The 230,686-nt window shown below is 42.2% G+C and carries 210 protein-coding genes and 1 tRNA gene (2 of these 211 only partly in view); 101 read left to right on the forward strand and 110 right to left on the reverse strand.

Annotated features, from left to right (window positions below):
- The 11 genes from nuoF to ACWPKD_RS08380 form a co-directional block, all read left to right on the forward strand.
- A protein-coding gene (gene nuoF / locus ACWPKD_RS08330; RefSeq protein WP_455412221.1) for an NADH-quinone oxidoreductase subunit NuoF crosses the window boundary here: on the forward strand, positions 1 to 161 show its 3' end. It extends 1,207 nt beyond the left edge of the window; 161 of the gene's 1,368 nt are visible here — the last part of the coding sequence; its start codon lies beyond the left edge, outside the window; its stop codon occupies positions 159 to 161.
- A 51-nt stretch (positions 162 to 212) separates the two neighbouring features.
- Positions 213 to 1,241 carry a 2Fe-2S iron-sulfur cluster-binding protein gene (locus ACWPKD_RS08335; protein WP_455412222.1) on the forward strand — a complete coding sequence of 343 codons (1,029 nt, stop codon included), beginning with the start codon at positions 213 to 215 and terminating at the stop codon, positions 1,239 to 1,241.
- 3 nt (positions 1,242 to 1,244) lie between these two features.
- Positions 1,245 to 2,294, forward strand: coding sequence for an NADH-quinone oxidoreductase subunit NuoH (nuoH, locus tag ACWPKD_RS08340; RefSeq protein ID WP_455412223.1), 1,050 nt, complete (start codon positions 1,245 to 1,247; stop codon positions 2,292 to 2,294).
- Positions 2,295 to 2,305: 11 nt separating this feature from the next.
- Positions 2,306 to 2,848: an NADH-quinone oxidoreductase subunit NuoI gene (gene nuoI, locus ACWPKD_RS08345; protein WP_455412224.1), complete on the forward strand. Its 543-nt coding sequence runs from the start codon at positions 2,306 to 2,308 to the stop codon at positions 2,846 to 2,848.
- A 7-nt stretch (positions 2,849 to 2,855) separates the two neighbouring features.
- Positions 2,856 to 3,368, forward strand: coding sequence for an NADH-quinone oxidoreductase subunit J family protein (locus ACWPKD_RS08350; protein ID WP_455412225.1), 513 nt, complete (start codon positions 2,856 to 2,858; stop codon positions 3,366 to 3,368).
- 1 nt (position 3,369) lies between these two features.
- Positions 3,370 to 3,690, forward strand: a complete 321-nt coding sequence (gene nuoK / locus ACWPKD_RS08355; RefSeq protein WP_455412226.1) for an NADH-quinone oxidoreductase subunit NuoK — start codon at positions 3,370 to 3,372, stop codon at positions 3,688 to 3,690.
- Positions 3,691 to 3,696: 6 nt separating this feature from the next.
- Positions 3,697 to 5,580: an NADH-quinone oxidoreductase subunit L gene (nuoL, locus tag ACWPKD_RS08360; protein ID WP_455412227.1), complete on the forward strand. Its 1,884-nt coding sequence runs from the start codon at positions 3,697 to 3,699 to the stop codon at positions 5,578 to 5,580.
- A gap of 10 nt (positions 5,581 to 5,590) precedes the next feature.
- A complete protein-coding gene (locus ACWPKD_RS08365) occupies positions 5,591 to 7,024 on the forward strand; it encodes a complex I subunit 4 family protein (RefSeq protein ID WP_455412228.1) in 1,434 nt (477 codons plus the stop codon).
- Between the two features lie 14 nt (positions 7,025 to 7,038).
- Complete coding sequence (locus ACWPKD_RS08370) at positions 7,039 to 8,406, forward strand: NADH-quinone oxidoreductase subunit N (protein WP_455412229.1); 1,368 nt, start codon at positions 7,039 to 7,041, stop codon at positions 8,404 to 8,406.
- Positions 8,407 to 8,483: 77 nt separating this feature from the next.
- On the forward strand, positions 8,484 to 9,746 hold the full coding sequence (locus ACWPKD_RS08375; protein WP_455412230.1) for a Y-family DNA polymerase: 1,263 nt from the start codon (positions 8,484 to 8,486) through the stop codon (positions 9,744 to 9,746).
- On the forward strand, positions 9,740 to 10,177 hold the full coding sequence (locus tag ACWPKD_RS08380) for a LexA family protein (RefSeq protein WP_455412231.1): 438 nt from the start codon (positions 9,740 to 9,742) through the stop codon (positions 10,175 to 10,177). The genes ACWPKD_RS08375 and ACWPKD_RS08380 overlap by 7 nt, the downstream gene beginning before the upstream one ends.
- On the opposite strand, the gene ACWPKD_RS08385 is transcribed toward ACWPKD_RS08380, so the two are convergent.
- Genes ACWPKD_RS08385 through ACWPKD_RS08415 form a run of 7 tightly spaced genes read right to left on the reverse strand, consistent with a single transcriptional unit; the run spans position 10,174 to position 15,989 of the window.
- Positions 10,174 to 10,527 carry a hypothetical protein gene (locus tag ACWPKD_RS08385; RefSeq protein ID WP_455412232.1) on the reverse strand — a complete coding sequence of 118 codons (354 nt, stop codon included), beginning with the start codon at positions 10,525 to 10,527 and terminating at the stop codon, positions 10,174 to 10,176. The two genes, ACWPKD_RS08380 and ACWPKD_RS08385, sit on opposite strands and share 4 nt — an antisense overlap.
- Before the next feature lie 53 nt (positions 10,528 to 10,580).
- Positions 10,581 to 11,837, reverse strand: a complete 1,257-nt coding sequence (locus ACWPKD_RS08390; protein ID WP_455412233.1) for an MFS transporter — start codon at positions 11,835 to 11,837, stop codon at positions 10,581 to 10,583.
- Positions 11,830 to 13,524 carry a single-stranded-DNA-specific exonuclease RecJ gene (gene recJ, locus ACWPKD_RS08395; protein ID WP_455412234.1) on the reverse strand — a complete coding sequence of 565 codons (1,695 nt, stop codon included), beginning with the start codon at positions 13,522 to 13,524 and terminating at the stop codon, positions 11,830 to 11,832. The genes ACWPKD_RS08390 and recJ overlap by 8 nt, the downstream gene beginning before the upstream one ends.
- A 48-nt stretch (positions 13,525 to 13,572) precedes the next feature.
- Positions 13,573 to 13,995: an OsmC family protein gene (locus ACWPKD_RS08400; RefSeq protein WP_455412235.1), complete on the reverse strand. Its 423-nt coding sequence runs from the start codon at positions 13,993 to 13,995 to the stop codon at positions 13,573 to 13,575.
- A gap of 36 nt (positions 13,996 to 14,031) precedes the next feature.
- Positions 14,032 to 14,331 (reverse strand): hypothetical protein, encoded by a 300-nt coding sequence (locus tag ACWPKD_RS08405; protein WP_455412236.1) that lies wholly within the window; start codon positions 14,329 to 14,331, stop codon positions 14,032 to 14,034.
- On the reverse strand, positions 14,331 to 15,008 hold the full coding sequence (gene rsmI / locus ACWPKD_RS08410; RefSeq protein ID WP_455412237.1) for a 16S rRNA (cytidine(1402)-2'-O)-methyltransferase: 678 nt from the start codon (positions 15,006 to 15,008) through the stop codon (positions 14,331 to 14,333). The genes ACWPKD_RS08405 and rsmI overlap by 1 nt, the downstream gene beginning before the upstream one ends.
- A complete protein-coding gene (locus ACWPKD_RS08415) occupies positions 15,009 to 15,989 on the reverse strand; it encodes a hypothetical protein (RefSeq protein ID WP_455412238.1) in 981 nt (326 codons plus the stop codon). It abuts the gene before it with no gap.
- A gap of 101 nt (positions 15,990 to 16,090) precedes the next feature.
- Here ACWPKD_RS08415 and ACWPKD_RS08420 point away from each other — a divergent pair, with 101 nt between their 5' ends.
- The 7 genes from ACWPKD_RS08420 to ACWPKD_RS08450 all read left to right on the forward strand — a co-directional run bounded on the left by ACWPKD_RS08420 (position 16,091) and on the right by ACWPKD_RS08450 (position 25,724).
- Positions 16,091 to 16,720 (forward strand): thymidine kinase, encoded by a 630-nt coding sequence (locus ACWPKD_RS08420; RefSeq protein ID WP_455412239.1) that lies wholly within the window; start codon positions 16,091 to 16,093, stop codon positions 16,718 to 16,720.
- Positions 16,721 to 16,723: 3 nt separating this feature from the next.
- Positions 16,724 to 19,159, forward strand: coding sequence for a bifunctional UDP-N-acetylmuramoyl-tripeptide:D-alanyl-D-alanine ligase/alanine racemase (locus ACWPKD_RS08425; protein ID WP_455412240.1), 2,436 nt, complete (start codon positions 16,724 to 16,726; stop codon positions 19,157 to 19,159).
- 85 nt (positions 19,160 to 19,244) lie between these two features.
- The gene (gene mscL / locus ACWPKD_RS08430; protein ID WP_455412241.1) at positions 19,245 to 19,670 is read left to right on the forward strand and encodes a large conductance mechanosensitive channel protein MscL; all 426 of its coding nucleotides are present in this window, start codon (positions 19,245 to 19,247) and stop codon (positions 19,668 to 19,670) included.
- Positions 19,671 to 19,825: 155 nt separating this feature from the next.
- Positions 19,826 to 20,815, forward strand: a complete 990-nt coding sequence (locus ACWPKD_RS08435) for an aspartate-semialdehyde dehydrogenase (RefSeq protein WP_455412242.1) — start codon at positions 19,826 to 19,828, stop codon at positions 20,813 to 20,815.
- Between the two features lie 79 nt (positions 20,816 to 20,894).
- Complete coding sequence (locus ACWPKD_RS08440) at positions 20,895 to 21,245, forward strand: hypothetical protein (RefSeq protein ID WP_455412243.1); 351 nt, start codon at positions 20,895 to 20,897, stop codon at positions 21,243 to 21,245.
- Positions 21,246 to 21,302: 57 nt separating this feature from the next.
- A complete protein-coding gene (locus ACWPKD_RS08445; RefSeq protein ID WP_455412244.1) occupies positions 21,303 to 23,510 on the forward strand; it encodes a TonB-dependent receptor in 2,208 nt (735 codons plus the stop codon).
- Positions 23,511 to 23,639: 129 nt separating this feature from the next.
- Positions 23,640 to 25,724 carry a prolyl oligopeptidase family serine peptidase gene (locus tag ACWPKD_RS08450; protein ID WP_455412518.1) on the forward strand — a complete coding sequence of 695 codons (2,085 nt, stop codon included), beginning with the start codon at positions 23,640 to 23,642 and terminating at the stop codon, positions 25,722 to 25,724.
- Between the two features lie 46 nt (positions 25,725 to 25,770).
- On the opposite strand, the gene ACWPKD_RS08455 is transcribed toward ACWPKD_RS08450, so the two are convergent.
- The 7 genes from ACWPKD_RS08455 to ACWPKD_RS08485 form a co-directional block, all read right to left on the reverse strand.
- Complete coding sequence (locus ACWPKD_RS08455; RefSeq protein WP_455412245.1) at positions 25,771 to 26,241, reverse strand: hypothetical protein; 471 nt, start codon at positions 26,239 to 26,241, stop codon at positions 25,771 to 25,773.
- On the reverse strand, positions 26,222 to 27,022 hold the full coding sequence (locus tag ACWPKD_RS08460; RefSeq protein WP_455412246.1) for a TIGR00266 family protein: 801 nt from the start codon (positions 27,020 to 27,022) through the stop codon (positions 26,222 to 26,224). Before ACWPKD_RS08460 ends, ACWPKD_RS08455 begins: the two co-directional genes overlap by 20 nt.
- Before the next feature lie 66 nt (positions 27,023 to 27,088).
- Positions 27,089 to 27,904 carry an SDR family NAD(P)-dependent oxidoreductase gene (locus ACWPKD_RS08465; RefSeq protein ID WP_455412247.1) on the reverse strand — a complete coding sequence of 272 codons (816 nt, stop codon included), beginning with the start codon at positions 27,902 to 27,904 and terminating at the stop codon, positions 27,089 to 27,091.
- Positions 27,904 to 28,665 carry a monofunctional biosynthetic peptidoglycan transglycosylase gene (gene mtgA / locus ACWPKD_RS08470; RefSeq protein WP_455412248.1) on the reverse strand — a complete coding sequence of 254 codons (762 nt, stop codon included), beginning with the start codon at positions 28,663 to 28,665 and terminating at the stop codon, positions 27,904 to 27,906. Before mtgA ends, ACWPKD_RS08465 begins: the two co-directional genes overlap by 1 nt.
- On the reverse strand, positions 28,665 to 29,777 hold the full coding sequence (locus tag ACWPKD_RS08475) for an NAD(P)/FAD-dependent oxidoreductase (RefSeq protein WP_455412249.1): 1,113 nt from the start codon (positions 29,775 to 29,777) through the stop codon (positions 28,665 to 28,667). Before ACWPKD_RS08475 ends, mtgA begins: the two co-directional genes overlap by 1 nt.
- A gap of 6 nt (positions 29,778 to 29,783) precedes the next feature.
- Positions 29,784 to 30,470 (reverse strand): DedA family protein, encoded by a 687-nt coding sequence (locus tag ACWPKD_RS08480; RefSeq protein WP_455412250.1) that lies wholly within the window; start codon positions 30,468 to 30,470, stop codon positions 29,784 to 29,786.
- A gap of 20 nt (positions 30,471 to 30,490) precedes the next feature.
- A complete protein-coding gene (locus tag ACWPKD_RS08485; RefSeq protein WP_455412251.1) occupies positions 30,491 to 31,729 on the reverse strand; it encodes a dicarboxylate/amino acid:cation symporter in 1,239 nt (412 codons plus the stop codon).
- Between the two features lie 336 nt (positions 31,730 to 32,065).
- On the opposite strand from ACWPKD_RS08485, the gene ACWPKD_RS08490 reads away from it, so the two are divergent.
- From ACWPKD_RS08490 to ACWPKD_RS08505, 4 genes are all read left to right on the forward strand, one after another.
- The gene (locus tag ACWPKD_RS08490; protein ID WP_455412252.1) at positions 32,066 to 35,998 is read left to right on the forward strand and encodes a reprolysin-like metallopeptidase; all 3,933 of its coding nucleotides are present in this window, start codon (positions 32,066 to 32,068) and stop codon (positions 35,996 to 35,998) included.
- A gap of 126 nt (positions 35,999 to 36,124) precedes the next feature.
- Positions 36,125 to 38,032: a S9 family peptidase gene (locus ACWPKD_RS08495; RefSeq protein WP_455412253.1), complete on the forward strand. Its 1,908-nt coding sequence runs from the start codon at positions 36,125 to 36,127 to the stop codon at positions 38,030 to 38,032.
- 268 nt (positions 38,033 to 38,300) lie between these two features.
- Positions 38,301 to 39,455 (forward strand): aminopeptidase C, encoded by a 1,155-nt coding sequence (locus ACWPKD_RS08500; RefSeq protein ID WP_455412519.1) that lies wholly within the window; start codon positions 38,301 to 38,303, stop codon positions 39,453 to 39,455.
- A gap of 108 nt (positions 39,456 to 39,563) precedes the next feature.
- A complete protein-coding gene (locus ACWPKD_RS08505; protein ID WP_455412254.1) occupies positions 39,564 to 40,745 on the forward strand; it encodes a hypothetical protein in 1,182 nt (393 codons plus the stop codon).
- Between the two features lie 45 nt (positions 40,746 to 40,790).
- Here ACWPKD_RS08505 and accC read toward each other — a convergent pair whose 3' ends face one another.
- From accC to pdxA, 6 genes are all read right to left on the reverse strand, one after another.
- Positions 40,791 to 42,131, reverse strand: a complete 1,341-nt coding sequence (gene accC, locus ACWPKD_RS08510) for an acetyl-CoA carboxylase biotin carboxylase subunit (protein WP_455412255.1) — start codon at positions 42,129 to 42,131, stop codon at positions 40,791 to 40,793.
- A 91-nt stretch (positions 42,132 to 42,222) separates the two neighbouring features.
- Positions 42,223 to 42,708 (reverse strand): acetyl-CoA carboxylase biotin carboxyl carrier protein, encoded by a 486-nt coding sequence (gene accB / locus ACWPKD_RS08515; protein ID WP_455412256.1) that lies wholly within the window; start codon positions 42,706 to 42,708, stop codon positions 42,223 to 42,225.
- A 26-nt stretch (positions 42,709 to 42,734) separates the two neighbouring features.
- Positions 42,735 to 43,733, reverse strand: a complete 999-nt coding sequence (locus tag ACWPKD_RS08520; RefSeq protein ID WP_455412257.1) for a beta-ketoacyl-ACP synthase III — start codon at positions 43,731 to 43,733, stop codon at positions 42,735 to 42,737.
- Positions 43,734 to 43,893: 160 nt separating this feature from the next.
- The gene (gene rpmF / locus ACWPKD_RS08525; RefSeq protein ID WP_081694205.1) at positions 43,894 to 44,088 is read right to left on the reverse strand and encodes a 50S ribosomal protein L32; all 195 of its coding nucleotides are present in this window, start codon (positions 44,086 to 44,088) and stop codon (positions 43,894 to 43,896) included.
- Positions 44,089 to 44,097: 9 nt separating this feature from the next.
- Complete coding sequence (locus ACWPKD_RS08530) at positions 44,098 to 44,640, reverse strand: YceD family protein (protein WP_455412258.1); 543 nt, start codon at positions 44,638 to 44,640, stop codon at positions 44,098 to 44,100.
- 70 nt (positions 44,641 to 44,710) lie between these two features.
- Positions 44,711 to 45,760, reverse strand: coding sequence for a 4-hydroxythreonine-4-phosphate dehydrogenase PdxA (gene pdxA, locus ACWPKD_RS08535; protein ID WP_455412259.1), 1,050 nt, complete (start codon positions 45,758 to 45,760; stop codon positions 44,711 to 44,713).
- Positions 45,761 to 45,818: 58 nt separating this feature from the next.
- Between pdxA and ACWPKD_RS08540 the strand changes: the two genes are divergently transcribed.
- A complete protein-coding gene (locus ACWPKD_RS08540; protein WP_455412260.1) occupies positions 45,819 to 46,409 on the forward strand; it encodes a riboflavin synthase in 591 nt (196 codons plus the stop codon).
- A 19-nt stretch (positions 46,410 to 46,428) separates the two neighbouring features.
- Here the strand turns inward: ACWPKD_RS08540 and ACWPKD_RS08545 are convergent, their stop codons facing one another.
- From ACWPKD_RS08545 to mce, 3 genes are all read right to left on the reverse strand, one after another.
- Entirely contained in the window at positions 46,429 to 46,638 is a 210-nt protein-coding gene (locus ACWPKD_RS08545; RefSeq protein ID WP_455412261.1) for a PID-CTERM protein-sorting domain-containing protein, read from the reverse strand.
- Positions 46,639 to 46,893: 255 nt separating this feature from the next.
- A tRNA-Ile gene (locus tag ACWPKD_RS08550) sits at positions 46,894 to 46,967 on the reverse strand.
- Positions 46,968 to 47,065: 98 nt separating this feature from the next.
- A complete protein-coding gene (mce, locus tag ACWPKD_RS08555) occupies positions 47,066 to 47,470 on the reverse strand; it encodes a methylmalonyl-CoA epimerase (protein ID WP_455412262.1) in 405 nt (134 codons plus the stop codon).
- A gap of 304 nt (positions 47,471 to 47,774) precedes the next feature.
- Between mce and rbfA the strand changes: the two genes are divergently transcribed.
- The 3 genes from rbfA to ACWPKD_RS08570 all read left to right on the forward strand — a co-directional run bounded on the left by rbfA (position 47,775) and on the right by ACWPKD_RS08570 (position 50,958).
- Positions 47,775 to 48,167, forward strand: coding sequence for a 30S ribosome-binding factor RbfA (rbfA, locus tag ACWPKD_RS08560; protein WP_455412263.1), 393 nt, complete (start codon positions 47,775 to 47,777; stop codon positions 48,165 to 48,167).
- 3 nt (positions 48,168 to 48,170) lie between these two features.
- Positions 48,171 to 49,370 (forward strand): ABC transporter permease, encoded by a 1,200-nt coding sequence (locus tag ACWPKD_RS08565; RefSeq protein WP_455412264.1) that lies wholly within the window; start codon positions 48,171 to 48,173, stop codon positions 49,368 to 49,370.
- A 160-nt stretch (positions 49,371 to 49,530) separates the two neighbouring features.
- Complete coding sequence (locus ACWPKD_RS08570; RefSeq protein WP_455412520.1) at positions 49,531 to 50,958, forward strand: MATE family efflux transporter; 1,428 nt, start codon at positions 49,531 to 49,533, stop codon at positions 50,956 to 50,958.
- Between the two features lie 205 nt (positions 50,959 to 51,163).
- Here the strand turns inward: ACWPKD_RS08570 and dusB are convergent, their stop codons facing one another.
- A complete protein-coding gene (gene dusB / locus ACWPKD_RS08575; RefSeq protein WP_455412265.1) occupies positions 51,164 to 52,156 on the reverse strand; it encodes a tRNA dihydrouridine synthase DusB in 993 nt (330 codons plus the stop codon).
- 301 nt (positions 52,157 to 52,457) lie between these two features.
- Here dusB and lepA point away from each other — a divergent pair, with 301 nt between their 5' ends.
- From lepA to thiL, 3 genes are all read left to right on the forward strand, one after another.
- Positions 52,458 to 54,254, forward strand: coding sequence for a translation elongation factor 4 (gene lepA / locus ACWPKD_RS08580; protein WP_455412266.1), 1,797 nt, complete (start codon positions 52,458 to 52,460; stop codon positions 54,252 to 54,254).
- Positions 54,255 to 54,385: 131 nt separating this feature from the next.
- Positions 54,386 to 58,609, forward strand: coding sequence for a choice-of-anchor L domain-containing protein (locus ACWPKD_RS08585; RefSeq protein WP_455412267.1), 4,224 nt, complete (start codon positions 54,386 to 54,388; stop codon positions 58,607 to 58,609).
- Positions 58,610 to 58,696: 87 nt separating this feature from the next.
- Entirely contained in the window at positions 58,697 to 59,743 is a 1,047-nt protein-coding gene (thiL, locus tag ACWPKD_RS08590; protein ID WP_455412268.1) for a thiamine-phosphate kinase, read from the forward strand.
- A 79-nt stretch (positions 59,744 to 59,822) separates the two neighbouring features.
- Here the strand turns inward: thiL and ACWPKD_RS08595 are convergent, their stop codons facing one another.
- Together ACWPKD_RS08595 and ACWPKD_RS08600 are read right to left on the reverse strand one after the other, a co-directional pair.
- Positions 59,823 to 61,364, reverse strand: a complete 1,542-nt coding sequence (locus ACWPKD_RS08595; protein ID WP_455412269.1) for a glycine--tRNA ligase — start codon at positions 61,362 to 61,364, stop codon at positions 59,823 to 59,825.
- Between the two features lie 67 nt (positions 61,365 to 61,431).
- Positions 61,432 to 62,088, reverse strand: coding sequence for a hypothetical protein (locus ACWPKD_RS08600; protein ID WP_455412270.1), 657 nt, complete (start codon positions 62,086 to 62,088; stop codon positions 61,432 to 61,434).
- 87 nt (positions 62,089 to 62,175) lie between these two features.
- Here ACWPKD_RS08600 and ACWPKD_RS08605 point away from each other — a divergent pair, with 87 nt between their 5' ends.
- Positions 62,176 to 62,865 (forward strand): ComF family protein, encoded by a 690-nt coding sequence (locus tag ACWPKD_RS08605; RefSeq protein ID WP_455412271.1) that lies wholly within the window; start codon positions 62,176 to 62,178, stop codon positions 62,863 to 62,865.
- 67 nt (positions 62,866 to 62,932) lie between these two features.
- Positions 62,933 to 64,534, forward strand: coding sequence for an Ig-like domain-containing protein (locus tag ACWPKD_RS08610; RefSeq protein ID WP_455412272.1), 1,602 nt, complete (start codon positions 62,933 to 62,935; stop codon positions 64,532 to 64,534).
- Here ACWPKD_RS08610 and ACWPKD_RS08615 read toward each other — a convergent pair.
- The 4 genes from ACWPKD_RS08615 to ACWPKD_RS08630 all read right to left on the reverse strand — a co-directional run bounded on the left by ACWPKD_RS08615 (position 64,518) and on the right by ACWPKD_RS08630 (position 69,100).
- Positions 64,518 to 65,285 (reverse strand): amidohydrolase, encoded by a 768-nt coding sequence (locus tag ACWPKD_RS08615; protein ID WP_455412273.1) that lies wholly within the window; start codon positions 65,283 to 65,285, stop codon positions 64,518 to 64,520. The genes ACWPKD_RS08610 and ACWPKD_RS08615 overlap by 17 nt on opposite strands.
- An 84-nt stretch (positions 65,286 to 65,369) precedes the next feature.
- A complete protein-coding gene (locus tag ACWPKD_RS08620; RefSeq protein ID WP_455412274.1) occupies positions 65,370 to 66,131 on the reverse strand; it encodes a succinate dehydrogenase/fumarate reductase iron-sulfur subunit in 762 nt (253 codons plus the stop codon).
- A 90-nt stretch (positions 66,132 to 66,221) separates the two neighbouring features.
- Positions 66,222 to 68,231, reverse strand: coding sequence for a fumarate reductase/succinate dehydrogenase flavoprotein subunit (locus ACWPKD_RS08625; protein ID WP_455412275.1), 2,010 nt, complete (start codon positions 68,229 to 68,231; stop codon positions 66,222 to 66,224).
- Between the two features lie 17 nt (positions 68,232 to 68,248).
- Positions 68,249 to 69,100, reverse strand: coding sequence for a succinate dehydrogenase cytochrome b subunit (locus tag ACWPKD_RS08630; protein ID WP_455412276.1), 852 nt, complete (start codon positions 69,098 to 69,100; stop codon positions 68,249 to 68,251).
- A 296-nt stretch (positions 69,101 to 69,396) separates the two neighbouring features.
- Between ACWPKD_RS08630 and ACWPKD_RS08635 the strand changes: the two genes are divergently transcribed.
- Together ACWPKD_RS08635 and ACWPKD_RS08640 are read left to right on the forward strand one after the other, a co-directional pair.
- A complete protein-coding gene (locus tag ACWPKD_RS08635) occupies positions 69,397 to 70,689 on the forward strand; it encodes an aminopeptidase P family protein (RefSeq protein ID WP_455412277.1) in 1,293 nt (430 codons plus the stop codon).
- Between the two features lie 131 nt (positions 70,690 to 70,820).
- Entirely contained in the window at positions 70,821 to 71,606 is a 786-nt protein-coding gene (locus ACWPKD_RS08640) for an alpha/beta fold hydrolase (RefSeq protein WP_455412278.1), read from the forward strand.
- On the opposite strand, the gene ACWPKD_RS08645 is transcribed toward ACWPKD_RS08640, so the two are convergent.
- From ACWPKD_RS08645 to ACWPKD_RS08670, 6 genes are all read right to left on the reverse strand, one after another.
- Positions 71,603 to 72,271: an ATP-binding cassette domain-containing protein gene (locus ACWPKD_RS08645; protein ID WP_455412279.1), complete on the reverse strand. Its 669-nt coding sequence runs from the start codon at positions 72,269 to 72,271 to the stop codon at positions 71,603 to 71,605. The genes ACWPKD_RS08640 and ACWPKD_RS08645 overlap by 4 nt on opposite strands.
- 350 nt (positions 72,272 to 72,621) lie before the next feature.
- Positions 72,622 to 75,384 carry a PD-(D/E)XK nuclease family protein gene (locus ACWPKD_RS08650; RefSeq protein ID WP_455412280.1) on the reverse strand — a complete coding sequence of 921 codons (2,763 nt, stop codon included), beginning with the start codon at positions 75,382 to 75,384 and terminating at the stop codon, positions 72,622 to 72,624.
- Positions 75,385 to 75,448: 64 nt separating this feature from the next.
- Entirely contained in the window at positions 75,449 to 76,855 is a 1,407-nt protein-coding gene (locus tag ACWPKD_RS08655; protein WP_455412281.1) for an OmpA family protein, read from the reverse strand.
- A 114-nt stretch (positions 76,856 to 76,969) separates the two neighbouring features.
- Positions 76,970 to 78,160 carry a glycine C-acetyltransferase gene (gene kbl, locus ACWPKD_RS08660; RefSeq protein WP_455412282.1) on the reverse strand — a complete coding sequence of 397 codons (1,191 nt, stop codon included), beginning with the start codon at positions 78,158 to 78,160 and terminating at the stop codon, positions 76,970 to 76,972.
- 99 nt (positions 78,161 to 78,259) lie between these two features.
- On the reverse strand, positions 78,260 to 81,412 hold the full coding sequence (locus ACWPKD_RS08665) for a UvrD-helicase domain-containing protein (protein ID WP_455412283.1): 3,153 nt from the start codon (positions 81,410 to 81,412) through the stop codon (positions 78,260 to 78,262).
- Complete coding sequence (locus ACWPKD_RS08670; RefSeq protein ID WP_455412284.1) at positions 81,413 to 82,354, reverse strand: tetratricopeptide repeat protein; 942 nt, start codon at positions 82,352 to 82,354, stop codon at positions 81,413 to 81,415.
- 124 nt (positions 82,355 to 82,478) lie between these two features.
- Here ACWPKD_RS08670 and ACWPKD_RS08675 point away from each other — a divergent pair, with 124 nt between their 5' ends.
- Positions 82,479 to 83,084 (forward strand): superoxide dismutase, encoded by a 606-nt coding sequence (locus ACWPKD_RS08675; protein ID WP_455412285.1) that lies wholly within the window; start codon positions 82,479 to 82,481, stop codon positions 83,082 to 83,084.
- A gap of 238 nt (positions 83,085 to 83,322) precedes the next feature.
- Here the strand turns inward: ACWPKD_RS08675 and ACWPKD_RS08680 are convergent, their stop codons facing one another.
- The 5 genes from ACWPKD_RS08680 to purN are packed head-to-tail and all read right to left on the reverse strand — an operon-like array spanning position 83,323 to position 87,965.
- A complete protein-coding gene (locus ACWPKD_RS08680) occupies positions 83,323 to 85,221 on the reverse strand; it encodes an amidophosphoribosyltransferase (RefSeq protein ID WP_455412286.1) in 1,899 nt (632 codons plus the stop codon).
- Positions 85,222 to 85,278: 57 nt separating this feature from the next.
- Complete coding sequence (locus ACWPKD_RS08685) at positions 85,279 to 86,208, reverse strand: PfkB family carbohydrate kinase (RefSeq protein ID WP_455412287.1); 930 nt, start codon at positions 86,206 to 86,208, stop codon at positions 85,279 to 85,281.
- A gap of 57 nt (positions 86,209 to 86,265) precedes the next feature.
- Positions 86,266 to 86,886 carry an START domain-containing protein gene (locus ACWPKD_RS08690; protein WP_455412288.1) on the reverse strand — a complete coding sequence of 207 codons (621 nt, stop codon included), beginning with the start codon at positions 86,884 to 86,886 and terminating at the stop codon, positions 86,266 to 86,268.
- An 18-nt stretch (positions 86,887 to 86,904) separates the two neighbouring features.
- Positions 86,905 to 87,384, reverse strand: coding sequence for a ribonuclease HI (gene rnhA / locus ACWPKD_RS08695; RefSeq protein ID WP_455412289.1), 480 nt, complete (start codon positions 87,382 to 87,384; stop codon positions 86,905 to 86,907).
- Positions 87,385 to 87,395: 11 nt separating this feature from the next.
- Positions 87,396 to 87,965, reverse strand: a complete 570-nt coding sequence (gene purN, locus ACWPKD_RS08700) for a phosphoribosylglycinamide formyltransferase (protein WP_455412290.1) — start codon at positions 87,963 to 87,965, stop codon at positions 87,396 to 87,398.
- 202 nt (positions 87,966 to 88,167) lie between these two features.
- Here purN and ACWPKD_RS08705 point away from each other — a divergent pair, with 202 nt between their 5' ends.
- From ACWPKD_RS08705 to ACWPKD_RS08730, 6 genes are all read left to right on the forward strand, one after another.
- Complete coding sequence (locus tag ACWPKD_RS08705; protein ID WP_026980165.1) at positions 88,168 to 88,404, forward strand: acyl carrier protein; 237 nt, start codon at positions 88,168 to 88,170, stop codon at positions 88,402 to 88,404.
- A gap of 192 nt (positions 88,405 to 88,596) precedes the next feature.
- Positions 88,597 to 89,850: a beta-ketoacyl-ACP synthase II gene (gene fabF, locus ACWPKD_RS08710; protein ID WP_455412291.1), complete on the forward strand. Its 1,254-nt coding sequence runs from the start codon at positions 88,597 to 88,599 to the stop codon at positions 89,848 to 89,850.
- 10 nt (positions 89,851 to 89,860) lie between these two features.
- Positions 89,861 to 90,610 (forward strand): ribonuclease III, encoded by a 750-nt coding sequence (gene rnc / locus ACWPKD_RS08715; RefSeq protein ID WP_455412292.1) that lies wholly within the window; start codon positions 89,861 to 89,863, stop codon positions 90,608 to 90,610.
- 96 nt (positions 90,611 to 90,706) lie between these two features.
- Entirely contained in the window at positions 90,707 to 91,192 is a 486-nt protein-coding gene (locus tag ACWPKD_RS08720) for an IPExxxVDY family protein (protein WP_455412293.1), read from the forward strand.
- A gap of 4 nt (positions 91,193 to 91,196) precedes the next feature.
- Entirely contained in the window at positions 91,197 to 92,627 is a 1,431-nt protein-coding gene (gene pyk / locus ACWPKD_RS08725) for a pyruvate kinase (protein WP_455412294.1), read from the forward strand.
- Between the two features lie 30 nt (positions 92,628 to 92,657).
- Positions 92,658 to 93,422, forward strand: a complete 765-nt coding sequence (locus tag ACWPKD_RS08730; protein WP_455412295.1) for a Bax inhibitor-1/YccA family protein — start codon at positions 92,658 to 92,660, stop codon at positions 93,420 to 93,422.
- 35 nt (positions 93,423 to 93,457) lie between these two features.
- Here ACWPKD_RS08730 and dinB read toward each other — a convergent pair whose 3' ends face one another.
- Positions 93,458 to 94,540, reverse strand: coding sequence for a DNA polymerase IV (dinB, locus tag ACWPKD_RS08735; protein ID WP_455412296.1), 1,083 nt, complete (start codon positions 94,538 to 94,540; stop codon positions 93,458 to 93,460).
- Between the two features lie 9 nt (positions 94,541 to 94,549).
- Entirely contained in the window at positions 94,550 to 96,568 is a 2,019-nt protein-coding gene (locus ACWPKD_RS08740) for a site-specific recombinase (RefSeq protein ID WP_455412297.1), read from the reverse strand.
- A gap of 95 nt (positions 96,569 to 96,663) precedes the next feature.
- Between ACWPKD_RS08740 and ACWPKD_RS08745 the strand changes: the two genes are divergently transcribed.
- On the forward strand, positions 96,664 to 97,131 hold the full coding sequence (locus tag ACWPKD_RS08745) for a CYTH domain-containing protein (protein WP_455412521.1): 468 nt from the start codon (positions 96,664 to 96,666) through the stop codon (positions 97,129 to 97,131).
- On the opposite strand, the gene ACWPKD_RS08750 is transcribed toward ACWPKD_RS08745, so the two are convergent.
- From ACWPKD_RS08750 to ACWPKD_RS08775, 6 genes are all read right to left on the reverse strand, one after another.
- Positions 97,132 to 97,587, reverse strand: a complete 456-nt coding sequence (locus ACWPKD_RS08750; RefSeq protein ID WP_455412298.1) for a septal ring lytic transglycosylase RlpA family protein — start codon at positions 97,585 to 97,587, stop codon at positions 97,132 to 97,134.
- A gap of 93 nt (positions 97,588 to 97,680) precedes the next feature.
- On the reverse strand, positions 97,681 to 98,103 hold the full coding sequence (locus tag ACWPKD_RS08755; protein WP_455412299.1) for a hypothetical protein: 423 nt from the start codon (positions 98,101 to 98,103) through the stop codon (positions 97,681 to 97,683).
- Positions 98,104 to 98,205: 102 nt separating this feature from the next.
- Complete coding sequence (locus tag ACWPKD_RS08760; protein ID WP_455412300.1) at positions 98,206 to 100,404, reverse strand: M12 family metallo-peptidase; 2,199 nt, start codon at positions 100,402 to 100,404, stop codon at positions 98,206 to 98,208.
- A gap of 87 nt (positions 100,405 to 100,491) precedes the next feature.
- Positions 100,492 to 101,151 carry an aspartate kinase gene (locus ACWPKD_RS08765; RefSeq protein ID WP_455412301.1) on the reverse strand — a complete coding sequence of 220 codons (660 nt, stop codon included), beginning with the start codon at positions 101,149 to 101,151 and terminating at the stop codon, positions 100,492 to 100,494.
- A gap of 87 nt (positions 101,152 to 101,238) precedes the next feature.
- Positions 101,239 to 101,598: a YraN family protein gene (locus ACWPKD_RS08770; RefSeq protein ID WP_455412302.1), complete on the reverse strand. Its 360-nt coding sequence runs from the start codon at positions 101,596 to 101,598 to the stop codon at positions 101,239 to 101,241.
- A complete protein-coding gene (locus tag ACWPKD_RS08775) occupies positions 101,599 to 102,495 on the reverse strand; it encodes a S66 peptidase family protein (protein WP_455412303.1) in 897 nt (298 codons plus the stop codon).
- 199 nt (positions 102,496 to 102,694) lie between these two features.
- Between ACWPKD_RS08775 and ACWPKD_RS08780 the strand changes: the two genes are divergently transcribed.
- The 5 genes from ACWPKD_RS08780 to ACWPKD_RS08800 all read left to right on the forward strand — a co-directional run bounded on the left by ACWPKD_RS08780 (position 102,695) and on the right by ACWPKD_RS08800 (position 107,729).
- Complete coding sequence (locus ACWPKD_RS08780; protein ID WP_455412304.1) at positions 102,695 to 103,276, forward strand: hypothetical protein; 582 nt, start codon at positions 102,695 to 102,697, stop codon at positions 103,274 to 103,276.
- Between the two features lie 121 nt (positions 103,277 to 103,397).
- Entirely contained in the window at positions 103,398 to 105,458 is a 2,061-nt protein-coding gene (gene metG / locus ACWPKD_RS08785) for a methionine--tRNA ligase (RefSeq protein ID WP_455412305.1), read from the forward strand.
- Positions 105,459 to 105,510: 52 nt separating this feature from the next.
- The gene (locus ACWPKD_RS08790; protein ID WP_455412306.1) at positions 105,511 to 106,200 is read left to right on the forward strand and encodes an HAD family hydrolase; all 690 of its coding nucleotides are present in this window, start codon (positions 105,511 to 105,513) and stop codon (positions 106,198 to 106,200) included.
- Entirely contained in the window at positions 106,197 to 106,826 is a 630-nt protein-coding gene (locus ACWPKD_RS08795) for a CatA-like O-acetyltransferase (RefSeq protein WP_455412307.1), read from the forward strand. Before ACWPKD_RS08790 ends, ACWPKD_RS08795 begins: the two co-directional genes overlap by 4 nt.
- On the forward strand, positions 106,827 to 107,729 hold the full coding sequence (locus ACWPKD_RS08800; protein WP_455412308.1) for a histone deacetylase family protein: 903 nt from the start codon (positions 106,827 to 106,829) through the stop codon (positions 107,727 to 107,729).
- A 37-nt stretch (positions 107,730 to 107,766) separates the two neighbouring features.
- Here the strand turns inward: ACWPKD_RS08800 and ACWPKD_RS08805 are convergent, their stop codons facing one another.
- Positions 107,767 to 108,219 carry an HRDC domain-containing protein gene (locus ACWPKD_RS08805; protein WP_455412309.1) on the reverse strand — a complete coding sequence of 151 codons (453 nt, stop codon included), beginning with the start codon at positions 108,217 to 108,219 and terminating at the stop codon, positions 107,767 to 107,769.
- A 4-nt stretch (positions 108,220 to 108,223) separates the two neighbouring features.
- Positions 108,224 to 108,547 (reverse strand): single-stranded DNA-binding protein, encoded by a 324-nt coding sequence (locus ACWPKD_RS08810; RefSeq protein WP_455412310.1) that lies wholly within the window; start codon positions 108,545 to 108,547, stop codon positions 108,224 to 108,226.
- A 278-nt stretch (positions 108,548 to 108,825) separates the two neighbouring features.
- Here ACWPKD_RS08810 and ACWPKD_RS08815 point away from each other — a divergent pair, with 278 nt between their 5' ends.
- The 7 genes from ACWPKD_RS08815 to ACWPKD_RS08845 all read left to right on the forward strand — a co-directional run bounded on the left by ACWPKD_RS08815 (position 108,826) and on the right by ACWPKD_RS08845 (position 114,399).
- Positions 108,826 to 109,374: a YfiT family bacillithiol transferase gene (locus ACWPKD_RS08815; protein ID WP_455412311.1), complete on the forward strand. Its 549-nt coding sequence runs from the start codon at positions 108,826 to 108,828 to the stop codon at positions 109,372 to 109,374.
- A gap of 9 nt (positions 109,375 to 109,383) precedes the next feature.
- Entirely contained in the window at positions 109,384 to 109,746 is a 363-nt protein-coding gene (locus ACWPKD_RS08820) for a DUF3703 domain-containing protein (protein ID WP_455412312.1), read from the forward strand.
- Complete coding sequence (locus ACWPKD_RS08825) at positions 109,743 to 110,090, forward strand: hypothetical protein (protein ID WP_455412313.1); 348 nt, start codon at positions 109,743 to 109,745, stop codon at positions 110,088 to 110,090. The genes ACWPKD_RS08820 and ACWPKD_RS08825 overlap by 4 nt, the downstream gene beginning before the upstream one ends.
- Positions 110,091 to 110,100: 10 nt before the next feature.
- The gene (locus ACWPKD_RS08830; RefSeq protein ID WP_455412314.1) at positions 110,101 to 110,706 is read left to right on the forward strand and encodes an NUMOD4 domain-containing protein; all 606 of its coding nucleotides are present in this window, start codon (positions 110,101 to 110,103) and stop codon (positions 110,704 to 110,706) included.
- The gene (locus ACWPKD_RS08835) at positions 110,696 to 111,520 is read left to right on the forward strand and encodes an SDR family oxidoreductase (RefSeq protein WP_455412315.1); all 825 of its coding nucleotides are present in this window, start codon (positions 110,696 to 110,698) and stop codon (positions 111,518 to 111,520) included. Before ACWPKD_RS08830 ends, ACWPKD_RS08835 begins: the two co-directional genes overlap by 11 nt.
- A 64-nt stretch (positions 111,521 to 111,584) precedes the next feature.
- A complete protein-coding gene (locus ACWPKD_RS08840) occupies positions 111,585 to 112,445 on the forward strand; it encodes a DMT family transporter (protein ID WP_455412522.1) in 861 nt (286 codons plus the stop codon).
- Between the two features lie 10 nt (positions 112,446 to 112,455).
- Positions 112,456 to 114,399, forward strand: coding sequence for an alpha/beta fold hydrolase (locus ACWPKD_RS08845; RefSeq protein WP_455412316.1), 1,944 nt, complete (start codon positions 112,456 to 112,458; stop codon positions 114,397 to 114,399).
- 59 nt (positions 114,400 to 114,458) lie between these two features.
- On the opposite strand, the gene ACWPKD_RS08850 is transcribed toward ACWPKD_RS08845, so the two are convergent.
- Together ACWPKD_RS08850 and ACWPKD_RS08855 are read right to left on the reverse strand one after the other, a co-directional pair.
- On the reverse strand, positions 114,459 to 116,516 hold the full coding sequence (locus tag ACWPKD_RS08850) for a M13 family metallopeptidase (protein ID WP_455412317.1): 2,058 nt from the start codon (positions 116,514 to 116,516) through the stop codon (positions 114,459 to 114,461).
- A gap of 6 nt (positions 116,517 to 116,522) precedes the next feature.
- The gene (locus ACWPKD_RS08855) at positions 116,523 to 119,909 is read right to left on the reverse strand and encodes a VPS10 domain-containing protein (RefSeq protein ID WP_455412318.1); all 3,387 of its coding nucleotides are present in this window, start codon (positions 119,907 to 119,909) and stop codon (positions 116,523 to 116,525) included.
- Positions 119,910 to 120,040: 131 nt separating this feature from the next.
- Here ACWPKD_RS08855 and ACWPKD_RS08860 point away from each other — a divergent pair, with 131 nt between their 5' ends.
- The 5 genes from ACWPKD_RS08860 to ACWPKD_RS08880 all read left to right on the forward strand — a co-directional run bounded on the left by ACWPKD_RS08860 (position 120,041) and on the right by ACWPKD_RS08880 (position 124,151).
- A complete protein-coding gene (locus tag ACWPKD_RS08860) occupies positions 120,041 to 120,718 on the forward strand; it encodes an SCO family protein (RefSeq protein ID WP_455412319.1) in 678 nt (225 codons plus the stop codon).
- Positions 120,719 to 120,839: 121 nt separating this feature from the next.
- On the forward strand, positions 120,840 to 121,082 hold the full coding sequence (locus ACWPKD_RS08865; protein WP_455412320.1) for a FeoA family protein: 243 nt from the start codon (positions 120,840 to 120,842) through the stop codon (positions 121,080 to 121,082).
- Positions 121,079 to 123,181, forward strand: coding sequence for a ferrous iron transport protein B (gene feoB / locus ACWPKD_RS08870; RefSeq protein WP_455412321.1), 2,103 nt, complete (start codon positions 121,079 to 121,081; stop codon positions 123,179 to 123,181). Before ACWPKD_RS08865 ends, feoB begins: the two co-directional genes overlap by 4 nt.
- A 42-nt stretch (positions 123,182 to 123,223) precedes the next feature.
- The gene (locus ACWPKD_RS08875; RefSeq protein ID WP_455412322.1) at positions 123,224 to 124,021 is read left to right on the forward strand and encodes a hypothetical protein; all 798 of its coding nucleotides are present in this window, start codon (positions 123,224 to 123,226) and stop codon (positions 124,019 to 124,021) included.
- A gap of 1 nt (position 124,022) precedes the next feature.
- Positions 124,023 to 124,151, forward strand: a complete 129-nt coding sequence (locus ACWPKD_RS08880; protein ID WP_455412323.1) for a FeoB-associated Cys-rich membrane protein — start codon at positions 124,023 to 124,025, stop codon at positions 124,149 to 124,151.
- Here ACWPKD_RS08880 and ACWPKD_RS08885 read toward each other — a convergent pair.
- From ACWPKD_RS08885 to ACWPKD_RS08895, 3 genes are read right to left on the reverse strand one after another with little or no spacing between them, the layout of a single operon-like run.
- Positions 124,148 to 124,537 (reverse strand): hypothetical protein, encoded by a 390-nt coding sequence (locus tag ACWPKD_RS08885; RefSeq protein ID WP_455412324.1) that lies wholly within the window; start codon positions 124,535 to 124,537, stop codon positions 124,148 to 124,150. The genes ACWPKD_RS08880 and ACWPKD_RS08885 overlap by 4 nt on opposite strands.
- A gap of 2 nt (positions 124,538 to 124,539) precedes the next feature.
- On the reverse strand, positions 124,540 to 126,423 hold the full coding sequence (locus tag ACWPKD_RS08890; RefSeq protein WP_455412325.1) for an Nramp family divalent metal transporter: 1,884 nt from the start codon (positions 126,421 to 126,423) through the stop codon (positions 124,540 to 124,542).
- Positions 126,424 to 126,425: 2 nt separating this feature from the next.
- Positions 126,426 to 127,082 carry a metal-dependent transcriptional regulator gene (locus tag ACWPKD_RS08895; protein ID WP_455412326.1) on the reverse strand — a complete coding sequence of 219 codons (657 nt, stop codon included), beginning with the start codon at positions 127,080 to 127,082 and terminating at the stop codon, positions 126,426 to 126,428.
- Positions 127,083 to 127,182: 100 nt separating this feature from the next.
- Between ACWPKD_RS08895 and ACWPKD_RS08900 the strand changes: the two genes are divergently transcribed.
- From ACWPKD_RS08900 to ACWPKD_RS08930, 7 genes are all read left to right on the forward strand, one after another.
- Entirely contained in the window at positions 127,183 to 129,453 is a 2,271-nt protein-coding gene (locus ACWPKD_RS08900; protein WP_455412327.1) for a TonB-dependent receptor, read from the forward strand.
- Positions 129,453 to 129,923, forward strand: a complete 471-nt coding sequence (locus tag ACWPKD_RS08905) for a thioredoxin family protein (protein ID WP_455412328.1) — start codon at positions 129,453 to 129,455, stop codon at positions 129,921 to 129,923. Before ACWPKD_RS08900 ends, ACWPKD_RS08905 begins: the two co-directional genes overlap by 1 nt.
- A 69-nt stretch (positions 129,924 to 129,992) precedes the next feature.
- Positions 129,993 to 130,403 carry a BrxA/BrxB family bacilliredoxin gene (locus ACWPKD_RS08910; RefSeq protein WP_455412329.1) on the forward strand — a complete coding sequence of 137 codons (411 nt, stop codon included), beginning with the start codon at positions 129,993 to 129,995 and terminating at the stop codon, positions 130,401 to 130,403.
- An 89-nt stretch (positions 130,404 to 130,492) separates the two neighbouring features.
- Positions 130,493 to 131,227 (forward strand): lysophospholipid acyltransferase family protein, encoded by a 735-nt coding sequence (locus ACWPKD_RS08915; RefSeq protein ID WP_455412330.1) that lies wholly within the window; start codon positions 130,493 to 130,495, stop codon positions 131,225 to 131,227.
- Between the two features lie 4 nt (positions 131,228 to 131,231).
- Positions 131,232 to 132,230: an acyl-ACP desaturase gene (locus ACWPKD_RS08920; protein ID WP_455412331.1), complete on the forward strand. Its 999-nt coding sequence runs from the start codon at positions 131,232 to 131,234 to the stop codon at positions 132,228 to 132,230.
- 127 nt (positions 132,231 to 132,357) lie between these two features.
- Positions 132,358 to 133,281, forward strand: a complete 924-nt coding sequence (locus tag ACWPKD_RS08925; RefSeq protein WP_455412332.1) for a polysaccharide deacetylase family protein — start codon at positions 132,358 to 132,360, stop codon at positions 133,279 to 133,281.
- 4 nt (positions 133,282 to 133,285) lie between these two features.
- Positions 133,286 to 133,930, forward strand: coding sequence for an HD domain-containing protein (locus ACWPKD_RS08930; protein WP_455412333.1), 645 nt, complete (start codon positions 133,286 to 133,288; stop codon positions 133,928 to 133,930).
- 8 nt (positions 133,931 to 133,938) lie between these two features.
- Here the strand turns inward: ACWPKD_RS08930 and ACWPKD_RS08935 are convergent, their stop codons facing one another.
- The 3 genes from ACWPKD_RS08935 to ACWPKD_RS08945 all read right to left on the reverse strand — a co-directional run bounded on the left by ACWPKD_RS08935 (position 133,939) and on the right by ACWPKD_RS08945 (position 137,221).
- On the reverse strand, positions 133,939 to 134,778 hold the full coding sequence (locus ACWPKD_RS08935) for a hypothetical protein (protein ID WP_455412334.1): 840 nt from the start codon (positions 134,776 to 134,778) through the stop codon (positions 133,939 to 133,941).
- A gap of 148 nt (positions 134,779 to 134,926) precedes the next feature.
- On the reverse strand, positions 134,927 to 135,547 hold the full coding sequence (locus ACWPKD_RS08940; protein WP_455412335.1) for a hypothetical protein: 621 nt from the start codon (positions 135,545 to 135,547) through the stop codon (positions 134,927 to 134,929).
- A gap of 183 nt (positions 135,548 to 135,730) precedes the next feature.
- Complete coding sequence (locus ACWPKD_RS08945; protein WP_455412336.1) at positions 135,731 to 137,221, reverse strand: hypothetical protein; 1,491 nt, start codon at positions 137,219 to 137,221, stop codon at positions 135,731 to 135,733.
- 122 nt (positions 137,222 to 137,343) lie between these two features.
- On the opposite strand from ACWPKD_RS08945, the gene yiaA reads away from it, so the two are divergent.
- The gene (yiaA, locus tag ACWPKD_RS08950) at positions 137,344 to 137,805 is read left to right on the forward strand and encodes an inner membrane protein YiaA (RefSeq protein WP_455412337.1); all 462 of its coding nucleotides are present in this window, start codon (positions 137,344 to 137,346) and stop codon (positions 137,803 to 137,805) included.
- Between the two features lie 56 nt (positions 137,806 to 137,861).
- On the opposite strand, the gene gdhA is transcribed toward yiaA, so the two are convergent.
- The 6 genes from gdhA to hemH all read right to left on the reverse strand — a co-directional run bounded on the left by gdhA (position 137,862) and on the right by hemH (position 144,749).
- Positions 137,862 to 139,208 (reverse strand): NADP-specific glutamate dehydrogenase, encoded by a 1,347-nt coding sequence (gene gdhA, locus ACWPKD_RS08955; RefSeq protein ID WP_455412338.1) that lies wholly within the window; start codon positions 139,206 to 139,208, stop codon positions 137,862 to 137,864.
- Positions 139,209 to 139,297: 89 nt separating this feature from the next.
- Positions 139,298 to 140,845, reverse strand: a complete 1,548-nt coding sequence (locus ACWPKD_RS08960) for a hypothetical protein (RefSeq protein WP_455412339.1) — start codon at positions 140,843 to 140,845, stop codon at positions 139,298 to 139,300.
- A 60-nt stretch (positions 140,846 to 140,905) separates the two neighbouring features.
- Entirely contained in the window at positions 140,906 to 141,688 is a 783-nt protein-coding gene (locus ACWPKD_RS08965; protein WP_455412340.1) for an enoyl-CoA hydratase/isomerase family protein, read from the reverse strand.
- 5 nt (positions 141,689 to 141,693) lie between these two features.
- Positions 141,694 to 143,109, reverse strand: a complete 1,416-nt coding sequence (locus tag ACWPKD_RS08970; RefSeq protein WP_455412341.1) for a sensor histidine kinase — start codon at positions 143,107 to 143,109, stop codon at positions 141,694 to 141,696.
- Between the two features lie 57 nt (positions 143,110 to 143,166).
- Positions 143,167 to 143,724, reverse strand: a complete 558-nt coding sequence (locus tag ACWPKD_RS08975) for a CopD family protein (protein ID WP_455412342.1) — start codon at positions 143,722 to 143,724, stop codon at positions 143,167 to 143,169.
- A complete protein-coding gene (gene hemH, locus ACWPKD_RS08980; RefSeq protein ID WP_455412343.1) occupies positions 143,700 to 144,749 on the reverse strand; it encodes a ferrochelatase in 1,050 nt (349 codons plus the stop codon). The genes ACWPKD_RS08975 and hemH overlap by 25 nt, the downstream gene beginning before the upstream one ends.
- A 322-nt stretch (positions 144,750 to 145,071) precedes the next feature.
- On the opposite strand from hemH, the gene ACWPKD_RS08985 reads away from it, so the two are divergent.
- The 6 genes from ACWPKD_RS08985 (at position 145,072) to ACWPKD_RS09010 (ending at position 150,194) form a co-directional block, all read left to right on the forward strand.
- Positions 145,072 to 145,818, forward strand: a complete 747-nt coding sequence (locus ACWPKD_RS08985) for a hypothetical protein (RefSeq protein ID WP_455412344.1) — start codon at positions 145,072 to 145,074, stop codon at positions 145,816 to 145,818.
- Between the two features lie 11 nt (positions 145,819 to 145,829).
- Positions 145,830 to 146,612, forward strand: coding sequence for a hypothetical protein (locus ACWPKD_RS08990; protein ID WP_455412345.1), 783 nt, complete (start codon positions 145,830 to 145,832; stop codon positions 146,610 to 146,612).
- A 3-nt stretch (positions 146,613 to 146,615) separates the two neighbouring features.
- On the forward strand, positions 146,616 to 147,410 hold the full coding sequence (locus ACWPKD_RS08995) for a hypothetical protein (RefSeq protein WP_455412346.1): 795 nt from the start codon (positions 146,616 to 146,618) through the stop codon (positions 147,408 to 147,410).
- 429 nt (positions 147,411 to 147,839) lie between these two features.
- Entirely contained in the window at positions 147,840 to 148,592 is a 753-nt protein-coding gene (locus ACWPKD_RS09000) for a hypothetical protein (protein ID WP_455412347.1), read from the forward strand.
- Positions 148,593 to 148,603: 11 nt separating this feature from the next.
- Positions 148,604 to 149,365 carry a hypothetical protein gene (locus tag ACWPKD_RS09005; RefSeq protein ID WP_455412348.1) on the forward strand — a complete coding sequence of 254 codons (762 nt, stop codon included), beginning with the start codon at positions 148,604 to 148,606 and terminating at the stop codon, positions 149,363 to 149,365.
- 10 nt (positions 149,366 to 149,375) lie between these two features.
- Positions 149,376 to 150,194, forward strand: a complete 819-nt coding sequence (locus ACWPKD_RS09010) for a hypothetical protein (protein ID WP_455412349.1) — start codon at positions 149,376 to 149,378, stop codon at positions 150,192 to 150,194.
- A gap of 38 nt (positions 150,195 to 150,232) precedes the next feature.
- Here the strand turns inward: ACWPKD_RS09010 and ACWPKD_RS09015 are convergent, their stop codons facing one another.
- A complete protein-coding gene (locus ACWPKD_RS09015) occupies positions 150,233 to 151,099 on the reverse strand; it encodes a helix-turn-helix transcriptional regulator (RefSeq protein WP_455412350.1) in 867 nt (288 codons plus the stop codon).
- A gap of 230 nt (positions 151,100 to 151,329) precedes the next feature.
- Between ACWPKD_RS09015 and hemA the strand changes: the two genes are divergently transcribed.
- From hemA to hemF, 6 genes are read left to right on the forward strand one after another with little or no spacing between them, the layout of a single operon-like run.
- On the forward strand, positions 151,330 to 152,589 hold the full coding sequence (hemA, locus tag ACWPKD_RS09020) for a glutamyl-tRNA reductase (protein WP_455412351.1): 1,260 nt from the start codon (positions 151,330 to 151,332) through the stop codon (positions 152,587 to 152,589).
- Entirely contained in the window at positions 152,582 to 153,505 is a 924-nt protein-coding gene (gene hemC, locus ACWPKD_RS09025; protein WP_455412352.1) for a hydroxymethylbilane synthase, read from the forward strand. The genes hemA and hemC overlap by 8 nt, the downstream gene beginning before the upstream one ends.
- Positions 153,505 to 154,173, forward strand: coding sequence for a uroporphyrinogen-III synthase (locus tag ACWPKD_RS09030; protein ID WP_455412353.1), 669 nt, complete (start codon positions 153,505 to 153,507; stop codon positions 154,171 to 154,173). Before hemC ends, ACWPKD_RS09030 begins: the two co-directional genes overlap by 1 nt.
- Positions 154,174 to 154,228: 55 nt before the next feature.
- Positions 154,229 to 155,254 carry a uroporphyrinogen decarboxylase gene (hemE, locus tag ACWPKD_RS09035; protein WP_455412354.1) on the forward strand — a complete coding sequence of 342 codons (1,026 nt, stop codon included), beginning with the start codon at positions 154,229 to 154,231 and terminating at the stop codon, positions 155,252 to 155,254.
- A gap of 29 nt (positions 155,255 to 155,283) precedes the next feature.
- Positions 155,284 to 157,107: a hypothetical protein gene (locus ACWPKD_RS09040; RefSeq protein ID WP_455412355.1), complete on the forward strand. Its 1,824-nt coding sequence runs from the start codon at positions 155,284 to 155,286 to the stop codon at positions 157,105 to 157,107.
- Positions 157,097 to 157,999 (forward strand): oxygen-dependent coproporphyrinogen oxidase, encoded by a 903-nt coding sequence (gene hemF, locus ACWPKD_RS09045; RefSeq protein WP_455412356.1) that lies wholly within the window; start codon positions 157,097 to 157,099, stop codon positions 157,997 to 157,999. The genes ACWPKD_RS09040 and hemF overlap by 11 nt, the downstream gene beginning before the upstream one ends.
- A gap of 42 nt (positions 158,000 to 158,041) precedes the next feature.
- Here hemF and ACWPKD_RS09050 read toward each other — a convergent pair whose 3' ends face one another.
- Together ACWPKD_RS09050 and ACWPKD_RS09055 are read right to left on the reverse strand one after the other, a co-directional pair.
- Complete coding sequence (locus ACWPKD_RS09050; RefSeq protein ID WP_455412357.1) at positions 158,042 to 159,907, reverse strand: hypothetical protein; 1,866 nt, start codon at positions 159,905 to 159,907, stop codon at positions 158,042 to 158,044.
- A gap of 3 nt (positions 159,908 to 159,910) precedes the next feature.
- On the reverse strand, positions 159,911 to 160,543 hold the full coding sequence (locus tag ACWPKD_RS09055; RefSeq protein ID WP_455412358.1) for a hypothetical protein: 633 nt from the start codon (positions 160,541 to 160,543) through the stop codon (positions 159,911 to 159,913).
- A 102-nt stretch (positions 160,544 to 160,645) separates the two neighbouring features.
- On the opposite strand from ACWPKD_RS09055, the gene hemB reads away from it, so the two are divergent.
- The 7 genes from hemB to ACWPKD_RS09090 all read left to right on the forward strand — a co-directional run bounded on the left by hemB (position 160,646) and on the right by ACWPKD_RS09090 (position 165,552).
- Entirely contained in the window at positions 160,646 to 161,644 is a 999-nt protein-coding gene (gene hemB, locus ACWPKD_RS09060; RefSeq protein ID WP_455412359.1) for a porphobilinogen synthase, read from the forward strand.
- Positions 161,644 to 162,030 (forward strand): c-type cytochrome, encoded by a 387-nt coding sequence (locus ACWPKD_RS09065; protein ID WP_455412360.1) that lies wholly within the window; start codon positions 161,644 to 161,646, stop codon positions 162,028 to 162,030. The genes hemB and ACWPKD_RS09065 overlap by 1 nt, the downstream gene beginning before the upstream one ends.
- Before the next feature lie 111 nt (positions 162,031 to 162,141).
- On the forward strand, positions 162,142 to 162,621 hold the full coding sequence (locus ACWPKD_RS09070) for a hypothetical protein (protein ID WP_455412361.1): 480 nt from the start codon (positions 162,142 to 162,144) through the stop codon (positions 162,619 to 162,621).
- Positions 162,611 to 162,811, forward strand: coding sequence for a helix-turn-helix transcriptional regulator (locus tag ACWPKD_RS09075; protein ID WP_455412362.1), 201 nt, complete (start codon positions 162,611 to 162,613; stop codon positions 162,809 to 162,811). Before ACWPKD_RS09070 ends, ACWPKD_RS09075 begins: the two co-directional genes overlap by 11 nt.
- 17 nt (positions 162,812 to 162,828) lie before the next feature.
- On the forward strand, positions 162,829 to 163,299 hold the full coding sequence (locus ACWPKD_RS09080; protein ID WP_455412363.1) for a methylated-DNA--[protein]-cysteine S-methyltransferase: 471 nt from the start codon (positions 162,829 to 162,831) through the stop codon (positions 163,297 to 163,299).
- Positions 163,300 to 163,619: 320 nt separating this feature from the next.
- The gene (locus tag ACWPKD_RS09085; RefSeq protein ID WP_455412364.1) at positions 163,620 to 164,780 is read left to right on the forward strand and encodes a serine hydrolase domain-containing protein; all 1,161 of its coding nucleotides are present in this window, start codon (positions 163,620 to 163,622) and stop codon (positions 164,778 to 164,780) included.
- 58 nt (positions 164,781 to 164,838) lie between these two features.
- Positions 164,839 to 165,552: a 3'-5' exonuclease gene (locus ACWPKD_RS09090; RefSeq protein WP_455412365.1), complete on the forward strand. Its 714-nt coding sequence runs from the start codon at positions 164,839 to 164,841 to the stop codon at positions 165,550 to 165,552.
- A gap of 52 nt (positions 165,553 to 165,604) precedes the next feature.
- On the opposite strand, the gene ACWPKD_RS09095 is transcribed toward ACWPKD_RS09090, so the two are convergent.
- Positions 165,605 to 168,550: a S8 family serine peptidase gene (locus ACWPKD_RS09095; protein WP_455412366.1), complete on the reverse strand. Its 2,946-nt coding sequence runs from the start codon at positions 168,548 to 168,550 to the stop codon at positions 165,605 to 165,607.
- Between the two features lie 308 nt (positions 168,551 to 168,858).
- Between ACWPKD_RS09095 and ACWPKD_RS09100 the strand changes: the two genes are divergently transcribed.
- From ACWPKD_RS09100 to ACWPKD_RS09110, 3 genes are all read left to right on the forward strand, one after another.
- Positions 168,859 to 170,298: a nucleoside recognition domain-containing protein gene (locus ACWPKD_RS09100; RefSeq protein ID WP_455412367.1), complete on the forward strand. Its 1,440-nt coding sequence runs from the start codon at positions 168,859 to 168,861 to the stop codon at positions 170,296 to 170,298.
- A 22-nt stretch (positions 170,299 to 170,320) separates the two neighbouring features.
- Complete coding sequence (locus ACWPKD_RS09105) at positions 170,321 to 171,025, forward strand: hypothetical protein (RefSeq protein ID WP_455412368.1); 705 nt, start codon at positions 170,321 to 170,323, stop codon at positions 171,023 to 171,025.
- Between the two features lie 75 nt (positions 171,026 to 171,100).
- Complete coding sequence (locus ACWPKD_RS09110) at positions 171,101 to 172,702, forward strand: fumarate hydratase (RefSeq protein WP_455412369.1); 1,602 nt, start codon at positions 171,101 to 171,103, stop codon at positions 172,700 to 172,702.
- A 104-nt stretch (positions 172,703 to 172,806) separates the two neighbouring features.
- On the opposite strand, the gene ACWPKD_RS09115 is transcribed toward ACWPKD_RS09110, so the two are convergent.
- From ACWPKD_RS09115 to trhO, 8 genes are all read right to left on the reverse strand, one after another.
- Complete coding sequence (locus ACWPKD_RS09115) at positions 172,807 to 173,973, reverse strand: class I SAM-dependent rRNA methyltransferase (RefSeq protein ID WP_455412370.1); 1,167 nt, start codon at positions 173,971 to 173,973, stop codon at positions 172,807 to 172,809.
- Between the two features lie 90 nt (positions 173,974 to 174,063).
- Positions 174,064 to 177,423, reverse strand: coding sequence for a GEVED domain-containing protein (locus ACWPKD_RS09120; RefSeq protein ID WP_455412371.1), 3,360 nt, complete (start codon positions 177,421 to 177,423; stop codon positions 174,064 to 174,066).
- Positions 177,424 to 177,676: 253 nt separating this feature from the next.
- Positions 177,677 to 178,336 carry a 3-oxoacid CoA-transferase subunit B gene (locus ACWPKD_RS09125; RefSeq protein ID WP_455412372.1) on the reverse strand — a complete coding sequence of 220 codons (660 nt, stop codon included), beginning with the start codon at positions 178,334 to 178,336 and terminating at the stop codon, positions 177,677 to 177,679.
- Between the two features lie 2 nt (positions 178,337 to 178,338).
- Positions 178,339 to 179,040 carry a CoA transferase subunit A gene (locus tag ACWPKD_RS09130; protein ID WP_455412373.1) on the reverse strand — a complete coding sequence of 234 codons (702 nt, stop codon included), beginning with the start codon at positions 179,038 to 179,040 and terminating at the stop codon, positions 178,339 to 178,341.
- 66 nt (positions 179,041 to 179,106) lie between these two features.
- On the reverse strand, positions 179,107 to 181,404 hold the full coding sequence (locus tag ACWPKD_RS09135) for a penicillin-binding protein 1A (RefSeq protein WP_455412374.1): 2,298 nt from the start codon (positions 181,402 to 181,404) through the stop codon (positions 179,107 to 179,109).
- A gap of 2 nt (positions 181,405 to 181,406) precedes the next feature.
- Positions 181,407 to 181,916 (reverse strand): gliding motility lipoprotein GldH, encoded by a 510-nt coding sequence (locus tag ACWPKD_RS09140; protein ID WP_455412375.1) that lies wholly within the window; start codon positions 181,914 to 181,916, stop codon positions 181,407 to 181,409.
- Entirely contained in the window at positions 181,891 to 183,216 is a 1,326-nt protein-coding gene (locus ACWPKD_RS09145; RefSeq protein ID WP_455412376.1) for a PSP1 domain-containing protein, read from the reverse strand. Before ACWPKD_RS09145 ends, ACWPKD_RS09140 begins: the two co-directional genes overlap by 26 nt.
- A 200-nt stretch (positions 183,217 to 183,416) precedes the next feature.
- A complete protein-coding gene (gene trhO / locus ACWPKD_RS09150; protein WP_455412377.1) occupies positions 183,417 to 184,784 on the reverse strand; it encodes an oxygen-dependent tRNA uridine(34) hydroxylase TrhO in 1,368 nt (455 codons plus the stop codon).
- 190 nt (positions 184,785 to 184,974) lie between these two features.
- Here trhO and recA point away from each other — a divergent pair, with 190 nt between their 5' ends.
- From recA to ACWPKD_RS09170, 4 genes are all read left to right on the forward strand, one after another.
- Positions 184,975 to 185,979, forward strand: a complete 1,005-nt coding sequence (gene recA, locus ACWPKD_RS09155; protein WP_455412378.1) for a recombinase RecA — start codon at positions 184,975 to 184,977, stop codon at positions 185,977 to 185,979.
- Positions 185,980 to 186,071: 92 nt separating this feature from the next.
- A complete protein-coding gene (locus ACWPKD_RS09160) occupies positions 186,072 to 186,485 on the forward strand; it encodes a hypothetical protein (protein WP_455412379.1) in 414 nt (137 codons plus the stop codon).
- 16 nt (positions 186,486 to 186,501) lie between these two features.
- On the forward strand, positions 186,502 to 187,047 hold the full coding sequence (locus ACWPKD_RS09165) for an RNA polymerase sigma factor (protein ID WP_455412380.1): 546 nt from the start codon (positions 186,502 to 186,504) through the stop codon (positions 187,045 to 187,047).
- Positions 187,044 to 188,801, forward strand: a complete 1,758-nt coding sequence (locus tag ACWPKD_RS09170; RefSeq protein ID WP_455412381.1) for an outer membrane beta-barrel protein — start codon at positions 187,044 to 187,046, stop codon at positions 188,799 to 188,801. Before ACWPKD_RS09165 ends, ACWPKD_RS09170 begins: the two co-directional genes overlap by 4 nt.
- Positions 188,802 to 188,900: 99 nt before the next feature.
- On the opposite strand, the gene ACWPKD_RS09175 is transcribed toward ACWPKD_RS09170, so the two are convergent.
- Entirely contained in the window at positions 188,901 to 189,647 is a 747-nt protein-coding gene (locus tag ACWPKD_RS09175) for a lysophospholipid acyltransferase family protein (protein ID WP_455412382.1), read from the reverse strand.
- Between the two features lie 69 nt (positions 189,648 to 189,716).
- On the opposite strand from ACWPKD_RS09175, the gene trpS reads away from it, so the two are divergent.
- Positions 189,717 to 190,685 carry a tryptophan--tRNA ligase gene (trpS, locus tag ACWPKD_RS09180; RefSeq protein WP_455412383.1) on the forward strand — a complete coding sequence of 323 codons (969 nt, stop codon included), beginning with the start codon at positions 189,717 to 189,719 and terminating at the stop codon, positions 190,683 to 190,685.
- A 94-nt stretch (positions 190,686 to 190,779) separates the two neighbouring features.
- On the opposite strand, the gene dprA is transcribed toward trpS, so the two are convergent.
- Entirely contained in the window at positions 190,780 to 191,886 is a 1,107-nt protein-coding gene (dprA, locus tag ACWPKD_RS09185; RefSeq protein ID WP_455412384.1) for a DNA-processing protein DprA, read from the reverse strand.
- A 255-nt stretch (positions 191,887 to 192,141) separates the two neighbouring features.
- Here dprA and ACWPKD_RS09190 point away from each other — a divergent pair, with 255 nt between their 5' ends.
- Positions 192,142 to 193,080, forward strand: a complete 939-nt coding sequence (locus ACWPKD_RS09190; protein WP_455412385.1) for an HU domain-containing protein — start codon at positions 192,142 to 192,144, stop codon at positions 193,078 to 193,080.
- 73 nt (positions 193,081 to 193,153) lie between these two features.
- Complete coding sequence (locus ACWPKD_RS09195; RefSeq protein ID WP_455412386.1) at positions 193,154 to 193,669, forward strand: acyl-CoA thioesterase; 516 nt, start codon at positions 193,154 to 193,156, stop codon at positions 193,667 to 193,669.
- Between the two features lie 55 nt (positions 193,670 to 193,724).
- Here ACWPKD_RS09195 and ACWPKD_RS09200 read toward each other — a convergent pair whose 3' ends face one another.
- From ACWPKD_RS09200 to porW, 22 genes are all read right to left on the reverse strand, one after another.
- Entirely contained in the window at positions 193,725 to 194,969 is a 1,245-nt protein-coding gene (locus ACWPKD_RS09200; RefSeq protein WP_455412387.1) for a murein hydrolase activator EnvC family protein, read from the reverse strand.
- Positions 194,970 to 194,989: 20 nt separating this feature from the next.
- Positions 194,990 to 195,757 carry a DUF4292 domain-containing protein gene (locus tag ACWPKD_RS09205; protein ID WP_455412388.1) on the reverse strand — a complete coding sequence of 256 codons (768 nt, stop codon included), beginning with the start codon at positions 195,755 to 195,757 and terminating at the stop codon, positions 194,990 to 194,992.
- A complete protein-coding gene (locus ACWPKD_RS09210; RefSeq protein ID WP_455412389.1) occupies positions 195,757 to 197,106 on the reverse strand; it encodes a tetratricopeptide repeat protein in 1,350 nt (449 codons plus the stop codon). Before ACWPKD_RS09210 ends, ACWPKD_RS09205 begins: the two co-directional genes overlap by 1 nt.
- On the reverse strand, positions 197,107 to 198,117 hold the full coding sequence (locus ACWPKD_RS09215) for a sugar phosphate nucleotidyltransferase (protein WP_455412390.1): 1,011 nt from the start codon (positions 198,115 to 198,117) through the stop codon (positions 197,107 to 197,109). It lies immediately after the preceding gene.
- An 83-nt stretch (positions 198,118 to 198,200) separates the two neighbouring features.
- Positions 198,201 to 198,635: a dUTP diphosphatase gene (dut, locus tag ACWPKD_RS09220; protein WP_455412391.1), complete on the reverse strand. Its 435-nt coding sequence runs from the start codon at positions 198,633 to 198,635 to the stop codon at positions 198,201 to 198,203.
- Between the two features lie 36 nt (positions 198,636 to 198,671).
- Complete coding sequence (locus tag ACWPKD_RS09225; protein ID WP_455412392.1) at positions 198,672 to 200,144, reverse strand: lipopolysaccharide biosynthesis protein; 1,473 nt, start codon at positions 200,142 to 200,144, stop codon at positions 198,672 to 198,674.
- A gap of 157 nt (positions 200,145 to 200,301) precedes the next feature.
- Positions 200,302 to 201,684, reverse strand: coding sequence for an AAA family ATPase (locus ACWPKD_RS09230; RefSeq protein ID WP_455412393.1), 1,383 nt, complete (start codon positions 201,682 to 201,684; stop codon positions 200,302 to 200,304).
- Positions 201,685 to 201,694: 10 nt separating this feature from the next.
- The gene (locus ACWPKD_RS09235; RefSeq protein WP_455412394.1) at positions 201,695 to 202,525 is read right to left on the reverse strand and encodes an ATP-binding cassette domain-containing protein; all 831 of its coding nucleotides are present in this window, start codon (positions 202,523 to 202,525) and stop codon (positions 201,695 to 201,697) included.
- 3 nt (positions 202,526 to 202,528) lie between these two features.
- Entirely contained in the window at positions 202,529 to 203,299 is a 771-nt protein-coding gene (locus ACWPKD_RS09240; RefSeq protein ID WP_455412395.1) for an ABC transporter permease, read from the reverse strand.
- A 42-nt stretch (positions 203,300 to 203,341) separates the two neighbouring features.
- Positions 203,342 to 205,156: an OmpA family protein gene (locus ACWPKD_RS09245; RefSeq protein WP_455412396.1), complete on the reverse strand. Its 1,815-nt coding sequence runs from the start codon at positions 205,154 to 205,156 to the stop codon at positions 203,342 to 203,344.
- Between the two features lie 24 nt (positions 205,157 to 205,180).
- Positions 205,181 to 206,302 carry a hypothetical protein gene (locus ACWPKD_RS09250; protein WP_455412397.1) on the reverse strand — a complete coding sequence of 374 codons (1,122 nt, stop codon included), beginning with the start codon at positions 206,300 to 206,302 and terminating at the stop codon, positions 205,181 to 205,183.
- A gap of 1 nt (position 206,303) precedes the next feature.
- Positions 206,304 to 206,969: a hypothetical protein gene (locus ACWPKD_RS09255; RefSeq protein ID WP_455412398.1), complete on the reverse strand. Its 666-nt coding sequence runs from the start codon at positions 206,967 to 206,969 to the stop codon at positions 206,304 to 206,306.
- Between the two features lie 211 nt (positions 206,970 to 207,180).
- Complete coding sequence (gene atpG / locus ACWPKD_RS09260) at positions 207,181 to 208,038, reverse strand: ATP synthase F1 subunit gamma (RefSeq protein ID WP_455412399.1); 858 nt, start codon at positions 208,036 to 208,038, stop codon at positions 207,181 to 207,183.
- A gap of 83 nt (positions 208,039 to 208,121) precedes the next feature.
- The gene (atpA, locus tag ACWPKD_RS09265) at positions 208,122 to 209,696 is read right to left on the reverse strand and encodes a F0F1 ATP synthase subunit alpha (RefSeq protein WP_455412400.1); all 1,575 of its coding nucleotides are present in this window, start codon (positions 209,694 to 209,696) and stop codon (positions 208,122 to 208,124) included.
- A 37-nt stretch (positions 209,697 to 209,733) separates the two neighbouring features.
- A complete protein-coding gene (gene atpH, locus ACWPKD_RS09270) occupies positions 209,734 to 210,261 on the reverse strand; it encodes an ATP synthase F1 subunit delta (protein ID WP_455412401.1) in 528 nt (175 codons plus the stop codon).
- 6 nt (positions 210,262 to 210,267) lie between these two features.
- Complete coding sequence (locus ACWPKD_RS09275) at positions 210,268 to 210,759, reverse strand: F0F1 ATP synthase subunit B (protein ID WP_455412402.1); 492 nt, start codon at positions 210,757 to 210,759, stop codon at positions 210,268 to 210,270.
- A 79-nt stretch (positions 210,760 to 210,838) separates the two neighbouring features.
- Positions 210,839 to 211,036, reverse strand: a complete 198-nt coding sequence (gene atpE / locus ACWPKD_RS09280) for an ATP synthase F0 subunit C (protein WP_300057376.1) — start codon at positions 211,034 to 211,036, stop codon at positions 210,839 to 210,841.
- Positions 211,037 to 211,076: 40 nt separating this feature from the next.
- Positions 211,077 to 212,234 carry a F0F1 ATP synthase subunit A gene (atpB, locus tag ACWPKD_RS09285; RefSeq protein ID WP_455412403.1) on the reverse strand — a complete coding sequence of 386 codons (1,158 nt, stop codon included), beginning with the start codon at positions 212,232 to 212,234 and terminating at the stop codon, positions 211,077 to 211,079.
- Positions 212,235 to 212,368: 134 nt separating this feature from the next.
- The gene (locus ACWPKD_RS09290) at positions 212,369 to 212,755 is read right to left on the reverse strand and encodes a hypothetical protein (protein ID WP_455412404.1); all 387 of its coding nucleotides are present in this window, start codon (positions 212,753 to 212,755) and stop codon (positions 212,369 to 212,371) included.
- A 10-nt stretch (positions 212,756 to 212,765) separates the two neighbouring features.
- A complete protein-coding gene (locus ACWPKD_RS09295; RefSeq protein ID WP_455412405.1) occupies positions 212,766 to 212,990 on the reverse strand; it encodes an AtpZ/AtpI family protein in 225 nt (74 codons plus the stop codon).
- Positions 212,962 to 213,360 carry a bactofilin family protein gene (locus ACWPKD_RS09300; RefSeq protein WP_455412406.1) on the reverse strand — a complete coding sequence of 133 codons (399 nt, stop codon included), beginning with the start codon at positions 213,358 to 213,360 and terminating at the stop codon, positions 212,962 to 212,964. Before ACWPKD_RS09300 ends, ACWPKD_RS09295 begins: the two co-directional genes overlap by 29 nt.
- Before the next feature lie 5 nt (positions 213,361 to 213,365).
- Complete coding sequence (gene porW, locus ACWPKD_RS09305; RefSeq protein ID WP_455412407.1) at positions 213,366 to 216,038, reverse strand: type IX secretion system periplasmic lipoprotein PorW/SprE; 2,673 nt, start codon at positions 216,036 to 216,038, stop codon at positions 213,366 to 213,368.
- Between the two features lie 201 nt (positions 216,039 to 216,239).
- Here porW and ACWPKD_RS09310 point away from each other — a divergent pair, with 201 nt between their 5' ends.
- Positions 216,240 to 217,292 carry a 2Fe-2S iron-sulfur cluster-binding protein gene (locus ACWPKD_RS09310; protein WP_455412408.1) on the forward strand — a complete coding sequence of 351 codons (1,053 nt, stop codon included), beginning with the start codon at positions 216,240 to 216,242 and terminating at the stop codon, positions 217,290 to 217,292.
- 172 nt (positions 217,293 to 217,464) lie between these two features.
- Positions 217,465 to 218,253, forward strand: a complete 789-nt coding sequence (locus ACWPKD_RS09315; protein ID WP_455412409.1) for a hypothetical protein — start codon at positions 217,465 to 217,467, stop codon at positions 218,251 to 218,253.
- 31 nt (positions 218,254 to 218,284) lie between these two features.
- Here ACWPKD_RS09315 and ACWPKD_RS09320 read toward each other — a convergent pair whose 3' ends face one another.
- Positions 218,285 to 219,322, reverse strand: coding sequence for a glycosyltransferase family 9 protein (locus ACWPKD_RS09320; protein WP_455412410.1), 1,038 nt, complete (start codon positions 219,320 to 219,322; stop codon positions 218,285 to 218,287).
- Between the two features lie 11 nt (positions 219,323 to 219,333).
- Positions 219,334 to 219,939, reverse strand: coding sequence for a DUF4254 domain-containing protein (locus tag ACWPKD_RS09325; protein WP_455412411.1), 606 nt, complete (start codon positions 219,937 to 219,939; stop codon positions 219,334 to 219,336).
- A gap of 168 nt (positions 219,940 to 220,107) precedes the next feature.
- Here ACWPKD_RS09325 and upp point away from each other — a divergent pair, with 168 nt between their 5' ends.
- Positions 220,108 to 220,761, forward strand: coding sequence for a uracil phosphoribosyltransferase (upp, locus tag ACWPKD_RS09330; protein WP_455412412.1), 654 nt, complete (start codon positions 220,108 to 220,110; stop codon positions 220,759 to 220,761).
- On the opposite strand, the gene ACWPKD_RS09335 is transcribed toward upp, so the two are convergent.
- Positions 220,756 to 221,685 carry a DUF6427 family protein gene (locus tag ACWPKD_RS09335; protein ID WP_455412413.1) on the reverse strand — a complete coding sequence of 310 codons (930 nt, stop codon included), beginning with the start codon at positions 221,683 to 221,685 and terminating at the stop codon, positions 220,756 to 220,758. The two genes, upp and ACWPKD_RS09335, sit on opposite strands and share 6 nt — an antisense overlap.
- Before the next feature lie 114 nt (positions 221,686 to 221,799).
- Between ACWPKD_RS09335 and ACWPKD_RS09340 the strand changes: the two genes are divergently transcribed.
- Positions 221,800 to 222,030: a DUF6341 family protein gene (locus ACWPKD_RS09340; RefSeq protein WP_455412414.1), complete on the forward strand. Its 231-nt coding sequence runs from the start codon at positions 221,800 to 221,802 to the stop codon at positions 222,028 to 222,030.
- Positions 222,031 to 222,100: 70 nt separating this feature from the next.
- Here ACWPKD_RS09340 and purD read toward each other — a convergent pair whose 3' ends face one another.
- A complete protein-coding gene (purD, locus tag ACWPKD_RS09345) occupies positions 222,101 to 223,372 on the reverse strand; it encodes a phosphoribosylamine--glycine ligase (RefSeq protein ID WP_455412415.1) in 1,272 nt (423 codons plus the stop codon).
- A 113-nt stretch (positions 223,373 to 223,485) separates the two neighbouring features.
- Between purD and ACWPKD_RS09350 the strand changes: the two genes are divergently transcribed.
- On the forward strand, positions 223,486 to 224,796 hold the full coding sequence (locus tag ACWPKD_RS09350; protein ID WP_455412416.1) for a phenylacetate--CoA ligase family protein: 1,311 nt from the start codon (positions 223,486 to 223,488) through the stop codon (positions 224,794 to 224,796).
- Here the strand turns inward: ACWPKD_RS09350 and ACWPKD_RS09355 are convergent.
- The 5 genes from ACWPKD_RS09355 to ACWPKD_RS09375 are packed head-to-tail and all read right to left on the reverse strand — an operon-like array spanning position 224,793 to position 230,260.
- On the reverse strand, positions 224,793 to 225,545 hold the full coding sequence (locus ACWPKD_RS09355; RefSeq protein WP_455412417.1) for a glycosyltransferase family 2 protein: 753 nt from the start codon (positions 225,543 to 225,545) through the stop codon (positions 224,793 to 224,795). The two genes, ACWPKD_RS09350 and ACWPKD_RS09355, sit on opposite strands and share 4 nt — an antisense overlap.
- Positions 225,545 to 226,897 (reverse strand): undecaprenyl-phosphate glucose phosphotransferase, encoded by a 1,353-nt coding sequence (locus tag ACWPKD_RS09360; protein ID WP_455412418.1) that lies wholly within the window; start codon positions 226,895 to 226,897, stop codon positions 225,545 to 225,547. Before ACWPKD_RS09360 ends, ACWPKD_RS09355 begins: the two co-directional genes overlap by 1 nt.
- Complete coding sequence (locus ACWPKD_RS09365; RefSeq protein WP_455412419.1) at positions 226,898 to 227,881, reverse strand: UDP-glucuronic acid decarboxylase family protein; 984 nt, start codon at positions 227,879 to 227,881, stop codon at positions 226,898 to 226,900.
- Complete coding sequence (locus ACWPKD_RS09370; protein ID WP_455412420.1) at positions 227,878 to 229,212, reverse strand: O-antigen ligase family protein; 1,335 nt, start codon at positions 229,210 to 229,212, stop codon at positions 227,878 to 227,880. The genes ACWPKD_RS09365 and ACWPKD_RS09370 overlap by 4 nt, the downstream gene beginning before the upstream one ends.
- Positions 229,172 to 230,260, reverse strand: a complete 1,089-nt coding sequence (locus tag ACWPKD_RS09375) for a DUF1972 domain-containing protein (RefSeq protein WP_455412421.1) — start codon at positions 230,258 to 230,260, stop codon at positions 229,172 to 229,174. Before ACWPKD_RS09375 ends, ACWPKD_RS09370 begins: the two co-directional genes overlap by 41 nt.
- A gap of 166 nt (positions 230,261 to 230,426) precedes the next feature.
- Here ACWPKD_RS09375 and ACWPKD_RS09380 point away from each other — a divergent pair, with 166 nt between their 5' ends.
- Positions 230,427 to 230,686 carry the beginning of a 2OG-Fe(II) oxygenase gene (locus ACWPKD_RS09380; RefSeq protein ID WP_455412422.1) on the forward strand. It continues 517 nt past the right edge of the window, so only the first 260 of its 777 coding nucleotides appear in the window; the start codon lies at positions 230,427 to 230,429; the stop codon falls past the right edge of the window.

Here is a 230,686-nt window from a genome sequence, read left to right on the forward strand (position 1 = left end):
TAGGGGATGCCGCTTCCTGGCCTGTTGCGGCGGCGATCCGCCACTTCAGAGAAGAGTTCGAATACCACGTTCGTTTCCCGGAAAAAGTAAAAAACAGAGATCACTTTGTGCACGAGCCTTTCGAAAAAGTGCGTCACTTAGTTGGAAAAACAATAGTATAACCCAAGTCGAAAGTTGAAAAAAGTAATTTTTTCGCTTTAAACAAAAGCAATATGAAAGTAACAATAGACGGTCAGGAAATACACGTAGAACCGGGGACCACCATCCTGCAGGCTGCGCGAATGATTGGAGGCGAGTCCGTACCGCCGGCGATGTGCTACTACTCCAAATTACAAGGAAGTGGCGGTAAATGTCGTTGTTGTCTGGTAGAAGTATCGAAAGGTAGTGATGCCAACCCTACTCCTATGCCTAAATTGGTTGCCTCTTGTGTAACCGGTGTGATGGATGGAATGGAAGTGAACAGTAAAAATTCTGCCCGTGTGGAAGAAGCAAGAAAATCGGTTACCGAATTTTTGCTGATCAACCACCCGTTGGATTGTCCTGTTTGTGACCAGGCCGGAGAGTGTGATTTACAGAATTTGAGTTTCCAGCATGGAAAATCAGAAACCCGCTTTGTCGAAGAAAAAAGAACCTTCGAACCGGAAGATATCGGCCCTAATATTCAGCTGCACATGAATCGTTGTATTTTGTGTCAACGTTGTGTATTGGCCGCAGACCAATTAACAGACGGCAGAGTTCATGGTGTAATCAGTCGTGGGGATCATGCGCAAATTTCAACTTGTCTATCCAAAGCCATAGACAATGAATTCTCCGGAAATGTAATCGACGTTTGTCCGGTTGGCGCTTTAACCGATAAAACCTTCCGTTTCAAATCGAGAGTTTGGTTCAACAAACCTTACAATGCGCATAGAAACTGCGACAAATGCTGCGGAAAAACCACCGTTTGGATGTTCGGTGACGAAATTCAGCGTGTAACAGCCCGTAAAGATGAGTTCCATGAAGTGGAAGAGTTCATCTGTAACACGTGTCGTTTCGACAAAAAAGACGTTAACGATTGGGTAATCGAAGGACCTCGTAAATTCGAGAAATTCTCGGTTATCAACAGAAATAATTATGCGTTGAATATACCAAAAGTAGAAATCCAGACGGAGAAACACATTTTGGAAGGACGCGATCAGGACCAGAAACGTATCAGTATGGTGGAGGTTCCGGAAAACGGTAATGGTAATTCAAACTCATAAGACATGGACAGTGCAATTATCATAGAAAAAGGGATTTTTATCCTGGCAATCTTCGCAATAACCATGTTTATGGCGATGTATTCCACTCTGGCAGAACGCAAAATCGCTGCCTGGTTACAAGACCGTGTAGGTCCTAACCGTGCTGGTAAAGGAGGTATCTTACAGCCTTTAGCCGACGGTTTAAAATTATTTGCCAAAGAAGAGTTCATGCCAACCACACAAAACACCTTCCTATTCACTTTAGGACCGGCGATTTCGATGTCGATGGCCTTAATGACCAGTGCCGTTATTCCTTGGGGTGACAAACTGGAAATCGCAGGCAGAACCGTAATCCTTCAGGCTACGGATATTGACGTGGCAATGTTGTACATTTTCGCGGTTTTATCTGTTGGCATATATGGTATCATGATTGGAGGTTGGGCTTCCGGCAATAAATTCTCGTTAATGAGTGCCATGCGTGCCTCTTCCCAGATGATTTCCTACGAAGTGGCCATGGGATTGGCCATTATCGCCTTAATTATGGCAACCGGTACGTTGAGTGTACGTGAAATCGCGGCACAGCAATCCGGTTTCTGGAACGACGGCTGGTTTACCTGGAACGTGTTCAAACACCCGGTAGGTTTCTTAATCTTCCTGGTTTGTTCCTTTGCGGAAACCAACAGAACGCCTTTCGACTTAGCAGAATGTGAGGCCGAGCTTATCGGTGGTCACCATACGGAATATTCTTCCATGAAAATGGGCTTCTATTTGTTTGGGGAATATGCGTCCATGTTTATCTCATCGGCTATCATCTCCATTTTATACTTCGGTGCTTACAACTACCCTGGATTCCAGTGGGCAGTGGAGAACTGGGGCGTAAATGCGGCGAACATCTTAGGCATCATGGCCTTATTTATTAAAATCTGTTTCTTCATCTTCTTTTACATGTGGATCCGTTGGACCGTTCCGCGTTTCCGTTATGACCAGTTGATGAACTTAGGATGGAAAATGTTGATTCCGTTAGCGATCGCAAACATTGTTATTACGGGCTTGGTAATTGTACTAACCCAATAAAACTTGAAAGCATGTCATTAGATACCATTTCATTATCAGGAAAGAAAAAAGAGGTTTCCAACAAGAAGATGACTTTTTGGGAAAGCCTTTATCTGGTTGCGATCTTTAAGGGATTGATGATTACCATCCGTCACCTGTTCAAAAGAAAAGTAACCATCAAATACCCGGAACAAAAACGTGAATTAAGCCCTGTTTACAGAGGTCAGCACATGCTGAAGCGCGACGAGTTAGGAAGAGAAAACTGTACAGCCTGTGGGATGTGTGCCGTTGCCTGTCCTGCCGAAGCCATCACCATGAAAGCAGCGGAAAGACAACCGGGAGAAGAATTGTTATACCGTGAGGAAAAATATGCCGAAATCTACGAAATCAACATGTTGCGTTGTATTTTCTGCGGATTATGTGAAGAAGCATGTCCGAAAGACGCCATTTATTTGACCGAAACCAAAGTTATGGTAGCTTCTGCAAGTAACCGTGAAGATTTCATCTACGGAAAAGATAAATTGGTTATGCCGCTTACTGAGGCTATGAAAAACCGTCAAAATCAGGTACGTTAATATGGGAATGGGAGAAATTATTTTTTACGCTTTAGCCACTATTACACTTGGAACTGCTTTATTGACCATTTTCAGCAGAAACCCAATTCACAGTGCACTGTCTCTGGTCGTTTGTTTCTTTTCAATCGCCGGACACTATTTATTACTGAACGCTCAGTTTTTAGCCATTGTACACATCATCGTGTATTCCGGCGCCATCATGATTTTGATGTTGTTCACCATCATGTTGATGAACCTGAACAAAGACGACGAATCACATAAACCGATAGCCGCCAAAATTGCCGCCACCATAGCGTTCTGCTTGGTTGGATTGGTATTATTGGCAGGTTTATTACGCACCAAACCGGTGGTGGAAAGCTACTACTATTCAGGAGAAGATTTCCAGTCCATCAAGGTATTGGGCCAAGTATTGTTAAACGAGTATATGGTACCGTTTGAATTTGCTTCCGTATTGTTATTGGTAGCGATGATCGGAGCGGTATTGATCTCCAAAAAAGATAAAGAAAAAAGCCTTAAATAATATGGAAACGATTTTAAAAGAAATTGGGGTAGAAACCTATTTATACCTGTCCGCCTTATTATTCAGCATAGGCGTTTTCGGGATTTTATTAAGAAGAAATGCCATCATCATGTTCATGTCCATCGAGATTATGCTGAATGCAGTCAACATGATGTTAGTAGCTTTTTCAACGTACCATCAGGATGCCTCCGGACAAGTGTTCGTATTCTTCTCGATGGCGGTGGCTGCAGCCGAAGTAGCCGTTGGACTGGCAATTCTGGTATCGATCTTCAGAAACCACGGATCGGTGGATATTGATAATTTAAAGAATTTAAAAGGATAAGCCCGAATGGAGACAAGTTTAGTTTTACTCTTATTGTTGGCCCCGTTTGTTGGGTTTTTATCTAATGTATTTTTAGGGAAGCACTTCGGCAGAACCGGTTCCGGCGTTTTGGGAACCTTGGCAGTTGTGGCTTCTTTTATTGCCACTGTAATTTTCTTTTTGCAGGTGAATGCCACCAAAGAGGCAATCCCTCCTATTCATTTATTTGACTGGATCGCGATGGGAAAATTCAGCATTGGTTTTGATATTTTATTAGATCAGTTGTCGTTGTTATGGTTGTTGTTCGTTACAGGAATCGGTTCGTTGATTCATATGTACTCGATCAGCTATATGCACGACGATGAGAATACACACAAATTCTTCTCCTACTTAAACCTGTTCATTTTCTTTATGATCATGTTGGTGGTGGGAAGCAATTTACTGATCATGTTCATCGGATGGGAAGGTGTTGGATTGTGTTCTTATTTGCTTATCGGCTTCTGGTACAAAAACCAGGAGTATAACGATGCGGCTAAGAAAGCGTTCATCATGAACCGTATCGGGGATTTAGGGTTCCTTATCGGAATCTTCATCCTTGGCTACTTGTTCAACACCTTGGATTTCATGACCATCAAGCAAGCTATTTTAGCAGGAAAAGGAACAACGGATATAGCATTGATTGCTACGGCGGCACTTTGTTTGTTCATCGGTGCTTCCGGTAAATCGGCTCAGATTCCTTTGTACACCTGGCTACCGGATGCGATGGCGGGACCTACACCGGTTTCAGCTTTGATCCACGCGGCCACGATGGTAACCGCTGGTATTTTCATGATCACCCGTTTAAACTTCCTTTTCGAATTAGCACCGGATGTGAAAATGGTGATTGCTGTGGTAGGGGTTTTTACCGCTTTAGTAGCAGCCGCCATTGGTTTGGTTCAAAACGATATCAAAAAAGTATTAGCATATTCAACGGTTTCCCAATTAGGGTTAATGTTCTTGGCCTTAGGTTTGGGTGCCTACGAAGTAGCGGTGTTCCACGTAATTACACATGCCTTCTTTAAAGCGTGTTTATTCTTGGGATCCGGTTCGGTTATCCACGCTTTACACGGTGAGCAGGACATGCGAAACATGGGTGGTTTACGCAAGGCGATGCCGATTACCTTCATCACCATGTTGGTATCAACGTTAGCCATTTCCGGAATCTTCCCTTTTGCAGGATTCTGGTCTAAAGATGAAATCTTATTAACGGCTTTCCATGGTAATACGGCTTTATGGGTTTTAGGCTCTATCGCTTCGATCATGACTGCTTTTTATATGTTCCGTTTGATGTTCTTGACTTTCTTCGGGGAGTTTAGAGGTACGGAAGAACAAAAACACCATTTACACGAAAGCCCGGCTTTAATTACGGTTCCCCTAATCATTTTAGGAACATTAGCAGTAGTGGGTGGTGCTATTAATTTACCGGGAAGCAACTGGTTGAACCACTATTTGGCTCCGTTGTTCAAAGGACACGAAGCACATCATTTGGATAACACCGCTTATATGCTGATGGGAATTGCCACGGTGGGTGCTTTGATCGGAATCGGCATTGCTTACAGCCTGTATATCAGCAAAAAACAAGTTCCGGAAGCAGACGACAAAGTTCAGGACTTACATAAAGTTTTGGCCAATAAATTCTATTTGGACGAAATCTATATGGCCGTAATTGTAAAACCGATTTACGCTTTGGCGAAATTCTCCCGTGACTATATCGAAAAAGGTCTTGCCAATGTGGTTTTCGGTTTCGGAACCGTGGCCGATGGTTTGGCCCTGCAAGGAAAAAAAGTACAGAACGGAAACATCGGTTTCTATCTGTTCGCCTTTGTATTCGGACTTTGCTCGGTAGTGTATTATTTATTCTTCGTACGATAATCTCATAAAAATGGACGTAACTATTTTACTCATACTTTTATTCATCGGAGCCGTAGCCACGTATTTTTCCGGAAATGCGATTGCTTCCAAAGTAGCCTTGTTTTTCAGTGTGGCCGCCTTGGGTGTTTCGCTGGCCCTTATCAATCAGTTTTCACAAGGGACCGACATCAGTTTTTCGGCACAATGGATTAAAAACCCGAACGTATTGTTCGCTTTAAAAGCAGACGGGCTTTCCTTAGCGATGGTGCTTTTAACCACGGCTTTAACCCCGTTGATCATCCTTTCCGGTTTCGGAAACAACTTCAACAATGCTAAAAACTTCTATGCTTTGGTGCTGTTCATGGCTTTTGCTATGGTTGGTACCTTCTTGGCATCGGACGGATTTGTATATTATATCTTCTGGGAACTTTCGTTGATCCCTATCTATTTCATCGCCTTGATTTGGGGGAATGACGATGCGGAAGAACGCAAAAAAGCCGTTATTAAATTTTTCATTTACACCTTCGCAGGATCGTTGTTCATGTTGGCGGCTTTCATCTATTTATACCAAAAAGCAGGTTGTTTCAAATGGGATGTTTTGGTTGGCTTGAATTTATCGTCTACGGAAGAATTCTGGATTTTCATGGCCTTCTTCTTGGCTTATGCGATCAAAATCCCATTGATTCCGTTCCACACCTGGCAGGCAAATGTATACCAGAAAGCACCGACTATCGGAACGATGTTGTTGTCCGGTATCATGCTTAAAATGGGATTATACTCCGTATTGCGTTGGCAGTTGCCGATTGCCCCTAATGCAGCTAAAGAATTGCAGTACATCATCATCGGTATGGCACTTGCAGGCGTAGTATACGGTTCCATCGTCGCCTTGAAACAAAAAGATTTAAAGAAATTATTGGCCTATTCCTCCTTAGCACACGTTGGTTTAATTGCTGCAGGATGTTACGCCTTGAATATGGACGGTTTACGCGGAGCGGTTTTACAGATGATCGCACACGGTTTTGTAATCGTTGGTTTGTTCTTCGCTGCCGAGGTAATTTACCGTCGTTATGAAACCAGAACCATCAGTGAAATGGGCGGTATCCGTCAACAGACGCCGAAATTCGCTTCGATGTTCATAATCTTGGTATTGGCTTCCGTGGCTTTACCGGGAACCTTCAACTTCGTGGGTGAGTTTACCGTTTTATACAGTTTGTTTACAGAAAACATGGTGTTCGCCATCATCGGTGGAACCACAATCATATTAGGGGCATTTTATATGTTAAGAATGTTCCAGCACGCGATGTTAGGAGAAACAAATGCAAAAACTTTTGCTGATGTATCAGTATCAGAAGGAATTGTATTTGTGGCCATTATCGGTTTTTTACTGTTCTTCGGATTGTACCCGAAACCGATTATCGAGTTCATCACACCAAGCATCCAGGAAATTTTAGTACACGTTAAATAATTTAGACCTACAGAATGAATACACTTATAGCAATTGCAGTTTTAGGCGTTATCGTCCTTTTAGCTGAAATTTTCAACTTAAGAAAAGCCATTATTCCTGTAACCATTGCAGGTTTAATTGCAACATTGGGTCTAACCGTAACCGATTTCGGGGTAAACGAAAGCCACTTCAACAACATGATTGTGGTGAACAATTTCACCGTAACCTTTTCCGGTTTGTTTATAGTGCTGACGATTTTCCTGATTTCACTAAGCGCTAACTTCTATCAGGACCGCGCTTCCAAGATTTCCGATTTCGTTTCCATCAAATTGTTCCTTTTGGCAGGAGCCGTTTCCATGGTCTCTTTCGGAAACTTAGCGATGTTCTTTTTAGGAATTGAAGTCTTGTCGATTTCTCTGTACATTTTAGCAGGAAGCGACCGTTTGAACATCAGAAGTAACGAAGCGGGTATGAAATATTTCCTGATGGGATCGTTTGCTTCAGGGATCATCCTTTTTGGAATCGCCTTGATTTACGGTGCCGTAGGATCTTTCGACATGAACATGATTTATGAGGCCTCCAATTCCGCTACTACTGTGGATTGGTTCTATATCGGAGTTTCCATGATTACCGTGGGAATGTTGTTCAAAATTGCGACCGTTCCGTTCCATTTCTGGGCGCCGGACGTGTACGAAGGGGCACCTGCCCTTACTACCGCAACCATGAGTACTTTAGCAAAAGTAACTGCTATGGCAACGTTCTTCAAACTGAATCAGGCTATGAACGGCAACATGAAATTTGAATACGAATTAGTAATCGTGATCGTTTCCATTGCTTCCATGACCGTGGGTAACCTTATGGCCTTACGCCAGAATAATATCAAGAGAATGTTAGCGTTTTCCGGTATTTCACACGCCGGTTTCATGATCATGGCCTTGTTGAACCTGGAAAGTGCTACCGGAAGTTTGTTCTACTATACTGCTGCTTATGGTTTGGCTGGTATCGCCGCATTCACCGTGATCTTGTACGTTTGTAAAGGAAAAAACAACGAAGACATCGAAAACTTCAACGGCTTAGGAAAAAGAAGCCCGTTAATGGCAGGCATCTTAACCGCTGCTTTATTATCGATGGCGGGTATTCCGATCTTCTCGGGATTCTTTGCAAAATTCTTCCTGTTGAATCAGGTGTTAAACGCCGGATGGTTGGTCTTGGTGATAGCCGGGGTAATCAATTCCATGTTGGCGGTTTACTATTATTTCAGAGTAATCAGTGCAATGTACACGAAAGAAGCTTCCGAGGAAGCCACAAAAGTTCCTTTCGAATTTTACATCGTTGCCGTTTTGGCGATGGGCTTGAACATTGCAATCGGGGTTTTCCCTTCCGCTTTGATGGATTTGTTCTAAAAAAATCATTATACAATAGAAAAAGGCTGTTCATAAGTTTGGGCAGCCTTTTTTCATTTTCTCCGTACCTTTACGGTATGTATGCCTTAGTTGATTGTAATAACTTTTACGCTTCGTGTGAACGTGTGTTCCAGCCGCAGTATGTGGGCAAGCCCGTGGTGGTTTTGTCCAACAATGACGGCTGCATTATTTCGCGTAGTGAAGAAGCCAAGGCACTCGGTATTCCGATGGGTGCTCCGGAATTTCAGGTACGGGAGCAATTGAAGCAAAATAACATCAGTGTGTTTTCCTCCAATTACACTTTGTACGGGGATTTGAGCGGACGTGTGATGAACATCCTGCGCCAGTACACCCCAAATGTTGAAGATTACAGCATCGACGAAGCCTTTCTGGATTTCAACGGGCTTGCTATAAACGATTATCATAATTATGGTTTACAAATCCGAAAGCAAATTTATAAATGGCTGGGTTTACCGGTTTGCGTAGGTATTGCCCCGAATAAAACGCTGTCCAAAATTGCCAATCGGATTGCTAAAAAATTTCCCGAAAAAACACTCGGGGTACATGTAATTGACACAGACGAAAAACGATTAAAGGCACTGAAATGGACTAAAATTGAGGATGTTTGGGGTATTGGGTATCGGTTGTCCAAAAAAATGAAAGCGAAAAAAATCTTAACCGCTTACGATTTCATTCAGCCTGAAAACGAAACCTGGATCAAAACTACCATGGGCGTATTGGGCAGGCGCATGCTGAGTGAGCTTAAAGGTAATGCGGTACTGGATTTGGATGCACCGCTGGAAACCAAAAAAAGCATTGCCATCACCCGAAGTTTCAAAACCAAACTGACCCAACTTCAGGATTTGAAAGAACGGGTTTCGACTTTCGGATCGGTTTGTGCCGAAAAACTCCGCAAACAAAATTCGTGTTGTTATTCGGTGAATGTGTTTTTAGCCAAGGATCCACATAAAACAACGGGAAGAACGTATTTCAGCAGAACGGAAACCCTCCCTTTTGCCACGAACTCCAATCTGACCATCAGTAATCTGGCAGTCCAAATGCTGGACAAAATTTACGAACCGAAACAGGTGTATATGAAAGCCGGCGTAATCGTAACGCAAATCATTTCGCAAAGTCAGAAACAATATCATTTGTTCGAAGAAGAAAATCCAAAGCATCAGAAACTCATGGAAGCCATCGACCGCTACCATACGAAAATCGGCGAGCGTAAAATCCGTTTAGGCAATCAGGATTTACAGCACACCTGGATTATGAACCAAAATTTTCTTTCCAAGAATTACACCACCAATATCAACGAGATCATCACCGTAAAATGTTAGCAGACGAAACCAAACTAAGCGTTTTTCAGCCGGAGGAAAACAATTCTTCGGAAGTACCTTTTGTGAGTAGTGGCATCAAAGCGGGCTTCCCTTCTCCCGCTGCCGATTTCGACGGAACAAAAATCAGTCTGGATGCTGTCGTGGTCAAACACAAAGAGGCAACTTTTTATGCGCGGGCCAGCGGTAATTCCATGATAGGTGCCGGTATCGACGATGGCGATATTTTGGTTATCGACCGAAGCCTGGAACCCACTGACAACAAAATAGCGGTCTGTTTTATCGACGGGGAATTTACCGTAAAACGCATCAAAATAAAAAAAGACTGTGTTTTTCTGGTGCCGGAAAATAATACTTATGAGCCTATTAAAGTCACCGAAGACAACGAACTGATTATTTGGGGCATCGTAACCTATGTTCTGAAAAGTCTTTAGTTTTTGCAGCTATCGTTAAGGTAAGTATTCAACTGCAATTGAAATAAAGTTCCTTCCACCAAATCTTTAATCAGCAAGGCTTCATCAGAAGAAACAGCCAATTCCAAACCATCAAAAGGGGTTCGCAGCAGGTAACGCTGACAATTATTTCGGAGTTCACAATCCGTGCAACAGATTTTGGAGCAAGTCATATCCAGCTCTTTGGCGAATTTCATCAAATCAGCAGTCGAAAGATAGAAACCGGTTTCCTTAAAAACCAATTGTATTTTTTCCTGTAGGATTTTATCTTTTGTACACCAGAAAAAAGCGATTCCCAAATCATTCTGATAAATTTCCTGTAACTGTTGCATCGTTTTCGAATTTCAACAAATATACAAATTATTTAAAATGATTCTAAATAAAATTATTCTTCGAGATCTTTCTCAATGTTAAGATTACGGAATTTAGGAGAAAAGATTGCGGTACTCCCCACCACCACGAGCGTCATGATTCCTCCGAATACCACGGCCGGCACTACACCCATCAGTCTGGAGGTCAAACCGCTTTCGAAAGCGCCTAATTCATTGGAAGAACCCACAAATATGGAATTCACGGAAGACACCCTCCCGCGCATGTGATCCGGCGTATACATCTGAAGAATGGTCTGACGGATGACCACGGAAATCCCATCGGTCACGCCACTCAAAAACAAGGCTGCAACCGAAATCCAGAAATTGGTCGACAAACCGAAAACAATAATACAAATCCCAAAGCCAAAAACCGCCACAAGCAATTTTTTTCCGGCGTTATGATTCAGCGGCATGGAAGTCGCCACCAACATGGTAATCAGTCCTCCGATAGCCGGTGCGGCCCGTAAAATACCAAAACCTTCCGAACCCACTTTTAAAATATCCTGGGCGAATACGGGCAACAAAGCAACAGCACCTCCAAAAAGCACGGCAAACATGTCCAAGGAAATCGCGTTCAATATCGTCTTATTCTGAAATACAAATGAAATACCTTCTTTTAAACTTTTGGTGATCGGTTCGCCAATTTTAGGGTTCAAAATCGGTTTGGATTCGATTTGGGTAAGAATCAGCAATCCGGTAAGAATAGAACAAACTACAAAAACCATCGACCAGAAAACACCGATCCAACCAATGGCAAAACCAGCAAGTGCCGGTCCAAAAACTGCTGAAATCTGCCAGGTCGAACTGCTCCAGGCCGCTGCATTAGTGTATTCTTTCTTCGGCACAATCAAGCCCAGTAAACTGAACACAGATGGAATGATAAAAGCCCGCACGATTCCGCCTAAAAAAACCAAGCCGTAAATCCCGTACAAAACAGCCTCTTCCGACAACGTGGCCGAAACCCCATCGCGTATTAAAAAACATAATGAAATACTGATTATTGCCAATGCCGAAAAACATTTCAAAAGTAAACCGCGCTTTTCACGCTGATCCACGATATGCCCGGCAAAAAGCGCCATAGAAATCGCCGGGATTACTTCCATCAGTCCGATCAATCCTAACGACCACGGGTCTTTGGTGATGCTGTAAACTTCCCATTCGATCAGCACAAACTGCATCGACCAGGCTAGTACAATAGCCAGTCGCATGGCCAGGAACCAACGGAATTCCTTAATGCGCAGCGATGAAAAAGGGTCTCTGGTTTTAGTCATTTTTGATATCTCTCACGCGAAGTTGCAGCGAAACCGTTCCGTTCCACTCGTTCTCTTCCACGGAGAAAACGGCTGTAAAACTTTTTTTATTATCGATCAGTTCTTTTTTAGGTCCTAATCCGAAACCAATGGCACCAAAACCTTCAGAATTGTTCTGTTTCACATACAGTTTCAGATGTTCTTCGTTACTGCCAATTTTTTTGGCATATCCCGTATCTTTAAGGGATCCGGTGATAAAGATTGGCGTCATGTTCTGTGGTCCGAACGGCTCAAATTGTTTCAGTATCCTGAAAAATCTCGAATTGATATCGGAAAGTCTTACCTCGGCGTCTATACTGATTTCAGGTGTTAACATCTCCGGATGGATCGTCTCGGAAACCACGCGTTCAAACGCATCCTTGAATTTTTCGTAATTTTCTTCTTTAAGGGTCATACCCGCCGCATACATATGCCCACCAAACTGTTCAAGGTGTTCCGAACAGGCTTCCAAAGCGTTGTACACATCGAAATTTTTGACCGATCGGGCCGAAGCCGCTAATTTGTCACCGCTTTTGGTAAATACCAACGTTGGCCTATAATAGGTTTCCGTTAAACGGGAGGCTACGATACCGATCACGCCTTTGTGCCAGTCTTCCTGATACACTACGGTGGTGAAACGGTCTTCTTCGTTATTGGTGAGAATCTGCTGTAACGCTTCTTCTGTTATTTGTTTGTCTAAATCGCGTCGGTCGGCATTGAAAATTTCAATCTGTGCCGCGAATTCCTCTGCCTGTTCCAAATCAAATTCCGTCAACAGTTCCACCGCATGGTTGCCGTGTTTGATACGTCCGGCGGCGTTGATTCTCGGTGCGATTACAAAAACCACATCGGTTATGGTCAGGGTTTGTCTTTTCAGATTTTGGATGAGCGCCTTAATTCCCGGACGCGGATTGCTATTGATGACTTCCAGACCGAATTTGGCCAGCACACGGTTTTCTCCGGTAATCGGAACGATATCTGCTGCTATGGCCGTCGCTACCAAATCCAAATACGGTACCAAATCCTCAATCGTTTGGTTTCGATTGGCCGCTAATGCCTGAATCAGTTTGAAACCGACACCGCAACCGCACAATTCATCATAAGGATAGGTACAATCTTCACGCTTGGGATCTAATACTGCAACCGCTTCAGGCAAAACGTCTCCCGGACGGTGGTGATCGCAAATGATAAAATCGATGTTTTTGGCTTTGGCATACGCAACATGATCGATGGATTTCACGCCACAATCAAGCGCTATGATCAAAGAGAATCCGTTGTCATCGGCAAAATCGATGCCCTGATACGAAACGCCGTAACCTTCATTATAGCGATCCGGAATGTAAGTCGCTACATTCGGGTAAAAACTTCGCAGATAGGATGACATCAGGGAAACCGCTGTGGTTCCGTCGACGTCATAATCCCCGAAAACTAAAATATTTTCTTCATTAGCAATAGCTTTTTCCACCCGTTCGACAGCCTTGTCCATGTCTTTCATCAGATACGGATCGTGCAAGTCGTTTAAACTCGGTCGGAAAAAATGACGGGCTTCGTCAAAAGTGGTAATGCCGCGTTGCACTAACAGTTTAGCCGTGAGTGCATCTACGTTTAATTCCGCAGCGAGTTGAGCTACGGTTTCGGGATTGGGGTCGGGTTTAAGAGTCCAGCGCATATTCAGGATTTTGGATTATAGAAAAGGATTTATTTTGGCTTATATATATTAATGATGGTAGTGTATTTTAATATCGATTTTGGCAAACTGACGGAACATTTCCATCACCCCGCAGTATTTTTCCACGGAAAGGTTTACCGCGCGTTCCAGTTTTTTCTCCTCCAGGTTACTTCCGTAAAAATGATAATCCAAACGAACGGCATGATACGTTTTCGGATGCTCTTCGGTTAAATAACCTTCGGTATCGATTCGGAATTCATCGACTTCCAGCTTCATTTTTTCCAACAAGGAAGCAACGTCCAAACCGGTGCAACCTGCTAAAGCCGAAAGCATTAACGCCTTCGGACGAAAACCTTTCCCTTCGCCTCCGTTTTCCGGGCCGGCATCAATCAGCATGGTGTCGCCACTCGGGTTGGTGGAATCAAATTGCATTTTTCCTTGCCAGGTTGTAGTTATTTTATGTGTGTCCATTTCTTTAAATTTAATGTCCGCTAAATGTGATTAAAGTTAACCACTCATTGCACATCCTTCACATTCAATGTTATATATTTTAGGAAGCCATAAAATCAGGTTTACGGCAAATAGTAACAAACTGTAAGTAAGGAGGTTTGATTTTCTCATTAGAAACCGAATAACTGCAACGACCAAACAAACAATGGCAACTAATGAAATCAAAATAGTAAAAAAATCTGCAGCACTCATATGACTGTTTGCTGATTTTTGAATAAATGGCAGTAACCCAAAGTAGAGAATACCATTTAAGAATACTAACAAAAAACCAACCCGAAAAATCTTCTTAGTCTTCATCAAGGTTTATTTTTTCCCGCTACAATCACCACAATTTCCCCTTTCGGCGGTTTGGCTTCGAAATGTTTCAACACCTCTTCCGCAGTACCGCGAACGGTCTCTTCGTGAAGTTTAGACAATTCCCTTGAAACGGAAACTTGTCTGTCGGCACCAAAATATTGGATAAATTCCGCTAAGGTTTTAACCAATTTGTGTGGGGAAACGTACAGAATCATGGTTCTTGTTTCTTCGGCCAATGCCAGATAACGGGTTTGACGTCCTTTTTTGTCTGGCAGAAAACCTTCAAACACGAATTTATCGTTGGGCAATCCGCTGTTGACCAAAGCGGGTACAAAAGCCGTGGCGCCCGGTAAGCATTCTACCTCAACATTATTTTCCACACAGGCTCTGGTCAGCAAAAACCCGGGATCGGAAATCGCAGGTGTTCCGGCATCTGAAATCAAGGCGATGTTTTCTCCGGCCTGCAAACGACGCACGATACCTTCAACGGTTTTGTGTTCGTTGTGCATGTGATGACTGTGCATTTGGGTAGCAATGTCAAAATGTTTGAGCAGTTTACCACTGTTACGCGTGTCTTCGGCTAAAATCAAATCGACTTCTTTCAGTACTTTAATCGCCCTGAAGGTCATGTCTTCGAGATTCCCAATTGGGGTGGGTACCAAATACAGCTTTCCCATTTAAGCAAATTTTTTCTCCACCAACTCCATGAAACGCTCTACGAACTCGTCTTTCCCTTTCCAGTTGTTGTAATCGGGTTTTACCAAATCCTCAATAAAATCTTTCGCCTCACCTAACGTGTTGAACGTATTCAATTGGGAAATTACGCGGTTCAGGTCTTCGCCGCTGCCATCGAACAGGTATTTTTCAAACGTGATACGGTCGTTCAGGCCAAGTGTGATACTTTTGCTGAATTTATCGTTCAGATTTAGCGCTGCGACTTTATAATCTTCTTTGCCTTTAGCGATTTCTTCTTTCGCAGCAGCAATTACTTCTTCTTTTTTAGTGGCTTCCGCAATGGGCTCTTCCTGTTTTGTTTCGGCAACCGGTTCTTCGGCTTTCTCAAAAACAACGTCGGCTACTTTTTCTACCTGGGCCGGCACATCATCTACCTTTACGAATTCTGGTTCTTTATAAGCGTCACCCAACAAATCTTCAAAAGAAATCTGTTGCGGTTGTTTTTCTTCTTCTTTTACTTCCTCTTTTTGCTCCTCAACAGCTTCTTCGGCTGTCGGTTCGAAAAGCGGTTCGATGATTTCTTCAGCTTCCTCCTCTTCTGCAACTACCACCGGTTCTTCTTCGATTTCGTTTTCGTCTATATCGACCTGGCCCACCAGAATTTTCTCTTCCTCTACCGGAATTTCTTCCGTAGTTGGAACTGCTGTTTTGGTTTCCTCAAGAGCAACTTCTTCAACTTTTGCCTGTACTTCCTCTTTAACCTCCGCTATGTCAGCATAACCCGATTCAATCTTTTCCTCCAGTTCCTCATGTGTCAGAGTTGGTTTCAGGGCTTCGAAATTTTCTTCGTAAAAACGCAAAATCGATAGTTTCTCAAACAATTTCTGGGCTTCCTGATGCAATAAAACGACGTCTTCCTTTCCTTTAAGCTTTAAAATTCGGTGCGCAATACTAATTAATTCGGCTTCTAATTTTTTCTTCATAACTTTTGGGTTTATATGGAGTAAAGCAATGTTTTTTTGATATTTTTGTTTCTGTACAAATCTAAACAGAAATAACTTCTGTTGCGTCTGAAAATTACAAAATGTTTCTCGAAAATACGGTAAATCATAAAGAACAATTTGGATGGATTGAAGTGATCTGCGGCTCGATGTTTTCCGGCAAGACCGAAGAGCTGATCCGAAGACTGAAACGCGCCCAGTTTGCCAAGCAGAAGGTAGAGATTTTCAAGCCTGCCATCGATACGCGTTACCACGACGAAATGGTGGTATCACACGATGCCAACGAAATCCGTTCCACCCCCGTTCCGGCCGCTGCCAATATCCGTATTTTGGCACAAGGCTGCGATGTGGTGGGAATTGACGAAGCTCAGTTTTTTGACGATGAGATTGTATCGATCTGCAACGATTTGGCCAACTCCGGGATCCGCGTGATCGTCGCCGGACTGGACATGGATTTTAAAGGCAATCCGTTTGGCCCGATGCCCGCTCTAATGGCAACAGCCGAATACGTGACCAAAGTACACGCCGTGTGTACAAGAACCGGAAATTTAGCCAACTACAGCTTCCGAAAGGCACAAAGCGACAGCCTGGTATTGTTAGGCGAAACCGAAGAATACGAGCCGCTTAGCCGTGCCGCTTATTTCAACGCAATCAGAGAACAGGCGGAGAAAGAAGAAAACAACCATTCCAGAACCAAAAACAACGCTGAATAAGTTTTGAGTCTACTTATCCAAAATATCATCCCAGTCATTCACGCCAAATGGTCCGGGAAGGACGAGAAATGTTCCATCGACAACGTTTCCATCGACAGCCGTTCACTGCAGAACAATAACGGTACGCTGTTTTTTGCCTTGGTCGGGCACCATCACGACGGGCACCAATACCTTGCGGAACTGATCGAAAAAGACGTTCAGCATTTTGTGGTGAACCGTATTCCTGAAAAACTGGCGGACAAAGCCAATTTCCTTGTGGTGGAAAACACCTTGGATGCTTTACAGCAATTTGCCGCTTTTTACCGTCAGCAGTTTGATTTTCCTATCATCGGGATTACCGGAAGTAACGGAAAAACCATCGTAAAAGAATGGCTGAACTTTTTACTGAGCCCGGAATACAACATCATCCGAAGCCCGAAAAGTTACAACTCGCAGGTCGGGGTGCCGCTTTCGGTTATCGGGATCAACGAAAAACACAATTTGGGCATTTTTGAAGCCGGGATTTCCTTAGTGGGCGAAATGGAGAAGTTAGGCGAAATCATACAGCCGACTTTGGGTGTGCTTACCAATATCGGATCGGCGCACAACGAAGGCTTTGCTTCCGAAGAAGAGAAAATCAGGCAAAAACTAAAACTTTTCGATAAGACACCGGTAGTAATCCTTCAGAAAAACGACAAAATCGAATCGTTTTTAAAGCCCGGCACTAAAGCGTTTACCTGGAGTTTTGACAACGCTTCCGCTGATGCAAAAATCACTAAAAAAACCGCTTCGTCTTTTGAAATCCACCATAAAAACGAAACGTTTACCATAACACTTCCGTTTCACGACAAAGCTTCGGAAGAAAACAGCATTACCTGTCTGATGGCGTTGCTCTACTTCGGTTATGAGGCCAAAACCATACAGGAGCGCCTTGCCAATCTGTATCCTGTGGAAATGCGTTTGCAGGTTAAAAACGGCATCAACCACTGCACGGTTATCGACGACAGTTACAGTTCCGATTACCAGTCGCTTAAAATCGCACTGGATTTTCTGGAACAGCACAAAACGCATAAAAAGAAAACGGTTATCCTTTCCGATATTTTCCAAAGCGGATTTACTGCGGAAGAATTATACTCAAAAGTGGCCAAACTACTGACCAACAATCGTATCGAGCGTGTTTTCGGGATTGGCGACAACATTTCGGAGCATCTGAAGGATTTTCCGAATTTCATCCCGTTTGCCACGACGCAGGAATTTGTAGCACATTTCAATGCACACGAATTTGAATACGAAACCATTCTGATCAAGGGTGCCCGAAGTTTTCAGTTTGAGGAAATTGTAGTACTCCTGGAAGAGAAAACCCATGAAACCGTTCTGGAAATCAACCTGAACGCCATCAGTCATAACCTGAATTTTTACAAATCAAAGCTGAAACCGACCACCAAAATGATGGCGATGGTAAAAGCTTTCGGATACGGGAGCGGCAGTTTTGAAATTGCAAAATTGTTGGCGCATCATAAAATCGATTATTTAGGCGTGGCTTTTGCCGATGAAGGAATCGCGCTGCGCAACGCCGGAATCACCATGCCGATTATAGTGATGAACCCGGAAAACAGTGCCTTTGCCGCTATGGTTGCTTACAATCTGGAACCTGAAATCTACTCGGCTTCGGTATTGAAGAAATTCATCGTTTTGGCACAACAGAAGAACCTTTACAACTACCCTATTCATCTCAAACTCGATACGGGGATGCACCGTCTGGGCTTTGAAGAAAAAGACCTGGAAAGACTTATCGGTTTACTGAAAAACAACAATCTGGTGGAAGTAAAAAGTATTTTCTCGCATTTGTCGTCGAGCGATGTTCCGGAATTCCGTGAGTTTACGCTAGGACAGATTCAGAAATTCGACAACTGGTCTTCCCGATTAAGGAACGAACTCAACATTGATCCGATCCGTCATATTTTAAACACTTCTGGCATTTACAATTTTGCCGAGTTTCAATTCGACATGGTCCGTTTGGGCATCGGTTTGTACGGTGTGGGCAATGATACAGAAGAAATGCAGCAACTGGAAAACGTAGGGACTTTAAAAACCATCATCCTTCAGATAAAAGACATTCCGGTTGGGGACAGCGTGGGTTACAGCCGAAGATTCATGGCTACAGAACCTACCCGAACCGCCACCATTCCCATCGGATACGCAGACGGCATCCCGAGAAGCTGGGGCAACGAAAAAGGCTATGTATTGGTCAACCATCAAAAAGCCCGAATCGTAGGCAACATCTGTATGGACATGCTAATGATCGACGTAACGGATATTTCTTGCCAGGAAGGCGACACGGTAATCGTTTTCGGAAAAACACCGCGGGTAACCGAACTGGCGGAAACCATCTGCACGATACCGTATGAAATCCTGACCAGCATTTCGCATCGTGTAAAACGTGTTTTTTATAAGGAATAAATCACTTTTTGTTCAAAAAACACAAATTGTAACCCGAATTTTACTACTTTAGTGTGAAACGAATTTTTAACTAAAATCATATTCTATGGGATTTATTTCAGAATTTAAGGAATTCGCCATGAAAGGCAACTTGGTAGACATGGCCATCGCATTTGTTATGGGGGGCGCTTTCGGAAAAGTTGTTACCGCTTTTGTAGAAAAAATGTTTGCACCAATTATTGGAATTTTAATGGGCGGTATCGATTTAGCCGATAAAAAATTAGTAATTACGGAAGCCGTTGCCGAAGTTAAAGATGCAACCGGCGCAGTGGTTACCCCGGCTGTCGCTGAAGTAGCCATTCAATGGGGGGCTTTTATCACCGCGCTTATTGATTTCATCATTGTGGCTTTTGTAATGTTCCTGATCATCAAAGCGATGAACAAGATGAAAAAACCGGAAGCACCGGCGGCACCGACAGGCCCAACTCAGGAAGAATTATTGGGTGAAATCCGTGATTTGTTGAAAAAATAATCCGCTACACAACATATTCTAACTTAAACCGTCTGTAGAGGCGGTTTTTTTTGTCCTAAAATTATTCTTGTGATTTTTTGGCTTTAATACTTTTTAACAAACGTTTTGTGTTAATTTTGCAACTTAAATAACTCTAATAAAACACACTAAGTAAAATGAAAGTAGCCGTTGTAGGTGCCACTGGTATGGTGGGCGAAGTAATGCTTCAGGTTTTAACCGAAAGAAATTTTCCAGTAACCGAATTGATCCCCGTAGCTTCCGAGAAGTCCGTGGGCAAGGAAATCGAGTATAAGGGGAAGAAGTTTAAGGTGGTAAGCATGCAAACGGCTATCGATATGAAACCGGAGATTGCTGTTTTTTCCGCCGGAGGTGACACTTCGAAAGAGTGGGCTCCGAAATTTGCTGAAGCAGGCACAACTGTAATCGACAACTCTTCCGCATGGAGAATGGATCCGACCAAAAAATTAGTGGTACCGGAAATCAATGCTTCGGTTTTAACCAAAGACGATAAAATCATTGCCAATCCTAACTGTTCGACCATTCAAATGGTGATGGCTTTGGCGCCGCTTCATAAAAAATACGACATCAAACGAATTATTGTTTCGACTTACCAATCCATAACGGGTACGGGAGTGAAAGCGGTTCGTCAGCTGGAAAACGAATATGCCGGTGTTCAAGGTGATATGGCTTACAAATATCCGATCCACCGAAATGCCATTCCGCAATGTGATGTTTTCGAAGACAACGGTTACACCAAAGAAGAAATGAAACTGGTGCGTGAAACCCAAAAAATCCTTGATGACAAAACCATCGCCGTAACTGCTACTGCTGTTCGTGTTCCGGTTGTTGGAGGCCACAGTGAAGCGGTTAACGTGGAATTTGAAAACGATTTCGAAGTTAGCGAAGTACGTTCCATTCTTCACAACACACCGGGAATCACCGTTCAGGACAACATTGACACTTTTACCTATCCGATGCCTTTATATGCGGAAGGAAAGAATGATGTATTCGTTGGACGAATCCGTCGTGATGAGAGCCAGCCGAACACCATGAACATGTGGATTGTAGCAGACAACTTACGAAAAGGAGCCGCAACCAATGCCGTTCAGATTGCTGAATATCTTGTAGCCAACCAGTTGGTATAATTCCAAGAAATAAATATTTAAAATCCGTTTGACACAAAAGTTGAACGGATTTTTTGTTTTTATACTATCTTTGTTCAGAATGAATAAGAAACTGCAAAATATAAGTCTCTCATTACTGATTAGCATATTGTTCGCAATATTGTTCCAATCGGTGCACTCGTATGAGCATTTGATCAAGCAGTTTACCGAGGCACATTGCGAGCATCAATACGATGCCTCCAAAACCGAATTCACCCACAGCCATCATGATTTTGACGACTGTTTCGTATGTGAATTTTCACTGGGCAATTTCACTCCGGTTGCATTTTTCTCCTTTTCATTCCATCACTATGCTGTTGCGAAAAGTGTTTCGTTTTTCAATACCGAAAAACCGATTGTCTTTTCCGGCAGTTTCTTCAGCCTCCGGGCGCCTCCCTGTTTTATTGCATAATTATTACTGTCGAAGTATCGGCATGACTTTTTGTACAATAAATCAAACTAAAAAAACATGAAATCTTATCTTACAGCCCTATTGCTATTAGGGTTTTCAATACTTGCTTTCGGGCAAAACAAACTCATTGGCACCATCAAGGACCATCATGACAAACCCATTGAAAATGCAACCGTTACATTACCTGAACTGCACAAAGACGCCCTTTCGGATGCCAACGGAAACTATACTTTCGAGAATCTTCCCACCGGAAACTTCAGCGTAGGTTTTTCGTCCATCGGCTATGCCAACAAAACGGTAACGGTAACACTTTCTGAAAAAGAAACAGTTCTAAATATAACCCTGGAGGAAACCGCCACCCACATGGACGAGATGATCATTTCCACGGTTTTCAACAAACTCCAATCGCAAAACGTGATGAAAGTGGAACATCAGTCCGTGAAAACACTCCAACAAAACGGCGCTACTACCTTAGCGGAAGGCTTAGCCAAAATTCCGGGTGTTGCACAAATCTCCACCGGAACATCCATCGGGAAACCGGTAATCCGCGGGTTAAGCGGCAACAGGGTTTTAGTGTATTCGCAGGGAATTCGTTTGGAAAACCAACAGTTTGGGGAAGAACACGGCTTGGGCATGAGCGATGCAGGCGTGGAAAGCGTCGAAGTCATTAAAGGACCGGCTTCATTATTATACGGTTCGGATGCTTTGGGCGGCGTACTGTATTTCAACCCGGAAAAGTTTGCCAAACCAAATACCTTTTCAGTAAACTTCAACCAGAAATTCTTCTCGAACACCCAAGGGAGTAATTCTTCGTTCGGGATCAAAACCTCTTCGGACAACTGGAAATTCTTAACCCGCGCCAGTTACGCTACCCATGCCGATTATAAAATCCCTTCCGGCGACCGCATCGTCAATACCCGTTTTATCGAAAAGGATTATAAAATCGGGATAGGTTACTCTACTGTAAAATATCAGACAGAATTCCGATACAATTACAACAACCTGAATATCGGTTTACCCGAAGAAGATCTTGAACCGGCACATTTCAGAACGCCGCTCTATCCGAAGCAGGACATTGACAACCATATGCTTAGCTGGCATCAGAAATATTTCTTCAAAAATTCGAAACTCGAAGCAGATTTAGGCTATACCTATAACAACCGTAAAGAATTGGAAGCCGTAGACGAAGTAGCGCTGCACATGAAACTCAAAACCGCAAGTTACAACCTGAAATATTATTTGCCAAAATCCGGAAATCTGGAAACCATTATCGGGGTTCAGGGTTTACAACAAACCAACACCAACAACGGGGAAGAGCTACTGATTCCGGATGCCACAACTACTGATTTTGGCGCATTGATCACTTCCAATTACGAATGGGACAACCACACCTTACAGGCCGGCATCCGCTATGATAACCGAAAAATTGCTACGGAAACCCATGGTGTTTTAGGCGAAGAAGGCTATTTCAATGCCATCGACAAAAAATTCGACAGTTTCAATGCCTCGTTAGGTTACAAAACCAAATTTAAGGAGAACCTCACACTTCGTCTGAATGTCGCTACAGGCTTCCGCGCCCCTAATTTAGCGGAATTAACCTCAAACGGCGTACACGAAGGCAGCAACCGTTACGAAATAGGGAACGCCAATCTGAAAAACGAACAAAACCTCCAGACCGACCTGAACCTTGAATACGGTAACGCGCATTTTGAATTTTTTGCCAACGCCTTTTACAACCACATCAACGATTATATTTTTCTTGCGCCAAACGGCTCAGTGATTGACGGAAATGATGTTTTCGACTACTTACAGGACAATGCAGCATTGTACGGTGGCGAAGTTGGGATGCACCTGCACCCACATCCGCTGGACTGGCTGCATTTTGTGAGCAGTTTTGAAACGGTGACGGGTAGAAAAGACAACGGTGACTATTTACCGCTAATTCCGGCTAACAAATTTTCCAACACGCTTCGCACGGAATTTGACGATACTTCGTGGCTGACAAAAAGTTACGCTTTGGTAAATGTGGATTATGTTTTCAATCAGAATAATGTGAGCGTTTTCGAAACGAAATCGGTGAATTACACCCTGCTGAATTTAGGATTGGGCGGCACAATCAACCTAGGAAAAGCCAAATTTGACGTAACCCTTAACGCGAACAATCTTTTGAACCGAACCTATATCTCCCATTTGTCCCGACTGAAAACCGACGGTATTCCGAACATCGGAAGAAACATCGTTTTGGGAATCGATTTCAAATTTTAACACTGAAAAGCTAGCTGTTTGGCCAGCTTTTTTCGGTATTGAAATCTCAGATTATTTATATTTGTTAGAACTAAAAAACAACGCATGAAGAATTCACTTACTGCTGCAGCGGTTATCTGCAGTTTAACCATGAATGCACAAGCTCCAAAAAGTACAGGAAAACTAAAATATCCTGAAACCAAAAAAATTGAACATACCGATACGTATTTCGACACCAAGGTAAACGATCCGTTCCGCTGGCTGGAAGACGACCGTTCCGCAGAGACCGGCGCGTGGGTTAAGGCACAAAACGAAGTAACCTACGGGTATTTAAAACAAATCCCTTTCCGCGATGCCATCAAGTCCCGCATGGAAAAACTCTGGAATTACGAGAAAATCAGTGCGCCGTTCAAAGAAGGCAACTATACGTATTACTATAAAAACAACGGTTTACAGAATCAGTCGGTATTGTACCGAAAAGATGCTGCCGGAAAAGAGGAAATTTTTCTGGATCCGAACACCTTTTCCAAAGACGGAACTACGTCGTTGGGCGGCTTGGACTTCTCCAAAGACGGGTCCAAAGTAGCCTATTCGATTTCAGAAGGCGGGAGCGACTGGCGTAAAGTCATCATCATGGATGCCGTTACCAAAAGAATCCTGGAAGACACCCTTGTGGATGTGAAGTTCAGCGGGGTTTCCTGGAAAGGCAACGAAGGCTTCTATTATTCAAGTTACGACAAACCAAAAGGAAGCGAACTTTCGGCTAAAACCGATCAGCACAAATTATATTTCCACAAATTGGGAACAGCGCAGAAAGAGGACAAACTTATCTTCGGCCTTGACCAAAAAAGAAGGTATGTAGGCGGAAGCGTTACCGAGGACGACCGTTATTTAATCATCAGCGCGGCCAATTCCACGTACGGAAATGAATTGTACATCAAAGATTTAACACAGGAAAACAGCCCGATTGTAACCATAGTGGACAACTTCAGCAATTCGAGTTATATTATTGAAAACGAAGGCACCAAACTGTTCATCGTAACCGACTGGAAAGCCCCGAACAAAAAAATAATGACAGTTGATGCGGCCAATCCGAAACCGGAAAACTGGAAGCCTTTCATCGAAGAAACCGAAAACGTATTGTCTCCTTCAACCGGGAGTGGGTATTTCTTTGCCAATTACATGAAAGACGCGGTATCACTGGTAAAACAATACGATTACAGCGGAAAACTGGTTCGCGAAATTACTTTACCGGGTGTTGGAACAGCTGCCGGTTTCGGTGGTAAAAAAGAAGAAAAAACATTGTATTATTCGTTCACCAACTATATTACACCGGGAACGATTTATTCGTTTGAACCAAAAGCCGGAACTTCACAGGTGTATGAAAAACCGAAAGTGGATTTCAAATCGGAAGACTATGTTTCCAAACAGGTGTTTTACACTTCAAAAGACGGTACCAAAATCCCGATGATCATCACCCATAAAAAAGGATTGCAACTGAACGGTAAAAACCCAACCATGCTTTACGGTTACGGCGGTTTCAACGTAAGTTTAACCCCAAGTTTCAGCATTGCCAATGCAATCTGGATGGAAAATGGCGGTATTTACGCGGTTCCGAACTTACGCGGTGGAGGTGAATATGGTAAAAAATGGCACGATGCCGGAACGAAACTGCAGAAACAAAACGTTTTCAACGACTTTATTGCTGCTGCCGAATACCTGATTGCCAACAAGTATACTTCGAAAGATTTCTTAGCCATCAGAGGTGGTTCCAACGGAGGATTGCTGGTAGGTGCCACGATGACACAACGTCCGGACTTAATGAAAGTAGCGTTACCGGCTGTAGGGGTTATGGACATGTTACGTTACCACACCTTTACTGCAGGAGCAGGCTGGGCTTACGATTACGGAACGGCGGAAGATTCCAAAGAAATGTTCGGTTATCTGAAAGGGTATTCTCCGGTGCACAACATTAAAAAAGGCGTGAAATATCCGGCAACCATGGTCACTACAGGCGATCATGACGACCGCGTGGTACCGGCACACAGTTTCAAATTTGCCGCGGAATTACAGGACAAGCAAACCGGAAACAACCCGGCGCTGATCCGTATTGACATCAATGCAGGGCATGGCGCAGGAAAATCGGTAGCCGCTACCATTCAGGAAAATGTGGACATTCAGGCGTTTACCCTGTACAATATGGGGATTACGAAATTGCCTGTGACGAAGAAATAACAAGATTTCTTTCTAATAAAAAAAGCGACCGGGTTGGTCGCTTTTTTTATTCATATTCTTTATATGAGATGTACTTTCCTGTTGAAATATCGAATCTATACTTTGTTTTTAATGTAAATCCAGCATTTTTAATCATTTGAGTATCTGTAACTTCATAATCCGTATACAAGTCTATTTCATTCGGCTCATCTGTCGATATACTTACCCGAAAAAATCTTCCCAATAAAGATTCATCATAATAAGAAATACCGTCTTCATCAACTTCTCTCTTCCCATCAAAATAATACGTAAATTTTGCACCTGTATAATTCTTTCCAGAAACAATTTTATATATTTTTCCAATAACAATTGGTTTCTCAGACTGATTCCCTGAATTCAGCATTTCCTGTTCTGATTCACTTTTCTTATCAAGCTCAGAAACTGAATTAAAAATCATAAGAACAACAATAGCCAAAATAAGTAAAGCTACACCTCCTTGCTTAAAAAAATCTTTTACGTTAGAATCTATTATCCCCATCCAGCATTCGTCCTAAACCACCTAACAAACTGCCTTCGTCTCTGCCGCTTCCACCTGCTTGGGGTGCAGACGCAATAATACGATCCGCCAATCGGCTGAACGGTAACGACTGAATGTACACCACGCCCGGTCCACGTAAGGTAGCATAGAACAATCCTTCGCCTCCGAAAACGGAATTTTTGATCCCTCCGATGAATTCGATATCATAATCTACATCTTTTGTGAAACCAACGATACAACCCGTATCTACTTTTAAAACTTCGCCCGGCTGCAATTCCTTACGGGCCAAAGTTCCTCCGGAGTGTACGAACGCCATACCGTCGCCTTCGATTTTCTGCATGATGAAACCTTCACCACCGAACAATCCACGGCCTAATTTTTTTGAGAATTCTATCCCTACAGAAACTCCTTTAGCCGCACACAAAAATGAATCTTTCTGGCAGATGAATTTCCCTTGGTATTTCGTTAAATCAATCGCTACAATTTTTCCGGGATAAGGAGAAGCAAACGATACTTTACGTTTTCCGCCATCCTGATTCATATAAGCGGTCATGAACAAACTTTCTCCGGTTAAAACGCGTTTTCCGGCCGTCATTAATTTCCCTAAAAATCCTTGTTGTTGTCCGGAACCGTCCCCGAAAATAGTTTCCATTTTGATCCCGTTTTCCATCATCATAAAACTGCCGGCTTCGGCAATTACAACTTCCTGCGGATCTAATTCAATTTCAACATATTGCATTTCTTCACCATAAATATGGTAATCGATTTCATGTGATGTCATGTGTATAGTTTTTGATTAATTACGTAAATATTAGACGAGGAAATCTAAAAGATGTTACAGCATTTCCTATCCCAAAACCGACTTCCGAACGATACGGTTGAATAACTTATACCCTAAGGTGGAACGCAAGAAACTCATGGCGTTCGCATCAAATCCAATGGTGTAGCGTGTAAAATTGGTACGCGGGTTATTGGCCGCCGCAAAAAGGGTTTGGGTAATTTTTGGTGTCAGGTTGGTGTTCTTTTTGGTCTTCTTGTGCAAAATGCCCGTGATCTTGTGCATCATGCGCTCATACGTAGGAATGCCTCCCGTTTCCGATTTCATCACCTGGCTCTGAAAAGCTGTTGGGGCATTACCAAACTGAACCGTACTCACGCTGATATTAAACGGCTGCAATTCATAAGCCATGCATTCGGAAAAACTCTCCACCGCTTTTTTAGTGGAATGGTAGAAACTGCCCAATGGTAAATTCACCAAGCCTGCAATCGAGGAAATATTGATAAACTGACCAAACTGCTGCTCGCGAAACACCGGAATAAAAGCCCGGCAGACTTTCACCACGCCCAGCCAGTTCACGTCGACTATAAGTTTGATTTTTTCATCTTCCGAAAGCTCCACAAAACTGCGGTACCCGATACCGGCGTTGTTAATGATTACATCTATGGTTTTGTGATCCGCAAGAATTTTACTTTTGGCAGCTTCAATACTTTCCGAACAGGTAACATCCATGATATAGCTGCTCACATTGGGCAAACCAACTGTTTCTTTTCCGTGGTCAAAACAGGTCATGGTCGCAATAACATGCCAGCCGTTTTGGGAAAAATGCATCGCCGTGGCTTTCCCGATACCGCCGGAAGCTCCTGTGATCAATACGGTTTTCATCAGTCGTATTTTTTATCGTAATCGATTTTACCGATATGGCGCATTACCCGTACGATTTTATCTTTTCGTCGACTAGTATAAGAAGAAGAATTAACCGCTTTAAATTTTCGCGGATTGGGTAAAATAGCCGCAATGCCTGCTGCTTCATATTTGGTGAGATCTTTGGCGTCTTTATGGTACCAGAATTCGGTGGCTGCCTGTGCGCCGTAAATCCCGTTGCCCATTTCTATGCTGTTGAGATAGACCTCCATGATGCGTTCTTTACCCCAAATCAGTTCGATTAAAACGGTAAAATAGGCTTCCAGACCTTTACGTAGGTAACTTCTGCCCTGCCATAAAAACACATTTTTAGCGGTTTGCTGGGAAATGGTGCTGCCCCCTTTTAATTTTTTTCCTTTCTGATTGCTTTCGTAGGCATTGGCCAAAGCTTTAAAATCGAAACCGTTATGATGCAGAAAATTACCGTCTTCACTGGCAATAACCGCTTTTTGAAGGTTTACGGAGATGTCTTCCAACGGCACCCAGTCGTGATTTAAATACACTTCTTTATCGGCCTGAGTATTTTCAATGGCGCGGATAGCCATCAATGGTGTAAAAGGAACAGGGACAAACTTGAACAGTACCACAAAAAAGATGGAAAGCCCAAAGCCCCAAAGAAAAAGCTTAAAGAAAAAACGCGTCACCCTTGCCATAAAACTTCGCTTTTGGGTTTTACCGCTTGACTTTGCAGGTGTTTTTTTGGTAGTTTTCTTGGTTGCCATTATACTAAATCTGCTAATTCCTGCCCTACCAAACTTCCTATGGCTACGCCCATTCCGCCCAGACGGACACCACAATACACGTTTGATGAAAGCTGTTCTACTATCGGTTTTTTATGCGAGCCTAAGCCCATAATCCCACTCCAACGGTGGGCGATTTTATACTCGGTGTTCGGCAAAATCACTTCCCTTAACAACGATTCCAAACGGTCTTGGATTTTTTCGGTCAGGCCGAATTCGGATGTGGTTTCGCCTTCAAAATCGAGGTTTCTTCCGCCACCGAACAAAATTCGGTCTTCAATGTTTCGGAAATAATAATAACCGCCATCAATATGAAACGTCCCTTTAATATCAAGGTTTGGTATCGGTTCGGTAATCAAAACCTGGGCACGGGCCGGTCGAACGGCACCGTTTGTTAACTTTCCGGCAAAACCATTGGTGGCAAACAGTACTTTTTTCGAAGTAAAGCTAAAATCATTGGTATGTAGCTGAACGCCGTTTGCCGTATCCTGATAATCCAAAACATTTTGCTGGTTCAGGATCAGGATGTTGTTCGCATGCGCTTCTTTCAACAACGCCTGCATCATGTTGCCGGTATCAATCTGCCCTTCAAAAGGATTGAAAATCAGGTATTCGTGTATGCCTTTAAAATCGAAGCGATCGACTTCTTTGGCAAACACATCGGTTTTAAAAAGCGGTTTCAGGATGTCGTTTACAAAAGGTAATTTCTGAAGACATTCCGCATAAGTACTTTCATCTTCCTGAAGAAAAAGTTCATACCCGCCGTAAGGCTTGAAATCAATCGTACTGTCGCCCAAACGCTTGCGAAGCAGTTGCAGGCCGTTCCATCGCTTCTGGATAAGCTGGATGACTTCCTCTTCGGTATGGTTTTTTAAATCTTCAATGATTTCCGAAAGACTGCCAAAGCAGGCAAAACCCGCGTTTTTGGTACTGGCGCCTTCCGGCAAAGCGCCTCTTTCAAGAACAAGGATCTTGCTCTCCGGGAAACGTTCGCGCAGACGCAAAGCCGTATGAAGTCCCACTATACCGCTTCCTACCACGGTATAGTCTACATTGGTAAACCAATTTTTCAGTTCCCAGTAGCTGACATTCATCTTCGGTTATTTTCGTGCTTTAAGTTTGTTCTTTATAGAATTAATAACAATCGGTGCGGTGGAAATAAGGATGATTCCCACGACGATCAATTCGATATATTTTTTCAGATCAATCTGATGGTTTTCCAAAAGGTAACGGTATAAGTAATGCCCTGAAAAAATAAGGGTAAACGACCAAAGGAACGAACTCACGATGTTGTAAAACATGAATTTCTTTTTCTCCATCTGAACGATTCCTGCCACAATCGGTGCAAAGGTTCTGATAATCGGAAGGAAACGCGCAAAAATGATCGCTCTTCCACCGTGTTTTTCAAAAAACAGGCGCGACTGGATTAAATATTTTTTCTTGAACCAGAAATTATCTTCTTTGGAATACAGGAAATGACCGCTTTTCGCACCAAACCAATACCCTACGACGTTCCCGATGATCCCGGAGATTGCCACAAGTGTTGACAAAACCGCCACATTGGTGAATTCGCTTTCAATATAAATCAATTCCTGCATCAGGGTTTCGCTGTAAATTCCGGAAAGGAACAACAAGCTGTCGCCCGGCAGAAAGAAACCGGCAAACAAGCCTGTTTCGGCAAATACAATAAACAATACCACATAAATACCGATGTGGTGCCCTGCGATTTCAAGGTTGATATAAAACTCTGGGTTTAACAGTTGGGTCCAGTGAAAATCTTCTTTCATTTGGAAATATTTTTAAGCAATTAGTTTTCAGTTTTTGTCTCCCATTTATCCACGGCACTGGTAGCTAAGGCATTCCCTAATACATTGGTCATGCTTCGCGCCATATCACAGAAATGGTCAATCGGTAAAATTAAAGCGATGCCTTCCGGTGGAATTCCAAACATCGCACAAGTCGCCACTACCACGATAAGAGAAGCTCTCGGCACACCGGCTACTCCTTTACTGGTGAGCATCAACACTAACAACATGGTCAGCTGTTTGTCCAGCGGCATGTCGATTCCGTACACCTGGGCAATGAAGATACTGGCAAAGGTCATGTACATCATACTCCCGTCCAGGTTGAACGAATACCCTAACGGCAAAGTAAAGGAAACGATTCTCGGCTGACACCCGAAACGCTCCAACTCTTCCACCATCTTAGGAAAAACGGCCTCACTACTGGTTGTGGAAAAGGCAATAAGCAAAGGACTTTTGATACGTTTCAACAATACCCATAATCGGTTTCCTAATATAAGGTAGCCAACAATCAACAATAAAATCCACAATACGATAATCCCAATGGCAAACGCCACAAGGTAATTGGCATACAGGCTGAAAATCTCAAACCCGTAATTCGCCACTGCCGCAGCCACCGCACCGAAAACCCCTAACGGAGCCACCCACATTATATAGGTAACCATTTTCAGTACCACATGCGAAACGGAATCCAGCAATTTTATAATCGGTTTGGCTTCTTTTTTACTGAAAGCAGCCAAAGCCACACCAAATAAGATTGAGAATATTACGATCTGCAGAATTTCATTGGTGGCAAACGCTTCGAATATACTTTTGGGTACAACGTGTTTTACGAATTCTTCTAAAGAAAACGATTGGGTTTTTTCCAACAATTCGGAAGCCGAAGACGTGTCGTCCATTTTAATGTTCGTTCCTTTTCCAGGTGCAAGGGTGTTTACCAGAACCATCCCTAACAAAAGAGAAATCAGCGAAGCCGAAATAAACCATCCCATAGCTTTTGCCCCTACGCGTCCGACCATTTTCATGTCTCCCATTTTAGCAATGCCGACTACTAAGGTTGAGAACACCAATGGCGCAATAATCATCTGTACCATTCGGATAAAAATGGTTCCGAACAGTTTTATATTTTTCGAGAAAACTTCCTTAGAATCAGGAAATTGATAGTGAACAATGCCGCCTAAAATCACCCCCAGGATAAGGGCAACAATGATGGCTATAAAAAGTTTATTGTTGTTATTTTTCACCTCAAAATCAATTTTTAGTCCGTGAAAATACTCATATTTTTTAAAAGGACCATTTTAATTTCGACAAAAAAGAAAATTTATATCCATTTTAAGGGAATGATAAGAATTATTAAAACAACAACCGACACCGACTAAAAAACACCTTTTTTACAGAATTTTCATTAAAATCGAAAAATCAATAATGATTATGTTTGATTTTTGAAAAATACTATATTTAATATTGGTTATGAATGTATTATGATTATGAAAATGTTAAAAAAATGCATTGTTTTAAATAAAATGTTAAATATATTTGCCTTCAACTAATAAACCAATCATTTTTAACAACCAAAAACCATGAAGTTCAAACTACTTTCAATTGCTTTACTGGCATTTACGAATGTAACGTTCGCCCAGGACGGTTCGTTGTGGAAAGCTTCTTCTAAAAAAGGTACTATTGTTACCACGGAAAGAGGCGCCACTTTGCCAACAAAAAATCTGTTTGAGTTAGACATTAACGGATTAAAGAATGCTTTGGTTAATTCCCCAAAACGAGGTATTAACTCAACCAAATCTAATGTTATTATTGCTTTCCCGAATGCCGATGGCCAAATGGAGCGCTTCAGAATCCTTGAAGTTTCCAACATGGAACCCGGTCTGGCAGAGCGTTTCCCTGAAATCAAATCGTATGTAGGACAGGGAATTGACAATCCAACCGCTGTGATGTATTTCAGTGTTTCTCCCTTAGGACTGCAAACAATGCAAATCAATGCGGACCAATCGGCTGTTTTTATTGAGCCGTATTCACAAGACCTGAGAACGTATTCTGTTTTCAGAAAATCAGACAAAATGCACTCGCTTTCTCATTTTGAGTGTAAAGTAATTGACGATGCGAGAGCTTCTGTTACCAATGCAAACGAAACATTGCGACCGAATGCTGATGACGGTAAACTGAGAAATTTCCGTTTAGCCATGTCGGTTACGGGAGAATATACCGCATACTTTGGAGGAACCAAAGCTTTGGCCTTAGCAGCCATCAACAATACCATGACACGTGTAAATGGTGTGTTTGAAAAAGATTTCGGCGTACACATGAACTTAATAGCAAATACTGATGCCGTAATTTACACCAGTGCGTCAACGGATCCGTATTCCCCATCCTCTTCATTGGATAACTGGAATTCGGAATTACAGTCTACTCTTACTTCCGTTATCGGGGAAGCCAACTATGATGTCGGTCACTTGTTCGGTAAAGACGGAGGTGGCGGTAATGCCGGATGTATCGGTTGTGTTTGTACAAACGGCCAGAAAGGAAGTGGCTACACGTCACCTATTGACGGAATCCCTTCCGGAGATAATTTCGACATCGATTTCGTAGCACACGAATTAGGTCACCAGTTTGGAGCCAACCATACCTTTTCCATGAATAATGAAGGTACAGGTGTAAACGTGGAACCGGGAAGCGGCTCAACTATCATGGGCTATGCCGGAATTACCAGTCAAGACATACAAGCACATTCTGACGCTGTATTCCATGCTGCCAGCATCCAACAGGTTACCAACAACATTAAAACCAAAACATGCCCAACCAGTACTGTAACAGGTAATTCCATTCCTACGGCCGCAGCCGGTTTGGATTATACAATTCCTAAAAGCACACCATTTATGTTAACCGGAACCGGGACAGACGCAAATGGAGACACGCTTACTTATATCTGGGAGCAAATGGACAATGCTTCATCGGCACAAACAGGAGCCAGTTCTGCTGCAAGTGCTACCAAAACATCAGGACCAACTTTCAGATCGTACACGACGTCAACATCACCAGTACGTTATTTCCCTAGAATGCAATCGGTTTTAACTGGCGCAACAACAACCGCTGGAACGGAAATCACTGTGGAAGCTGTTCCTTCTGTGGCAAGAACGATGAATTTCAGATTCACGGTTCGTGACAACAGAGCAGGCGGTCCTGCAAACAATTCCGACGACATGATTGTTACGGTAAATGCAACAGCCGGTCCATTCAGTGTAAGTGCACCAAATACAGCAGTATCATGGGTTGGTGGTTCTTCACAAGCGGTAACCTGGAACGTAGCCGGTACTACAGTAAACGGCGTAAACTGTGCCAATGTGGATATCTTAATCTCTACCAACGGCGGAACTACCTGGTCTACTTTATTGGCAGGAACACCAAACGACGGAACAGAAAACATTACCGTTCCTAATACGGCAGGTACACAAAACCGTATCATGGTAAAAGGTACCAACCATATTTTCTTTGATGTTTCAAACGCTAACTTTACCATTACAGCAGGAACATCAGATACAACAGTTCCTTCAGCTCCTACTAATTTAGCCGCTTCAGGAACTACTGCAACAACTACAAACTTATCTTGGACCGCTTCTACTGATAACGTTGGGGTGACTGGATATGATGTATACCAAGGTGCTACTTTAAAAGCTACCGTTACAACAACTTCATATGCAGTAACAGGTTTAACAGCCGCTACAGCTTATACCTTCTCAGTAAAAGCTAAAGATGCAGCCGGAAACGTTTCCGCTTCAAGCAACACGGTTAACGTAACTACTTTATCTGCGTCGGATACTACTGCTCCTACTGCTCCAACCAACTTGGCAGCTTCAGGAACTACACAGACCACTACAAACTTATCTTGGACAGCTTCTACCGATAATGTAGGAGTAACAGGATATGATGTATACCAAGGTACTACTTTAAAAGCTACTGTTACAACAACTTCTTATGCAGTAACAGGTTTAACAGCGGCTACGGCTTATACCTTCTCAGTAAAAGCTAAAGATGCAGCCGGAAACGTTTCTGCAGCAAGCAACACTGTTAACGTAACTACTTTAGCAGCAACTGCTGTATACTGTACTTCGCAAGGAAACAGTGTAGCGGATGAGTTAATCGGAAGAGTACAGATCGGAACCATCAACAACGCTTCAACAGGCGGAACAGGTTATACCGACTTCACAGCGATTTCAACTAATCTTACCAAAGGTGCTTCAGCTACTATTACGGTTACACCAACTTGGACTTCAAGCGCGTATCCGGAAGCTTATGCAGTTTGGATCGATTACAATAACGATAAGGATTTCGCCGATGCAGGAGAATTGGTATGGAGCAACGCAGCTTCTACAACCACTCCGGTTTCAGGAACCTTTACGGTACCAACAACAGCTACTAGTGGAAGCACCCGTATGAGAGTTTCAATGCGCTACAATGCTATCCCTGGACCATGTGAAGCCTTTGACTACGGTCAGGTGGAAGATTACACTGTTAATTTAGTAACCGGAACTGCCGACACGACTGCTCCTTCTGCACCAACAAGCTTAACAGCTTCAGGTACAACGCAAACGTCTACAAACTTATCTTGGACCGCTTCAACAGATAACGTTGGGGTAACCGGATACGATGTATACCAAGGAACAACTTTAAAAGCTACCGTTACGACAACTTCTTATGCAGCAACAGGTTTAACAGCCGCTACCGCTTATACCTTCTCAGTTAAAGCTAAAGATGCGGCCGGAAACGTTTCCGCTTCAAGCAACACTGTAAATGTAACCACCTTGTCATCAACAGTAACTTACTGTACTTCTCAAGGAAACAGCACAGCTGACGAAAGAATCGGAAGAGTACAGATGGGAACCATCAACAATGCTTCAACCGGTACTGCAGGATATGAAAACTTTACAACGTTAACAACCAATGCAGCCCTTAATTCTTCTCAAACCATCACGATCACTCCAACATGGACAGGAAGTGTGTATCCGGAAGGTTATGCGGTTTGGATTGACTACAACAAAAATGGTGTTTTCACCGATGCTGGCGAGTTGGTATGGAGCAAAACCGCTTCTACAACCACTCCGGTTTCAGGATCGTTCACCATCCCGGCTACCGCTTTAACAGGAACTACCAGAATGCGTGTTTCGATGAAATACAACGGTGTTCCAACGGCTTGCGAAGCATTCTCTTACGGTCAGGTTGAAGATTACACGGTAAACATTACCACAACAGCAAGAGATACTGAAATGGCTAGTAATCCATTAGCAACTGTGAAATTATATCCAAACCCTGCCACAACCACTATGACTGTGACAGATATTTCAGAAAACGCAACCTTCAGAGTTTATAACTTATTAGGCCAAACAGTAATGAACGGAAAGTTCAATAACGGAAGCCTTGATGTTTCTAACTTAGAAAGCGGCAACTATATCATGGAGATTTCAGACAATGACAACGTAATCACCAAGCGTTTCATCAAGAAATAATCTACTGATCCTAACCCTTAAAAGGTCTTCGTAACGGAAGGCCTTTTTTGTTAAAAAAACCTCTGAAAGCATCTTTACGGATAAATTCCTTATTTTAGCTGCTCTTTCAAAACACTATACCGCACAATGAAAAAGTTACTTATTCTAACTCTTGGCATGATGGGATTATCAGCTTCAGCGCAGGAGGTTATGACCCCTGAACTATTATGGAAATTAGGGCGTGTCACTCCAATTGGCCTCTCCAAAGACGGAAAAAACATCGTGTACAAAGTCGCGACCCCTTCCGTGGAAGAAAACAAATCGAACTCAAAATTTTATACCATTCCGATTGGCGGCGGTCCAGCAGTAGAAGTTGCCGACACCAAAGATCTGGTAAAGAACAAGAATTTATCCTCCGACGGTAAATACCTGTTGTCCCACAAGGAAGTTAAGGTGGAAAAAGTCCTGGGAAAAGACATTTATCCAGAACTTAAAAAAGCCGATGCCCAAGTATACAACGGTTTGGATTACCGCCACTGGGATACCTGGAGAGACGGAACCTTCAACCATGTTTTTTACGGGGATGCTAACGGAAATGACAAATCCATTCCGCTGGACATCATGAAAGGCGAAAGCTTTGATTCCCCTCAGAAACCTTTCGGTGGTGACGAAGATTACATCTGGTCTCCGGATGGCAAAAGCATTATTTATGTTTGCAAAAAGAAAGCCGGAACTGCCTACGCCATCAGTACCAATACGGATTTATACGAATACAACCTGGAAACCAAAGTGACAAAAAACCTAACGGAAACCAATTTAGGTTATGACACCCATCCATTGTATTCCCCAACCGGAAACCTGACATGGCTGCAAATGAAACGTGACGGTTATGAAGCCGACAAAAACGACATCATCGTACGTTTCAAAGGCATGGACATGAATTTAACGGCTGCCTGGGACGGTACCGTAGAAAGTTTCAAATGGAGCGAAGACGGTAAAAAAATATACTTTATCGCCGCAACGGACGGTACTAAACAATTGTTTGAAGTGAACTTTCCGGGTTTGACCAAAATTGCCGTTACCGTAAGACAAATCACCAATGGTGATTTTGACGTAACCGAAATCGTGGGCTTCACCGAAGGAAAAGTGATCGTGGCCCGAAACGACATGAATCATGCCTCGGAGATTTATTCTTATGAATTCAAGAAAAAAGCGTGGAAACAAATCACAAATGTAAACACGGCTATTTACAGTAAATTATCGTTAAGCAAAACCGAAAAAAGGTACGTTACCACTACCGATGGTAAAAAAATGGTGGTTTGGGTAATCCTTCCTCCGAATTTTGACAAAACCAAAAAATACCCAGCGTTATTATATTGCCAGGGTGGGCCGCAATCTGCTTTAACCCAATATTATTCTTACCGTTGGAACTTCCAGACCATGGCCGCTCAAGGGTATATCGTAGTAGCACCCAACCGTCGCGGAATGCCGGGACACGGGGTAAAATGGAACGAAGACATCAGTAAAGACTGGGGCGGACAGGTAATGAACGATTATTTGTCAGCCATTGATGATGTAGCCAAAGAATCATATGTGGATAAAAAACGTTTAGGTGCTGTGGGAGCAAGTTACGGAGGTTACTCTGTGTTCTACCTGGCCGGAATTCACAACAACCGTTTCAAAACCTTCATTTCACACTGTGGCGTTTTCAATTTACAAAGCATGTACGGAACTACCGAAGAAGTTTTCTTCAACAACTTTGACCACGGCGGTGCGTATTGGGAGAAAAACAATGCCGATGCACAAAAAGCGTATTCACAGTTCAACCCCATCAATATGGTGAACAACTGGAACACACCGATCTTAATCATTCAGGGCGGAAAAGACTACCGTGTACCGATCGGACAAGGACAGGAAGCCTTCCAGGCGGCCCAGTTAAAAGGCATTAAGAGCCGTTTTGTATTGTTCCCGGAAGAAAACCACTGGGTGCTAAAACCACAAAACGCTTTGGTTTGGCAACGCGAATTTTTCAAATGGCTGAGCGAAACTTTATAACAAACTGAAATCCTGATGTAACCATCAGGATTTTTTACTTAATATGACTGCTATTTGCTTTCTTTTAATCAGCCCAATCGAATCGCTTTACCGGAAGGCTAATTTTTTGAAAATAAAACCTTTACGGCGTTTTCTTAAGAAAAAGATAAAATGCTGTTAAAATTCCATTTTACTTGTAACATTTTCTAATTTTACCAACTTATAACAGAAACCAAAAAATAAAAATATGCTTTCATTACCTATTAAACCTTTCCTGATTGCATCCTCAATGATCGTAAGTGCTGCTTCAGCCTTTGCACAGGATAATTTAGTAAACTCGTTAAAAATCAATGCGAGTGAGAAAAGTAAAGAATCGTTCAAATTCAACGATGTGGTGAACATCGAAAATACTTCCGTAAAAAGCCAGGGATCTTCAGGGACCTGCTGGAGCTATTCGGCTAACTCTTTCTTAGAATCCGAAATGATCCGTATGGGCAAAAAACCGGTGGAATTGTCTCAGATTTTCTCGGCGCGTAATGCCTATATCGAAAAAGGAAGAAACTACGTAAAAATGCATGGCTCGGTTGCTTTGGGTGATGGTGGTGCGTTCCACGACGTAATCAACATGTATAAAAAATACGGTGCTGTTCCGCAATCGGTATATACCGGTTTGAATTACGGTACCGATAAAAATAAATTTGCCGAAATGGCCGCTTTGATCGAAGGCGTATTGAAAGCCGTAGTAAGCAACCCGAATGGGGAATTGACACCAAACTGGGAAAAAGCCTATACTGCTGTTATCGATTCGTATTTAGGACAGGCTCCGAAATCGTTCCAATACAACGGAAAAAACTATACACCGGAATCTTTTGCTAAAGAAGTGGTAGGCATCAACGCGGATGATTATGTGGAAATTTCTTCTTTACAGGAATATCCATACTATACAAAATTCACGTTAATGGTACCTGACAACTGGTCGTACGATCAGGTGTACAACGTGCGCATGAACGAGTTAACGGACATCATCGACAACGCTTTGAAAAACGGTTATTCCGTAGCTTGGGCAGGTGACGTAAGCGAGAAAAGCTTCTCCTGGAAAAACGGAGTGGCTTTTGTACCGGAGAAAAAAGTAGAAGATATGACCGCTGAAGAAAAAGCAGATTTGTTCAACGGGCCTAAAAAAGAAATGGTTGTTACCGAAGAAATGCGTCAGAAGTCATTTGACAACTACACTACTACTGACGATCACGGTATGCACATCGTAGGAATCTCAAAAGACCAAAACGGTAAAGAATACTATATCGTGAAAAACTCTTGGGGAACTACCAACGATTATAAAGGATATTTATACATGAGTAAAGAATTCGCAAAATACAAAGCGACAGCAATCATGTTACACAAAAAAGGTGTTCCTGCCACTATTGCTAAAAAGCTAAGCATCTAAAAAAGACAATCATCAATCAGAATAAAATCCCAAGGTTTAAACTTTGGGATTTTTTTATGTTTTTTATGTACTATTTATCTTATTTTTATTCGGTATTAAATAATTTCGATGAAACTTAAACACTATTTTTTCAGTCTTTTACTTGTTTACTATTTCTTCTATATTTTCGGCTTTATACTTGGCTTCGCTTTGGAACCGATGGTTCATTTTGTCGGTAAACATATTTTCAACATCTCTTATGAATTTGAAGTTAACGGTTACGGTAGTGGCGATAACACCTATAGTTACCTGGCTGCATTCTGCAATCTAATGCTTAGTATTGTTTTGGCCTTTCCGGTTTCGTTACTAATGGGCAAAGCGAAAAACATTCAGACAGTAAAAAATTATTTCATCGTCCTCCTTCGCATTTACCTGATCTTCTTTATGCTGATTTATGGCCTGAGTAAAATTCTTCCGATGCAGTTTCCCCCTATCGGATTACACCGCTTAGAACAAACCTATGGCTCGTCCTCCCCAATGGGACTGGCCTGGGCGTTCATGCAATATTCTCAAACCTATAGCGCTTTTGCCGGGATTGCAGAAGTACTGGGTGCCTTATTCCTACTAAGCCGACGCACTATGACCCTTGGCGCGTTACTCTTAACGGGAGTAATGACCAATGTGGTGATGATGAATTTCTGTTACGACATTCCGGTTAAACTGAGTTCGTCGCACATGCTCTTTGCTGCACTGATCATCCTATCCTCAGATTACAAACGCATCGTGAATTTCTTTGTACTGAATACAGCAACAGCGCCTAGAATCCATCATAACGGATTTGAAAACGGAGAAGAACCCAAAGCGTTTTTCATTTCCAAAGTAGTGCTGAAAGTCGTTTTTTCCATAGGAATCACAACCTACTTCATCATCCAGTATTACAGTTTTAAAGAAGAAATGGAGAAAAAACCAGCTGTGTACGGCATTTACACCGTGATACCGGAAAAAGGAAGCACAACGAAGTATAGTTCCTTTGTTTTTGATCAGTACAATATGGGCACCATTACTAACGCTGAGAACCAAAAAACATGGTATACGTACAATCTTGATCCCAAAACACAAACCATCACTTTGGATCCCGGAAAAGTATCCAAAAAAGAAAAAGAAACCTTCCGATATACCGAAACAAAAAAAGAATTGGTTTTAACCCGCCCGACATCGGAAAAAATTCATCTGAAGAAAAAAACAGGCGATGATTTACTTTTGATCAACCGCGGTTTCAACTGGATCAACGAAATGCCTTTCAACCGATAAACAAAAAAGCCCAATCTTTCGATTGGGCTTTTATATAGAAAAAAATTACTCTTTCATTTCAAACGTTTCCATAAACTTGGTCGTGTAGTTTCCGGCAACATAATCCGGATGGTCCATCAATTGTCTGTGGAACGGAATAGTGGTTTTGATTCCTTCGATGTAAAACTCATCCAAAGCACGTTTCATTTTCGAAATCGCTTCTTCACGGGTTTGCGCTGTTGTGATCAACTTAGCAATCATCGAGTCATAGTTTGGCGGAATCGTATATCCAGCGTAAACATGCGTATCCAAACGAACCCCGTGACCCCCTGGTGAATGCAAAACCGTAATTTTACCCGGTGACGGACGGAAATCGTTGTACGGATCTTCCGCATTGATACGACATTCGATAGAGTGCAACTGTGGCAAATAGTTTTTACCGGAAATCGGCACACCTGCAGCCACTAAAATCTGCTCACGGATCAAATCGTAATCGATTACCTGTTCCGTGATCGGATGCTCTACCTGAATACGGGTATTCATCTCCATGAAGTAGAAGTTACGGTGTTTGTCTACAAGGAATTCTACCGTTCCCGCGCCTTCGTATTTGATATATTCTGCCGCTTTTACCGCAGCTTCCCCCATCTTCTCACGCAACTCGTCGGTCATGAAAGGCGATGGTGTTTCTTCTGTTAATTTTTGGTGACGACGCTGTACCGAACAGTCTCTTTCTGAAAGGTGACATGCTTTTCCGTACGAATCCCCTACTACCTGAATCTCGATGTGGCGAGGCTCTTCGATAAGTTTTTCCATGTACATACCGTCATTTCCGAAAGCAGCAGCAGCTTCCATTCTGGCACCTTCCCAAGCTTTCTCAAGCTCATCTTCTTTCCAGATGGCGCGCATCCCTTTACCACCACCACCGGCAGTAGCTTTCATCATTACCGGATAACCGATTTCTTTGGCTACTTTCTTGGCTTGTTTCAAATCCTCAAGGATTCCTTCAGAACCAGGCACACAAGGCACCCCTGCTTCTTTCATGGTCGCTTTAGCCGTAGCTTTGTCTCCCATTTTCTCGATCATTTCCGGAGAAGCACCAATAAATTTAATATTGTGCTCCTGACAGATTTTAGAGAACTTAGCGTTTTCCGATAAGAAACCGTAACCCGGGTGGATCGCGTCTGCATTGGTAATCTCCGCAGCAGCGATAATATTGGACATCTTTAAATAGGAAAGGTTACTCGGTGCAGGCCCTATACAAACCGCTTCGTCAGCAAACTTAACGTGCAAGCTTTCCGCATCCGCCGTTGAATATACCGCAACGGTTTTGATTCCCATTTCTTTACAGGTTCTGATTACACGAAGTGCAATTTCTCCCCTGTTTGCGATTAATATTTTTTTAAACATCTTTTGAAATTTTAAATTTTGAATTCTAAATTTTAAAGTATTCCGAATGACGACAGTAATTCATCATTCAAAATTTAGCATTTAAAATTTCTTATGATGGATCTACTAAGAATAATGGTTGGTCGAATTCTACCGGAGAAGCATCATCCACTAAAATCTTAACGATTTTTCCGGAGATTTCCGATTCGATTTCGTTGAACAACTTCATCGCTTCGATCACACACACTACATCTCCTTTTCCTACAGAGCTTCCCACTTCCACAAACATTGGTTTGTCTGGAGCCGGTTTTCTGTAGAACGTTCCGATCATTGGCGATTTGATAGTGATATATTTTGAGTTCTCGTCTGCTGCTGGAGCTGCTGCTACCGGAGCTGCTGCTGCAACTGGAGCTGCCGCTACCGGAGCTGCCATTTGAGGGATTGCCTGCATAGGAACTTGCTGTACATACGTAGTTTCAGCTGCGCCACCTTCAGTTGTTTTGATGGTGATTTTAAAATCATCCATTTCTAATTTCACTTCTGTAGCACCAGATTTTGCTACAAATTTGATTAGGTTTTGAATTTCTCTGATATCCATACTATTCTAAATTTGGTTTTGGTTGTTTATTGTTTATTATAGGCCCATTTCAGGTACACGGCTCCCCAAGTGAAACCGCCACCGAATGCGGCAAATATAATGTTATCTCCTTTTTTCAATTGGGTTTCGAAATCGCTAAGCAATAAAGGTAAGGTAGCCGAAGTGGTGTTCCCGTAACGGTGGATGTTTACCAATACTTTTTCGTCGTCAAGACCCATGCGGTTCGCAGTAGCATCGATGATACGCTTGTTGGCCTGGTGTGCCACCAGCCAGTTCACATCATCTTTTGACAGATTATTGCGCTCCATAATTTTTTCACTTACATCGGCCATTCCGGAAACTGCATATTTGAATACGGTTTTTCCGTCCTGGAACACGTAGTGTTGTTTATTTTTCACCGTTTCTTCCGAAGCCGGTAAAATCGATCCGCCTGCATCAATTTTCAAAAATTCCCTTCCGACTCCGTCGCTTCTCAGAAACTCGTCCTGGAAACCTAAACCTTCGTGGTTCGGTTCGAACAATACGGCCCCGGCACCATCTCCAAAGATGATACAAGTGGCGCGGTCGGTATAATCAATAATGGAAGACATCTTATCAGAACCGATCAAAAGTACTTTTTTGTAACGTCCTGATTCGATATAAGCAGAAGCGGTAGAAATTCCGTAAAGGAAACTGGAGCAGGCAGCGTGTAGGTCGTACGCAAAAGCGTTCACAGCTCCGATTTGAGTAGCAACATAAACCCCGGTAGAGGCAACCGGCATATCCGGTGTTGCGGTGGCCATCAAAACCAAATCGATGTCTTTAGGATCAATCCCTGCTTTTTCGATCAAGTTCTGAGCGGCTCGTATTGCCATGAAAGAAGTCCCTTGTCCTTCTTCCTTAAGCATTCTTCTTTCTTTAATTCCGGTACGCGTGGTAATCCATTCGTCATTCGTATCCACCATCGTCTCCAGAACTGCGTTTGACAACACAAAATCCGGCAGGTAGGCTCCCACGGCGGTAATAGCGGCTGTTATTTTATTCATAAAAGTTGTATTTTTCTTTCCGAAAAAAAGATTTCAAAAAGTGGTGGAAATTACAAAAAAATTCCCAAACCCATATTCTTTTATTACTACTTATTTACTTCGTTTGGGTTTTAACAAAAAAAACTCCCACATAGTGAGAGTTTTCTCTATTTTTTTCGGATTAAGCTTCCGCTACTTGTTTGTCAATAACAACTTGACCTCTGTAGTACATTTTACCTTCATGCCAGTAAGCTCTGTGGTATAAATGTGCCTCTCCAGTTACAGGACATGTTGCAATTTGAGGAGTTGTCGCTTTGTAGTGCGTTCTTCTCTTATCTCTTCTTGTTTTCGAGGTTTTTCTCTTAGGATGTGCCATCTTACTATATTATTTATCCGTTAATAGTTGTTTTAATTTATCCCATCTGGGATCTGTTTTATCTTCTTCTTCTTTTTCCTTCACCTGTTCCTTTGGAGCCAACTGATTCAGTTTTTCGATAGCTTCCGACTGCAGACTGCCGTCTTTCACACCCGGATGAATCCTTTTGGAAGGTACCGACAATACAATCATCTCATAAATGTACTGTGCCACGTTCACCTGGAATTCCCCATGAGGGATCACCAGCATTTCGTCGTTCTCGTTGTTAAAGGTGTCCCCGAATTTTACAATCAAATTCAGTTTTCCTTTAATCGGCAAGTCAAACTCTTCTCCCGTCAGGTCACAAGGCACGTTGATAGTCCCTTTGTGTTTGAACGAAAGCTCCAGCATGGTGCTTTTTTTATCTAAAACCAATTCTACCTTAACCGCAACGCCATTGTATTCGTCGAAGTTAAAAGCTTCAAAGAACTTTTTATCGATTTGATATTCAAACTGGTGTTTTCCCTGCTTTAACCCGACAAACGGAATTAAAAAATCTTTCTCAATATTCATAACAACAGTTTTGAGCGTGCAAAGATATAAAATTATTGTAAATTCAAACGAGTTGTAAACATTTTTTTGTTTATAACTGTTTTTGTTTGGTTTTTAAGGGATTTTTAATCAGTTCGTTATGCTCGTTTCGGTTATTGAACACATCAATAGCCAAATAAACTGCTTCTTTGAACGAATTAAAATCTGCTTCGCCTTTACCGGCTATCTCATAAGCCGTTCCGTGATCCGGTGACGTTCTTATCTTATTCAGACCGGCCGTATAATTCACGCCTTTACCGAACGACAATGTCTTGAACGGAATCAACCCCTGATCGTGATACGCCGCAATTACCGCATCATATTTTTCATACTGACCGCTGCCAAAGAAACTGTCTGCCGAAAAAGGCCCGAAAACCATCACACCTTCTTCAAAAAGTTTTTTCAGCGCCGGTTTGATTACCTCATCATCTTCTTTTCCGATTACACCATGATCCCCACAATGTGGATTTAACCCCAAAACAGCAATTTTTGGTTTATTGATCGAAAAATCCTGTACCAAGGTTTTGTTAATGGTCTGGATTTTGGTTCGGATCAGCGCTTCGGTCAAATGTTTTGACACTTCGTTCACCGGTACATGATCGGTCAAAAGCCCGACACGTAAATTATCCTGCACCATCAGCATTAAAGCATCTCCTTCCAGTTCCTGGTTCAGATAATCCGTATGGCCCGGAAAATGAAATTCTTCCGACTGGATATTATACTTATTAATAGGTGCTGTCACCAACACATCCACCAATCCTTCTTTAAGCGCCTGTGTTGCCGCTGTAAAAGATTTGATAGCATATGTACCAATGCTTTCGTCGTTCACGCCAAATTCAAGATTCACCCCTTCACGCCAAACATTCAACACGTTGATCTTCCCGTGAACCAATTGCTCAAGCTTGTCGATCCCTTGCAGGTTAGACTCCATCTGCAGCGCTTTCTTAATAAAGGAAAGGATTTTGACGTTAGCAAAAATAACCGGCGTGCACATTTCAAGCATGCGGGTATCCTCGAATGTTTTCAGAATCACCTCTGCCCCGATGCCGTTTAAATCCCCAACGGAAATTCCGACAATTATATTCTCTGCTTTTTTAACCATGCCGATTCGTTATTTATTGCTAATTTTGATGTGCAAATTTAGCAAAATAAATCTAGTTATGTTTACAGGAATTATCGAAACACTCGGAACCATTCGAGAGATTCGAAAAGAGGACGAAAACCTTCACGTTACCCTTACCTCTTCGATCACCCAGGAACTGAAAATCGACCAGAGCGTATCCCACAACGGGGTTTGCCTGACCGTCGTGGCCATCAACAATGATCTGTACACCGTTACCGCCATCAAGGAGACCATTGAAAAAACAAATTTAGGCAATTGGAAGACCGGAGATGTGATCAATTTAGAACGCGCCATGAAGCTGGGCGATCGGCTGGACGGCCATATCGTACAAGGCCACGTGGACCAAACCGGGATCTGTAAAAAGATTGAAGATGCCGGCGGAAGCACTTATTTTACCTTCGGATACGACAAAAGCCAACACAATATCACGATTGAAAAAGGATCTATCACCATAAACGGCGTGAGTTTGACGGTGGTGAATTCAAAAGAAAATGAATTCAGCGTGGCGATTATACCTTACACCTTGGAGCATACCAATTTTAAAAATTTTGAAATCGGCACGGTGATAAATCTGGAATTTGACGTGATCGGAAAATATGTCGCGCGATTACAGGCACTACGAAACTAAAAATAAAAAAAGCTTCAAATCACTTTGAAGCTTTTTTTGTACTCATATTTTTATAATAATAAAAACCTAGACCTAAGGCACCTACTAATAAGACAAGCACACCCGCATCCACAGGTAATCCTGGCGGTGGTGTCGGAGGTGGTGGTGGCGGTGCTTCTTGGGAAAAGACAACCGATGCATTTAAAAATGCTCCCAAACTCAATACTATTCTATGTAGGTTATTTTTCATGGGCGTAAAAATATAAAAATTAATCTCCCGACAAAAAAGAAAACTGTTTTTTTATATAAAATTAATGTTTCTCTAATCTCTTGTCAGTGTTACACTTAATCATTATTTGGGCAGATCTCTCAACCTCAACCCCTTTTACGAAAATAGAAAGATTTTTTAATAACACAATATTTTTCAAAAAAAATCTTAATTTTTTCATAAAGTAAAGAACGCAACCTCTTCAATACAAATCCCTGTCTTTCAAGGGTTTTATAGTGGTCCCACCTGGGCTCGAACCAGGGACCACCTGATTATGAGTCAGGTGCTCTAACCAACTGAGCTATAGGACCGGTTATCTCACAGTTTTTATTTATTCTGTGATTTTACAAACAAAGCAGTGCCTTATTTGAGGTTGCAATATTAACACTATTTTTTATGCTGACAAAAATTAATTTTGAATTTCTTGACATAATTCCACCAAAACCCCGTTGGTCCCTTTAGGATGCAAAAAAGCAACTAGCTTATTATCAGCACCTTTTTTAGGAATTTCGTTCAAAACAACAAAGCCTTCATTTTTTAAACGTTCGATTTCAGCAACAATATCTTCTACGTCGAAAGCGATATGATGAATCCCTTCACCTTTTTTCTCAATAAATTTAGCAATGGGGCTTTCCGGATTGGTCGCTTCGAGCAACTCTATTTTATTAGGACCGTTCATAAAAAAAGACGTTTTCACCCCTTCGCTTGCCACTTCTTCTTCTTTATAGGCCGGTGCACCGAACAGTTTTTCAAACAATATGTTAGAGGCTTTTAAATCCTTTACCGCAATTCCGATATGCTCAATTTTTCTCATGGTTTTTCTATTGAAGTACAAAGTTCGCAAAGTTTTCACAAAGTCTGCAAAAATTAAAATGGTTTTTTAGCCAGCCCTGATGGAAGCGTCATCCTCGCAGCGAAGCGGAGAGATTACTTCGTCAGTTCGCTTTGCTCGGGTTAGCGGACAGCAGGAAAACGGCATGCAAACAAGCCTAAACCTTTCGCTACAAAAAAGAAAATTCAAAACCAAAACGTTGTCTCTTTGCCACATTGACCCGAGCCTTTTTTAGGCGAACTGATGAAATAAACTTTACTACTCAAAAAAATCGTATTTTTGCAAGATGGAAACAAACAGACAGAAAAAAATAGGAACGCTTTTACAAGAGGATTTGGTGGATATTTTACAGGGAGAAGTACGTAAAAACGGCATCAGCAACCTGATTATTTCCGTATCCAAAGTAAACGTTACCTCCGATTTATCGATTGCCAAAGTATACCTGAGCATCTTCCCAACCGAAAAAGGCCCGGAATTACTGGAAGCCATCCGCACCAACACGCCTTTGATCAAACACGATTTGGCCCAACGCGTACGCCAACAACTGCGTCGTGTGCCGAACCTGATGTTTTACATTGACGACTCGCTGGATTATATCGAGAAAATCGACAGCGCCTTAAAAGGAGAAGAGAATCCGATTGAAAACCGCGATTTACTGGCCAAAAGAAAGAAATCCTAACTATTGAATTTCCCGTTTTACATAGCGCGTCGGTATACCGTTAGTTTCAGTAAAAGCACTGCGATTAACATCATTACCGGTATTGCCACCATTGGCATTATGGTTAGCGCTATGGCCCTTTTTGTGGTGCTCTCCGTGTTTAGCGGACTGCGCACCTTCAGTCTTTCCTTTGCCAACGAAACCGATCCGGATCTAAAAGCATTTCCTTTGGAAGGCAAATCGTTTATGGTTACCAAAACACAGGAAACACGGCTTCAAAATTCCAAAACCATAGCGGTGTACAGCAAAGTGATTGAAGAACGCGTACTCTTTTCTTTCAAAGACAAACAGGAAGTGACTTTTTTAAAAGGGGTGGACAGCACGTTTCGAAACGTCAATCCTTTCGAGAAAAAAATCTATGCCGGCCAATGGCTGGAACCCGGAACCTCGCAAGTGGTGGTAGGCTACGGCATTGCCAACAAACTTTCGATGGGCTTGTTCGATTTCAACAATGCACTTGAGGTCTTTGTGCCGAAACCCGGAAAAGGACCGATTGAAAATCCGGAAGCAGCCTTCAACGAATCTTCCCTGATTCCGATCGGGATTTATGCGATTAACGACGATCTGGACAAAAAATATGTCTTTACCGATTTACCACTGGCGCAGGAACTGTTACAGTACCAGCCGAATCAGGTTTCCGCGATCGAATTCAAATTAAAACCGAATGCGTCGGAAGAAGAAGCTTTAGCAGAGATCGGCAACATCTTCCAACAGAAACTGAATGTTAAAACCCGAGCCGCGCTTAACGACAGTTTGCACAAAATGCTGAATACCGAAAACATCGCGATATACCTTATTTTCACCCTGGTGATTATTATTGCGCTCTTCAATTTGGTGGGCGCGTTGATCATGATGATTTTAGACAAGAAAGCGAATCTGAAAACCCTTTTCAATCTAGGGGCTGAAATCAAAAGTTTACGCCGCGTCTTTTTACTACAGGGCAGCTTACTGACTTTTTTTGGCGGCATCATCGGCTTAGGATTAGGGATTTTGTTTGTCCTCCTGCAGCAAAAATTCGCCCTGATCATGATTACCCCAAGCATGGCCTACCCGATTGAATTTAAAATCCTGAACGTGGTTATTGTAATGGGCACCATCGTTTTACTGGGCTTTATGGCCTCGTGGATCGCTTCGAGCCGTGTGAGTAAAAATCTGCTGGACTGATTTTCCCTTTCCTAATTTTTATATATTTGTTTCCTTATAACTGAACGCCCATGATTGTTTTTGTCGCGTCCTAACCTTATCAGGAAGATATTTTAGGACATCCCGTTTTTCATTCGGACAGAAAATGTCCGACAGTATTCACTTATTATCCTATTTTATCATGACAGAAGCAACTTCTTCAAAACATACTTTATCACGTATTTTTTCCACGATCAGAACCGCTGTCAAAGGCGACGAATCGTTTGATTACACCAGCGGAAGCATCAAAAAAGCCGTTATTCTCTTAGCCATTCCCATGGTGTTGGAGATGATGATGGAATCCGTATTTGCCTTGGTCGATTTGTATTTCGTTGGGCATTTGGAACACAGCAGTTTCGCCATTCAGACCGTCGGACTGACCGAATCCGTATTGACCATTATTTACTCCCTGGCTATTGGCATTAGTATGGCGGCCACAGCAGTGGTAGCGCGACGTATTGGTGAAAAGAATCCGGAAGCCGCCGCCAAATCAGGTATGCAGGCGATCCTGATTGCCTTTGCCGTGAACACCGTAATCAGTATCATCGGGTTTATTTTTGCCAAAGACATTTTATTGTTGATGGGTGCCTCACCGGAAGCCGCCGATTACGGAGTAAACTTTACCCGCATCATGATGGGCGGAAGTTTGTGCATTATGCTATTATTCTTAATCAACGGAATCTTTCGTGGTGCCGGAAATGCCGCGATTGCAATGCGCAGCTTATGGCTGGCCAATCTTTGTAATATTATTTTGTGCCCGATTTTCATCAACGGTTTAGGGCCGATTCCTGCTTTTGGTTTGGTTGGCGCTGCAATTGCCACCACTACCGGACGAAGCATCGGGGTTTTGTACCAGCTCTACCATTTGTTCAACGGAAGGGGCGTTTTAAAAATAATGATTTCCCATTTTGTTCCGGATTTAGAGCAGATCCGACATATTGTTAAAATTGCTGCTCCAGGTGTTTTACAGTTTGTGATCGCTTCCTGCAGTTGGATTTTCTTAGCGCAATTGGTGGCTACCACTGGTGGCGATCATGGTTCGGCCGGTTATCAAACGGCTTTGCGCATCATGATGTTTTTCATCCTGCCGGCTTGGGGTTTGAGTAATGCTGCGGCTACCTTGGTGGGGCAAAATTTAGGCGCTAAACAGGTGGAACGTGCCGAGAAATCAGTTTATACCACTGCGAAATACAATGTGATTTTCATGGCCTTTATCATGATCTTCTGCCTGTTGTTCGGAAATTTGGTGATTTCGTTTTTTACCAATGATGAAACCGTTCGCAACATCGCCGTTCAGGCCTTGCAGATTATGAGTTTAGGTTATATTTTTTACGGTATCGGAATGGTACTTATCAATACTTTTAATGGTGCGGGCGATACCTGGACACCTACAAAAGTAAACTTTTTCGGGTTTTGGCTGTTTCAGATTCCGTTAGCCTATCTGTTGGCAAAATACCTGAAAATGGGCCCTACCGGAGTGTTTTTAGCAATCCCAATCGCTGAAACTGCCATTACATTAGCGAGTATTGTTTTGTACAAAAAAGGGAAATGGAAAAAGGTGGAGGTTTAAAAAACTAACACTTCAGACTTTGTGACAAAAAAATAATTTTTAAAAAAAAGTCACAACTTCTGTGACTAAAAAATCAATTTGAAAAAAAAGTCACGGTTTCTGTTTCAAAAAAATAAAAAATAAAATTTTGCAACAAGCAAGAATCGAGACATAAAAAAATCCGTCTAATCTCAAACTAGACGGATTTTTTATATTTTAAAACCATTTACACAAACTGATAATCCGAATACACATCGCGGATTTCCTCGAAAATCTTCGCTAAATTTTCCGCTTCATTAGTAGTAACTAATTTTTGCTTGTATTCCTTAAAACCGTGAATACCTTTGAAGTAATTGGTATAGTGACGGCGCATTTCCACAATCCCTACGTGCTCGCCTTTCCACTCCATTGACCAGTTCAAATGGTTTTGGGCGGCCTGGATGCGGTCTTCCATACTTGGGGGCGGCAATAATTCACCGGTTTTGAAGTAATGTTTGATCTCGTCGAAAATCCACGGATACCCAATGGCAGCACGTCCGATCATCATTCCGTCCAGTCCGTATTTGTTTTTGTATTCCAATGCTTTTTCAGGGGAATCGATATCGCCGTTACCAAAAATCGGCATGGTGATTCTCGGATTTTCTTTTACCCTTTGGATGTGTGACCAGTCAGCCTCTCCTTTATACATCTGGGCACGGGTTCGCGCGTGAATGGTTAAAGCCTGTACACCAACATCCTGCAAGCGCTCTGCTACCTCATCGATATTGATGGAATCGTGGTCCCAACCCAAACGGGTTTTTACCGTTACCGGAAGATTGGTTCCTTTGATTACCGCTTTTGTTAAACGCACCATCAGGTCAACATCTTTCAGAACGCCGGCTCCGGCGCCTTTGCATACTACCTTTTTCACAGGACAGCCAAAGTTGATGTCCACTAAATCGGGTTGTACGGTTTCGACGATTTTTGCCGACATTTCCATCGCTTCCTCATCACCCCCGAAAATCTGGATGCCTACCGGACGCTCGTAATCGAAAATGTCTAATTTTTTACGGCTTTTCATGGCATCACGGATCAGTCCTTCGGACGAAATAAATTCCGAGTACATCAAATCGGCGCCGTGCTGCTTGCACAAACGACGAAACGGTGGGTCGCTCACGTCTTCCATAGGCGCGAGTAACAAAGGGAAATCCGGTAATTCTATGTTGCCAATCTTAACCATCCTGCTGCATTTTGCGGCAAAATTACGATTATTTAAGAGAAAAGAAAAAAGAAGCAGGAAGAAAGACGATTTCATCACTTTGAAACTGATGATTTTAGATTATATTTGCCGATTAATTCACTACCTTTAAGGAGTGGTGGCTGCGTTAGGGGTTGCAGCGGCATCCTTTTACGGATCCCGATTTTTATCGGGAGGCATAAAAGATACAGCGGAAGACCCGACCCCGTTTTTTTCTAACGAGATAACGCCCACACGAGCGCTAGCGAACTGACGCAGTAAAAAAACAAGACATAGCATGACGATGAAGAAAATAAGAAACTTTTGCATTATTGCACACATTGACCACGGAAAAAGTACCTTGGCAGACAGATTGCTTGGCGCTACCCAAACCGTAACCGCGCGTGAGGAAAAAGCCCAGTTACTGGACAATATGGATTTGGAGCGCGAACGCGGGATTACCATTAAGAGTCACGCCATTCAGATGGAATACACCTACAAAGGCGAACAATACATCCTGAACCTGATCGACACTCCTGGACACGTGGATTTCTCGTATGAGGTTTCCCGCTCGATTGCGGCGTGTGAAGGAGCGCTTTTGATTGTAGATGCTGCACAAAGTATTCAGGCACAGACCATTTCCAACTTATACCTTGCTTTGGAAAATGACCTGGAAATTATCCCGGTATTGAACAAAGTGGATTTACCAAGTGCAAATCCTGAGGAAGTAAGCGACGATATTATCGATTTGTTAGGCTGTAAATTAGAAGACATTATCCACGCTTCGGGTAAAACCGGTTTTGGGGTGGAGAACATTTTAGCGGCGATTATCGAGCGTATCCCGGCACCGAAAGGCGATCCGGAAGAACCGCTTCAGGCCTTGATTTTCGACTCGGTGTACAACCCGTTCCGAGGTATTGAAGTTATTTTCCGTGTGAAAAACGGACAGATCAAAAAAGGCCAGAAGATTAAATTCATGGCGACCGGCAACGAATATTTTGCGGATGAAATCGGGACGCTAAAACTGAATCAGGTACCGAAAAACGTAATTTCTGCCGGAGACGTAGGGTATTTAATCTCAGGTATCAAAGAAGCGAAAGAAGTAAAAGTGGGGGACACGTTAACCGACGCGAAAACCCCAACCACCAATATGATCCACGGTTTCGAAGATGTAAAACCAATGGTATTCGCCGGAATTTATCCGGTAGACACGGAAGATTATGAGGATTTACGTGCTTCCATGGAAAAATTACAGCTGAACGATGCTTCGTTGGTATTTGCTGCGGAAAGTTCGGCGGCTTTAGGATTCGGTTTCCGATGCGGATTCTTAGGAATGCTGCACATGGAGATCATCCAGGAGCGTCTGGAACGTGAATTCGACATGACGGTAATCACAACAGTTCCCAACGTTTCGTATTTGGCGTACACCAAAAAAGATCCGGACACGCCATTTGTGGTGAACAACCCTTCGGATTTACCGGAACCTTCCAAATTGGACCGCGTGGAAGAGCCTTTCATCAAAGCCACCATCATTACCAAAGCGGATTTCGTAGGAAACGTAATGAGTTTGTGTATCGAAAAACGCGGGCAGATTACCAACCAGACTTATTTAACCACCGAGCGTGTGGAATTGAATTTCGACATGCCGCTGGCGGAAATCGTATTCGACTTCTATGACAGATTGAAAACCGTTTCCAAAGGATATGCTTCTTTCGATTACCACCCAATTGGGATGCGTACTTCGAAACTGGTGCGTTTGGACGTGTTATTGAACGCTCAGAACGTAGATGCTTTATCGGCGTTGATTCACGAGGACAATGCGTACCACATCGGTAAAAAGATGTGTGAGAAATTGCGCGAACTGATCCCGAGACAACAGTTTGACATTCCAATCCAGGCAGCGATCGGTGCAAAAATCATCGCGCGTGAAACCATCAAAGCCTTACGTAAAGACGTAACCGCAAAATGTTACGGTGGGGATATTTCCCGTAAACGTAAATTATTGGAGAAACAGAAAGCCGGTAAAAAACGTATGCGTCAAGTAGGAAACGTAGAAATTCCACAGTCAGCATTTATGGCGGTTTTGAAACTGAACGATTAATTACTTTAATTACTATACCAAAAACCCAGCGGACAACACGCTGGGTTTTTTATTAAAGTTCTGTTTACCGTCTGAAAATCTATTTATATTTTGTAATTTTATTTACCCCTTCCAATTATAACTTCATTTCCATGCAGAGAATATACACTATACTCTTGTTCCTTATTGGAATGGTTTGTTATTCACAAACCATAACCGTTGATAATGCCACAAACTCACCCACTGATTTAGTTAATCTGTTAATCGGGAATTCCTGCGTGGAAGTTTCCAACATCTCGAGTTCTTCACCGCAGGCTGTAGCCTATTTTAACAGAAATGCTTCAGGCTTTCCCATAACCGAAGGAATTATCATCCGCAGCGGAAATGCTGTGGACACCCAAGGCAGTTATACTGGCAACAATTTAGGCTCAACAGCTAACGGAGGAGGCACCGATCCTTTTCTGCAAAACCTGAGCAACACCAGTAGCGGCACCACCTCAGCTTTAACCGATTTGGCTTTTTTGGAATTCGATTTCACGACGATTTCCACTTCACTGAGTTTCGACTTTATTTTTGCTTCCAACGAATACGGTCAGTTCCAATGTTTGTCTAACGATATTTTCGCCTTTGAATTAACCAATTTAACTACTGGTGTCACTACAAACCTGGCGTTAATCCCCAACACAAGCAATCCGGTTTCTGTAAAATATATTAAAGACGCGCAGTACAACAACTCCTGCAGTTCTACCAATCCGAGTTTGTTCTCGGTCTACAATGTGAACAATCCGGCCGCCTCAACCCTGAACATGAGAGGCCACACGGTAGTACTGAACGCTTCTGCAGCCATCATCCCCAACAATCCTTACCGCCTTAAAATGGTCATTGCTGATTATGTAAGTTCCAATTTCGATTCGGCGGTATTCATTGCTGGTGGCAGTTTCAATACCACAATCGATTTAGGTGCTGACCGGACAATCTGTACCGGGGACGAGTTTGATTTGACAACGGGTTTGGACGCGACTTACAACCACCAATGGTTTTTAAACGGCAACCCTATACCCGGAGCCGTAAATGCAACCTACACCGTTACCCAAGCAGGAACCTACACCGTGGAAGCCACCAAAGGGAGCTGTCTGGTAACCGATACGATAGTCTTTACGGATTTAGCCGTAACGAATCCCATCAATCTTTCCACTTGTAACAATGGCAGCGCCTCCTATCCGTACAACCTTACCCTGAACAACGAAACACAACTGGGCATTGACCCTGCAATCTATGACGTGGTCTATTATGCGAGTTTAGCCGATGCGAACGCCAACAACCCGATTGCAACGCCAAACCCTTATATGAGCCCGGGGAACGAAACCGTTTTTATAAAAATATTCAACACCCAAACCGGAAATTTTTGTGATGCTGTTTATCAGTTCGATTTACAGCTAATAGCGTCAGTCAATGCAGGAAACAATATCGCCGATACCCTTTGCGACAATCCAAACGGACAAAATTACACCCTGACCGGTTTGGATCCTCAGGTTTTGAACGGACAAAATGCAGCTGACTTTATCATCAGTTACTATAATTCCCAATCCGAAGCCCAACAAGGGATTAACAGTATTGGCACTTCAATATTGATCCCCGCCGGAACAACCACGCTAACGGTTTGGATACGACTGGAAGCCATTGGTAACGCAAGTTGTTTTGATGTTACCAGTGCAACAATAACCGTCAACCCTTTACCGGTAGTAAGCGATATTCCCGATCCTGTGGAATGTAGTTCGTTTACCCTGCCGGCCATTACCGATGGTAATTATTTCACATTCCCGGGCGGACCAACCACACCGGGACAAATCCCTTTATTTGCAGGAGATGTGATTCCGGATGGCGGTACGTATTATATTTTTGCCGGTCCTGATGCCAATGGCTGTACCAATGAGACCTTTTTTGCACTGACATTAATCGATGAATATATCCCTTCGTTGGACAATTGCGGTTCTTTCACCGTTCCTTTACCACCTTATAGTATCGGCGCTTTTTATACTGCAGCCGGTGGCCCTTCAGGAGGCGGAACATTAATTCCAGAAGGAACAGTTTTCACCAATAACACGGCCGCTACCATAACACAAAACATGTTTTATTATGCAGAAGTAAATGGAGTACCGTGTGTAGACAGGCTTTTTGCCATCAACATCCATCCGGTACCGTTGACCGATGATCCTGCCGATGTGCTTACCTGTAATTCCTATACCCTTCCAGCCCTCACTAACGGAAACTACTTTACGTTAGCCGGCGGACCAACTGCAATGGGTCAGATACCTTTAAGCGCCGGAAACACCATCACTTCCAGCCAGACGATTTATGTGTACAACGAAACACCTCACACCAATACGGACGGAAGCCCCGGCTCCTGTTCCATTGATAATCCGGTAACCATTACTATTGTAGATACTACGGTATTCCAACCGGTAACCGAATGTGGAAGCTATACTTTGCCGACCATAACCCTTGGCGGGTACTTTACACAACCTTTTGGTCAGGGAAGCAGCGTAGACCCTAACACTCCGATAACCAACTCACAGATTGTTTACTACTATGTGACTACCACAACCAGTCCGAACTGTACAGACAATGTGGCCATCAACATTACCATCAATCCTAGGCCTGCGGTGGACACCCTGGAAAGCAGAACTTATTGCGGGGAATATATCCTGCCCGCTTTAACCAATGGAAATTATTATATGCTTTCAGGAGGCCCTACAACGGTGGGACAAGTTGCGCTTTCGGCCGGAAACATCATAGACCTTTCAGAAAATTACTTAAGTCCTGGTACGTATTATATTTTTAGTGGTCCGGATGCGAATGGGTGTACCAACGAATCTTCGTTCACTGTTAACATTGTTCCGTTCCCGGGCTTAGAGCAATATATCAATACCATTGAATGTGTTCCGTATTCAATTCCGGCGCCACCGGTGGGTCAGATTTACACAGCACCTAATGGCCCTAACGGAAGCGGAACGGTGGTAAGCCCAACTACGGTTTTCAACCTGTCCCAGACCTTTTATCTTTATTATGAGGATAATGTAACGGGATGTAGAATTGATAAGGAATTCAGAAGGATTTATAAAGGAATCAACCTTCCCGACTTTAACGATGTAACTGCTTGCGATTCGTACAGTTTACCACCACTGACGCATTTGCCTCCGGAGCCGGAAGCCGGTTATTCCATTGCTTATCATTTTAACGACCCAAGCGGCCCGCTGGTTCCGGCAGGCTACGTTTTCGACCCGGTCAACGCAGCTACTCCGCAGACCATTTGTGTTTATGCGGTAAATGCAGACGGTCACTTGATCAACTGTTCCGAAACTAAATTCTTTACCGTAACGGTATCCGAAACACCGGTTTTACCTGCAATGACCTTTGATCCAGAAGAATGCGGAAGTTATACGCTGCCGAATTTCACACCCGTGAATTACAACATTGGTTATTACAGCAGCCCGGGTGGTGTTGGCTTAATTTCACCGGCCAACTATACCTTTTCAACACCGGGAACCTATACCGTTTACGTATATGCTACAGCTACCAACAACCCGAATTGTACGGACGAAACCCAATTCACCTTCACGGTTTATCCCTTATTAGACATAATCGTACCAGGCGGAACCATATGCGTGGATCCTGTAACGAACGAAGCTACCCGAACCTTTACCATCCAAACAGGACTGAATCCGGCTTTGTTTTCGGCCAACTGGTACCTTAACGGAACTTTAATGGGCACAGGCGTTAACTATACCGCCAGTGTTGCCGGTACGTATACGATAGAATTTATCAAACTGACTCCGGAAGTGGGCCCCGACTGTAATTATAATAACACCACCGTAACCATTGAACAGTCCAGCGTGGCTATTGCGAGTTACACTTTATCCGGTGCATTTGAAGATTTCATTGACATTACCGTTAACATCGATGGCGGTTACGGGGAGTACATGTACCAGCTTGAAGACGGACCGATTCAGGCCAGCAACGTGTTTACCAACGTTCCGGCAGGCGAATATGACATCACCATTTATGATACGCTCGCGAATTGCGGCACCACCGTTCTTACGGTAACTGTATTAGGGTATCCTAACTTCTTTACGCCAAACGGTGACGGTGTGAACGACTTCTGGAACATCAAAAGCCTGGACGATCAACCGGAATCCTACATCAACATTTATGACCGATTTGGCAAATTCTTGAAACAGATCAGCCCATTAGGACAAGGCTGGGACGGCACCTATAATGGCGAAAAACTGCCGTCTACGGATTACTGGTTCCAGGTCTTTTACACCCTTAACGGACAAACCAAAGAATTCAAAGCGCACTTCAGCATGAAACGATAAACCCAAACCCGATTACTTTCCAATCGGGTTTTTTGTTTGCCTTATTACTTTGTAACTTTGCTGTTTTAAAACTTTGCAACCCTAACCATGATAGAAGATAAAAACCAACCGCGAACCAGCATTGCCCAACTCGGGGAATTCGGTTTGATCGACCATTTAACGAAACAATTTAAAATTACTCAGCCTTCCACGATCAAAGGAATTGGGGATGATGCCGCCGTTTTGGATTTCAACAACAAAAAAATAGTGGTTTCAACCGATTTGCTGATAGAAGGCGTTCATTTCGATTTGGCTTACATGCCACTGAAACATTTGGGCTACAAAGCCGTATCGGTAAACGTATCGGATATCTGTGCCATGAATGCCAAGCCTACTCAAATTACGGTTTCCATAGCGGTTTCCAATCGGTTTCCGTTGGAGGCTTTGGAAGAATTTTATGCCGGGATTGCGTTGGCTGCCAAAGTATATAATGTCGATGTAGTTGGAGGCGACACCACTTCCTCCCAAAAAGGCTTATTGATTTCCATTACAGCCTTGGGCGAAGCGCAGGAAAATGAAATCGTTTACAGAAAAGGGGCAAACGCTACAGATTTATTAGTGGTTTCTGGGGATATTGGTGCCGCTTATATGGGCTTACAGGTTTTGGAAAGAGAGAAACAGGTGTTTCTGGTAAACCCAAACAACCAGCCGGATCTGGACAATTATACTTATTTGATTGAGCGTCAGTTAAAGCCGGAAGCGCGTATCGATGTGCGTGAGATTTTGGAAAAACTGGACATCAAACCGACTTCGATGATTGATATTTCGGATGGTCTTTCTTCTGAAATCATGCATTTGTGCAAACATTCTGCGGTTGGCTGTAATGTCTATGAAGATAAATTACCACTGGACCCACAATTGATCAACGTGTGCGAAGAATTCAAAATCGACAGCACCACGGTAGCGATTAACGGCGGAGAAGATTACGAATTGCTGTTCACCATCAAAATGGACGATTACGACAAAATCAAAGGCAATCCGAATTTTACGGTAATCGGCCACATGACCCAGGAAAGCGAAGGCATCCATCTGGTTACCCGCGCCAACACCAAAATCGAACTGAAAGCCAGAGGCTGGAATGCTTTAACAGAGTAAAACTCCAAATCTCAAATAATAAAATAAATCCCAAACTTCTTAGCGAAATTTGGGATTTATTTTTTTGAATCTATACCGATTACATTTTCATTAACCAGTTACGGACAGACACTTCATTGTTGATAATTCCTCTTAATTCAGAAATCCCAACACGGTCCTGCTGCATGGAATCCCTGTGACGGATGGTAACCGTTTTGTCTTCCAGCGTTTGGTGGTCTACCGTAATACAGAAAGGTGTTCCTAAAGCATCTTGTCTTCGGTAACGACGTCCTACTGCATCTTTTTCATCATAGGCTACGTTGAAATCCCATTTCAAATCTTCTACGATTTCTTTGGCTAATTCCGGCAAACCGTCGCGCTTAATTAAAGGCAAAACGGCTGCTTTGGTTGGCGCCAATACGGATGGCAAGCGCAATACGGTTCTTGTTGATCCGTCTTCCAAGGTTTCTTCCTGTAACGCTTTTGAGAAAACTGCTAAAAACATACGATCTAAACCTACCGAAGTTTCTACGACATAAGGCACGTAGTTTTGGTTCAGTTCGGTATCGAAATATTGTAATTTTTTACCGGAGAATTCTTCGTGGGCTTTCAAATCGAAATCGGTACGGGAATGGATTCCTTCCAATTCTTTGAATCCGAACGGGAAGTTGAATTCGATATCAGCGGCTGCATTCGCATAATGCGCTAATTTCTCATGGTCGTGGAAACGATAGTTTTCACGACCTAATCCCAACGACAAATGCCATTTCAAACGCGTTTCTTTCCAGTATTCGTAGTATTTCATTTCTTCACCCGGACGCACGAAAAACTGCATTTCCATCTGTTCGAACTCACGCATACGGAAAATAAACTGACGCGCTACGATTTCGTTACGGAAGGCTTTACCGGTTTGTGCAATACCGAAAGGCACTTTCATACGACCGGTTTTCTGCACGTTCAAAAAGTTCACGAAAATACCCTGTGCGGTTTCCGGACGCAAATACAAATCCATAGCAGTATCCGCAGAAGCTCCCAGTTTTGTTCCGAACATTAGGTTGAACTGACGGACATCGGTCCAGTTTTTGGAACCGGTTTCCGGATCAGCAATCTCCAACTCTTCGATTAAAGCTTTGACATCGGCTAAATCTCCTGTATCCAAACCTTTTGCCATACGCTGTAGAATCTCATTCTTTTTGGAAAGATATTCCACTACTCTTGGATTGGTCGATACGAATTGCGCCTCGTCGAAAGCATCCCCAAAACGGGCTTTTGCTTTTTCAATTTCTTTTTGTGCTTTCTGGTTTAATTTTTCGGCATAATCCTCAATTAAAACATCGGCACGGTATCTTTTTTTGGAATCTTTGTTGTCGATAAGCGGGTCGTTGAACGCATCTACGTGACCGGACGCTTTCCAGGTAGTCGGGTGCATGAAAATAGCGGCATCAATACCTACTATGTTTTCGTGCATCTGTACCATGGATTTCCACCAATAGTCGCGGATGTTTTTCTTCAATTCGACACCATTCTGCGCATAATCGTACACTGCGCTCAAACCATCATAGATTTCGCTGGACGGAAAAATGAACCCGTACTCTTTTGCATGCGAAACTACGTTTTTAAATAAATCTTCCTGTTTTGCCATAGTGACGCAAAAGTATAAAAATAGCTCGGGAAAAAATAACGGTAAAAGTATCTTTTTTAGCAGAAAATTAATTCACCTTCAAAACCGTAGACCCGATAACAAGCCCTTTGTGAATCAGATTGATTTTATACTCGCCCACGATCAATTCGTGTTGGTACAAATTAACAAAAACACAGGCATCCGTTTTCAGCCTGTCGTAATACACCTGCTTGGTCATACGGGCTTCCGTGTGGCCTTCCAAAGCAATCGATCGGTTTTTAGGGTTGATGATCTGGACCAAAATCTGTTTTTTGCCAATTTCAATATCTTTATTTTCCTCGAGGGCAAAACAAACCCTAACCTGATCTATTTTTGAAGAAGTATTGGTTTCTAACACATCTCTTGAAATCTTCCGTACGCCACGCGCATTCACATTTACGGCTTTTAAACCTTTGTAAACAATAGCTTCAGATTTTTTCGATTTCTTTACTGTAGTAGTGGTAAGGACCGGTCCAACTTTCACTGTTCCCGAAACAACAGCCTCTTTAGTGTCCGGATCAATTTTAGTCGCAGGATCAATACTAACAGAATCGTAACGCTTCAACAATTCGGCAATCTGATTTTGATGAATTGCATTCTCCATACTCAGTTTATGCTCCAAATTTTCATTCTGTCTTGAGGTTTCGTACAACTTGAAAGAAATGGCGATTATTCCTATTAATAAGAATCCTATACTCGAGGACATTATATTGATGTATTTTCTTAGTGGCATTTGAAAAATATAAATAATTTCCAATGTACCTTTAACATCGGAATTAATCAAAAATAATCGATGAACGTAGTAAAAAACTTGTTGAACTTACTTTTTCCCAAAACCTGTCGCGGTTGTGACTCGCTTCTGCTGAAAAACGAAAAAACAATCTGTTCAAAATGCCGGCACGATCTTCCGTTTACGGGACATCTTAGAAACCCCGACAACGAAGTGATGAAACGGTTTTACGGAAGGCTTCCGCTGCAACACGCCTCGTCCATTGTTTATTTCCACAAAAAAGGGATGGTCCAGCAACTCATCCACAACCTGAAATACAAAGGAGCCCAGGATGTCGGCACTTTTTTCGGCAACTGTTATGGCCCGGAAATAGCACAAAACGAACTTCTCAAAACGGTCGATGCCATCATCCCGGTACCGTTGCACCCCAAAAGAAAACGGGAGCGCGGTTATAATCAGTTGACTACCTTCGGCAAAACGCTATCCGAAGAACTGGGCATCCCTTTCGATGAAACGCTTCTCAAACGAAAACAGCATACCAAAACACAAACGAAAAAAAACATCAGTAAACGCTCGGAAATCGATACGGCTACTTTTGACGTGGTGCCTTTGGAGAACGATCACAGAAAGCATTTCTTACTGATTGACGATGTCATTACCACCGGCGCCACACTCGAAGCCTGCGGAAAAGCACTGTTGAAAATACCAGGTGCCAAACTCAGCATCGTCACCATTGCCTATGCTCAATCATAATTTTGATGCAAAACATTTCATTTCCAGTAAATATAATTGTTATTTTGTGCTGTTAAACGAACCCAAGATGTTGAAACAAAAGCTTATATTTTTACTGTCGATATTTTTACTGTTGGCGACAGGATGTGCCAAAAGAGGAACCATTACCGGAGGAGCGAAAGACACCATTCCGCCGGTTCTTATCAGCAGCCATCCGAAAAATTTCAACACGAATTTTAAAGGCGATTTCATAAAAATCAGTTTTAACGAATACATCAAGGTGAAAGACATCAGCAAACAACTGATTATTTCCCCACCGATGAAAAACGCTCCTTTTATTTCCCCAATGGGCAGCGCCAGTAAGTTCATTACCATAAAAATCAACGATACCCTACAACCCAATACTACTTACAGTTTTAATTTCGGACAAAGTATTTCAGACAACAACGAAGGCAATCCCTATTCGCAGTTCAAATACGTTTTCTCTACCGGCAGTCACATCGACTCCCTGAAAGCGGGCGGTATGGTTAAAGACGCACTGTCCCAAAAAACAGATAACTTTATCAATATTCAATTATACGAAGCCGAAACGTTTAAAGATTCGACTCTTTACAAAGAACAACCCCGCTATGTAACCAATACCCTGGACAGCACAACCTCTTTCAAGCTCGAAAACCTAAAGGAAGGAAAATACTACCTGATTGCGCTGAAAGACCAGAACAACGATTACAAATTCAATCCGAAAACCGATAAAATAGCCTTTCTGAAAGAACCGATTACGGTTCCGGGCGACAGCCAATATCAATTGCAGCTTTTCAAGGAAACCGTCCCTTTTAAAGCCGAAAAACCTTCACAAGGCGGTAGCAGCAAATTACTGATGGGCTTTGAAGGAAACCCGAAAAATACTCAGGTTACCTTAAAAAATAAAGGCGTTGTGGTGCCGTCTGCGGTATCTAAATTCACAAAAGGCGACTCGCTTCAGATCTGGTTCCCTAAAATCAAAACCGATTCCCTTCAGATTGAGGTAAACAATGGAAAATTCAACAAAACCTTTGTGAGCCGCATCAAAGAAATGAAACCCACCGATTCACTTACTTTTAAAACAAAGCAATCCGGAGTTTTACATTTCAGGGATTCTTTTGGCATTCGCAGTTCAATCCCTTTAACGAGAATCGATAATTCCAAAATAAGCATCTTCAAAAAAGATTCTTCCGCAGTAACTTTTACTACAAAATATGACGAATTGGAACAGGAAGTAGTCTTCGATTTCAAAAAAGACGAGGAAGAAAAGTACCGTATTAAGGTACTGCCGGGTGCTTTTAAAGATTTTTACGAAAAAGAGAACGATTCCCTGAATTACACCATTACTACCAAAAAACTAAGTGATTACGGTGTAATGAAACTCACACTTCAGAATGTGAAACGTTTCCCTATACTGGTCGAATTGTTAGACGACAAAGAAAATGTAGTGGCTTCACACTATTCCGAACAAGAAACCGTGGTCAACTTTGAAGCGCTGGAACCGCGCAGATACACCCTTCGCGTAGTGTACGACGATGACAAAAACAAGGAATGGACCACTGGAAACTTCCTTGAAAAAAGAGAGGCTGAAGAGGTCGTTTACTATCCTGAAGTAATCAACGTACTGGCGAATTGGTATTTGGACGAATCTTTTATTCTGTCAAAGTAAAAGCATCCCGATCCCCCAGGAAACCAAATTTATTGCGATTGGCCAACATAAGTTCTTTGTCTAAACGAACGGAGAAAACCATTTCTTTTTCGGAAGGCTCCGCCAAATAATTCCCTAAATAATCAAGCACCTGCGAGTGCCCCGGATAATTGTTATCGTTTTCATCATCACCGATTCGGTTGACCCCAATCACATAGGTCATGTTTTCTATGGCTCTTGCTTTTAACAAAGTGTCCCAGGCATGAATGCGCGGTTGCGGCCAATTGGCAACGTAAATCAATAAATCGTAATCGTCGTTGAAACGGGAAAATACCGGAAAGCGCAAATCGTAACAAATGAACGGACAAATCTTCCATCCCAAATAGTTGATAATCTTCTTTTCGTTCCCTTTTGTATAGACCTTGTGCTCGCCAGCCAAAGAAAAAAGGTGACGTTTGTCGTAATACTCAATGTCACCGTTTGGAAACACGAAAACCAAACGATTATAATAGTTTTCCTTTTCGCGGATAACCAGGCTTCCCATAATTGCAAGGTTTCGGCTTTGCGCCGTTTCTTTCAGCCAGGTCAGGGTGGTGCCGTCCATCTCTTCAGCTACTTCGTGCGGGTTCATGGTAAAACCGGAGGTAAACATTTCCGGCAAGACCACCAAAAGGGTATCTTCGGGAATGTTCTGAATTTTAGCAGCAAAATAATTGCGGTTCACTTCTGGGTTTTCCCAAAAAAGGGGTGCCTGGATAATAGAAATCTGCATGGTAAAACTTTTTGTTAAATGTAGGAAAAACAAAAAACGCATCCAACAATGCCGGATGCGTTTTTTATAAATTCGATTAAAAGCTTATTTCAAACTTGCTTTTAAAAACTCTCTGTTCATACGAGCGATGTTCTCTAACGAAATACCTTTTGGACATTCGATCTCACAAGCTCCGGTGTTGGTACAGTTTCCGAATCCTTCTTCGTCCATCTGACGCACCATATTTAGTACACGCTCGGTAGCTTCTACGCGACCTTGTGGCAATAAAGCATATTGGGAAACTTTCGCTCCAACGAACAGCATCGCCGAACCGTTTTTACAAGTTGCCACACAAGCTCCACATCCAATACAAGCTGCTGCTTCGAAAGCTTTATCTGCATCTGGTTTTGGTACCGGTATTGCATTAGCATCGATCGTTCTACCGGAAGTATTTACCGATACGAAACCTCCAGCCTGCTGGATTCTGTCAAATGCAGTACGGTCTACCACTAAGTCTTTGATCACCGGGAAGGCCTTACTTCTCCATGGCTCAACATAGATGGTATCCCCGTCATTGAACATACGCATGTGCAACTGACAGGTGGTGATACCCGTGTCCGGTCCGTGCGCGCGTCCGTTGATGTACAACGAACACATACCGCAGATTCCCTCACGACAGTCGTGATCGAAGGCTACCGGCTCTTTTCTTTCGTTTACTAATTGCTCGTTCAATTGGTCTAACATTTCTAAGAACGAACTGTCGGTAGAAACGTTGTCCAATTTGTATGTTTCCATACTTCCTTTAACCTTAGCGTTTTTTTGACGCCAGATTTTAAGGTTTATATTGATGTTCTTTTTAGAAGCCATAATTTTTTACTTTTTGAGTTTTAGTAATCCGGTGTTAGTAATTCGTTTGAAACACCTTATCACTTTTCCCTTTTTACTAATCCCTAATTCTTATTTATAATTTCTAGCTGCGATTTTGATGTACTCGTATACCAACTCTTCTTTATGAAGTACTTCCTGGTTGATGTCGCTACCTTTGTATTCCCAAGCTCCGACAAATTTGAAGTTTTCATCATCACGAAGGGTTTCTCCTTCAGCATCCTGATACTCTTCACGGAAGTGACCTCCGCAAGACTCTTTACGCTGTAAGGCATCCATCGCCATCAATTGCCCTAATTCCATGAAATCCGCCACACGAATTACTTTTTCCAATTCAGGATTCAATTCATCTGCACTTCCCGGAACATAAACCTCTTTGTAGAATTCCGCACGTAAAGCATCGATTTCAGCAACCGCTTCTTTCAAGCCTTGTTCGTTACGGCCCATCCCTACTTTATTCCACATAATGTTTCCTAAAGCTTTGTGGAAATAATCTACTGATTTGGTTCCGTTGTTGTTTAAGAACATGTTGATTTGCTCGTTCACACGGTTTTCAGCTTCCACGAATTCAGGCAAATCCGTTGAAATTTTACCAGTACGGATTTCATCTGCTAAATAATTGGAAACGGTGTAAGGCAATACGAAATAACCATCCGCTAAACCTTGCATCAAAGCAGAAGCTCCTAAACGGTTCGCTCCGTGATCAGAGAAGTTAGCCTCTCCGGCAACGAAACATCCTGGAATGTTCGTCTGTAAATTATAATCAACCCAAACACCTCCCATGGTATAATGTACCGCTGGGTAAATCTTCATTGGGGTTTCGTATGGGTTTTCGTCGGTAATTTTTTGGTACATGGTAAATAAGTTACCATATTTTTCCTCCAACCACTGTTTCCCTAACGCTGTTACTTCAGCATCGGTAGGATTGTGGTTACCTTTAGCGTACGCCGCTTGTTTTCCTTTGGAGATGATCTCTGAAGAGAAATCCAAGTATACTCCTTCGTTAGTATCGTTCGCCTCGATTCCGAAACCGGCATCGCAACGCTCTTTGGCAGCACGGGAGGCTACGTCACGCGGTACTAAGTTACCAAACGCAGGATATCTTCTCTCTAAGTAATAATCTCTGTCTCCTTCCGCAATTTGCGTTGGTTTTAATTTACCTGCTCTAATTGCTTCTGCATCTTCTTTTTTCTTCGGAACCCAGATACGTCCTGAGTTACGTAACGATTCTGACATCAAGGTCAATTTCGACTGGTTGGTTCCGTGTACCGGAATACAAGTCGGGTGAATCTGTACATAACATGGGTTAGCAAAGAAAGCCCCTTGTTTGTGGATTTTCCATGCCGCTGTTACGTTTGATCCCATTGCATTGGTCGAAAGGAAATATACGTTTCCGTATCCTCCGGTAGCAATGATCACCGCGTGAGCAGAATGTCTTTCGATATCACCGGTAATTAAATTACGGGCGATGATACCACGCGCTTTTCCGTCTACTTTAACTAAATCCAACATTTCGTGACGGTTGAACATTTGTACACGTCCTAACCCGATTTGTCTTGATAAAGCTGAATACGCTCCCAACAACAACTGCTGACCTGTCTGACCTGCCGCATAAAACGTACGTTGTACCTGAGTACCCCCGAACGAACGGTTGTCCAACAATCCGCCGTAATCACGGGCGAACGGCACACCTTGAGCCACACACTGGTCGATGATGTTGGCTGAAACTTCCGCTAAACGGTGAACGTTTGCTTCACGCGCACGGTAGTCTCCTCCTTTAATAGTATCGTAGAACAAACGATAAGTACTGTCCCCATCGTTCTGGTAATTTTTTGCTGCATTGATACCCCCCTGTGCCGCAATGGAGTGTGCACGACGCGGAGAATCCTGAAAACAGAATGCTTTTACATTATAACCCATTTCCCCAAGAGAAGCCGCTGCCGAAGCACCTGCCAATCCGGTTCCCACCACAATCACGTCAATTTTCGGACGGTTGTTCGGCGCAACAAGTTTCAAATGGTTTTTATGATTCGTCCATTTCTCGGAAATAGAACCTTCTGGTATTTTAGAATCTAACTTCATAACTATAGTGAGGTTGATTATTTAACAAAATGAATGTAAAGTGGTATGATGGCAAAAAGCAACGGAACGATAATTGCAAACCCTCTACCGAAAGTTTTAATCGCCGGGGTGAATTTGTTATTTACACCCAACGACTGGAATGCACTCTGAAAACCGTGCCACAAGTGGAAAGCCAAAACGATCATGGAAACCACATATAAAAGAGTTGCAATCAAACCGTATTTAGGCTGCTGGAAGAAAGCAAACGTAATTTTGTGTAAGTCTTTATATCCTTCGCCTACTTTAATTTTAGCCTGAGTGTTGTAAAAATCTTTACCGTGATCGATGTAAATCTGTGCACCGTTCGCCTCTGCTTCTTTACTGTTCTTAGCTACCTGCATTACCGGAATATAATTCCCCGTAGTAGTCACATACAAGTCTTGCTTTTGCCCCATCATTTCAATGGTAGTAGCATAAACCGGCATGTTTTTATCAAAATGCATTCTGCCCCAGAAACTCACCATGTGGGTCACGATGAAAATCAAGATCAATGTTCCTAAAACCGCCATGTTTCTTGAAGAAAAACCACTGTTCGCCGCAGCATTGTTTTTAGCATAACCGATTGGTCTTGCCTTAACGTTTTGGTAAGTTACCAAAAAACCGTCGATCGCATGGAATAAAATGGAAAAGTAGGTTAAATAAGATAATAATTTTACTGCCGGATTGGAAGTCATGAACAATGCATACTGGTTAAACTGTAATGCATCACCAAAAATCAACTGAAGATTTCCGGCCAAATGTCCCGCCAAAAACAAGCATAAAAATAAACCTGTAAGAGCCATCCAGTATTTTTTTGCAATGGATGACTTTAAAAGTGCAGATTGTGCCATAGTATTTGTTTAGTGTAATAGTTTTAAAAAAATCAAACAAAAATAAGGGTTATTGACGGTACGAGCAAATGTTTACCCCTTATTTATAATGAATTTAAAATGCTTCCAAAATCAGGCAGTTTTATAAAAATTTTAGTACCTGATTAACAGCAATTCCCGCCAAACTTCCTAAATTTGACTCTTTGTAATTCCTAAAATCCTTTCATCATGAAATGAGCACACAGAATTACTATACTAACGATCAAAAGCACAATGCGAATTGCATATGTCCAATATTAATCAATAAAAAATCACATATGAAATACCACCAGATAGACCGCGATTTATTCATTAAAAACCGAAGCAAATTTGCCGCACAAATGAAACCCAAAAGTGTGGCCGTTTTTAATTCCAACGATATTTACCCGGTTTCCGCAGACAGTACTCTACCATTTGCCCAACACCGCGACATCTTTTATTTGTCCGGGGTTGATCAGGAAGAAAGTATTTTGCTGCTTTTCCCGGATGCGCCATACGAGCACTTGAGAGAAATTTTGTTCTTAAGAGAAACCAATGAGCACATTGCCGTTTGGGAAGGTGAAAAACTGACCAAGGAAAGAGCATTCCAGGTGTCAGGGATCAAAACCGTGATCTGGCTACAGGATTTCCACAAAACCTTAAAGGAAATCATGGCTTACGCCGATACAATGTACATCAACACCAACGAACACTACCGCGCCACTATCGAAACCGAAACCCGCGAAGCCCGTTTTATAAAATGGTGGAAAGAAACGTATCCGGCACATAAAGTAGAGAAATCCAATCCGATTTTACAGCGTTTGCGTTCCATCAAGGAAAGCGAGGAAATCGATTTGATCCAACATGCGTGCAACATTACCGAAAAAGGAATCCGCAGGCTGTTGTCGTTCGTAAAACCAAATGTAATGGAGTACGAAATCGAAGCAGAACTGGCGCACGAATTCTTAAGAAACCGCTCCAAAGGTTTTGCCTATACCCCGATTATCGCCTCCGGAAACAATGCCAACGTGCTGCATTACATCGAAAACAACCAACAGTGTAAAGCCGGCGATTTATTGCTTTTAGATGTTGGTGCCGAATATGCAAATTACTCGAGTGATTTAACCCGAACCATTCCGGTTTCAGGACGTTATACCGACCGACAACGCGAAGTGTATAACGCGGTTTTACGTGTAAAAAATGAAGCGACCAAAATGTTGGTTCCGGGCACTTTATGGAAACAATACCATGTGGAAGTCGGAAAAGTAATGACTTCTGAATTGTTAGGATTGGGTCTGATTGACAGAGCTGACGTGCAAAACGAAAACCCGGACTGGCCGGCTTATAAAAAATATTTCATGCACGGAACATCGCACCATTTAGGTCTGGACACCCACGATTACGGATTGTTATACGAACCGATGGAGGCCAACATGGTTTTCACTGTAGAACCGGGCATTTACATTCCGGCAGAAGGCTTCGGAATCCGTTTGGAGGATGATGTAGTGATCCAGGAAAAAGGGGAACCGTTCAACCTGATGCGCAACATTCCGATTGAAGCGGAAGAAATCGAGAGTCTGATGAATTCTTAGTTTTCAGTTGTAGTCACAGTTTACACACAGAAACGGTTTACAGGTTTGTAAGCCGTTTTCTTTTTTTAAATTAAAATTTATTTGTACCGAAGTAAACAGTATTTTTGGCCTTGAAAACTGTGACTGCGACTGTGACTAAATCCATCCTTTATAAAAACACCAAAATCGCGTATTCCGAAACCGGAAAAGGCACTGCTGTTGTATTGCTTCACGGCTTCCTGGAAAATTCGACCATGTGGGATTTTTATATTGATGCCTTGTCTAAAAAACACAAAGTGATTACCATCGATTTGTTAGGCCATGGCCAAACAGAATGTCTGGGCTACCTCCACACCATGGAAGACATGGCCGATGTGGTTCACGCCGTTTTACAGGAATTGCGTATCCGAAAAGCAGTTTTCGTCGGACATTCCATGGGCGGTTATGTTGCTTTGGCTTTCGCCGAATTGTATCCGGACAATGTAAAAGGAATTGTGCTTTTAAATTCCACTTCCCGAGCCGATAGCGACGAGCGCAAACTCAACCGTGACCGTGCCATCAAAGCCGTAAAACAAAGTTATTCGACCTTTATCAGCATGTCAATCGCGAATTTATTCAGCGAGGACAATCGTGAAAAACTGACCGAGGAAATCGAAAGCGTAAAAAACGAAGCCTTAAAAACCCCGCTTCAAGGCATCGTGGCCGCACTGGAAGGCATGAAAATACGGAAAGACCGCGAAGTGATCCTGCATTTTGCACCATATCCTATTTTATTGATTTTAGGCAAAAAAGATCCCGTACTGATTTACGAAGACAACCTGGAGCAGCTCGAAGGCACCGAAACCCAACTGATTTCCTTCCCCGACGGACACATGAGCCACATCGAAAACAAAGACCAATTAACAAAAGTGTTGTTGGATTTTCTGAAGACGGTTTAAAACATCCCTTCCACCAGATAACCTTTCTCCACAAGCTCTTTCCTGTCCTTCAACAGGTGTGTTTTACCTTCTTTCATCAAAATGAGATGGGTGGAAATTTCAAGCACATTTCTGTAATTGTGATCGGAGATGATTATTCCTTTTAACTTACTGCTTTCCAGAATTAATGCGTTAATTTTTTCTACCATAAGAGGCGATAATCCACTATAAGGCTCATCCAATAAAGCAAACTTTGAAGGATTGGACAAGATGAGTTTTATTTCAAGGTAACGCAATTCCCCTGCAGAAAGCTCTTCTATTTTATTTTCTAAAACCGGCCGGAGTAATTCGTCGTCAAAAAAATCGGAACACTTTGCTTTTGCAACAGCTAATGTAATTGCTTTTTTTACTGAAAATTGTTTCGGAATAAAATTATGCTGAGGCAGATATCCTATTTCTTTGAGCAATTCCGATGTTTTTTGTTTCGGTTTTCCGTCGATGCGAACAAATTTATAATCAGCAGGTTCAAGTCCGAAGATGATTTTCAGTAACGTTGATTTTCCGGAACCGTTTCTTCCGAGTAAACCAATGACGTTACCCGTTTCGCATTTTAAAAACACATCGGAAATCACTACTTTATGATTAAAGTATTTCTGAATACTGTCTACCTCCAAAAAGTGTTTCATTATCCTTTAAAAATAAAAACATATATACAACTGAATAACAATGCCACAATAAAATTGAAAATTGCGCTGAAAATCCATAACCTCAACTTAGGCAATCCGTTATTGAAATAGAAAAGGTATTCCTCCTTGTTTTTTACTTCCTTAACGGCCAAACTGACAATAAAACCAAAACTGACGAACATCAATATCGATTCCGAAAATCCGCCAAAAAGAAAACCAGACAGGGAAACAGGTACATTAACTACTAAAGTACTTGAATAAAAAGCGACTATGTTACGTAAGATCCTGATAAACTTTTTTTGTAAAGAACTCGAATTTAAAACGCTGTGCGTCCAAAAAAATGTTAAATCTTATATTATTTTCTCCTCAAACGGAATTTCTGCATCTAGAATTTCATTGATTAAGGTTACGATTTCCGAGGTAAAGGCGTCTAAAACTTCTTTGTTGATTTCGGTAGCGGCGTTTCGGTCTTCTTTTACACCAAAAGGCAAAAATCCGGCTTTCATGTTTTTGAAGGAAACAATCCCCGCTTCCATTTCCATACCGTTTACCTGGTTTTCATACATAAAGGCATAGCACAGCAACTGGATAATCTTATCGTTTTTGATGTCCAGCGTCAGGCCATTCCAGTCTTTCAACTGTACACTTTTCAATTCCACCTTTCCGGTCTTGTAATCGATGATTCGGATTTTCCCTTCGCGTTGTTCGATACGGTCGACATTTCCGGCAATCTTTACGGGAAACGGCAATCGTTTATCCTCCAGAATACGCTCCAAGGTTACCTCCAGCGCCAGTATTTTTACAGCCTCTCCTTTTTCAATGAGCCTTTTCTCTTCGTTGAGAAAATTGAACACGTTACGCTTGGCCACCTCAAAAGCCAAGAGGTTTTTTCCTTTCTTGATTTCACCTTCCTTATAAACTTCCCTGAATTGTTGTTCTACTTCAGCATTAGCCTTACCCAACATTTCATCGACCATTTCCAGCGTAAGGAAACGGTTTAAGAAAGGCTTGTATAACTCTTCCAAAGCACCGTGAATAATAGTCCCCAAGGTATTTAATGCGATGTTTTCCTCTACTTCTTCCACTTCAGAAATCCTAAGGATGCGTTGTTGATAAAACTGTATCGGATTACGGATGTAACTGGTCAGCCCGGAAGGTGAAAACCCTTTACCGGTGGCAATTTCCTTAAGACGATGCATTACCTTTTCCGATTTCGGCACCACGACCGGCTCATAGGCTTTGTCCGGCAGATAGGCGTTATAGATCTGATGGGTTAGCGTATGATTCGGCTGTTTTTCAATTTCCAATTGGGTAATGAAGCGGCTTTTTTCCCCGGCATCCAAACCTTCGCTTTCCGTGTTGTACAACAGATAAATGTTTTTAGCCCGTAGCAGCAAATGGTAAAAATGATAACAGTAAATCGCATCTTTCTCTTTGTAGGTCGGCAGGCCCAATTCGCGTTTCACATCATACGGAATAAACGAATTCGTCGACTTCCCGGCTGGAAATACGCCTTCATTCATAGAGGTGATGATCACGTTTTCGAAATCCAGCACGCGGCTCTCCAGGACCCCCATAATTTGTAAACCGGATAACGGTTCCCCTTCAAAAGACACTTCAGCCAAATCAACCACCTGTTTGTAAATGGTTTGCAACATAGCTATGGAATCAATCTGCTGATAGCGTTCCTGGTAATTGATCAGTCGGTTAACGGTCTTAAAAATAGCATACAAAAAGGCTTTACTGACTTTCTCTTCCTCAGTATCATTGCCCAAAAAAGATTTTATAGTAGAGAGTATTTCAGACAAACGATGCAAAACGGTAAGTGTATCGTCGTCCCAACGCGTAAAGAGCAAACGGAACAATTCCGAACTTCCGCCATGGAGCTCCATCAGTTTTTTCTGCGACAGAAAGGTGATGTTGTTCTGATTAATGACCCGAATCGCAGCGCCGGCATTACTATAGGGTTCCACCAGCGGATTCGTTAAAATATCGAGCACTTCCTTGTAATAAAACGTGTAACTGGTTTCCCCACGCTGCAACGCATTGGCATGCATCTTGAAAAGTTTGCCCACCAAAATCTGAGCAGGGTTGTTCCGACTGTTGAAGCCCATAGTGATATTCAGGCTTTCCACGGAATCCGGCAAGGCATACAGCTGAGGCAAAAGCAAATTTTCCTCACCGAGCACCAAAGCGGTTTTATCTAAAGAATAACCCTTTTCGTTGAGTTCCTCCACAATTTTACCGGCAATTTTAGCCTGCCCGATTGTTTTGGGCGTTCCGATGATTTGAATGTTTTTAGACTGACTGAACGCATTAGTGATCCATTCAAAAGGCTGTGTGGTATATTGCTTCCATTCTTTTTTGAAACGACGGATGAACAAACCGGCATCGTGAAAGGGATCGTTCAGGAAAACAGCATCGATATCCCAATAGATTTGTGCCTGCTGGTTAAACAACAACTGCTGGATGATTTTTTCTTCTGCCTGATTCAAGGCATTAAACCCGGCAAAAATTAGTTTTTTTTCCCCAAGTGCTTCTGAAAAATAATGCAGATTTTCCACGGCTTCCCTGTAAATCAACCCCTGATAACCGACACCTTTGCTTTTAAGATGCTGGTAAAACGCTTCGTAATACTCCGGCAATCGGCTCCAAAACTCCAGGTGGTTGTCGATCAATCGGGTAGTTTCGGAAGGTTGCAAATCCCAGCGTTTCAACACTTCAATATCCTTCAGATAAGAAAAAACATGATTCGGGCTTAAAAGATAACGATCGATTTCATTAAAGTCCTGAATCAACGTTTTGCCCCAATTGGCAAAAAGCTCAAAATCCTGTTGGGCTTCTTTAGGGGTTACAGAAAGATACACCTGATAAAATTCAAAGAGCAACTCAACGGGATCACAATTCCGGATACCGGCCACATCCTGTATAAAATCCTCGATACTGATAATGGAAGGAGCAAAAACCGTCTGCTGCAATTGTTTTTTAAAAGACTCCAACAGAAAGACTTTTGCTCTCTTATTAGGTAATACTATGGTAACTTCCGAAAGAGCTGTCCCGTAGCGGTCAACGATTTCTCGGCTTAGTGTGTCTAGGAATGTAAAATCTGCCATAGTATAAAAATAAAAAAAACGCCCCGGAAATCGGAGCGTTTTTCTGTATTAATTTAGACTGTGATTAGTTAGCTAATTTAACTTCTACACGTCTGTTGTTAGCTTTACCTTTAGCTGTTTTGTTAGAATCGATTGGTTTAGACTCACCGTAACCTTCAGAAGTTAATCTGTCAGCAGCGATACCGTTAGCAATCAACCAGTTTTTAACTGCAGCAGCTCTGTCTTTAGACAATTTCAAGTTAGTAGCATCTTTACCGTCAGAGTCAGTGTGACCTTCGATAGAGAATTTAGCAGTCGGGTACTCTTTCAAGATAGCCGCGATTGACTCTAATACTGGCATAGTTTGTTTTTTGAAGCTTGACTTACCAGAGTTGAATAAGATCGTTTTAGCGTAGTCATTTAATCTCTTGATAGCATCTTCAGAAACTTCAGGACATCCGTTGTTAGCAACAGTTCCTTTAACATCCGGACACTTGTCATCTTTATCAGCTACACCGTCTCCGTCTGTATCAGGCCAAGGACAACCAGCGTTATCTCTAGGACCTTTAACGTCAACACATTTGTCATCTTTATCCGCTACACCGTCTCCGTCTGTATCAGGACAACCTTGCATAGCAGCTGGTCCAGCAACTTCAGGACAAGCATCGTCTTTGTCAGCGATTCCGTCTCCGTCTGTATCAGGACAACCGTTCATTTCTTTTGTTCCAGGCTCTTGAGGACAAGCATCTTCTTTATCTTGGATACCGTCTTTGTCAGAGTCAGGACAACCGTTGAACTCTTTTAAACCAGCTTCTTCTGGACAAGCATCGTCTTTGTCATAGATACCGTCGTTATCAGTGTCTTTACCTCCAAATTTGAAAGTAAGACCTGCGAAGTGCTGCATGTGAGAAGCAACGTCAACATTCGGAGTTCTTGTCTCGTCGAATGAATGTTTGTAAGTCGATTGGAATGAAAGACCAACTTGCTCTGTAAACCAGAAAGTTAACCCTAATCCTCCGTTCACAGTTCCTGCAGAAGCGTCACCTAAGAAAGTGTAACCTCCACCAACGTGTGCAGATGGATCCAACCATTTAGATTTTAACATATCCATGAAGCTGTATTTGATAACTCCATCGATACCGTAATACATTAAATCTCCTGGGTTAGTTACTGGATAGTCTCCAGGAATTGTAGCTCTTTCCCAAACAAATTTATCAATTTTGTTTACTGATCCTGTTACTCCAAATGAGAAGCTGTTCCCTACGTGTCTTGACACGTTTAGGTAAGTAACAGAAGGAAGAATGTTCCAATAATCTTTTGCGTTGAAATACTGAGAAAACTGATCTTCTACTTTAGAAGCAGCACTCACTCTACCACCATCCACTGCGTTAGCACCGAATGAGATAGCCCATGGATTGTTACTATCCTGTGCTTGAGAGCTTAATCCTGCAAACATAAGAGCAGCAACAAATAATCTGTTTAGATGTTTCATACTTTTTTTATTTAATTACAATACGTTATAATTGAGACAAAAATAAGAGGTTAAATATTAACTACAAAGGATTTCGTTAAAAAAATCGCTTTTTCTTACTAAATATTCCCAACATTAAATGACATTCAACATTTTTCCAACTTCAGTAAACGAGGAAATTGCTTTATCCAAATGCTCTTTGCTATGACCGGCAGACAATTGCACACGGATACGCGCCTTATCTTTCGGAACCACTGGATAGAAGAATCCGATTACATAAATTCCCTTCTTAAGCAACTCATCGGCCATAACCTGGGATAATTTTGCATCATATAACATTACCGGAACAATCGCAGAATCCCCGTCGATGATATCAAATCCGGCCTTTTTCATACCTTCTTTGAAATAATTGGTATTCCATTCCAGTTTATCCCGAAGTGAAGTGTCTTTCTCCAACAATTCAAAAACCTTGATCGATGCTCCTACAATAGAAGGCGCCAGGGAATTTGAAAACAAATACGGTCTTGAACGCTGACGTAAAATTTCAATAACTTCTTTTTTAGCCGTGGTATACCCACCCATGGCTCCGCCAAGTGCTTTTCCTAAAGTTCCGGTGATGATGTCCACACGGCCCATTACCCCTTTCGCTTCAAGTGTCCCTTTTCCGGTTGCCCCGATAAAACCGGCAGCATGACATTCATCCACCATTACCATGGCATCGTACTTATCAGCCAAATCACAGATTTTATCTAAAGGCGCTACCAAACCGTCCATGGAGAATACCCCGTCGGTTACGATCAGCTTGAAACGGTGACCCGCTTCAGTTGCCTTAATAAGCTGGGCTTCCAAATCCGCCATGTTATTGTTTTCATAACGGTAACGTGCCGCTTTACACAAACGCACCCCGTCAATAATAGAAGCGTGGTTCAAACTGTCGGAAATGATACAATCTTCTTCCCCTAATAAAGGTTCGAAAACCCCGCCGTTAGCATCAAAAGCCGCGGCATATAAAATCGTGTCTTCCGTTCCGTAAAAATCGGCAATTTTTTGTTCTAAGGTTTTGTGAATATCCTGCGTTCCGCAAATGAAACGAACCGACGACATACCGAACCCGTGCGAGTCCAAAGCATCTTTAGCTGCCTGCACCACTTCCGGATGCGAAGACAAGCCTAAATAATTATTGGCACAAAAATTCAGAACGGTTTCTCCGTTTACTGTGATTTCCGCTCCTTGTGGCGAGGTAATGATGCGTTCTTTTTTATACAATCCGTTTTCTTCGATTGCTTTTAATTCCTGCTGTAAATGGTCTTTTATTTTACCGTACATGTTGTGATTTGTTTATTCGGTTATCTGGTTATTTGTTTTTTCTGATTCAAAATTTCTTCTGCTAATAACTAATTACTAACAACAAATTATTAGAATCGGTTACAAATGTACTACTTCTAATTTTTCTCCTATATAAACCAGCGTTTTTTTCTCCACGGAAAAACCCATTTCTTCCAATGCCATTTCGTATTCGCTTAACTGCCGTTCGTACTTGGCCTGATGCGCTCCGGTTTTATAATCAAGCAGATAGGCCGAATTCCCTTTTACTGAAACACGATCCGGCTTGATGGTCGCCGTTTGCGGCTTGATGATGTTCTGCTCGTTAAACACTTTCATGTCCGAGGCGAAGAAAAGCTGCAGTTCCGGATGGTGAACGATAGCCTTCAGGGTTTTTTGTACCGCTTCTTTTTGAGAGGTTACAATCAGTCCGTTTTCGATCGCTTTCTGAATGGCCAGTTCCAGATCGTCTTGCGTCTTTACGTACGACAAAATCTCGTGCATTACATTTCCGAATTCAATCGCCTCAAGCTGTTTGGTGCCCCACATCAAGGCTTCCCGCTGGGCAATTTTGATTTTCTTCGGATTGAAAACTTCCTTGACCACTTCTATCGTCGGCTGTTTTTCCTTTACACTTCCTGATGCGGACTGTTTCGTGCTGTCGCCAAAACCGAATTCCGATTTTCCGTCTTCATAAATCCCCTTAAATTTTAAAAAATCGATAAAATAGGAGGACATATTATTAGTGGTTTCCCCTTTAGCATTAAGGTTTTTACCGGAGATGACGTACAATTGTTCTTCCGCACGCGTTAGCGCTACATACAACACGTTGATGTTGTCCAGCAATTCTTCCTGACTGCGCTGCTGATACATTTCAGAGGCTTTCACACCGTATTCCGCTACTTCTTTTTTACTGTCCACCAAAGCTTTCGGGATGTCGAAACGGTCGTCTTCCAGTTCCAGCCACATTTTACTTCTTGGCTTTTTGGCATAATCTTCTTCGGCAAACGGAAAAATCACCACGGGAAACTCCAAACCTTTCGACTTGTGAATGGTCATGATCCGCACTGCATCATTTCCTTCCGGCGACGGTATACTGAATTTAGAAGCGTTGTTGTCCCAATAATTCAGGAAATCCGAAATACCCGATTGGGTGCGTACATCACGTTCCAACACCAAATCCATGAAATACTGCACATACGAAACCGTACTTTTTTCTTTGATAAAGGCCGACACTATAATCTCCACCGCCTCATACAAGGATTTTTTACGGCAACTTTTGAAGGAAATCACAATATTGGCAGCAGCCAGCCAATCCTCCAGCGCTTCTTCCGAAAGCAGTGTCATTCCGGCTTCTATGAAATCGTGGATGGGCAATTCCGTTTGTTTGTTTCGGGCGATAAAATAAAGCATGGCCGCTTTGGCTTCCTTGTCGTTTTGATTTTTGAGGAACCGAAGTACGTTCAGGATCAGCTTAACTTCCGTGGCATTTTCAATCAGCAATGTTTCCGAAGAAAGAATCGGAATGTCGTTTTCCGTCAGATAATTGGCCAGTGCCACACCGGAATCTCTTTTACGGGTCAGCAAAACAATGTCGCGGTATTCAAACCCTTGTGCTTTTACTTTTGCTATAGTTGCCAAAGTCGCTTTTAAATAGAGTTGGGTTTTGTCATCGGCCTCTTCCTCCATTACCTCCTCGGATTTTTCTATTTTGGGGATGAAGGAAATGTTCACGTAACCGCCTTTTTTATCGTTGGTTTGCTGATGGCTTTTGTTACGGTACAAATCCTGATAATCTTCTTGTTCAAAAGTATCGGCGAGCATTGCAAAAAAAGCATTGTTGAATTCAATTACTTCCGAATAGCTCCTGAAATTCCGCTCCAAACGCACCACGCCCTTATCTTTATTGGAAAACGGATTTTCATCTTTACTTAAACTGATGAACTGCTCCGCTTTTCCGCCGCGCCAACGGTAAATCGACTGCTTCGGATCGCCTACGATAAGCAAAGAACCTTGTGTTCCCAATAAATCTTCAGAAGCCAATGCATTGTCTATAAGCGGAACAAGGTTGTGCCATTGCATTTCAGAGGTGTCCTGAAACTCATCGATGAAAAAATGTTTATAGCGCTCGCCCAACCGCTCGTAAATAAAAGGCGCGGGCTGGTTTTGTATTTCGTTGTAAATAATAGCGTTGAATTCAGAAATCGACAACAGGTTCTGGTCTTTCTGGATGGTTTCCAGTTCCTGTGCAATCGAATTCAGCAGTGACAACGGTGTGATATTTTTCTGGAAAGCCGTGTAAAAATTAATCTTTTCATACAGTTTGTACACAGTGGCCAAGATGGCAATCAGTTCCGGAGCGATACTTTCAATGATCGCTTTGTCTTTTGCCGATTTATTGACCTGGATGTCTTCCACTTCAAAAAACTTCTTGTGGGAACTTTTGAGTTCGTTTCGTTGAATGTAGCCCAAATGGTTCGGGAACGTACCTCTTGAAAAAGACGCCGGATCGATACCGTTATGTTCTATCAGTTTCATCGCCTGATTTGCCAAAGCCACCATTTCTTCTTCAAGTTGTTTGATGGCATCCTTTAACTGCTGTTTGATGATCAGAAATTCATCAATGGTTTTTTCGTGAAAATGCGTAATCTCGGTACGATTGTTTTCGTTTACCAGCAATTTACTTACGTCCAGCAGTTCGTGGGTGACGTCCCAGCTTTTGTCGCTGTCGGTTTTATCGATGGAAAAATCTACTAGGATTTTGGTAAGCAATTCGTCTTCACCTGCTTTGGCAATGATCGCATCTACGGCTTCCTGTAAAAGCAGGTCGGTTTCCAGCGATACTTCGAAAGTAACCGGTAAATTCAGATCGTGTGCAAAAGCGCGAATGACTTTATGGGTAAATTTATCAATCGTGGAAATATCAAAAGCCGCATAATTGTGAATGATGTTTTTGATGATTGCCCTCGATTTGTCTTTGATCGTCGCCAGGGACAATTTCGTATCTCCGGCAATATCTTTCATAAAACCCAAAGCTTTATCACCCGGCTTGTCTTTTGAAAATTCATGGAGCGAACCCACGATACGGGTTTTCATTTCTTCCACAGCCTTGTTGGTAAAGGTGATGGCGAGAATTTTTTTGTACGCATCGTTGGTATCTGCCAATAAAAGAATTTTAAGGTATTCTTTTACCAGCGTATAGGTTTTTCCGGATCCGGCCGAAGCATCGTAAAGGGTGAAGGCGTGGCTTGACATTTAATTAGCGGCTTTTGATTTAGAGCGTTTCATTCTTTTTCGTATAAAATAAATCAACAGAATCGGAATCGGCAACAAACAAAGAATTAATAATATTGTCTTTTCAATATTATAATGTTCAACATATCGGACTGGTTCATAATGGCTAGTCTCCGACATTACCCGTGCCGCCAAAAAACCATTTGTATAAGCAATTCGTGAATCTAATACCGAATCTCCACAACCATAATCCTTAGCCATTTTAAGAATTTCATTAGCACTGCGATAATCTTTATCAAGCATGCTTAAATTACCTAATTCGAACAGAAGAATTCCTATGATTTTATCTTTTGGCTTAATAAACGATATCCTTTCGTTCAACTGAAAATACAGGGAAGAAACCAGTCTTTCCTTTTGGTTGTTACTCAGATTGGAAACCGGAACATCATATTTTCCAAAATCAACACCGATAAAAAAATCATCGTTGTAACATGCTTCTCCTTTGATTTTAGCCTCAAGAATTTTGGAATGCAGCCATTCCGACCCCTGATGAGAATTAGGATTGATTTTTATGGCTTTGTTTATCCATTCCAATGCTTTTTGATTCTCTCCCAGCAACTCATATATCGTTCCAATATTTGAAGCAGTTGAGTACCTGCCCGGAAATTTGCTTTCTATTTGCAGATAAAGCGATAATGCTTCCTGATACTTTCCTTCCAATATCATAATATAACCTTTATCCGACAAATACTCAATCTTTTTGGTTTTAGCATACAAACTATCTAATTGCTTTCTGACGTTTTCAAAATCATCAATCAAAAAAACATGCCCTTTCGGTATTCTTCCTTCGTAATCTTCATATACAAAAATATTATCCCCAACATATTTAGTCTCCCCGTTTATGCAGGAGTAGCCTTTAACAACACTAAACAAGAGGATTAAAATAAGAAGGTGTTTTTTCATCTGAGAACAAAGTTTAGTTATATTGGATTTCACAATAAGCGAATAGAAAATTACTATTTTCTTTTACGAAGATAAATTTATAATTTTGAATGAATTTAATTATTAATCTTTAAATATAACTATCATGGCTTTTGAATTACCAAAATTACCATATGCGTATGATGCTTTAGAGCCTCATATCGACGCACGTACAATGGAGATCCACCACTCCAAACACCATAATGCCTATATTACCAATCTAAATGCAGCGATTGCAGGAACAGATTTAGAAGGAAAATCTATTGAAGACATCCTGAAAAACCTTGACATGAACAACATGGCAGTACGCAACAACGGTGGCGGTCACTACAACCATACTTTGTTCTGGGAAATCATGTCGCCGAACGGTGGCGGTTTACCAACAGGAGAATTGGCAGACGCTATCAACGCGGCTTTCGGTTCTTTTGAGGAATTTAAAGCGCAATTCGCTAAAGCAGGAGCAACCCGTTTTGGTTCGGGATGGGCTTGGTTGTGTGTAAAAGACGGAAAACTGGAAGTTTGTTCCACTCCGAATCAAGACACTCCAATTATGCCGGGCGTTCCTTGCGGCGGTCAGCCGATTTTAGGAATGGACGTTTGGGAACACGCTTACTACCTGAACTACCAAAACAGAAGACCGGATTATATTGAGGCTTTCTTCAATGTAATCAACTGGGCGGAAGTTGCGAAACGTTACGCAGCAGCAAAATAACAAGCATTTTATAAAAACAAAAAAGCGGTCACCTTTTGGTTACCGCTTTTTTTATGCTTTATAACTAACTTTTAATAAAATAAAAAGGTGGAATTTCTTCCACCCTTTTTGCCCCAAATCTACCATAAACTTAACCTACTAATGCTATGGTGATTCAAATGTATGGCTAGGTTTCTCATCACTCAAAAAAATCAGATAAACTGCATATAAAGTCGACGAAAAACATTTTTGTCAGATTTTAGTACGCCCTTGCGTCTTTTCCTTCGTAGAAATTCATGAAAGCACGGTTCACTACACGGTTTCCGCCATCTGTTGGGTAATTCCCGGTAAAATACCAGTCTCCCAGATTTTTAGGACAGGCTTTGTGCAAATTATCCACCGTTTGGAAAATAATTTTCACTTCGGTCTTTACTGATTCCTCCGTAAGCATTTCAGCGATTTTATCCGAGATCTCCTGATCGGTGAACGGTGCATAAATTTCTTTTACGTAATTCACCACCTCACTGTCATGGAAATGCTCCTGAGCTTTAGACTTCTGATACACTTCTTCCACAATATGATACAAGTTGCGCTCTTTCAGTAAAGCAAGTGCCGCACGGAATGCCACCAAACCTTCCAGTTTTGCCATATCGATCCCGTAACAGTCCGGATAACGGATTTGCGGTGCGGAAGACACGATTACCAGTTTCTTCGGTTGTAAACGGTCTAACATTTTGATAATGCTTTGCTTCAGAGTTGTTCCACGTACGATACTGTCATCGATGATTACCAGATTGTCGCTTTGTTTCACTACGCCGTATGTTACATCATACACGTGTGCCACCATATCGTCACGGCTGCTGTCTTCGGTGATGAAGGTTCTTAACTTCACATCTTTAATAGCGATTTTCTCCGAACGCAGTTTTACCGATAAAATCTCCTGTAATTTTTCCGCCGAAAGCGAATCCTTATTAGCAAGAATATCGTTGATCTTACGCTGGTTCAAAAAGTCGTTCGCCGCTTCCACCATTCCGTAGAAAGAGGTTTCTGCCGTATTCGGGATATAAGAGAAAACAGTGTTGTCCGTATCGTTATCAACCGCCTCTAAAACTGCCGGCATGATTAATTTTCCTAAATCTTTTCGCTCCTGATAGATTTCCGCATCGCTACCTCTTGAGAAATAAATACGCTCAAAAGAACAGGCTTTCAAAGGCAAAGCTTCACGGATTTGCTCGTCGATAACACGTCCGTCTTTTTTAACGATGATGGCGTGTCCCGGAGTGATTTCCTTAATCGACTCTAAAGGCACATTGAAAACCGTCTGGATGACAGGTCGTTCCGAAGCTACCACCACAATTTCATCATCCTGATAGTAAAACGCCGGACGGATTCCTGCAGGATCACGCGTTACAAAAGCATCACCGTGTCCTAACAAGCCTGCCATGGCATAACCGCCATCCCAGTTTTTGGAAGCTCTTTTTAAAATTCTTCCGATATCTAATTTCTCTGCTATAACAGGAGAAGCTTCTCTTTTGCTTAAACCGTCGTTTTTACACTGTTGGTATAAATCGGTTACTTCATCATCCAAGAAATGTCCGATTTTTTCCATTACGGTAACGGTATCCGCCATTTCCTTCGGATGTTGTCCCAAGCGTACCAAATCGGCAAACAATTCTTTCACATTGGTCATGTTGAAATTCCCGGCTACGATTAAGTTGCGGTGCATCCAGTTGTTCTGACGCAAAAATGGGTGAACGCTTTCAATGCTGTTTTTCCCGAATGTTCCGTAACGCACGTGCCCTAAAAACAACTCCCCGATGTACGGAATGTTGGCTTTCTGCAAGGCCACATCGTCCTGATACTCCGGATGCTGCTCTAATTCTTCGTTGATACGTTGGTTGATCTGTGCGAAAACGTCCTGAATCGGTTGTGCCTGATTCGAACGGATTCTGCTGATATAGCGTTCCCCCGGCTCCACATCCAATTTGATACTCGCCAGACCGGCACCGTCCTGTCCTCGGTTGTGCTGCTTTTCCATCAGTAAGTACATTTTCTGTACACCATAGAAAGCGGTACCGTACTTTTCTTTGTAGTACTCTAAAGGTTTTTTTAATCTTAAAAGGGCAATGCCACACTCGTGTTTTAAAGCGTCGCTCATAGTTGTTGTGTTGTATTAATTAAAAGAGCCCCGTTTCCGAGGCTCATGTATGTACTGTTAGTTTTCTAACGCGATTTCAAATTGTGTCAAGGATTTAAACTGTTGTAAACGAGTCGCAACTTCTTCCTTGCTTAACTTTTCCATTCTTTCGGTCCCGAATTTCTCCACACAGAAGGAAGCCAGGTTCGAACCGTAGATGATGGCATTTTTCATGTTGTCAAACGAAATGTTCTCGCTTTGCGTGATGAAACCTGCAAAACCACCTGCGAAAGTATCTCCTGCCCCGGTCGGGTCGAATACTTCTTCCAATGGTAAGGCCGGCGCAAAGAATACGTTTTTCCCGTTGAACAATAACGCACCGTGTTCTCCTTTTTTGATTACCACATATTTAGGTCCCATTGTATGGATTTTAGCCGCGGCTTTCACCAGCGAATATTCTCCGGACAACTGACGCGCTTCTTCATCATTAATAGTGATCACATCCACACGTTTGATAACGTCCATTAATTCCGGTAAGGCACAATCCATCCAGAAGTTCATGGTATCCAAAACCACTAATTTCGGTTTCACTTCCATCTGATCCAAAACACTGCTTTGTACCAGTGGGTGAAGGTTTCCAAGCATCACTACGTCTGCATTTTTGAAATCTGCAGGTACTTTCGGCTGGAAATCGGCCAAAACGTTCAATTGGGTATCTAAAGTATCTCTGGAATTCAAATCGTTATGGTAACGACCGCTCCAGAAAAAAGTTTTCCCGCCCTGAACTACTTCAAGACCGGAAATATCAATGTTTTTGTTTTTTAATAAATCGATGTATTCCTGAGGAAAATCGTCTCCCACTACGGAAACAATTGCTGATTTCAGGTTAAAATGAGAAGCCGAAAGACCGATATACGTACCTGCTCCACCTAAAATTTTATCGGTTTTTCCGAATGGAGTTTCAATTGCATCAAAGGCTACTGTGCCTACAATCAATAATTTATTCATAAAAGGTTTCTAATTTTGAAGCTGCAAATGTACGATTTTGTTTTGGTTCTGAAAAGCCTATTTTTTGTTAAGATTTTCAACCCGCTTCCGAAGCTCTTTAAAGGACTCAAACGGCCCTTTGGTCACCACCATATTCACCATGAATGCCGGGATACTGCCGCCAGGGTTTCCATAAATCTGCTGAATCACCAATGTTTGTTCGTCACTGATTTTTTTCAGGTACCAATAGCCTTTGAAATTTTTCAACCGGACAATCCCTGCTTTTTCTTTCAGAATGTTGTTGGCCGGCACAATGGTAATGGTTTGTTCGTTGCCTTTTTTGATAAGCGTCACACGGGAAACATGGTCCCGGTCCTGAATCGGCCATCCTAACTGATGGTTCATGTAAAAAATCCAACAGGTGTCGGACACTTTTCGGATCAGCTCGCTTTTACGGGTTTTGAAATTCCATTTTTGCAGGCTTTTGATGTCCAGGATCTGTTTTGCCACGCTGTCAATGTTGGCTTTAACCGTCATTACGGCACGGTACTGCTTGTACGGTGTAGTATCGAGTTTGGTCAGGTAAATTTTTATCCCTTCCTTGTCTAAGGCCAAATTTGTCTTCTTTTGCGCAAATCCCTGCAGGACGGCAAACAAAAGAAAAACCGTTGTATAAAAAAGAGTTTGGGACTTTTTCATCCCCTAAAGATATGAAAATCAAAACAATTGATCTTCGTCTTTTTCGTAAAAAGTGTCTATGGAAAGTTCTTTTTGCTGCGAAGCCATCACCGCCAATTCGTCACAACGCTCATTTTGCGGATGATTATTATGCCCTTTAATCCATTTGAAATCCACCTGGTGTTTGCGGTAAATTTTCAGGAAACGCATCCATAAATCCGGATTCTTTTTCCCTTTATACCCCGTTTTCTCCCAGCCAAAAACCCAGCCTTTGGTCACGGAATCCACCACGTATTTGGAATCGGACACCACCAGGACTTTTGTCCCCTGGATTTTCAGTTTCTCCAAGCCAACGATAACGGCCAGCAATTCCATCCGGTTATTAGTAGTCAGCCGGAAACCTTCAAAGAATTCTTTTTTATAAGGTTTGCCCACCCATTCCAATATCACACCGTAGCCACCCGGGCCCGGATTACCTTTGGCGGCACCGTCTGTATAAATATGGACTTCGTGGTTCAATAGTGAATGAGTTATGAGTTATGAGTTATGAGTTTTTCAACCACCAACGGAAAATGCCTGTATTCCAACTCATGTACTTTTTGGGCAATTGCTTCAGGGGTACTGCAATCTTCAACATTCACGGAAGCCTGAAAAATAATCGCGCCTTCGTCATAATGTTCGTTTACATAATGGATGGAAATTCCGGTTTCTTTGTCCTTGTTTTCCAGTACCGCTTTGTGCACGTTCATGCCGTACATGCCTTTTCCGCCATATTTTGGCAGCAGCGCCGGATGTACGTTAACTACTTTATCAGGATATTGGGCAATGATCTCCGCCGGAAACATTAACAGAAAACCGGCCAACACAATCAAATCGGGTTGAATGGCATTGATTTTGTCCAGTATTGTGCCGTCGGAAAGCTCTGTTTTATTGAAAACAATCGTTTGAACATTTTGATTTTCAGCGCGTTCCAAAACTTTGGCATGCGGATTGTTAGTCAATACCGCGACTACGTTCCCTTGACTTTTGTTTTTGAAATGTAATATGATGTTCTCGGCATTCGATCCCGATCCGGAAGCAAAAATTACTATTTTTTTCATTTACCCTGTAATTTTATGATTACCCAGAAAACAAGCGTTTTCACGTTGCAAAAAAAAGAATAATAAATGATAATAAATAAAAAATGAAAGTCTTTGTAAAATTATTTTTTTAATTTCGTAGTCACATTTAGTAACAAAAACGTTGTTTTAAAATAAAGTTTTTTATTTTTGCCAACAAATTAAATTTAAAAATTAAAAAATTATGTCAGACATTGCATCAAGAGTAAAGGCGATTATCGTAGACAAATTAGGTGTTGACGAAAACGAAGTTGTTTCAGAAGCAAGCTTCACTAACGATTTAGGAGCTGATTCATTAGACACTGTTGAGCTAATCATGGAATTCGAAAAAGAATTCGACATTCAAATTCCAGACGACCAAGCTGAGAACATCTCTACTGTTGGTCAGGCTATCTCTTACATCGAAGAAGCTAAAAAATAATAACCGATAGACATCCCATGTGTTCCGAGAATGCATGGGTGTTATTATTTTTTTTAGATTTTTTTTGATAAAAAGCGACAATACTGATTGGGAACAATCAAAAAAATAAAACTTAATTACCCATGTTTCCTTTACAGCATAAGAAAGTAACATGGGTATTATTTGTTTAAATACAATTGTAAATAACACATTATGGCATTAAAGCGAGTTGTAGTAACAGGTTTAGGCGCGTTAACCCCGATTGGCAATAACATTCAGGAATACTGGGATGGATTGATAAACGGAAGAAGCGGTGCTGCCCCAATAACATATTACGATACCGAAAAACACAAAACCAAATTCGCCTGTGAAGTAAAAGGCTTCAACATCGAGGATTATATGGATCGTAAAGAAGCTCGCCGATTGGACAAATTTGCCCAATATGCCATTGCCGCGAGTGACGAAGCGATTAAAGATGCAGGCATTACTCCTGAAAACATTGACAAATACAGAGTTGGTGTTATCTGGGGCGCTGGAATCGGAGGTTTGGAGACCTTCCAGGAAGAAGTAATGAATTACGCTAAAGGAGACGGGACCCCGCGTTTCAATCCTTTCTTCATCCCGAAAATGATTGCCGATATTGCTCCGGGACACATTTCCATGAGAAATGGTTTTATGGGACCGAATTACACTACGGTTTCTGCTTGCGCGTCGTCTGCCAATGCCTTGGTGGATGCGTTCAACTACATCCGTTTAGGCATGTGTGACGTGATTGTTTCCGGAGGTTCGGAAGCAGCTGTGACCATTGCCGGTATGGGCGGATTCAACTCCATGCAGGCTTTATCCACCAGAAATGAAAGTCCGGAAACTGCGTCAAGACCTTTTGATGCTACCCGTGACGGTTTCGTTTTAGGAGAAGGTGCAGGAGCCTTAATTTTAGAAGAATACGAACACGCAAAAGCGCGTGGTGCGAAAATATACTGCGAAGTTGGTGGTGGAGGTTTATCTTCGGATGCTTACCACTTGACAGCGCCGCATCCGGAAGGAATCGGTGTAATTGCCGTAATGAAAAACTGTTTGAGAGACGCAGGCATGAACCCGGAAGATGTAGACCACATCAACACTCACGGAACATCCACGCCACTTGGAGACGTTGCGGAATTAAAAGCGATCAGTGCTGTTTTTGGGGATCATGCTAAAAACATCAACATCAATTCGACAAAATCCATGACCGGACACTTGTTGGGTGCCGCCGGAGCTATCGAAGCCATTGCCTCTATTTTAGCAATGCAGCACGGTATCGTTCCGCCAACCATCAACCATTCGGTGGTAGACGAAAATATCGACCCAAGTTTGAACCTTACTTTAAACCAACCTCAAAAAAGAGACGTGAAAGTTGCCATGAGTAACACTTTCGGTTTCGGAGGTCACAATGCTTGTGTATTGTTTAAAAAATTAGAGTCATAAGACTTTTGGTATGAAAAGAATCATCAAGAAAATATTTTCAAATTCCCGCTCTGCTGAAGACGGGATTTTTTTTGATGAACTGCATAGAATACTGGGCTTTCAGCCTACGGATATCAACCATTACCGTGTGGCGTTCACCCATCGCTCCATGAACAAAATGGATGAAAAAGGCAATCCGTTAAACTATGAGCGCCTTGAATTTTTAGGCGATGCTATGCTGGGTTCGGTAATTGCAGCCCATTTGTTCAATGAGGTACCCACCGGAGACGAAGGCTATTTGACCAAAATGCGTTCCAAAATCGTAAGCCGCGACCACCTGAACGAATTGGGGAAAGACCTGAATCTGATCAAATATGTGGAAAGCAAAGTGTCCGCCCAACATTTCGGGGAAAACATCCACGGGAATCTTTTTGAAGCCTTGCTTGGCGCAATTTACCTGGACAAAGGCTTTTCATACTGTGAGAAATTCATCCACAAAAAGGTGATTATTCCCTACGTGGATATTCCCAAACTGGAAGGTAAAGTCATCAGCTATAAGAGTTTGGTGATCGAATGGTGCCAGAAAGAAAAAAAATCCTTCCATTACGATGTTTTTGAAGACAACGGCAACGAAGGTGTAAAATATTTCGGTGTTAAACTGAAAATCGACAACAAAATTGTGGCCCGTGCGCGTGCGACTTCCAAGAAAAAGGCTGAAGAAAAAGCTTCACAACGCGCCTATTTCGCCTTTCAGGAAAAAATGAGCAACCGAAACAACTAACCACGACCATTCGGCTTACTAAATTATCGTTAACAACACCCCCCCGCTGTTTTTTTCAACCTTTTATGTGTTATATTTACATATCAAAAACAAAAAATGGCCATCATCAAATTACAGATTGACGACTTCATTTCGGTAGATTACGAACTAATCGCCATCCATTCCACTTTGGAGGATTACCGGCTGGCGTATTTCATCAATCAGAAATTAGGGGTGTCCTTTGAAAAAAGCCAGAACGATATCGGCATCCAGATTCCGGAAGGAAAAAGCCATTTTTCGCGATTCATTTTTGATGATCTGGAAAACGAGCTGTACTGGAACCTGATTCCAAACAAAACCAAAGTCGTAAGCCGACAAACCAAAGCGACTTCGTTATTCGAAGGGACAGAATTGGACATTGCCACCAATCTTTACCTGCTTCCCGAGATGAAAAAAGTCGATTATCTGTTAAAAATAGAACAGGTGGATGATTATTTTGATGCCGACAAACTGGTGGACGACCTGCTGAGCATCAAACAGATTGCCACAACCTATAAAATTGAACAAAGCAAATTGAAATCGAAAAACAATTTAATATTCTGATACAATGCCAACTAGAAAAAAGACGAAAATTGTAGCGACACTTGGCCCGGCCTGCAGCACGAAGGAAGTGATTAAGGACATGATCGATGCCGGCGTAAACGTTTTTAGAATTAACTTTTCCCATGCCGATTATACCGATGTACAGGAACGCATCGACATCATCCGAGGCCTGAACGAAGAATTCGGATACACTACCTCTATTTTAGCCGATTTACAAGGCCCGAAACTTCGCGTAGGGGTAATGAAAGAAGATGTAGTGGTAAGCAAAGGGGACAAAATCACCTTCACCACCAAAGAAGACATTTTAGGTACTTCCGAAAAAGTATACATGAATTACAAAGAATTCCCTAAGGACGTAAATCCCGGGGAACGCATCTTACTGGACGACGGAAAGCTGATTTTCGAAGTGGTAAAAACCGATAAGAAAACCGAAGTAGAAGCTGTAGTAGTTCAGGGCGGTCCGCTGAAATCCAAAAAGGGCGTAAACCTTCCCAACACTAAAGTATCCTTGCCGGCTTTAACGGAAAAGGACATCCGCGATGCCTTGTTTGCCATCAAGGCACAGGTAGACTGGATTGCGCTTTCTTTTGTAAGAACTTCGGAAGATTTAAAAGATTTACGTGATTTGATTTCGGCCAATTCCGACCATAAAATCCCGGTTATCGCCAAAATTGAAAAACCGGAAGCCGTGGAAAATATAGATAAAATCGTCGCGTATTGCGATGGTTTAATGGTAGCCCGTGGGGATTTAGGAGTGGAAATACCGGCCCAGGAAGTTCCGCTGATTCAAAAGAAATTGGTGCACCGCGCCAAAACCGCCCGAATACCGGTAATCATCGCTACCCAAATGATGGAAACCATGATCACCAGCCTTACGCCTACCCGCGCGGAAGTGAACGACGTGGCCAACTCGGTAATGGACGGAGCCGATGCAGTAATGCTTTCCGGAGAAACTTCTGTAGGTAACTATCCGGTTCAGGTAATCGAGACCATGACCAAAATCATTGAAAGCGTGGAAGATTCCCCTTTAATCCAGGTACCGCAGAACCAACCGCAAATCAAGACCAACCGTTACATCACCAAAAACATCTGTTATCACGCAGCGGTTTTGGCCAACGATATTGATGCTAAAGCGATTACGACCTTGACCAACAGTGGCTATACGGCCTTTCAGGTTTCGGCGTGGCGACCGCATTCCCACGTTTTGGTGTTTACCTCCAACAAACGTATCCTGACGCAATTGAATCTGCTTTGGGGTGTAAATGCTTTTTTCTACGACAAATTTGTAAGTACCGATGATACCATCGACGACATCAATGCAATTTGTAAAGAAAGAGGCTTTGTAAAACAGGGCGACATGTTGGTCAACCTTGCCGCAATGCCGGTAAACGCAAAAGGAATGGTGAATACGCTGAGAATTTCAGAAATTGAATAACATCACAACATTAAGCTTACACAACCTATTATGAATTCAAGAAATCCGTTTTTTAAGAACAAAACCTTCAACAACACCAGCAGAGCTGCAGAAGGTATTGACGAAACCATTAGAGTAGAACAATTTGAAGCCATGACCGTTTCAGGAACCGTTAATAAAAGTTTTATTTTGCTTTTGTTGCTTACCTGTGCTGCATTGGTTACCTGGGGACTTGCCATAGCAGGTTACAACCCGTTTATCTTAACCATTGGAGGTGCGATTATCGGATTGATACTTGTATTAATCGCCTCTTTCAAACCACATTTATCAGGCTATTTAGCACCGGGCTATGCTTTATTTGAAGGGCTTTTCATCGGAGGGCTTTCCGCAGTTTTTGAAAGCATGTATCCGGGGCTTGTCATTCAAGCGGTAGGCGCCACTTTTGTTACCTTCGTGGTTTGTTTAGGCCTATACAAATATCAGGTAATCAAAGTGACTGAACGATTCCGTTCCGTGGTAATTGCCGCTACCATGGCGGTAGTGTCTTTTTATCTGATTACTTGGGTGATGGCTTTTTTCATCGATTTCCAACCGATTCACCAAGGAAATTCTTTATTAAGCATCGGCATCAGCGTATTCGTAGTGGCTTTGGCCGCATTAAATCTTTTCCTTGATTTTGACAATATAGAAAAAGGAGCTGCCAATCGTTTGCCAAAACATATGGAATGGTTTGGAGCTATGGGACTGATGATCACACTGGTGTGGTTGTATGTGGAATTCCTTCGACTGCTTGCTAAATTGTCCAGCAGAGATTAATCATAACACAAGGGCCTTCGGGCTCTTTTTTATTTTTAGAACTCAAACCTCAGCTGGACCACGACTGCTTTTTTGGTTTCGGTATTCAGATTGTGGAGCGAGATGCCGAGCAGGCGCACGGATTCTTTCATCTTTTCCTGATACAATAATTCTTTAGCGGTTTCGAGGATCAGGCTTTTATCGGCTATAAAATATTGCAGCGTTTTGCTTCGGGTTTGCAGGGTAAAATCGGAATATTTGATTTTCAGGGTAACGGTTTTCCCGGCAATTTTGCTTTTCTGAAGACGACGTTCCAATTCTTTGGCAATACTTTCCAGACGTTCTTCCATGAAAATTTCCGAAGATAAATTCACATTAAACGTTCGTTCGGCACCCACTGATTTCAAGGTACGGTTCGGTTTCACTTTACTGTAACTGATGCCTCTTGCCAGATTGTAAAACGATTTGCCGCTGTTGCCGAAATGTTGCTCCAGATAGTCCAGCGATTTGCTTTTCAGATCGGCTCCGGTAAAAATTCCCAACTGATACATACGCTCGGCAGTCACTTTCCCAACCCCAAAAAATTTCTTGACGTCCAGCGCTTCCAAAAAAGGTTCCACTTCGTCAGGATTCACGGTTTTTTGTCCGTTGGGTTTGTTGTAATCGGAAGCAATTTTCGCCACAAATTTATTCACCGAAATCCCGGCGGAAGCGGTTAGTCCTACTTCTTCAAAAATGCGCTTGCGGATTTCCTGGGCAATCAGGGTCGCACTGGGAATACCTTTCTTGTTCTCGGTTACATCCAGATACGCCTCGTCCAAGGAAAGCGGTTCTACCAAATCGGTGTAGTCTAAAAATATTTTGCGGATTTTTTTGGAGATTTCTTTGTAACGGTCAAAACGGGGACGCACAAAAATAAGTTCAGGGCACAGTTTTTTGGCCATATAGCCACTCATGGCACTACGCACCCCAAACTTCCGGGCCTCATAACTGGCTGCCGAAACCACACCGCGTACTTCACTGCCCCCAACCGCCAAAGGCTTTCCTTTAAGCGAGGGATCATCCATCTGTTCCACGGAAGCATAGAAAGCGTCCATGTCGACGTGGATAATTTTTCGGTATTGTGCTTCCGACTCCATCTTTCAAAATTACTTTTCTTTTACCGGAAAGAAAAACGCGGATGGTTGCTTTTTAAAATAAGTCAAAACTGATTTGTTCAGAAAACGGATTTCCGAAAAAGGAATGTTGCGGGAACGAAGGGCCAATGTTAAAGACAACGAGAAACTCACTATAAAGTTCACAAACCCAATAACCCCAATACCCGCAATGCCCCAAAACAACATCCAGTTTGAAATCTGAAAATCATGACCGTACAAGCCTAAAGCTAAGTTACCGCTTACAAACGTAATGTGACGAATATCCAAATCCAAACCAATAAAAGCACCAACCGAAGCCGTGCTCCCCATAAAAACACCAAACCAGAAATTAGAGATAACACCCGGCCAGTTGTTCTCAATCCAATTGGCTAATCTTTTGGTTTTTTCCACGCCGAAAGTCATCTTTAAAAAGGGATGCTCCTGAATGCGATAGTACACCTGATGGTGCTTGTTGCGGTTAGAAACACTACCCGATATGATTCCCGACAGAAAGAGAAAAACCCCGGCAATAGCCGCATGAAAAATAGCAGGCGAGTCCACAGGACTGATATCCGTGATTAGTTTATGCCATTTAACTGCTGCAATATTATACTGAAACAGCAAATCGATAAGCCAGATGCCAAGCAGGGAAACCGGAAAAGCCACAAATACATTCCCTACAAAAGCAATGAACTGGGAGCGGAACAAGCGTGCAAAAAGCTGCGCAAACGAACTGTGTTTTTCACCATTTTTATTAGGTCGTTTCATACCGTCTTCCAAGGTTTTGGCAATAGTAGTTGCGGTCATGGCAGGTTGCTTAGTAGCCAAAGCAAAACCCAAAAGGAAAATGGCGATGAATCCGAAAGCGTAATTCATACTGTACAAAAAAGCATGCCCGAAATAACTGGCATCGATTTTACCCAAAAGCACTTTAAAAATACACAAAAAACCAACCACTAATCCGGCGCCCATCGCTGCTTTCAGCATCTGAAAATATTCGCCGGAAGTCTCGGTAATATAGTGCTCACCTGTTTTAGCCGTGTGTTGCGTAATTTCATAGGAAAGCAATTGGGTGCTTTCGTTAATCAGTTTCCCGACATTGTTTTTGAAACAATTGTATTTAATCAGTTGCAAAGCGAGTTGAATCGTATTGTCTTTTTTATCGGCTTCCTTATTAACAAGCAATAAAGAGGCGATAACCTTCAACCGGTACAACTGTTGCCGTATACGAAGCAAACTTTGATTCACTTTAAGTGAAATCCCATATTTGGAACTGTTGGCAAACGCTTTTTCAACATAGTCCTCACATTGTTTGTGGAGGATCAAGAATTGTCTGTAATGCAGGTTCTCCGATGCAATATAACGCTGTTCCCGAACCTCTTTTTCCATCTGAAGAAATTCTTTTTCCATCGCCACAAAAGGACTGTCGAAAGCATCGTATTCCGGCACCATTTTGATAACATCACTTTCCATGGCGCGTCCGCTCATGCGTTGGGACAGTAAGGCCATAGCATTTAAAACTTCGGATACCGGAGACAATTCCCTGGTTGTGCCAAATATGTCTGAAAAATGCAGCATTTCAAAAAGACGATACAGTTCTTCTTTTGGAATTTTGTTAACCCAAATGGTATCCGTATCCAAATAAAAAACCTGATTCAAAACGTATTCTAAAGTATCCTTATCGGGCTGATACGGCAAAAGTTTGGCGATCAATCTTTTTTTAACTTCGTACAGAAAATCGGCATCTTTTAAAATACCGGCATCCGAAAGCATCCGGCTGTACTTTCTTTCGGTAAAAACATGTTTCAGATATTGGATTAAAAGTCCTTTTTCAATGGGATTTTCGGCAAGGAACAACAACAATTGTCCGATGGAAACGGTTTTTTCTTTTGGATTGGACGGACGTAAAAAATGAATCAGCTCCATCAGGAAATCCAGATTGTCCGATGCAGAGCAGGTTCTGCTACTGAAATGGTTTTCGAATATCCCGGCTATGTTTTGTGTGGATTTCACTCGTCTTCCTAAATTCATAATCACTTCTTTTGGCGCTACTCTTCCGGTAAAAATACAATTTGAGCCATTTATTTTTCTTAACTTGCTCCTAAATTATGTCAATTTATTTACAAATGCTGGAAATCGAACGCAAATTTCTGGTTACTTCCACCGAATTCAAAACGGAAGCCATAACCCAAAACCGAATTGTTCAGGGCTATCTGAATTCCAATCCAGAACGCACGGTACGTGTTCGTATTAAGGGCAACAAAGGCTTTTTGACCATTAAAGGAAAGGGTAATGCAACAGGGGTTTCGCGTTTGGAATGGGAAACAGAAATCCCATTACCGGAAGCTGAACTGCTGCTCCCACTTTGCGAACCGGGAACGATTGATAAAATCCGTTATGAAATCCCTTTTGGAAAGCATCTTTATGAAGTGGATGTTTTTTCAGGTGACAATGAAGGCTTAACCGTAGCAGAAATCGAACTTACCGATGAAAACGAATTTTTTGAAAAACCCGATTGGTTGGGCACTGAAGTCACTAACGACGAAAGGTATTACAACGCATACCTAAGCCATCATCCCTACAAATCCTGGTAATTAATCTTTAACGATTTCCAGATCGACATTCAAAAACCCTCGCCCCTTGGCATGGGAAATTTCCATAAAGGCTCTTTTAGTTAAATCGATTTCACGCCCTCGGGTAAACGGGCCTCTGTCAGTAACGGTTACAATCACTGATTTTTTATTAGCCGGATTGGTTACTTTCAGCTTGGTCCCAAAAGGTAATTTTTTATGGGCTGCCGTCAGTTTTTTATTGTCGAAACGTTTACCGCTGGCTGTTTTTCTGCCATTAAACTTATCGTGATAGTAGGAAGCGTGAACGGCTTTTTTATACGGTCGGAATTTCAGGTTCAATCCTAAGGAATCCTCGGGAATCGTATCGGTTGCTTTGGTCTGGGTTTTAAATTTAGCGTGTATTTTTTCACTAGTAAAGCTACTGGCAAAAAAGACAAATAGGAAAAGAAGTAAAATTGGAGCTATAACTTTTTTCATCTGTTTTCTTTTAAATGAATTTATCTAGTCAAGAAACATGCCACAAGATAAGAAATGCCCTCTGCGGGGCATTCAGGTTTTTACAGATTGGTATTATTTAAACCACAAATCCCATGGGATTCTGCTGATTAAAAACAATAACCCTGCCGTATAGAGGAACGCAATTTTTTTGAACTTTCCTAAATCGGTCGTTTCTTTTTTGTGCTTGGACCAACCTACAGTGATCAGCGCGATAGCCAAAATATTTACCAACGGGTGTTCAAGAGATGTTAAACGGGCTTGTGTTTCCATATTCCCCAATAAGTTGAATCCGACCGGAGAAACAAAATACAGCACTAATCCCAAAACCAATTGCAGGTGACAGAAAATCAAGGCAAACAAAGAAATTTTTCGGTCTTTGTCGGTAAACACTTTCTTTGATCCGTAACCTATAAAAGCGTTGATCACTGCTAGTAACAAAACGGTTAACGCCAAATAAGCTACGCCGGAGTGGGCTTTCTGAATGATATCGTACATACTTTTAGTTTTTGATAGATAAACAAATATAGAGAATTAAAAACAAATAACCCGCTAATTAAAAATTAACGGGTTACTTTTTAGCGGATAAATCTTATAAACTTATTGTTTGAAGACTTTAAAATTCACGATCTGATTGTCTATTTTCATTTTGAAAAAGTAGGTTCCTGTCGAGAATGCCGACAAATCCACTTTGGTGTTCAAATCATTTACTTTACCGGAATGCAACAGCCTTCCCTCCACATTGTACACCATGATTTCTTCAATGTTGTTTTGCGATTTGATGGTTACTATCCCGTTGGTCGGGTTCGGATAATAAGCATAATCGATATAGGTATTCTCCCCAACGCCCAATGCTGAAAGACAAGACGTTGTCGCCGCCCAGCCCTGATCGGTCACGCCGGCATCCGAATAGAATCGAATCGTTAAAGCACCGTCTGATGAAGTGGATTCAAAAGGACCAGGAATCGTAGTCCCAGTGTAACCTGCATCATCGAACAAAGGTGCTGCAGTACTGGCTCCGTTATAAACATAGAAATAATCAAAACCGTCTTCCAGGGAGAAGCTTGTAAAATTCAAACGAATCCTGTTGTTGGCCACACTTGGAATCAGGGTTCTTACAAAACTCTGATTGTCCGTATAATTTCCACTGTTTCCTCCCGTATCGGTCAAAGTAATACCATTACAATAATTGGCTTCGGTCAAGAAAATATATTCTCTTGTAGTCGGTGTCATACTGCCACAATCCGGTTTTACGCGGAATTTATAGTAGGTATTTGGCGAAAGTCCGGTAGCCGTAAAACTGTTTGTAGTCGCATTGTTCCACACCGGTGCGTTGCTGGCGAAAGGCAATACCGCCACCTGCCAGTTATTCTCAGTCGTTACATCGTTCCAGGTAATAGTGGCTGTACTGGTTCCGGCATTATAATCTGCATTGATAGAAGCCACCCCGTTAATACAAACGTTGATACAATCTGTACTCAAACAGGTTCTGGAGTTGACGAAATTTAAAATTGCAGCACTCGGCTGAGGCCCGAAACCATTTGCTAAGCTAATGCCCACACCGCCAACCAAATGACAGTAACTCATTATGGTTCCTTTTACCGCAGCAGTTGGAATCGTCGGTGGACTTGTCATACAGGAATACCCTTCTGCACTGGCGCCAATGGCATACGGCGCACAGTTATCGATAGCGGTACCGTTCCCGTTCCAAACACAGGCATGGGTATGACGCGATCCTATATTGTGTCCAAACTCGTGAGTGATCACCTGTACGGTCCAGGAATAGGTAGGAACCGTGGCATAACTTAAGTTCACGTCGGAATATACATAATTACTAGAAGTACACAATCTTCCGATTCCCATGGAAACCCCTCCCAGTCCTCCGGCATCAATTCCTACCAACTGGCCTACATCACCATCAAATACTGGGCGTACTTCTTTGAATTTATTCAGATAATCACTGGAACCTGTCCCCACACCTTCATAAGGGTCCTGAGTCGTCCAGATAAACGTTGATTTTAAGGAAACCGTAATCCCGTCGTTGTTGTACAGGGTTTGCATGTTGTTAAAAACCGACGTCATCCAGTTCAGAGTGGTTGTGGTGTTGCTCCCGTTGGACAGGTAAAGGTTGTTGTCAATTTCAAAATAGGTGGCCACACAATTGGTACTGTTGGGCGATTGGGTGTTAGCCTTACGCAATTCTTCCTCAAAATCCTCGCTCACCTCATCGGAAGTATGGCATTCCGCATCGTTAGCCACTTTCAATTTTTGATCTTCGTAGAGAATATAATCTGAAGTATTGCCCTGCACATCGATTTTTCCGATCACCAGATTGCTTAATTCCGAACTGGAAATTATCGCATTCAGTTCGCCTTCAAAAAAGTTAAAGGAAACCAGGGATGTGTAATCGCCTTCAATAATCCCTTTGTAGTATACACCGGGCGTGTAGGCAATGTTTTTTTGTTTGTCGGTATCGGCATGAAAACCTTCCGCTAAAAGATCTGCCTTGTACAAAAGCAAACTAAGCGTTCTGTTGTGATAGGGAATTTCAACCTTGATGTTCTGGTAAGCCTTGGAAACCAGATCATTTACACTGCGGACATCAATAATTGCCAGTTGGGCGTCGTCTACAGTTTTTTGGATATTGGCATTAGGTGTTTGAGCATTAGCCACCAAAGGGATGACTTTGTGATACTCGGTCTTGGCGGCATTTAATTGTTGTATCTTTTGTCCGATTTTATGCTGACCGAACGCACAAACACAACAAAAAAACGCCAGGATTTGGGTTAGTTTTTTCATAAGTAGTTAGTTTTAGTTGCCCAAAAATAATTATTTTAATCGAAACTAACCTTTTGCTGGTATAAAGTTGTCTTTTACAGGGTTATATTATGTATTCTTTAAGTCTTTTATTACTTTAAACGCCTGATCTACTTGTTCTTCACTCACGATGATGGTAAATTCAAAATTAGTGGAGATTACCTCACAGATGTTGATCCCTTCCCATGCTAATCTTTGGAAAACGTAGTAAAATAATCCCGGAACCCCAACGTTGTCTTTTGGAAGTTTTACCGTTACTGAAGCCAGGTTTTCCACTTTATGGATCCATCTCTCATCTGCAAAATGCTTGTCCATCAAATGACTAACCGAGTCACTTACGATAATATTGGTTTCGTTAACCCCTCTTGAAGACGTGTAAAAAACATCCGGAAAATGACTGATTTCAGAAATAAATTCCGCCTGTCTGTTTAATACTTTCGGGTTAATGGTAAAATTGTAATCCACTAAAGAAGAGCGCACGGTAATTTCTCCCAAATTCTTAAGTACTTTTTCAACTTTATGGTTCAAACGGAACTCCAATTCTTCTGAAAGCCTTTTCAAAGCCATCACGATTGCTCCCTGTTTTACCTCTTTATCCATTTCATGCTCCAACTCACCTTGGATTACTCTGGCTAACGAAGTCAGGTTAACAATTCCCAACGAAAGACCGTTAAGAAGGAAAGGCTTATTTTTAATATAATTTTCAACTACAGAAGAGATTGTTTTCATAGCAGAACGTGTTGTTAGAATTTAAGTCGTGTTTTAAAAATTTGGGCAATTTAAGATTAAAAACAATATGTTATAGTTATAACAATGTTAAAAGTGATAAAATGCATCTTGAAGATGTTCGATTTCAAATTTGGTTGCGTCCTTTTTTACAGCAATAATATCAAAACGTATGTTAAAATCTGCCTTGCAACGGGTAACATACTCATCCACAGCTTTTACCAGTAATTTAATTTTTTTTGGATTTACAAAATCCTGAGGGTTACCAAAACTCAAATTAGAACGCGTTTTTACTTCGACTATTGCCAGCACCTCATTTTTTTGAGCAATAATATCTATTTCGGCTTTTTGCCAGGTCCAGTTCCGTTCCAGAATTTGATAGCCTTCTTTGATCAGATGGGCTACAGCCAAATCCTCACCCTGTTTTCCTAAATCGTTGTGCTCGGCCATTTATTGGAACTCTAAAATGATTTGATCCTTGTTCACCTCAAATTCAACTTCCTTGCCTAAAATAAGGGTTCGGTTGTCCTTCTGATGCCCGGATGGGAAATAAAAACACACCGGGATATTATACGCTTTGGCAATTTCAGTAATAATTCCCACTTCATTCTGTCCAAACGGAATTTCATTGTCGTGCATATCGGTCATGCTCCCTACGATCAAACCTTTTACATTATCCAGATAGCCGTTTCGTTTCAGATTTTGCATCATACGGTCGATGTGGTACAGGTACTCGTCCAAATCTTCAATGAAAAGGATTTTTCCCTTGGTATCCAAAGAGGATTTCGAACCCAAAAGACTGTACAATATAGAAAGGTTCCCCCCTACCAGCTGTCCTTTTGCCTTTCCTTGCAGTTCGTAGCCTTTGGTTTCCACCACATATTTTAGGTGTTCCCCGAAAAGGGCTTTCCTCAAAGTTTCTTTGACTTCTTCCGGAGCTTTGGGTACGGTAAAAGGCATAATGGAATGTAACGTAGCAATCCCTAAAGTATTCAGGTGGCTGTGCAAAACCGTAACATCACTGAAACCCATAATCCATTTCGGATGCTTTTTAAACTTTGAAAAATTCAGGCTGTCGATAATTCGCACTGTTCCGTAACCGCCACGTGCACACCAGATTGCTTTGACGTTATCATCGTCCAGCATTGCCTGCAAATCTTCGGCACGTTCTTTATCGGTTCCGCCCAACTGGCAACTGTCCAGACCAATGGTCTTACCTAATTTCACTTCCAAACCCCACGATTTCAACAAATCGATGGCCGGTTGTGCTTCTTCGGGGAAAAATTTTCGGGCGGTACAAACCAAGGCAACGGTGTCACCTTTTTTAAGATACGGTGGAATTTTCATACGTTTTTGAGAATATCCCTCAAAACTAACCATAAATAGAATAGTCGCAAACAATATTTTAAAAAATACAATTTTCATACTTTCCAAATACAATTGATGAGGGATTCGGTTTTGATGTATTAAATGTAACTACTTTATTTTAACTTTTTGTATAATTCTTAATAAGAAAGTAATTGCTATTTTTGAAAAAACAGAAATCATGAAAATCATACCCTTGCTAATTGCCACAGCCTCACTATGTGTAGCGTGTCAAAAAGACGCCAAGCCTTCTGAAAAAATAAGCGCTGAAGCCTCCGATAGTGTTGCTGCCGCGGTCGCTTCCCAATACGAGAACAGCCTAAAAAACATGAATCCTCAGGGACAAAATCCGCAGATGAACCCTATGGCCAATCAAGCGAATACTGCAAGTCAGGTAACACCGGCTAATCAGGCCACCGCGGTACAAACAAATGTTCCGGTTACAAAACCCGGCATGAATCCTCCACACGGACAGCCCGGACACCGCTGTGATATTGCCGTAGGTACGCCATTGAACAGCAAACCTGCCGCCAATAGCGGTACAAACGCGGTACGTTATACACCACCGACACCAACGGGGCAAGCCCAAACAACTACCACCGCCAATAACATTCCCGCTATACTCCAGCCCACTACGGGCGCAACACCAGCAACACCGGCAAAACCACAAACCACACTTGCAGGTATGCAGGGAAAACCGAATCCGGCACACGGACAGGAAGGCCATCGTTGTGATGTAAAAGTCGGCGATCCGTTACCTTAAAAAATACAAAACCACCCAAAAAAGGTGGTTTTTTTTATACCTTTAAGAAAGTATTATCCTTTTAACTTATAAAAGGTTGCGATTTGTTATGTATTTTTGCACTCAAATTGAAAAAATCACGATGATACAAGATCCTAAACGCTATACCATTACCGCTGCTTTACCGTACACCAACGGCCCTATCCATATTGGGCATTTGGCCGGTGTTTATGTGCCTTCCGATATTTATGCACGTTTCCTTCGTTTACAGGGAAAAGATGTGGCGTTTATCTGCGGAAGCGATGAACACGGGGTAGCCATTTCGATGAAGGCTAAAAAAGAAGGCATTACGCCACAGGAGGTAATCGACAAGTATGACGGGATCATTCGTAAATCGTTTGAGGATTTTGGAATTTCGTTTGACAACTATTCAAGAACTTCGGCGGAAATCCATCATAAAACCGCTTCGGATTTTTTCAGAAAACTCTACGACGAAGGCAAATTCATCGAAGAAGTAACCGAACAATTGTACGACGAAAAAGCCGAGCAGTTCCTTGCTGATCGTTTCGTAACAGGAACTTGTCCGAAATGTGGCAACGAGGAAGCGTATGGTGACCAGTGTGAAAAATGCGGTTCGTCTTTAAACGCTACTGATTTAATCAACCCGAAATCAACCATCACCGGAACCAAGCCTGTTTTAAAATCGACCAAACACTGGTTCTTACCTTTGGATCAATACGATACTTTCTTAAGAGACTGGATACTGGAAGGTCATAAAAACGACTGGAAACCAAACGTGTACGGACAGGTAAAATCCTGGCTGGAAGACGGATTGCGTCCAAGAGCCGTAACCCGTGATTTGGATTGGGGTATCGATGTACCCGTGGAAGGCGCGGAAGGTAAAAAATTATACGTGTGGTTCGATGCACCGATCGGTTATATTTCGTCCACTAAAGAATGGGCAGCACGCGAAGGAAAAGACTGGGAACCGTACTGGAAATCCGAAGACACCAAATTGGTACACTTTATCGGAAAAGACAATATCGTATTCCACTGCGTGATTTTCCCGGCGATGTTAAAAGCAGAAGGTTCTTATATTTTACCGGACAATGTACCAGCGAACGAATTCTTAAACCTAGAAGGCAACAAACTCTCCACCTCTAAAAACTGGGCGGTTTGGTTGCACGAATACCTGTTGGATTTCCCTGAAAAACAAGACGTTTTGCGTTACGCTTTAACAGCCAACGCCCCGGAAACCAAAGACAACGATTTCACCTGGAAAGATTTTCAGGCGCGCAACAACAACGAATTGGTAGCCATCTTCGGAAACTTCATCAACCGCGTGGTGGTACTGACCAACAAATATTACAACGGCGTTATTCCGCAGCCGAATGAGCTGACTGAAATCGACGAGCAAACTTTAGCAGAACTGAAAGCCTATCCGGCAGTAATTGCTTCTTCTGTGGAACGCTACCGTTTCCGTGAAGCTTTAGGGGAATTGATGAATGTGGCTCGTTTAGGAAACAAATATTTAGCCGATGAAGAGCCTTGGAAAATCGTAAAAGAGAACCCGGCGCGTGTGCAGACACAAATGTATGTGGCTTTGCAAATTGCTGCTGCGCTTAGTGTTTTGGCAGAACCATTTTTACCGTTCACCGCCAGCAAACTGAAAAACATTTTAAAACTGAACAATACTTTTGACTGGAACACTATCAGTACGACTTCGGATTTAATTCCGGCAGGACATCAGATTGGGGAAGCAGAATTGTTGTTCGGCAAAATAGAAGACGAAGAAATTCAAAAACAAATAGACCGATTGGAAGCAACCAAAGTAGCCAACAAAGCCGAAAATGCTAAGGCGGAACCTCAGAAAGACATCATCGCGTTTGAAGATTTTGCCAAAGTAGATTTGCGCATCGGAACGATTATCGAAGCCGAGAAAATGCCGAAAGCCAACAAACTTTTAGTATTGAAAGTGGATACAGGAATCGACGTTCGCACCATCGTTTCGGGAATCGCCGAACATTTCACCCCGGAAGAAGTGATTGGAAAACGAGTAACGGTTTTGGTTAATTTAGCACCGAGAGCGTTACGCGGTGTAGAAAGCGAAGGGATGTTGCTGCTCTCCAATACTGCCGAAGGCAAACTGGTTTTTGTAAATCCGGATGCCGAAGGTGTAATCAACGGAGCAATGATTAGTTAAATACAAACACGACCCTTTTAGTACTGCTGAAAGGGTTTTTTGATACAGAATTATGGATTTAAAAGTAATAGCCTTCGATGCGGACGACACCTTGTTCATCAACGAGCCGTACTTCGAAGAAACCGAAAAAAAATTCTGCGGAATGATGAGCAATTACCTTTCCGCACAAAGTTTGTCACAGGAATTGCTGAAAACGCAAGTCAGCAACCTGCCCTTATACGGTTACGGAATCAAAGGATACATCCTTTCCATGATCGAGACCGCCATTAAAGTATCCGACGGAACCATCAGTACCAAGGGAATTCAAAAAATCACAGATTTAGGCAAGGAACTGATTCAAAGGCCGATCGAGCTTTTAGACGGCGTAGAAGAAACGTTACAAGCCTTACAAGGAAAATACAAACTGGTAGTAGCGACCAAAGGCGATTTAAAAGACCAGCAGCGAAAACTGCACGATTCAGGCTTAGGCCCTTATTTTCACCATATTGAAGTAATGGCCGACAAGCAGGAAGTTAACTATGAAAAACTGTTGAAACGCCTGGATGTGGAGCCTTCCGAATTTTTTATGATTGGAAATTCCTTAAAGTCGGATGTATTACCCGTTTTGAATATCGGCGGTTATGCGGTACATGTGCCTTTTCATACCACCTGGGCGCACGAACGTATTGACCACGAAATCATTCACCCGAATTTTAATGCCGTGGAAAAGATCACTGATGTTTTACCGATATTATTACCATGAACCAAAAGTTAGACCTCCAAAACTGGAACCGCAAAAGCCATTTCGAATTCTTCTGTAAATTTGAAGAGCCTTTTTTCGGCCTTACGTTTACCGTTGACTGTACAAAAGCCTATCAGACCGCCAAACAAAAAGGCATTTCCTTTTTCGTTTATTACCTTTACAAAACCTTGGAAGCGGCAAACAGCATTGAAAATTTCCGTTACCGGATTGTAGAAGGCGAAGTACTGATTTACGACAAAGTAAATGTATCGACTACCATTATGCGGGAGGACACCACTTTTGGGTTTTCGTTTATGGAGTATTTCCCGGAACTGGATCTTTTTAACGAAACCGCAACGGCAGAAATTGAGCGTGTTCGCAATACACCGGGCTTACTTACCCGAGACTTCAGTAAAGAAATCAATCTAATTCATTTCTCTTCGATTCCCTGGATAAATTTCACCTCGGTTTCGCATTCGCGCAGCTTTATCTTTCCGGACAGTTGCCCAAAAATATCCTTTGGGAAAATGACGGAAGAAAACGGTAAAAAAACCATGCCGATGTCTGTTCATGTCCATCATGGGTTAATGGATGGCTACCACCTAGGCTTGTTTGTTGAAGCTTTTCAAAAACTGATGAATGCCTAAATGTTCCCAATAGCCTATCACCCGATTTACAAACACCCTTTACCGGAAGGCCACCGCTTTCCGATGATTAAATACGAACTGTTGCCCCAACAGCTTTTGCACGAAGGCACCGTTTCCCAAAGCTCTTTTTTTGAACCCGGACTACCTGATTTGCAGCACCTATTGGCCGTTCACACGAAAGAATATGTAACCGCATTGACTTCTTTGACCTTAGAGCCCCGTGCGGTTCGAAAAATAGGGTTTCCGCTTTCGGCTGAATTGGTGGAACGCGAATTGCGTTTGGCGCAGGGCAGTATCCTTGGAGCTGAAAAAGCATTGCAGACCGGCATCGCTTTTAACATAGCCGGAGGCACCCATCATGCTTATTCCGACCGGGGCGAAGCGTTTTGTCTGTTGAACGACCAGGCCATTGCTGCCCAATATTTACTGAACCAAAAACTTGCCAAAAAAATCCTTATAGTAGATCTCGATGTACACCAAGGTAACGGAACAGCCGAAATCTTTCAAAACAATCCGAATGTTTTCACCTTTTCCATGCACGGAAAATCCAATTATCCGTTTAAAAAGGAAAAATCCGATCTGGACATTGAACTGCACGACAATACCGATGACCATAAGTTTCTGGAAATTTTAGAAAACACTTTACCTTATTTAATCAATACCCAAAAACCTGATTTTATATTTTACCTATGCGGAGTCGATATTCTTGCCTCTGACAAATTAGGTAAATTGGGTTGTACCCTGAACGGCTGCAAACAAAGGGATGAATCCGTATTAAGCCTTTGCCAAAAACACGAAATCCCAGTGCAAGTTAGTATGGGTGGCGGTTATTCCCCAGACATCCGTACGATCATCGAAGCTCATGCCAACACCTATCGCGTAGCGGCAAGTTTATACCATTAAAGGTAACCACCGGTAGTTCACCGGTGGTTCAGCAAACCTAAACAGCATTCAATACAGCAATAATGTCGTCACCGTATTTTTCTGCTTTCTTGTCTCCGATGCCTTTTATCTGTTTCAGGGCTTCGATAGTTTGGGGCTGATGCAAGGCAATGCTTATGAGCTCCGAATTATGGCAAACCATATATTTGGGCAGGTTCAGCTGATTGGCTTTATCCGTCCGCCATGCTTTCAAACATTCTAAAACATATTGCACACCAGGTGTCAATTCAGATTCCTTTGTCTGAGGCTTCTTTTCCCTTATCGGTTTAGTTTCCATCTGCTCTGCTTCATACTGAATCAGGATCGACCAATACGATTGATCTTCTTCCGCAGTTACAAAATGAGCCGTTGACTTAATAAACCTTACGCGATCAAGAAACGCATTGAGCGTGTTTTGATCCGATTGAACATAAGGAGCTCCCGTTCGTATGGTGAACACCTGAATTAGCATACCGCTATTTTCCTAAAAGCAAGACTTCGTTAGCAACCACTTCGGTTATGTAGCGTTTGTTACCGTCTTTGTCGTCGTAGCTTCGGTGGGTCAGTTTGCCTTCAATGGCGATTTCCTTTCCCTTCTCGACAAATTTTTCAATGATTTCAGCGGTTTTTCCCCAAGCAGTCACTCTGTGCCACTCGGTTTGTTCCACTTTTTCCCCTTTTTCGTTGTAATAAGAATCGTTTGTAGCAAGGGTAAGGTTGGCTACTTTACGGTCTCCGTTAACTGTTTTTACTTCAGGCTCCTGGCCTACGTTTCCGATTAATTGTACTTTGTTTCTCATGGCGTTTAAAAAAATTAAAGGTTTATAACTGAAAATGTGTCCATAACTGTTCTGTTATTCCGACAGTGCAAAACTGTAAAATCTCAGCAATTAAATCCGGTTGCTAAACGTTTACTTTCGATTGTAACTGTTTGTTGTCGTTTGTTTTCAGGAATTTTCTTATATTTGAAATGATGTACAACAACGGAATCTCCAACAACAACTGATTTTTCAGCAAAATTCAGTGTCTTGAAAGATTCCTGATAAGAACCGAGCTTCTGCTCTTAAAACTATAAGCCATGACAACACCTTTCGATCTTGATGCCTTAAAATTTCCCATAGGGCACTTTACATTTCCTGCAGAAATCCTTCCGCAGCAGTTGGAACTTTGGAAAAAAACCATTGCAAGCTTTCCGGAACAACTGAAAAAAACCTGTGACACCCTTACCCCAACGGAGCTCAATTGGCAGTATCGCCCTCAAGGCTGGAAAGTCAAACAAGTGGTGCACCACCTGGCCGACAGTCATATGAATGCCCTGATACGGCTCAAACTTTCGCTAACCGAAGACGCACCTGTCATCCGTCCTTACGAAGAAGCACTTTGGGCTGAACTGCACGACAGCCTAAGCGATGACATCAGTACTTCGCTAAAAATGATTGAAAGCATTCATCATCGATGGAGCGTGCTTTTAGAACACTTTGAAGAAAAAGAATGGAACCGCATGTATTTTCATCCGCAGCACCAGAAATTCTTCAGTCTTAAGGAGATGTTAGGGCTTTACGACTGGCATTGCAGGCACCATCTGGCTCATATTCAACAGGCTTTGAACCATAAGGGTAACTTTTAAGATCATCCCATGAAAGTATACTGGAAAATGCCCAAAGCACTCAAAATTCACTTTCTTGAGGAAATCGCCCTGAGCAAAACTCTTTTTAAAACAGACAAATCCGCTTCATGGAAACGACTGGAGCGGGCTCACATCATTGGACAGCCATGGGCCTTGGAACATACGATTGCTCATTTTGAAATGCTTCGTTTCGCGTTCCGAATTAAAAACGCTCGTGAAATTATCGGACAACTACCCCGATTACTCGTTGGTGGGATTAAATCGTATATAGGTCACGTTCCAACGGGAAATACCGGCGGCGCCAATGTACCACCTTTACGAAAAATGGAAATCCCGGAAGATCTTCAAAAAATACTGTCTCCTTACTTATGAAAGTCTGTTTGGAATGCAAGGACAGCATCGTGGGTCGGGAAGACAAAAAATTTTGCGGAGACGGTTGCAGGAATTCTTACAACAACCGACAAAATAAGGATTCTACGAATCTTATGCGCAATATTAATAACAAGTTAAGGAAAAATTACCGTATTTTGTCTCAACTAAACCAGCAGGGCAAATCCAAAACCACACGAAACAAATTAATATCCCAAGGATTTGACTTTGAATTTTTTACATCACTTTATACTACCCATAAAGGAGACCATTATTACTTCCTCTATGATCAAGGGTACCGGATGCTGGAAAATGACTGGTTGCTGTTAGTAAAAAAGGAAACTTAACAAACCGAACATGATACGATTTTATCCTAACGAAGAATTTAGAGAATTTACCGTAGGCGGAACGCGTACAAAACGATATGCCATTTCCAACTTAGGTCGTCTGGTAAGTTTTACCCGTGAAATCAAGGAGGGAACCTTGTTAAAAGGGTCTTTAGCGGACGGGTACCGCATTTTACGGGTTGAAAATCGGGTGCAGGGCGAAAAAACCAATTACACATATTTACTGTACAAACTGGTAGCCGATTTTTTTGTTCCGAAAACTGCTGACGATCAGCAGTATGTGATTCATTTAGATTTCAGCCGCAACAACGATAAAGCCTCCAACCTGAAATGGGTAAACTACGAAGGGAAGATGGAGCACTACAGGAAAAGCCCACATGTGATTAAAGGCAGAAAGAAAACCATTTCACACAACATAAAAGCAGATGGCCGAAAACTAACAGAAACCACGGTAATCCGCCTAAAAAAAATGCTGCTGGACCCCAACCGAAAAACCCGTATGAAAATCATTGCCAAGCAGTTTGGCGTGAGTGAAATGCAGTTGTACCGCATCAAATCCGGGGAAAACTGGGGCCATATCAAGGTACATGTACGAGCCAAAAAGAATGAGGAATAACACCCCTGTCGTTGCTATTTTAGGCTGTGGCTGGTTAGGCATTCCTTTAGCGGAACACCTGATTGCAAACGGGTATTCCGTAAAAGGTTCAACAACAACGGATGAAAAATTGCCGGTTTTAAAAGCTAAAGCGATTGACCCTTATAACATCAGCCTTTCCGAAAAGGGAATTACCGGGGATATCGAAGGTTTTTTAGCCGATTCCGACATCGTCCTTATTGATATTCCGCCTAAAATAAGAAGTTTAGTTCCGGAGAATTTTGTCAAAAAAATAGCAACGCTGACCCCTTATCTTGAAACATTCGGGAACAAAAAAATAGTATTTATCAGTTCATCTTCTGTTTATCCTGATGAAGTTTCTTACAACTACAAGGTCACAGAAAGTTATTCACCCCAACCGGATACGGAAGGCGGAAAACAACTTTTAGAAACGGAGCAGTTACTGCAAAGCAATCCCAATTTCAAAACGACTATCCTTCGTTTTGGCGGATTGATCGGAAAAGAAAGGCATCCGGTAAAACACCTTTCCGGAAGGGACGGTATTTCAAATCCGCAAGCGCCGATCAACATGATCCATCTGGAGGATTGCATCGGCATTATCCACCGCATTATTGCCACCGAAACCTGGGGAGAACTCTTTAATGCCGTAGCACCTTTGCATCCGGACCGGGAAACATATTATCACAAAAAAGCTCAGGAAATGAACTTGGCTTTGCCTAAATTTGCTCACGACCAACCTTCTGTCGGCAAGCTGATCTCCAGCGAAAAACTACAGCAGGCTTTGGCGTATACGTTTAGCAAAACCGATTTCTGACGTGAATAAAATCATAAAACTGCACCAATCCACCAAAAACCGCCTGCAATCCGTAGGCCTTCCGATGCTGGCCCTGATTTGGGTAAGCTTCTTCTGGGGCACGACCTGGCTGGCTTCCAAAGAAGGGGTCAAGCACATGCCCGCGTTGCAGTTGGCTGCCATCCGTCAATTTTTGGGAGCATCGGTTTACATCCTCTATTTTCTTTATAAAAAAACGCCGTGGCCCAAAGGAAGACAATGGAAAACGATTGTCATCCTGAGCATCCTGAACTTCGTGATGAGTAACGGTTTAAGCACCTGGGGCGTGAAATATATTTCCAGTGGCTTGGGCGCTATTATTGGGGCTGTTTTTCCATTATGGATTGTAATCATAAGCTTTTTTAAAGGAGAACGGCTTTCGAAATGGTCGATTATCGGGATGCTGGTGAGCTTTGGAGGAGTTTGCCTGGTCTTCTATGATTATTTAGCCGATTTTATAAAACCGGATTTTCAGTTTGGGATTTGCCTTTCGGTTCTGGCTACTTTGACTTGGGCGTTCGGAAGTTTGTACACCAAAAAGAAAGCAGCGAGTTTCAACCCTTACTTCAGTTTAGGGCTTCAGATGCTGCTTTCGAGTATTTTATTGTTTGCCTACACCGGAGCAACCGGAACATCTGTTAACATCACTGAAATCCCGTCGGAGTCTTGGTGGTCAATTGCTTATTTGGTGGTGTTTGGCTCCGTATTTACGTTTATTGCATTCATTTATGCCCTGCAGCATTTACCCGCAGAAATAAGCAGCATTTACGCTTACATCAATCCAATTGTGGCGGTGGTTTTAGGCGCTTTTATTTTTAATGAACCCTTAACAGTGATGATTGTAATCGGGGGTACTTTAGTGCTTCTCGGAATTTATTTAGTAAATTTATACACCCGTAAACGATAAAATAAAATTCATGAAATTGACAAAGCTTAGTTTGTTTGCCCTTCTTTTAGGATTGTCCCTGCAAGCCCAAGATAAAAAAAATCTGATTGTACCCAACGAAAATTTAATCACGGAAAATATTGCCGATATCTCGAAAGAACTGGCAGCGAAAGTCAAAAAATACTCCGAAGCAAGAGCTGCTTTTTTAGAAGAAGTTCATCCGATTAAAAACGAAATCATCATTGCTACCCAATTCGGGTCCACGATCCAGCTTCACAAAGTGAGTCAGCCCATGGGAGCCCGAAAACAGATTACTTTTTTTGACGAACCCATCGGCAATGCCACTTACGAACCCACACACGGTGACTATCTTATTTACTCCAAAGATGTTGGCGGAAATGAGTTCGGCCAGCTTTTTAAATTGGATCTGAAAACTTTAAAATCTACGCTGCTTACTGATGGCGGCCGATCCCAAAACGGCGGAATCAAATGGAAAAAAGACGGTTCCGGTTTTTATTTTTCATCGACAAAAAGAAACGGAGGCGACCGGGATATTTATTATATGAATCCGAATGATCCGAAATCCGTAAAACAGGTATTGGAAGTGAAAGGCGGTGGCTGGGGCATTCATGACCTATCAAACGACGGGTCAAAACTGCTTGTGGGTGAATATGTTTCTGCAAATGAGTCACATCTTTGGCTCCTTGAAACCCAAACCGGAAAACTGACAGCCATAACCGACAGGGCAGATAAAAGTATCGTTCAAACCAACGCCAACTTTTCCAAAAAGGCAGATGAAATCTGGTTCATTACGGACAAAGACAATGAATTTCAGCGCTTGGCAACCTTTAATCTGAATACTAAAAAAACCAACTATTACACATCTGCAATTCCATGGAATATAGAAAATTACGTTTTATCCGAAGACAAATCGCAGTTGGTTTTTTCCGCGAATGAAGGCGGGGTTTCCAAAATGTACCTGATGGACGCTGTGTCTAAAAAATATACCGAGATAAAAAATATCCCGATAGGAACCATTACCGATATCGATTTTACAAAAGACGGACAGAGTATTTTCTTTTCGCAATCCACAGCCGATTCTTCTTCAGACGTTTACAAACTTACTCTGAAAACCAACAAAATGGAACGCTGGACGGAAAGCGAATTGGGCGAAATGCAAAAAGAAGACATGTCTATGCCCAAATTGATTGAATGGAAAAGTTTTGACAATATGAAAATTTCAGGGTTTTATTATCCGGCTTCACCAAAATTTACCGGAAAAAGACCTGTTTTTATTAATATTCACGGTGGACCGGAAGCACAGTCCAGAGCCTCTTTTTTAGGATCCAGCAACTATTATACGAATGAAATGGGAGTTGCTGTAATATTCCCGAATGTTCGTGGTTCTTCCGGATTTGGAAAGACATTTATCGCAGCAGACAATTGGTATTTACGTGAAAATTCCGTGAAAGATATCGGCGCGCTTTTAGATTGGATTGCACAACAACCGGAGCTCGACAAGGACCGTATTATGATCATGGGCGGAAGCTATGGCGGTTATATGACCTTGGCGACTGCTTTTCATTATGCGGATAAAATCCGTTGCTCAGTGGATGTAGTGGGCATTTCGAATTTCAATACCTTTTTGAAAAATACCGAAGAATACCGCCGTGATTTGCGCAGGGTGGAATACGGTGATGAAAGAGATGAAAAGATGCGTGCTTTCCTGGAGAAAATTGCTCCTTTAAACAATACCGACAAAATCATGAAGCCGATGTTTATCATTCAGGGCACCAACGACCCTAGGGTTCCGGTTACGGAGGCAACCCAAATGCGGGACAAACTAAAAGCACAGGGCAAAACGGTTTGGTATCTGGAAGCCAAAGACGAAGGACACGGCTTTAGGAAAAAAGCAAACGTCGATTACCAGCGTTTGGCCGTGATTAGGTTTATGGAGAACTACTTATTAAATTAATTACAAATAAAAAATCCCGGACTCACGCCCGGGATTTTCTACTTTTTATTAAAAACGGATTACCAGATTTTCACTCGGTTTTCCGGTTTTACGAACAATTTGTCTCCTTCTTTGATATCGAAGGCCTGGTAGAACGATTCCACATTCTGTAACGGTACATACGCTCGGTACATGCCCGGTGAGTGCGGATCGGTTTTCACCTGATTCTTAATGGCCTCGTCTCTCATTTTAGAACGCCAGATGGTCGCCCAAGAGATGAAGAAACGCTGTTCCGGAGTATAGCCGTCGATGTTGGTCGGTCTTCCCGCTTTCTTTAAAGCGATTTGTAAACCGTCGTACGCCGCATTTACACCTCCTAAGTCTCCGATATTTTCTCCTAAGGTGAATTTACCGTCTACAAAAGTTCCCGGAAGTGGTTCTAAAGCACTGTACTGAGCAGCCAAAGCACCTCCTAAACCGGTGAATTGTTTCAAATCGTCTTCCGTCCACCAGTTCACTAAGTTACCGTCTGCATTGTAACGCGAACCTGAATCATCGAAACCGTGTGAGATTTCATGTCCGATTACAGCACCGATTCCTCCGTAATTCACTGCATCATCCGCTTTGTAATCGTAGAATGGCGGTTGCAAGATCGCAGCCGGGAAAACAATTTCGTTATACGATGGGTTGTAATAAGCATTTACCGTTTGTGGCGACATACCCCATTCGGTTTTGTCTACCGGTTTTTGTAAATCGGCAAGGTTTTCTGCAAAGCCCCAACGAGCAACACTTTTCATGTTGTCGAAATAGTTACCGCCCTGTTCTTTGGATTTGATCACCAATTTAGAATAGTCTTTCCATTTGTCCGGATAGCCGATTTTTATGGTCGATTTTCTTAATTTTTCAATCGCACCTTTACGCGTAGCCGGTGTCATCCATGGCAAGTTATTGATGCGGTTTTCAAAAGCCATGAAAACGTTGTCAATCATTGCTTTAGCTTTCGCTTTGGCCTCTGCAGGGAATTTTTTCTCTACATACAATTTACCTAACGCTTCTCCAACGGTTCCGTTCACTACCTGTAAAGCTCTTTCCTCACGAGGACGTTGTTTCAACGCTCCGGTCAAGGTTTTGCTGTAGAATTCCCAGTTTGCGGTTTCAATATCGGTAGTTAATACCCCTGTGGATTTATTGATCAGCATCCAACGCAAGTACGCTTTCCAGTCTTCCACTTTGTTAGCTTTGAAGATTCCGTCTAAAGCCGTCATGTATTTTGGCTGGGACACAATCAACGAATCGATTTTTCCGATACCCACTCCGGTCAGATACCCATTCCAGTCTACGGATGGTGTCAATTTCTGAAGATCGGCTACGGTCATCGGGTTGTAGGTTTTTCTACGGTCACGACGCTCCACACGGTCTAAACGCGGGCGGGCCATTTCCGTTTCCAAAGCCAAAACTTTCTCCGCCTGAAGCTTAGCTTCTGCTGGTTTTATCCCTAAAAACTGAAGCATTCTGGCTACGTGAAGCACATATTTTTCACGTTTTTCTTTTGAATCTTTATCGTCTGAAACGTAATAATCACGGTCCGGTAACCCTAAGCTTCCCAAACCTAAATACACTACGTTACGGTTACTGTTTTTAGCATCGGCACCAATTCCAACCCCATAAAAACCTAAGCCACCCTGAGATTCCATCTCGATCAAAAGCTTGTTGACATCCGCAACAGTTTTCACCGCGTTGATTTTTGCCAAATACGGCTTTAAAGGAGTGATCCCCATCTTGTTACGGGCAACCGTATCCATATATGTTTTGTATACGTTCACGGCTTTTGCCTGATCGGAATTCGGATCCAGTTTTTTATTGGCCGCTGCTTCTTTTAAGATAGCCAAAGCATCTTTGTCGGTATTCTGACGCAATTCGTCAAAACTTCCCCAACGGGTTTTATCGGCCGGGATTTCTGTTTTATCAAACCAGGTTCCGTTCACATATCGGAAAAAATCATCTCCGGGCTTAACGGATTTGTCCATTAAATCCAGATTGATTCCTGGATTCTTCTGCTGTTTCTGCTGGGCTGCAGCATCTAAGCTAAGAAGTGAAAAAACAGCAAGAGAACCTGCCGCTACGATTCTTTTTTTCATAAGCAATTAGTTTTTTATTATACGCTTAACAACGCTCTTATCATCGGAAGCTATTTTAACAAAATAAATTCCGGTTGCAACATTCGTTAGATTTAATAAGTAGCTCGAATTTGAAATTGTTACACGTTCATCTGTTAAAATTATCTTACCGGACAAATCGTAAACGGTAATCGCTTCAGGAATAAAATCCCCTAAAGCCACATTAAAAATACCGCTGGACGGATTAGGGTATACGGCAACGTTACTGATATCAAACACTTCATTGGAAAGGGTGCCTTCAATCACAAAGTCATCAATGACTACACCTTGCTGTGCCACAGATTCATCGGTATGGAAAACTATCCTGAAAATTACGTTAGTTTGTGCATTAAGTGTATTCAAAGGATAAAAATACGATTTAAGGGTCGTGTCGGTACCAGTCCATTGTGCGCCCGGACAATTGTAACAATCGCTCCCGGCTGTTGCCTGTGTACGGTTGCTGTTGTACCAGTTTGCACCCTGAGTTCCTAAAACACTCCAGGTCTGACCAAAATCAGTGGTGTACTGTACATACGCAATATCCCAGTTCTGCTCCAGATCGAATTTCATCTTGAAACGGATAACCGGATTGGTAATTACCGATAAATTATAACATTGTGAAATAAGATACGTTTTCATATTATTAGGATAACTACCGCTCAGGTTGGTGGCATAAACATTATTTGCCCCTGTTGCCATAGTACCACCTGTTCTTGTACCGCGCTGCCATTGTGAGGTGGTTGCTCCATCGTTAAAGGCCAGCAACTCCGTTGCAGCAGTTTCAAACGTATTTACAACCCCTACAGTTCCGGCATCGTTTACATAAAAGGGCACATTGCTTTGGTTATTGTCCGAATAAGCATCATTGGCCGTAGTGGAAGTCACACTTAAGGTGTAGATGCCTTTTGCAGGCGTCAATTGAGGCAAATCAATTACCTGTGTGGCGGAAATCGCAATAGCCCCGTTCCATACATAATTGAGTGGCGCTCCATTGTACTGGTAATTTACCGAAACGGTATTTATCGTACTCTGTCCCATGTTCTTAACGGTAATCTGAGGAGTAAATCCGCCACAGTTGATGTTCGCAGTAGGACTGTTAACCGAAACCAATTTTAAATCGGTTGACGGAACTTCTATTGGTATAGGCGATTGCCAGATCCCTCTTCCGTATGTGGCAGCGGTGATTTTGGCATCTTCAAGATTGATTTCCAGATCGGTAACGCTCACATTCGGCAAATTGGTATCGAAAGGCTCCCATTGGGCCGTGGAATCGTCGCGGTAATACACGCCTAAACTGGTTCCTAGATATAAAGGATTTAAGGTGTTTCTGCCCTGATGTTTGATTACGTTTTTCCCGATATTCGGCAATCCCGTTGAAACAGATGCAAAAACACTCCCGCCATCTGTAGATTTTAAAACCTGGCCTCCGGTTCCGGAAGTAACAAGGTAAACAATACTACTATTGGAAGAGTGCACACAAATTGACCTGATGTTTGAGGCAGCGGTATAAACGTTTGTAAAGTTGATGCCTTTGTCTGTACTTTTATAAAGCACGGAACCATTAGCCACATAAATAGTATTGTTGTTGCTCGGGTCGATGGTGATAAGCTCTAAATTACCGGTTCCCATTGCAGCTGTATTTTGCTGCACCCAGGCCCCGCCATCAAGCTTGTACAAGCCGGCAAAACCGGAATACAGTTCTCCCAGGGAATTCGCGGTAAGCGGTGTTACCCAGTTTCCGTCTACCCCACCCGGTGAACCTACCGAAGACCCTATTGAATTACCGGCATCGTCACTGACATACAAACTGCTTCCGTTCTGGATAAACCCATAATATTTGTCACTGTTGTTCGGATCGATGGCAGTATCCATACCGTCGGCTCCGTAGAAATTTTTCCACTGATTACCGCTGTAGGCGTGCCCTCCGTTATCCTGAAGTCCGCCCACCATTTTGTCGGCAGACTGTTTGGACACGGCTATTTTATAAAATTGGCTGATCTGTAATCCGGCCGTCAAATCGGTGAAATTAGTTCCGCCGTTTTGAGAAACGTAGATACCACCGTCTGTTCCGGCAAACAATTTACCGCCATAAAAACGTAAAAAATGAATATCCGCATGTGTATAAGCCGGTGAAGCCGGAGCACTCCAATTGTTTACTTTGGTTACTGCGGTCCCCCCGTTTAAGGATTTCCACACATTAAGGCATCCGGTATAAAGCTCATCCGCATTGGTATCGGATACTGCGAAAGCCAAATCATACCATGACTGGGTGGATTCAAAAACATCCGTGGTGCCGGAAGTCTTAACCCAAGAGGTTCCGCCATCCGTTGATTTATAAATACCCTGAAAACCGCCTCCTGTGGTAGCACTTAAAAGGTAAACATAATTTGAATTCGCCGGTGTTACATCCAACAAAAGTCTCCCGGAATTGGCCGGTAACGGTGTGCTGGTAATGGCTGTAAAAGTATCCCCGGCATTGGTAGAACGATAAAACCTGTTGTTAGAAGTCGCATAAACAGTATTGGGATCTCCCGGTTTTACACGGATGGTACCTTGCGCGAAATTCCCTGCCTGCTCATTAGTCCAGGTGGTTCCACCATCCGTAGTCCGGTAAAGACCTACATTGGTCGCCACCCAAAGCATGTTGGGATTGGTCGGGTTCATGATGATGTCCCCGGCATATGTTGTTGTATTGGCAAAAGTCAGTCCTGTTGTATTCCAGGTAGCGCCCCCGTCTGTAGATTTAAGTACTCCTATGGAATACGTATCGGAAGCATCTTTATCACCCGTGGCAATATAAATGGTATTGGCATTGGTATGATCGACAACAATTCCGGATACCCCTATTTGCGGCAACTGATCCGACAAGGGCGTCCAAGTTGTCCCATTATTGGTAGATCTCCAAATCCCTCCGGCCGGAGAACCTACATAAATCGTATTCGAATTCGTTGGGTCAACATAGACAAAACCAACCCTTCCCTGTCCTGAAGACCAGGAACCGGTATTCAAATGCGTGAACGGACCTATCGGTGTCCAATTGCTTGGCGGAAGGTTTCTGTTTACCGAATTGTTTCTGGCTTGGTTTTTTTGGTTGAAGGCTGTCCATAATTCCCCTGGGGTAATTAGTTTCCCTTCAGCATTAGTCAGGTTGCGCCAATGGTTTTCCCATCGCATGAACGGTTTATAACCGCTTCCTTTCTTTTTTTTGTCGTGGGTTTTCCAGTATTCCTCAAAGGAAGTGACAAGTTCGTCGATGGTTTTTTCTCTCTTACGCTCCGTGTCGGAAGTTTTCTCCATCCATGGGGCGAGCTCGTTAAATTGTGAATATCCTAAAAAGGAGCACAATAGGGTTAGTAGTAGGTACGTTTTTTTCATTTAAGTTAGTTAGGTTTTGCCAAAAGTATAAAAGTTTTAGTAAAAACAATATTTTTTAAACCCTAATACTCAATATTTTATCCCTTGAAATCAATCCACTATGTTTTGTACATTTGCAAAAAAATAGTGCCATGTTATCCTTTTTCAAAAAATACATTCCTTTTTTCATTGTACTGGGAATTTTATCTGTCATTATTATTGCCTTGTTTTATTCGGCACTGAAACCTAAGAAATCGTTGCCGGTCTATACACCGTCCATGGTCAATCCGGAACTGGTGGATTCCACCATTCAGCATATTACCAACAAAAACCAGCATCGTATTGCGGATTTCGCGTTTACCAACCAGAACGGCAAAACCATTACCCAAAAGGATTACGAAGACAAAATTTATGTAGCCGATTTTTTCTTCACCACCTGTCAGACCATTTGTCCGATGATGACCGACAACATGAGCTGGCTGCAACAACAGATTAAAAACAATCCGAAAGTAATGCTGCTTTCCCATTCAGTAACGCCGGACATCGATAATGTTTCGGTACTGAAAAAATACGCGCAGAAAAAAGGTGTAATCGACAGCAAATGGAATCTGGTGACCGGAAATAAAAAAGATATTTACTACCTGGCCCGAAAATCCTATCTGGTGGTCAAAACCGGAAATCCTTCTGAGTTGTACGATATGGTACACACCGAAAATTTCGTGTTAGTGGACAGCAAACGCCGTGTTCGAGGGTTTTACGACGGTACCAAACTAGAAGAAGTCGAAAAATTATTGGCCGACATCAATTTCCTTGTAGAGGAAGAAAATTAATTTTCCAACCACAAATTCTCCAATTAAAAGGAAATCATAATTTTTTGCAAAAGTGACTTTTAACAGCTTTTGCTGCATTATTATGCTTATTTTTGCAATCTAAATTCAATCTAAATAAAATTTGACTTTTACGTTAGCACAATTACAACGCGGGCAAAAAGCTATAATCGAGGATTTTAACATCGATGTAATTCCCTTAAAATTACTGGAAATGGGCTGTCTTCCCGGCAACGAAGTGGAACTGCTTCAGGTAGCGCCCTTTGGCGATCCGTTGTACATTAACGTGAACGACAGTCATGTAGCCATTCGATTGGAAACTGCCAAAGAAATTAACATCTCCATCATAAAAGAAGACCGTTTATGATGCACAATACCATAAAAGTTGCCCTGATCGGAAACCCTAACGTGGGTAAAACTTCCGTTTTTAATGAGTTGACCGGCCTGAACCAACAGGTTGGAAACTACCCGGGCATTACCGTGGAAAAGAAAATCGGGGTTGCCAAATTATCCGAATACACCAAAGCCACCATACTTGATTTGCCGGGAACCTACAGTTTAAATGCCAGTTCGATGGACGAAAGTGTAGTGATCGAGCTGCTGATGAACAAAAACGACAAGGATTTCCCCGATGTGGTCGTAGTAGTTTCCGAAGTGGAAAACCTGAAGCGTAATTTGTTGCTTTTCACCCAGATTAAAGATTTGGAGATCCCAACGATTTTGGTGATCAACATGAGCGACCGCATGGAAGCCAAAGGCATTTCACTGGATATCCCTTATATGGAAGCCCAACTGAAAACCGAGATTGCCTTAGTAAGCTCCCGCAGAAAATCCGGGATTGCCGAACTGAAAAAACTCATCATCAATTATAAAGAATTACCCACCGAACCGTGTCTGAACGCCTCAAGCATCGACCCGGACTACTTTAACAGTTTGCGCCGTGCCTTCCCGAACCAGTTGTTGTACAAATTGTGGCTCGTGATTACCCAGGATGTGAATTTCTCGAACCTGCATCGCAAGCATATCGAAGAAAATTCGTTTGCCAAGCAGAAAGCTGAACTAAAGCGTTTACAGCAAAAAGAGACTATCAAACGCTATCAGTTCATCAACGACACCCTGAAAATCGGTTATAAAGTCGATAAGGAAAAAGCAACCGACATCCGCGAAAAACTGGATCGCATCTTAACCCATAAAGTATACGGCTATTTGATTTTCTTTGGAATTTTAATGCTGATTTTCCAATCGATTTTCGGCTGGTCCAGCATTCCGATGGAGTTTATCGACAGCAGTTTCGCCTGGCTAAGCTCGTATGCGAAAACCAATTTACCGGCCGGTGTCCTTACGGATCTCATCGCCGAAGGGATTATTCCGGGGCTGGGCGGCATCGTTATTTTCATTCCGCAGATTGCCTTTTTGTTCCTGTTCATTTCGGTACTGGAAGAAAGCGGTTACATGAGCCGTGTGGTCTTTCTGATGGACAAAATCATGCGCCGGTTCGGCTTGAGCGGAAAAAGTGTAGTGCCGCTGATTTCAGGTACAGCCTGTGCGATTCCTGCGATTATGGCCGCCCGAAATATCGAAAACTGGAAAGAACGTTTAATTACCATTCTGGTAACACCTTTTACGACTTGCTCCGCACGTTTACCGGTGTATGCGATTTTGATTTCGCTTATCATCCCGGAACAACGCGTACTGGGAGTTTTCAACCTTCAGGGGATTACCCTGATGCTGTTGTACCTGTTAGGTTTTGCCATGGCCATACTTTCCGCTTATATTTTGAATAAAATTTTGCGTATTAAGTCGCGTTCGTATTTTGTAGTGGAAATGCCAAGTTATAAGGTTCCGATGCTCAAAAACGTGAGTATTAATGTGGTGGAAAAAACCAAATCGTTTGTATTTGGTGCCGGAAAAATCATTTTGGCACTGTCGATAATTTTATGGTTCCTGGGCTCACACGGTCCAAGTGCCACTTTCCATAACGCGGAAAAAATCGTAGCCGCACAACTTCAGAACAACGAAATTTCAGGTGAAAAAGACGATTTAATCGCTTCGTATAAATTAGAGAATTCCTATATTGGCATACTGGGAAAAACCATCGAACCGGTAATTAAACCTTTGGGTTACGACTGGAAAATAGGAATAGCCGTGGTAAGTTCCTTTGCGGCCCGTGAGGTTTTCGTGGGAACATTAGCCACCATTTACAGTGTAGGAAGCCACGCCGAAGAAGAAACCACCATCAAAAATAAAATGGCCGCCGAGGTGCATCCGGTCACGGGAGCGAAAATCTTCAACTTTGCCACCGGAACGTCACTGTTGTTGTTTTATGCCTTCGCGATGCAGTGTATTTCTACTTTGGCCATCACCAAAAAAGAAACCAATTCCTGGAAATGGCCGATCATCCAGCTCACCTTTATGAGTGGCCTGGCCTATACGGTGTGTTTGGTTGTGTACCAGCTGTTGAAATAATTTTGTCTCATGTGTAACTACCAAAAGACAATCTTCTTTTTTATGATAACCTGGATGGTTTGTCAGTCTCCAATTTACAGCCAAAGCAAACTGGAGCAATCCAAAAAGGAACTTAATTCCGGTTCACAAAGTACCAGCCCCAATACGACTTCAAGTCGTTCGGGTCACACTACTTCGGGAAAAGGTTTTTTCCAGCTGCTTTTCGTCGATATCGTTTACGGCACATTCAAATACGGCTTGATTGGCGATTACCAAAATGAAAATCATCTGCACAGCAATCTGACCCCTTATCCGTATTACAATAAAATTTCCGGAAATTTTGAAGGTAATGACACCCTGACGTTAGCCAATAAAAACCGTTGGCGCATCGACCTTGATGACCATTTCATGTACAGCAACAGCGATTTGTATGGTAATCATTTAAAGGTTAAAATAAGGCCTTTCCAGTACTTTTATCTTCAGACCGATTGTCGTCAGCTTTATGAGTCCAACGAAACGAGTACCCATCAGCTGTCCTTGTTTCATTTCAATGTGGTTTATGACAGGCTCCGGTTCGAAAAACTGAATTTGGGATGGACATTAGGGGCTTCGTATGTGGGCAATGAAGTAAAAAAAGTCGGTTTCTCCTATGGCCTTACTGCCGATTATTTTATGAACCGCCAAATTTCCTTTTCCGGTAATGCAAAGTGGAGCAAAATAAACGGGCTGTCAGTCAATGCTTATGAACTGCTGGGAAAATACCATATAAAAAGAGGTTTTGTCGGTTTGGGGTATCAGCATATAAAAATCGCCACACCTTCATATAATTTCATTACCTTAGGAGGAGGAATTTATTTTTAAGATGATCAGCTTTCAGGAAATAATCGTTTACCTTTTGCTTGGCGTTGCTTTAGCTTTTCTGTGGAAAAAATTCTTTGGTAAAAAGAAAAATGACAAGGATTGCGGTAACGGCGGTTGCGGCTGCAGTTAGTACTTCAACAGGATTTTATAGTCTTCCGGCTGAAGCGTTACGCCTTCTTTCGGATAGGGCACCACACTTACGTTTTTCAGGGTTTCTTCCTGTTTGGGCAGATGTTTGGCAAACCAACTTTTGATGGCTTCCATCGTCTTATTGTTGAAGGTAAACTGCACTTGTTCCACCAGTTTTTTATTGTCATACGCCGCCACCTCAACGGTTACTTCACCCGCCCAGACGCATTGCACCCCTTCCGGGCAGCGCGAGTCGTTTACCACTTTCACCAATACTATTTCCTTATCGGATTTCGTATCCAGCTTCTGGTTGATCTCGTTCGGATTTTTACGCGAAGCACAGCCCGAAAGCAGCAATCCAAAACAAAAAGCGGTGATTTTTTTCATACTTAATTTTTGATGATCAATAACGGTATGCTGATGCTGTGGCGCACTGCATCAACCGTAGTACCGAAAAGCAAATCTTTGAACCAGTGGTGCCCGTGGGCTCCTAAAATCAGGATGTCGAAATTACCTTCGTTCACGATTTTGGAAATACTTTTCTTAGGACTACCGAAATCAAGTTTAATGTCTACTTTATACCCCTTTGCTTCCAATGCATTTTTATAATCGTGCAGGTAGTTCGAATCGCTTGAGGTTTCAAAATCTTCGATTTCATCACCGTATACCATCGCTCCTACGGTTTCCACCACGTGAATTATGGTGTAATTAGCTTCTTTTCCACCCAATTGTAACGCACTCTCAATACTTTTCTCATCGGTGGTAGAGAAATCCAAAGCTACTGCTATGTTGGAATATACGATTGGCTTTTCGGCTTCCTTCACCACAACCTGTTTGATATGAGGTACTAAAGTTGGCGACACCATTGTCTTTTCCAGGAACGGTTTGATCATGATATACAAAAGCAACAAGGCTGCGGCAATGGCTAACGGCACTACAAAAATCCAAATGAAAATAGGGTTATCAGAGGTTTCGATCCAGCCTTTTATTTCGTCATAAACCAGACGCGCGTTCAGTGAAACGATTACCAACGCAATCAGCCAGGACGCAATTTTCGTATATTTTCCAATGGCAAAACCTTTCATTTTCTTGTTGTCGCTCACAAAGTGAATCAGCGGGATAATCGCAAACCCCAATTGTAAACTCAAAATTACCTGACTTAAAATTAGCAATTTTCCGGTAGCTTCTTCCCCAAAATAAACAATAGTGATAAACGCCGGTACAATGGCAATCAAACGGGTAATGATACGACGCACCCAAGGTTGGATACGCAAATTCAGATAGCCTTCCATTACAATCTGTCCGGCTAAAGTTCCGGTAATGGTGGAACTCTGTCCGGCCGCCAATAACGCCAAAGCAAACAAAATCGAAGCCCATTTCGTGCCCAAAAGCGGTGCGAGTAAGCGGTGTGCATCCTGTATTTCGGCAACTTCAAACATCCCGTTTTTGTAGAAAGTGGCAGCGGCCAAAATCAAAATCGCAGCGTTTACAAAAAAGGCCAAGTTTAAAGCGATTAACGAATCGAAGAAATTATAACGGATGGCCTGTTTGATGCCTTTTTCAGATTTATCGAATTTTCGGGTCTGCACCAATGAGGAATGCAGGTATAAATTGTGTGGCATCACCGTGGCTCCGATAATCCCGATGGCAATATAAAGCGCCGTACTGTTAGGAATGGACGGAATGATGCCGGTAGCAATCTGCGCGATATCCGGTTTGGCCAAAATCATCTCAATTAAGAAAGAAACCCCAATGATAGCAATTAGCGCAATGATGAAAGCCTCCATCTTCTTGATCCCTTTATTCAGCAAAAACAGTAATAAAAAAGTATCTAACATGGTGATGCTCACGCCCCACAACAACGGAATGTCAAACAATAACTGTAAACCGATGGCCATCCCGAGTACTTCCGCTAAATCACAGGCGGCAATAGCGATCTCGGCCAGGAAATACAACACGAAGTTAACCGGTCTGGAATACGTATCACGCGATGCCTGTGCCAAATCACGCTGGCGCACAATTCCCAAACGCGCACTTAAACTTTGCAGCAACAACGCCATGATGTTCGACATTAAAAGCACCCAGATCAAGGTATATCCGAACTGGCTTCCTCCGGCTAAATCGGTAGCCCAGTTTCCGGGATCCATATAACCTACGCTTACCATATAGGCCGGTCCGAAAAACGCCAAAACGCGTTTCCAAACCGTAGTGTTTTGGGTAATCGCAACCGACTGGTGAACTTCTTCTAAAGAATTTGATTTTGTTGTAGCCATTGTTATACTGTGGTTTTAGCAAACAGGTTGCCTGCTATTTTGTTGGAAATAATCATGGATTTTCCATCTACTTCTATGGTTAGGGACATGTCGAAGGTTTCTTTGCCCACTACTTTTATTTTAGAACCCAAAGCAATCTGCTGTTTGTCCAAATATTGTAAAAAACTGGAGGACGAATCTTTTACGCCTACGCAAATGCCGCTTTGTCCTATTTCAAATTCGGACAACAGTTGTTTTTCCACTTTTACAATATTTCCGTTTTTGTCCGGAATCGGGTCGCCGTGCGGATCTTCGGTCGGAAAACCTAAAAAAGCATCCAGTTTGTTGATGAGCTTTTCGGATTTGATGTGCTCCAACTCTTCCGCTACGTCATGTACCTCATCCCAGGCGAAATCCAGCTTCTCCACCAGGAAAACTTCCCATAAGCGGTGTTTGCGGACAATCATCTTAGCGGCCATTAGTCCTTTATCGGTAAGCATCACGCCCTGGTACTTCTGATAAATAACAAGTTCTTTGTCGGCCAGTTTTTTAATCATATCCGTTACCGACGAAGCCTTACTTTCGATCAAAGCTGCAATGGCATTGGTACTAACGCCTTGTTTCTGCGAAAGCGAAAGATGGTAAATTGCCTTGAGATAATTTTCTTCCGAATAAGTCATTACTAAATTTTTACGTTTCCAAAAATACAAATTTTTTTGATTGAAAATAATTTTTTAGATTTGCCTAAATTTTAATTTCGATAATATCTAAAATATAATTGTGAAAAATCTAATTTCAATACTGTTGCTTTGTTTCGCAGCTAATCTTTTTGCCCAAACCTCCATCAAAGGAAAAATCACTGCTGAGGGCGCCCCACTGGAATTCGCTTCGGTCTCTCTTATTAAAACTCCGTGGGGTACCACTGCAGACAGTCTTGGAAATTACGGCTTGCACAATATCACCAAAGGGGAATACCATATAAAAGTTTCTTACACCGGTTTCAAAAGCCAGCAGCGAAAAATTTCGGTAACCGATTCTACGGAAATCCTACTGGATTTTGACCTGAAAGCTGATAACGCGCTGGATGAAGTGGTAGTAACCGGAACCCTGAAAGCCGTCAACCGTCTCGAAAGCCCGGTACCGGTAGAAGTGTACAAACCGACGTTTTTCAAAAAAAACCCAACCGCCAATATCTTCGAAGCCCTGCAGAATGTGAACGGTGTCCGTCCGCAATTGAACTGTAATGTTTGCAACACGGGCGATATTCACATCAACGGTCTTGAAGGGCCATATACTTTGGTTTTAATCGACGGGATGCCAATCGTGAGCGGATTGTCTACGGTGTATGGTTTATCCGGAATTCCGAATTCGCTTTTGGAACGCATTGAAGTGGTAAAAGGGCCGGCTTCTTCTTTGTACGGAAGTGAAGCGGTGGGCGGATTGATCAACATCATCACCAAAAACCCAAAAAGTGCTCCGGTATTTTCCGCCGATACGTTTGGAAACAGTTGGGGCGAAATAAATACCGATTTAGGCTTCAAGGCCAACCTTGGAAAATTTGCCTCGTTACTTACCGGGGTCAATTATTTCAAGTATGGCAACCCTATCGATAACAATAATGACAATTTCACTGATGTGACGCTTCAGGACCGGATCTCGGTGTTTCAAAAATGGAATTTCAACCGAAAAAGCAACAAACTGTTTTCGATGGCCGGACGTTTCTTCTACGAAGACCGTTGGGGCGGTGAGATGCAATGGGAGAAAAAATACCGTGGCGGGAGCGAAGTATACGGTGAGAGCATTTATACTAAACGCTACGAAATTTTAGGTTCTTACGAACTTCCGGTCTCCGAGAAAATGCTGATGACTTTTTCCTATACCGATCACGATCAGAATTCCGTTTATGGGAATATCCCGTATCTGGCACAGCAAAAAATCGGTTTCAGTCAATTGACTTGGGACAAGAAAATAAACAGCCATGATTTTCTTTTCGGAACGGCCGTACGTTACCAATATTACAATGACAATACCCCGGCCACTGACCATCCAGATGAGAGCTGGATCCCCAGTTTGTTTGTTCAGGATGAGATGAAACTGGCCGAAAAACACAGTTTACTTTTAGGGCTGCGTTACGATTACAACAAACGCCACGGCAATATTTTCACCCCGCGTTTGGCCTATAAATGGAAAGCAACAGACAAATCGATTTTGCGGTTTAATGCCGGCACAGGTTTCAGGGTAGTCAATCTTTTTACGGAAGAGCACGCAGCGCTTACTGGCTCCCGCGATGTTGAAGTGTTGGAAAATCTGGATCCGGAGCAATCGTATAATGCCAATGTCAATTTTCTGCAGAAATTCTATACTAAAGACGGCAGTTTTATCGGTTTGGAAGCCACAGCCTGGTATACCTATTTTACGAATTCCATCATCCCGGATTACGACACCGACCCAAACAAAATCATCTATAAAAACCTTGATGGGCACGCGATTACCCAGGGCGTGAGTCTTAATCTCGATGCGGTATTTCAGAACGGCCTGAAAATTATCGTGGGAGGTACCGTAATGGATGTAGCCAAAACCGAAAACGGCAAAAGAACCCGTCAGATGCTAACCGAGAAATTCACGGGAACCTGGGCGATTTCCTACCGTATCAAAGATTGGTTCCTGGATATCGACTATACCGGAAACGTTTATGGCCCGATGCGTTTGCCTACCCTTGGCGAACTCGATCCGAGAAAAGACTATTCCCCGACCTGGAGCATCCAGAACATTCAGTTCACCTTTAACAAGGTAAAAAACTTTGAATTTTACGCGGGTATCAAAAATTTACTAAATTGGACTCCGAATAAAGGCAATCCGTTTATCATTGCACGGGCGGACGATCCTTTTGATGAAAATGTACAATATAACCCTGACGGCAGCGTTATGGTAGTAAACGATCCGAGCAGTCAGTACCACAATCCGTACGGACTGACTTTTGATCCAGGCTATGTGTACGGTCCGAATCAGGGCATTCGAAGCTTTTTTGGAGTTCGATACACCTTGAAATAATGAAGACAAAATTCTTAATAGTACTCCTTTTCTTTTGTGCCTTCTCCGGATTTGCGCAACTGAAAACCTATACTTTTTCGGAAGCGGAAAAACTGGAAGCGGAAAGTCCTAAACCCATTTTTGTGTTTGTACACACCTCCTGGTGCAAGTACTGCAAAATGATGGAGCATTCGACTTTTAAAGACCCGGAAGTCGTTCAGTTGTTAAACAACAACTTCTATTTTGTCTCCTTGGATGCCGAACAAAAAACACCGATTACCTTTAAAAACAAAACCTTCAAATACAAACCGAAAGGGCAGAATTCCGGCGTAAACGAATTGGCCGAAGAATTAGGGACTGTTGACGGAACCCTTACCTTTCCGACCTTTTCCATTTTGGACAAAAACAATACGATCCTGCTTCAGATCAGTTCGTACACAGATGCCAAAACCATGATCGGCTTGTTAAAAGAAGCGGCTACTTTCCCTTAACAACATTCTAACAGATATTTGAATTTTACTTTGTAAATTTGCAACACAATAACTTAGAAAACATAAATTATGTATCCAGAAGAAATGGTAAAACCGATGCGTGCTGAATTGTCAGAAGCCGGTTTTCAGGAATTATATAGTGCTGATGCGGTAGAAACGGCATTGGCAAAAGAAGGAACCACTTTGGTAGTGGTAAATTCCGTTTGCGGTTGTGCGGCACGTAACGCACGCCCAGGCGCAAAAATGAGTTTAGAAGGCGGTAAAAAACCGGACAATCTGGTAACCGTTTTTGCCGGTGTAGATAAAGAAGCAGTGGATGCGGCGCGTCAGCACATGTTCCCGTTCCCGCCGTCGTCTCCAAGTATGGCTTTGTTCAAAAACGGAGAGTTGGTACACATGTTGGAACGTCACCACATCGAAGGACGTCCGGCAGAACTGATTGCGGAAAATTTAAAGGACGCTTACAACGAATTCTGCTAAGCGATACTATGCTAGCATACTATAAAACCACTGATTATCTGGTGGTTTTTTTATTTTATAGCCTTATATTTGCGCTTTAGTTTTTAAAAATGCAAAAGATTATTTCTTATCCCCTTTCTATCGTTTTCTACCTGGCCTTTGGGCTGTGTCTTGTAGTGTTCCATCCGATCCAGTGGATATGTTTTAACGTATTTGGGTATCAGGCGCACAAAAAAAGCGTCGATTATCTGAATTTCGGCCTGACCAAATGCACGAACATCCTTGGGACAACCTATAAAGTGGACAATACCGATTTAATCCCAAAAGATACCCCCATCATTTTCGTGGCCAACCACCAAAGTTTATACGATATTGTTGGTATTATCTGGTATTTACGAAGATTTCACCCTAAATTTGTAAGTAAGATTGAACTGGGTAAAGGGATCCCGAGCGTGTCATACAATTTACGCCACGGCGGTTCCGTTTTAATTGACAGGAAAGACCCCAAACAAGCCTTACCGGTAATCAAAGGTTTGGGCGAGTATATAGAAAAAAACAACCGTTCTGCCGTAATTTTCCCGGAAGGGACAAGAAGCCGAACCGGTACACCAAAACGATTCTCGGAAAATGGCCTGAAGATTTTATGCAAATATGCGCCTTCAGCCTATGTGGTTCCGGTTTCGATCAACAACTCATGGAAAATGTTGCGTTACGGATCATTTCCGATGGGTTTAGGCAACCAATTACATTTCACTATTCACGAACCTTTAGCGATTAAGGATTTTTCATTCCCGGAATTAATGGAGAAAACGGAAAATGCGGTAGTACAAGGAATAAAAAATTAAGATTATGTCAATACAAAATGTACGTTTGGAAGTGATGCAGTTTTTAGAAAAAAACATTGACACTTTCGTAGAAAACTACCTGATACCAGTCGAAAAGATATGGCAACCGTCTGACTTATTACCCAATTCTGAAAAAGAAACTTTTTTAGAAGACGTAACCGAATTACGCGAAATCGCCAAAGATTTACCGTACGATTTCTGGGTAGTTTTAGTTGGCGACACCATCACCGAAGAAGCCTTACCCACCTATGAAACCTGGTTAATGGATGTAGAAGGCGTTACCCAAAAAGGACCAAATGGCGATAATGGCTGGGCCAAATGGCTGCGTCACTGGACCGGCGAAGAAAACCGCCACGGGGACTTACTGAACAAATATTTGTACCTGTCCGGCCGCGTGAACATGCGCGAAATGGAAATCACCACCCAGCATTTAATCAACGACGGTTTTGATCCCGGAACCGACCGCGACCCGTATAAAAACTTCGTGTTTACCAGTTTTCAGGAACTGGCTACGTATGTTTCTCACAACCGCGTGGCACAATTAGCTAAGAAATTCGGTGATCATAAATTATCGAAAATCTGTAAACTGATTGCCGGGGATGAAATGCGTCACCATCACGCCTATTCGGAATTTGTGGACCGTATCTTCAAAGTCGATCCAAGCGAAATGATGTTAGCCTTCCAATACATGATGAAACAGAAAATCACCATGCCGGCGCATTTGATCCGCGAATCCGGAGAAAGCATCGGTACGGCCTTTGAAAAATTCTCGGAATCGGCACAACGTATCGGCGTTTATACCGCGATGGATTATGTGGAAATCCTTGAGAAACTGAATGCGAAATGGGAAATCGACAAAATCAACAACCTGACCGACGAAGCCGAAAAAGCCCGTGATTATCTGTTGAAATTACCCGCACGTATGACCCGAATCGCAGAACGCATGGTCGTACCGACAGAAGAAAAAATCTTCAAATGGGTGCAACCGGCTTTAGTGAAATAGTTTTTTTAAGAAAAAAGAGAACAAAACATAGACAAATCCTTTCCGAAACGAAAGGATTTTTTAATCTGAATACAATTCCATCAGAATAAAGCATCTAAAAAACAACCCTTCCGTTATGGTATTCAATATGAGAAACTTTTTATTGGTATTGGCTTTCCTTTTTACACCACTACTCTCAAAAGGGCAATCCTATGTTGCCATCACCATTGACGACATTCCAAAAGGTTCGTCCTTCCAGAATAGCACCGGCAAACCATCTCTCATAACCACTTTGGATGCCCTAAACATTCCGGTTGCGATTTTCATCAATGAAGGAAAATTGTTTAAAAGCGATTCTGTTGCCCGGAAATTGCAATTTGACCATTGGTTAAACCGAAAATACATTACGCTGGGCAACCACACCTTTGCCCATTCCAGATATTCGGAAGTGGGTTTTGAGGCTTTTACGGAAGACATTCAAAAAGGGGCTGTGCTCACGCAACAATGGGCACTTAAAAACAAAAAGAAACTGGAGTATTTCCGGTTTCCTTATAACGATTTAGGAAAAGACAGCCTGCAACACAAAGCTATTAGCGACTATCTGACAAAAAACCACTATCGGATCACGCCCTTCACCATTGAAAGCGTGGACTGGATGTATAATTATGTTTACGAATACTATCTGAACCGAAAGGAATTCCAAAAAGCGGAGGAAACAGGACAACAATACGTAAACAAAACGTTGGAATATTTCGCGTACATGGAAACGATTTCGAAAGAACAATACGGCCGTAACATCCGCCACATCTACCTGTGCCATGACAACGTCCTCAATGCGGTATACCTGCCTGACCTGATTAAAGCGCTGCGCTCAAAAAAATACGAGTTCATCAGTTTAAAAAAGGCCTTAAAAGATGATGTGTACGAGCAAAACGACTATTATACCAAAAAATGGGGCATTTCCTGGCTGTACCGATGGATGAACAATCCGGAAAAACGAATGGCACTTATGAAAAAGGAACCCAATACCGAAGCAATCGAAACCCTCTACAACAGCCTACAAAACAAATAATCCGATGAACGTAATCGACCACACTATTCAATTCGTAAAGCAGCAACTCGAAAATGCGGAAGGAGGCCACGACTGGTTTCACATCGAACGCGTCTACAAAAATGCCCTTTTGATCGCAAAAGGGGAAGATTGCGACTTAACGGTTGTGCAATTGGGTGCCTTACTTCACGACATTGCCGACAGTAAATTCCACAACGGCGACGAACAGATTGGCCCGAAAACGGCACGTACTTTTCTGGAGGGGCATGGCGTTTCGGAAGCCACCATTTTGCATGTGATTGCGATTATCGAAAACATTTCGTTCAAGGGTGGGAAGGTTGAAAAGAATTTTTCTTCCAAAGAACTGGATATCGTTCAAGATGCCGATCGTTTAGATGCCTTAGGCGCTATTGGGATTGCGCGTACCTTCAACTATGGCGGGTTCAAAAACCGGACCTTGTACAATCCGGCGATTCAGCCAAACCTCAACATGAGCAAGGAAGAATACAAAAATTCCGAAGCACCTACATTGAACCATTTTTACGAAAAACTGCTCCTGTTGAAAGACAAAATGAACACTCAAACCGGAAAGCAAATCGCGGAACAGCGCCATGCCTACATGGAAGGTTTTTTAGCGCAGTTTTATGCAGAATGGGAAGGGGGAAAATAATTACTTTATTAATCCATCAATAGCAGCTGAAAATTCAGTGAATAATTCTCCGCTTTTTTCCAGGAGCCGTCATTAAACCAGGAATCAGTATATCCTTCCGAAACACTTGCATCCAGGGAAGGTTCATAAAAAAACCATTCTTTGTTATAGCTGCTGTATTGCTTGTTCTGTTCAACTAAAAGATATTGAAAAACAACAAAAATTCCTTCTTTGGGCATTTCAATACCATATTGTTTTAAATCTATTTCATTAGTGTGATTCCCTTTCTTTAAGGCACACAGTATATTTTCCTGTGTAAGGATTTTATCCGGTTCTCCGTTTTCATTTACGGAATACAACAAAAAATTGATGATTTGCCCGTTCTTAGAACTTAAAGCGTTGAATTTTATTTTATCCACAAACAAACCTTCATTCTTCCCTGAAGAAAAATACTTCCCGAGTAAACCCACCTGATCTTCCATTCTTGCACAAATTCCGAAATCCCCTTTTTTGGCTTTACCCAGTTTAACCGTCTTGCTTCCTTTTCGCTTTACAATTTTTACTTCCTGCAACTGTTTAACCGATTCACTTAAAAAAATAATTTTTGCATCTCCTTTTAGTACACCATCTAAAGTTTCATAACCGACGCTTGAAATAGTGAAATGTTTTCCCAAATCACCGTCTTTAACATGGAATATTCCAAGTGAATCTGCCGTTCCGTAGATTTTATTTTCCTTCAAGACACTGGCATAAGGAATGGGTTGCTTTGACTTAATCCCTTTTAAGGTGAAGGATGTTTGCGCTACACCGTTAAAAGACACAAACAAAAGCAAACAGATGAATTGGTATTTACTTAATAATATACTCATTATGCATAATTTAATAACGCATCTTACAAAAAAGGACTCTTATTCAACATAAAAAACTTTCTACCGTAATAAAACAATATCAGACACAATTCTTGGTACGATTTAAAAAAAAGAGTTTGAAAATTCAAACTCTTTTTTAACTGTTATATTATTCACAAGGTGCATACATTGGTTGCCCATCAAGACCTAAAACTGGTCTGGTCCCGCCATCTGCAATCCAAAAAGTATAATGTGATTGCACCCAAGGTCGCACACCGTTTTCACAAGGTCCGTCCTGCAAATGAGGCGCGCCCCATCCCCAAAATTTTTGTACGGTAACATCTCTTGGTGTTTTAGGTGAAAACCCATCCGTTGCATAATTAGGATCTTGGGTTAAGTCAAAAACTTGCTTATTCACAGAACCTCTAACCAATGAGAAATGGTTTAAAATCCCCTTATCAGCATCTTCCGATAAATACACCACTTCCTTGGTAATTGCATTTTCAAGAAAATAGCCTTGTAAATCGCTCTCCACAGTTACTTCAGAAACCAGATACGTTACGCCGTCTGCACGATACTCAACGGCTTCCTCTACGTTTTGGTGATCCGAATAGAGATCCGCCATTAATTCTTCAAAACCTTCATATACTCCCCCTGAACCTCTCATCAAAACCGAACTGTTGTTTTTAACAGATGATGAAGATTGTACATCATTGTCGCTGCTGCAACTAAAGAAAATAAAAGAGGCCATGGCTACCAAAGCCACACCTTTAATAAATGTGTTTTTCATGATTATTTTTTAGCTTATAAATAAATAGGATCCAAACAAAGTTTATTTTTTCCGCGCGCTGAAAAATTATTTTGTAAGAATTTCTGCTAAACTAGATGAAAAAAGATTATATTTCGAAAGAATTATCTGAAATACCTGAAATACAACAAAATTTACATTGTAAGTTAAATCTGTAAAATTAAATCATTCCGCTTTGACCAACTCCAACGTAACTTCGTAAACAGGTCTTTTCTCCATTTTGGCTTTTAACCAGGCATAAAAACTCATCACAAAAAGATCCTCTTCAGCGTGGGTTTTCCAAGTAAAGGACTGCTCCAACTGTAATTTAAAGTGGCTGGAAGTGATGTATTGCGGATCGAACAAATAGTTTTCAGTCAGCTTCAGAAAAACCAAAACCCGTTCTTCTTTTAAGTCTTTTAAATACTTTTTATAGCGTCTTTTAAAACTATTCATTCGGGAAAGCACCAAATCGGTATTTCCCAATTCCGTATGGAGCAACAGTTCCACCAGATTTTTTTTAATCGCCCATTCCATACCTGTTTTTTTCTCGTACCAGACGTCAGTATGGTGAAGGTGCTTAAGCGTTTGCTGTGCCTTTTTAAAATCCTGCTGCTGAAAACTGAAAACGAGCTGACACAACAGCAAATCTAAAACCGCCGGCGTATCCTTTTCGGTGGCGGTTCCCAAAACACTGTCAACCAATTGTAAGGCCTCTTCTGCCTTTCCGGAATAATTCGCGGTTAAACCTTTCAACAAAACCCATTTAAGATAAAATTCTTTGTAATAACTTTTGCTCTGACGTTGCATTTCAACCTTCATCTTTTCAAGATAGCGGTCTGCTTCTTCAAAACGTTTGTTGCGGAAAAGCAGGTTGGCCATGAAATACAAAATATGGATATGATAGTACAGATGCCGTTCGGACAGGTCTTTTTTTTCAAGGATGAAGTGATAACTCTGGTCTACGAATTGGGCCACTTCAAAATAACTGTTGCGCAAGGCGGCATATTCGTTGGTAATGTAAAGCAGTTGGTACAACGATTTAAAGGTCAAAATCTCGGAGAGCGAAAGGTCGTATCGGGCAATCGTTTGCTGGATGAGCTGCTGAAAATCGAAAAATTCCGTGCCTTCCTTAATTTTAGCCAAAGCAATGCGCAGTGAAGCATAAGCCAGATTACGTTTTTCTTCCTGAAGGAATTTTAACTGATTGATTTGGTATTGCTGCACTAAGGTTTCAAAAGGCAAATTCGTGTCCAGATAGGCATACTGAATACGGGTGTGGTAAATTTCATTCAACAGATTAAAAGCTTCAAGGTTAAGCGCCATTTTTTCAGCTTTCTCCAGCATTTTAAAGGCCAGCTTTGGTTGTGAATGCTCAAAAAAAGTTCGGCCCAGAACAATGCGTTTCAAAACTTCTTTTTCCTCCGAAGCCCCGGTTTCAAAACGTTTGTCGGCCAGGAATTCGACAAGGCTTTCATACAAGCGCTTCCGCAAGGCATACAAGGCCGGTTTGTTTTTATACCATGATTTTTCATCATTTATATCATCAGTTTTTAATAAATTAAAAAACTTGATGTTTTTGGTATCGTGCCGCTTGTTTTTCTTTTTAAGGAACAGTATAAATTCCTTTTCTTCAGCATCAGTAAGCAAATTAATAATTTCAGTAATGGCGTTCATAGCTTAAATCGTTTCCGGGATTTAAAGATATTAAATTAAAAAATATCGTCAGTTTTATTTTAAAATTGATTTTCAAAGTTTGTTTTTTTGAAGGAATTTCGCCTTAACAAAAACAAATAATCATGGAAAATTTAAAAACAACAGAACACACTGAAACTACAACAACACAAAACCAGGACAATAAAATCTCCGTTCTTAAACCTACTAATGCCTTTGTGGGCGCTTCGTGGATCGTTTTCTTCACGGGAATCATTTCCTATTGGGTAGGTTTGTACAACGCCGAAATGCAGCTGAACGAGAAAGGTTATTATTTCACCCTGCTCCTTTTTGGATTGTTCTCGGTTATTTCGGTACAGAAAAATGTGCGGGACAAAATGGAAGGAATACCCGTAACGGAAATCTATTATGGCCTGAGCTGGTTTTCCACCCTGGCTTCCGTAACCCTGCTGGTCATCGGATTGTGGAATGCCGATTTATTGTTAAGCGAGAAAGGATTCTTCGGACTAGCCTTTCTGATTAGTTTATTTGCCGCCATTACCGTGCAGAAAAACACCCGGGACCTGAAAGTATCTTCTGAAAAATAATCGTATAAAAAAAGCGGCTTTTTGAAAGCCGCTTTTATATTTTAAATAGTACTAGTTTACACAACTCCCTGTGCCAACATCGCATCGGCCACTTTTACGAAACCGGCAATGTTTGCTCCTTTTACGTAGTCGATATACCCTGTTCCGTCCGCACCGTATTTCACACAAGCTTCGTGAATGTCGTGCATAATGCGTTTCAGGCGCTCGTCTACCTCTTCGGAACTCCAGCTCAAACGCAAAGAGTTTTGTGACATTTCCAGACCGGATGTTGCCACACCGCCGGCATTCGAAGCTTTCCCGGGCGCAAAAAGAATTTTAGCCTTGTGGAAGACCTCTACCGCTTCCGGTGTACAAGGCATGTTAGCCCCTTCCGCCACACAGAAACAACCATTGGTCACCAAAACCTGCGCGTCCTTACCGTCTAACTCATTTTGCGTGGCACACGGCAAAGCGATATCACATTTTACACCCCAAGGTTTCTCTCCCGCGATGTATTTTGCATTTGGATATTTTGCAACATAATCACTGATTCTGCCGTAGCTTACATTTTTGATTTCCATGATATACGCCAATTTCTCAGCATCGATACCTGCCTCATCATAAATGTAACCGGACGAATCGGAAGCCGTAACTACTTTACCCCCTAATTGGGTTGCTTTTTCAATGGCGTATTGCGCCACATTTCCGGAACCGGAAACCACAACCGTTTTACCAGAAAAACTTTCACCGCGGGTCGCTAACATGCTCTGCGCAAAATATACGTCCCCATAACCCGTAGCTTCCGGACGGATCAAAGAACCTCCAAAGGTAATCCCCTTTCCGGTCAATACTCCGGTAAATTCGTTGCGTAATTTTTTATATTGTCCGAACAGATATCCTACTTCACGGCCTCCCACTCCGATATCTCCAGCAGGAACATCGGTGTCGTTACCGATGTGGCGTGCCAATTCGGTCATGAAAGCCTGGCAGAAACGCATGATTTCCGTATCGGATTTTCCTTTCGGGTCGAAATCGGAACCTCCTTTACCACCTCCCATAGGCAAGGTTGTTAAACTGTTTTTGAATACCTGTTCGAAAGCCAAAAACTTCAGAATGCTCAAGTTAACCGACGGGTGAAAACGCAAGCCTCCTTTATAAGGCCCGATCGCTGAATTCATCTGGATACGATACCCTCGGTTCAGTTGGGTTTTTCTGGCATCATCGATCCAGGCTACACGGAACATTACCACGCGCTCCGGCTCAGCCATGCGCTCCAAAAGCATTTTATTGTTGTATTTTTCGTTAACTTCAATAAACGGAATAACCGTTTCAGCCACTTCTTTTACGGCCTGTAAAAATTCCGGTTCATTCGGATTTTTCTTTTCTACGGACTGAAGAAAAGCATCGATTTTTTGGTGTGTCATTTGTTATTGGTTTAGTGTGTATTTGTTATAAAAATACAAAAAAAAGCGAACCGTAGGGGTTCGCTTTTTAAATTTAAAAACTATGCAGACTATATCGTCACTTTAAGTATTTGTTTTTTCTTCCCTTTTCTTCCGATAAAGAAAACCGAATCGCCGGACAAAATGCCGTTGGATACCATGAAAGGCACTTCGTTGTCTTTGTCGTCAAGGATTTCCTGATACTCAAAATCCCCGTTCTGATTGATCCTGATAACATTCAGGTTGGATCTTTTGGTACTGGTTTGCCCGAACTGGATCCTGTTGTTGCTTAATTTTTTCACTTTTTCACCGGTATTGATAAAAAAGTAGGCGTCGCTTCCTTTAGCAGTCGAAGAATAGGAAATATAGGATTCATCACCTCCTGTGGACTGGCGTTTATTAATGTTGCGCGCCCACACGATTTCACCGCCGGCATTGATCCTTGCACTTACTATATCGTCGTAATGATAGATATAATGCCAGCTGCCTCCGTATTGGTTACCCACATAATGTGAGGTCACATAATATTCTTCTGCATTAAAGATGATCTCGTTATTAGGGGTTGCGATTATTTTTCGGAACGACAGGTTTTTCAGTTCTTTATCTTTATCCTTTCCGTACTTGTCCACCATGAACTGTTCTGTAAAAGCATTGTATTTTGCGTTTTTGATCGCTAAGGTTACCGGATCCAATTCAAAATAACAAATCCCTTTAAAACGATAGTCCTTTCGGTCCGAAAAGAAACCAAGGCACGACAATCTGTCCTGATAGACTATGGTTTTCAACGAGGCCGCAAAATGTTCATCGGTATCAAAAACCTGTGTTTTTTCGCTGTCTGCGGTTATTCTGGTCAGCTCATACTGATACTTCCCGCCTTCTTTTTTCTTCTTTTGCTCCTCGGTGTATACTTTTCCCAGCAGATAAAGCGTAGTGGCATCCTTGGAAATATCAATGTTTTCATAACGGAATTTTCTATCCTTGATGTCCCGTTTGAAAGAATGATCTATTTTTTTATTTAAGGATTTATCAAACAAGAACAAACGGTGGGTTTCCGCATTTTTATCCTTGATGTCTATGGTGATGGCGAAAGCGGTTTTGTCCTCATTGATGATCATATTTGCTCCGGAATCCCCGTCAAATCCTGCCGAACTGAAAAATCCGAATTGTTTGATCTCTTCGCTGTCAATGCGGAAAAGCTCTCTTGAGGTAAAATTAAAATCCGAAATATCAGCGCTTAACGCGGAACAGATATACGCCTTTTGGTCTTTTTCATAAATAAAGTCGACGATGTTCACACGCTGCCCGTCCATGATAATCCCCAAAACCGAACTCTGCCTAACGGCTTTCGAATATTTCAATTCGTACTCATATTCTTTTAAAAGCTTCAGGTTGCTGTCATAATGCTCAAAATAATACCCGGATCCTCTTGAGAAAACACCTCCCATATAGGAACGAACAATTACCACACCGTCATTACCGTCGTCTGCCACCAATACGATGGAGGAATATTTGTATTCGTCTTTAAAAACATCACTTTTTTTGATTTCAAAGGGGATTTGTTGGGCAAAAGAAACTACGGAAACCAAAAGCACCGTTAGCCATAATAAATTTTTGTTCATGCTTATTGTATTACAATTTGGGTAAATTAAAAAAAACCGTTTTCTCAACGGGATTTCATTTTATTCTCCAGGGAATTCCGCTTTTCTTTTTTCTAAAAAGGCCGTGGTGCCTTCTTTAAAATCAGCAGTTCCGAAACATTCTCCGAAAGCCTTTATTTCCGACTGGAAGCCGTTTACACCGTCTACATAATTGTCATTGATCACTTTAATGGCTTTGGCAATCGCCACGCTGGAATTTTTAGTGATTTTAGCGGCAATATCTTTGGCAAATCCAAGCAGTTCTTCCTGAGGGACCACATGGTTCACCAAACCGTAATTCAAGGCCGTTTTGGCATCTACCATTCCGGCAGTCATGATCATTTCCATAGCACGCCCTTTTCCTATTAATTGTGGCAAACGCTGGGTGCCGCCATAGCCCGGGATTACCCCCAAAGTTACTTCCGGAAGCCCCATTTTGGCATTTTCAGAGGCTACACGGAAATGTGCCGCCATCGCCAATTCCAAACCACCGCCTAAAGCAAAACCGTTAACGGCTGCAATGACCGGTGTGGATAAATTCTGAACGAAATCGAACAACAATTCCTGCCCTTTTCCGGCCAATTGCGCCCCTTGATCCACTGAAAAACTGGCAAACTCGGAAATATCGGCTCCGGCCACAAAGGCTTTTTCCCCGCTTCCGGTGATGATGATCACTTTAGTGGCTTTGTCCTGGTTTTCCGCTTCAAAGGCGCTGTGAAGCTCTTCGATGGTGGCTTTGTTCAAAGCATTCAGCTTGGTCGGACGGTTAATGGTTATTACGGAAATCCCGTTTTCTTTTTCAATTAAAATGTTTTCGTAACTCATATTATTTAAGTGTTTATGATGGGGAGCGTAACGTTAAATTTCGTTCCTAATCCCAATTCGCTTTCAAAATCTATGGTGCCGTGGTAACTTTCCACGATATTCTTTATAATGCCCAGTCCCAGTCCCATACCGCTGGTCTTGGTGGTAAATTTAGGCTCGAAAATACGATTTTTATCTTCAATACTGATGCCTTTCCCGTTATCTTTTACTTCAATTTTCGCAGCGCCGTCTTCCCGGTAAACCCGCACAAAGACCAAAGGGTTTTCATGTTCCTCCGGTATTGCCTGGATGGCATTCTTCACCAGATTGGTAATGATACGGATGAGTTGGGTGCGATCGATCTTGGTTACGATCTCTTCTTCTTCGGCAAAAAACTGAATGTAGGGCTCGTTAAAAATCTCCAGCGCCAGTTTGACCACATCCACGATGTTCAGGGTTTCATTCTGCTGTGCCGGAAGCGAAGCAAAATTGGAAAACGCGGAAGCCACGGAACTCATGGTGTCAATCTGTTGAATAAGTGTTTTGGAATAGTCACTCATTTTCTGTTTCACGTTAGGGTCGGTCGGATCGAATTTCCGCTGAAAACTCTGCACGGTCAGCCGCATGGGGGTTAACGGATTCTTGATTTCATGGGCCACCTGTTTGGCCATTTCGCGCCAGGCTTCTTCCCTTTCACTTTGTGCCAGTAAGACGGCACTTTCTTCTAATTTGTCCACCATCCCGTTATAAGCATCCACTAAGGATTGGATTTCGTAACTGCTGGCTTCCAACTGTATTTTTTTATTCTTTTTGTTCAGTTGCGTTTCGCGAATCTTGTCGCTGATGGTTTGCAAGGATTTGGTGATATAACTCGACAAAAAATAGGCGATGACAAAGGAAATCAAGAGCATGAACAGGTACACCTGACCGAAACGCATCAGGAAATTGCGGAGTTCGTTCTGGTAAAAGGTCGTTTCTTCCACATACGGAAGGTTCAAAATCCCGAGCGGTTTAAATTTGGTATCTTTCAGATAGCTGTAAGACGAGCGGTATTTCTGCCCGTTGATCATTTGCAGGTCGACGAATCGCTTGCTGGTGGACGACTGAATGATTTTCAGGATGATCGGTTGTATCGGTTTTGCGGCTTTGTCTACCGAAAAGGCACCTTTAGACGAGATCAGCAATTTGCCGTTCAGATCGTAAATATTGATTTCAAGACTGTGGATGTTGGCCAGCTCGTATATCTTATCCTTAAAAATCAGGGAAAGGTTTTCGGTAGTGAGCGGATACGTCGTTGTGGAAAGGATGTAGTTGATGTGTTCGGTAATAGCGTCTTCTTTGCGTTCCAGCCTGTCCTGATGGTAATCCCGGGCTTCTTTTTTAAACTGGTAAATCGACACCGCAGCAATCAGTACCGACGCAATTAAAGTAAGCAGTATCATCGAAAGAAATATTCGTAAGCGAAGGGATAACTGCGTTATTATAAACTTTTGCGCCATTTACGACTGATTTTTTTCTCTTATTTTTTTATAGAATTTATAGCCCAACATCAACAGTATGGAAAACAACAAAATTCCGATTACGCCATAGATCCAGTTGAAGGCGTCTTTCAAAATCACCAGAAAAACCACCGCAAAAAGGATAATGGTTGCCCCTTCGTTCCACAATCGGAAGAACGCAGACGAATGTTTTACTTCATCCCGCTGCAACTGCTTAAAAATCTGATGGCATTTCAGATGGTATAAATATAATAAGAAAACAAATCCTAATTTCACCTGCATCCAAGGCATTATCAGCCAGGCATTCCCCAAAGTGGTTCCAAAGAGCATCCAAAAGGCAAAAATACTGGCCAATATCGCGGACGGCCAGGTAATGATGTACCACAAACGATAGCTCATCAGCTGGTACTGTTTCACTAGTATGCTTTGTTCCGGTTCCGGTTTGGTTTTCGCTTCCGCATGGTATACAAAAAGCCGAACAATGTAAAAAAGCCCGGCAAACCAAGTGATCACGAAAATCAGATGGAGTGATTTTATGTAGTTGTAGTACTGGTCCATGATCCGTTGTTCTTCCAGTTGTTAATCCATTTGGCTACTACCTGACACCATTGATCGTCATCGTTCAGACACGGAATCGTATGAAAGGCTTCTCCGCCGTTTTCCATAAATTCCTCATTGGCACGCATGGCAATTTCTTCGAGGGTTTCCAGACAATCCGTTACAAAAGCAGGGGTTACGACCGCCACTTTTTTAACGCCTTGCTTCGGATAATCGTTTAATACAATATCCGTGTAAGGCTCCAACCATTTATCTCCGGCTAAACGCGACTGAAAGGTGACATAGTATTTATCCTGAGGAAGCTGAAGCTGCTCCACTACTAGACGGGTGGTTTCGTAACAATGGGTACGGTAACAGAATTCTGCTTCCGGGGTGCCTACTTCACAGCACATTTTATCGGTTTCAAATTTTTTGTGCTTTTTAGTGGCATCGGTTTTTCGGACATGACGCTCCGGAATCCCGTGATAGGAAAACACCAATTTATCGTAATCAAAATTTCCAAGATGATTTTTAATAGAATCCGACAACACTTTAATATAATCCGGTTGGTTGTAGAACGCCGGGATATCGGTGATTTTCATGTCGGGGAATTTCTTACTGCGGATTTCTTCGGCTAAAACCAAAATAGTCAGCGTGGAAGCCATGGCATACTGCGGGTAAAGTGGCAACATTAAAACATCACGAACACCTTTATCATATAATTCCTGTAAGCCGCTTTCTATGGAAGGCTTTCCGTAACGCATCGCTAACGCAACCGGTAAATCAACCAGGCCTTTAACTTTTTCATGCATTTTTCTGGAAAGCACAATTAATGGAGAACCTTCTTTAGTCCAGATTTTCTGATAGGCTTCGGCAGAGTTTTCAGGACGCTTTCGCAAAATAAGCCCTCGAACCAGGAAGGCACGCAGTAAATACGGCACATCGATCACATATTTGTCCATTAAAAACTCATCCAGATATGGCCTTACATCTTTGGGTTCCGGACTCTCGGGAGACCCCAGATTTACCAATAAAACTCCTCTCATTTTGTATTTTTTTCAAAGGTAATACAAATCCGCAACTTTGAAAATTAATAATTCCTTTAAGTTTTAAGAGTTAAATCAGTAAAATCGCAATAAAAAATGTGTTTTCTTACAATAAGTATTTTTTTTTTGCTAAAAAATTTTTTTTGTTATTTTTTTTCGTAAATTAGATGAAAAGCCATTAATAATCGACAAAAAACTAACAATCATTATCTTACAAATATGATTTTATAGAAATTTAACAAAATAGTTACGCAACCATGTTAATTTTTTAACATCTATTAACAGAAAATGTTATAAAAAACATTCATTAACAATCAACCCTATGATTAAAAATTACATCTTAACTTTTTTTACACTAATCAGCTCTTGTGTTTATGCTCAGGTTAGTGGTGTTGGAATCGGGACCACAAACCCCCAACAGAAGCTTCACGTCGCCTCACCAACGGGAACCATACGTGTTGACGGCCTGAATTCCCCAAACAACTCCTATAATGGAGGAGGTGTAGACAAAACCTATCCTTTATACGTTAATGACAGTGGTGATTTAACGTTAAGCCTTTCGACCTTCCAGAACAGTGACGGTACCGATGCAATTACCGCTGCTACACCACTGGCTGCAACCACTTTGACAATGCTTGCGGGAAGTGTTCCTACCGGCTATCGCGATGTCGTGATTTTACCGTATACCGTAACGGTGAACAGAACCGCTGTGTTGGAAGTGAAATACAGTATCAGTTTTCAGGTGATGAGGGATGCGGCAACAAAAGTTAAAGACAACAGACCAAGAATGGTGACCACCTTTTACACCTTGGACACTCCTGCTTTAATTGCCACGACCCCACGTTACGGACAAGCATCGAAATGTTTTTACAACAACAATGACTTGGCTGCAACACCAGTGAATTCAGCCTCTGAAACGATGTACAATTGCAGTACGACATACATTACCCTAACCCCGGGTACTCATACTTTACGTTTTTATGGCACCTTGAACACAGGAGCTGCCTCCATGGCCACACGTGTGAATTTTGCAATTGGAAACGATTCGGTATTTATGAGACTTTACTAAAAAATGAACTTATGAAAAAAATTTACTATATACTATTCCTTCTTACAGCACCATTATATGCTCAGGTTGGTAATGTAGGTATCGGTACCGCTAATCCTCAAAAAGATTTACATGTGGCCGGAACTACCTCAACTATCCGAATTGAAAAACTGAATTCCGTTAACAGTGCCGCTTTAAATGACGGCATTAAACTGTCGCCTGTTTTTGTGGACAAAGACGGTGAACTGACACTTTACCCGCCTAATTATCTTTCAGGCGGTGGTGTTCCCGGAAGTGTGGTTCCGTTGAACTTCCTTATCAATGTTGGGAACTTTATACCAGATGGCCCCTCGCCGTATAACGGAACAGTACTTAATAATGATTTGACAACAACAACTGCATCGATGCAATTGATCACCGTTCCTTTTACCTCACCGCAGAATGCGCTTATTGAAGTAAAATATGGCGTTACAATAGTAATCTCAGACGTTGATATGATTGCAACTCCGCTGGGATCTCCTTTGGACGATCGTTCTGCCAGAACCTATGAACTGTATTTCTGCATCGATATCAACAACGACGGCCTTAGTCCTGCTGAACTTGCAAAACAATATGGTAATAAAGGACAGGCAGTGGCTTCTTCCGTTCAGGGAATCATGGGATACCCTTATATGAATGCGCACGGTTATGCCAATATCCCTGCCGGTAACCATTCCTTAAAGTTTTTCGCAAAAACAACAGACGGGACAAACAAATATACCAGTGTTGGTTTTGGAGGAGATTTGGACTATTTAAAAATCAGATTATACAATTAAGCCATGAGACATAAATTATACATCCTATTATATTTATTACCTACTTCCTTACTGGCGCAGATAGGAATAAACACAAACACCCCTCAGGAATCGGTGCATGTCGCCGGTGCCACATCTACCATACGTGTGGAAGGTTTAAATGCCGTGAACAATACCGCCAACTTAGGTGCCGGAAACTCTACAAGGGTTTATGTGGACGCTGACGGGGATTTGGTATTGGGAGCCGCTACAAACAATATCCAGGTGCTTTTCAATCCTTTTAATTATTTAAGCGATCCTCAGGATACCGGAGGAGCAGATGCTAATGTAGTGAACCAGACCGGTACGGGTTCCGGATATACCGTAGCCGGATGGCCCAGACAAACAGGACCGGGATTAGACACTTTTACCTTAACAAGAAATGCCATAGTGGAAATTAACTATTCGCTTTCCTGGGAAATTGAAAAATCAGGAGTTCCTGTTGACGATCAGCATGCGAGGGTTGTACAAACATTAATGTATTTAAGACAAGGCGGCCCTGCAGGACCGATAGTAACCACAGACTTAGACGGTGTTCCCTTAACCATTGGATTTGCATTAGGCTTAAACGGACAAATGTATACCTGTGGTTCCATGAGTGGCGCCAACCGATTTGGCTTCAACACCGGTACGGATTATGTAAAATTAGGACCTGGCACTTATACCCCAATGTTTGCTGCGCAATTAGCAGTTGGAAACACCGGTGGTACCGGAGCCGTAAAAATGTTTTTGGGCGGAGGACAGGACGAAGTTCAGATTATCGCTCACTACTATAATTAATATAAAATACTGAATATTCTTTAAAGCAGCCTTAGGGCTGCTTTTTTTTGCCCTAAAGCGATGTGATAAAATTATAGGAAATATCCTTAAAATATTTAAAAGCGGTATTTTTTAAAGTATTACAACAAATAACAATAATTATCCCCATTAAAATAAATTCTGGTTATAATTCTATGAAAAGAACCAAAAACAAACTCTTTATAACTCAAAAACCACCTATTGTTATATTTATGCATAGTAAATGATAATTTTTTAACCTTTTCCTTATTTTACTGATGTTTTTATAACACTGAGGCAACATTGTTATTATATTACTATTATTTTAAATATTTTTTTGAAAACTACGCAACCATTTGATTAAAAACACATCTTACTATTAAAAGCCCCCTTTTTTATTACATGATTTATTAACCCTAAAAATCAAAGAGCATGAGAAACGCCTACTTATTACCCGCATTGCTCCTTTGTTACTTCCTTCAAGCCCAAACGGCCGCTGTGGGAATAGGAACAACAAACCCACAAGAAAAGCTGCATTTAGCAAAAAGCGTTGGGACATTACGCGTTGAGAGTCTAGACAAAGACAACAACGAGTACAATGGTGGAAACATCAACCCAAGCGCAACTTTCCCGCTTTATGTAGACAGTAACGGCATACTAACCTTAAAGCTGGACACTTTTATGAACAGCGACGGAAGTGATGCTATCGACCACACCACGATTCCAACCTCCAACATCAGACTTACTACTGGTGATGCCGACGGAAAAGTTGAAGCCACATTTTTCACTTACAACATCACCGTAACAAGACCGACCATTTTAGAAGTTAAATACAGTGTTAGCTTCGAAACCTGGTTAACTGACGCCCCTGTATTAACAAGAGTCAGAGATGGGGGCGCAAGACGCATATCCACATATTACACATTAGACAATTTAACTAGAAAGTACGGACAAGCTTCAAAATGTTATATGAACAATAACATTAACAACCCGGCACCGTACCTTGCAAGCGATAGATTATCAGCGGTTGGTCCGTTGTATAATTCTAGTACGACCTATATTCAGCTTAACCCTGGTGCACATGTGATCAAATTTAAAGCTGAAGTATCCTCCAATCTACCTTCTCAATCGACATTTGTGAGAATGGCAATTGATACCGATTCTGTATTCATGAGACTTTATTAAAATGAACAGCCATGAAAAAATTGCTACTTACACTAATAGCTATTCCTGCCGTGATGAATGCACAGGTTGGAATCGGGACTAACAACCCTTTATCAGATCTTCATGTTGCCGGAACTAATTCTACTATCAGAATTGAAAGCCAAAGCGCTGCTAATTACCCACAATTCAATGACGGTATCAAACCAGCCCATGCTTTTGTTACCGACAAAGGAGATGTAACAATTAACCCTTCCACCAATAACGGTCTTGGCCCAAATGGAAGTATTGCACCTATCAATTTCTTATTGACACTGCAAAACTTTATGCCGGACGGTCCATTGGGAAGAGGAACCATCATCAACAACAACTTGTTAACAACCAATGCCAGCGGTTTAATTTCAACAGTACCCTTTACTTCTCCATCCACTGCTTTAATTGAAGTAAAATACAGCATTACTGCCTTATTATCCAGAACAGATTTAAACGTTGCGTTAACCCCCTTTAATGATATTTCTGTACGAGTAATTAAATTTTACTTCTGCATTGATATCAATAACGACGGATTGGACGCTGTGGAATTATCTAAAAAATACGGCCTTAATGCTCAAGCTTACTCTTCAGGGGATCAGGGAATTTTAGGTTACTCCTACACCAATGGTCACGGGTACACAACAATTCCGGCCGGCAACCACTCCTTAAAGTTTTTTGCTGAAATTAATGATGGTCTTACCAAATTTACAAGCGTAGGCTTTGGCGGCGAACATGATTTATTACGTATTAGAATTTACAATTAAACCTGACACTATGAAAAACTATACTTACTTACTAATAGCCTTGATTCCTTTTGGCCTATTTGCACAGGTTGGAATCCACACCACCAATCCGCAACAGGGTTTACATGTTGGCGGCGGCACTTCTACCGTAAGAGTAGACGGTTTAAGTTATCCTAATAACCCAAACAATTTAGGACCGGGAAACACCACAAGGGTTTTCGTAGATGCCGACGGTGATTTAGTCCTAGGGACCCGGGAAAACAACATCGCTATTCTTTTTGATTCCGAAAACTACATCCGTGACGAACGCGAACCCAACATCAATGGGATCACACAGCACGGTTACGGAGACGGTTATACTTTTGCAGGGATTCCGAGAGACATTCCAAACTCAACTTTCACCTTAACTGAACCGGCTATCATCGAAATCAATTATTCCGTGTCCTGGAACATTGAAAAGAATGCCAATCAAAGGGTGAACGACGGCCATGCACGCATTATTCAAACCTTAATGTATTTCAGAAAAGACGATTATATGGGCCCTGTTGTTACCACGGATTTAGATGGTAACACCATTGGCGGCCATTTTGAAATAGACTCTGGAACTTCAACTATTGGAGGCGGTCTTGGCCTTACCGGTCAGTATTACAACAACCACGAATTACTTAGAGGAGAAACCGAAAACTTTCACAATACCGGTACCGATTATGTAAAATTACCAGCCGGAACTTATTGCCCGATGTTTACCGCGCAATTAGCCGTTTCGGACACTAACGGTTCAGGAGCAATGAAAATGTATCTGGGCTCTGCAAACGACGAAGTTCAGATTATAGCGCACTACTTCCATTAATAAAAATAAAAAAACGACCAAAAAGGTCGTTTTTTTATTTAAAGGCTCTTCTCTAATAAATATTTCTTAGGAGTGGTGCCGAATTTCTTTTTAAAAGCGGCAATAAAATGGCTTGCCGTACTGTACCCTATTTTCAGCCCCACTTCGTTTACATTGTAAGAACCTGAGTCCAGTAAGCGGCGTGCATGTTCCATTTTATAATCAAACAGAAACCCGTACACCGTATCGCCATAGATCTGTTTGAACCCCATTTTCAGTTTTTTCAGGTTTAAACCAACCTGATCTGCCAATTCCTGTAAACCGGGCGGTTCGGCCATGTGTGCGATTACAATTTCTTTGGCTTTTTTGAGTTTCTGCACATTTTCCTCATCAATTAAAAACGGACACTGCTCGGCATTGGGATCTTCGTTACGGTTGAAAAACAAACTCAGCAGTTCATAACCTTTGCCTTTGTAATACATGTTTTTTATCGACGGATTCAGCGAATAATGAAACATCTGATTCAGTACAATGGCCATGGACGGGCTGATGTTCTCTTCCCCATAATATTTCTTGCCCTTGTTCTCATCGCTCAAAAACGGAATATGTTCGGCCTGTTCTGAAAACAAACCGTGGAATTTCTTGATCGAAACCAAAACGGTAATCACCCAGGATTTTGGGGCAATTTCCATCTGAAGCGGCAATTCTTTTTGCGGATTGTACAACAAAAGCGATTTTTCTTCATTCAGATCCAAGGCATAATTTCCTTGGTTGAAAATGAATTTCGCACTGCCTTTCAACCCGAAATGAAACTGGATCAAACCCGTATGCACCTGACGTTCAAAGCGAACCGTTTCCTCAGCATCATTCTGAAAACGCAATAAGATAAAATCCTCTTCAATTTTTATTTCTTCCGTAGAACCCATAGCGGTATTTTTTCGTATATATCTTTAAATCAAAATCAGATAATTATTTAGAATCGCTCTAAATAAAAAGGTTCTGAAGGCTTGATTTTCATACAAATTTAAGAGAAATAACGCTCAAAAGTCAAAATCGCCAAAAAATATCCCTGAGCGACATAAAAAGAACTTCCAGCGTTATTTTTATAAAAGTGTAGGTAGTACTTTTGTTGAACTTTAAGGATAAAGTGAAGAGAATGGAAAATAATACACTGTCAAAGCCTGCTTCGTTCTATGTTGTTGGATTGAGTTATAAGAAAGCAGACGCCGAGATCAGAGGTAAATTCAGTTTGGATTCCGAAGCGAAAGCCCGACTGTTACAACAAGCTAAAACGAATGAAATCGACAGCTTATTGGTTACCTCCACCTGTAATCGTACTGAAATTTACGGTTTTGCCCAGCACCCGTTTCAGTTGATTAAATTACTTTGTGACAATTCCCAGGGCACTTTGGAAGATTTCCAACAGGTAGCCTATGTACATAAAAACGCGGAAGCCATCCACCACATGTTCCGTGTGGGAACCGGATTGGACAGCCAGATTTTAGGCGATTTCGAAATCATCAGCCAGATCAAAACCAGTTTTATCGAAAGTAAAAGTGCGGATTTGGCCAACAATTACATGGAACGTCTGACCAATGCCGTCATTCAGGCCAGCAAACGTATCAAGAACGAAACGGAAATTTCTTCAGGGGCCACTTCGGTTTCTTTTGCCGCGGTTCAGTACATCATGCGCAACGTGGAAGACATTTCCAATAAAAACATTTTGCTTTTCGGAACCGGGAAAATCGGAAGAAATACTTGTGAAAACCTGGTAAAACATACCAAAAATGATCACATTACCTTAATCAACAGAACTAAGGATAAAGCGGAAAAAATTGCCGGTAAATTCAACTTAATCGTAAAAGATTATGCCGATTTACAACTGGAAATCCAGAAAGCAGACGTTTTAGTGGTGGCTACCGGTGCGCAGAACCCAACTATTGACAAAGCGATATTAAACCTTAAAAAGCCTTTGCTAATTCTGGATTTATCGATTCCGAAAAATGTTAACGAAAACGTGCAGGAGTTAGAGAACGTAACGTTGGTACACATGGATCACTTATCGCAGATGACCGACGAAACGCTGGAAAACCGTAAAAAACACATTCCGGCTGCCGAAGCGATAATCGAAGAAATCAAAGATGAATTCATCAGCTGGACCAAGGCGCGAAAATTTGCACCGACCATCCATGCCCTGAAGGAAAAACTGAATACCATCAAGGACAAAGAATTAACGACCCAGCGCAAAAAAATAAGCAATTTTGACGAGGAGCAGGCTGAAATCATCAGCAACCGCATCATTCAGAAAATCACAAACCATTTTGCCAATCATCTGAAAGACGACAACACCATGGTAGACGAAAGCATCCAGTGGATCGAGAAAATCTTCCAGATAGAAACCGTAAAAAATGACTAAAACCATACGCATCGGGACCCGTGACAGCGAATTGGCGCTTTGGCAGGCACACACTGTTCAGCACCAGTTACAACAACTTGGGTATTCCACGGAAATAGTAGCCGTAAAATCTACCGGCGACATCATCTTAGACATACCGTTATACGAATTGGGCATCACCGGTATTTTTACCAAAACCCTGGATGCTGCCATGATTTCAGGAAAAATAGATATTGCGGTACACTCCATGAAAGACGTACCGACCGCTTTACCCCAGGGTATTGTGCAAGCCGCTGTTTTAGAACGTGCCAATGTTCTTGACATTCTGGTTCATAAAGGAAATACAGATTTTCTAAACGGAGAAGGAACCGTAGCTACCGGAAGTTTACGCCGCCAGGCACAATGGCTGAATAAATATCCGAATCACACCGTTGTGGACTTACGCGGAAATGTGAACACCCGCATGCAGAAATTACAGGAAAACGACTGGAGCGGAGCAGTTTTCGCAGCCGCAGGACTGGAACGCATCAACCTGAAACCCGAAACTTATATTGATCTGGACTGGATGATCCCGGCTCCGGCACAAGGTGCGATGATGGTCGTGGCGATGGAACAGGACGAATTCGCTTTAGAGGCATTAAGCCAGCTGAACCATATCGAAACGGAAATCTGTACGTATATCGAGCGTCAGTTTTTGAGAACGCTGGAAGGAGGCTGTACGGCGCCTATCGGAGCTTTGGCTACTTATGACGAAGAAAACGACACACTTCATTTTCAAGGCGTTTTGTTCTCCATCGACGGACAACAAAAAATCGAAATCGACAAAACGGTCGATATTGCCGAATGGAAAAAATTAGGCTTCCATTCCGCACAGGAAATTTTAAATAACGGCGGAAACGAACTGATGGCCGATATTAAATCGAAGTTGAAAAAATAATGAGTGCCCCTATTCGCATACTGTCAACAAAAAAACTGTTGGCCAATCAGAAACAATACTTACTGAATGCCGGATTTTCTGTGGTGGAAGCGGATTTCATCACTACAAAGCCGGTTGCCTTCGATGTAAAAAACACCCACGACACTTTGATTTTCAGCAGCCAGAATGGTGTTGAAAGCGTTTTACAACATCCGAAAGTTTCGGAATTGAAAGCGAAAGACGTTTTTTGCGTAGGCTTAAAAACCAAAGCGCTGTTAGAGGCAAACGGGTTCAATGTAGTAGCGCATACTGGCTATGCCGAAGATTTGGCGGAGATCATCACGTTGATATATTCGAACAACAAATACACTTTTTTCAGTGGCAATTTGCGTCGCGATACCTTACCGGAAGCCTTAACCGAGGCCGGTGTGGTTTTCAACGAAATCAACGTATATGAAACCGTATTAACCCCACAAAAGATCGACAGCAAACCGGACGGGATTTTATTTTTCAGTCCGTCTGGGGTGGAAAGTTATCTGAAACAGCATAAAATTACCAAGGAAATCGCCTTTTGCATCGGGGAAACTACCGCCAATGCCGCCGCAATTTCAGGTATAAAAAATATCGTAATCGCGAATCAACCCACCATTGAAAACACGATTATACAATGTATCAATGAATTTAAATAGCAGCAGTTCTTTTTAGGATTCCTAAACTGTAAACTGTGACTGCAAACTGTAAACTATGTTAAAGAACGACTTATTTCTAAGAGCTTTAAAAGGAGAAAACGTAGAACGCCCACCGGTGTGGATGATGCGTCAGGCGGGAAGATATTTACCAGAATTCCGTGCCTTGCGCGACAAATATGACTTCTTCACCCGTTGCGAAACCCCGGAACTGGCAGCTGAAATCACTGTACAACCCATCCGTATCGTAAAACCGGATGCGGCCATTTTATTCTCTGATATTTTGGTAGTACCAAGAGCGATGGGCATCCACGTGGAACTGAAAGACAATTTAGGACCAATCATTCCGGATCCGATCCGTTCGATGGAGCAGGTGGAAAAAGTATTTATCCCGAACATTGAAGAAAGTTTAGGCTACGTAATGGATGCCATCAAACTGACCAAAGAAATGCTGAACGACGAAGTACCGTTGATTGGTTTTGCCGGATCTCCTTGGACAATTTTCTGTTATGCCGTGGAAGGAAAAGGTTCTAAAAGTTTTGATACCGCGAAAGGCTTCTGCTTTTCAAACCCGGTTGCCGCACATACGCTATTGCAGAAAATTACCGACACCACCATCTTATATTTAAAAGAAAAAGTAAAAGCGGGTGTAAACGCCGTGCAGATTTTTGATTCTTGGGGCGGAATGCTGTCCCCTGTAGATTATCAGGAATTCTCATGGAAATACATCAACCAGATTGTGGAAGCGTTAGCGGAAGACACGGAAGTTATCGTTTTCGGAAAAGGCTGTTGGTTTGCCCTGAATGATATGGCGAAATCGAAAGCATCTGCATTGGGTGTGGACTGGACGTGTTCGGCAAGAAATGCCCGTTACTTAACCGGCGGCAACATCACGTTACAAGGAAACTTTGACCCGAGCCGTTTGTTATCACCTATCCCAACCATCAAGAAAATGGTACACGAAATGATCGACGAATTCGGGAAAGACAAATACATCGTAAACTTAGGCCACGGGATTTTACCGAACATTCCGGTGGATCATGCCAAAGCGTTTGTGGAAGCGGTGAAGGAATATCAAAAATAGTTCACAGTCTTAGTATTCAGTTAGTAACTATGAGAAAAAAAATTCTTCCCTTTCTGCTTTTAAGTTTTTTGACGGGCTTCAATTGTATTGGTTATGGGCAAAGCATGGAAAAAGACAGTCTGAAAATCCAGGGTTATATCGGCAAAAATAACAGCGCACCTTCCGTTTTAAGAATCACGGATAAAGACAAAGTGGAACAAATTGATGCCTATATAACTAAAAAACTGGCAATCAAAACAAAAAAAGAAGCGGAAGAAAAAGCAAAATACGATGCCGCCATTGGCCGACGTTATATGCATGGCGACAAGTCCGTTATTCCTACTGTTGTTCAGATTCTCGAAAGTAAAAACAAAGAGAGCATCGGGAATTTGTTTGATGAAATGGAAAGAAACTACAAGGAAATTAAAACGCCATTTCAGCTTGACCCGCCTGTTAAAGATGCTATTTTTAAACTTATAAGTAATAAAGAACTTGAATATTCCGTCATTCAATATTTAGGTTACAACAATATTGAAGGCCATATTGTTTTGTTTGAAGACAGACTGATTTCTGGAAAATCCACAGATAACGAAAGGCTTTTTTATTGGTTAGGACAAGAGGCTAAAAGCGATAAAGCTATAGCGTATGTTATCAAGCTGTTCCAAAACGGTAACGCCTCAAGTGACTTATCCTGGACAAAAGACGGAATCTCTAATTATATGGTAGACGGTTCTGAAAACGTAAAAAAGAAAATCTTAACTCTGGCTTACGATTATATCGACAAAAACCCTATAAAAAGAGACGATTTCAAAAAACCAAAAGAGGAAAATCTTTATTCCGCTTATGTTTTGAAACTTTTTTTAGCCGAAATAATAGTTGAAAACGGAGACGGCGAAAGAGCGAAGAAAATCATTTCCTCTTTAGAGCAGTTAATACAAAATGAACCGGGCGAGGAGAGCACAAAAAAGGAATTGCTTAAAGGAATTGATCTGTTTAAACTACGTTACAAAAGCGATCCGGAAAAAGCCGAAGCAATAAAAACTTTTCTAAACGATGGTGCGCTTTATTTTGAAGCCCTGGAGACCATAAAAAAAGACAAATTCCTCTCCGATCATGAAAACACAAGAAACCTTGTTCTCACTAACTTTGAAAATTTAGGATTACGCGAGGGTTCTGATTACCAAAGGCTGATCGGTTTTTACAAAGGCAGCACGAAACCCTACTTTTACAATTTAGTTGATAAAAACATTAAGGCCGAACCCTTGAAAATAAGGCTGAAAAAGGAATTTGACATCGACAACAAGACCTTTGAGGAACTCAATACGGATCTCCACATGATGGGAATCATTGACAAACCTATATCGAAAGAACAAATTGCTGAATACCAAAAGAATGAATTTGCCGATGAAAATCTAAATTCAATTTACACTTGTCTGGAAATTGCCAAAGTCTGTGTGAATTTCGATATGGAAGCCAGTACAATCCCGGTTGATTACGATGACCTTTTAAGCAGTTTTGCAGCCAATTCCAAAAATAAAATTTCTGGCCTTAAATCCTATCTGCAATTCAAATGGGTGGAGTCGGAAGAAAAAGGGCATTACCAATTTCTGGTTAGCTATAAAGACAACTGTTATATCATGATTCCGGAAGATTCCGGCGACTGGTACGACATGGAAACGTTCAGCAAATTGTTAGACTTAATAGTTGCGGACACCAATATCCAAGAGAATTTCTATTGGGTGAACACTGGGGACCAGACCGCTTTTTACCTCTTCGGTGAAAAAGAAAAAATTAACCTGCTGAAAGAAAAATACAACCTTGAGTATAATGATGAAGAGGATTCAGATCTAAACTTCGATGAAAATGAAGAATAAATTCTACCAATACATCCAAACCCTGCAAGACCAAATCTGTAAAGGATTGGAAGACATGGACGGCCAGGCGAAATTCCGTCAGGATATCTGGGAACGTCCCGAAGGCGGCGGCGGAAGAACCCGAGTGATTGAAAACGGAAACGTTTTTGAAAAAGGCGGTGTGAACATTTCGGCGGTGCACGGCGCGTTACCGGTAGCCATGCAAACCTATTTTGGCGTAGGTGAAGTCGATTTTTTTGCCTGTGGACTGAGTTTGGTGATCCATCCGAAAAACCCAATGGTCCCGACCGTACATGCCAACTGGCGTTATTTCGAAATGTACGACAAAGAAGGCAATATCGTGAACCAATGGTTTGGCGGCGGACAGGATTTAACGCCGTATTATCTGTTTGAAGAAGATGCACAACACTTCCATCAAACCTGTAAAAAAGCCTGCGACAAACACAATCCGGACTTCTATCCAAGGTTTAAAAAACAATGCGATGAGTATTTCTGGAACGCCCACCGTGATGAAGCCCGAGGCATTGGCGGTTTGTTTTTCGACCATTGCAAAGCCACTGAGGAAATGACTATGGAAAACTGGTACGATTTCGTAACCGAAGTAGGTAACAGTTTCTTATCGGCCTATTTACCGATAGTGGAAAAAAGAAAAGCCATACCGTATTCCGAAGCCAACCGTACGTGGCAGGAAATCCGTCGCGGACGTTATGTGGAATTCAATCTGGTACACGACAAAGGCACCTTATTCGGCTTAAAAACCAACGGAAGAATCGAATCCATCCTGATGAGTTTACCGCCGCACGTACAGTGGGTATACGACCATCATCCGGAAGCAGGAAGCCCGGAAGAAAAATTAATCAACGTATTAGCCAACCCTGTCCAATGGGTATAAAAAAACGCCGCATTTAAGTGCGGCGTTTTTAATTTCATTCCATTACTTCAGATACGTAAAGAAATCCAAAGCTTGTAAAATGATATTTTGATCGGAGAAATTCGAGTTTAGTTCTATTTCAAATTTCATCTTGTTCTCTTTCAGTTTTTTGGAAGATTTGAACTGTAAATTTTTAAACTGATTGCTGATTTTGGCCATTTTATCGGCTTCTTTCTGGGAACCTTCAGCGGTCATCAACTGGTTTACCAATTCGGCAATGTTCAGATTTCCTGATAAAGAATTTTTAGCCATCACTTTTTTAACCTTTGAAGCGAAATCGGATTTCGATCCGTTGGTCAGGTATTTCATTCCATTGGTCACAACAAACGTATCCCCTTCTTTAAACAATACTACTGAACCTAATTGTGCAGTCCCTTTCTGGATTACATAATAGTTGTTTTCCTGAACCAATGCTTTTTTACGCACACCTAAATTCAGGATTTTAGTAAGCATCGTAGGATGTGTAGAGGTCATCACCATGGAAAAAACCGGTCTTGATTTACGCACTGTTTTTTCTTCGGTCACCTCATCGTAGTTTTCATCGTAGGTTGTCAATTGGACTTTTTCCGAGTAGGACTCAACGGTATGCAAAAACAAAGACAAGTCGCCATCAAAAAGGGTTGCCGTGGCTTCCTCGTCGATTAGGGTGCTGAACAAATCCGTAATAATTTCGGAATCCGGTTTTTCAATCGGTAAACTTGCCAGCGCATTTTCTATCAGTTTCGGATAATTTTTAAGCATTTCTTCCGTATTGAAATGATAGGACATGTACCCCAACGGTTCTTCACTTGGGAAATGCTTAAAGATATTTTTATTGGGTTTTCCGGAAAGTGTTTTACCCACGATTTTAGCCAGTGCCTCGGAATATTCTACCGTTTGCTCGATTCGGGCTTTGTCATTTTCAAAATAGAAGTCACAATTCATGCCTTTCATATCGTACTCTGATTCATACGACTGCGTCGAAGGCATCATTCGGAACATGCTGCTGAGACCTCTCATTTTCCCGGAAACCGACTGGTAATTCAGCCAGGCCGAAATATCAGCCTTACCGTTAACCTTATCGGAAACCGGCATCACGAAACCGTCTTCAAATAAAAGCGCTATCTGTGCTTCCTGCTTCGCCTGCTTTTCAATGCGTTCCAGTTCACGTTGTTTTTTTAATTCTTCGTTCCACTTTGTCAGGTATTCTTCATTGTACGTCTCATCTTCTTCCTCTTCTTCGTCTTCATCCTCATCATTATCCTCATCATCTGCTGCCGCAACTTTAACAGTATCCTCTTCTTCTGCTACTACCGGCGCTTCTTCTACAACTTCTACAACTTCTTCTGCATACTCTTCAACTACTGCCGTTGAGTCCACTACAAGTTCTTCAACAGCCAAAGTTTCCATTGGAAACCTCTTGTTGTTTGAATTTAAAATACCGTAAACGATTAGATTGTTTTTATTCCAGGCCAGCGTATATGTATCGCTTTTAGGGGAATACACCTGGTATTTCGGATAACCTTTAATCGTTTCAATAATTGTATCCTTTGTTTTTCCTTCCGCTATTTTCTGCTGAACAAAGGCAGTCATGCCCTTATCATTAACCAAAGGCAATGAAATCTGATAATACGGTATACTGTCGGTGAAATTCCCGTGAATAGTTACTGGTTTTGTTTTGTCTATTAACGACATAAACTCGCTCAGTTTTAACTTGGACTCTTCCTGATTGAAAGTCTTAAACACTTTGTGGTTGAACAAACTGTCCAGATTGGCTTTTTTAGCAAACTGCTGCGTGTTGAACTGTACAAAATAATCGTAATTCTTTTTCTTTCCCTGTCCGATAGCCAAGACAGGAAGCATTAAAAATAAATAAAAGTACTTCTTCATAATTTAAGGGGTAAAACTTATGGAATTGTTCATCAGTTTATTGTTATTTAAAACATTCCATATATTCTGCTTTAAAAACACTGTTTTTTTGGATTTTGAAAGTTTACAATTCGAATTCTGAACGGCAGCCACTTCTTTATCAAAAGTATAGACCGCAATGATATTCGCTTTTAACAAATCTTCCTTTTTATCGTTATTATTAGTCAGCTCTTTAGGAAAAGGATAAGACGCAATGCGTTCAAACTTACCGTCGCTCTCTTTAAAGTGGATGCTGTTGTTTTTCTTGTTTATACTGTTTAAAGCCTTATTCAACGCTTCTACAGAACTGTACGAAAAATGAATCTTGAAAATGTAATTGCTGAAATCGTGCGAGGTTGAAACCTTTGAAATGCCTTTGATTTTTAACGCCTCTGCTTTGAATTGTGCTAATCTGGATTTGATCTCCTCTTCATTGGGAATGGCAACACCGTCTACTTCCTGCAGCATAATGGCCGATTTCATTTTCAACCACGAATCGGAAAAATCAACCACCAGGCTATACTCCCCGGATTGGTCTTTATTGTGCTTGATTTTTTCAGTAATTTCAAAACAACCCGTAAGTAGAAAGAAAATACTTAATAACACCAATTTTTTCATGACGCAAAAATATGATATAATTAACACATAGTCATCATTTGCAATCAAAGATATTAAAGGGAAATCAGTATTTTTACACTCTCAATAACTGAATAAAAAATTATGTTCCCATTACACAGAGGCAGAAGATTACGCGTGAACGAAAGCATCCGCTCGTTGGTGCGTGAGACCAGTTTAAGTCCGGCCGATTTTATGTTCCCGATGTTTATTGCAGAAGGTGAAAACGTAAAGGTGGAAATCCCATCGATGCCAGGCATTTTCCGTCGTTCTTTAGATTTAACGGTGGAAGAAGTGAAAGAATTGTTCGCCTTGGGCATCCGCGCGGTGAACATTTATGTGAAAGTTAACGACGATTTAAAAGACAATACCGGAAAAGAAGCCTGGAATCCGAACGGCCTTATGCAACAGGCTATTCGCGCGATCAAAGCCGCTTGTCCGGAAATGATCGTAATGCCCGATGTAGCTCTGGATCCGTATTCCATTTACGGTCACGACGGAATCATCGAAAACGGTGACATTGAAAACGACAAAACCGTAGCCGCTTTAGTAAAAATGGCCGTTTCCCACGCACAGGCCGGAGCTGATTTCGTAGCCCCGAGCGACATGATGGACGGACGCGTGTTGCGTTTGCGCGAAGGTCTGGACGCAGCCGGTTTCCACAATGTGGGCATCATGAGTTATTCGGCGAAATATGCCTCGGCGTTTTACGGACCTTTCCGTGATGCTTTGGACAGTGCGCCAAAAGAAGCCGATGTGGTAGTCCCGAAAGATAAAAAAACCTACCAGATGGATTATGCCAATCGCATCGAGGCGATAAAAGAAGCCTTAATGGATGTGGAAGAAGGCGCCGATATGGTCATGGTAAAACCGGGAATCGCCTATTTGGATATCGTACGTGAAGTGAAAAATGCCGTGAATGTTCCGGTGACGGTTTTCCACGTTTCCGGAGAATATGCGATGATCAAGGCCGCTTCCGAAAGAGGCTGGCTGGATCACGATAAGATCATGATGGAACAACTGATGTGCATCAAACGTGCCGGAGCGAGTTTAATTTCTACCTATTTTGCCAAAGAAGCCGCTATTTTACTGAACCAGAAATAATGAAAAAGAATATTGTTGTGCTAGCTGTTCTTGCCCTGACAGCCTGCAAAAATGAAAAAGAAGAAAAGGCCGACTTATACCCCGAAGCCAAAAAATCCCCGGAAGAAATTGCGATGGCTTTAGGCAAGGAAGTTTTTGAAGGTAAAGGCATGTGCTATTCCTGTCACAAACCCAACCAGAAAGTCATTGGGCCAAGTGTGGCGGAAATTGCCAAAATCTACAAAGAAAAAGGTGCCAGTATTACTGATTTCCTCACCGAAAAAAGCGGCCCGATCGTAGACCCGACGCAGTACAGCGTAATGAAAACCAATTTCGCGATCACCAAAAACCTCCCGGAAGCAGAACTGAAAGCACTCGAAGTGTATATTCACAGTTTTTCTAAATAAAATACAAAAGTCGTCTTCGGATGACTTTTTTGTTTTACAAAATGTAAAGTTTATTTGTCTTTTTGATAAATATATTTTACATTTGATCTACGCAATCAAAAAATCAATCTCATGAAAACGAACTTTTTATTTCCGAATGTCTGCAAAAAACCAAGTTTGGCCGTTTTAATACTTTCCTGTATCGGGCTGGTTTTTGTACTGAACTTTAACGATGACGAAACGGTACAACTTCAGGCAAAAGTGTTTGCCTTGTTTACCGATGCGGGTTTTAGCGCTACAAAGAGTTTCCAATGGATCCATAACAATATACTGGACGAAATTGTTATGGTGCTTTTTATTGTAAGCGGTTTGTTATTTGCCTTCTCCAAAGAAAAAATTGAAGATGAAATGGTTTCCAAAATCCGACTCGAAAGTTTGGTTTGGGCAACCTATGTAAACTATGCCGTTTTAGTCTTTTGTATAGTCTTTATTTATGGCCTGCCTTTTTTGAATGTGCTGCTGTACAACACCTTCACCTTACTGCTCTTTTTTATCATCCGTTTCCACTGGATGTTGTACAAAGCCACTAAATTTGCCGATCATGAAGAATAACCTCAAAATACAGCGCGCCATTGCCAACGTCACCCAAGCAGAACTAGCAGAAAAAATTGGGGTGAGCCGGCAAACCATCAACGCCATTGAAGCCGGGAAATTCGTGCCCTCCACGGTTCTCGCTTTGAAACTTTCCCGCTTGTTCGAAAAACCCGTAAACGAAATTTTCCAATTGGAAGACAGCGACTAATTCGCTATCTTTAGCAAATGGAAACTGTCTTTATCAATACACCGCTGGGTACCGCCAAAATCAAAGGTGATGAATTGGGCGTTTCGGTAATTTCGATTCTTCAGGAAGGCGAAATATCGAAAACCATTCCCGTGGAGTTGAAAGATGCGGTAAAGCAATTACAGGAATATTTCGAAGGAAAAAGGACCACGTTCAATTTCCCGATCAATCCCAAAGGCACCGAATTCCAGCAGAAGGTTTGGAAAGCACTTTTGGAAATTCCGTACGGCAAAACCACTTCGTATATGGATTTGTCCAAAAAACTGGGCGATGTGAAAGCCATCCGTGCCGTAGCTTCCGCCAATGGCAAAAACCCACTTTGGATTGTAGTGCCTTGCCACAGAGTTATTGGTTCCGATGGTTCGCTAACCGGATATGCGGGCGGTTTGTGGCGCAAGAAATGGCTGCTGGAACATGAGAATCCGTTGAAACAACAGAGTTTGTTTTAATTACGAATTACAAATTACGGCGAACTGTGAATTGTATAATTGAAAGATTGAAATTTGACTTATGTAGCACTGAATAAATCAACCTTATTCAATGCGATAAACCACAATTTTAGATTTTAATTCGTAATTCCCAATGAACTTACATTCCAAAAGTACTATGGTTTACCGTTTAGCCCCGATGGGAGTCTCGTTATTTATAACGAGATAGTGCGGACAACGGGAACAAGGTTTCCAAAAATTCCTAGACCATTCGCTCCAAAAAAATCAAAAACATAATCCTAATTTGTGTAAATTCGTGCCACTAGGTAAAATTTAAGACTATGACCTTCCTGAAAAAATTCCTGAAATGGTTCCTTATTGTTTTTGCGGGCATCATCATCCTGATGTATATTTTCGATGTGGATTATCTCCTGCGTGCGGTTAGGACGATTTATTTCCGCGGTTATACAACTGCCTTTTTGGACGATTACACCCATTTTCCGAATCGGGAAATCAAGAAAGGCGTGGGACAACCCTGGGCGATTGCCAAAGATTACAATTCCGTGCCGGCTACTGCAGCGCTGGACAAAGAACATAAAGAACTGGGCACCGTTGCCTACCTGATCATCAAAAACGACAGCATCTGGCATGAAAGCTATTTTGACGGTTATGGCAAAAATTCCAAATCGAATTCGTTTTCCATGGCCAAAAGTGTGGTTTCGGCTGCCTTAGGCAAAGCGATCATGGAAGGCAAAATCAAAAGTTTAGACCAAAAAGTAACCGACTTCTTTCCGGAACTCAAAGGACAATTTGCCAAAGAAGTAACCGTGGGTGATTTGTCGTCGATGGCATCAGGATTAAGTTGGGATGAGAAATATTACAGCCCGCTTTCCATCGTAACCCGAGCGTACTTCGACAACGATTTAAAGAAGGTGATTTTAGGGCTGGATATTAAAGAAAAACCAGGGCAATCTTTCAAATATTTAAGTGGCTCCACACAATTATTAGCCATGTGTATTGAAAAAGCCACCGGGGAATACCTGTCCGATTACGTTTCCAAAAGTTTCTGGCAACCCATGGGCGCGGAAAATGAAGCGCTTTGGCAACTGGATCATGCGCCGGACGGCATTGAAAAAGCTTATTGCTGCATTGCCAGTAACGCCCGTGATTTTGCCCGCTTCGGAAAACTGTACAACCAACATGGAAAATGGAACGGCAAGCAGATTTTAGATAGTGCTTTCGTAGCCAAATCGATTACACCAAGATTTCCGGAGAGCCCGCAATACGGCTACGGCTTCTGGCTTCATAAAATCAACGGAAAGGAATTGTTCTACATGCGCGGTCATTTAGGGCAATTTGTAATTGTTGTGCCGGAAGACAACCTTATTATTGTTCGTTTAGGACACATAAAAGGCCTGCAAACCGAGACCGATCCACACAGTAACGATTTGTACGTATACTTTAACGAAGCCTACAAAATGTTAGAAAAACGGAAAAAATAATTTTTATTTGTAACACAATCTTTTATAAACCAAACAGTTTTTTTACACACCAACCATCATGATTGAAAAAATTAATTTAGACAACATCCTGTTTCTGGATATTGAAACCGTACCCGAAACCGAAGACTACAAAACCTTAGACCCGGTAAAACAGGAACTTTTTGCCCTTAAAACGCAGTACCAGCGCAAAGAAGAGCACACTCCGGAAGAATTTTACGAACGCGCCGGCATTTGGGCCGAATTCGGTAAGATCATTTGTATTTCCGTAGGCTATTTTACCCTGAAAAGCGATATTCGTCATTTTCGCGTAACTTCTTTTTTTGGCGAAGAAACCAAAATCCTGAAAGATTTTTCAAACCTGCTGAACAACCATTTTTCACAACCCCAACATCTTTTGTGCGGTCATAATGCCAAGGAATTCGATTTCCCGTTCATTGCCCGCCGCATGCTGATCCACGGTCTTCCGATTCCGCCGAAGCTGAATTTATTTGGCAAAAAACCCTGGGAAGTACCACATCTGGACACCATGGAATTATGGAAATTTGGTGATTTCAAAACCTTCACGTCCTTAAAATTATTAACCAACGTACTGGGCATTCCTTCCCCTAAAGACGATATTGACGGCAGCGAAGTGGGAAAAGTGTTTTACATGGACAAAGACATCGACCGCATCATTACCTATTGTGAGAAAGACGTTATCGCCGTAGCACAGATTTTTCTGAAAATGCGTCGGGAAGATTTACTGATTGAGGAGGAAATCATTCACGTTTGAGTATAAAAAAAGGGCCCCATAAACGGAGCCCTTTTCATTTATCGTGTGACGATTATTTGTTTAAGATAATTTTCTTGGTCACTTTCTTACCGCTGTTCTCGATAGACAACATATAAACGCCATCCTGAAGATTTTCAATATTCATTACTCCGAATGAAGTTGAAACGGTTTTTGAAAGAATCTGTCTTCCCTGAATATCCAACAACGTTAACTGTGTATCACCTGAAACTTCCTCAGGAAGGCTCACATTCAACACGCCTTTGGTTGGGTTTGGATATACCGCAACATTTTTCAATTCGTTATCCGAAACTCCTAAAGATGGGGAAAGGTTACAAACATTTAAGCTGAAAGAGTTAATAGTTCCACCATCACCATTGTAAGGATCATCTACATGTAATACCCAAGTTCCGTCTGCTGCAAGGCCGTTTAAAGCACTTAAAGGCTCGCTAGGCGTAACTGTTCCTGTTATTGCCGGAACACCTGAACAGGCCGGGGCAGCACCTGTATCGTCTAAAGTACAGTTGATATCATCATTATCACCACAAGCTTCCTCGAACAACATCACAATCGGGCTTCCAATAGATGCAGGCCCTTGTAACCAGATGGTCATATCCTGAATATAGGTGTGTGTCAAGTTTAAGGAAACCTTCATATTTCCGATGGTCAAACCTCCGGTAACCTGAACCGGAACACTCGCCGATGAATTCGCAACAGTAGCGATTGAAGCATTTGAAAAATCAGTAGCTGTAAAAATATTTCCGCAGGTAAGTATTCCTGTTCTGAAATTAAATACCGTTGCTGAACCTGCAGTAGCAGCACCACATCTGTTAGAAGGAACAACTCTCCAGTAATACATAGTGTCCTGGTTCAATCCTGTAACCAAATATCTGTTGTTAGCTGTTGATACGTTTACAACTGTACTGGCGAAGTTTGCAACAGTAGAAAGCTGAACGTTGTACGTTTCTGCATTGGCATCGCTATTCCACTGTAAATTAACCGATGTTGAAGCTCCGTTAAATCCGTTAGCAGGAGTTGTCAATGCGGTCGGTTGGAAAGTAGCACTGTAAATTTTCAACACTTTGTAACGTGTTTCCGTTTCTGTACCATTGTTACCAACGATTCCAACGTTGTATTCTCCCGGTACTACGTTTGTCAGACCTGAAACCGTCATGGTTACTGTTCCGTTAGCACTTAAGGAAGCTGGCGAGAAATTCGCGGTAGCACCTGCAGGTAAACCGGTAGCAGTAAAGTTAGTGGTTCCGGCTCCTGTTTGCGTATAATTAAAAGTATAAACCGCATTCTGGTTAGAACACAATAAAGCATCTGAATTGGTCGGAACTAATCCAAAAGTAGAGGAAAGTCCTGTAACCACAAGTGAATAAGCTTGCTTAGCATTCACTAAGTTTCCTTTGTGAGTTACTGTAATTGTGTATACTCCCGCTGTAGGGGCGTCAATTTTAATTTGCTCAACGTTATCTCTGTTGTTGTCTGCATTCCTTACTGCATTCAAAGCAGGATCATTCTGCAACTTCCATGGATAGTATGTTGAGGCAGCTCTTGTTACTCTGATATCTAAATCATTCACCAAAGAAGGTGTCAAATCATTAGTTGGTCTTTCACCATTGTTAGGGTCTCCCGGAACGTCTGTCCAAGTGATTGAAGCGATTAACGGGTTAACACCGTCTGAAGCAACGTTCATCGTGAAAGTTTGCCCTTGCGAAAGACTCTGCTCAGAAACCCAGCTGGTCAATCCGTTACCTGAAATCGCCTGAGCTGCTTTTTTTGCATTTAACAATCCCCATCCGAAGATCGCATCAGGACCTACATTCCCTGCATCATCCGCTGTGTGACAAGCTAAGCCTTTTAGTGTGGCCGCTTTCATGAATCCGCCAGTTACATTTTTATGATGCTGTTGCAATAACAATAAAGTACCTGCAACGTTAGGACTTGCCATAGAGGTTCCCGACATTACAGTTGTTGCTGTATTACCGGTACTGTTACAAGAAGTTAACGCTGTTCCGTTACCCGTAATATCCGGTTTGATCCTTAAATCGTCCGAAGGTCCCTGGCTACTTGAGCTGTTAATCAAAACGGCAGCCGTTAAATTACCTGAAGCATCAACTGCCGCATCCTGGCAATTCGCCACTACTAAATTGTTCTTAGCTACTTTATTCCCGGTAAGTTTATCATAACCGGCAGCCATTGGCTCAGTATTGTTGTCATTTCCGTTGTTTCCGGCAGAAGCCACCATTAAATAATAAGGTGAGTTATAAGCTGCTTCGTCCCATTCTCTTGCATCATCTGAATAGGTACCGATATACCAACCCGGAAGTGGTGTTCCGTTTGTCTGATTTATAATAGGTACGCCATACGAGTGGTTCGAGATAAGCATACCGCCCTGAACCTCATCCATTACTTCAGAAATATCGTTTGTCCATTCGAAAGTTCTTGCCGACGCCTGCCATGCCATTCCTTTTACTGCCGCAACAGTATTGGAAGCCATGATAGTTCCGGTTACGTGTGTTGAGTGTGCTGCATATGTTGTTCCTGACGGATCGTCAACTGTAGTAACACGGTTGGTAAAGTAATTATGGGTTCTTCTTACTGTACCACCGTCCCAAACACGGGCAACCATATTCTCACCGTTAAGGGTCAAACCAAGAGAACCTCCAGTATGAAGCTGATTGGCTCTTGTTGATTTAGCCGCCGCCGCATTGTCCGTAGAATAATAAAGCGGATATCCGTCTGGTGTAAGCTTCATCAATTCTTTATAAGAACCATTTTCTCCATAGATCTTTAAAGGCCAATTGTTGATTCTTGCTGCTTCAACTGCCTTTCTTTTTTCCAGTTCGTTTTTCTTCTGGTAAAATTCGCGGAGCGTTTTAATTTTTTTCAAATCATAATTCTCAATAATTTTACTGACGTCTTCTTTGGTCTGCGCCTGTGAAATCAAGGAAAAAAACGAAAACACCGCTGGTAGTAGGTACTGTTTTTTCATTTCCGTTAATTCAAGTTTATAGTTAGTTTTTGTTAAGTTTTGGATTAAAATTTTTTTATAATCTCGCCAAATATACATTTTTTTTATTAATCATAATGATTACTTAACGTTCTATTATTCTGATAGTTGTACTCTTTTTACCGATGATTTTGTCAAATATTCAACAAACACAAGGTATTCTAACATTAAATAACATTTTTGAACAATTTGTTAAATTACAAATGCTTAATTTATTAGCCTTCCTAAACATTTTTTTTGCAGCCAACCGATAAGTAGTACATTTACGAAAAAAAGTAATTGTACACATTATGGTATTAAGCAGATTCTGGCTCGCGATTTTTATATCCTCCATTGCCTTTGTGATTATAGGTTTACTGACCGGCAGCAGCTATTCGATCGACTATGTATTGAACGGCAAAAAAGACGAACCGGTTTTGATCAACGAAAAATACCTCCACGAAGTACCTGTTTTCATTAAGGACAGTATCGAAAAAGCACCTGAGAACACCATAGTCATCAATAAAGTCGATACCAATCCCGACACCACCTATGTGTACAAAAACCAAACCGTAAAAATCTACAGCGGGGTTCAGAAATCAGACGGCTTATTGCCTACCTGCAAAAACAGCTTGCTGGATTTAATCCTTCCGCTGATCGCCTATCTTGCTTTTTTCTGCGGACTGATGGAACTACTGATCGTTTCAGGAGCTGCGGAAAGACTCGCGACCAAACTGAGCCCTGTCTTTGCCAAAGTTTTCCCGACGGTCCCCAAAAACCACCCTTCGATTTCCTATATGACCCTGAACTTTGCTGCGAACTTCCTGGGATTGGATTCGGCTGCAACCCCTTTCGGATTAAAAGCCATGGAAAGTTTACAGGAGATCAACCCCGATAAAGACAAAGCCAGTGATCCGCAAATCATGTTCATGTGTTTACACGCTGCCGGTCTTACGTTAATTCCGACATCAATCATCGGGTATCGTGCCGCCGAAAATGCCAGCAACCCTGCTGATGTCATGCTGCCTTGTATCATTACTTCCTTTATCGGAACCATCGCCGCTTTTCTTTTGGTAGGTTTTAAACAGAAAATCAACTTCAAAAGTGCATCGTTAGTAATAGCCTTAACCACAATTATGGCTGCCATTGCCGGCTTACTGTTCTACATCAACGGATTGGATCTTATCGGCAAGAACTTCTTCACCGGGAATTTATCCGGGTTGATGTTAGTGGCTATCATTGGTTTTACCCTCGTTTTTTCGTTTTATCATGAGAAAAAATTCGGCGAAAAGAATACAACTATTTTCGATACGTTTGTCGAAGGTGCAAAAAACGGTTTGAACACCGGAGTAAAAATCTTCCCGTATGTGATGGGGATGCTGGTAGCGATTTCGTTTTTCCGCAACAGTGGTTTGTTTGAAATCATCAGTAACGGGATTTCGTTTGCCTTTTCTCAGATCGGAGTAGCCAAAGAAATTACCGATTCTTTGCCGGTAGCAATGCTTCGCCCATTCAGTTCCGGAGGTTCACGAGGCTTTATGATTGACGCCATGCGCAGTTTCGGACCGGATTCCTTTACCGGAAGGCTGAGCTGTATTTTCCAGTGCAGTGCCGAGACAACATTTTACGTGATTGCTGTGTATTTCGGATCTGTAAACATCAAAAACACGCGTTATACCTTGGGCATGATGTTGCTGGTGGATTTGATCTGTGTAATTACCGCCATATTAGTAGCCAGTTGGTTTTTTTAGCCTTTAGTAATAAAATCTTAGCATGAAACCACTATTTTTTTTCTTCCTACTTGTATTGTTAAACGGTTGCAAAAAGGAAGCGCCAACCTTAAGTCAGGAGATGAATTCTCCAACTGTTATTGCTCCGCAGGCAAAGCCGTCCACCGAAACAGAAACCGACACCATTTTCTTTTCCTATGAAAAGACCGCAAAATGGAAAGACTATGTGCTGGTGCATTTACTAAACAGGACATTTGACAAAGACAGCATCTGCACTGCCCGCTTCAAACTGAATTTTATGACCGAACAATCTTTGGTAGCTTCCCACGATCTTGAAATCAAAGGCTATGACATAGGTTCGGGCTGGTCGGGTAATTTTGAATTGGATTCCGTTGCTTCCCCTCTGAAAAGAATTCATCTTGGCTATCCCGCTTGTGGCTATATCCAAAGCAATTTCCTTTTTTATACCGCTGCCAAAAAAATCGATTTGGTGTACCAATGGGATTCCATGTCGGACAGTGGCTGGGGCTCCTGGGGCGAAGTGGTTTCGGGTACGCCGCAAAATTTTTATTTCCGAAAACAGTCCTATTCCCCGGATGATAATGATGAAGATATGGGCATTAACGAGTTTTCCGATTCCACCCATTTTGAACTTAAAAACAACAGATGGGTCAAAACAATCATTACCCCGGAAGGAAAAGCCTACCGGAGCAAAAAGATTTCTTTTGATGATTTTCATAAATCCTAAACCTTCAGCATCCTGAAATTCTGTTTCTAAAAAGCATAAGATTCCTTATCTTTACGCGCCAAAAAATACTAAACTATGGACTTTCTATACCAAGACCCGTATCCTATTTTAAAAGACGATACGCAGTACCGAAAAATCACTTCCGACTACATAAAAATTGAGCAGTTGGGAGATCGCGAAATCTTAACCGTAGATCCGAAAGGATTGGAATTGTTAGCCGAAGAAGCCTTGAACGACGTATCGTTTATGTTGCGTTCTTCGCATTTACAGAAGCTGAGAAGCATCATCGATGACCCGGAAGCGACCGACAACGACCGTTTCGTAGCCTACAACTTATTACAGAATGCTGTTGTTGCTGTTGACGGACAATTACCTTCCTGTCAGGATACCGGAACGGCGATCGTAATGGGAAAAAAGGGAGAAAATGTGTATACCGGTGCCGATGACGGCGAATGGTTGTCCAAAGGAATTTTCAATACCTACCAGAAAAGAAATTTACGTTACTCGCAGATTGTACCGATTTCGATGTTTGAGGAGAAAAACTCCGGCTCGAACCTTCCGGCACAAATCGACATTTATGCTAAAAAAGGAAGTTCGTATGAATTCTTATTTTTAGCAAAAGGCGGTGGCTCCGCCAACAAAACTTTCTTATATCAGAAAACCAAATCGTTATTGAACGAAAAATCACTTGATGAGTTCGTACGCGAGCGCATCCTCGATTTGGGAACTTCGGCTTGTCCTCCGTATCACCTAGCTATTGTAATCGGTGGTACTTCTGCGGAAGCAAATTTAGCAGCCGTAAAAAAAGCTTCTGCCGGATATTACGATAATTTACCGACATCCGGAAACATGGCGGGTCAGGCCTTCCGTGATCTGGAATGGGAAAAACGCGTACAGCAGATTTGTCAGGAAAGCCACATCGGGGCACAATTCGGCGGAAAATATTTAACACATGACGTTCGCGTAATCCGTTTACCGCGTCACGCTGCTTCCTGTCCGGTTGGAATGGGCGTTTCCTGTTCAGCCGATAGAAACATCAAAGGGAAAATCACCAAAGACGGGATTTTCGTGGAACAATTGGAAGTAAATCCGAAACAGTTCTTACCGGAAACGGCTCCACATCTGGAAGAGCCCGTGGAAATCGATTTGAACCGACCGATGGCGGAAGTATTAGCCGAATTATCAAAATACCCGATCAAAACCCGATTAAAACTAAACGGAACGTTAATCGTTGCCCGTGACATCGCGCATGCTAAAATCAAAGAATTATTAGATGCCGGAAAACCAATGCCGGAGTACTTCAAAAACCATCCTGTTTACTATGCCGGACCGGCGAAAACTCCGGAAGGTATGCCCTCAGGAAGTTTCGGGCCTACTACGGCCGGACGTATGGATGTGTACGTAGACGAATTCCAGAAACACGGCGGCAGTATGATCATGCTGGCAAAAGGTAACCGTAGTAAAGACGTGATGAACGCGTGTAAAAAATACGGCGGTTTCTACTTAGGCTCCATCGGTGGGCCGGCTGCAATCTTGGCTAAGGAAAACATCCTTTCAGTAGAAGTTGTAGACTTTGAAGAACTAGGCATGGAAGCGGTTCGTAAAATCACCATCAAAGATTTCCCGGCGTTTATCATTACGGATGATAAAGGGAATGATTTTTTTGAAAACCTATAATTGAGTTTACAGTCTCAGTCACAGTATACAGAAAACCCCGAAAATAATTTTCGGGGTTTCTTTTATAATACTTTTAAACTGAAAACTGCGACTGTGACTGAAAACTATTCCACATACAACACCAAGCCTTTCAGGTAATGCCCTTCCGGATGATAGATATTGGTCGGGTGATCTGGTCCTTGCGAGAGTTTGTGCAACACGCGGATGTTTCTTCCGGTTTCGATGGCAGCTGCGGCTATCGTATTGTAAAACAAAACATCATCAATCACCTGAGAACAGGAAAACGTAAACAAGATTCCTTTCGGTGCTAACGCTTTCAGTCCGGCGATATTCAAACGTTTGTAGGCTTGGGTTGCGGTATGCTTGCTCTTGATACTTTTGGCAAATGCCGGCGGATCCAGTACAATCAAATCGTATTGCTGGTTGTGTTCTTTCAGAAAATCAAAAACATCGGAAGCTACTGCCTCATGGTTGCAATCGTCGTAATTCAACTCCATATTGCGTTCGGCTAAAGCCACCGCTTTTTCAGAAATATCCACCGATGTCACCAACTGTGCTCCTGCACTCATCGCATAAATCGAAAAGCCTCCGGTATAGCAGAAGGTATTCAAGACACGCTTACCTTGAGCGTAGTGTGCCAACAGTTTTCGGTTGTCTCTCTGGTCTAAAAAGAATCCTGTTTTTTGGCCTTCCACCCAGTTTACGGCAAACAAAATATTGTTTTCTTTCGCAACGGCTTCTGCCTTGTCACCAAACAAAAAGAAATCTTTTCCGGTATTCGGCAAGGTGCCACTACTCTTACAGTAAATGGTTTCACAATAGTCAGCAAAATTGGTCTTTATGGCTTCAGCAATCTGTTCCATCTGAAAATAAATTCCCGATGAATGCGCCTGCAACACCCAATTTTTGTCGTAATAATCAATGATCAGTCCCGGAATCCCGTCACCTTCGCCGTGAATCAGACGAAAGGCATTGGTTTCTTCCAACTTCAGTAATTTCAAACGCAATTCCCAGGCCAATTTGAATTTAGCTGCCCAGAAATCCGTGTCGAATTTTTCCTTTCCGAATGTTAAAATGCGAACTACTATACTGCCGCGGTCACTGAAATACCCTGTTGCCATATGCTTGTTGTTGGCATCCACCACGTCGACCATTTCGCCGTCGTTCAATTCCTGACTCACACCATACACGGCTCCACTGAACACCCATGGGTGACGACGCTGTACCGATTTTTCTTTTCCCGGTTTTAAAATAACTTTCGGATAACTCATTGACTCAAAATTTTTGCAAAGCTACCGATTTATTTTCAGTCCATAAAAAAGGCGGGGTTACTCCCGCCTTTAAATTAACCTCAATCTATATTACTTTTTAATCAGTTTTTTCGAAACGGTTTTTTGACCGTCGTTGATTTCAAAAATATAAATACCTCCTGCAAGATCATTTACGTTGATGCTTTGCTGTGTTGAGAATTTACCTTTTCGCACTTCCTGACCTAAGTAATTTACTATTCTGAAAGCCACTTCACGCCCATCGGCAGTTGAAAGATTCAAATGGCTGTCGGTCGGATTCGGATATAAAACCAAATCGTAAACATTGGATTCTGATCCAATCTGGTTGTCAGCAGCCATGGAAGCTGTAGTTGTTCCGCCAATATTCACGGTATAATCTTCCACTTCACCATACGAGAACGTTTCACAAGCCGTCGGAGCCGCACCATATTTCATGGAAACCCGCATTCTTGTGTTGCCGGCCAAAGCTGTCGTTGGTACTGTAAATGTTCCGGATAATGTTGCACTGCTGGAAGAAGAACCGGAAACCACTTGTTCTGTTGTTTCAAAAGTTCCGTTTTTGTTGTAATCGATCCAGATGGCCCAATATTCAGTATAAGCTGAACCCGTAAAACCGGTACTGAAATTAATGGTGTTGGATCCGTAAGGTACATTCCCCACTAAGTTGGTAAAGTTTCCGTATCCTGCATTGGCTCCAGTCGTATTAGCGATACCGCCGATGGCAACATAATCGATAAATTCATCGGCTACGCTGTTTCCTTTGGAAGCACAATAGGTAATGGCTGTTGGCAAAGTTGTTACGTTAACCGTATTACTCGCCGCTGAAATATTACCGGCTGCATCTTTAGCTTTTACAGAGAAGGTATAAGCTGTTGCGGCAGTCAATCCGGTCGCTGCATATGTAGTTGTAGTAACAGTTCCTAATAAAGTGGTTCCCCTGTACACCTCATATCCGGTTACACCTACGTTGTCTGTAGCAGCCGTCCAGGATAAGTTGGTTGTGGTTTGTGTCGTACCCGATGCCGTTAAATTTATCGGAGCGGAAGGCGCCGTTGTATCAGCAGTTCCGGCAACTAAATTTACCGTGTAATCTTCCACCTGACCGTAATCAAACGATCCGCAGGAAGCCGGAATAGCATTGTAGCGCATCGATACGCGTAGTCTTGTTGCTCCGGTGATTGCTGTTGTCGGAACCGTAAAGGAACCGGATACCGGTGTAGTGGTAGAAGCTGCATTGCTCCACACCAATTCTCCTGCATCGTCAAAATCACCATCTTTATTGTAATCGATCCAGGCACCATAGCCTTCAGAATAAGTCGATCCTGTCCAGGTTGGCGTTACAGTGATTGTACTAGAAACACCTTTAGTAAGGTTGGTTGAAATCGATGTGAAATCTGTATAACCAGTACCTCCTGTTGAAGCATTGTTGATGCTGCCGATTTGTACTCTTCCTATTAATTCATCCGCAACACTGTTTCCTTGGGAAGCACAATAAACTAATTGTACAGTTGTTGTTTGGAACGTTACCGATCCTGAAAAAGCTGAAGATGTCCCACCGGAACAAAGGCTTCGCACCTGTACTTCATAAGACGTTGAAGCTGTTAAACCTGTTAATGTAATGGTATTCGATGCTGCTGTAAGCGTTGTCCATGTGGAAGAGGCCGTCGCTTTATAACGCACCTCATAAGTAGCACCTGCCACAGCTGTCCAACCGATTGTAGCAGTTGAAGAACCGATGTTGGAACTGTTTACGCCTGTCGGAACCGTAGCATTACAAGCCACCACACTTTGAACAATTCCGGTCACCACTAACGAATACTTTTGGCTGTTTCCGGAAAGCGTAGTCCCTTTGTGCGTGATGGTTATGGTGTACGTTCCGGACGCTCCTGAAACCTCAACACGTTCGATCGGGTCTTTCGTATTGTCTCCCAATTCATTTGTGTTTACACCCGATAAACGCCAAGGTAAATAGGTCGTACCCGCTTTTGAAATTCGGATATCTAAGTCGTTAATCAGTTTTGCTGTTCCGGAATTTAAAGAGGTACCTGCTGTTCCGGCAGGATCCGTCCAACAAATGGAAGCGATCAATTTGTTTACACCATCGCTATTTACATTTATTGTATAGGTTTGACCGGCAGTTAACGTCAATTCGTTGATGATGGATTTATCCCCATTGTCCGTAATGGCCTGCGCAGCGCGTTTCGCGTTCAAAAGTCCCCAACCGAAATTCGTGTCGGGCCCTGCTGTTCCGGCATCATCAGCCGTGTGACAAGCCAATCCCTTTAAAGTTGCCGAACGCATATAAGCGCTGTTTTTGTTGTTATAATGCTGTTGCAGCAATAGCAGAGTTCCGGTTACATTTGGGGAAGCCATTGAGGTTCCTGTAAGGTTGCCGTAAGCGGAATCACTCGTTTCAAGCGAGGAATAAACACTGGTCCCGTTTCCGGTAATATCCGGTTTGATCCGTAAATCGTCTGTAGGGCCCTGACTGCTTCCGGTATTAATCGTAACCGAAACCAAGTTCCCGTTGGTATCAATATTGGCATCGTTAGCATTGGCCACTACTAAATTATTCTTGGAAGTAGCATGTCCTGTTAACTTATCATATTGCGGAAGGTTTGCGTTTAAAGGCGATCCGTTGTAATTTGTCGAACCGTCATTCCCGGCAGCCACAACCATCAGATAATAAGGCGCATTGTACATCAATACGTCCCAGTCTCTTGACTCCTGAATGTAAGCCCCGAAATAATAATCTTCCACTAAATCCGAACGGTAGCCATAAGAATGATTGGAAAGCAACATTCCGTTAGCTGCTGCAGTTGTCGCTTCGGCCACATCATCATTCCACATATAATTCTTAACCTTTGCCTGTGGAGCCATCCCTTTTGCGTTAGCGGTAAAACCGGACGCTCCGATAGTTCCTACAACGTGGGCCGCGTGAAAATTCAGAGATGTACCGCCTTCCGCAGTAGCATCCTCGACAGTAACCCTATTGGTACCGCCTGTCCCGTCGTATTCCTGATGGGTTACACGGGCATGACCTCCATCCCAAACGTATGCTAACATGTTTTGGCCGTTCAGATCCAGTCCTAAACTTCCTCCGGAATGCAAATGATTGGCCCGGGTTGATTTCGCGGCCGCCACATTAAAGGTTCTGTAATACACCGGCCTTCCGTTTTCAATTTTCTGAAGTTCGGCAATGCCTCCGTCTTCAAGTTGTACACGAACCGGAAGATTGTTTGTTTTGGCAAAAGCGATGGCTTCCGATTTTTGCTTTTTGGATTTTAAAAGGAACTCCGTTGACAATTCGCTCAACTTTCCTTTGTCATAGCTGTTCGCTATTTTGCTCCGCTCCTGAGGCGTCTGGGCGCTTACAAAAAAGCTACCCGAGAGCATGCTGAAAAGCAGCATTTTTCTTACTTGTTTTTTCATTTTTTGGTTGGTTTTTTAGTTTTTTAGTTCCTAAACTTAACAAAAAAATAACACAAACATTAAGAATTGTTTAAAAAAATTTCAATTTACATGCGAAAAAATAATAAAAATTACTTAAAAGGCCATAAAAATAAAGGGTTCGTGAAAATAAAAAAAATATTACAAATTTGAAGTTTTACCAACCTGATTCTTACAAAAGAAAAAGCATCTTCAGTAAATTACTAAAGATGCTTTCTATCTATTTTCGGTCGGATTAGCCGATTATCATTTCAGGAATATCGCCCTCAATGATTAATTCCGCTTCCGTTGCTTTTATGATATCTTCCACCGAAACACCCGGGGCTCGTTCCAAAAGTTTGAATCCTTTCGGCGTTACTTCCAAAACAGCCAATTCCGTAACCACTTTTTTCACACAGCCTACTCCGGTTAATGGTAGGGTACATTTTTTAAGGATTTTGGATTCACCCGCTTTGTTCACGTGCATCATAGCCACGATGATATTTTCTGCTGAAGCAACCAAATCCATAGCGCCTCCCATTCCTTTCACCATTTTACCTGGGATTTTCCAGTTGGCAATGTCTCCGTTTTCGGAAACTTCCATGGCGCCTAAAATAGTTAAGTCGACTTTCTGGGCACGGATCATCCCAAAACTGAACGACGAATCAAAAAAGCTCGCACCCGGTAATGTAGTAATCGTTTGCTTTCCGGCGTTGATGATATCGGCATCTTCTTCCCCTTCAAACGGAAAAGGTCCCATACCCAATACGCCGTTTTCACTTTGGAATTCCACGGAGATGTCATGACGCACATAGTTGGCCACCAAGGTCGGGATACCTATCCCTAAATTCACATAATAACCGTCTTTTACTTCTTTGGCAATACGTTTTGCAATTTCTTCTTTTCCTAAGGCCATGACTAACTTCTTTTTCGGGTTGTACGTTGTTCGATTCGTTTTTCAAAGGTTGTGCCCTGGAAAATACGGTTCACCATAATGCCCGGGATATGAATCTGATTCGGATCCAGGGTTCCTGCCGGCACTAATTCTTCCACCTCAGCGATGGTGATTTTAGCGGCTCCGGCCATGGGCGCATTAAAATTACGAGCCGTTCCTTTGAAGATAAGGTTACCGGCTTCGTCGCCTTTCCATGCTTTTACAATCGAAAAATCAGCTTTGTAGGCCAATTCCATGATATGCATTTTCCCGTTGAATTCACGTACTTCCTTTCCTTCTGCCACTTCGGTTCCATAACCGGCAGGGGTGAAAAAAGCAGGAATCCCCGCTTGGGCTGCACGGCATTTTTCCGCTAAGGTCCCTTGAGGTGTTAATTCCACTTCAAGTTCTCCGCTTAACATCTGACGTTCGAACTCGGCATTCTCCCCTACATAAGAAGAAATCATTTTTTTAATCTGTTTTTTCTGAAGCAATAAGCCCAGTCCAAAATCATCAACTCCGGCATTGTTGGAGATGCACGTTAAATTGGTTACTTCTTTTCGGACTAATTCGGCAATACTGTTTTCCGGGATCCCACAAAGACCGAAACCACCCAGCATGATGGTCATTCCGTCCTGGATTCCTTCCAACGCTTCCTGTACGTTATTAACTTTACGGCTAATCATTGGTTTAGTTAGTGTTTGTTTACTATTATAAATTATAAAGACGCCACATTTTGCGGCGTCTCTTGGTTAGAAATCAAATTCTTCGGTAGTAGGCTCGTCAACCTTGGTGGAATCATTTTCCACTTTTCTAGGCGTCCAGCAATCTACTTTGATGGAGAAATTCTCCGGTTTTTCAAAAGGCTTTTGAGAGATGTTGAGCGATTCGTCTTCATAACATTTTTTCATGAAGATACCCCAGATCGGTAGGGCCATTGTGGCTCCCTGTCCCATATTGGTCTGTTCAAAATGCGCCGAACGGTCTTCGTTTCCTACCCATACCCCAGCAGCCAGATTCGGTACCATACCGATGAACCATCCGTCGGAGTTGTTCTGAGACGTTCCGGTTTTACCGGCTATCGGGTTTCGTAAATTATAAGGAACTCCCGTCACTCTCGCTGATTCCGGAGCACTGCCCCAACGCAAACGCGAACCGGTTCCGTATTCGGTTACCCCTTCCATCAGTTTGATCATGGTGTAGGCTACGTCTTTACTCATTACATCTTTGGATTCCGGCACGGGTTCGTATAAAACCACTCCGTTTTTATCCACTATTTTAACGATAACCTGAGGTTTCATGTAAACCCCCTGGTTGGCAAACGTACTGAACGCAGCCACCATCTGTTCCACAGTAATGTCTACGGCTCCTAATGCAATGGACGGTTGTACCGGAATATCAGAAGTTACCCCTAGTTTCCGGGTAATATCCACTACGGCCTGAGGCCCTACTTTATCAATCAGTTTGGCCGATACCGTATTGATGGAATTCGCCAAAGCTGATTTAAGGTTGACCATACCACGGTAGTTTCCGGTGGAGTTTTTTGGTGTCCAGTCCGCATCGATTCCGTAACGGCCTTTTGGCATGGTGAACGGTGAATCGTAAATCGAATCACAGGGCGACATTTTTAACTGTTCAATAGCGGTTGCGTATAGGAACGGTTTAAACGTGGAACCTACCTGACGTAACCCCTGTCCTACGTGATCATATTGGAAGTGTTTGTAATTGATTCCTCCCACCCACGCTTTTACATAACCGGTTTGCGGCTCCATGGCCATCATTCCGGTCTGAAGAAAATGTTTGTAGTATAAAATAGAGTCACGAGGTGTCAGCAACGTATCTTTTTCGCCTTTCCAGGTAAAGACTTTCATCTTAGCCGGAACTTCAAAGGATTTTACGATTTTGTTTTCGTCGAAACCTTTTTCTTTCATGATGCGCCAACGCTCTGAATTTTTCATGGCGCGGTCCATAATCAGTTTGGTTTCTTCCGGAGTAATGCCTGTAAAAGGTGCGTTCGGATTGTCTTTCTGACGCTTGTTGAATTCCTGTTGCAGGTTGGCTAAATGTTCGGCAGCTGCTTCTTCTGCGTATTGTTGCATACGGGAATCGATCGTCGTGTAGATTTTCAGTCCGTCGCGGTAAATATCGTATTCGCCTTCCCCGTCTTTTCTTGGGTTGTCTTTCACCCATTTCTTCATGAAGTCACGCAAATATTCTCTGAAATAAGTAGCGGTCCCTTCGATATGACTTTCGGCTACAAAATTTAATTTTATTGGTTTCTTTTCTAATTCTTCTTTTTTACTTTCTTCTAAATAACCATTTTTTACCATCTGTCCTAAAACAGTATTTCGTCTGCGTTTAGATTTCTCAGGGTTTTTTTTCGGATTATACGTAGACGGAGCCTTAAGCATTCCCACGAACATCGCTGCTTCGTCAACGGTTAAATCTTTGGGTTCTTTATTCAGGTAAATTTTTGCAGCAGAACGGATTCCAACGGCATTGTTTACATAATCAACCGTATTGAAATAGTGGGCAATTATTTCCTGCTTCGTATACTGACGCTCCAACTTAGTGGCAATGATCCACTCCTTGGCTTTCTGAACGATACGGAACAGGATGAATTTGGAACCTTCCCCGTGGAAAAGGTTTTTCGCCAACTGCTGGGTAAGGGTACTGGCCCCCCCGCTGCTTCCTAAGCTTAAAACGGCACGAAGGGTTCCTTTGGTGTCGATTCCGGAGTGCTCGTAGAAACGCTCGTCTTCCGTTGCAATCAGGGCTTTTACCAAATGGTCCGGTAATTCGGCATATTTAACCGGCGTTCTGTTTTGGAGGTAGAATTTCCCAATGGTCACCCCGTCGGAAGAGATGATTTCGGTGGCCACATTCGAATTTGGGTTTTCCAACTCGTCAAACGACGGCATCGCTCCGAAAAGTCCCCACGAAGCGAAAAGAAAAAATAAAATTACGCCACCAAAGCAGTAGAAAAAAAGTTTCCAGAACTTTCTTACATAGGGTGAAAAGTCTTCTTTTTTAGTGTTGATTTGAGCCATTGTTATTCTGTTTTTTCAATTCTGAATCCTATTTCCGAAATCCCCGGTAACTGTTCCATTCCGGGAACCTTTCCGGTTTCACGAACGGCCTGTTCTATGCTTACCACATATTTTCCTTTTTTAGGGAAATGAGCCTTTTCCTTATATCCCTTATACCACAACTTGCTTTCCTTCACATCAGAAAACCCTTCTCCCATAAGGCTTCCGTCGGGATTAGCCATTAGGTATTCCAGCGTGTCCACTTTGGTTACCCCGTCAGGCTGCAGCATGGACACAATCAGAAACAGGTTATTGAACGGATAGTCGTTATTGTTTCGGATGTTTATAAACATGTTGTAATTGGCCACCGTATCCTGCTGCTCGAAAGTGAAAGACACTTTTTGCTTTTTATGCCAGGACCCGTCGATTTCCTGATACTCGTCGAAAACCCTTTGCTTGTCACAGGAAAACAACGTTAGTGTTAACGCCGTTCCCAACAAAAACACCTTATTCTTTTGGAGTATTTTTATCATTTGATGGTCGGTTACGGTTGGGTTTATGTCTTTTTTTATTTCGTTTCTGTTCTTCGGAACCTCCTGCTTTTTGAGGGCGGTCTGCATTTTCCGCTTTTGGTCTTTCTGTTCTTTGAGGCCTTTCCGCATTGTCTGTCTTCGGTCGGTCTGCTTTTTCTACAGTAGCTGCGGCATTCGGACGTTTTTTGTTCGGACGTTTCTTTTTCTTAGGCTGGTCAAAACGGGTCAAACTGTCCTGTCCTACCACGTTCTGGAAGTTTTTCTCTGCCGATTGGGTTTCTTCCACGGCATAATCTTCTAAAGAAGACACTCTTTTCTTTTCTTTGTTCAGGGCAACGATTTCCTTTACCTGATCCACTTTCAACACGTGCCAATGCGCGAAATTATCCGTGTAGGCAAACCACATCAACCCTTTGAAAATATCCAGTTTCTGGCAAACCGCATCGCCTTTTTCCGTGTACAGTTTGGTCTCCATTTCCGGAAAACCTTTTAAAGCATCCAGATAAGTATCCAATTCGTAATTTAAACAACATTTCAGTTTTCCGCACTGTCCTGCCAATTTCTGTGGGTTCAGGGACAATTGCTGATAACGGGCCGCCGAGGTATTTACACTTCGGAAATCCGTTAGCCAAGTCGAACAACAAAGCTCGCGTCCGCAGGATCCGATACCGCCTAAACGGGCCGCTTCCTGACGGAAACCTACCTGTTTCATTTCGATACGGATGCTGAATTCTTTTGCAAAATCCTTGATCAGCTGACGGAAATCCACACGGTCGTTCGCTGTATAGTAGAACGTCGCTTTGGATGCATCACCCTGGAATTCGATATCGGAAATTTTCATCTCCAGCTTTAAGGCAATCGCCAATTCACGGGCGCGCACTTTCATCGGTTCCTCCCTGTCTCTGGAATCACTCCAGATGTCGATATCTTTCTGAGACGCTTTGCGGTATACTTTCGGCACTTCTCCCTCCGGATTGCTACCTTTTTTCTTCATCTGTACCTTTACCAGTTCTCCGGTAAGGGTTACAATGCCCACATCATGACCCGGTGACGCCTCAGTGGCTACGATGTCACCAATGGACAAGGTTAGTTTCTCGGTATTGCGATAGAATTCTTTTCTTCCGTTTTTGAAGCGGACCTCCACACAGTCGAAAGGCTCCTGACCTCCCGGCAAATTCATGTTGGACAACCAATCGAAAACCGTTAATTTGTTGCAGCTATCGGTGCCGCAAGTCCCGTTATTTTTACATCCGCGCGGTGTTCCGTCCTTGGAACCCGTGGAACAGTTGGTACATGCCATAGTTTGAATATATAGTGGTCGTCTCGTTGTTTCTGCTACGAGACTACTTGGTTCGTAATTAAGTTTTGTGTGTAAAGATAGTATTTTTTAATTGCAAAGCCACAATCTGAAAAGTTGTATTCTTCTTAAATTTTACCCACAAAAAAACCTACCACATCTATAAAACGCAGTAGGTTTAGTATTAGTATTTTAGGACGGTTTTAACCTAAAATTTTGTAGAGTTTATCCGATAAACGAACACGGAACGGAACGGCAAAAGTAATTTTATCGCCTTTGACAGCGGTCGTGTTTTCCTGCCCGTTCACACGCATGGCTTCCACTACTAACTCTTGGTTTCCAGTGGTTGGACCGGCAATTAATAATTTATCGCCAACCGCTACTTCACCATGCGTCATTGAAAACTGTGCCACACCGGCTTTGGTAAAATAATGTTCTGCCACACCCAAAATCGTTTTCTTCACTTTAATTTTCTGACGGATGTTTTTCGGCGCCTCTTCTTCGGAGGCCTGAGCCAATGAAATTCCTGCCAAAATCCCGGAGTTCTTGAATTTAAGCGATTCCGATTTCCCTTTTCGGAAGATTTTATTCCCTACCTGAATCCCTTTACGTTTCTTGATCTGATCCACTAATGGCAAATGTATGGTCTCCAAACAATCCGTTGAACAACAATGTTCCATTTTTTCGGCACATTCGTCGCACTGGATGAACAACAAATGACAAGCATCGTTGCCGCAATTCGTGTGGTTGTCACAAGGTTTTCCGCACTGATGGCATTGCGCAATGATATCGTTGGTGATGCGTTCGCCCAAACGGTGATCGAATACGAAATTCTTCCCGATGAACTTGCTCTCAATCCCTTCTTCTTTGATCTGTTTGGCGTAATTGATGATCCCGCCTTCTAACTGATAGACATTTTTAAAACCTTGGTGTTTGAAATACGCCGAAGCCTTTTCACAACGGATTCCACCGGTACAGTACATTACCAGGTTTTTATCTTCTTTATGCGCTTTCAACTGCTCATTGATGATCGGTAACGATTCACGGAACGTTTCCACATCCGGCGTAATGGCCCCTCTGAAATGCCCCACTTCACTTTCATAATGGTTACGGAAATCCACCACGATGGTATTCGGATCATCCAAAATATCGTTGAACGCTTTGGCATTTAAGTGAACGCCTTTATTGGTCACGTCGAAAGTCTCATCGTTTAATCCATCGGCTACAATTTTGCTGCGGACTTTAACCGTTAACTTTAAAAAGGAATGGTCGTCGTGTTCTACCGCTACATTCAATCGGATCCCTTTCATAAAATCGTAGGCTTCCAACGTATCGCGAAAGGCTTCGAAATTTTCTGCAGGAACGCTCATCTGGGCATTAATACCTTCTTTGGCAACATAGGTACGGCCAAGGGCATCGAGCTTGTTCCAGGCTACAAATAAATCGTTACGGAATTGTTCAGGATTTTGGATGTGCGCATATTGGTAGAAAGACAATGTAAGACGCTGTTGACCAGCCTGGTCAATTAGCTCTTTTCTTTCTTCTGCGCTTAAAGTGTTATACAGTTGCATGCTATAAACGTTTAAGTGAGAATTTATGTGGTTGCAAACCCTAATTGGAAGGATTCGGGTGCAAAAATAAACATTTTAAAATAATTTCAAAATATATTGATAATCAGTTAGTTAAAAATAAATCGGATTGTTAATAACATCTTATTTGTAACTTAAAAAAAAACAGTAATTTTAGCAAAATTTAAGTATCATGAGTTCAGAGAAAGAAGCCAAATTAAAAGCCTTACAATTAACATTAGACAAGTTGGACAAAACCTACGGAAAAGGTACGGTGATGAAACTTGGGGATGCCGCTGTTGAAGAAGTAGACGCCATTCCTTCAGGTTCATTAGGAATCGATTTAGCCTTAGGTGTAAACGGATACCCGCGCGGAAGAATCGTAGAAATCTACGGACCGGAATCTTCGGGTAAAACGACTTTAACTTTACACGCCATTGCTGAAGCTCAAAAAGCAGGAGGGCTAGCCGCCTTTATCGATGCAGAGCATGCGTTCGATCGCTTCTATGCCCAAAAATTAGGCGTGGACATCGACAACCTTATCATTTCACAACCGGACAACGGGGAACAGGCTTTGGAAATCGCCGAAAACCTAATCCGTTCGGGTGCGATTGATTTAGTGGTAATTGACTCCGTAGCCGCATTGACACCTAAGAGTGAAATCGAAGGCGAAATGGGGGATTCCAAAATGGGATTGCACGCGCGTTTGATGTCACAGGCGTTACGAAAATTAACCGCTACCATTAATAAGACCAACTGTACAGTGTTCTTCATCAATCAGTTGCGTGAGAAAATCGGGGTAATGTTCGGGAATCCAGAAACCACTACCGGTGGTAATGCGTTGAAGTTCTACGCTTCGGTGCGTATCGATATTCGTAAATCCACTCAGATTAAAGATGGCGAAACGGTTTTAGGAAATCGTACGAAAGTGAAAATCGTTAAAAACAAAGTGGCACCACCGTTCCGTACGGCGGAGTTCGACATCATGTACGGGGAAGGAATTTCCAAAACCGGAGAAGTATTGGATTTAGCAGTGGAATTCGAAATCATTAAAAAGAGCGGATCATGGTTCAGTTACGGCGACACTAAATTAGGCCAAGGGCGTGATGCGGTGAAAGCCCTGATCAAAGACAATCCGGAATTAATGGACGAATTGGAACACCAAATTAAAGAGTACATTAAAGAGCAAAATGCTTAATTATAAAATCCCGAAAAAAAATTCGGGATTTTTTTTATGGTTCACGCAACCTTTTGTGTAAAAACACATCTAATGAATAAAGACCTGATTGTATGAAGAATTTCTTACTGCTACTAATGATTTCGTTATTTATTTCCTGTCAGAAGGAAGAAACCGAAGAAGTAACTTATGAACTGCTTCCTGTTACGGAAGTGAACATGCCGAATACTTTCAGGGTAAATCAGATGTCCAACATTCAGGTAAAGTTTGTTCGACCTACCGATTGTCATTCTTTTAATAAGTTTTACAGTCAGAAAAACAACGGTTTAAGCAAGGTAGCTGTCGAATCGATTATTGTAAATTCTTCTGGAAAGAGTTGTCCTACTTTAAACGGAAACGGCACAACCACCAGCAATTTTAAATTTACTCCGGAAGAGGCTGGCGAATATACCCTTCAGTTTTGGAAAGGAAAAAACAATTCAGGAGAAGATACTTTTTTAACGTATAATATTGAAATAACCGAATAGCGCAACGGTAAATGTTTTGGGAATAGAGCAAATTGTCATAGAATGTCAAAAGAACAGTCCGGTTGCCCAAGAACAACTGTACAGACTCCTTGCGCCAAAAATTTTCGGAGTGTGTCTGAAATATTCCAGAAACCGGGAAGAAGCGGAAGACAATTTGCAGGATGGTTTTATATTGATTTTTGATAAAATAGGCCAGTTTCAGTTCAAGGGTTCCTTTGAAGGTTGGGCCAAAAGAGTAGTTATTAATTTTATACTTCAGAAGTACCGTACTGAAGGTGTATTTGAAATATTGCACGAGAATGTTCCGGATGTCCCGGTTGTCGACGTTGAGGAAGATTCTCTTTCAATGGATTATCTGGTATCGTTAATTCAGCAATTGCCGGATCGCTATAGATTGGTTTTTAACCTCTATGTGATTGACGATTACTCGCACAAGGAGATTGCTGACATGTTGAACATTAACATAGGGACGTCAAAATCTAATTTGGCGAGGGCAAGAATGATTTTAAAAGAGAAAATTGAATCTCAGCAAGAAAGTAATAAAATAAAGTCTGCAAAATGAGCGAAAGAAACAACATAGACAGACTCTTTCAGGAAAAATTTAAAGATTTTGAAGTTGCGCCGCCGGAAAGGGCATGGGGTAACATTCAAACTAAAATGAGCCACAAGAACAAGAAATTCAACTTTCTTCCATTGTTTCTCATTTTCAGTGGCTTTGCCGCCATCTTCATCATTAGTTTTTCCGTAAGCGACACCTTCCATTTCAATCCTTTTGATTTCGGAAACAAATCCGCTATTGAGAAGAAAAACATCGAAACGGATGCTAATGACGCTGTAGTCACTACAAACGCTAAAACGGGAGAGCAATCTTCAGCAGCAGCTACACCAAAAGAGGCTTTACCTTCCAATACTGAAAATGCTTCAGTGGAAGAAATGACCGGCAAAGAAGCTGCGACTGCCTCAAAAACAGCAACCGTAAGCACAACAGAAAAAGAAAACACAACAACAGGAACTGCCGCTTATAAAACATCGGCAACTTCCAAAATACAAAACGCAGCACTTTCCAATAAAAAGAACAGTGTAGCCAGTCTGTCCGGCCGCAACCAAAAAACAACGGAAGGCGAATATGCCGCTTCAGACAAAACAGCTTCAGGCAAAAAGGATTTCAGCATGCAGACAACTGCCGGGAAAAACACTTCGGTGGCCATAACAAATGCTGACAGCAATACTGCCACTACAAAAGGTAAAAACGCGAACGCTTCTGAAACCATTGCTAAAAACAGCGTGGTTACGGATGACGAAACCGATATCCTTTATGAAAACAATGCGGAGTCTAAAATCGCATACGAAACAAGAAACAACCGTCCGCGCACTGCCGTAACGAAAGAAAGAAACGTAAGGGAAAAATCAAATGTAATGGCTGCTGACACAAAAACATCAGCTGCTAAAAACCCTGGCGGTTCCGGACATGATGATCTGAAGCATATTTCTTCAGACATGATGGGCGTGGTGAAAGATTCCGCGGCTATTACTGCCGGTAAAGTGGTAAAAATGGCTTCTTTGGAAGACGAAGAGGAAGAGAAAAAAGCAGAGAAAGCGAAAAAAGAAAACAAATGGATCGTTTCTTCTGTAGCTTCACCAATCTACATGAACGTAAACGGTTACGGATCGGTTATTGATCCTAAATTCAACGACAACTCGAAAAGCTATCAGACCCGTATGAGCTACGGTGTTGGTTTACGCTACCCGATAAACAACAAATGGACATTACGAACAGGGCTTAACATCCTTAATTTCGAATACAACACCAACAATATCGTGTATTACGATTCTGCAAACGGTTCGGATCTGGAATTTGTAACCACCAACAGTTTCGGTAACAGCATTGCGGTGATCAACATGCCGCCAAAAGGTGAATTGCCACAAGACGGCGGAGGTGTGGTTTCCACTTTCCATTCCGGTGAACTAAATCAAAAAATCGGCTATGTGGAAGTTCCTGTGGAAGTATCCTATAAGGTATTAAACAGACGTTTCGGAATTGATGTAATCGGAGGTTTCAGCTCCATGTTCCTGAATGACAACCGTGTTTCCTTATTGTCCGGAAACAATACAACCGAAATAGGAAGAGCAAATAATTTGAATAAAGTACATATAAGCAGCAACGTAGGATTAGGCTTCAGATACAGTTTCTTGAAATCTTTTGAAGCTAATTTTGAACCGATGTTCAAATATCAGTTCAATACGTTCAGTAGTGAATCCGGAAATTTCAAACCTTACTTTGTTGGGTTGTACACCGGTATCAGCTACCGTTTTTAAAAGTTAGTTAAGTTAAGTTTTAGTTAGGTTGTTTTAATCTGTGGTGGGTTAAAACGTAAAAAGGCACTCTTTTGGGTTAGAGTGTCTTTTTTATTTTTACTACTTTCGGTTTTCGAACTGCTGCAGTTGTGTTAAGATAATGTCGCGAACTTCTTGTTTGATCTGCGATTTATCCTCCATGCTTTTCCCTTGCGTTTCCACCGGTTTATGGATTTTGACCCGCATCTTTCCGGGACTTCCGCTGAAAAAAGTAAACGAAAACCTTTCTTTTACATCCCCAAAAGTCATCGGTAAAATCGGAAGTTGGTGTTCAATGGCAATACGGAAGGCCCCGTCCTTGAATTCGTCCAGCAAAACGCTTTCTTCCGGTACGCCCCCTTCAGGAAAAATACAAATGCTCAAGCCTTGATTGATCCTTCTTTGGGCGCGCTCAAAAACGGCAAAACGGCTTCTCGAACTGCTGCGGTCCACCATAATACAGGTACGTTTGTAAAAGAACCCGAAAATCGGGATTTTCACCAATTCCTTTTTCCCCACAAACACAAACGGATTGTCTTTTACCAAAAGCAGCATCAGCATCACATCCATCATCGAAGTATGATTGGCCACCAGCATATAACTTTTGTGCTTCTCCAACTCATACTCTTTCTCCACTTCATAATGGAAGCCCATGCCATACAAAATGATTCGGGCCCACAAACGCGCCAGCACAAAAAATTGCGGATAAGTGCGTTCCGAAACTATCGTAAGAAACAAGATGGGAAACATGATGATAATCGGTACCGTTACCAAAATGTAGAACCAAATACGCCAAAGCGTCCAAAAAATAATTTTTAAAACTTTCATAGTTCCAAAAATAGCAATTCGGATGATAGATTTTAACAAAACGATTACCTTTGCGAAAATTATTTTACAATGGCAAAAATCTTAACCGGTGTTCAGAGTACGGGAACGCCACACTTAGGGAATCTTTTGGGAGCAATTTTGCCGGCTATCGAAATGTCGGCCAACCCCCAAAACGAATCGTTTCTTTTTATTGCCGATTTACATTCGGTGACCCAGATTAAAGACGGGAAAACGTTGCGTGAAAACACCTATAGTGTAGCGGCAGCCTGGCTGGCGTGTGGTTTGGATGTTAACAAGGTTACGTTTTACAGACAAAGTGATGTGCCGCAAACCGCTGAGCTTTCTTGGTATTTGAGCTGTTTCTTTCCGTTTCAGCGTTTAACCTTAGCCCATTCGTTTAAAGACAAAGCCGATCGTCTGGACGATGTGAACGCCGGATTGTTTACTTATCCGATGTTAATGGCCGCCGATATTTTATTATATGATGCAAACTTCGTTCCGGTAGGAAAAGACCAGTTGCAGCATTTGGAAATTACCCGTGATGTGGCTTCGCGTTTCAACCACCAGATGGGGGAAACTTTTGTATTGCCGGAAGCGAAAATCGAAGATACGATCATGATCATTCCGGGGACTGATGGCGAAAAGATGAGTAAATCACGCAACAACTTCATCAATATTTTCCTTGATGATAAGGCGCTGCGCAAACAAGTGATGGCCATCGTAACGGACAGTACACCTTTGGAAGCACCAAAAAACCCGGATACCTGTAACGCTTTTGCCTTATACAAATTATTGGCTACTCCGGAGCAAACCGAAACCATGCGCGGTAATTACTTAGGCGGTAATTACGGCTACGGTCATGCCAAACAGGCCTTGTTTGAAGTAATCACTGAAAAATTCAAAACCGAAAGGGAAAAATACAATTACTATATCAACAATCTGGAAGAGCTGGAACATTTGCTGAAAATGGGAGCCGAAAAGGCCCATAAAACAGCCGATGGTGTTTTGGCAAGAGTACGGGAGAAATTAGGCTATTAAGAAATCATCCTTTATCACAGCTAAACTTTTAGCCACGAATTCACGAATATTTTCGTTTAACCGATAAAAAATTTGTGCCTTCGTGGCTTTCTTTTCAGATAGCTTCAAACTGTTTCCCGGGCAGCGGCCGCACAACGCCTTTCAACTCCATATTCAGGAGAATGGCATTGATTTTATGAATCGGTTGGTTACAGTGCAACGCAATGCTGTCGGATACTTCTTTCCCGGACTGTTGCAGAAAATCATAAATGCATTGTTCTTCGGGTTCCAAGGCAACAAAAAGTTGCTTTTGTATTGGTTTGGTTTTGGGTTCCGATTCCAATTCCCAATTCAGCAGGTAAATTAAATCCGCCGCGGAACTGAGCAGATGGGCCCGTTGGGTTTTGATCAGCAGGTTGCAGCCCTGGCTGTATTTGTCGCTGGCTCTTCCCGGTACGGCAAACACTTCCCGGTTGTAATCGTTGGCCATCGTGGCCGTGATGAGCGAACCTCCTTTTTCGGCACTTTCGATAACTATCGTGGCTTCCGACATGCCGGCTACAATGCGGTTACGCTTCACAAAATTTTCCCGCTCAGGATTGGAACTGCTCCAGAATTCTGTAAGAAACCCTCCATGCTGTTCCATTTTAGCGACATATTTTTTATGGGCTTTAGGATAAACCTGATTCAGTCCGTGCGCCAGGACACCAATAGTTTGCAGCCCAAAATCCAGCGCTGCCTGGTGGGCTACAATATCAACCCCATAGGCAAAACCACTTATGATAACAGGATTTAAAGGTGCAAGCTCTTCAATGACTTTTCGGGTAAAGTCCACACCGTAACCCGTTACTTGCCGGGTACCGACTATGGAGAGGATTTTACGCTCGTACAGATCAATTGCGCCTGACTGGAATAACACAACAGGGCCGTCCACACAATGCTTAAGCCGTTCCGGATAGGCGGCCTCCTGATAAAAGGTAACGTCAATATTGTTTCTTTGGATAAAATCGAATTCGGCTTGTGCGTGGGCAAAAACCCGTCCATCCTGAAGGTTTCGGAATAGCACTTCCCCAACCCCGTCGATGGCGAGCAATTGTTTCTTGGTTTTGGAAAAAACAGTTTCCGCGGAACCACAGTGGTGGATAAGCTTTTTGGCGGTGATATCCCCTATGCCTTCCACTTTTAATAGGGCTAAGGTGTAAAATAAATCAGATGTGTTCATGGCGTATAATAAAGTCCAAAGAAAAACAATTTTATACTATTTTGAAATAAAAAGCCTACAAAATTAAAAATGGTTGCTTCACTAGCCCTGGTTGGATGGATCCCGATTTTTCATCGGGAGGAAGGAAAACGGGAAAAGGGCCTGCAAACATTCCCAACCCTTTCGTTCCCAATAGGATAGCTTCGAAATTCAAATTGTTAATAAAATTTGTTGATAATTTTTGGTTGCACACCTTGAATAATTAAATTTGTAGATATGAAGATTGAAAACTACATCTCGGCCCTCTTATATCGTTATCAATGTGTTACCGTGCCCGGTTTTGGTGCGTTTCTTACGGAAATCCGTTCGGCGCAGCTTGACACGAACACCAACACCTTTTTTCCACCGAAAAAAGTGGTCTCGTTCAACCCGCACCTGAAAAACAACGATGGTCTGCTGGCGAATCACATCGCGTTGCAGGAAAAAATCTCCTATGAAGAAGCCGTTACCGGTATTCAGCATGTGGTTAGCCTTTGGGTAGAACAGCTTCAGAAAAAAGAAACCGTTTCCTTAAAAAATATTGGTGAAATTTCCGTGAATGCAGAATGGAACTGGGTATTCGAACCGATAACGTCTGTAAATTACCTTGCGGATGCTTTTGGGTTGAGCCATGTGGTTTCACCAGCTGTAAAACGTGAAGTCTTCAAGGCCCAGGTGGAAGAACTTGAAGAAAAAGCACCTATTGTTTTCACACCGGAACGCAAACGAAACTATTCGTACTTGAAATATGCAGCGGTTTTTGCCGTGATGTTAGGATGTGGCGGTTTGGCCTACAACTATCAATACCAGCAGCAACTAAGCAATGATACCCTGATGGTGCAGAAAGCGGTACAGGAAAAAGTGGAAGATAGAATTCAGAAAGCTACTTTCCTTATTGAATACCCGCTTCCCGCAATTACCTTAAACCTGAAGGAAAACGCAAAAAAACCCTACCATGTGGTTGCCGGTTCGTTCCAGAACGAAACCAATGCCGACAGAATTTTCAACGAACTTAAAGGCCTAGGGTATGAACCTATCCGTCTGGAAAAGAACAAATTTGGCATGTATCCGGTATTGTACGGCAGTTATTCAAGTTATACCGAGGCCCAGCAGCAAATGAAAGAAATTCAAAAGACGCACAACAAAGAAGCTTGGGTACTGATCAAAGAATTATAGAAAAATTACGAAATCCTCAAAAAAAGAGGATTTTTTTATTTCCTTATTGCTAACTTTGTAAAAAATAATCGCAATGCAAGAGAAATTTCCATCCGATTCGCTTACCACACTAACCGACTTAGTGTTGCCGGGCGAGACCAATCCGTTGAACAATTTATTTGGTGGCGAACTGTTAGCACGTGTTGACCGCGCCGCGAGTATTACGGCCCGAAGACATTCGCGAAGAATTTGTGTAACGGCCTCGGTAAACCACGTCGCCTTTAACCGCGCCATTCCTCTTGGAGCTGTGGTAACGATTGAGTCGAAGGTGTCGCGTACTTTTACCAGTTCGATGGAAATTGTAATCGATGTCTGGACGGAAGACCGCGAATCCGGGATTAAAAACAGCGCCGGGACCGCAATTTACACTTTTGTAGCGGTGGACGATACCGGAAACCCTGTGCCGGTGCCACCCATTATTCCGCAAACCGACGAAGAGAAAAGCCGCTTTGATGCCGCCTTGAGAAGAAAACAACTGAGCCTTATCTTAGCCGGAAAAATGAAACCTTCCGATGCTACCGAACTGAAAGCACTATTTTCCGGAGAATAAGTAAAGAACCTAAATAAAAAAAGCCGTTTAAAATTTTAAACGGCTTTTTTATGTTTTACATATTGTTGATCCAATTCTGCGGATTGAGTGTCGTGGTATTCTGGAAGACCATGAATTTCATAATGGCTTTTCCGGCCGAACTCGTATGAATGCGTCCGATACTTTGCTTGGCATTTACTTTCTCGCCTTTGGAAACGGAAACGCTGCTTAAATTCTGGTACACGGTAATATAGTCCCCGTGCTGGATGTACACCGCTTTGTTGTTCGCGTTGATCACCTGGATCTGGATCACTTCCCCGCTGAAAACCGCTCTGGCGTTTGAGCCCGGTTGTGTGCCAATCTCCACCCCACTGTTAGTAATGGTCAAATCGGGATAGGCCGGGTGTGGGTGCGTTCCGAATGCGGAATACACATAGCCTTTTTCCACCGGCCACGGTAAACGGCCACGGTTCGCCTTGAAATTATCCGCCAACAACTGGCCTTCTGTAGTCAAGACGAATTTCGCGGAAGATTCTACCCCGGAAGAAGCTGCCACCGGTTTGCCGGATTCTTTGGCTTTTCGGTTCGCCGCTGCAATCGCTTCACGGATCATACGCTGGATTTGCGCATCGATCCTTTTGGTTTCCGCCTGCATCTTTTTGATTTCAGCGGTATATTTTTTCTTGTCTTTCTGAACGGCTTTGGCTAAACGCTGCTGTTCGGCACGGTCTTGTTCAAGTTCTTTTTTCTCTTTTTCGCTCTCGACCAGCACCTTTTCCTTTTCTTTCTTTTTAACCTCCAGCTTGTTGGAGGCTACTTGCAACTGTCCGGTTTTGATCTTGATTTCATCTCCCTGCATTTTTCGGAAACTCGCATACTGTTTCATATACTGCATGCGCTTATAGGCCTGAAGGAAATTTTGGGACGAAAGGACAAACATCACCCGGCTTTGTTCCGAACGGCTTTTATAGGACTTGACGATCATTTTGGCATAATCGTCTTTCAGTTCTTTCAGTTCACGGCCCAGCCTGTTGATTTCCAATTGCTTTAGATAAATATCATCCGACAACAATCGTTTTTGTTTTGAGGTGGTATTGATCAGGCGCTCGCTCAGACGGATTTTGGCATTTTGCTGTGAAATCTGTCCCAGGATACTTTTCTCTTTTTTCTTTTCGGATTGCAGCAAGCGTTGCATCTCCTGAATCTGCTTCTGGATCTGTTCCTTGCGTTCCTCCAACTGACGCTGCTTGTCGTCACCGGGCTGTGCCCATACTGCCGCGGTTATACAAAAGAAAAATAAAGTAAAAAGTAGTTTGCGCATTGGTTTAAGTTTTGGCAAATTTAATCAATAAATATTTGTTCGTAGCCTTCCGGTACGTCATACGAAAACGACAAATCTTCATTGAACGTTACCGTGTTGTAATTAATTTTGATAGTCACCTTGTCTTTTTGCAGGGCTTCGATAAAAATCTCGGTCGGATAAATCCCTTTCGGTGATTCCTGATGCGACGGATAACTCACTTCCACGGAACGCTCCTCGGATTTCTGGTTGACGATTTCTTTCTTCAACAGGAAATTGGCCCCTTCAAACATGAACAATTTTTCGATGTCTTCCTGCTCACCGGTTTTTAAAACATGAAGCCCGCTTTCAATGCTTTCTTGGTATTTTCCTCTGGTTAAATCGTCTATGGCCTGACCGATAAGCAGGTTTTGCACTTTCTGAAAATCAAGATCGGTGCCCAACCAATTGCTCAACAGCTTATAATTCCCTTCGAAATATTTTCCGTTGATTTTTTCATAATAGCTTACATTTTCCGGTGTAATCATAGCCTTGGCCATGGTGATTCCGAAAAAACGAATGATGATCAGGATCTTTTCATCTTTTTTGATGCGTACTTCCGCAGTTACATTCTGTGACTGTTTACTGTCTTCGTAATGCGCGCTGGCTTTGAAATTCGCCGTTTTAAAATCTTTCTTGTTGGCATAATGCCCATTGATCACCGCAGACAGGGAAGTGGAATTCGCCGCCGTCTGTTCGGAGACAAGATTTTGCTTCGATTTACAGGAAACCAGTAAGATAAGCCCAAGGGCCACCAGTATTTTTTGCATTATTTTTTTGATTTAAGAAGCTGTTCGGCTTTCATGAAATGGGTTTCTTTGTTCTTTTTATCCCCAAGACCGTTATAAGCCTCGCCCAACTGTATATTGAAATTAATTTCCAGCTCAGGATCATCTACCACAAAATCTATTCCTGATTTTAAAAAAGTAAGCGCATCGCTGAAATTTTTTTGCTGATTGTTGGCCAGTCCGGCAAAATAATACAGTTTGGCCTGGGTCGGAAACAGTTCTATGTATTCTAAAGCGGTTTTGGAAACCTGGTCGAATTGACCTTTGTCTGTATAGGCCTGAAGCAGGACTTCAACTGTGGAAACGTCGTCTTTATAAAGTTTCAGGCTTTTTTGGAAATAACCGATCGCCACGTCGGTCTTCTTTTTATTGAGAAAGAAAATACCGATTTCTTTGTTCACATTAATCTCACCACTGTCGCTGAAATACTCGATAGCGGCATTCAATTCATTGTAAAATGCATTGGTATTGTTCACAAAAATCAGGAACTCGTTTAAAATACGGTGCTTGATTTTGTTGTCGATCTTTCTGCTCTTCAGTGCCCGGAACATCGACTGGGAAGCTTTGGCCCCATCGCGGTTGTTCAGGTGGAATTTGAACAGGGTTACCTGCGCCCAATCGGAATCAGGAATTTCGGTTTCCAGTTTTTTGGCAATCTCCATCGCCTTCTCCTCCTGGTTGCTTTCCGAATAAATATAGATCAGCTGGATATAATTCTGTTCGTCTTTCGGATTTTTGCGGATGGCTTCCTCCAATTGCTCCTTCTGCGGGTTTTTAAAGCGGCGCTCGTTGGTAATCTGTAATTTGTATAATTCCAACGTAGAACTGATGCCCACGGTACGCTCCATTTCTTCAATCAGGAAAAGGGCTTTGTCGTACTGCTGGGTATACATGTAAAGAGAGGCCAGATCGTCCTGGAATTTCTTGTCGAACTCAATCAGTTTCTGTACTACAATGATGGAATTATGGTAGTCTTTGGTTTCATAATACACGTCGTACAGCCCGTTCCAGTACCAACGCTCTTTCGAGTTGAGCTCTATGGCTTTTTTGAAGGCACTTTCCGCTTCCGGATACCGTTTTAACGACAGGAAGTTTTTTCCCAATTCGTTGTAAAGTGCCGGATTCGCAGGCTGCAACTGAAGGCATTGCTGAATCTCGGTAATCGCCTTGTCGTAGTTTTCGATAGCTTTTTGTTTCAGCGATTCATAAAAATGCGTCTCAAAGGCATCACTTTTCATAGCGATATCATCCGGATTATCCTGCGCACCGACCTGCATCGGAAGGCAAAGACATCCAAAAAGGAAAAACCGTATGATAAGCTCTTTTTTCATTTAGTCTAACACGGAGTAATCTCCGATACTGATACTTTTAAATTTTCCGTCAAAGGTGGCATGGTTGCCGATCATGGCATTATCCAATACCGCATTCCTGATGTGCGCGTGCGTTTGCACCAGACTGTTCTGGATTTTTACATCCGTCAGATGAGTCGCTTTCCCCAAGGACACATTTGGCCCTACGGTGGAATTGATCAGAATCACATCCTCCCCAATAAAACACGGTGGAATAATGGTCGAATTATCAATACGTACCGTACTTGCAATCATGTTCTCCCCGTCTTTGTGCAGGAAGTTCAGCATCCTTGAATTAGTCTCCACGGTTACATCTTTGTTACCGCAGTCCATCCATTCGTCTACTTTTCCGGGCACGAATTTCAAGCCTTTCTGTTTCATATTTTCCAGACCGTCCGTCAATTGGTATTCGCCGCCTTTCACCACATTGTTGTCCAACAGGTACTGCAATTCCGAACGAAGGGCTTCCCCGCTTTTGAAATAATAGATTCCGATGATGGCCAGATCCGACACAAACTCCTTCGGTTTTTCCACGAAATCCACAATCTGGTTGTTTTCGTTTAACTGTACTACACCAAAAGCGCTCGGGTCTTCCACCTGTTTTACCCAAATCACACTGTCCGCTGTAGTATCTAACGTAAAATCGGCACGGAATAGTGTGTCTGCATAAGCAACCACGATTGGTCCGCTCATACTTTCTTTGGCACACATGATCGCATGGGCTGTCCCCAGGGCTTCATTCTGGTAATAAATCGTTCCTTTTGAACCTAATTTTTCCGCGATGGCAATCAGGTCATTTTCCACCTGTTTCCCGAAACTTTCGTGGATGATAAATGCAATTTCGTCAATCTGCTGGTTGATCACCCCGGCGATATCTTCCACCAAACGGTGCACGATCGGTTTTCCGGCAATCGGGATTAAAGGTTTTGGTATGGTTAAAGTATGTGGTCGTAAACGGGAACCGCGTCCGGCCATAGGTACTATGATTTTCATATTGTATTTTCTTTTTAACACAGTTGGCTAAATCTGAACTCTTTTTGATTACAACCTACCAACTGAAAACTGTGACTGACTACTTATTTTACTCCGGTGCTTCCGAAACCACCTTCGCCCCTTGAGGTTTCCGACAATTCGAAAGTTTCCTGCCATTCGGCTCTTTCATGCTTGGCAATCACCAACTGGGCAATGCGCTCGCCGTTTTCCACCACGAAAGGCTCGTTGGATAAATTTACTAAAATTACCCCGATTTCCCCACGGTAGTCCGCATCGACGGTTCCGGGCGAATTCAAAACCGTAATCCCTTTTTTGAAAGCCAGACCGCTTCTTGGTCGCACCTGGGCTTCATATCCGACAGGCAGCTCAATGAAAAGGCCGGTTTTCACCAAAGCTCTTTCCAGAGGTTTTAAAGTAATTGGTTCGGAAATGTTGGCACGCAGGTCCATTCCGGCTGACGCATGGGTTTCGTAACTCGGTAACGGATGTTCTGATTTATTGATGATTTTGATTGTCATTATCGGTACAAGTATTAAAGTCTAAAAGTAAAAAAATTAAGCCGTTTTTCGCTTAAGAATGCGCAGTAAAGTTTCTTTTTCGTTGTGATAGATGAAATAGCCGAAAATCAGCATGGCCACAATCCCGAAAATATAGCTTTCACGGAAAATATCAACGTAAAAAGAAAGCCCGGCCAAAAGCGTAGACACGCCTAAATAGCCAAAAATCCGTTTTTTATCATACGGAATCGGATAGTATTTGTTCCCCAGGTAATAGGAGATGAACATCATGGACCCGTAAGCCGCCAACGTGGCAACCGCCGAACCCATATAGCTGAATTTCGGAATTAGCAGATAGTTCAAAACCAAGGTAATAACAGCTCCTACCACTGAAATATAGGCTCCGATTTTGGTTTTGTCAATCAGTTTATACCAAACCGAAAGACTGGTGTAAATGCCCAGGAAGAAATTAGCAAGAATGATAAGCGGCACGACCTTCATCGCTTCCCAATAGTCGCTGTTCCCGATAAGGATTACTTTTAACACATCGGAGAATACCACAACACCCAGAAGAATCAGGGAACCGAAGATGACAAAATATTTTGTGACCGTGGCATAGGTTTGCGGCGCGTTTTCATTACCGGCATGACTGAAGAAAAAAGGTTCGATGCCTAAAGTATACGCCTGTCGGAACAATACCATGAACAATCCTATTTTATAGCAGGCCGCATAAGCTCCCACTTCTGCTTTGGCAATACTTTCCGGCAATAAATTCCCCAGCAGGATTTTGTCAAAATGCTCGTTGATCCCAAAAGCCAGACCGGCAAAAAGGATAGGCCAGCCGTATTGCAGCATCTTTTTCCACAACGGGAAATCAAAATGCCATTTCAATGAAAAATAATCCGGAACAAACACCAAAAGCGTTACTAAACTGGCAATCAGATTCGCTATAAAAATATAACCCACCTGAAAATCGTCTATATAAAAGCCCGACCAAAAACCTTCCGGACTTGTCTGTGCCATTTTAGGCAGGAAGTACAACAAGAACACATTCAGTCCCAGATTGATGATAACATTACCGATTTTGATCACAGCGTATCGTATGGGTCTTTGGTGTGCACGAAGTTTCGAAAACGGAATGATACTTAAGGCGTCCAAAACAAGGATCCAAATTGCATACGTAACATATTGTGTCTCGACATTAGCCATCACTGCCAAGGTGTTCCGAAACAACAGGGCCACTATCAGAAAGAGCATTGATGTTACAAAAATAGAAATTGTAGTGGTTTCGATTACACGGTTCTTATCCTCCTCTTTGTTGTAGAATCTGAAAAAGGAAGTTTCCATTCCGTACGATAAAATCACGTTGAAGAAAACCATCAAGGACAGCACTATGGTTACATCGCCATAGGCTGCTGTAGGCATTAAATCCGTATGCAAACGAACCAGCAAAAAACTCAACATCCGCGGAAGCACCGTCGCGATTCCGTAAATAAAGGTTTGCTTGAAAAGGTTTTTATATAAACTCAAAATAACTGTTGCTTAAAGAGGATTGGCTTTTGCTCCTTTACAAAAGCAGTATCAATACTGTAAAAATAGTCTTTAACCGTTATCCCTGCAAAAAAATAGTCCGAATTTCTCACGATCCGGACTCTTGTTTTTTTATAAGGAATGCTGTTTTAAAATTTTAAACCGTGAAGAACGTTTGTTCTACCGTTTCACTAGGCTCGGGAATGTCTGCTTCGGTTAAGGTTTTCAGATTCTTTTTGGTCAGTTTTTTAAGCCCTACGATTCGGTTGGCCTGATTTTGCAGACAACGTTCAAAGAGGTTCCGCACTGTTCTGGCGTTCCCGAAACCTTCGTCTTTTTTCTCCAGCAACATTTCGAACGTATCGGTAAGTTTTTCTTTGGCTTCGGCTTCTAGTACAAAATCGGATTGTTTGGCCAGGCTTTCAAAGATGAGTAAAAGTTCTTCCGCTGTAAAATGATCGAAACGGAAATAACGGGTAAAACGCGAGCGCAAACCTGGGTTGGATTCCACGAACAACTTCATCGGCTCGTTGTAACCGGCCACAACCACGGCTAAGTCGTCGCGGTGGTCTTCCATTCGTTTTAACAACACGTTTACGGCTTCGGCGCCATAATCGTTCCCCAAACCGTTTTGGTTCAGGGCATAGGCTTCATCGATGAACAAAACGCCTCCGATACTTTCTTTAACCAAGGCATCCACTTTAATAGCGGTTTGCCCGACATAACCCGCTACCATACCTTCGCGGTCGGTCTCGATCAATTGTCCCTGGGTTAAGAAACCAAGGTGTTTGTAGATTCTGGAGAGCAATCGTGCCACTGTGGTTTTTCCGGTTCCAGGAGGTCCCAAAAAAACGGTATGCAACGTGATTTCGGTGTTTTTAAGTCCTTCTTCGGTTCTTTTTTTCTGGATTGTTAGCAGGTTGACCAATTCGTTCACGTCATTCTTAATCTGTTTCAAACCAATCAGTTTGTCCAGGTCTTTTAAGGCTTTTTCAAGCGAATCGTCCGACTGCCCAGTAGTGGCTTTCTTCTGAAAAAGAAGCTCGGCCGTTTTGGCCTCTATCGAAAAGGCTTCCTGAAGGAATTTTATCAGAAATCCGGTAATTTGCGCATTCCTGGCATCGGTTTTGGGAAGCACGGAAAGGATGCTGCTGTTAGCCCCTCCCGTAAGGGTTTCCGGTAGAAAATGATTGGTCATGATCTTCTGGAAATGCTGTTCAAACGGTTTCGAAGCGACTAGTTCCGAAAATTCTTTGCTTCTGGTTTTATCGGCATAAATCCCGTTGCGCAACACATCATAATAATACGCTAAGATGAATTGTGCTTTTACAGTAAAAGTATTTTGATGCTTTTTGGTTAAAAAAATCAGGTCGGACAACAGAAAGTGTTCGGTTTTCAAAAGCAATTCCGAGGACGGATTCGCTCGCAAGCCGTTTAGTTTCTGAATAAAATCAGCGTCCTGATTCAGGGTTTCGCAGACTTTCTGGATGGCTCTTGCCTGAAGTTCCAGTTCCTGCATAAATGTTGCCGATACAACCATATTTTTTTCTTTATGAGATCATCATCTGATGAACAATTTCCTTGAATAGTTTTCGGTGCTCGTCCCCGTACTCTTTCCAGCACAAGTCCATCTCCCTTAAATCGTATCTGGCCACCACCGTACCGTATTGCTGCAATTCGCCATTAACCGTCGGATGACCGATCACATAAATGGACTGCGCCAATTCGATGGCCAATTCGATGTCATGGGTGGAAAACAAAATGGTGTTGAATTCCGAGGAATCGCATAACAAGGCAAAGGATTTTTTCACTTCTTCAATGTTCCCGACATCCAGGCCTGAAAACGGTTCGTCCAATACGATGAATTGATCTGAAGAGAACAATTGCTCGATAATTGCCGTACGCTGGCGCTGCCCTCCGGAAAGTTCGTTTGGATATTTGTCGATACATTTTGTTAAGCCCCATTTGGACAGGTAGTCGTGTATTTTCGCTTCCTTTTCCGCTTTGGACAATTTGCTTTTTCGCAAGGCAAATTCCAGGGTTTGCTTCACGGTTTTATGACGGAACAGCGTGTATTTCTGATCCACAAAACCGATATCGCCTTCCGTTACCGGCTTGGCGGCATTGGCTTCGTTACGTGCGAAATCTTTGATCAGGATTTTACCTTCACAAGGCTGTACCAAACCCGTCAACGCCTTGAAAAAAGTAGATTTCCCACGGCCGGATCTTCCCACGATGGCGATAACCTGTCCGGTGTTTTCCGCTGAAGCGCGCACCACGTCTTTTTCCGTTAAGCTTATATCTTTAATGATTACTGTTTTGTCATAGGCCACACTCAGGTTTTCCACATACAGTAATGTTTCTTTAAATTCGAATCCCATGCTTTATATTTTTGAATATCGGAATACTGCTTTTCTTAAAAAATTGATGAGCCAGTCCAGTGCTAAACCAATCAAAAGAATGATGATCTGCAAGGCAATTATCCTTCCGTGGTTCATGAATTTGTCGGAGTTTTTGATCAGAAAGCCCAAACCTCCGGAAGCCACTACGATAGATTCCACCGTTACGAGCATCATCCAGGTGATGGCCAGGTTCTGACGGATCACATCGATCACATGGTCAATCCTTCCCATGACAATCACTTCCCACAACACTTCAATGCGGTTGCATTTTAAGGTTTTGGCGTGATCGAATTCTTCCTCGGGAATGGCTGCAATGACGGCAATCAGCGAGGTTGTTAAGAAGGTCGTTAAGAAAATCACCATGATCCAGATTTGCATGTTTCGGGCTTCGCTGATGATCATCGTAATGTAAAACGAAAGCCCCGTAAAAGGCAAAAACCTAAGTTTGGTGACAAATTCCGATACCGATTTGAGCGCCGGTACGGGCCAAGAATAGGCAAACAACATGGAAAGGATTACAGCCAGAAATATCGACAGAAAACAAAGTTTCAACGAGTTGAAAATGTGTACCACCAAACCTTCGCGGTACAATTCCCCAAAGCCCTGAAGCACTTGCGCCGGAGTTGGAAAAAGGTGCTTTTCACCGCTGGTTCCCACGAACCATACTACTAACAATACTATAATCCAAACCGCCAAGATCAGTGTTTTTTTGGTCTTGGAAATTTTCTCAAAGGGCAAAAGATATTTAATCATAGCAGTAAAAAAAGGCTACTCTTTCAAGTAGCCTTCGTTTGATTATTTAAGGAATGTGATTACTACTCGTCTGTTTTGAGCTTTTCCGGATTCCGTAGTGTTATCGGCCACCGGCTCGTTTGATCCTTTTCCGTCAATCATCTGGAAACGGTTTACAGGAATTCCTTTTTGCTTAAGGAAATCAACAATCGCCTGAGCTCTGTTTTTAGACAATATAAGGTTAGCATCCGCTTTCCCTACGTTATCTGTATGTCCTACGATGGTCAGTTTACTGTTTTCCGCCTGGATCAAAAGGTTGTAGATTTTTTCCAGATCTCTGGCAGAGTTGTTCTGGATCGAAGCACTTCCGGAAGCGAAATTGATTTTCCACTCACCTGACGCCATGATCTCTGTCGCCTGACCGGAGTAATCCGCTTTATCTGCCGAAGTTGATTCGATATCATTGATGTTTTTTAAGAAGAATAAGTTAACTGCATCTTCATAAGACGTTACTTTTCCAACGTTTTCATTGAAGTTGAATGGGTTCAATTCCGTTAAATACGTCGATACCTGGTTGTAAACGGATTTGTAACGGTTCACGCCATCTGACATTCCGAAATACTGCATGGCATCCGCATAGTTGAATACTTTGGATCCACCCATGTTGTACGTTAAACCGTTTTTGGTGCCCTGTTGTCCTTTGAACATTTTATACCAGTATTCAGCATTTTCAATCTGATAAGTATCCGCTACTGCTTCAGAAGCTCTTACTGCCCAATCATCATAGTTTTTCATCTGGTTGGAAGCCGTTAAAGCCGATTTAAGAATATTGGAAACGATATCCGGATTCTTAGTCGCCCATTCTTTCACCCCGATTAAAACCGTTGGCATCTGGTTGTTGAATTCTTTCGTGGAAACGATGTCTACGAAACCTGATAGTTTATCAAAAACCGTTTTATCACCAGGAGTCCATGTGGCACATCCGTCGATTTTACGGTTTACGGATTTTCCGGTTAGTTTTCCGTTTTTCACTTCTTTCAAAGAAACCGTCCATCCTGTTGTCTGGGATTTGATCAATTCCTCAGCTGATTTCATATAATCGTCATTTTCAGACGGATAGATGTTTACTGCATCGGCATCGTAAGTCGTTGGATCTGGGTTTACTTTCAAACCGTTAGCGAAACAGTAGTTCACTGTCGTTACCCAGTCACCATCACCCAATACTGCAGAAACTACAGTTCCTTTCATGGATTTAGGATCGGATTTCCAGCTAGGCGGTCCGATAAGTTTGTCCTCACCGTAGCTCATCCCGATAGCACCCATTACCTGTAAGTGATATTTGTCTTTACCGTATTTCTCGTCTAAAGCTTTTTGCACGGAACTGATGTAGAACGGTGCTCCGTCTCCCATGATCATAACCGCGAAAGCACTCTTATCCGAAGAAGGGAATTCCTGACCTTGGTCAAACTCCTCGATAAATTTCATCTGCATGTTGCGCAATTCCGACAACCAGTCCTGACGGATGATTTGTAGGTTTACGCCGTTTTTCTCCATAAGGGAACCTTTAGTCGTTTTAGGTCCACCGTTGGAAACGATAATTCCTGACTGTCCATTCCAAGCATAACCTGCAATTCGCACTAGTGGTTTGCTGCTCACGGCAGAAGAAACTTCTTTGGAAGGCAATGCGATTTTCTCCGCATTGGTAACGTTGTTAACGTCGGTCGTGTTTAATTCGATCCCTGTTAACTGTTTGGAAACTGCAGTCTGTATCCCCGGTGACACAAAGTATACCCCAGTAAGGATAGCCCCGATACCTACTACAACAATCAATAACTCAGAAAGCGTTGTTAATTTGGTTATTCTTAAAATTTTTCCCATCGTATATAATTATTATTTTGTCAATTAAAAAATATCTCCGAAACCACCGCTGTGCTGCTTGTCCTCTTTAGTCATCTTATAGTTAGGACTGGTGTATTTGGTGGAATCCGGAATGGTGTTTTCCCCGGTTTTGATTTTATCAGCCAAGGAATCCAATCTTGTGTACAGCTCGTCGTTATCCACAGAATATTGTGAGGTCAACGAATCGATATCGATAAGGTTTTCAGACGTACGGGCGATATCCTGTGCAATGGTCGTCGTTACCACTTCTAAAGCATATTCCAATTCCCAGTCTTTGGTAAACATCATCGCGCTTTTGGCACTTTCTGTTGCGGCTTTGGCATTTTTAGCGAATTCGTATTCTTTTCTCAGCATCGTAACGGTCGCGTCGAAATCAGCAATTTTGATATCGATAGCGGTTCCGGCCAAGGTCAGTTTACGGTCCATTTTCCCTAAAACGTTTGCACGCACACCGTATTTCTGGATAAAGCTTTTGCTTTGCTCGTATTGGTTAGAGATACGCTGTGAATCGCTTAGTTTTTTTGCCAACTCACTTTGCAACGCTACGTATTCGTCAGTATCTTTGGCTCCCGCACCGTTAATGCGCACCATTTCATCCATCGCATTTTTCAGTTTTTCCGACTGACGCTGTAAACTCAACACGTCTTCCTGAAACTTCTGTGCTTCTTTTTCGGATTTGGATGCCTCGATTTCCATTTCGTTTTTAAGCCCTTTTAATTTGGCTTTGGTGTTTTTGAAGATTTCCCTGTTTTTGATCATCTTCTGTTTTTGTTCTTCCAGTTCGTTAAAAGGATTGCTGTGGATTAACGCCTTGTGAAGGTTTTTGGTCGCAAAACGAAGCCCTTTCATGATTACCGGGAACATCATCACCAGGAACACCAGGAAAATTCCGGTGGCGGAAAGCGCGATGGCCTGTCCTAACATTGTGAATAATGGCGGAATGATGTAGGTCCAGACAAGGTAACCTCCAATTCCCAATAAACCTAAGGCAAGCGCCCAAAACAAAGACTTTTCGCCTTTTTTCAAAACATTGGACTGTAGGGCAATTTCACCTTTTGACTCATCGAAGTGTTTTAATATCGGTAACTCTAAAAGAGTACTTTTTTCCTGTTCGAATTTATTCATCTTATAAATATTGGTTGATACCGGTGATTACGGTATTGATTGAATCCAGAATTCTTTTCTTGGCCATGTTGTTCGCTTCAATTTTAAGATCCAGCTCCGAAAAATGCTCCTGGTTGACCAAGTCTATTTTTTCCAGCTCGGCTTTCTTATGGCTGAGTTCTTTCTGAAGATCGGCGATTTTGCTTTCCAAAGACGTTATACCAGTTGCCAAAGCCGTTTTCTCTAAGGTGATTTTGTTGGACAATTCCATCTTTTTGGAAGTTCCCGTAGAATCGTACTTTGCATATACTTTATCAATTTCAGCAATATAAAATTTTGCTTTCTCCAATAAAAAATCTTTGGACAAATTAGGGTTGATGGTTTTCCCCATAGTAAAGGCCATCTGATAGCTTTGCGGATTGGTAACCCCTACGGCCTGAACCGATTTGTACAGTTCGAAAAAATCGAAGCCTTCTGCATTAAGACCTTCAAAACCTTTTTGATACACCTCTACGATCTCACCCAGAAAAGGGTTGTTCCCAGAAAGGGCTTGAGAGGGCATAGCCGCTGCATCAGGAAAGCTATTGGTTTGGATAGGGGCGGCTGCTTGTTCTTCTTTTTTTGACGTATCGTTATTTTCGGACTCGTTTATAAAAAGACTTTTCCAGTTAAAACTGTCTTTGCTCATTGGTTAGTTTCTTATTGTTTCCTGAGATTATACGTAGCACTTTAAAAAAAGTTACTACTATTCTTAAAAAAAATAAAAATACATATTTTCCACAAGTTATCTGCATCAAATCTTTTTCATTTTTCAACACCTTCCCGAAATGGATTTAAAAGGCGCGCAAAAAAAAAGAGCCGGACAAATGCCGGCTCTTTTATGTATTGAACTGTATTGCTTAGCTTTTCAAAGCTTCCGCGCCACCTACGATCTCCAGAATTTCTCCGGTAATAGCAGCTTGACGGGCTTTGTTATACGTTAACTTCAACTGGTTTCTTAAATCCGTTGCGTTATCCGTTGCTTTGTGCATCGCGGTCATACGTGCTCCGTGCTCTGCAGCAAACGAATCGCGGATGGCTTTGTACAATTGTGTTTTTAATGATTTCGGAATCAACGTTAACACGATTTCTTCTTTCGACGGTTCGAAAATGTAATCGGATGTAGCTACTTCTTTAGCCGCTAACGGTGCCAATGGTAAGAACTGCTCCGTTACCACTGTCTGAGTCGCTGCATTTTTGAATTGATTGTACACCAATTCGATTTTATCGTACTCACCGTCCACAAACAAATGCGTCAGTGATTCAGCGATATGGGCCACATTGTCAAACGTCAAATCGTCATAAACATCACTTCGGTTTGCAATCACGTGATTGGTTTTGTGCAACTGATCGTTTGCTTTTTTACCAATAGCGAAAACACCAATGTTATGCTGACCATGCGTCTCGGTTAAGTTTCTAACCTGTTTCAAAACGTTAGAGTTGAATGCCCCACAAAGACCACGGTTAGAAGTAATAGCAACCACTAAAACTTTCTTCACCTCTCTTTGTTGGGTGTACTGCCCTGCGAAATCACCTTCCAGGGAAGCACTCAGGTTTTGGATTAACTCCGTTAATTTTTCGGCATAAGGGCGCATCGCCGTAATTGCATCCTGTGCTTTTTTCAGCTTTGCGGCAGATACCATCTTCATCGCCGATGTAATCTGCATCGTAGATGAAACGGAACTGATCCTGTTACGTATTTCCTTTAAATTTGCCATTTATAATATTTTAAATTATAAATTCTGAATTATAAATTATGGAACCCATTTACAATTTATAATTCAAAATTTAAAATAACTTATTAGTATTTTGCAGAAACTTCTTTCGCTGCTTTTTCTAAAACATCCGTAATGTTATCGTCGAATTTACCTGCTTTTAAAGCATCCAACGTATCACGGTGTTTTGCGTTCAAGTACTCGATGAAATCCTTCTCGAATTCTTTTACTTTGTTTACGGGAACGTTTCTCAATAAGTTTTTAGTACCTGCGTAGATAATCGCAACCTGATCTTCTACAGTAAACGGCGTGTTAACCGCTTGTTTTAAGATCTCCACGTTACGTTTACCTTTCTCGATTACGTTCATCGTAGCTGCATCCAAATCCGAACCGAATTTTGCGAACGCCTCTAACTCACGGAACTGAGCCTGGTCTAATTTTAACGTACCTGATACTTTTTTCATTGATTTGATCTGCGCGTTACCTCCTACACGAGATACAGAGATACCTACGTTGATCGCCGGACGAACCCCTGAGTTGAACAAGTCAGACTCTAAGAAGATCTGTCCGTCAGTAATCGAAATTACGTTCGTTGGGATATAAGCCGAAACGTCTCCCGCCTGTGTTTCGATGATTGGTAACGCTGTTAACGAACCACCACCTTTAACGATTGGTTTTAACGATTCCGGTAAATCGTTCATATTTTTAGCGATGCTGTCGTCCGCAATTACTTTACAAGCTCTCTCTAATAAACGGGAGTGTAAGTAGAATACGTCTCCAGGGTAAGCCTCACGACCTGGTGGTCTTCTTAACAACAAAGACACCTCACGGTAAGCTACCGCCTGTTTTGATAAATCATCATAAATGATCAAAGCCGGACGCCCTGAATCACGGAAATACTCCCCGATAGCAGCACCTGCCATTGGAGCATATACCTGCATTGGAGCAGGGTCAGAAGCATTAGCTGCAACGATAACGGTATACGCCATTGCACCTTTTTCTTCTAATGTTTTAGCGATTCCTGCAACTGTAGATGCTTTTTGACCTACAGCAACATAGATACAGAATACCGGTTTCCCAGCATCGTAGAATTCTTTCTGATTTAGGATAGTGTCGATACAAACGGTTGTCTTACCAGTCTGACGGTCACCAATTACAAGCTCACGCTGTCCACGACCTACAGGGATCATCGCATCGATTGATTTGATACCTGTTTGTAACGGTTCGTTTACTGGCTGACGGAAGATAACTCCCGGAGCTTTTCTTTCCAATGGCATTTCGTAAAGAGTACCACCGATTGGTCCTTTACCGTCGATTGGGAACCCTAAAGTATCCACAACACGACCTACCATTTCCTCACCAACTTTTAAAGAAGCGATACGCTGCGTTCTCTTTACAGTTGAACCTTCTTTGATCCCGGTAGACGGCCCTAATAATACAACCCCTACATTATCTTCTTCAAGGTTCAATACAATAGCTTCCAACCCGTTATCGAATTGTACTAACTCCCCGTATTGAGCATTAGACAAGCCGTAAACACGAGCGATACCATCACCTACCTGAAGAACTGTTCCCACTTCCTCTAAGGTAGCACCTGATTCAAAACCAGATAATTGTTTCTTTAATATTGCTGAAATTTCAGCAGCTTTAATTTCTGCCATTCTGTTTATAATTTAACACTTTTCAGTGTGGTAAATACTAATTTAAAAGTTCTCTTCTTAATGTTTGCAATTGGTTGGCTACCGAAGCATTGAACTGCTTGTCCCCGATTCTCAAAATGAAACCGCCGATGATGGACTCATCCACGATATTTTTAAGGGTAACCGTTTTATTGGAAAATTCCTTGATTTTAGCCAATACCTTAGCTTCCAACTCTGGAGTGATCGGAAATGCAGTCGTAACTTTCGCTACTTCCACGCCGCTCATCTCATCAAACAACAAGTTGTACTGAGAGGCTATCGCCGGTAAGATTTCAAATCGTTTGTTTTCCAACAACAACCGGAACAAACCTTTTGTTTCGTTTTGGGCCGAAGCAAATATTTCCGACAAAACCGATAGTTTAACCTCTCCCTTAACTGTAGGGTTCGCTAAAAAATCTTTCAACTCTGCGTTTTCTGCAATCGAAGCAACAATAGACTTCATGTCCTCGTTTACATGCGACGCTTTCCCGTTCGAGTTGGCCATATCCAAAATAGCTTTGGCGTATCTAATCGCTACTCTTGACATATACGATTAATTTAATTTTACTTCGTCTAACATTTTCTCAACCAAAACCGTTTGAGATTCTTTGTTAGAAAGTTCACCTTTTAATAATTTCTCAGCGATTTCCAAAGAAAGACCGGAAACCTGCGTTTTCAATTCAGCCATAGCAGCATTTTTCTCGCTTTCGATAGAAGCTTTAGCCTGCTCAATCATTTTAGCACCTTGAATCTGCGCTTCGGATTTAGCATCAGCAATCATTTTTTCTTTGATTTCACGAGCTTCTTTCAACATCGTATCTCTTTCTGCACGAGCCTCGTCCAACAATCTTTGGTTGTCAGCTTTGAGGTTCATCATTTCTTTCTTAGCAGTTTCTGCAGCTGCCAAAGCGTTGTTGATAGACTCTTCTCTGCTTTTTACAGCACCCAAGATAGGTTTCCAGGCAAACTTTTTCATCAAGAAGAAGAATACCAAGAAGATTATCGATGTCCAAAAAATTAAACTTTCCGGTGAAGTTAAGTTCATATTTCTATATATTAAGTTTGTGTTTTACTTTTTTAAAAAGTTTCGCAACCAACCGTTGCGAAACTTTTTACTTTAATTACTAAGCAATTAATGCTACTACTACAGCGAATAATGCAACACCCTCGATAAGAGCAGCAGCAATAATCATTGCAGTTTGGATTTTTCCAGCAGCTTCTGGTTGTCTTGCCATAGCGTCCATAGCAGATCCACCAATTTTTCCAATACCGATTCCAGCTCCAATTACAGCTAATCCAGCACCGATTCCAGCTAATACCATAATAATAAATTTATATAGTTAATAATAATAAAACTCAATATTAATGATGGTCGTGCTCAGCTACCGCCTGACCAATAAACAATGCTGATAACAATGTGAACACATACGCCTGTAAGGCTGCTACCAACATTTCCAACACACTCATAAACAATACGAAAGCACCCGATACAGGAGCAATTGCAGCCGTTTTGAATATGTATATTAATGAAATTAAACTCAAAATAATAATGTGACCCGCAGTAATGTTTGCGAACAAACGTATCATCAATGCGAATGGTTTTGTAAACATTCCGATGATTTCAACCGGCCACATGATTGGGTATAATGCTTTCGGTACCGGTGGTGCAAAAATATGCCCCCAATATCCCTTGTTTCCACTTAAGGTAGTAATCACGAAAGTAATAAACGCCATTACAAATGTAAAGTAAATGTTTCCAGTTAAGTTAGAACTGAACGGGAAGAAAGGAATTAATCCAATCAAGTTGTTGATCCAGATAAAGAAAAATATCGTCAACAAATACGGCATGTACTTAGCGTATTTTTTTTCTCCGATATTAGGAATTGCAATTTCGTTTCTAACAAACAAAACCAATGGTTCCATAAAACCAGCCAGTCCTTTCGGTGCTTTATCGTTTTTCTTATAAGATCTTGCTACTGCTGTGAACACTAGAAGTAATATTATCACAGACATCAACATGGAGAACACATTCTTAGTGATGGAGAAATTTAAAGGGCGCGCATCAAAGTTAAAGGCATTTTTGTCTTCTTCTTTTAGCTGCTCAAATTTATCTGCATAATACACCACTTCGTTATAGCGTACAAAATTTTGTCCGTTGACAGACGCTACATGATGTCCTGTGTTGTCGTGGTGAAAGTTTTCAGAAGAGAAAATTATCAATCCGTTGTTAGTCCATAAAATTACCGGCAGGTAGAAAGTAATAGGCTGTCCGTTCCAGTCTGCAACGTGAAACTCGTGCGAATCTCCGATGTGGGAGTTAATTAATTCTGTAGCACTAAATTCTTTTTCTGCGCCATGAGCTCCTTCCGTAGCTGCTCCATGAGCTTCATGAGCCACTTCGTGTACAGCTTCTTTTTTTACATCAACTGAATCCGTTGTCGGGTTTGCCAAAGCAATTGAAGAAACAAATGCTGCAAAAGTTGCTACAATAAAACTGACGGGTTTTTTTGAAATCACCATACCTTATTAAATATCTTAATTTTTACGGTCTATAAATTTTGCGCAAAGGTACATATTAAATTAATAAACGAAAACATATAATCATAAAAATTAAAAAGTCTTTTTAAAACGCTTAATTTCTTCGATTTATTACCTTATTTCTGATTTAAAAGCCTTACAGAATGAATGGTTTCGAAAAGTAGAAAAAGGAAAAATGGAACAAAAAAAGCGAAAACATCAGGCTTTTTATCTTCAAAATCAGATTGTATCAACGGCAAAAGAAATACAATTGCCCCCATCATCTTGATAAGGCCCATTGCTAAAAAAGCATAGCCGGTTTTATCAAAAAAAGTATTGCTCACAAATACCAAAAAAACAAAGCTCAATAATGTTACCACAATATTAAAAGTATAAACACTTAGGGTTTGATAATAAAATGGCGTTTCTTTAAAAAGCTCTTGAACTATAAAATACTGTGCAAAGAACAAAACGACAGAAAAGGGAAGAAACTGTTTGAGAAAAAAAAGTAATTTTTGTTTCATTATGTTTTAACTAATCTTTATTCAGGTTCTTAACCTGCTGCATTACATTATAAAGTGCTATAAAAACCGACAACAACGAACAGACAATAGTAAACAACGACCCATCCTTGTTAAATTTACCATCAAGCCAAATCCCAAAAAAAACACCGGCAGCAATGATCACCCCCATCTGAAAAGGGATATTAATCAATGCCATCCATTTGTTATTAGGCTGTTTTTTCTCCGGCTTGTCCATCGTTTATGCTTTTTACGGTATTGCGCATGGTACAGGACGCACTGAAATCGGCACCGGGTTCCACTGAAAGTTTGCCCACAGTCGCTTCCCCTTTGATGGTGGCTTTACTGCGGACGCTCAACAAATCGGACACTTCAATTTTTCCGTTGAACTTGCCTTCGATATCGGCTGTTTTGCAGCTTACATCACCGGTAATACTTCCTGTTGGACCGATGACCAATCTCCCTTTCGAAGTAAAATTCCCCAACAATTGACCGTCCAGACGAAAATCGGCCTGGGAGACAATATCTCCGGATATCTGTGTTCCTTCGACGATACGGTTGGTCTTACCTAATAAATCGGTATAGGGTTTCTGGGGTTTGTCAAACATAACGGTTAGTTTAATGTTGCCATATATTGTTCAAGATTTTTCTTGATCTGCACCACTTTATAGTCTTCGTTTGAAATTACGAAAGCTGCTTCCTTAATCTTATAGCCTTTAAATTCCTTAAGAACCGAAAGCGTGGATTGGGCGCCTTCCTTGTTGCTGAAGCCATGGATTACCATAAAGCCCTGGTTCATGATATATACATCTTCAGAAAGCGTGATTTCCTTGCTGTTTCGGTCTTTGATATATTTCTGCAATTTTCCTTTAAGCGCGATAACTTTAGCATCTTTATCATTAGGGAACGGAATCGGGTACACAATTTTCCAGCTCACCGGTGGTATTCCGTTAAACGTAAGGGCTTCCAGTTTCGGGATATCGTTCTTCACAATGGCATCGGCTCTTTTTCCTTCGTCCAGATTCGGATAATTGTAGGCCACAGCGGTTAATGCTTTTTTGTATTCCTCTACGCCTTTAAGTCTTCCGATAAGGTTGGCACGCAACATTTCAAACTTAACAATGATTTCATCGCCGGCAAAACGATCCATCATCTGCTCGACCTGTTGTAGGGTTTGCTGGTAATTGCCTTTTTCGTATTCTTTGTACAGATTCCCGAAAATCACTTCCGGCGCTTCATTACTTTGTGCGATTTCAGAATTCGGATTCGTTAAAATCTGTGCGTAATGACTGTTCGGATACCCGCTGATGATTTCCTGTTTCATCGCTTCGGCTTTGGAAGGATTGATGATTTCGTAAATTTTGTACAGATTGTACTTCGCCGGCAGCACCAAACGTTCTTCCGGTTGGCTTACCAATAATTTTTCAAGTTTGGAAGCGGCCAATTCGTATTCCTGGAACTTCTCTTTATAGATAGTCCCCAGTTGGAAATACGCAAAATTTCGTTCGCGAGCCAGGCTGTCCAACACTTTTTGCTCCGTTGGAAGTTGTTTGATATAAAAGTCCGTGGAATATTCCGGCTTTTCCGTTACGGCATCCGGGTTCTCGTTCGCTTTGACCACATCGGCCAACGAATCATTGGTGTCATTGGTATCTATCCCGTCAGTTGCGTCTTTAGAAACGGCCCAACGCCAGTTGTCTTTTAAAGGACGATTGCCCCATCTTTTACGAAACTCTGTTTTCCCGTAAGCCACGGTGGACGGATTGTAAAAATAGAAACTGCTCTGTGTGGAAGCCGTCATCGTTGGAGGCGCTGATGTAGGGTTTAGGGCTGGCGGCATCCCGTCTGCTTTTTTTCCACTTCCTTTTGGGTCTGCAGAATCTAAATCCTTAAAGCCGGGTTTTGTGTCCGGTGCGCCGTTGTTCTGCCCCTGTTCCTGTGCTTCTTTTTTCTTCGCTTCTTCCAAAGCGCGTTTGGCATCGGCTTCTTTTAATTTGGTGATATGCGCCTGATAGAAATTGCGTTTGTCGTTTTCGTTCATCGCCACCACTTTCAGAATGCTGTCGTTGTTCTGAACGATCGCTTCGTATTTGATTACTTCCGACAAGTTTTCCCTTTTCTTTTTGACAGCGAAAAACTCCCTGGATTTGTTGTCCAGGCGCAACATGGTACTGTCATAATATTTTCCGGCCGTTGCATACCTTTCTTCGTCAAAGAAAATCTGCGCCAGGTTTCTGTAATTGGAAGCCATCAGGTAACTGTCCTGCGAAACGGAACGCAACGATTTATTGTAATATTTTTTAGCTTTTACCGGCAGGGTCTGCTTGTCATAGAACACCCCCACCTGATGGTTGATCACATCCAGAAAAGGTCTGTTTTCGCGGTCTTCTAATAATTTGGTATATTTCTCCATAAAGGCAAGCGTGTCGCCGTTTTTATGGTCGAACTGTTGGGCCTGTTTGGCGTGTGCCCAGATCACATAGCGTCTTGGTGATTTACGCTTCATTTCGATTACCTCCCCAAACGCAGTGAAAGCACTGTCTTTGTGACCCATTTTCTCATAAAGCTGCCCTAAAATAAAACGGTATCTTGCTTTTTCTTCGTTATGCTCGGTAAGGTCTCCGGCTATTTTCAGTCTGGCGATGGCGGTATCTCTCACCCCGGTATTCAAATAGGCTTGTGCTAAAATAGCATTGGCGTCGGCCTTTACCTGACCTTTAAGTTTTTGGTCTTTAAGCAATCGTTTCAGGTTTTTTATCGCCTGTTGGTCGTTTTCCAGACGGATATTGGTTTTTTCGCGCCATACTTTGGCTTCACCGATCTTATCGCTGTTGGAATACTTATAAAGGATGTAATTAAACGCTTCCAGGGCGGGAAGAAAACGATTGTCATAATAACGGGCTTTCCCTAAAAGCAAATGCGCTTCATCTATTTGCGGGTTTTTCTCACTGCCTTCAATATACATGGCGTGTTTTTGAATGGCTTTGGCCGCTTTGGTTTCGGCTCTTTCGAAGTTCGCGTTTTTGGTCTGCTGGCCCGGTAAAATGGCCTCTTCCTTACTCTGCATGCGCTCCACCGGAAGGATATCCCAGAAATTGTCTTTGTAGGTTTCCTTTAAATCTTCAACCCCTTTATCAAAAGCCACCTGCCCGTTATACAACACGTTGTACTCGGTAGTAACCGCATGATAGTTTCGGCTAACAAAGGAATTCTTGCGGGTGGAACAAGCCACAATCAGGGCAACAAAACCGATAAGGTATATATATTTTAAATCACTATGTCTCAAAGTAATCTTTTTTTCTTTAACTTTTAAAAATACTCTTTTAGTATATCAACTGGTAAAAATACGTTTCTTTTTGATATGTCTGAAAATTTCAGATGAAAATTCGGATGAAAGGAAAAGAAACTCTTTGAACGAATTATAAATGCGTTGTGTTGACCAGAGTCGGAATTGTTTTTTACTTTTGCATAAACAAACCAAAACACTATGTCAGCATTTCATAGCCTAACCATAAAAGAAATCACTCGCGAAACACCGCACGCCATTTCAGTGGTTTTTGAAGTACCGGGTCATTTAAAACCGGACTATGCCTTCATCGCGGGACAATACCTTAATTTAAAATTCATCATCGACGGAAAAGAAATCCGACGTGCCTATTCAATAAGTTCTTCCCCTAACAACCACGAATTACGTGTCGCCATCAAAGCGGTTAGCAATGGGGTAGTATCGACCTTTGCCAACGAAAAGATGAAAGTCGGGGATACCATGGAAGTAGGAACGCCGGAAGGCCGCTTTACTTTCGAGCCCAAAGCAGACAATCAGAAAAACTATGCCGCTTTTGCAGCCGGCAGCGGAATTACACCCGTAATGTCTATTTTACACAGCGTATTGGAAAACGAGTCGAAAAGTACTTTTGTCCTTACTTACGGAAACAAATCCCCGGAAGAAACCATTTTTTACAAACACCTTCACGATTTACAGCAGAAATATGTAGGACGCCTTTTCGTGCATTATGTTTTTTCACAAGCGAATGCTGCCGAAGCACATTTCGGGCGCATCGACAAATCCATCGTGAATTTTGTGGTACACAACAAACATGCGGAAAAAGACTTTGATAAATTTTACCTGTGCGGGCCGGAAGAAATGATCTCTGCAGTAGGTAATGTATTGAAAGAGCACAATGTTCCGGAAAAAGACATCAAGTTCGAATTGTTCTCCACAACGCCAAATGAAACGACAGCCGAAAAAACCTTGGGTGGTCATACCAAAATTTCCGTAGTGGTGGATGATGAAGAATTCGAGTTTGAAATGGCCCAGAAACAAACGCTTTTAGAAGCCGCACTAAAGCAGGGAATCGACGCACCTTACTCGTGCCAGGGCGGTATCTGCAGCAGCTGTTTGGCCCGTATTTCCAAGGGAACGGCCGAAATGAAAAAGAATTCGATTTTAACCGATAAAGAAATAGCCGACGGTTTGATTTTGACCTGTCAGGCACACCCAACTTCAGCAGAAATCCATGTCGATTATGACGATGTATAAGGGTTGATTTGATTTAAACTTGTAGGAATCCGATTATTTATGCAGATAATCGGATTTTTTTGTATTTGGTCGAAAAATAAATCACAAAAAAGCAACGGTTTGTGAAACTTATTTAGATTCGTGCGGAAAATTTCCAAAAAACCAACAATTTAAATCAATTATTAACCAAATTATGAAAACTTTTATCAGGTTTTCAATCTGCATGCTATTGTTGCTGCTCACACAAACTGCAATGGCACAGGTTGGAATCGGTACCACTACCCCAAAAGCTGCACTGGACATTTCCAACAGCACTTACGGCCTGCTTATCCCTAGAATTGCGCTAACCGCCGCGAATGTGGCAGCACCGGTAGTCAATCCGGCAACAGGGAACAATACTTTAGAAGTAGGCACCATCATTTTTAACACGGCAACCACGGCTGGAACTTATGGCGTAATACCGGGAATCTACTATTGGGATGGCTCCAATTGGATTTCACAGGTACACCGCTATTTCGAAAAGAAGTTCACACAAACTTCAGACTTGACTGTAGCGACAACTGCCTCCACCTACAGTAACATTATAGGAATTAACAACAAATCTTTTGTTGCGCCTTACACTGGGCAATACACCTTTATTTTCACAGGATATCTGGGAGCCGGAACAGTAGACACTAATGCCGGTAAGATGGGTTTTGTGGAAGGTAATTTCAAAATGACCATCAACGGAACGGATTATCGCAAATACTCTCACTCGACGAGTTTTTACAACAGCGACACTATGACCGATTATTATGAGTTGTTCAACGAAACGAATATTAATGTAAACGTTTACCTAACTGCTGGTCAAACCTGTACGTTAAATTGTTCCTACAACGGAGCCGCCGATGACAACATCACGGAAACCAATGCGCATGTGGTGGGACGAACCACCGTTCTGGGCAATCTTTGCGAAGTGAACGTGACCTATATCGGACGTTAATAAATTCTTGTACATAAAGAAAAAAAAGGAGCTAAACAAGCTCCTTTTTAATTTTATCAATAACCGCTTCCGGTAAAATGGTTCGCATGGCATTTTCATAGCCTTCTACTTTTTTGTTCCCGTATACTGAAGTCGGTAATTTAGGATACTGCTCCCGATCCGACGTAATACAGTTTTCCAAAGGCTGATTGAACGGCACAAAGCCGGCATAAGGATGCGTCGCGCCCCAAAGCGTTACCACTTTAATGCCGAGCATAGCCGCGATATGGGCATTCCCGGAATCCATACTCAGCATGATGTCGAGATTGGACATTAAGTCGAGTTCTTGTTCAAGTTTCAGTTTTCCGGCTATTACTATTATATTCTGGTGGTTCTTTTTTAAGGCATTCAACTGTTCAATTTCTTTAGGTCCGCCTCCGAAAAGGAATAAAACCCTATTGCTGTCCGAAGCCAATTCGTCTATCACCTGCTGTAACAAATCCAACGGATAAACTTTGCTTTCGTATTGGGCAAAAGGCGCAATACCGATCCAGTTGCCTTTCTTTTCATCGGTTATGGAACGTATCTCTTGGGAAAGTGTGGCTTTTTCGGGAAAAACGGGCTGCGACAAATCCACCGGAAAACCTAAAGCGGCTAAAGTATCACAATGCCTTTCGAACATAGTTTTTAAAGGCTGGAACACTTTGTTTTCAGCTCGTGTCAGCGCTTTTTTATCGGAACGCCCTTTATCGGTTTTCGCTGTGGGTTTACCGGAGAGTGTAAATAAGTTACGCACTACATGGGAACGCAGGACGTTGTGAAAGTCAGCTACCGCATCAATGTTCAACCTGCGCAAATCCGAATACAAACGCAGCAAACCTCTAAATCCTTTATGGCGCTTGTTTACGTCGACCGCAAAAAAATCAAGGTTGGGAATTCCCTCAAAAAAAGGCTTGAAGAACGGCCGTGAAACCATGGTGACTTTCACTTCCGGATACTGTAAAACTAAGGCTCTCAGCACAGGCACCGTCATAGCGACATCACCCATGGCTGAGAGCCTTATTACAGCAATATGCTTTGGTTTAGCCATCAAAAAAGATGCTATTTTTTATTCTGATACAACACCGGGTTTAGTTCCTCGTCGTTGTACATTTTCATCTGTTTGTACACTTTCATGTATTTGTCCCCGTTGGAAATATCCGTCAGCAAGTCACTGATGGAGGTAAACATATCGCTTTTCTGATCCAGCAACACATTTAATTTCTCCTGGCATTTCGCACGGTGTTCCGCAGTAGCTTCCGGACGGTTGGCTTCTTCGCTCATGTGGTAAATTTTCAGAGCAAGAATCGACAAACGGTCAATCGCCCAAGCCGGACTCTCCGTGTTGATTTTTGCATTCGGTTTTACCTGAACGTCCTTATATTTTTGCAGAAAATAACTGTCGATGAATTCCACCATGTCCGTACGTACCTGATTCGACGCATCGATTTTACGTTTCAGATCCAATGCGGCTACCGGATCGATATTCGGGTCACGAACGATATCTTCATAATGCCACTGCACCGTATCCACCCAGTTTTTCGCATACAGTAAGTATTCGATGGAACCTTTTTCATAAGGGTTTTTTACCGGTTGGTACACATCATCAATCACATGGTATTCTTTGATACTTTGTTCAAAAATCGGAAAGGCAAATTCAGCGAACATAATTTTTTATTTTAGTATACAAACCTACATAATTTTTTCCACCTGAGAGATGGCCTGCTAAATTTTGTGGGCTTCATTTTCTAAATATAAACAAGGGCTTTTGGGAAGAACTTTAGCTTTTTAAACTTTTAACCTTTAACTTTGAACTTTAAACCTTAGACCAATCCTATGCACATTCATTACATCTCCGAACAAAACAGCATCCTGAATCATTTCTTAACGCAAATCCGCGATGTAAACATTCAGAAAGACAGTATGCGCTTCCGCAAGAACATCGAGCGTATCGGAGAAATTATGGCATATGAATTGAGCAAAACGCTGGATTACAAAGACATTTCCGTTCAAACGCCATTAGGGACCAAACACACTACAACCATTGCCGAACCTGTGGTACTGTGTTCCATTTTACGCGCAGGACTGGCCTTGCACCAAGGTTTTATGAATTTTTTTGATGATGCGGAAAACGGTTTCGTATCGGCCTACCGTCACCATTACAACAACGACGATGCCTTCGAAATCCTGGTGGAATATCAGGCCGCTCCTTCCTTTGAAGACAAAAACCTGATCCTGATCGATCCAATGCTGGCTACCGGACAATCGCTGGTGGCGGTGCTTCACAAATTACACTTAGAGCAAAAACCTAAAGAAATCCATATCGCAGTGGTCATTGCGGCCCCGGAAGGGATTGTGTACCTGCAAAAAAATCTTCCGGACAACTGCCATTTATGGGTAGCTTCTCTGGACGAAAAACTAAACGAGAAAAACTACATCATCCCTGGCTTAGGCGATGCTGGTGATTTAGCCTACGGAAGTAAATTATAACTGACCGAAGAAAATAACCAACGCCACAACGACAATACCGCCAAGTACGCCTTCCTTAACCCAATTGTTTTCCTGGCTTTCCAGAAAATTGGTGCCCAAAACCGATAGCGGGAAAAAGGTGAACATCAGGAAACTGTTGTTCTTGTCTGCGGAAAGCACATAAATACCAACCCCGAGCAAAAAGGTAAAAAGGATCTTTTTATACGAGGACTGCATGTTCAACGGTCGGTTCGAAAGTGAAATCAGCTGCGTGGAAAAAAACAAAACGGCCACGGAAGAAAAGAAAGCCAGGGCTATATTCTGGAAAATATTTTCGAAATAGGTAAAATCAAAACTCAACTGTATCTGATGCCACACAAAACCAATCAGACTGTGATCGATTAAAAGTACGGCCAACAGAAATACCGTAGCCACCGCAAACAAGGCGATAAAGGGAATAATCCAGTTGCGGTAATCGCCGGAAACGTGGAAGATGATGGAGATAAAAACCAATATCAGGAATAAAATACACCAGAAGTGGAACAGGGAGGCCACAAAAATCCAAAGCGAAGCATCAAAAATTTTCTCTTTCGGGGTAATCAGCGACTGCATGGAAATCAGGCGTCGTAAGGCCAACAGCAGAAAAAAATTCGCCAAAATTACATTGGTGTTCACCAAAACCGTCGGGAAAAGAATCAAAAAAATACCAAAAAGAAAGGCCGCATAACTGTTGTCCTTACTCAACCCGTTCCGCTTGGTGATAAAGCGCACCAAAAACATGGACACCACCAATACCGCCAAAAGCATTACTTTTTGGGCCGTCATATAATAATGTTGCGTCCAGCTCAGATCGCCTGACAGGTACAAAAAATAGAAGACCACCAGCATCAAACCGATTAAAACATAATTAATTGGACGCGATTTATTAAAAAGACTTGCTATCATGCAGATATTTTATATTTTTGTGTCTGTAAAGATAACATTTGTATAAAAGAGACCAACACGTGTCAGGAAGTTTTTCCAAACGGTCGGTTCCCTATAAATTTAAAAACGAAACCTATGAAAGCATTTTTTGAAGGAATTCAGTATTTGTTCGTAGACATCCTTTTCAAACCAATGGATTGGATGAGAGAAGCCGAATTGTCTAACTGGTGGACAGCCAATGTGGTTAACTGGATTTTCATCGTAGTTTGTTGCTATTGGACTTGGTACTGGACAAAAGAATTAAAATTATTCAAAGACAGAGGACAGGACGAACAGGATACTACTGCGCATTCTTTCTTAAAATAAGAAGCCGACAAAATAAAAAAGCCCGTCTCGTTAATATTAACGAGACGGGCTTTTTCTTTTATACTATATTTTACAAATCGAAACCGATATCTTTTCGGTAGTACATCCCATCGAAGTGTAATTTTTCGATGTTTGCATACGATTTCGCAATGGCTTCGTTAAAGTTCTCGCCATACGAAGTCACCGCAATCACACGGCCTCCGTTGGTTACCACCTGACCGTCTTTTAAAGCCGTTCCGGCATGAAACGCAATGGAACCTTCCACATTTTCCAACCCGGTAATCACTTTTCCTTTTTCATAATCTTCCGGATAACCGCCTGAAACGACCATGATGGTTGTAGCGCTTCTCGGGTCGATTTCAAATTCAACCTGATCTAAAGTCTGGGTAGCCATCGCCTGAAAAATTTCCACCAAATCGGATTGTAAACGCGGCATCACCACTTCCGTTTCCGGGTCGCCCATACGCACGTTGTACTCGATCACAAAAGGATCGTTCCCCACTTTTATCAAACCGATGAACACAAATCCTTTGTATTCGATATTGTCTTTCTGAAAACCGTCAATGGTTGGTTTTACCACGCGGTCTTCTATTTTCTGCATGAATTCGGCATCAGCAAACGGCACTGGGGAAACGGCTCCCATTCCTCCGGTATTCAATCCGGTATCGCCTTCGCCAATACGTTTGTAATCTTTTGCCGTTGGTAAAATTTTATAGGATTTGCCATCCGTCAACACGAAACAGCTCAATTCGATCCCGTCCAAAAACTCTTCGATCACCACCTTGGAAGAAGCATCCCCAAACTTGGCATCCACCAACATGTTTCTTAATTCCTGTTGTGCTTCGGCTAAATCGGTAAGGATCAAGACTCCTTTTCCGGCTGCCAACCCGTCGGCTTTCAAAACATAAGGTGCCTTTAAAGTTGTCAAAAATTCACAACCTGCCGCTACCGTATCTTTTGTAAAACTCTGGTAACGCGCCGTAGGGATATTGTGTCGTACCAAAAATTCTTTCGCGAATTCTTTACTGCCTTCCAGTTGCGCACCGTGTTTTGACGGACCGATCACCGGGATGTGCTGCAACGCCGCATCGTTTTTGAAGAAATCGTAAACGCCGTTCACCAAAGGATCTTCAGGTCCTACCACTACCATTTCGATGTTTTCGGTTTGCACAAATTGCTTCACCGCAGCAAAATCATTAGGATTGATGTTCACGTTGGTTGCTATTGAAGCTGTACCGGCATTTCCGGGCGCTACAAACAATTTGGAACAAAGAGAACTCTGAAGCATTTTCCAGGCCAGCGCGTGTTCTCTTCCGCCCGAACCTAACAGTAAAATTGTCATGATGTTGTGTTGTTGATTCGGGTGCAAAAATAGTCCCTTTTGCACGGAAAAAAAAGTTTAAGCCTCTAGTTTATAGTTTGGGTTTTACTATTTTTGGAAAAAATCCCCGATACGTGTTTCGATTATTTGATTTTTCCCTGCAACTGAGCGGTTTCCGAATGAAGGAAGCCCAGCGTGTTTTTTCTTCCCTATTGGCGATTCCGGAAGCGGAGTATCAGCAATATGTTGAAAATCAACGCAAGGAAATTGCCGAATACCATTTGCGGAACAATCTTTTCTATCAGGAATTGGCCGGAACCACCCAATTTTCCAACTGGAACGATTTGCCCGTGCTCACCAAAAAGGATCTACAAAAACCTTTAGCGGAACGGCTTTCCAAAAGTTACAGCAAGCAATCGGTGTTTGTGAACAAAACCTCGGGGTCGAGTGGTGATCCGTTTGTGTTTGCTAAAGATAAAGAAGCGCATGCCCTCACCTGGGCCTCGATCATTTACCGTTTCGGCTGGTATGGTATTGATTTCAACAAATCGTATCAGGCAAGGTTTTACGGTATTCCGCTTGATTTTATCGGGTATCGCAAAGAACGGCTGAAAGATTTTTTAGGACAGCGTTACCGTTTTCCGATTTTCGATTTGTCCGATGCCTTTCTGGAGAAAGTCCTGAAACATTTTCAGACCAAAAAATTCGAATACATCAACGGGTACACCAGTTCCATAGTGTTGTTCGCCAAATTTCTGCAGCATAAAAACATTGTCCTGAAAGACATTTGCCCAACCTTGCGCGTGTGCATGGTGACTTCCGAAATGCTTTTCGATGAAGATAAGACGCTTATGGAAAACCAATTCGGCATCCCTGTGGTGAACGAATACGGTGCTTCCGAACTCGATCTGATTGCCTTTCAGAATCCGGACGATGAATGGGTGGTGAATTCCGAAACCCTTTTTGTAGAAGTATTGGACGAAAACAACCAGCCGGTTCCGCATGGTACCCAAGGCCGCATCGTAATTACCGCTTTATACAACAAAGCGCATCCGTTTTTGCGATATGATATTGGAGATGTCGGCATACTGGATGAAAAAAGCACGTTCAAGAAACCGATCCTCAAGAAACTGATCGGACGGACCAACGATGTTGCGATTTTGCCCAGCGGTAAGAAATCACCCGGGCTTACTTTTTATTACGTGACCAAATCAATCATAGAAGACGACGGAAACGTAAAAGAATTCATCATCCGCCAGACGAAAATCGATGCGTTTGAGATTGATTATGTCTCGGAAAAAGAATTGAACGCCGAACAGATAAAAGGCATCCAACAGGCGATTGACCAATATCTGGAACCGGGCTTACACTTCCGTTACAACCGAAAAGAAACCCTGGAACGCACCCTGAGAGGCAAACTGAAACAGTTCCAGTCCGAGCTTTAATTCCGGTATTTCATAAAGCCGCGGTACATCCAGTGCAGCATGTAATAGGCCGATTGCAGCACATTGAGCTGTTCCACTTCCCGGTAAAACTGCCATTGGTATTTTATAAGGTTCTTTTTGTTTCGGGAAAGTGAATTTTCACGGATCCTGTAAATCGCTTTAGGTTCTTTTATGCCATAGGCAAACGGGATTTCTTTGAGGTATTGCAGCCACAGCCCCATATCCTGACGCTTACGGATTTCCGGCATGAACTTCTTCCCCAAGGCTCTGATATGGACAAAGGCGGTTAAGCAGCTGATAGAATTCGTTTTTAAGATATCGGTATAGGTGACTTTTTCCGGCACGATAAAATCGGAGTACACAAATTCCAGATTTTCGTTGGAGCGTTTGTAGGAAGAAAAAACAAAATTGACACCGGTTTCTTTAATCGTACGGATGCTGTTTTCGATAAAATCCGGAAACCAGATATCGTCCGCATCAAGAAAAGTCATATAAGCGCCGGTAGCGTTTTCAATCCCGACATTTCTTGCTTTTGCCGGGCCCACATTCTGCGGAAGGGGAAAAAATTTAATGCGCGATTCGTTTTGACAAAGGGCATTTACAACGGCTACGGTCTCGTCGGAAGAACCATCGTCTACGATCAGCAACTCCCAATTGGGATGGGTCTGTTTTTGAACCGATTCCACGGTAGCTGCAATATACGCTGCGGAATTAAAAGTGGGTGTAATTATGGAAACCAGTTCGTTCATTAATATGCTTTTTCTTCGCCTTTCAGCGCATTGTAAACGGTCATGATTACAATTTTGATGTCTAACAGTAACGACCAGTTTTCTAAGTAAAAGATATCAAACTTCACCCGATTGATGATGTCTTCATCGGTTTCCACTTCGCCGCGGTACCCATTGGTTTGGGCTAAGCCCGTAATTCCGGGTTTTACAAAATGACGAACCATAAATTTGTCGACACTCTTGGCGTACATTTCCGTATGGCTGACCATGTGCGGACGCGGTCCAACCACAGACATATCGCCCAACAACACGTTAAAGAACTGTGGCAACTCATCGATACTGGTTTTTCTGATAAATCGGCCAATATTGGTAATTCGGGGGTCATTTTTAGAAACCTGTTCCAAATGGGCTATTTCATTGGGACGCATCGAACGGAATTTATAACAGTCAAATTCATGATAGTTTAACCCGTTTCGCCTTTGCTTGAAGAAAACCGGCCCTTTGGATTCTTTTTTGATCAGATAGGCCAAAATAGGGGTCAACCATGACAAAACACCTATTATTACAATCAAAGAAAAAATGATATCGAAAATTCTTTTTATTATGGTATTGACGGTTTTATCCAAAGGAATATCCCTTAACGAGGCCACCGGTATGTAACCGTAGTAATCAAATTTCATGTTTCGCGAAAGCACTTCCTGCTCGTCGGGAAGGAATTTGAGCACCTTTAAGTTGTTATCGGTAAAATCAATAAACTGATTGATCTCCTGGCTGTCCATTTCGGAAAGAGAACAGTAAATCTCATCGATTTTATTGTTGAGCACAAAGGAAAAACAGTTGTCAATCTGTTCCTTTTTGTTTCCGGTTAAATCAAACGTTGTGATAAGGTTATAGCCGTAATCGGGATTGTCGTTGAAGAAATCGGCAAGTTCAGTCACCTTGTTTCCAACCCCAACAATAACTACCCTTCTGAAATTCCCACCAAATACGGCTCTGAATTTCTTCAGAAAATAGAACACGAAAAGCTTGGCTATGGAAATCAGGACCACCGCAGTAGAAACAAATTTTAAAATATGCGACGGTTCCGAAAACTTTAAAAAATATCCCAGATAGGCAAAATTCAGGATCGTGAAAAGCACATACTGGTTGAGGATCTTGCTGAAGATTTCCAGGGCCTTGGTAAAACGATACACTTCATAGAAACCGGCATTCCAGGCTATGACCACCCAGGAAAAAGAAGCAAACAGATGAAAATACACCACGTGGGGCGAGTTGGAAAGCAATGCGGAAGCCAGGACGTTAATGATAATTAAGTCCAGTAAATACGAAAACGGCCGAATATAGCCCGAGTATCTTCCTGTATGTTTTCTCACCTAAGAAATGTACTTTGAAAAATCTTTATGCTCTTCCTTCAATAATTCTTCTGAAGACAGGGACTTAAAGTAATCATAAGTAATTTTCATCCCTTCCGCTCTAGATACTTTTGGCTCCCAGCCCAGAATTTCCCTTGCTTTGGTAATGTCCGGCTGGCGCTGCAGCGGATCGTTGACCGGTAATGGATGGTAAACCACTTTCTGCTCGGTTCCGGTCAGTTTAATGATTTCGTCTGCAAAATCTTTAATGGTAATCTCGTCCGGGTTTCCTATGTTAACCGGTAAATGGTAATCCGACAATAAAAGGCGGTAAATCCCTTCCACCTGATCGTCTACATAACAAAACGAACGGGTTTGTGAACCGTCCCCAAAAATGGTTAAATCCTCACCGCGCAAAGCCTGACCAATAAACGCAGGGATTACACGGCCGTCATTGAGTCGCATTCTCGGGCCGTAGGTGTTGAAGATCCTTACAATTCTTGTTTCCAGACCGTGAAAAGTATGATAGGCCATGGTTATGGCTTCCTGATAGCGCTTGGCTTCATCGTATACGCCTCTTGGCCCAATGGTATTTACATTCCCGTAATAATCTTCGGTTTGCGGATGTACCAATGGATCGCCATACACTTCAGAAGTGGAGGCAATCAATATCCTTGCTTTTTTCACACGTGCCAAGCCCAACAGATTATGGGTCCCCATCGCCCCTACCTTTAAAGTTTGAATAGGGATCTTAAGATAATCTATAGGGGATGCCGGTGAGGCAAAATGCAGAATATAGTCTAAATTGCCCGGAACATGGACAAATTTCGTGATATCGTGGTGGTAAAATTCGAAGTTTTCAACTTTGAAGAGGTGCTCGATATTTTTCAGATCTCCGGTGATCAGATTATCCATTCCGATAACATAATACCCTTCTTTTATAAATCGGTCACACAAATGAGAGCCCAAGAAACCAGCGGCTCCGGTTATTAGAATTCTTTTCATATTCCTTTTAATTTCTGATAGTCTTCTTTTTCCACATGATCAGTAACAGCGTTAAAAATACAATAGAGCACTATAAAGAAAAGCACTCCTCGCTGTCTGCAGAAAAAGGATTCTGTCAAAAATAGGATTATCATTGTTACCGCGAAAGCAATATGTAAAAAATCTTTGTTTTTCCATGCGTTTTTTAGATTCGCCAACAACATCAGACAGACAATCAGGAATCCGAAAAAGCCTAATTCCGAAAAAGTCTGAATATATTGATTGTGGAAATTAAACTCTCCATAGCCAGGATAAAGGCCGTATTCTTTAGTTTTTTCCCTGATTTTATCCTGAGAAGCTTCAAGTCCCACTCCGGTGAACATGATATTGTCATCCTGAAGCATCTCTTTAAAAATCCTCACCTGATAAATTCTCAGGGCCGCCCCGGGAAAGAAATGATTGGGCTGGAAATTATCATTCTTCCAGGCCTGTCGCCAGCTTATGTTGTATACTTTTCCTCCTTCCCCTCCAATGGTACTGTTCACGGTATTATCCACAAAAGCGGTTTCGTACTCCAACAGGAATCGTTCTTTTACCTCCTTAACAAAAGTCAGGGAGCAAGCCAGAAACAAAACTATAGTGATAATGGTGGTGGCTTTTACGCTTTTCGGCACTTCGGAAAAGAAGGAATAATAGCAAACAATCAGCAGGAAATCTATGGTGATAATACTCTTGGACGAAAGTAAAAAAATCAGGCCGGTTAAAACAAAGAGAGCTATTTTATCGACCGTTCGTTTCGCTTTCAGGGAAATGAAATAAAACAAGGCCAATGAGGCAAAAACAGATACATAAATGGCATTAAGATCCTGAGTAACCAGTTCATGATAAAAGAAAACGCTAAGTTTTCCGGATTCCAGATACCTGAAAAACGCTTTTACAAAATAAAAGAACGCATAGAAAACCATACTGAAACTGTACAGTTTGAAAATGTAATCCCTTTTAATGTTTTTTAAACCCGATGCAAATAAAAAAGCAACCGGGATAAACAGAAAAGCCACCTCTTTCTGCAAACCTTTCGAAGTTAGGGCGCTGTCCCTGGTCCAGAGCAGAGAAGCCAGCATGAGAAGATAAAAGACAACGGGCAACAGCAATTTTCTGTTAAATGAAAACCGTATTTTGGAAGAGGAAAAGGAAACGACAATAAAAACAATGGTAGCAATACTGCTGAACGCATATTTCAACGGTATGGCAATCAGGATGGCCGCTAACAAAAACGATAAAAGAATCCCTTTTTCATTCAGGTCTTTTAATCTAAGTAAGGCTTTGCTGAAATAACTGTAGGTATTGTCCATTTATCTTATCCCAATTGAACTCTTCAGCTATGGCTGTAAAGTTATTTTGAATACGTTGCAAGTTATCATTTTTTTTGACTTGAAGAAGTAAATTTTTAACCTCTTTGCTATTGGAAAAATAATAGGCGTTTTCTTTAAGGATCGCTCGGTTAAAATCGTTGTTATGGGCCATGATAAATGCTTTGGAGGCCATTGCTTCCAACAGTGACGGATTGGTACCGCCCACCGAGTGTCCGTGAAAATACAGGTTGGAATAATATCTTAAGTTGTCCAAATGTTCCAGATTGTATACCGCTCCGATAAAACGGATGTTCGGGTTGGCCTTGTACTTATCCTTTAAATAAGTCCCGAATTTCGTGTTATGGTTACCAATCACCAACATCGTGGTTGTATCTTCGCTCAAAACGACACCGTCCAAAATGGTTTCAATATTGTTTTCCGGCTCCAGACGGGCCAGAATCATGTTGAAGTTGTATTTCTCCACATCATACTTACTGATGGTGCTTTCCTCCGGATTGTTGAAGGTGTGCGCGCCGTAAGCAATATAAGTGGATTTGGCCTTGTATTGTTCCATCAGGTACTTTTCAATCCCAAGGGAATCCGACACTAAAACATCGCTGTATTTCACGGCAAGGCTTTCTGCAAAACGCAAGGCTTTCTGCACCGGCTTCGAATATTTGGTCCTTTTCCATTCCAAACCGTCCATATTGGTGATGATGATGGCTTTTTTAGGAAACAGGAAACTCCACACCGAACTACTGGTATACCCCAGCTGAAGGATGATGTCGAAATTTCTTTTTCGGGAATCCAGTATGCAGTTCAGGTCGTAAATAAACTGGCCTGCGGTACCTATTTTAAACTCGGGGTCGTATTGGTGCAGGATTTTTACGCCTTTAAATTCCTGCTCCTGATAAGGATGGTTGTGGGAATTATACACATATACCTCATGCCCTTTCTGAGCTAAGTACACTGAAAAAAACTCGGCAAACTGTTCAAATCCTCCGTAATGATTTGGGACCCCTCTGGTTCCCAGTATGGCTACTCGCATGAAAACATAAATATTCAGCCCAAAAATATCATTTTTTCCAACATTTTTACCAGGTTTCCATAAGGTATTTAAACATTAACATGTAATTGTTACTTTATATTGATATTTATCAGGTTTTGATTGAACTTTTATTGCTAAATTTGCTCATTACCAGTTAACACCGATTATGATTAATTTTGATTTTTTAGAGCAGAATCTAGACCAGTTACGCATCAAATATTTAGCCGCACAACCCTTTCCGCACTTAATAATTGATGATTTCTGTGATACCACTAAATTGGAAACGGCCTATAATGCCATCCCGGAACTTGAGAACAAAAGCCGCGATTATGCTTTTGCCAACAACAAGTTTGAAAAGTCAAATTACAAAGTAATCTGTAAGGAATTAGAAGAATTGTATAGCGATCTGTCTTCCGAAAGGTTTAA

It is taken from the genome of Flavobacterium pedocola (genome assembly GCF_053764385.1).

What these genes read in the sequence shown, in the direction of transcription:
- ACWPKD_RS08335 (WP_455412222.1), top strand. Translation starts at nt 213, where the DNA reads ATGAAAGTAACAATAGACGGTCAGGAAATACACGTAGAACCGGGGACC.
- nuoH (WP_455412223.1), top strand. Translation starts at nt 1,245, where the DNA reads ATGGACAGTGCAATTATCATAGAAAAAGGGATTTTTATCCTGGCAATC.
- nuoI (WP_455412224.1), top strand. Translation starts at nt 2,306, where the DNA reads ATGTCATTAGATACCATTTCATTATCAGGAAAGAAAAAAGAGGTTTCC.
- ACWPKD_RS08350 (WP_455412225.1), top strand. Translation starts at nt 2,856, where the DNA reads ATGGGAGAAATTATTTTTTACGCTTTAGCCACTATTACACTTGGAACT.
- nuoK (WP_455412226.1), top strand. Translation starts at nt 3,370, where the DNA reads ATGGAAACGATTTTAAAAGAAATTGGGGTAGAAACCTATTTATACCTG.
- nuoL (WP_455412227.1), top strand. Translation starts at nt 3,697, where the DNA reads ATGGAGACAAGTTTAGTTTTACTCTTATTGTTGGCCCCGTTTGTTGGG.
- ACWPKD_RS08365 (WP_455412228.1), top strand. Translation starts at nt 5,591, where the DNA reads ATGGACGTAACTATTTTACTCATACTTTTATTCATCGGAGCCGTAGCC.
- ACWPKD_RS08370 (WP_455412229.1), top strand. Translation starts at nt 7,039, where the DNA reads ATGAATACACTTATAGCAATTGCAGTTTTAGGCGTTATCGTCCTTTTA.
- ACWPKD_RS08375 (WP_455412230.1), top strand. Translation starts at nt 8,484, where the DNA reads ATGTATGCCTTAGTTGATTGTAATAACTTTTACGCTTCGTGTGAACGT.
- ACWPKD_RS08380 (WP_455412231.1), top strand. Translation starts at nt 9,740, where the DNA reads ATGTTAGCAGACGAAACCAAACTAAGCGTTTTTCAGCCGGAGGAAAAC.
- ACWPKD_RS08385 (WP_455412232.1), bottom strand. Translation starts at nt 10,527, where the DNA reads ATGCAACAGTTACAGGAAATTTATCAGAATGATTTGGGAATCGCTTTT.
- ACWPKD_RS08390 (WP_455412233.1), bottom strand. Translation starts at nt 11,837, where the DNA reads ATGACTAAAACCAGAGACCCTTTTTCATCGCTGCGCATTAAGGAATTC.
- recJ (WP_455412234.1), bottom strand. Translation starts at nt 13,524, where the DNA reads ATGCGCTGGACTCTTAAACCCGACCCCAATCCCGAAACCGTAGCTCAA.
- ACWPKD_RS08400 (WP_455412235.1), bottom strand. Translation starts at nt 13,995, where the DNA reads ATGGACACACATAAAATAACTACAACCTGGCAAGGAAAAATGCAATTT.
- ACWPKD_RS08405 (WP_455412236.1), bottom strand. Translation starts at nt 14,331, where the DNA reads ATGAAGACTAAGAAGATTTTTCGGGTTGGTTTTTTGTTAGTATTCTTA.
- rsmI (WP_455412237.1), bottom strand. Translation starts at nt 15,008, where the DNA reads ATGGGAAAGCTGTATTTGGTACCCACCCCAATTGGGAATCTCGAAGAC.
- ACWPKD_RS08415 (WP_455412238.1), bottom strand. Translation starts at nt 15,989, where the DNA reads ATGAAGAAAAAATTAGAAGCCGAATTAATTAGTATTGCGCACCGAATT.
- ACWPKD_RS08420 (WP_455412239.1), top strand. Translation starts at nt 16,091, where the DNA reads ATGTTTCTCGAAAATACGGTAAATCATAAAGAACAATTTGGATGGATT.
- mscL (WP_455412241.1), top strand. Translation starts at nt 19,245, where the DNA reads ATGGGATTTATTTCAGAATTTAAGGAATTCGCCATGAAAGGCAACTTG.
- ACWPKD_RS08435 (WP_455412242.1), top strand. Translation starts at nt 19,826, where the DNA reads ATGAAAGTAGCCGTTGTAGGTGCCACTGGTATGGTGGGCGAAGTAATG.
- ACWPKD_RS08440 (WP_455412243.1), top strand. Translation starts at nt 20,895, where the DNA reads ATGAATAAGAAACTGCAAAATATAAGTCTCTCATTACTGATTAGCATA.
- ACWPKD_RS08445 (WP_455412244.1), top strand. Translation starts at nt 21,303, where the DNA reads ATGAAATCTTATCTTACAGCCCTATTGCTATTAGGGTTTTCAATACTT.
- ACWPKD_RS08450 (WP_455412518.1), top strand. Translation starts at nt 23,640, where the DNA reads ATGAATGCACAAGCTCCAAAAAGTACAGGAAAACTAAAATATCCTGAA.
- ACWPKD_RS08455 (WP_455412245.1), bottom strand. Translation starts at nt 26,241, where the DNA reads ATGGGGATAATAGATTCTAACGTAAAAGATTTTTTTAAGCAAGGAGGT.
- ACWPKD_RS08460 (WP_455412246.1), bottom strand. Translation starts at nt 27,022, where the DNA reads ATGACATCACATGAAATCGATTACCATATTTATGGTGAAGAAATGCAA.
- ACWPKD_RS08465 (WP_455412247.1), bottom strand. Translation starts at nt 27,904, where the DNA reads ATGAAAACCGTATTGATCACAGGAGCTTCCGGCGGTATCGGGAAAGCC.
- mtgA (WP_455412248.1), bottom strand. Translation starts at nt 28,665, where the DNA reads ATGGCAACCAAGAAAACTACCAAAAAAACACCTGCAAAGTCAAGCGGT.
- ACWPKD_RS08475 (WP_455412249.1), bottom strand. Translation starts at nt 29,777, where the DNA reads ATGAATGTCAGCTACTGGGAACTGAAAAATTGGTTTACCAATGTAGAC.
- ACWPKD_RS08480 (WP_455412250.1), bottom strand. Translation starts at nt 30,470, where the DNA reads ATGAAAGAAGATTTTCACTGGACCCAACTGTTAAACCCAGAGTTTTAT.
- ACWPKD_RS08490 (WP_455412252.1), top strand. Translation starts at nt 32,066, where the DNA reads ATGAAGTTCAAACTACTTTCAATTGCTTTACTGGCATTTACGAATGTA.
- ACWPKD_RS08495 (WP_455412253.1), top strand. Translation starts at nt 36,125, where the DNA reads ATGAAAAAGTTACTTATTCTAACTCTTGGCATGATGGGATTATCAGCT.
- ACWPKD_RS08500 (WP_455412519.1), top strand. Translation starts at nt 38,301, where the DNA reads ATGATCGTAAGTGCTGCTTCAGCCTTTGCACAGGATAATTTAGTAAAC.
- ACWPKD_RS08505 (WP_455412254.1), top strand. Translation starts at nt 39,564, where the DNA reads ATGAAACTTAAACACTATTTTTTCAGTCTTTTACTTGTTTACTATTTC.
- accC (WP_455412255.1), bottom strand. Translation starts at nt 42,131, where the DNA reads ATGTTTAAAAAAATATTAATCGCAAACAGGGGAGAAATTGCACTTCGT.
- accB (WP_455412256.1), bottom strand. Translation starts at nt 42,708, where the DNA reads ATGGATATCAGAGAAATTCAAAACCTAATCAAATTTGTAGCAAAATCT.
- ACWPKD_RS08520 (WP_455412257.1), bottom strand. Translation starts at nt 43,733, where the DNA reads ATGAATAAAATAACAGCCGCTATTACCGCCGTGGGAGCCTACCTGCCG.
- rpmF (WP_081694205.1), bottom strand. Translation starts at nt 44,088, where the DNA reads ATGGCACATCCTAAGAGAAAAACCTCGAAAACAAGAAGAGATAAGAGA.
- ACWPKD_RS08530 (WP_455412258.1), bottom strand. Translation starts at nt 44,640, where the DNA reads ATGAATATTGAGAAAGATTTTTTAATTCCGTTTGTCGGGTTAAAGCAG.
- pdxA (WP_455412259.1), bottom strand. Translation starts at nt 45,760, where the DNA reads ATGGTTAAAAAAGCAGAGAATATAATTGTCGGAATTTCCGTTGGGGAT.
- ACWPKD_RS08540 (WP_455412260.1), top strand. Translation starts at nt 45,819, where the DNA reads ATGTTTACAGGAATTATCGAAACACTCGGAACCATTCGAGAGATTCGA.
- ACWPKD_RS08545 (WP_455412261.1), bottom strand. Translation starts at nt 46,638, where the DNA reads ATGAAAAATAACCTACATAGAATAGTATTGAGTTTGGGAGCATTTTTA.
- mce (WP_455412262.1), bottom strand. Translation starts at nt 47,470, where the DNA reads ATGAGAAAAATTGAGCATATCGGAATTGCGGTAAAGGATTTAAAAGCC.
- rbfA (WP_455412263.1), top strand. Translation starts at nt 47,775, where the DNA reads ATGGAAACAAACAGACAGAAAAAAATAGGAACGCTTTTACAAGAGGAT.
- ACWPKD_RS08570 (WP_455412520.1), top strand. Translation starts at nt 49,531, where the DNA reads ATGACAGAAGCAACTTCTTCAAAACATACTTTATCACGTATTTTTTCC.
- dusB (WP_455412265.1), bottom strand. Translation starts at nt 52,156, where the DNA reads ATGGTTAAGATTGGCAACATAGAATTACCGGATTTCCCTTTGTTACTC.
- lepA (WP_455412266.1), top strand. Translation starts at nt 52,458, where the DNA reads ATGAAGAAAATAAGAAACTTTTGCATTATTGCACACATTGACCACGGA.
- ACWPKD_RS08585 (WP_455412267.1), top strand. Translation starts at nt 54,386, where the DNA reads ATGCAGAGAATATACACTATACTCTTGTTCCTTATTGGAATGGTTTGT.
- thiL (WP_455412268.1), top strand. Translation starts at nt 58,697, where the DNA reads ATGATAGAAGATAAAAACCAACCGCGAACCAGCATTGCCCAACTCGGG.
- ACWPKD_RS08595 (WP_455412269.1), bottom strand. Translation starts at nt 61,364, where the DNA reads ATGGCAAAACAGGAAGATTTATTTAAAAACGTAGTTTCGCATGCAAAA.
- ACWPKD_RS08600 (WP_455412270.1), bottom strand. Translation starts at nt 62,088, where the DNA reads ATGTCCTCGAGTATAGGATTCTTATTAATAGGAATAATCGCCATTTCT.
- ACWPKD_RS08605 (WP_455412271.1), top strand. Translation starts at nt 62,176, where the DNA reads ATGAACGTAGTAAAAAACTTGTTGAACTTACTTTTTCCCAAAACCTGT.
- ACWPKD_RS08610 (WP_455412272.1), top strand. Translation starts at nt 62,933, where the DNA reads ATGTTGAAACAAAAGCTTATATTTTTACTGTCGATATTTTTACTGTTG.
- ACWPKD_RS08615 (WP_455412273.1), bottom strand. Translation starts at nt 65,285, where the DNA reads ATGCAGATTTCTATTATCCAGGCACCCCTTTTTTGGGAAAACCCAGAA.
- ACWPKD_RS08620 (WP_455412274.1), bottom strand. Translation starts at nt 66,131, where the DNA reads ATGGCTTCTAAAAAGAACATCAATATAAACCTTAAAATCTGGCGTCAA.
- ACWPKD_RS08625 (WP_455412275.1), bottom strand. Translation starts at nt 68,231, where the DNA reads ATGAAGTTAGATTCTAAAATACCAGAAGGTTCTATTTCCGAGAAATGG.
- ACWPKD_RS08630 (WP_455412276.1), bottom strand. Translation starts at nt 69,100, where the DNA reads ATGGCACAATCTGCACTTTTAAAGTCATCCATTGCAAAAAAATACTGG.
- ACWPKD_RS08635 (WP_455412277.1), top strand. Translation starts at nt 69,397, where the DNA reads ATGAAATACCACCAGATAGACCGCGATTTATTCATTAAAAACCGAAGC.
- ACWPKD_RS08645 (WP_455412279.1), bottom strand. Translation starts at nt 72,271, where the DNA reads ATGAAACACTTTTTGGAGGTAGACAGTATTCAGAAATACTTTAATCAT.
- ACWPKD_RS08650 (WP_455412280.1), bottom strand. Translation starts at nt 75,384, where the DNA reads ATGGCAGATTTTACATTCCTAGACACACTAAGCCGAGAAATCGTTGAC.
- ACWPKD_RS08655 (WP_455412281.1), bottom strand. Translation starts at nt 76,855, where the DNA reads ATGAAACATCTAAACAGATTATTTGTTGCTGCTCTTATGTTTGCAGGA.
- kbl (WP_455412282.1), bottom strand. Translation starts at nt 78,160, where the DNA reads ATGTACGGTAAAATAAAAGACCATTTACAGCAGGAATTAAAAGCAATC.
- ACWPKD_RS08665 (WP_455412283.1), bottom strand. Translation starts at nt 81,412, where the DNA reads ATGTCAAGCCACGCCTTCACCCTTTACGATGCTTCGGCCGGATCCGGA.
- ACWPKD_RS08670 (WP_455412284.1), bottom strand. Translation starts at nt 82,354, where the DNA reads ATGAAAAAACACCTTCTTATTTTAATCCTCTTGTTTAGTGTTGTTAAA.
- ACWPKD_RS08675 (WP_455412285.1), top strand. Translation starts at nt 82,479, where the DNA reads ATGGCTTTTGAATTACCAAAATTACCATATGCGTATGATGCTTTAGAG.
- ACWPKD_RS08680 (WP_455412286.1), bottom strand. Translation starts at nt 85,221, where the DNA reads ATGAGCGACGCTTTAAAACACGAGTGTGGCATTGCCCTTTTAAGATTA.
- ACWPKD_RS08685 (WP_455412287.1), bottom strand. Translation starts at nt 86,208, where the DNA reads ATGAATAAATTATTGATTGTAGGCACAGTAGCCTTTGATGCAATTGAA.
- ACWPKD_RS08690 (WP_455412288.1), bottom strand. Translation starts at nt 86,886, where the DNA reads ATGAAAAAGTCCCAAACTCTTTTTTATACAACGGTTTTTCTTTTGTTT.
- purN (WP_455412290.1), bottom strand. Translation starts at nt 87,965, where the DNA reads ATGAAAAAAATAGTAATTTTTGCTTCCGGATCGGGATCGAATGCCGAG.
- ACWPKD_RS08705 (WP_026980165.1), top strand. Translation starts at nt 88,168, where the DNA reads ATGTCAGACATTGCATCAAGAGTAAAGGCGATTATCGTAGACAAATTA.
- fabF (WP_455412291.1), top strand. Translation starts at nt 88,597, where the DNA reads ATGGCATTAAAGCGAGTTGTAGTAACAGGTTTAGGCGCGTTAACCCCG.
- rnc (WP_455412292.1), top strand. Translation starts at nt 89,861, where the DNA reads ATGAAAAGAATCATCAAGAAAATATTTTCAAATTCCCGCTCTGCTGAA.
- ACWPKD_RS08720 (WP_455412293.1), top strand. Translation starts at nt 90,707, where the DNA reads ATGGCCATCATCAAATTACAGATTGACGACTTCATTTCGGTAGATTAC.
- pyk (WP_455412294.1), top strand. Translation starts at nt 91,197, where the DNA reads ATGCCAACTAGAAAAAAGACGAAAATTGTAGCGACACTTGGCCCGGCC.
- ACWPKD_RS08730 (WP_455412295.1), top strand. Translation starts at nt 92,658, where the DNA reads ATGAATTCAAGAAATCCGTTTTTTAAGAACAAAACCTTCAACAACACC.
- dinB (WP_455412296.1), bottom strand. Translation starts at nt 94,540, where the DNA reads ATGGAGTCGGAAGCACAATACCGAAAAATTATCCACGTCGACATGGAC.
- ACWPKD_RS08740 (WP_455412297.1), bottom strand. Translation starts at nt 96,568, where the DNA reads ATGAATTTAGGAAGACGAGTGAAATCCACACAAAACATAGCCGGGATA.
- ACWPKD_RS08745 (WP_455412521.1), top strand. Translation starts at nt 96,664, where the DNA reads ATGCTGGAAATCGAACGCAAATTTCTGGTTACTTCCACCGAATTCAAA.
- ACWPKD_RS08750 (WP_455412298.1), bottom strand. Translation starts at nt 97,587, where the DNA reads ATGAAAAAAGTTATAGCTCCAATTTTACTTCTTTTCCTATTTGTCTTT.
- ACWPKD_RS08755 (WP_455412299.1), bottom strand. Translation starts at nt 98,103, where the DNA reads ATGTACGATATCATTCAGAAAGCCCACTCCGGCGTAGCTTATTTGGCG.
- ACWPKD_RS08760 (WP_455412300.1), bottom strand. Translation starts at nt 100,404, where the DNA reads ATGAAAAAACTAACCCAAATCCTGGCGTTTTTTTGTTGTGTTTGTGCG.
- ACWPKD_RS08765 (WP_455412301.1), bottom strand. Translation starts at nt 101,151, where the DNA reads ATGAAAACAATCTCTTCTGTAGTTGAAAATTATATTAAAAATAAGCCT.
- ACWPKD_RS08770 (WP_455412302.1), bottom strand. Translation starts at nt 101,598, where the DNA reads ATGGCCGAGCACAACGATTTAGGAAAACAGGGTGAGGATTTGGCTGTA.
- ACWPKD_RS08775 (WP_455412303.1), bottom strand. Translation starts at nt 102,495, where the DNA reads ATGAAAATTCCACCGTATCTTAAAAAAGGTGACACCGTTGCCTTGGTT.
- ACWPKD_RS08780 (WP_455412304.1), top strand. Translation starts at nt 102,695, where the DNA reads ATGAAAATCATACCCTTGCTAATTGCCACAGCCTCACTATGTGTAGCG.
- metG (WP_455412305.1), top strand. Translation starts at nt 103,398, where the DNA reads ATGATACAAGATCCTAAACGCTATACCATTACCGCTGCTTTACCGTAC.
- ACWPKD_RS08790 (WP_455412306.1), top strand. Translation starts at nt 105,511, where the DNA reads ATGGATTTAAAAGTAATAGCCTTCGATGCGGACGACACCTTGTTCATC.
- ACWPKD_RS08795 (WP_455412307.1), top strand. Translation starts at nt 106,197, where the DNA reads ATGAACCAAAAGTTAGACCTCCAAAACTGGAACCGCAAAAGCCATTTC.
- ACWPKD_RS08800 (WP_455412308.1), top strand. Translation starts at nt 106,827, where the DNA reads ATGTTCCCAATAGCCTATCACCCGATTTACAAACACCCTTTACCGGAA.
- ACWPKD_RS08805 (WP_455412309.1), bottom strand. Translation starts at nt 108,219, where the DNA reads ATGCTAATTCAGGTGTTCACCATACGAACGGGAGCTCCTTATGTTCAA.
- ACWPKD_RS08810 (WP_455412310.1), bottom strand. Translation starts at nt 108,547, where the DNA reads ATGAGAAACAAAGTACAATTAATCGGAAACGTAGGCCAGGAGCCTGAA.
- ACWPKD_RS08815 (WP_455412311.1), top strand. Translation starts at nt 108,826, where the DNA reads ATGACAACACCTTTCGATCTTGATGCCTTAAAATTTCCCATAGGGCAC.
- ACWPKD_RS08820 (WP_455412312.1), top strand. Translation starts at nt 109,384, where the DNA reads ATGAAAGTATACTGGAAAATGCCCAAAGCACTCAAAATTCACTTTCTT.
- ACWPKD_RS08825 (WP_455412313.1), top strand. Translation starts at nt 109,743, where the DNA reads ATGAAAGTCTGTTTGGAATGCAAGGACAGCATCGTGGGTCGGGAAGAC.
- ACWPKD_RS08830 (WP_455412314.1), top strand. Translation starts at nt 110,101, where the DNA reads ATGATACGATTTTATCCTAACGAAGAATTTAGAGAATTTACCGTAGGC.
- ACWPKD_RS08835 (WP_455412315.1), top strand. Translation starts at nt 110,696, where the DNA reads ATGAGGAATAACACCCCTGTCGTTGCTATTTTAGGCTGTGGCTGGTTA.
- ACWPKD_RS08840 (WP_455412522.1), top strand. Translation starts at nt 111,585, where the DNA reads ATGCTGGCCCTGATTTGGGTAAGCTTCTTCTGGGGCACGACCTGGCTG.
- ACWPKD_RS08845 (WP_455412316.1), top strand. Translation starts at nt 112,456, where the DNA reads ATGAAATTGACAAAGCTTAGTTTGTTTGCCCTTCTTTTAGGATTGTCC.
- ACWPKD_RS08850 (WP_455412317.1), bottom strand. Translation starts at nt 116,516, where the DNA reads ATGAAAAAAAGAATCGTAGCGGCAGGTTCTCTTGCTGTTTTTTCACTT.
- ACWPKD_RS08855 (WP_455412318.1), bottom strand. Translation starts at nt 119,909, where the DNA reads ATGAAAAAAACGTACCTACTACTAACCCTATTGTGCTCCTTTTTAGGA.
- ACWPKD_RS08860 (WP_455412319.1), top strand. Translation starts at nt 120,041, where the DNA reads ATGTTATCCTTTTTCAAAAAATACATTCCTTTTTTCATTGTACTGGGA.
- feoB (WP_455412321.1), top strand. Translation starts at nt 121,079, where the DNA reads ATGATGCACAATACCATAAAAGTTGCCCTGATCGGAAACCCTAACGTG.
- ACWPKD_RS08875 (WP_455412322.1), top strand. Translation starts at nt 123,224, where the DNA reads ATGATAACCTGGATGGTTTGTCAGTCTCCAATTTACAGCCAAAGCAAA.
- ACWPKD_RS08880 (WP_455412323.1), top strand. Translation starts at nt 124,023, where the DNA reads ATGATCAGCTTTCAGGAAATAATCGTTTACCTTTTGCTTGGCGTTGCT.
- ACWPKD_RS08885 (WP_455412324.1), bottom strand. Translation starts at nt 124,537, where the DNA reads ATGAAAAAAATCACCGCTTTTTGTTTTGGATTGCTGCTTTCGGGCTGT.
- ACWPKD_RS08890 (WP_455412325.1), bottom strand. Translation starts at nt 126,423, where the DNA reads ATGGCTACAACAAAATCAAATTCTTTAGAAGAAGTTCACCAGTCGGTT.
- ACWPKD_RS08895 (WP_455412326.1), bottom strand. Translation starts at nt 127,082, where the DNA reads ATGACTTATTCGGAAGAAAATTATCTCAAGGCAATTTACCATCTTTCG.
- ACWPKD_RS08905 (WP_455412328.1), top strand. Translation starts at nt 129,453, where the DNA reads ATGAAGACAAAATTCTTAATAGTACTCCTTTTCTTTTGTGCCTTCTCC.
- ACWPKD_RS08910 (WP_455412329.1), top strand. Translation starts at nt 129,993, where the DNA reads ATGTATCCAGAAGAAATGGTAAAACCGATGCGTGCTGAATTGTCAGAA.
- ACWPKD_RS08915 (WP_455412330.1), top strand. Translation starts at nt 130,493, where the DNA reads ATGCAAAAGATTATTTCTTATCCCCTTTCTATCGTTTTCTACCTGGCC.
- ACWPKD_RS08920 (WP_455412331.1), top strand. Translation starts at nt 131,232, where the DNA reads ATGTCAATACAAAATGTACGTTTGGAAGTGATGCAGTTTTTAGAAAAA.
- ACWPKD_RS08925 (WP_455412332.1), top strand. Translation starts at nt 132,358, where the DNA reads ATGAGAAACTTTTTATTGGTATTGGCTTTCCTTTTTACACCACTACTC.
- ACWPKD_RS08930 (WP_455412333.1), top strand. Translation starts at nt 133,286, where the DNA reads ATGAACGTAATCGACCACACTATTCAATTCGTAAAGCAGCAACTCGAA.
- ACWPKD_RS08935 (WP_455412334.1), bottom strand. Translation starts at nt 134,778, where the DNA reads ATGAGTATATTATTAAGTAAATACCAATTCATCTGTTTGCTTTTGTTT.
- ACWPKD_RS08940 (WP_455412335.1), bottom strand. Translation starts at nt 135,547, where the DNA reads ATGAAAAACACATTTATTAAAGGTGTGGCTTTGGTAGCCATGGCCTCT.
- ACWPKD_RS08945 (WP_455412336.1), bottom strand. Translation starts at nt 137,221, where the DNA reads ATGAACGCCATTACTGAAATTATTAATTTGCTTACTGATGCTGAAGAA.
- yiaA (WP_455412337.1), top strand. Translation starts at nt 137,344, where the DNA reads ATGGAAAATTTAAAAACAACAGAACACACTGAAACTACAACAACACAA.
- gdhA (WP_455412338.1), bottom strand. Translation starts at nt 139,208, where the DNA reads ATGACACACCAAAAAATCGATGCTTTTCTTCAGTCCGTAGAAAAGAAA.
- ACWPKD_RS08960 (WP_455412339.1), bottom strand. Translation starts at nt 140,845, where the DNA reads ATGAACAAAAATTTATTATGGCTAACGGTGCTTTTGGTTTCCGTAGTT.
- ACWPKD_RS08965 (WP_455412340.1), bottom strand. Translation starts at nt 141,688, where the DNA reads ATGAGTTACGAAAACATTTTAATTGAAAAAGAAAACGGGATTTCCGTA.
- ACWPKD_RS08970 (WP_455412341.1), bottom strand. Translation starts at nt 143,109, where the DNA reads ATGATACTGCTTACTTTAATTGCGTCGGTACTGATTGCTGCGGTGTCG.
- ACWPKD_RS08975 (WP_455412342.1), bottom strand. Translation starts at nt 143,724, where the DNA reads ATGGACCAGTACTACAACTACATAAAATCACTCCATCTGATTTTCGTG.
- hemH (WP_455412343.1), bottom strand. Translation starts at nt 144,749, where the DNA reads ATGAGAGGAGTTTTATTGGTAAATCTGGGGTCTCCCGAGAGTCCGGAA.
- ACWPKD_RS08985 (WP_455412344.1), top strand. Translation starts at nt 145,072, where the DNA reads ATGATTAAAAATTACATCTTAACTTTTTTTACACTAATCAGCTCTTGT.
- ACWPKD_RS08990 (WP_455412345.1), top strand. Translation starts at nt 145,830, where the DNA reads ATGAAAAAAATTTACTATATACTATTCCTTCTTACAGCACCATTATAT.
- ACWPKD_RS08995 (WP_455412346.1), top strand. Translation starts at nt 146,616, where the DNA reads ATGAGACATAAATTATACATCCTATTATATTTATTACCTACTTCCTTA.
- ACWPKD_RS09000 (WP_455412347.1), top strand. Translation starts at nt 147,840, where the DNA reads ATGAGAAACGCCTACTTATTACCCGCATTGCTCCTTTGTTACTTCCTT.
- ACWPKD_RS09005 (WP_455412348.1), top strand. Translation starts at nt 148,604, where the DNA reads ATGAAAAAATTGCTACTTACACTAATAGCTATTCCTGCCGTGATGAAT.
- ACWPKD_RS09010 (WP_455412349.1), top strand. Translation starts at nt 149,376, where the DNA reads ATGAAAAACTATACTTACTTACTAATAGCCTTGATTCCTTTTGGCCTA.
- ACWPKD_RS09015 (WP_455412350.1), bottom strand. Translation starts at nt 151,099, where the DNA reads ATGGGTTCTACGGAAGAAATAAAAATTGAAGAGGATTTTATCTTATTG.
- hemA (WP_455412351.1), top strand. Translation starts at nt 151,330, where the DNA reads ATGGAAAATAATACACTGTCAAAGCCTGCTTCGTTCTATGTTGTTGGA.
- hemC (WP_455412352.1), top strand. Translation starts at nt 152,582, where the DNA reads ATGACTAAAACCATACGCATCGGGACCCGTGACAGCGAATTGGCGCTT.
- ACWPKD_RS09030 (WP_455412353.1), top strand. Translation starts at nt 153,505, where the DNA reads ATGAGTGCCCCTATTCGCATACTGTCAACAAAAAAACTGTTGGCCAAT.
- hemE (WP_455412354.1), top strand. Translation starts at nt 154,229, where the DNA reads ATGTTAAAGAACGACTTATTTCTAAGAGCTTTAAAAGGAGAAAACGTA.
- ACWPKD_RS09040 (WP_455412355.1), top strand. Translation starts at nt 155,284, where the DNA reads ATGAGAAAAAAAATTCTTCCCTTTCTGCTTTTAAGTTTTTTGACGGGC.
- hemF (WP_455412356.1), top strand. Translation starts at nt 157,097, where the DNA reads ATGAAGAATAAATTCTACCAATACATCCAAACCCTGCAAGACCAAATC.
- ACWPKD_RS09050 (WP_455412357.1), bottom strand. Translation starts at nt 159,907, where the DNA reads ATGAAGAAGTACTTTTATTTATTTTTAATGCTTCCTGTCTTGGCTATC.
- ACWPKD_RS09055 (WP_455412358.1), bottom strand. Translation starts at nt 160,543, where the DNA reads ATGAAAAAATTGGTGTTATTAAGTATTTTCTTTCTACTTACGGGTTGT.
- hemB (WP_455412359.1), top strand. Translation starts at nt 160,646, where the DNA reads ATGTTCCCATTACACAGAGGCAGAAGATTACGCGTGAACGAAAGCATC.
- ACWPKD_RS09065 (WP_455412360.1), top strand. Translation starts at nt 161,644, where the DNA reads ATGAAAAAGAATATTGTTGTGCTAGCTGTTCTTGCCCTGACAGCCTGC.
- ACWPKD_RS09070 (WP_455412361.1), top strand. Translation starts at nt 162,142, where the DNA reads ATGAAAACGAACTTTTTATTTCCGAATGTCTGCAAAAAACCAAGTTTG.
- ACWPKD_RS09075 (WP_455412362.1), top strand. Translation starts at nt 162,611, where the DNA reads ATGAAGAATAACCTCAAAATACAGCGCGCCATTGCCAACGTCACCCAA.
- ACWPKD_RS09080 (WP_455412363.1), top strand. Translation starts at nt 162,829, where the DNA reads ATGGAAACTGTCTTTATCAATACACCGCTGGGTACCGCCAAAATCAAA.
- ACWPKD_RS09085 (WP_455412364.1), top strand. Translation starts at nt 163,620, where the DNA reads ATGACCTTCCTGAAAAAATTCCTGAAATGGTTCCTTATTGTTTTTGCG.
- ACWPKD_RS09090 (WP_455412365.1), top strand. Translation starts at nt 164,839, where the DNA reads ATGATTGAAAAAATTAATTTAGACAACATCCTGTTTCTGGATATTGAA.
- ACWPKD_RS09095 (WP_455412366.1), bottom strand. Translation starts at nt 168,550, where the DNA reads ATGAAAAAACAGTACCTACTACCAGCGGTGTTTTCGTTTTTTTCCTTG.
- ACWPKD_RS09100 (WP_455412367.1), top strand. Translation starts at nt 168,859, where the DNA reads ATGGTATTAAGCAGATTCTGGCTCGCGATTTTTATATCCTCCATTGCC.
- ACWPKD_RS09105 (WP_455412368.1), top strand. Translation starts at nt 170,321, where the DNA reads ATGAAACCACTATTTTTTTTCTTCCTACTTGTATTGTTAAACGGTTGC.
- ACWPKD_RS09110 (WP_455412369.1), top strand. Translation starts at nt 171,101, where the DNA reads ATGGACTTTCTATACCAAGACCCGTATCCTATTTTAAAAGACGATACG.
- ACWPKD_RS09115 (WP_455412370.1), bottom strand. Translation starts at nt 173,973, where the DNA reads ATGAGTTATCCGAAAGTTATTTTAAAACCGGGAAAAGAAAAATCGGTA.
- ACWPKD_RS09120 (WP_455412371.1), bottom strand. Translation starts at nt 177,423, where the DNA reads ATGAAAAAACAAGTAAGAAAAATGCTGCTTTTCAGCATGCTCTCGGGT.
- ACWPKD_RS09125 (WP_455412372.1), bottom strand. Translation starts at nt 178,336, where the DNA reads ATGGCCTTAGGAAAAGAAGAAATTGCAAAACGTATTGCCAAAGAAGTA.
- ACWPKD_RS09130 (WP_455412373.1), bottom strand. Translation starts at nt 179,040, where the DNA reads ATGATTAGCCGTAAAGTTAATAACGTACAGGAAGCGTTGGAAGGAATC.
- ACWPKD_RS09135 (WP_455412374.1), bottom strand. Translation starts at nt 181,404, where the DNA reads ATGGCTCAAATCAACACTAAAAAAGAAGACTTTTCACCCTATGTAAGA.
- ACWPKD_RS09140 (WP_455412375.1), bottom strand. Translation starts at nt 181,916, where the DNA reads ATGATAAAAATACTCCAAAAGAATAAGGTGTTTTTGTTGGGAACGGCG.
- ACWPKD_RS09145 (WP_455412376.1), bottom strand. Translation starts at nt 183,216, where the DNA reads ATGGCATGTACCAACTGTTCCACGGGTTCCAAGGACGGAACACCGCGC.
- trhO (WP_455412377.1), bottom strand. Translation starts at nt 184,784, where the DNA reads ATGCAACTGTATAACACTTTAAGCGCAGAAGAAAGAAAAGAGCTAATT.
- recA (WP_455412378.1), top strand. Translation starts at nt 184,975, where the DNA reads ATGAGTTCAGAGAAAGAAGCCAAATTAAAAGCCTTACAATTAACATTA.
- ACWPKD_RS09160 (WP_455412379.1), top strand. Translation starts at nt 186,072, where the DNA reads ATGAAGAATTTCTTACTGCTACTAATGATTTCGTTATTTATTTCCTGT.
- ACWPKD_RS09170 (WP_455412381.1), top strand. Translation starts at nt 187,044, where the DNA reads ATGAGCGAAAGAAACAACATAGACAGACTCTTTCAGGAAAAATTTAAA.
- ACWPKD_RS09175 (WP_455412382.1), bottom strand. Translation starts at nt 189,647, where the DNA reads ATGAAAGTTTTAAAAATTATTTTTTGGACGCTTTGGCGTATTTGGTTC.
- trpS (WP_455412383.1), top strand. Translation starts at nt 189,717, where the DNA reads ATGGCAAAAATCTTAACCGGTGTTCAGAGTACGGGAACGCCACACTTA.
- dprA (WP_455412384.1), bottom strand. Translation starts at nt 191,886, where the DNA reads ATGAACACATCTGATTTATTTTACACCTTAGCCCTATTAAAAGTGGAA.
- ACWPKD_RS09190 (WP_455412385.1), top strand. Translation starts at nt 192,142, where the DNA reads ATGAAGATTGAAAACTACATCTCGGCCCTCTTATATCGTTATCAATGT.
- ACWPKD_RS09195 (WP_455412386.1), top strand. Translation starts at nt 193,154, where the DNA reads ATGCAAGAGAAATTTCCATCCGATTCGCTTACCACACTAACCGACTTA.
- ACWPKD_RS09200 (WP_455412387.1), bottom strand. Translation starts at nt 194,969, where the DNA reads ATGCGCAAACTACTTTTTACTTTATTTTTCTTTTGTATAACCGCGGCA.
- ACWPKD_RS09205 (WP_455412388.1), bottom strand. Translation starts at nt 195,757, where the DNA reads ATGCAAAAAATACTGGTGGCCCTTGGGCTTATCTTACTGGTTTCCTGT.
- ACWPKD_RS09210 (WP_455412389.1), bottom strand. Translation starts at nt 197,106, where the DNA reads ATGAAAAAAGAGCTTATCATACGGTTTTTCCTTTTTGGATGTCTTTGC.
- ACWPKD_RS09215 (WP_455412390.1), bottom strand. Translation starts at nt 198,117, where the DNA reads ATGAAAATCATAGTACCTATGGCCGGACGCGGTTCCCGTTTACGACCA.
- dut (WP_455412391.1), bottom strand. Translation starts at nt 198,635, where the DNA reads ATGACAATCAAAATCATCAATAAATCAGAACATCCGTTACCGAGTTAC.
- ACWPKD_RS09230 (WP_455412393.1), bottom strand. Translation starts at nt 201,684, where the DNA reads ATGGTTGTATCGGCAACATTTATGCAGGAACTGGAACTTCAGGCAAGA.
- ACWPKD_RS09235 (WP_455412394.1), bottom strand. Translation starts at nt 202,525, where the DNA reads ATGGGATTCGAATTTAAAGAAACATTACTGTATGTGGAAAACCTGAGT.
- ACWPKD_RS09240 (WP_455412395.1), bottom strand. Translation starts at nt 203,299, where the DNA reads ATGATTAAATATCTTTTGCCCTTTGAGAAAATTTCCAAGACCAAAAAA.
- ACWPKD_RS09245 (WP_455412396.1), bottom strand. Translation starts at nt 205,156, where the DNA reads ATGGGAAAAATTTTAAGAATAACCAAATTAACAACGCTTTCTGAGTTA.
- ACWPKD_RS09250 (WP_455412397.1), bottom strand. Translation starts at nt 206,302, where the DNA reads ATGAATAAATTCGAACAGGAAAAAAGTACTCTTTTAGAGTTACCGATA.
- ACWPKD_RS09255 (WP_455412398.1), bottom strand. Translation starts at nt 206,969, where the DNA reads ATGAGCAAAGACAGTTTTAACTGGAAAAGTCTTTTTATAAACGAGTCC.
- atpG (WP_455412399.1), bottom strand. Translation starts at nt 208,038, where the DNA reads ATGGCAAATTTAAAGGAAATACGTAACAGGATCAGTTCCGTTTCATCT.
- atpA (WP_455412400.1), bottom strand. Translation starts at nt 209,696, where the DNA reads ATGGCAGAAATTAAAGCTGCTGAAATTTCAGCAATATTAAAGAAACAA.
- atpH (WP_455412401.1), bottom strand. Translation starts at nt 210,261, where the DNA reads ATGTCAAGAGTAGCGATTAGATACGCCAAAGCTATTTTGGATATGGCC.
- ACWPKD_RS09275 (WP_455412402.1), bottom strand. Translation starts at nt 210,759, where the DNA reads ATGAACTTAACTTCACCGGAAAGTTTAATTTTTTGGACATCGATAATC.
- atpE (WP_300057376.1), bottom strand. Translation starts at nt 211,036, where the DNA reads ATGGTATTAGCTGGAATCGGTGCTGGATTAGCTGTAATTGGAGCTGGA.
- atpB (WP_455412403.1), bottom strand. Translation starts at nt 212,234, where the DNA reads ATGGTGATTTCAAAAAAACCCGTCAGTTTTATTGTAGCAACTTTTGCA.
- ACWPKD_RS09290 (WP_455412404.1), bottom strand. Translation starts at nt 212,755, where the DNA reads ATGAAACAAAAATTACTTTTTTTTCTCAAACAGTTTCTTCCCTTTTCT.
- ACWPKD_RS09295 (WP_455412405.1), bottom strand. Translation starts at nt 212,990, where the DNA reads ATGGACAAGCCGGAGAAAAAACAGCCTAATAACAAATGGATGGCATTG.
- ACWPKD_RS09300 (WP_455412406.1), bottom strand. Translation starts at nt 213,360, where the DNA reads ATGTTTGACAAACCCCAGAAACCCTATACCGATTTATTAGGTAAGACC.
- ACWPKD_RS09310 (WP_455412408.1), top strand. Translation starts at nt 216,240, where the DNA reads ATGTCAGCATTTCATAGCCTAACCATAAAAGAAATCACTCGCGAAACA.
- ACWPKD_RS09315 (WP_455412409.1), top strand. Translation starts at nt 217,465, where the DNA reads ATGAAAACTTTTATCAGGTTTTCAATCTGCATGCTATTGTTGCTGCTC.
- ACWPKD_RS09320 (WP_455412410.1), bottom strand. Translation starts at nt 219,322, where the DNA reads ATGGCTAAACCAAAGCATATTGCTGTAATAAGGCTCTCAGCCATGGGT.
- ACWPKD_RS09325 (WP_455412411.1), bottom strand. Translation starts at nt 219,939, where the DNA reads ATGTTCGCTGAATTTGCCTTTCCGATTTTTGAACAAAGTATCAAAGAA.
- upp (WP_455412412.1), top strand. Translation starts at nt 220,108, where the DNA reads ATGCACATTCATTACATCTCCGAACAAAACAGCATCCTGAATCATTTC.
- ACWPKD_RS09335 (WP_455412413.1), bottom strand. Translation starts at nt 221,685, where the DNA reads ATGATAGCAAGTCTTTTTAATAAATCGCGTCCAATTAATTATGTTTTA.
- ACWPKD_RS09340 (WP_455412414.1), top strand. Translation starts at nt 221,800, where the DNA reads ATGAAAGCATTTTTTGAAGGAATTCAGTATTTGTTCGTAGACATCCTT.
- purD (WP_455412415.1), bottom strand. Translation starts at nt 223,372, where the DNA reads ATGACAATTTTACTGTTAGGTTCGGGCGGAAGAGAACACGCGCTGGCC.
- ACWPKD_RS09355 (WP_455412417.1), bottom strand. Translation starts at nt 225,545, where the DNA reads ATGAACGAACTGGTTTCCATAATTACACCCACTTTTAATTCCGCAGCG.
- ACWPKD_RS09365 (WP_455412419.1), bottom strand. Translation starts at nt 227,881, where the DNA reads ATGAAAAGAATTCTAATAACCGGAGCCGCTGGTTTCTTGGGCTCTCAT.
- ACWPKD_RS09370 (WP_455412420.1), bottom strand. Translation starts at nt 229,212, where the DNA reads ATGGACAATACCTACAGTTATTTCAGCAAAGCCTTACTTAGATTAAAA.
- ACWPKD_RS09375 (WP_455412421.1), bottom strand. Translation starts at nt 230,260, where the DNA reads ATGCGAGTAGCCATACTGGGAACCAGAGGGGTCCCAAATCATTACGGA.